Source organism: Microbispora sp. H11081 (assembly GCF_012999535.1).
In the GTDB taxonomy this organism is placed as follows: domain Bacteria; phylum Actinomycetota; class Actinomycetes; order Streptosporangiales; family Streptosporangiaceae; genus Microbispora.
On the sequence record NZ_JABBWV010000014.1, the window covers coordinates 1 to 179,646 of the forward strand.

Sequence of the window (179,646 nt, forward strand, 5' to 3'; positions counted from 1 at the left end):
GCAAACGCTGGGTCACCCGCTGGAAAGCCGCCCTCAACGCCTTCGCCATCACCTTCGAAGGCCGGCTATCCCCGGCCTCTCGATAGAAGAAATCAGCCGCGAGTTACACCGTTGACTGGACATTCCCGCCCGCGCATCCGTGTGCACCATGCACGCATGCGCGGGCCCCGGCGTGTGGCGGGGTCGGTGTCATGCTCACCCCGCTACACCTGCATCCGTCTGATGCGGCCGTGGTAGGTGAAGGCCCAGCGGTCTTTGCCGGTCTTGTGGCGGGTGTAGCGGTGGGGGTGTTGGTAGCGGTCGCGGTTGTGGAACTGGCAGGCGGGGCCGAGGAGTTTGAGGTCGGTGAGGCCGCCGGTGCTCCAGTTGTCGGCGTGGTCGATCTGGCACATGGTTGCGGGTAGTGGGCAGCCGTCGATCCAGCAGGTGGCGTAGCGGGCGAAGATCGCGCGCCGCTGGGCGGGGGTGGCCAGGCGGACTTTGCGGCCCATGTCGAGGACCTGGCCGTCGGCGTCCATGACGATCCGCATGAGGGTGGAGGTGCGGGCCAGCCGGTGCACGCCGGTGACGGGCAGCACCTGTCCGGTCGCCAGCAACAACCCGGGCACCATCCCCAACCCAACACCCAACGCCGCCTCCGGCCCTGCTCCCCGTGACGCCCCCGGCGAGGTCCCCGGTGCTGCTCCCGGTGTCTGCTCGCCGCGCGGGGTCTCACCGCTGCCCTGCTCACCGCTGCTCTGCTGACTGCTGCTGTGCGCATGCGGGACCTCCCTCGCAGGCCGGGGCCCGGCGTGGGTGTGGTGGGCATGGGTATCCCCCGCAGGATCGGGCGAGCACCACTCACCCCACCGCGACTCCCGCGATCTCCCCTCCTGCCTACGCCTCGCGCTCTCCTGCGGCTCCTCCTGCTTGGGCCAACCCGGCTGCGGCGGGTGCGGCGAGTCCTGATGCGCCTCGTCCTGCTCCTGCCTGCTGTGCTCCTGGTCGCTCTGCTGTGGCTCCCGCCGCGGCTCGCTCCGCTGCCCGGTCCTCGCCTGCGCGCGGCCGGTCATGTCGCCGCCGAACTCCTCGTCACGGAGGCCGGCCGCGCCGCCAGTCGCAGTGCCACCCGCGCCGTCAGCCACACTGCCGCTCGCGCCGCCGACCGTGCTGCCACCTGTGGTGTCGGCGTCGGTGCCCGTCGCGACGTCGGGCTCGGGGCCTGCTTCCGGGTCGGGGTCGGTGGGGAGGGACTCGGCGTTGACCAGCACCAGAAGCTCGGTGGTGATCTGCTGTTCCAGCAGAGCGATGAACGCGTCCGCCTGACGCTCTGCCAGTGACCGGTCATCGCCCTCCGCCCGTGGCCGGGCGTAGGCGTCCAGCAGCGCCCGCAACCGGGCCGCCGCCTCACGCGGCAGATAGAACTCCCCCTCCAGACCCCCGCCCTTGCCGGGGCGCACCCGCAGGGACCGCCGCGCGTAGTCGGCCCGCTCGTCGCGGTCTTCGCCGTCGGGGTCCAGCACCGCCCGCAGATACCGCCCCGCCTTGGCCACCTCCGCCGCGCCCGCCCGCCCCGCCAACTCCACCAGGATCGGCTCGGCCAACCGAGCCTGCTCATCCGATAGCCCGGACACTGCGGCGCAGATCGCCTCCACCACCCCCGCCGCCAACCCTCCGGCGGCGAACATCTCCCGCACCCGGGGCAGCCGCGCCAGCTCAATCCCCAGGGTGAGCAGGCGGCCCGCACCCCCGACCGTCATCCCCCCGGCCGTCCGCAACCAGCTACGGGTCGAGGCATGCCCATGCTGTCTGGCCTGCCCCGCCCGATGCACCCGACCCACCCGCTCAGCCAGCGCACACGTGATCCGATCCCGCACGAACAACAGATCCTCAGCCTCGGCCAGGCAGATCTCCACCGCTTCGGGGACCGGAGCCAACGCCAGCGCCTGCGCCGACTCCCGCAACGACCCCACCAGCACCCACGACGACCGGCCCTTGCCACCGGCGGCCCCGCTGTCGGTGGGCGCGTCGTTTTCCACATCTTCGTCGCGGGCTGCTGAGCCGTCGGACGACCACAAAGGAGAATCGGCGACCAGCCGATCCCACCAGCCGTCGTCACCGCTATTCGAACGATGGTGGCGCTCTGGATCGAGGTCGGACAGGTCCATCGCACCTCCCAACGCGATTCGAACTCTTGTATGAATTCTTTCACGCCAGCACCCCACCAACACCCCTGAGCAGGCGATTTGTTGGAGCTACAGGCTCGTATGCCGTCACAGCCTCATGGAGAAAGCGGCAGGAGGTCGAGCAGGGCGTGGAACACGTAAGAGAGCCCGACCGCGGCAAGGATGGGGATCACCACGCTGAGACAGACAGCCAGGGCGCAGCCGCGGCCTCCACTCAGGGGCTTGGAAAGCGACTCCTGCGACTCAAGCCCATGCCACAGGGACCGTGGTTCGAGGAGAAGGAACAGAATCGCGCCCACCTCGCCGACCGTGAACAGCCAGAACCAGGCCCATCTGTTCCCCAGCCGGGGCCGTTCTATGCCCAGCATCACGAGGAGCGCGACGATCCAGGCCACGCCGACGGGCCAGGCCGCGCCGTGGACCGGCACATGGAACGGCCAGCCCGAGAAGAACGCCCAGCGGGACCGGGCCCATGCGACCTCCGGGCCGGGGACGGCGGGGTCGAGATCGCGGAGCAGGTCACGGCGGGTGTAGGGCTCGGGCTGATGGGCGCGATACCAGAACAGAGGGGCCGTCGACCAGCGCAGGTCCGTCTGTTCCCCCCGGTAGATCACGTAGGTGACCTGCCCGGCCCGCAGCGCCGTGCGGAAGTCCGCGAGGGTACGCTCCCGCGGCGTCAGGCTGAGCACGCTCACCAGAGCGCCCCACAGCAGCACGACGAGCAACACGACACGCACCCACAGCCCCGCGATCCGGTACGGCAGTCGCATGATCCGAGCTTCACACGACCGCGCTCTCGGGGAAACCGCTACAGGCGGTCCTGCCTGGGCAGCACCACCTCGCGCGCCAGGAGGAGCAGGGCCGCCGCCAGCGGGATGCCGAGCAGGGCTCCGACGATGCCCAGCAGCGCCCCGCCGAGCAGCGCCCCGACGATGGTCGCCACGGGCGGTACGTCGACCGACGACTTGAACACCTTCGGGGAGATCCAGTAGTTCTCGACCTGCTGGTAGACGACGAAGAAGATCACGCAGGCGATCCCGGCCTGTACGGAGGACAGGAAGCCCACGCCCGAGGCGACGACCGCGCCGATGACCGCGCCCACCAGCGGGATCAGGTCGGTGACGGCGACGAAGATGGCCAGCGCGAGCGCGTACGGCACATCCATCATGGCCAGGAACAGGAAGGTCACCACGCCGGCGATCAGCGAGATGATCAGGTTGCCCGCGACGTAGCCGCCGATCTGGTTGATGATCTCGTCCCCGAGCAGGCGGACCCGCGTACGGCGCGAGCGGGGCACGAACCGGTAGGCCGTCTCCTTGATGGAGTTGAGCGAGCCGAGGAAGTAGAGAGTGAGCACGAGCACGGTGAAGGCGCTGAACAGGGCGCTTATCACGATGCTCGCCACGCCGAGGAGCCCGCCGAACATCTGGGTGGCGAGCCCGCCTCCCGCGACGTACTGCTGGATCTTCTCGAGGATCTGGTAGCGCTCGTCCACCGAGCGGATCACCGGATGGTTCTGGAGTTGCTGTACGTAGTCGGGCAGTTGCTGGACGAACCCGGTGGTCTGCTCGGTGAGCGGCGGCACGACCGCGAGCCCGAAGATCACGAAGAACGCGATGACCGATCCGAACACGATCCCGATCGCGAGGCGGCGGGACAGGTTGTGCCGCTGGAGCGCCTCGACCGCCGGGTTCAGGCCGATGGCCAGGAACAGGGAGACCACGATCAGCACGATGGCCGAGCCCGCGCTGGCGATCGCCTGGACCAGGAGCCAGGCGGTGAGCACTCCCAGCGCGCCGGTCAGCCCGTAGATGAACCAGTTGCCGCGCAGGGGGCGTCCGGGCAGGCCGAACGGCCGGTCGGGGGGCGTGTCATGGTCGTCGCTCCGCTGGCCGGCGCCGTCCCCCGGCCTGTCGGGGGTCTCCGGAGAGCCGGACGGCTCGGGCATCGTCTCGCCCTGGCCGGGGAGCGACGGGAACACGCTGGAGATGCCGCTTCCTGGGGAAAGACCGCTGTCGGACACGCTCCCGCTGCTGCCCATCCAAGGTCACTTGACACGGATTTTCCGGATAAGTCGCCCTATCCGGCTGGTGAGGTCGGCGGCCCGTGCGACGCTCTGGCGGCCCGCAGCAGCGCGGCCCCCGCGAGGTAGACCGGGAGCATCGGCGCGGGCAGACCGTCTCCGCCGGTGAGCGCCGCGCCGAGGAGACCCGCGACGACCAGGCCGGCGCCCACGAGGGTGACGGCCGCGACCCCCGCGCCCACGGGCTGCCCGGGCGCCGGGCTAGGACCCGCGTTCCTCTCGAACCGGCCGAACACGGCGACGAGGACCACGAGGACCGCCGTGAGGAACGCGAGCCAGGGCACGCGCAGAAGCAGCCACTCGGCCGATCCGGGCGGCGGCTGCGGCATCAGGCCGGTGATGTAGAGGGCCGGCACGGCGATCACGACCGCGGTCATGTGCCAGAGGAAGACGGTCATGATCACGGAGTTGACCGCGACGACCAGCGTCCACGGGCGCGTACGGCGCAGCAGGCGCCTGCCGCGCTCGTGCAGCAACAGGGCGACGCCCGTCTGCGCGACCGCCAGGGCGAGCAGCGCGAGCGTCGGCGGCGAGGTGTTCTGCAGGCGGGTCCCGGGATCGGCCACCATGCTGACCGGGTACGGCCCCGGGACGGTGAGCAGCACGAGCGCCGCCAGGCCACCCAGGGCCATGGGGGCGGCGACCCGGGGACGGGCGGGCAGCGCCCCCTCCCGCCAGGCGATGCCGAGCTGGTAGACCGCCGCCCAGGCCAGCACGTATCCGGCGGCGCCGAGCACTGCCGGACCGCCGAGCAGCCGTGCCGCGTCTCCGAGCGCCACCGGCACCGCGAACACGACGGGCACCGCGAGCCCCGCCCTGCGGTGCAGCGCGAGCAGGACCGGCGTGAGCAGGACGACCGTGACGTACGCGGTGAGGAACCACAGCGGCAGGCAGGCGAGCCAGACTCCCCTGGCGACCGTGGCGGGGTCCGTCCCCAGGAGGACCGCGACCAGGGCCGCGCCGCTCAGCGTGAGCACGAACGCCGTCGCCGGGCGGATCAGCCGGTCGGCGCGGCCCAGGAACCACCCGGCCGCGCCGCCGCCGCGGCGCCGGTAGGAGTCGAGCGAGGCGGCGTTGGCGAAACCGCCGACCAGGAAGAACACGGGCATGACCTGGAAAAGCCAGGTGAGCGGCCGAGCCCAGGGGGCGAACGCGAGGACCGTGCCGCCGCCGACGTGCTCGCCGTACGTGACCACGACGGCCAGCCAGTGGCCGAGCACCACGAGGACGATCGCGACGGCGCGCAGCAGGTCGACGTGGCGGTCGCGGCCGGGCGGCGTGCGCTCCGCCGTACGCCGCAGGGTCGTGAACACCTAGTCGCTCTGCCGCTGCGGTTCGCTGATCTCCTTGACCACCGGCGTGATCAGGTCGGCGGTGAGCTGGTGCATCTGAAGGAGCAGGTCGTCGATGGTCAGCATGCCGACCACCCCCGCGTCGTCGACGACGGGCAGCCTCCGGAAGGCATGGCGGCGGAACACGTCGAAGGCCACCTCGACCTCGTCTTCCGGCCCCACCACCACGGGATGCTCCGACATCACCCGGCCGACCGGCGTGTCCCCGTCCTCGCCCTGGGCGACCACGCGCAGGGCGAGGTCGCGGTCGGTCACGACGCCCGTGACGCCCCGTCCCTCGGAGACGACGACGCAGCCGATCCCCGAGTAGTCCATGTGCCGCGCGACATCCCGCACCGGCGTGATCGGCGGCACGACGACCACCGGCGTGGACATCAAATCTCTGATTTTCATGGCGGGCCGTCCCCTCGTACGGAAGTCCGCCCTGCTTTGTGACCTAATGCCCTATTTATCCACGTAAGTGCGAATAAACGTGTAGATGGAGGTGGTCCTTATGAGCACGGAGCGGGTGCGATGAACGGGCCCGTGTTGAGAGCGAGGGTCGGCGACCTTCTGATCGTCGAGAGCATCACCCGGGGCAGGGCGGGCCGCACCGGACTCGTCGTGGCGCTGTACCACACCGACGGCTCACCCCCCTACCTGGTGCGATGGCTCGGCGAGGGCTGCGAGACGCCCTGCTACTACCCGGGACCCGACGCCCGGGTCGAACGCCGCTGGGAGCGGCTGCCAGAAAGCCCTTGATAGCCCTTGATCAGTTCTGCGGATCAGCTTCCGGCCTGCCGCAGGCACTCGACCACGTCCTCGTCGCGCGTCTGGCTGAAGTCGTCGTACCAGGCGCCGATCGCGGAGAAGCGATCGGGCGTGTAGAGGCAGACCACCTCGTCGGCGTCCTCGCGCAGGCTCGCGATCGTCTCGGGGGCGCCGACCGGCACCGCGAGCACCACCCAGGAGGCCCCGTGCGCGCGGGCCACCCGGCAGGCGGCCCTGGCCGTACCGCCCGTCGCGATGCCGTCGTCCACCACGATCACGGTGCGGCCTGCCAGGTCCACCGGCGTGCGATCGCCCCTGAAGCGCCGCGCCCTGCGCTCCAACTCGACCCGCTCGCGCCGCTCCACCTCGGCCATCTCCTCGGGGGTGACTCCGGCGAGCCGCAGGACGTCGGCGTTCAGCACCCGCACCCCTCCCTCGCCGATGGCGCCGAAACCCAGCTCAGGCTGGTACGGCACGCCGAGCTTGCGTACGACGATCACGTCCAGGGGGGCGCCGAGTGCCCTGGCGACCTGGAACGCGACCGGCACACCCCCTCGCGGCAGCCCGAGGACGACCGCGTCCTCCGTCCCGGGGAGTCCGCGCAACCGCTCACCCAGGCGCAGCCCGGCGTCTCGACGATCGACGAACACGGCACTCACCCCCTGGCCTCGCCCCCTCCTCATCGTCCATACCCGCCGCCGCCCGCCGTAGGTCAGAACGACCCGGGGAAACAAGCCGGGCAAATAGACTGTCGCCGTGACCTCGACCGACCCGGCCCTCGACGGGGAGCTTCCGCGTCAGAGGCTGACCGTGGCCGAGATCGCCCACCTGGCCGGGGTGTCCGCGCCGACCGTGTCCCGGGTGCTCAACGGTCACGCGGGAGTCGCCCTGGCCACCCGGCAGCGGGTGGAGACGGTGCTCAGGGAGCACGGCTACCGGCGGCGCGACAGCGAACCCGCGGCGATCCTTGAGCTCGTCTTCCACGCGCTGGAGAGCCTGTGGGCTCTGGAGATCATCCAGGGCGTCGAGCAGGTCGCCCGGGAGCGCGAGCTGGCCGTGGTGCTGACCGAGATGGAGGGCAGGCTGACCCCGGGCCGGGCGTGGACCGAGCAGGTGCTCGCCCGCCGTCCCACCGGGGTCGTGGCGGTCTTCTCCGAGCTCACCGTGCAGCAGCAGTCGCAACTGGCCACCCGCTCCATCCCCCTGGTCGTGCTCGACCCGACCGGCGAGCCGCTGCACCAGACCCCCTCGGTCGGCGCCACCAACTGGAGCGGCGGGATGGCCGCCACCCGCCACCTGCTCGACCTCGGCCACCGCCGCATCGCGATGCTGAGCGGGCCCACCCAGTGGCCGTGCTGCCGGGCGCGGCTCGACGGCTACCGCGCCGCCATGGACGCGGCGGGCGTGCCCGTGGACCCCGCGCTCGTGCGCGTCAGCACGCTGTACGTCGAGGGCGGCCTGCGTGACGGGGCCGAACTGCTGCGCCTGCCCGATCCCCCGACCGCCGTCTTCGCCGCCAACGACCTGCAGGCTCTCGGCGTGTACGAGGCCGCCAGGCGGGCCGGGCTGCGCATCCCCGATGACCTGAGCGTCGTCGGATTCGACGACCTGTCGTTCACGCAGTGGGCCGGGCCGCCCATGACGACCGTACGGCAGCCGCTGGTGCAGATGGGGGCCGCCGCCGCGCGGATGGTCCTGGCCCTCGCGGACGGCGGGCGCCTCGAACAGCACCGGGTCGAGCTCGCCACCACCCTTGTCGTACGGGAGAGCACCGCGCCGCCACGCTCCTGAGGCGGCGGCAATTGAGCGGGTTCACCGCGCCCCGGCCCAGGTGACCCGCCGCCACAGCCACTCCAGGGGGCCGTACGCGCGCCGGCGCAGCCAGAGCGTGGACCACAGCCACTGGACGGCGAGGACGGCGGCCGAGGTGAGGGCCACCCGCGCCGAGGACCAGGCGTCCGCCGAGCCGCCGCCGGCGCGGGCGACCAGCAGGACGAGGACCGTCGCGGTGAGGTAGTTGGTCAGCGCCATCCGGCCGAGCGGCGCGAAGACGGCCGCCAGCGCCGGCCGCAGCGGCGTGCGCAGCAGCACCAGGAGGCCGCAGACGTACACCCCGGCGACCAGCAGCCCGCCCAGCGCCAGCGCGCGGCTGGCGCCGGCATCGCCACCGCCCAGCCGGGTCTGCCACCACAGGACGGGCGCGGCGAGCGCCGCGAAGGCCAGGCCGAGGACGGCCGGGGCCCGGAGGGACCGCTCGATCCCTGCGGTCACGCCGTACCGGGTCAGCGCGGAACCCAGCAGGAACAACCCGGCGACCAGCAGGAACCTCTCGCCTTGGAGGATCAGCGACGCCGTGACGAGCACGGGGGCGAGCACGGCGACGGCCGCGCGCGGCAGCCACGTCGAGGGCAGCAGCACCAGCAGCCCGACGACGGCGTACGTGCTGAGGATGTCGCCGGGCCAGATCAGGAAGAAGTGCGCCAGCCCGGCCGCGAGTAGCACGATCAGCCGGCGAGCCAGGACCAGCCGCGGCCGGGCGACCCGGGCCGCGGCCGACTCCAGCAGCAGCGAGAACCCGACCCCGAACAGCAGGGAGAAGATCGGGAAGAAGCGCTGCTCGACGAGCAGCCCCATCCAGGCGTCGTCGGGAGTCGCGGGCTCGACGGGCGCCATGATGTCGCCGACGTGGGCGATCGGTTTGACGTTGGCCAGCAGGATCCCGCACAGCGCGAACCCGCGGACCACGTCGAGCGCGACGATTCGTTCACGTTTCATGGGGCCTCATGGTGCGCGGGGCCGCCCGGCTCCGGCATCGGCCGGAAGCGGGAATCAGCCCGGTCACGACCGTACTTTCGGCCGGTATGGCGGGCCGGGCCGATCTCGTAGCCTCGTGCCGTGAACGTTCGGGAGTGGCGGGCCGGGATCGCGGCCGACGCGGCGTTCGGCGTCGTGGCGGCGGCCGTGCTCGCGTTCTGGGCCTCCCTGATCGCGGACAGCTGGGGCGGCGGCTACTGGCGGTTCGGCTGCGCGGCGGGCGCCGTCGTCTGCGTCGCCGCCCTCGCACGGAGGCTCGACCGCACGTGGGCGGCCGTCGCCGGCCTGGCCGTCGCTGCGACCGCCGTCCTGGCCTCCCGGTTCGCCGAACTGCCGAGCGAGCCGGGCCCCGGCATGGCCCTTGGCCTGTCGGTGCTGGTCGGCTCGGCGGTGCGGGCGCTGCCCGTGCGCGCCGCCGGCGCCGTGGCGGGCGGCGGCCTCGCCGTGGCGGTGGGCAGCGTGCTGTCCGCGAACACGCTCACCGCCGGGGTGCCCTCCGTCACCGTGCTGAACGTGGCCGCCTGGCTCGCGGGCGTCGCGGCGGGGCTGGTGCCCCGGCTGCTGGACTCCCGTCGCCGGGCCGCCGCCGAGGCCGTACGCCGCGCCGAACGGCTGGCGCTCGCCCGCGAGTTGCACGACGTCGTCGCGCACCACGTCACCGGCATCGTGGTGCAGGCCCAGGCCGCCAGGATCGTGGCGGGCAGGAGCCCCGAGAAGGTGGGCGGCGCCCTTGCCGACATCGAGGCCGCCGGCTCCGAGGCGCTGGCCGCGATGCGCCGCGTCGTCGGCCTGCTGCGCGATCCCGCCGCTCCCGCCGCTCCGACCGCTCCCACCGGGCCCGCAGGGCTGGGCGAGCTGGTCGAACGCTTCACGGCCGACGGCCGCGCCGTACGCGTGCGACTGCCGGGAGAGGACGAGACCGCCGCGTGGCCGCCCGAGGTGGCGGGCACGGTCTACCGGGTGGTGCAGGAGTCTCTGACGAACATCGCGCGCCACGCCCCGCACGCCCGCTCGGTCACGGTCAGCGTGGAGCGCGAAGGCGACGCCGTCACCGTCGAGGTCGCCGACGACTCCCCGAGGATGCCCGCGCGGCACCACCAGCGCGGCGGCTACGGCCTTCTCGGGATGCGTGAGCGGATCGAGGCGCTCGGCGGCACGCTGCGCGCCGGGCCGCGCCCCGGACGCGGCTGGTCGGTCCTCGCCACCCTGCCCGTCCCGGGGAACGACCGCCGATGACGATCAGGGTCCTGGTGGCCGACGACCAGGCGATGGTCAGGGGCGGCCTCCGGCTGATCCTGGAGGATCAGCCCGACATCGAGGTGGTCGCCGAGGCGGCCGACGGAGCCGAGGCCGTCGAGGCGGCCAGGCGGCTGCGGCCGGACGTGTGCCTGGTCGACGTGCGGATGCCCCGGCTCGACGGCATCGCGGTCACCCGTGCCCTGGCCGGGCCCGGCGTGCCCGAGCCGCTGCGGGTGGTCGTGGTCACCACCTTCGACCTGGACGAGTACGTCTACGGCGCGGTGCGGGCGGGCGCGACCGGCTTCGTGCTCAAGGACTGCGGCCCCGCCCTGCTCGTGGAGGCCGTACGGGCCGCTCACCACGGCGAGGCCCTGGTCTCCCCCTCGGTCACCCTGCGGCTGCTGCGCCACCTCGCGGCCACCGGGCCGTCCACCGGGCCGTCCACAGGGCCGCCCACAGGCCATCCGCTCTCGAAGCGGGAGATCGAGGTCGTCAGGGCGGTGGCGAGGGGGCGCACCAACCACGAGATCGCCGCCGAACTGTTCATCTCTCTGAGCACGGTCAAGACTCACGTGGCCGGTGTCCAGGCCAAACTCGGCCTGCGCAACCGGGTGGAGATCGCCGCGTGGGCCTGGGAGAACCACATCGCGGACGGCATCTAACCCCTCCCGATTTGTCTGGTTTTGTCCGGTTTTGGCTGGGCAAGAGGGAGGCACCGGACACGAGGGAGGGTGGAAGTATGGCCGTCAGCGGCATCATCTCCGCCATAATCATCGGACTCATCATCGGCGCTCTCGGTCGGCTTGTGATTCCCGGGCGCCAGAAGATCCCGATCTGGCTGACCATGGTGATCGGTATCGTCGCCGCTCTCATCGGCACGGCGATCGCCCGCGGCCTGGGGGTCGCCACCACCCGCGGCGTCGACTGGATCGAACTGATCATCCAGGTGGCGCTCGCCGCCCTCGGCGTCGCCGCCGCCGTGGCGTTGTTCCGGCGCAAGAGCGTCGGCTAGACACCGCACCCCGCCGACGGCCCCGGCCTGACCGGGGCCGTCGGCGTGTCCGGACTCTGATGACCTTTACTAAATCACCGACATCTGTTGATTCCCCCCGGCCCGGGTCGGCGTACGGTCGTTAACCAGGGGTTTTCCTGAGGCAATGACGCGATCCGGGGGCGGGTCGGCCGTCAAGGAGGTGCGCGTGTACGTCGAGCCGAGTTGCCCGGACCACACCTGCGTCACCTGCTCCGACGAGGCGGTCGCCGTGACCGTCGTACGGCTCCTCGACCAGGACCTCGCGCTCGTCGACACCGGCCGGGAGGGCCGGGAGGTGGTCAGCGTCGCCCTGGTGGACGCCGGGGCGGGCGACACCGTCCTGGTCCACGCCAAGGAGGCCATCGCGGTCGTGCGAAAGGCGGGGCCGGCGTCACCGGAGAACCCGCATCGTTGAAAGGGGCTGAACTTGGACGGTGATCTCCGCTTCGATCGCCCGCGCGTGGCGGACCCCTCCCCTGAGGAGGCGGACCGGTGACCATTCCCATGGAGACGGCTCGCCGCGTCGCCGACGCCGTGCTGTACGCCTCGGCGGCCAAGACCCGCGTGCGCTGGCAGTTCGGCGTGCTCGTGCCGCCGAACTACCCCGGCGAGCCGTCCGGCAGCGTGACCGAGTGCCTGCTCGAGTCCCCGGGCGAGGCCCGGCTCGACGTACGACTGCGCTTCCTGCACATCAGGGGCAGGACGGTCGAACGGAGGGAGGACGACGGCTACTGGCCCGTGCCGCGGCTGACCGTCGCCGGGCGCGACTACCTCAGCTTCGACGAGGCCGGCGAGCGGGAGGCCCGCGCCACGCTGTCCCTGGCCGACGTCCTGGAGGCGCGGGCGGCCGGGGGGCGGCGCACGATCGAGATCCGCGTGCCCGGCGACCGGGTCATCGAGCCCATCGCCGATCCCGGCGGTGAGCGGGCGGGCCGGGTCGTCTGCGAGCACCAGCCGCTCGACGCGGAGATGCGGATCTCCGCCGAACGGCTGCCCGGCCCGTACGGGCTGGTCAAGCTGCGGGTCGAGGTCGACAACACCTCCCACTGGGAGCGGGCGGACGCGCCGCGCGAGGAGGCCCTGCGCCGTTCGCTGGTCGCCACCCACCTGCTGATCGGGGTGAGCGGAGGCGCCTTCGTCTCGCTGCTCGATCCGCCGCTGTGGGCCGAGGCGGCGGCGCGGCAGTGCCGCAACGAGAACACCTGGCCGATCCTGGTCGGCGAGCCGGGCCGCCGCGACATCGTGCTGTCCTCCCCGATCATCCTGTACGACCACCCGGCCATCGTCCCGGAGAGCCCCGGAGACCTGTTCGACTCGCCCGGCACCGACTCGACCGGGATCGACTCGCCCGGGATCGACTCGCCCGGGATCGACGAACTGCTCACGCTGCGCACGCTGACACTGACCGAGGAGGAGAAGCGGGAGGCCAGGGTCACCGACCCGCGGGCCGCCGAGATCCTCGAACGGGCCGCACATCTGCCGCCGGAGCTGCTCGAACGCCTCGACGGCGCGGGGCCCGCCTGAGAACCCTGCGGATCAGAAGGATGTGACCCCGATGCACGAGTTCGGGATCGCCGAGGCGGTGGTGGAGACCGTCACTCTGCGGGCACGCGGCAGAAGGGTGCGCCGGGCCCGGGTGCGCGTCGGCGCCCTGCTGCGCATCGTCCCCGCGACCCTGGACCAGGCCTTCTGCCTGGCCGCCACCGGTACGGTCGCGGAGGGGGCGACGCTCGACCTGGTCGTCGAGCCCGCCCGGCTCGTCTGCCGGCGGTGCGGGCACTCCGCGCTGAGCACGGACCCGCTCACGATCTGCGGACTGTGCGGGGGGATCGACGTCGACGCGGAGGGCGGGGACAGCCTCGTCCTCGAGTCCGTCCAGTTCGACCCCGAGGCCACCTTCGAAACCATCCCCGAGCGCACCGTGGAGGTGTCCCGTGTGCCTGGGCATTCCCGGTGAGATCGTGGAGCTCCCGCCGGACCGGAGCGGCCTCGCCAAGGTCGACGTGAGCGGGGTGCGGCGGGCCGTGCACATCGGCCTGCTCGACGACCAGCCCCTGGGACCCGGCGACTGGGTCCTGATCCACGTCGGTTTCGCGCTGGCGAAGATCGACGAGGCCGAGGCCCGCGCCGCGCTGGCGTTCCTCGAAGGCGTCGGCAAGGCGTACGAGGACGAACTGGCCGCACTGCGGGACTCACCGGCGGAGGGGTGAGCGGCGATGCGGTTCGTCGACGAGTACCGGGACGCGGACAAGGCGCGGGCGCTGTCCGCCAGGATCGCGAGCCTGTGCGAGCCCGGCCGGGCGTACCAGTTCATGGAGGTGTGCGGCGGCCACACCCACACGATCTACAAGCACGGGCTGGAGGACTACCTGCCGGAGACGGTCACGATGGTGCACGGCCCCGGCTGCCCGGTCTGCGTGATCCCGATGGGCCGTGTGGACGACGCGATCCGGATCGCGGAGGAGCCGGACGTGATCATGACGTCGTTCGGCGACATGACGCGCGTGCCCGGCGGGCGCGGATCGTTCCTGGACGCCGCCGCCCGGGGCGCCGACATCCGCATGGTCTACTCACCGCTGGACGCCCTCAAGATCGCCCGCGCCAACCCCGACCGCCGGGTCGTCTTCATGGCCATCGGGTTCGAGACCACCGCGCCGTCGACCGCCATGACCGTGCTGCGTGCGGCGGCCGAGGACGTGCGCAACTTCTCGGTCTTCTGCAACCACGTGAGGGTCATCCCCGCGATCCAGGCCATCCTGGACTCGCCCGGCCTGCGTCTCGACGGTTTCATCGGGCCCGGCCACGTGTCCACGGTCATCGGCTGCCGACCGTACGAGTTCATCGCCGGGGAGTACGGCAAACCGCTGGTGGTGGCGGGCTTCGAGCCGCTGGACATCCTCCAGTCGGTCTACATGCTGCTGCTCCAACTCGCCGAGGGCCGATCTGAGGTCGAGAACCAGTACGCCAGGGTCGTGCCGTGGGCGGGCAACGCCAGGGCCCTGCGGGCGATCGGCGAGGTGATGGAGCCGCGGCCGTCCTTCGAGTGGCGCGGGCTCGGGTTCATCGCCCACTCCGCCCTGCGGATCAGGGAGAAGTACGCGGCCTACGACGCGGAGCGCCTGTTCGCGGTCCCCGGCGTCCGGGTGGCCGACCCCAAGGCGTGCCAGTGCGGCGAGGTGCTCAAGGGCGTGCTCAAGCCGTGGGAGTGCAAGGTCTTCGGCACGGCCTGCACGCCGGAGACCCCGATCGGCACCTGCATGGTGTCGTCCGAGGGCGCCTGCGCGGCCTACTACAACTTCGGCCGCTTCTCGCGGCAGCGGGTGAGGGAGGCGACCCGGTGACCGAGACGGCCCGCGAGCGGCAGGTGCTCGACCGCGTCGACCGCGCCCGGCAGCGGAAGGCCCGCCTCCGCGAGGAGCACGTCACGATGGCCCACGGCGCCGGCGGCAAGGCGACCCAGACCCTGATCGAGGCCGTCTTCCTCGACGCGTTCCGCAACCCGCTGCTGGAGCCGCTGGAGGACGCCGCGGTGTTCGGCGCCGGCGGCGCCCGGCTCGCGTTCACCACCGACTCCTACGTGGTCTCCCCTCTGTTCTTCCCCGGCGGCGACATCGGCGACCTCGCCGTCAACGGCACGGTCAACGACCTGTCGGTGTGCGGGGCGCGTCCGTTGCACCTGTCGGCCGCCTTCGTACTCGAGGAGGGCTTCCCCATCGAGGACCTGCGGCGGATCAGCGCGTCGATGGCGCGGGCCGCCGCGTCGGCGGGGGTGTCGATCGTCACCGGGGACACCAAGGTGGTGCAGCGCGGCAAGGCCGACGGCTGCTACGTCACCACCGCGGGCGTGGGCCTGCTGGAGCACGACGCTCGTCTCGGCGTCGCGCACGTCCGTCCCGGCGACGCCGTCCTCGTGTCCGGCCCGATCGGCGATCACGGCGTCACGGTCATGCTGGCCAGGGGCGAGCTCGGCATCGAGGCCGACGTGACCTCGGACACCGCTCCGCTGAACGGTCTCGTCGCGGTCCTGCGGGCCGCCGTGGGCAACGGGGTGCGGTGCCTGCGGGACGCGACCAGGGGCGGCGTCGCGACGATACTCAACGAGATCGCCGGTGCCTCTGGCGTCGCCGTCGTGGTCGAGGAGGACGCGGTGCCCGTACGGCCCGCCGTACGCGGAGCCTGCGAGCTGCTGGGCATCGACCCGCTCTACGTCGCCTGCGAGGGCCGGATGGTCGCGGTCGTGGACGGGGACGCGGCCGAGTCCGCGCTGGCCGCCCTGCGGAGCCATCCGCTCGGCGAGGGCGCCGCGATCATCGGCCGCGCCGGAGCCGATCCCCCTGGCCTGGTGCTGCTCAAGACCGCCTTCGGCGGCACCCGGATCATCGACGTGCTGGTCGGCGACCCGCTCCCACGGATCTGCTGACCGTACGGCTGAGGTCACGCGTGGTCGCGGGCCGCGGCGACGGCGGCCTGGCCCAGGCTGACGCCGCCGTCGTTCGGGGGGACGCGGTGGTGGGTGAGCACCGTGAAACCGCGCTCCTCCAGCAGGGTCACGGCCCGACCGAGCAGCAGCAGGTTCTGGAACACGCCGCCGGACAACGCGACCGTGGACAGGCCGCGGGCCTCCCTGATCAGGGCGCAGCCGTCGGCGACGACGCGGGCCACGGCGTTATGGAAGCGCGCGGCGACGACGTCACGCGGCACACCGGCCCTCAGGTCGTCGGCGACCGCGCGGACCAGTGCCGCGCCCGGCACGGTGAACCGCGTGCCCGCGAGATCGAGGCCGCAGGCGTACGCGTCGTCCACGGCGGGGTCGGCCAGTTGCTCGAACTCGACGGCCGCCTGGCCCTCATAGGTGATCGCGTCGCGGACGCCCGCGACCGCCGCCACCGCGTCGAACAGACGGCCCATGCTGGAGGTGGGAGGCGCGTTCCCGCCCCGGCGGGCCAGCGCGACGACGGCCGCCCACTGCCCGGCGTTGCGCCGTACGACGTCCAGGTCCTCCGGGACGTCACCTTCGTAGGCGAGATCGAGATAGGCCGCCGCCATGCGCCAGGGCTGCCGGATCGCGGTCACGCCGCCGGGCATCGGCACCGGGACGAGGTGGCCCGCGCGCTCGAACCCGGCCAGGCCGGCCACGAGGAACTCGCCGCCCCACAGGGTGCCGTCCAGGCCGTACCCGAGGCCGTCGAAGGCCACCCCCGCGACCGGCCCCGCCACCCCGTTGTCGGCCAGGCACGACGCGACGTGGGCGTGGTGGTGCTGCACGCCGACGAGGTCCGCGTCCTGGTCGAGGGCCCACTTCGTGGACAGGTATTCGGGGTGCAGGTCGTGCGCGACCACCCCCGGCGTGATGTCGAACAGCCGCCTGAAGTGCTCCACCCCCTCCGTGAACGACCTCAGGGTCTCGTAGTTCCCCAGGTCGCCGATGTGGTGGGAGACGAACGCGCGGTCCTCCTTGACCAGGCAGAACGTGTGCTTCAGCTCGGCGCCGCAGGCGAGCACGGGCCGGGGGGCCGCCCTGGCGAGCGCCAGCGGACGCGGCACGTATCCCCGCGACCGCCTGATCGGCAGGTCGCGGCCCCGGAAGACCCGTACGACCGAGTCGTCCGTGCGGACGTGGATCGGGCGGTCGTGGGTGAGGAAGGCGTCGGCGATGCCACCGAGCCGTTCCAGGGCGTCCTCGTCGCGGTAGGCGATCGGCTCGTCCGACACGTTGCCGCTGGTCAGCACGATGGGCCGGCCCAGCTCCCGGAGCAGCAGGTGGTGCAGCGGGGTGTAGGGCAGCAGCACCCCCAGCCACCGGTTGCCCGGCGCGACTGACGGCGCGACGGGCGCGTCCGGCAGCCGCCGCAGCAGCACGACGGGACGGGCGGGCCCGGTCAGCAGGCGCTCCTCCGCCGGGTCCACCTCGCACAGCCGCCGCGCCTCGTCCAGGTCGCCCGCCATCACCGCGAACGGTTTGTCCTCGCGGTGCTTGCGCGCCCGCAGCGCCGCCACGGCGGGCTCGTGCGCGGCGAGCGCCGCCAGGTGGTAGCCGCCGAGCCCCTTGACCGCCAGCACCCCGCCCGCCCGCAGCAGCCGTACGGCCCGCCGCAGCGGGTCGCCTGTTCCCGGGGGACCGGTGCCACCGGGACCGGTGAACCCCAGCCGGGGCCCGCAGGCGGCGCAGCACACGGGCTGGGCGTGGAAGCGCCGGTCGGCGGGGTCGTGGTACTCCCCGGCGCAGTCCGCGCACATCAGGAAGCCGGCCATCGTCGTGTTCGCCCGGTCGTACGGCACGTCACGGACGATGGTGAAGCGCGGCCCGCAGTCCGTGCAGTTGGTGAAGGCGTAGCCGTGCCTGCGGTCGGCGGGGTCGGTCACCTCGCGCAGGCAGGCGTCACAGGTCGCCACGTCCGGCGAGACGAGCGCGCGACGGCCCTCCCCGGCCGCGCTCGGCGCGATCACGAAGGTCCTGCGGCCGGTGACCGGCGCCGGGCCCGTGCTGATCCGTTCGATCGTCGCCAGCGGGGGCGGGTCGCCGGCCAGCGCGGCGAGGAACTCCTCGACCGGTGCGCCGCCGCCCTCGACCACGATGAAGACCCCGCGCTCGTCGTTGCCGACGATCCCGGCGAGACCGAGTCGCGTGGCGAGGCCGTGCACGTAGGGCCGGAAGCCGACCCCCTGCACGACGCCCTCGACCCGGACGGCGACGGCACGCCTGCTCACCAGGCCATTGTCTCAGCGAGGCAGGTCGAGGACGTCGTCGAGGGCGATGACTTCGAGCAGGTGACGCAGGTAGGGGGTGACCGCGGTGATCCGGAAGGCGACCCCGCGTTCCCCCGCCCCCGTGTAGGCGTTCATCAGTACGGCCATGCCGGAGGAGTCGACGAACTCCAGCCCGGACAGGTCGAGTTCGAGCAGGCGCAGGTCCTCGGCGAGCGCCTTCGCGACGGCGGCGGACGCCTCGTCCACCATGCTGTAATCGAGCTCACCGATCATCACCAGGCGTACCGCGCCGGGCTCAGGGACGAGCGCCTCAACCTGAAAAGGGGGCGTGTCCTGCATCAAAAGCTCGTCTCTGTTGTCGAGCCGCGCTGCACATCTGTGCCGCGGCGACGCCCTCGCTCAGCAGTGCCTGGGCGCGAGGGCAGTCATTCAGTACATCACGGAAAACGCTCAGCGCGAGCACCACGAATTCCGCGGGCACCTTCCTGGCCAGCAGCACGCCGCAGGTCCAGGTGACGTAATCGGTGAACAGCGAAGCGTCGTGGACGTACATGGCCGCGATCAGGTAGTCGGCGATATAACCGAGATCATCGTCGTGGCCGCCCTCCGGGGTGTGCGCCTCCTTAAGCGTGGCCGCGACGCGGGACACCAACTCGGCCCGGTGCCGGGTCAGGTACACGTACTCCTCGCCGCCCACGCGGGCAGCGCCCTCACGAGCGGAGGGAAAGGACGGCAGCCCGGAGGCGAGCCGGTCGGCCGCCGCGTCGGCGGTGGGCGCCCACGCGTCCGCGCCGAGCAGGCGGGCGTAGCGGCCGTCGGCGCCGAACCCGGCCCCACCGGCCAGCACGGGCACGCCCACGGCCTGGCAGGCCGCGATGAGGGCGTGGGCGCGGGGCAGCCGGGTCGCGAGTGTGCAGCCGAGCGCGACCACGTCGGGACCCTCCCGGTGCAGGTACGTGATCAGCTGCGGGCCCGGCACGCTCGCGCCGAGGAAGTCGGCGTGCCATCCCCGCAGGCGCAGCACCTCCGTCACGATGTGGGCGGGCAGCGCGTGATACTCGCCGTCGGCGCAGGCGACGACCACCCTGCCGCGGGACGGCGCGGGACGGACGTGGGCGCCGACGGCGGCCACCGCCCGCTCGCTGACCTTGGTGGCGCCGTGCTCGCGCGCCACCGGCCACTCGTCCGACTCCCACAGCTCGCCCACCCTGCGCTGGCTCGTCGCGATGACCCTCAGCAGCACGTCCTCGGCGGGGACGCCCTCGTCGAGCAGGCTCACGACCAGGCCGACCGCGCCCTCCTCGTCGGCCCGGCCGATCAGCTCCAGGTAGCGCCGGGCGGCGGCCGGCAGGTCCGGAATCATCGCGACGCCCCTCTCCCCGCCCGTACGGCGAGCAGCGCGCGGTCGTCCTGCTGCCCGCCCCGCAACCAGTCGGTGCTGAGCTGCTCCAGCCGCTCCACCAGCGCGTCCACCGGCATGACCGCGCAACTCGCCAGCGCCCGCCTCAGCCGCTCCTCGCCGAACATCTCCCGGCCGCTCGGGCCGCCGAACGCCTCGGTGATCCCGTCGCTGTACAGCAGGCACGTCTCGCCGGGCGCCAGGTCGACGGTGGCGGGCCACAGGCTGATCTTCTGCAGCGCGCCGAGGAGCGAACCTCTGACCGCGACCTCCTCGACCGTGCCGTCCCGGCGCAGGACCAGCGGCGGCGGGTGCCCGGCGACGGCCAGGTCCACCTGCACGTGGCCGCCGGGGGCGGTCCGCAGCGCCGCGAGGATCAGCGTGACGTACGAGTGCGGCGACGGGGACGCGAGCAGCGACCGGTTGAGCAGTTCGAGCAGCCGCTCGGGCCTGCTCTCCATCAGCAGCAGCGTGCGCAGGCTGTGGCGGACCTGACCGGCCAGGACCGCCGCGCGGGCGCCCTTGCCGCAGACGTCGCCCAGGATCACCAGCGGAGGCCGCTCCACCGGCCCGCTCTCGGGCAGGTAGACGTCGTAGAAGTCGCCGCCGATGGCGCCCGCCTGCTGCGAGGCCCGCAGCCGGCCGGCCAGCCGCATGCCCTCGATCTCGGGCAGGTCGGGCGGCAGCAGGTCACCGGTCAGTATGCCGTTGACCGTGCTCTGGTCACGGAACAGGCAGGCCGCCGAGATCGCGGCGCCGGCCCGGGTCGCGAGGTCGTACGCCATCCCCTGGTCATCCTCGTCGAACGACGGCCGCCCGGCGCGGCGGGCGAGCACGAGCGCCCCCGCCGACACGCTGTTACCGGGCAGCGGGAGCACCAGCAGGTGGCCGACCGGGCCGAACCCCTCAGGCAGGAGCCAGTCCGGTGTGCCGCCCGGGTCCTGCCGTCCCGCGACGTCCTCCCGCAGGCCGGCGAGCGCGTCGGTCAGGCCGGGCACCTCCGCCGCCGCGGCGGCGGGCACGGCGCCCTCGTCCGGGCCGGACCTGCCCGGCACGACGCGGATCCACTCGATCCGGCGGCCGGAGGCAGGCGGCAGGAAGACGACCGCCGCGTCGCACAGGAATCGGGTGCCCAGCTCCGCCGCGGCCCTGGCGCACCGGTGCGGGTTGAGCGACGCCGCCAGGCGGCGCGCGGCCTCCAGCAGGAACTCGGTGCGCCGGGACGTCTCCGCCGTCAGATACCAGGCGATCCGGCCTTCGCCCAGCTCCTCCGCGCGGACCTGGATCTGCCTGCCGTCGTGGGTCACGACCCGGGCCTCGGGGGCGGACAGCACGGAGTCGAGCGGGGCGGGCAGGGGCAGGCCCGGCTCAAGTCGTGGCGCCAGGCGGACCGCCGCCGGGTTGGCCAGCGTCACGACACCGTCGGCGTCGCACACCACGACGCCCTCACGGCTGTGTTCGAGCAGCGCCGCCATGAGGCCGGGAGATACGGCCCTGTGGCACGGGTCCGCGGAGCCCGTGGCCCACTTCACCCGTGCGTTCCCGTCATGGCCGCCACTCCAGATCGTCGATTCGCCTCCAGCCTACGTGCGGCATTGGCGCGATCTCGCCGCCCCGGGGTATCCGTATTTCCGATGGGTTTGGTAGGATTATTGGGTGGATTTCGACTACACCATGGCGATCGGCTCCTTCCTGGTCGCCGTCGTCGTCGGCCTGACCGGGATGGGCGGGGGCGCGCTGATGACGCCCATGCTCGTGACGTTCTTCGGCGTACCACCCCTCGCCGCCGTCTCCAGCGACCTCGTCGCCGCCGCCGTGATGAAACCGGTCGGAAGCGTCGTGCACCTGCGCCGGGGGACGGTCAACCTGCGGCTCGTCGCCTGGCTGTGCGCCGGCTCGGTCCCCGCCGCGTTCTGCGGCGTGCTCATCGCCCGCGCCCTCGGCGACGGCGAGGGCGTGCAGGACGTGATCCAGAAGGGCCTCGGCATCGCGCTGCTCATCGCGGCGGCGGGCCTGGCCGTACGCGGCTACCTCGCGATGCGCGACCGCGCCGAGGGCCGCACCCCCGCCACCGGCCGGCGCACCGCCGCCCCCGGCGAGCCGGCCGCGACCGACATTCCCACCGTCACCGTACGGCCGCTGCCGACCGCGCTGGTGGGAGCCGTCGGCGGGCTGGTCGTCGGCATCACCTCGGTCGGCTCGGGCTCGCTGATCATCGTGGCGCTGCTCGCGCTCTACCCCGCGCTGAAGGCCAACCAGCTCGTCGGGACCGACCTGGTCCAGGCCGTGCCGCTGGTCATGTCGGCCGCGGTCGGCCACCTGATGTTCGGCGAGTTCACCCTGTCGGTCACCGTCGCGCTGCTGGCCGGCTCCATCCCGGGCGTCTACCTCGGCTCCCGGATCTCCTCGCGCGCCCCCGGCGGGCTGATCCGCCGCGCCCTGGCGTTCGTGCTGCTCGCCTCGGCGCTGAAGATGTTCGGACTCGGCAACGCCGAGACCGTCTGGATCCTCGTCGCCGCGCTGCTGCTCGCCCCGGCCTTCTGGATGGTCCTGCGCGTACGGTGCGGCCTGCCCGCGCTTCCCTGGCGTACGCCCGCGGACGGCGCGGACCGCCGGGAGGTGCCCGCCGATACCGTGTGATCGTTACCGTCTGATCGTTACCGTGTGATCATGGCGTTCTCCTCCGCTCCACGCATCGAGATCGACGGCCGCCCGCCCACGGTCGAGCAGCTGAGCCACCCCGCCCTGGTCAACTACGGGCACTTCACCGCCATGCAGGTCAGAGGGTTCGCGACCCGCGGCCTCGCCCTCCACCTGGAGCGGCTCGACGCCGCGGGCCGGGAGCTGTTCTCCACCGGCCTCGACGGCGATCTCGTCCGCCACCGCATCCGGCACGCGCTGGGCGACGACACCCCCGACGCGTCGGTCCGCGTCGTCGTCCACCGCCCCGACGACGACGCCGCGCCGTCCGTCATGGTCGTCGTACGGCCGCCGGTCCCCGCGCCGGAACGACCGGTCGGCCTGAAGTCCGTGCCCTACCAGCGGCCGGTCGCGCACATCAAGCACGTCGGAGGTTTCGGGCAGATCCACTACGGCACGCTGGCCAGGCGCGAGGGGTTCGACGACGCGCTGCTCACCGGACCGGGGGGCGTGATCTCCGAGTGCGGCATCGCGAACGTCGCGTTCTTCGACGGGTCACGGGTGATCTGGCCCGACGCGCCCTGCCTGCACGGCATCACGATGCGGCTGCTGGAGCCCCTGCTGACCGCCGCCGGGCTCCCGTCCCACCGGGCGCCGGTGCGGCTGGCCGACCTGCCGTCCTTCCGGTCCGCGATGGTCACCAACTCGCACGGAGTGGCCCCCGTCGACAGGGTGGACGACCTCGCCCTGCCCGTCGACGCCGCGTTCGCCGCCGCCGTGAGGGAGATCTACGAGTCCGTCCCCCTGGACGTGATCTGAGCCGTTCTACGACAGGTCGCGGAGCGCGGGCAGGAGCTCCTTCTCCGACCACTCGAAGAACTCCCGCTGGCGCTCCCGCCCGACCTGCACGAGCGCGAGGTGGGTGAAACCGGCGTCGGTGTACTGCCGCACGGCCTCGACCACGGCGTCCACGTCCGCGCCGCAGGGCACCTTCTCCGCCACGTCCTGCGGCCGTACGGTCTCGGTCGCGGCGGCGAAGTTGACCGGCGCGGGCAGCTCCGCCATGACCTTCCAGCCGGCCACCGACCAGCGCCACATGCGGTGCGCGCGCTCGATCGCGGCGTCCCTGTCCGGGTCGTAGCAGACGGCGAGCTGGCCGTAGACGGGCTTGCCCTCGCCGCCTGACGCGGCGAACTTCTCCACCAGCGACCCGTCGGGGTCGGTCGCCACGAGGCCGTCGCCCAGTTCGGCGGCGATGTCGACGGACTGCTCGCCCGACGCGGCCACCGCGATGGGCACCGGCCGCTCCGGCAGGTCGAACAGCCGGGCGGAGTCGATGTCGAAGTACTCGCCGCGATAGTTGCGGTAACCGCCCTGGAAGAGCTCCTTGATGACCTCGATGGCCTCGCGGAACATCTCGTGCCGGGTGTTGACCGGCGGCCAGCCGTGCCCGACCACGTGCTCGTTGAGGTTCTCGCCTGCGCCCACGCCGAGGGTGAACCTGCCGTCGCTGAGCACGCCCATCGTGGCCGCCTTCTGCGCCACCACCGCGGGGTGGTACCGCATGATCGGGCAGGTCACGTACGTCATCAGCGGCAGCCGTTCCGTGGCCTGCGCCGCCGCGCCCAGCACCGACCACGCGTACGGGGAGTGCCCCATCTCCTCCAGCCACGGGAAGTAGTGGTCGGAGATGACGGCGTAGTCGAAACCGATCCTCTCGGCCGCGACCGCGTCCTCCACCAGTTCCTTCGCGGGCGTCTGCTCGCACATGAGGGTGAAACCGATCTCTGCCATACGGCCACCCCTACCCACGTGCGGGCGTTCAGACCGCCCGGTGGTACTGGTCGGGCCAGCGCCCGGCCACTCCAAGCTCACGCGCCGCCCTGTTCGGCCAGTAAGGGTCGCGCAGCAGCTCACGGCCGAGCATCACCGCGTCGGCCTGCCCTGAGGCGACGATCTCCGCCGCCTGGCGCGGCTCGGTGATGAGGCCGACGGCCGACGCCCGCAGGTCGGTCTCCGCCTTCACCCGGGCCGCGAACGGCACCTGGTATCCCGGCTCCGCGGAGATCCGGGCCTTCGGCGCGTTGCCGCCCGACGAGACGTCGAGCAGGTCCACCCCGTGGACGAGCAGTTCCTTGGCCAGCCGCACGGTGTCGTCGGCCGTCCAGCCCTCTCGCGGGTCCTCGGGGTTCTCGCTCAGCCAGTCGGTGGCCGAGATCCGGAAGAACACCGGCAGCTCGTCGGGCCACTCGGCGCGTACCGCGTCGACCACCTCGAGCGCGAAGCGGGCGCGGTTGGCGAACGACCCGCCGTACCCGTCGGTGCGCCGGTTGCTGAACGGCGACAGAAACTCGTTGATCAGGTAGCCGTGTGCGCCGTGGATCTCCACCACCTGGAAGCCGGCCGCGAGCGCGCGGCGGGCGGCCGCGGCGAAGTCGGCCACCACCTGCCGGATGTCCGCCTCGCTCAGCTCGTCCGGCACCGGGTGGCCCGCGTCGAACGGGACCGGGCTGGGCGCGACCGGCTGCCAGCCGTGGTCGTCGGGGCCGAGCGGCCCTCCGCCCCGCCAGGTGCGGTCGACGGACGCCTTGCGGCCCGCGTGCGCGAGCTGGATGCCGGGCACCGCGCCGTGGTCGGCGAGGAACCGGGTGATACGGCGGAAGCCCTCTTGCTGGCGCTCGTTCCACAGCCCGAGGTCGGCGGGGCTGATCCGGCCCTCGGGGGACACTGCGGTGGCCTCGACGAGGATCAGACCGGCTCCGCCGACGGCCCGGGACCCGAGGTGGGTCAGATGCCAGTCGGTGGGCACGCCCTGCCCGGGACCTTCGACCGCCGCGCTGTACTGACACATCGGGGCCATCCAGACGCGGTTGGGAATGGTCAGGCTCCGCAGGGTCAGGGGTTCGAACAACGCGCTCACGCCGCGCTCCTCTCGTCGGTACGGGGCGGTGACAGGTCGGTGATAGTACGCGGGTCTACCTGAGGACCGCGTAAAACGACCTCCCCGCACGGCGGGGACACGGGACGCCGTGACTGTCCAAGGCAACTTGACCAGTTACGCCCTTTTGCCATATATTTGTAACTGTCTAAGAAAAAGAGGACAGTTACACCGACGACCTGGACGGCAATGATGTTCTACGACTACTCCCTGGCCACGGAGCGGATCACCGAGTTGCACCGCGAGGCGGACAACGCACGAGTCGCCGGCCGCCTGGTCGCGGCCAGGCGCTGGTCGCGTCTCGCGTCCTGGGCGCAGCGTCATGCCCGGAGAGCGAGCCACGACCTGGGCTGACGGGCCACTCGCCGCGTCGGCCCGGAAGGGAATGGGCCGATGCGCACGACACCCGGCGGCATCCGCGCGGCGGTGGTGAAGCCGACGACCGCCGACCTCATGGAGGACGCGGGCACGGGCCTCGACTACGGCACCAGGCCCGACCGCCTGCCCGGCCTGCTCACTCCCACCGACCGCCACTTCGTCCGCAACCACGCCCCGACCCCCTGTCTCGACGCGAGAACCTGGACGCTGCGCGTCGAGGGCGGCGGCGTACGCCGGACCGTCCACTACACGTACGAGGACCTGTGGCGCCGCTTCCCCCTCGTGTCCGTCGTACGGACCCTGGAGTGCGCGGGCAACAGACGCGCCTTCTTCGGCGCGGAGCACGGCCGCCGCTTCGGCGGAGTGCAGTGGGGCCGCGGCGCGATCGGCACCGCCGAGTGGACCGGGATCCCGCTGCGCGACCTGCTCGAACCCGCGGGCCTCACGGACGCCGCCTTCGAGGTGATGCCCGAAGGGCTCGACGAGGTGCGCGGACGACGCCCGATGCCCCTCGCGAAGGCACTGGCGCCCGACACCCTGCTCGCGCTCGCCATGAACGGCGAGATCCTGCCGCCCGACCACGGCTTCCCCGCCCGCGTGATCGTCTCCGGCTGGCTCGGCGCGGCCAGCGTCAAGTGGGTGGGCCGCATCGAGGTGTCCGACCGGCCGCTGCGCGTGCCGTGGAACACCGACGACTACGTGCTCGTCACCGCCGGCCATCCTGCCGTGCCCATCACCTCCACGCCGGTCGCGAGCCTGGTCGAACTGCCCTGGCCCGCGCGTCTCGAGCCCGGCCCGCAACTGATCCACGGCCGCGCGTACGCGGGTGAGGACCGCGTCGCGGCCGTCGCCTGCCGGATCGACGACGGCCCCTGGCAGCCGGCCACCCTCGAAGGACCGGACCTGCCCGGCGTGTGGACCCGCTGGCGGTTCCCCTGGGACCCCACCCCCGGCGCGCATGTCCTGCGGGTGCGGGCCACCGACGAGCACGGCCGCTCCCAGCCGGACGCCACCGCCTGGAACGACCTCGGCTACTGCCACAACTCGGTGCTCCCCCACCCCGTCCTGGTCGCCTGATCACTCGCCGAGCTGCTCACCAAACTGAGCCTGACGGGCTCAGGGGACGAGGACGACCTTCCCTGTAGTCGCGCGGTGCTCCAGCGCGGTGTGCGCGGCGGCGGCGTCCTTGAGCGGGAAGCTCCGCACCAGCGGGGCCAGCTCGCCCGATCCCGCCGCCGCCAGTGCCCGCTCCTCCAGGCCCCGCAGGCCGCCCGGCCGCTTCAGCACCCGCGGGCCGACCGCCACCGCCGCGGTGATGCCCCGGGCGTACAGGTCCTCCGAGGTGAGCGCGGTCGGGCCGCCCCGCGCGTCCGCCCAGCCGAACAGCACGATCCTGCCGCCGACGCCGAGCAACTCCAGCGTCTGCCGCCCGAGGTCCCCGCCGACGCCGTCGAGCGCCAGCGTGACCTCCCGGTCGCCGAGAAGCGCCCGCACCTCGTCGGGCCAGCCCTGGGCGGTGTAGTCCACGGCGTGGTGCGCGCCCAGCGCCCGCACCCGGCTCAGCTTCGCCGCGCCGCCGGCGAGCCCGACTACGGTGGCGCCGGCCCGCAACGCCGCCTGCACGAGCAGGTTGCCGACGCCTCCGGCCGCCGCCGTGACCAGCGCGACGTCGTCCGCCCGGATCTCCGCGACGTCGAGGATGCCCATCGTGGTCCGGCCCGTGCCGATCATCGCCACGGCCTCCGCGTAGCCCAGGCCGTGCGGGATCTCGTGGATCGCCTGCGCGTCCCGTACGGCCAGTTCGGCGTAGCCGCCGGGAGCCATGCCGAGATGGGTCACCACCCGCCTGCCGACCAGCCCGGGATCGGCTCCGGGACCGACGGCGTCGACGACCCCGGCGACCTCCCTGCCGGGGATCGTGGGGAGATCGGGGACGGGGATCGGGCCGCCCCCGTAGTCCCCGGCCCGCAACACGGTGTCGACCAGGTGCACCCCGGCCGCCCGTACGGCCACGCGGACCTGGCCGGGCCCCGGCTCGGGATCCTCGACCTCCTCGTAGACGAGATTCTCGGCGGGACCGAAGGCGTGCAGTCGAATGGCGTACATGTGTCCGTTATAGATCTTCGGCAAGCCCGCCCACATCGGACCTTCGGCCTAGGTCGCGTACACCACTACCGGAAATGGCCGTGAATATTGTGTTACCTCCTGCGTGTACTGGTTTCTTCCTTTAGGCGCGATACGCAAGGCTATGCGGCATGCTCAAGCGCACCCGGCTGTTCGGGCAGAAGACCCGTGTCACCTTCGCCCTGCCCGTCGACGAGCCCACGGGGGCGGTCAGCGTGGTCGGCGACTTCAACGACTGGCTGCCCGGCCGCCACGAACTACTGCGGCGCAGGAACGGCACCCGCACCGTGTCGGTGATCCTTCCGCCCGGCGCGCACCGGTTCCGCTACCTCGCGACCGGCGGTGTCTGGTTCGATGACGACGGCGCCGACCACGTGGACGAGCAGGGCGGCATCCTGCACCTCTGATCCGGACAGAGGGGCCCGTTTCTCCCGCCGGGGGCGGGGCAGACGGGGAACCATGAAGGCAGTTACCTGGCACGGCAAACGCGACGTACGGGTGGACGAGGTGCCCGACCCGGCCATCAAGGAACCCACCGACGCGATCATCCGAGTCACCACGAGCGCGATCTGCGGGTCCGACCTGCACCTCTACGAGGTGCTCGGCCCGTTCATCAGCGAGGGCGACATCCTCGGCCACGAACCAATGGGCATCGTCGAGGAGGTCGGTGCGGCGGTCACCCACATCAAGCCCGGCGACCGGGTGGTGGTCCCGTTCAACATCTCGTGCGGCCACTGCTACATGTGCGACCACGAGTTGTACGCCCAGTGCGAGACCACCCAGGTCCGCGAGTACGACACGGGCGCCGCCCTGTTCGGCTACACCAAGCTGTACGGCGAGGTGCCCGGCGGCCAGGCGGAGTACCTGCGCGTCCCCCAGGCGCAGTTCGGGCCGATCAAGGTGCCGGACGGGCCGCCTGACGAGAGGTTCGTCTACCTCTCCGACGTGCTGCCCACCTCCTGGCAGGCCGTCGAGTGGGCCGAGGTGCCCGACGGCGGCAGCGTCACCGTCTTCGGTCTGGGCCCGATCGGGCAGATGTCGGCCCGCATCGCGCGCCACCGGGGCTACCGGGTCATCGGCGTGGACATCGTCCCCGAGCGCCTGGAGATGGCCCGCAGGCACGGCATCGAGGTGCTCGACGGCGCCGAGATCGACGACGTGCCCGAGGCGGTCCGCTCGATGACCGGAGGCCGGGGCACCGACTCGGTCATCGACGCCGTGGGCATGGAGGCGCACGGCTACACCGTCGGCAAGTTCGCCCAGACGGTCACCGGGATGCTGCCCGACAAGGCCGCCGCCGCCATGATGACCCGCGCCGGCCTCGACCGGCTCGCCGCCCTGCAGGACGCCATCGAGACCGTGCGCCGTGGCGGCACGATCTCCATCAGCGGCGTCTACGGCGGGATGACCGATCCCCTGCCCATGCTGCGGATGTTCGACAAGGGCATCGCGCTGAGGATGGGCCAGGCCCACGTCAAGCGGTGGGTGGACGACATCATGCCGCTCCTGACCGGCGACGGCGATCCCCTGGGAGTCGAGGACCTGGCGACCCACCGCCTGCCGCTCGACCAGGCCCCGCACGGCTACGAGATCTTCCAGAAGAAGGAGGACGGCGCGATCAAGGTCCTGCTCAAGCCCTGACGATCTGGCCCTGAAGATCAAGCCCTGAAGATCAAGCCCTGACGGCCGCGGCCCGCCCGATCCTGCCGCGTACGGCGGTGCCGAGGAAGGCCGCCCCGAACACCAGGCCGACGAACAGGGCGATGGAGGCCCCGGTCGCGACGTTCCACTGCGTGGAGACCCACACGCCCGCCAGCGCGCAGCCGACCCCGATGGCCGCGGCGGCGGGAAACAACGCCGCCAGCCTGTCCGTGAGCAGCCGGGCGGTCGCGGCCGGGCCCACGATCAGCGCCACGGCGAGGATCGTGCCCAGCGCGGGCACGGTGGCGACGACGGTCACCTCGACGACCGCCAGCAGGGCGAAGTCCAGCAGCAGGATGGGCAGTCCGAGCGCCGCCGCCCCCACCGGGTCGAACGCCGCGAGCAGCAGTTCCTTGCCGACGAGGGCGAGCAGGAGCAGCACCCCCACGGTGACGGCGGCGGTCACCACCAGGTCACTCACACCGACGGCCAGGATGTCCCCCACCGTGTACGCCGCCAGGTCCTTGCTGAAGCCGTCCTGGGACGACACGAGCACCACACCGAGCGCGAAGCCGCCCGACAGCGCGATGCCGGTGGCCGTGCCGAAGTCCTGCCCGCGGCCCCGGCCGAACAGGAGGACCGCGGCGACCACCAGCAGCCCGAACAGCCCGCCGCCGAGGTAGAGGTTCACCCCGAGCAGGGCCGCGACGACGATGCCGGGAAACGTCGCGTGGGTGAGGGCCATCGTGAAGAACGGCAGCCGCCGCGCGACCACGAACACCCCGACCACCCCGCCGAGCACGCCGACGAGGACGGCCTCGACCATGGCCCGGTGGACGGAGGAGTCGAACCAGCTCACGCCGCCACCTCCAGTGCGGCCCGGCGGCGGGCCCGGCTCAGCGCGGCCCTTCTGCGTACGGTCCCGGCGGCGTAGGCCACGCCGTACAGCGCGACCAGGGCGAGCACCACGGTCGCGCCGGAGGCGAGCCGCAGGTCGTACTCCACCGACGCCTGGTAGCTCACGACGAGGCCGAGCCATCCGCCGGCCGCGCCGACGAGGCAGGCGAGCGGCACGATGACCGCGAGCCGGTCCGACAGGTTCCTGGCCGCCGCGGCCGGCACGATGAGCAGCGCGATCACGAGGATCGTGCCCACCGCCCGCACGGCGGCCACGACGACCAGCGCGACCGCGATGTTCACGACGAGGTCGAGCAGGCCCACGCGCACGCCGGCCGCGCGGGCGCCCTCGGGGTCGAAGGCGCGCAGCAGCAGCGGCCGGCGCAGCACCGCCAGCAACGCCACGACCACGACCGTCACGACGGCGGTCTGGACGAGTTGCTCCTCGCTGACCGTGAGCACCCGCCCGAACAGGAACGCCGTGAGGTCGGAGGTGAAGCCCGTCTGCCGCGACACCAGCACGACGCCGACCGCGAACAGCGTGGTCAGCAGCATCGCGAGCGCGGCGTCCTCGCTCACCCTGCGGCGGTGCGTAAGCAGCGTGAGCAGGACGGCCGTGACGACCCCCGCGGCCAGCGCCCCCCAGAAGATGCCGTCGTCCCCGGCCATGAGATGGCCGATGACCACACCGGGGAAGACGGTGTGGGTGAGGGTGTCGCTGACGAAGGCGAGCCTGCGCAGCAGCACCAGCACGCCGACCGTGCCCGCGAGCACGCCGAGAATGACCAGTTCGACCAGCGCCCGCGCCATGAAGGGCAGGTGGAACGGCTCGAAGAGGATCATGTCTGGGTCACGATCACCCGGTCGCCGCGCAGTTCGAGTGCGTGCCCGCCGTACGTCGCGCGCAGCCGCTCGGGGGTCAGCACGTCGCCGGTCGGCCCGAAGCCGAACTGGTGCCGGTTGAGCAGGCACACCTCGTCGCAGGCGAGATGCGCGATGGCGAGGTCGTGGGTGCTGACGACGACGGAGGCGCCCTGCTCCTTCAGCGAGCCGATCGCCTCAAGCAGCGCGTGCTGGCTGACCGCGTCCACGCCGTTGAACGGCTCGTCGAGCAGCAGCATCCGGGGCTTGGCGGCGATGGCGCGGGCCAGCAGCACGCGCTGGCGCTGGCCGCCCGACAGCGTGCCGAACCGGTCGCGGGCCCGTCCGGCCAGCCCGACCCGCTCCAGGGCCTCGGCGGTCTCGGCCCGGTCGGCGGCGGAGGGGCGGCGCAGCCAGCCGATCCGCCGGTAGCGGCCCATCATCACCACCTGCTCGACCGACACGGGGAAGTCGGGATCGAGCGTGTCGGCCTGCGGTACGTAGGCGACGTCGCGGCGGGCCTGCGCCGGGGGCCTGCCCAGCACCTCGATCCGGCCGCGCACCACAGGCACCAGGCCGAGCAACGCCTTGATCAGCGTCGACTTGCCCGCGCCGTTCGGGCCGATCAGCGCGACGGCTTCGCCCTCGTGGACGACGCCGTCCAGTTCCTCCAGGACCGGGACGTCGCCGTAGGCCACACTCGCCCGGTCGAGCACCAGGGTGGGTGCGCGCTCGCTCATGCCGGGTTCCCTCTCAACGCGCCGACGATGGTGTCGGTATTGTGCTCCAGCATCTGGAGGTAGGTCGCACCGGCCGAGCCCTCGGGGCCGAGCGAGTCGCCGTACAGCGCGTCCTCGCCGGCCACGACCGTCACCCCGGCCTCGCGGCCGATCGCCTCCGCCGTCTTCGGCGGCAGCGACGCCTCCGAGAAGATGGCCGCCACCCCGGTCGACTTGATCTTGGTGACGAGATCGGACACCTGCTTGGCGGACAGTTCGGCGGAGGTGTCGAAGCTCGGGATGATCGATCCGACGAACGTCAGCTTGTAACGGTCGAGGTAGTAGCCGAAGGCGTCGTGGTTGGTCACGAGCTTGCGCCGGTCCACGGGGATCGACTCGATCTTCCTCGCGATCTCGGCGTCGAGCGCGTCCAGCTTCTCGTCGTACGCCACCCGGTTGGCCTGGTAGGCCGCGGTGTCGCCCGGATCGGCGGCGGCGAAGGCTATCTCGATCGTGGCGGCCATCGTCTTCACGTTGAGCGGGTTGTGCCAGATGTGCGGATCGCCGTCCTGGATCTGCACGCCCTTGGACGCGTCGACGACCGTGCCGCCGAACCCGGCGGCCTCGATCGTCTCGTCCAGCCACTTCTCCAGGCCCACGCCGTTCTTGACGAGCACGTCGGCCTCGCCGATGGCCCGCATGTCGGCCGGGGACGGCTCGTAGTCGTGGGGATCGACGTTCGGCTTCAGCAACTGGTGCACCGTGACCCGGTCACCGCCGACGTTACGGGCGAAGTCGGCCACCTGGGTGGTGGTCGCCACCACCTTCAACGGCTGCTCCGGGTCGGCTGAAGCGGAAGACCGCTGTTCGCCGCCGCAGGCGGCCGCGAACAGCACGGTCAGCATGACCAGCACGGGCAGGGCGACGGACGAGCGCGCACGGGCAAGCGGCGAGAGCACGACGGCTCCTCAAAGTCGGCGTATCACGGGAAACATCCCGTCCAAATGTCCCGCAAATGAAAATCATTGTCAACTTGTGGCGATCCGCCGGGAACGCCCCGCGAGCACGGCCCGCGCCGTTCCCGGGTTGTCGGCGAAGACCCCGTCCACGCCGAGGTCGTACAGCATCGCCAGCCAGCCCATAACGTCTCCCGTCGCCCGTTCGTAGGCGGCGCCGTCCGGGTCGCCGCGCCGGAAGTCGGCCGGGAGCTGGGCGTTCTCGTCGCGGACGGTCCACACGTGTACGTCGAGCCCCACCCTGTGCGCGTCCCGCACCAGGGTCGTGGGGGCGAGGAGACGACCATCGGGACCGGTCGGCACCACCCGGGAGGTCGCCACGCCGATGCCGTCCGCGTACGTCGCGACCTCCTCGAGCCCGGCGGGCGTGACCATCCGGTCGTACGCCGCGCCGGAGCCGCCGATCAGCTGGATCAGCGGCAGCCGGGTCGCCCCGCGCAGCTCGCGCAGGTTGCCCTCCTCGAACGACTGGATGAAGACCGGGTCGCTCCGGTGACGCCAGCCGCGCCGGTCCAGCACGCCGAGCAGCGGCTCCTCCAGCGGCAGGCCGATGGAGGCGAAATAGGACGGGTGCTTGGTCTCGGGGTAGACGCCCACGCCGTTCCGCCGGGCCAGCTCGACGACCTCGTCGAAGGTCGGGATCACGGCCAGGCCGTCGAAGGCGGCGTTGCCCGGCCGCAGGGCGGGGATGCGCTCGGTGGCCCGCAGCGTACGCAACTCCGCCAGCGTGAAGTCCTCGGTGAACCAGCCGGTGACGGTCACCCCGTCGATGGTCTTGGTGGTGCGGCGGGCGGCGAACTCCGGGTGGTCCGCCACGTCCGTGGTCCCCGAGATCTCGTTCTCGTGCCGGGCCACCAGGACGTGGTCTTTGGTGGAGACCAGGTCGGGCTCGATGTAGTCGGCCCCGAGCGCGATCGCCGTCTCGTACGACGGCAGCGTGTGCTCCGGCCGCAGGGCGCTGGCGCCCCGGTGGGCGATGACGAGGGGTTCAGGCTGGTGCGGCACAGCGGCCACCGTATACGCGTACGGCTCCCGCGCCGGAGGCGGGAGCCGTACGAAGGAAGAGGGGGGCTGTCAGACCTGGCCGGCCTTCTCCAGAGCGGCGCAGCAGGTGCCGACCATCAGGCGGGTGACGACGTAGGGGTCGACGTTGGCGTTGGGGCGCCGGTCCTCGATGTAGCCCTTCTTGTCCACCTCGACCTGCCACGGGATGCGGACGGACGCGCCGCGGTCGGAGACACCGTAGCTGAACTCGTCCCACCGGCCGGTCTCGTGGTGGCCGGTGAGGCGGTCCTCGACGCCGTGGCCGTAGTTCTTGACGTGCTCCATGGCGTTCTCGCCCAGGGCCTCGCACGCGGTGATGATCGGGTCGTAGCCCTCGCGCATCGCCTTCGTGGAGAAGTTGGTGTGCGCGCCGGCGCCGTTCCAGTCGCCCTTCACCGGCTTGGGGTCGAGCGTGGCGGCCACGTCGAACTCCTCGGCGGTGCGGTAGAGCAGCCAGCGGGCGACCCACATGTGGTCGGAGACCTCCAGCGGACCGGCGGGGCCAACCTGGAACTCCCACTGGCCGGGCATGACCTCGGCGTTGATGCCGGAGATCTTCAGGCCGGCGGCCAGGCAGCGGTCGAGGTGCAGCTCGACGATGTCACGGCCGAACACCTCGTCGGCGCCGACACCGCAGTAGTAGCCGCCCTGCGGAGCGGGGAATCCGCCCAGCGGGAAGCCGAGCGGGCGGCCCTCCTTGAAGAAGGTGTACTCCTGCTCGATGCCGAACCACGAGTCCTGGTCGGCGAACCGCTCGGCCACCTCGGCGAGCGGGGAGCGGGTGTTGGTGGCGTGCGGCGTCATGTCGGTGTGCAGGACCTCGCACAGGACCAGTACGTTGTCGCCGCCCCGGATCGGGTCGGGGCAGGTGAAGACCGGCTTGAGCACCAGGTCGGACGCGTGACCGCTGGCCTGGTTGGTGCTGGACCCGTCGAAGCCCCACAGCGGCGGCTCGGCGCCGTCCGCGAGGACCTTGGTCTTGGAGCGGAGCTTCGCGGTCGGCTCCGTGCCGTCGATCCAGATGTACTCGGCCTTGTAGGTCACGTCGATCCCTTCGAGCGAGGCGGCCTGGGCGTTTCGTCCGCCACGCCCAACAGTGCCGTTGTGGGATTTCATAGCCTTTGCCCGTTTGTAACTGGAGCGTTAACGCGCGTTTCTTTACCAGGCGGTGTTTTGTCCTGTTGTGACCTGCGGCACATGATCTCCATTCTTTTGGGCACTCGTAGGACGTCCACCAATCGCAACCGCACCTAGGAGTGAGGGCAGATGGTCTTGTTGGGCCTGCTTCTGGTCCTGATCGCGGCGGCCGCTGTGATCGAGGTGTCGGTGAACGACACCGCGAACACTCTGCCGATCACCGTTCTCGATCGCACGTTCAACTTCAGCCCGTTCGAGCTGTTCATGGCCGGTGTCGTGACCACCGCCGTCTTCGTCGCCGGTCTGCTGCTCATCACCGGCGGCATGCGCCGCTCCGCCGTGAAGCGCCGCAAGCTGCGCGAGGCCCGTCTCGCGGAGCGGGACCGCGTGTCCCGCCTGGAGGCCGAGAAGCGCGACCTGGAGCGCCGCCTGGAGACCAGCTCGACGGCCGCGCATCCCAAGGTCGACCGGGACCGCGACGGCGTCGACGACCGCACCGAGGCCAGGACTGAGGCCAAGACCGAGGACAGGGCTGCGGCGAAGGCCGAGGACAGGGCGGCGGCCAGGACTGAGGACAGGGTCGAGGGTCCCACCGCGCCGCACGACCGCGTCTCGGTGCCCGCTCAGCAGTCCTCCCCCGACCGGCTCGTGGCGGGCGGCCGGCACTCGGCCGACGAGCGCCGCGCCTGACCCGGCATGCCGGGGATCACACTCGCCCGCGGGCCGTTCCGGCGCCCGGCCCGCGGGCGCCGGTCATGACCGGACCTGCGCCGTTCTCGGCGGGCGCGCCCTGGTGACATCCGGCCTCCGCGCGCACGCCAGCTCCGCGAAGGTGATCGCGTTGCGTACGGCGGCGCCGCCGGGATCGTTGTTGAAGTAGACGTAGGCGTCCGGCACGTCCCCCACGCGCTCCACCCAGCTGCCCAACGCCTGTGCGCCGTAGCTGGGCCACGGCTCGGCCCGCCCCTCGTGGAAGCGCAGGTAGACCCAGTCGGCCGTACGCCACAGGGGGCCGGCGGGCCGGCCGAGACGGTCCGCCCAGCACAGCGCGGCCCCGAACTCCGTCAGCAGGTCGCGGATCTCCCCGGTCCACCACGAGGCGTGCCGCGGCTCCACCGCCACCCGTACGGCACGCGGAAACCGGGCCAGACAGGCCCGCAGCCGGCCCGCGTCCACCTGCAGCGTCGGCGGCAGTTGCAGCAGGATCGGGCCCAGCTTCGAGCCGAGACCCTCGGCCACGCCCATCAGCCGCTCGACCGGCTCCTCCGGGTCCTTCAACCGCTTGATGTGCGTGAGGAAGCGGCTCGCCTTGACCGCCATGACGAAGTCGGGCGGCGTACGCTCCCGCCACGACTCGAACGTCTCCCGCTTCGGCAACCGGTAGAAGGCGTTGTTGTTCTCGACCGTGGCGAAGATCTCGCCGTAGCTCTCCAGCCACAGCCGCTGCGGCACGCCCCCGTAGACGACGTCGCGCCAGTCGGCGTACTGCCAGCCGGAGGTCCCCACCAGCACGGGCATGCCCATCCCCTACCCCGCGTACGGCATAGATCGCACTCGTCCGGGCACGCGACGTCAAGACCGAGCAAAAGAGGGGAGCAACAATGATCCAGGGCAAGACGATCGCATTCCTCGTCGCCCCCGAGGGGGTCGAGCAGGTCGAGCTCACCGAACCGTGGCGGGCCGTCGAGCAGGCGGGCGCCACGCCGAAGTTGGTCTCAGTGGAACGCGGGGAGATCCAGGCGTTCAACCACCTCGACAAGGCCGGCACCTTCCCCGTGGACGCCGTCGCGGGAGAGGTCACCGCCGCCGACTTCGACGCGCTGGTCCTCCCCGGCGGCGTCGCCAACCCCGACTTCCTGCGGACGCGGCCGGAGGCCGTACGGTTCGTCAAGGAGTTTTTCGACGCGGGCAAGCCGGTCGCGGCGATCTGCCACGCGCCGTGGACCCTCGTGGAGGCCGACGTGGTGCGCGGGCGCACACTGACCTCCTGGCCCAGCCTGCAGACCGATCTCCGCAACGCGGGAGCGACCTGGGTGGACCAGGAGGTCATGGTCTGCACGGGTGGCCCGAACACGTTGGTCACCAGCCGGAAGCCGGACGATCTCAAGGCCTTCTGCCAGGCCGCCGTGGACGCGTTCGGCGCCTGAACCAGGGCTTTCCGGGCGGATCAAGGTCTGTCATGCTTTTCGGATGTACTTCCGTGGACTCACGGCATGACCGAGGTTTTCACGCTCGGAGAGGCATTGGGCGTCGTCTCCGGCGACAGGCTGCGGCATGACACGACCATCCGCCTCGACGTCGAAGGGCCGGAGCTGACGACGGCGATCGGCCTGGCCCGGCTCGGCCACACGGTGAGCTGGCTGGGCCGGGTCAGCGCCGACGAGCTCGGCACCCGCACGCTGGCGGTCCTGCGCGGCGAAGGCGTGGACGTCTCCCACGTACGGGTGGACGAGACCGCGGCGACCGGGCTGATCCTCCGCCAGCGGCGCATCGGCCGGTCGTCGCATGCCGTCCACTACAGGGAAGGCTCGGCCGGATCACACCTGTCGACCGGCGACGTGCCCGGCGAGGTGGTCCAGTCGGCGCGGATCCTGCACGTCACCGGCGTCACCCTCGGGCTGAGCGGCCTCGCGTGGAGCGCCGTGCACCACGCGGTCAAGCTCGCCAAGGACGCCGGGGCGCTCATCTCCGTGGACGTCAACCACCGCGCGAACCTCTGGCAGAGCGCGGAGGAGGCCCGCCAGGGGCTCACCGAACTCGCCGCCTCGGCCGACGTGCTGTTCGCGACCCAGGACGAGCTCTCGCTCGTCGAGCCCGTGCTCGCGTCCACCTCCGAACTGGTCGTGACCCGGGGTGCCAAGGGAGCCAGCGCCACCGTCGAGGGCCTGCGGTACGACACACAGGCCGCCCCCGTGACCGCGGTCGACCCCTCCGAGGTCGGAGGCGCGTTCGTCGCGGGCTATCTCAGCGCGATCCTGGACGGGCTGCACCCCGCGGACCGCCTCAAGCGCGGCATCTCGGTGGCCGCGTTCGCCGTCGCGAGTTACAGCTCCTGGCAGGGCCTGCCCACCCGCCGCGAACTGCCCCCGTGAGCCCGCCGTCCTCGAGTACCGGCGGCCGGTCGACCTGACCTGGGACGCGCTCCGCGCCGCCGACGAGGAACCGCGCCGCCATCGGCGGCGGGTGGCCGAATGGGCGCAATCGCCGAGCCGCCCGATCGACGGCGGTTACGCCGAACGCGTCCAGCGGGCACTGGACGACGACCTCGACACCCCGGAGGCGCTGCGCCTGCCGCGCTGGAAGCCGACGCGTCGGTCACGCCACGTTTCGAGACCTTCCTCCACTTCGACCACGTGCTCGCCCTCGACCTGCCCGCCGACATCGGCCGGATCTGACGGCGCTACTCCCTCTCCCCACCTGTGGCTCCAACAAATCGCCTGCTCAGGGGTGTTGGTGGGGTGCTGGCGTGAAAGAATTCACACAAGAGTTCGAATCACGTTGGGAGGTGCGATGGATCTGTCCGACCTCGATCCTGAGCGCCACCATCGTTCGAATAGCGGAGATGACGGCTGGTGGGATCGGCTGATCGCCGATTCTCCTTTGTGGTCGACGGACGGTTCGCTCGCCCGCGACAAGCCTGTGCACAACGCCAGTGCCACTGCCTACGAGGCCACCGCCAGCAAGACTCCAGACAGCGGGACTTCTGATGGTGACGCTTCTGCCGGTCCTGCCGGTGCGGATGCCGCCGGTGCCGATGCCGGTGCCGGTGGTCCCGAGGGAGGGGCGGATGCCGGTGGTGGGGGTGATCGGCGATCTCGGTCGTCGTGGGTGCTGGTCGCCTCGCTGAGGGAGTCGGCGCAGGCGCTGGCCTTGGCTCCGATCCCCGATACGCCCGAGATCTGCCTGGCCGAGGCCGAGGATCTGTTGTTCGCCCGCGATCGGATCACGTGTGCGCTGGCCGAGCGTGTCGGGCGGGTGCATCGGGCGGGGCAGGCCAGACAGCATGGGCATGCCTCGACCCGGAGTTGGTTGCGCACGGCCGGGGGGATGACGGTCGGGGGTGCGGGCCGCCTGCTCACCCTGGGCATCGAACTGGCGCGGCTGCCCACCGTGCGGGAGATGTTCGCCGCCGGACATCTGGCGGCGGGGGTGGTGGAGGCGATCTGCGCCGCCGTTGCCGGGCTCTCGGATGAGCAGGCAGGGCTGGCCGAGCCGATCTTGGTGGGGTTGGCGGGGCGGGCGGGCGCGACGAGCGGGCCGACTACGCGCGGCGGTCATTGCGGGTGCGCCCGGGCAAGGGCGGCGGCCTGGAAGGAGAGTTCTATCTGCCGCGTGAGGCGGCGGCCCGGTTGCGGGCGCTGCTGGACGCCTACGCCCGGCCACGGGCGGAGGGCGATGACCGGTCACTGGCGGAGCGTCAGGCGGACGCGTTCATCGCCCTGCTGGAACAGCAGATCACCACCGAGCTTCTCGTGCTGGTCAACGCCGAGTCCCTCCCCACCGACCCCGACCCGGAACCTGGCCCCGAGCCGGAAGCCGACCCCGACCCCGAGGCCGCGTCGGGTAGCGACCCCGAGCCCACCAGCGAGCCCACCACGGACCCTGCGGCCGACCCGACGACGGAGACCGCCGAAGACCCTGCGCAGGGCGGGGCCCCCTACGACACCCCAGGCAGCGACGACAACGACGACACCGAGGACGCCGGGGCGGCCGAGACTGGCCGCCAGGCGTGGCAGCCCGGGGAGGCCAAGGTCGCGCCGGTCAGCCCGGACAGCGATCACACCAACTATCCCTCCGAGTACGACAAGACCGACGCAAACACGACAGGTGCCAGAACAAGCGGCAGTGCGGTTGACGCGGATGGCACTGCGGCTGGCGGCTCGGCCGGCCTCCGTGACGAGGAGTCCGGCGCTGACATGACCGGTCGCGCGCAGACGAGGACCGGGCAGCAAAGCTGGTCGCGGTGGGGTGAGTGGCGCTCACCCGATCCTCCGGGGGATACCCATGCCCACCACACCCACGCCGGGCCCCGGCCTGCGAGGGCGGTACCGCATGCGCACAGCAGCAGCCAGCAGAGCAGCGGTGAGCAGGGCAGCGGTGCGATCCCGCGTGGCGAGCAGACACCGGACGCGCCGACCGCGCCGACCGCGCCGACCGCGCCGGAGGCACCGCACCCGTCGGGAGAGGCGGCAGCAGGAGGACCGGCAGGGCCGCCGGGAAGAACGGCACGAGCGTCAGGAGGGGCACCGGGAGCAGCACAGGGAGCAGAGCCGCCGCCCGGCGCACCCGGAGCGGAGCCGGGAGCAGCACCGGGGGCGCCACAGGGAGCGGGGCCGGGTGCGCGGTTGGGTGCGGGGTTGGGGATGGTGCCGGGGTTGTTGCTGGCCACCGGACAGGTCCTGCCCGTCACCAGCGTGCACCGGCTGGCCCGCACCTCCACCCTCATGCGCATCATCATGGACGCCGACGGCCAGGTCCTCGACATGGGCCGCAAAGTCCGCCTCGCCACCCCCGCCCAGCGACGGGCCATCTTCGCCCGCTACGCCACCTGCTGGATCGACGGCTGCCCACTGCCCGCCACCCTGTGCCAGATCGACCACGCCGACAACTGGAGCACCGGCGGCCTCACCGACCTGAAACTCCTCGGCCCCGCCTGCCAGTTCCACAACCGCGACCGCTACCAACACCCCCACCGCTACACCAGACGCCAAACCGGCAAAGACCGCTGGGCCTTCACCTACCACGGCCGCACCAGACGGATGCAGGTGTAGATGCGCATGGACCACAGGCGCCAGAGCGCACAGCGCAGGCCCACGAAGGCACGGAGGCACCGCCGAGGCGGCAGGTACGACCGCGCCCAGAAGCCTTTGCCCGGGACTGGTCCTGGCACGCGCGGAGGCTCCGCACCTCCGAGCAGGGTGGCCGGACGAGATGCCGGCCCGGGTGCTGGGGTCAGACGGCCTCGAACGCCTCTGCGACGACTCGGCGGGCCTCTTCCATGGAGGCCCGTCCGAGCTCGTGAGCGACCGAGGTCATCTCCACGTCGGGCATGCCGCAGGGGATCGCGAGGTTCCACGGCGTGAGGTCGCCGTCGACGTTGAGCGCGAAGCCGTGGCTGGTGACCGACCGGCTCGACCGCATGCCGATCGAGACGATCTTCCGGCCGGTGTCCTGTGTCCACACGCCGGTCAGCAGCTCAGACCCGGGCGGCGTGTCGCGGCGCTCCGCCGGGATACCGATCCTGGCCAGTGCCTCGACCAGCCGCAGCTCGACCTCGCGGATGTAGTCGACCACGCCCTCGTCGGACCGCAGCTTCACGATGAGATAGCCCACCAGCTGCCCGGGGCCGTGATAGGTGAGCTGACCGCCACGGCCGGTCGGCACCACGGGGATGCCGGCCGACGGGTCGGGCAGATGGGTCTCCAGCGTCCGCTTGCCGACCGTGAAGACCGGGGGATGGCTGAGCAGCCACAACGTGTCTGGCCGCGCGTCGTCCTGCCGTTCCTCGACCAGCGCGGCCATCCGCTCCATGGCCTTCTCGTAGTCGACCAGCTCGTCCTGGATCAGCGTCAGGGGCCGTTGCCTCATCATCGCTCACCTCTTCCGATGTGAGCATAGACGCGGCCGCTCCGGCCCCGCGCAGCCGCCTACCTGCGGTCGTACGAGTAGTCGTAGCCGGCCGACGAGGGGGCCGGGGCCTTGGGGAAGAGCACCCACATGATGAGGTAGGCCACGAACTGGGGGCCAGGCAGGATGCACGACAGCAGGAACAGCAGGCGCACGACGGTGGGCGACATGTTGTACCGCTCCGCGATCCCCCCGCACACACCGGCGATGATCTTGTACTTTCTCGATCGGTACATCGACCGCTCCTTTCGTCACCCGGTTCAACGGACCTTCCTCATGACACGTTCCGCGAGAAACCCTGAGAAAACCCCGATGCTCCGACCCTGAGGTCCCAGCGGCCTAATCCGCGCTGCCTATCCGCGCTACCTATCCGTGCTGCCAGGGCGCGCCGGGTACGACCAGTGGGCTGCCGGTGACCGGATCCGGTACGACGACGGAGGTGAGCCCGAAGACCTCGTGGACCAGATCGGCGGTGATGACGTCGCTCGGCGGGCCCTGCGCGACGATTCGTCCCGTCTTCATGGCGATGAGATGGTCGGCGTAGCGGGCGGCCTGGTTGAGGTCGTGCAGGACGGCGACGACGGTACGGCCGCGCTCCCGGTTGAGCTGCCGGACCAGGTCGAGCACCTCGACCTGGTGCGCGATGTCGAGGTAGGTCGTCGGCTCGTCCAGCAGCAGGAGGTCGGTGTCCTGGGCGAGTGCCATCGCGATCCAGGCCCGCTGCCGCTGGCCTCCGGACAGCTCGTCGACCGGCCGGTCGGCGAGGTCGCCGGTCGCGGTGCGCTCCATGGCCTCGCTGACGGCCTTCTCGTCCGCCTCCGTCCACTGCTGCCACCACTTGTGGTGTGGCTGCCGCCCACGCGTGACCAGTTCGGAGACCGTGATCCCCTCCGGCGGCACCGGCGTCTGCGGCAGCAGCCCGATCTTCTGCGCGACCTGCTTGGTGGGGATGCGGGACAGCTCGGCGCCGTCCAGCAGGACCGTGCCGCGCCGCGGCTTGAGCAGCCGGCCCAGGGCGCGCAGGAGGGTGGACTTGCCGCACGCGTTGGGCCCGATGATGACGGTGACCCGTCCGTCCGGGATCTCCAGGTCGAGGCCGTCGACGACCGTGCGGTTGTCGTAGGTGAGCACGAGCCCTTCGGCCCTCAGGCGGTTGCCGGTCATGCTGCGCCTCCGGAACGGCTGCGAGTGCGGACGATCAGCCACATCAGGTACGGCGCGCCCACCGCGGCGGTGAGCACGCCGACCGGCAGCTCGATCGGGGAGAACAGCTTGCGGGCCAGCAGATCGGCGAGGGCCATGATGAGCGCGCCGGTCAACGCGGAGCCGACGAGCGGGATCTGCGCGGTGCGGGTGAGGCGGCGGGCGATCTGCGGGGCCAGCAGCGCGACGAAGTCGACGGGGCCCGCCGCGCCCGTCGCCACCGACGCCAGGACGACTCCGAGGGCGATCAGGCCGAGACGGACCCGGCCGAGCCGTACGCCGAGAGCGGTCGCCGTGTCGTCGTCGAACGACATGGTGCGCTGGGCTCTGGCCGCCCACAGCAGCGCCGGTATCAGCACGAGCATGAGCAGGGCGAGCGGCACGGCCTGGTCGTAGCCGCGGCCGTTGAGCGACCCGGTGAGCCAGACTCTGGCCTGCTGGGCCACCAGATAGTCGCCCTTGGTGACGAACAGATGCGTCAGGGAGCCGAGGGCGACCGAGATGCCGATGCCGATGAGCACGAAGCGGCCGGCGAGCAGGCCCCGGCGCCAGGCGAAGACGTAGACCAGCGTGGCGGCGGCCATGCCGCCGAGGATCGCGACGTACGGCAGGGTGGTGTGCGCGGTGACGCCGAAGGTCATCATGGCGACGGTCGCCGCGCCCGCGCCGTGCGTCACACCGATCACGTCCGGGCTGGCGAGCGGGTTGCGTGCCACGGTCTGGACGAAGGCTCCGGCGAGGCCGAAGGCGGCGCCGGCCAGCAGGCCGACGGCGAGGCGGGGCATCCGCAGGGTGCCGACCACGAACTCGTCGGGGCTCGGCTGCCCCGCGAGCACGCGGACGACCTGTGCGGGGCTGACGAAGGACTCTCCGACGCACAGATAGGCGATGACGGTCACCGCGAGCACCGCGCCGAGCGCGGTGGCGACGAGTGTCGCCCTGCGGTGCAGCAGGAAGCTGCCCCGCCCCGCGCGCAGGACGGAGAAGCCGGTGGGGCGCACGGAGGTCCCGGGCGTCGTCACGCCGCCACCGCCTTCCTGCGTACCAGTGCGATCAGGAACGGCACGCCGAGCAGCGCGGTCATGACGGCCACCGGCACCTCCGAGGGCGCGAAGACGACCCGGCCGATGACGTCAGCGACCAGGATCATCACGGGACCGAGCAGGGCCGCCGCGGGCAGGACCCAGCGGTGGTCCGTGCCCATGAGCGCTCGCGCGATGTGGGGGACGGCCAGGCCGGTGAAGGCGATCGGACCGGCGGCGGCGACCGCGACGCCGGTCAGGACGGTGGCGGCGAGACCTCCGAGGATGCGCAGCAGGGGGACGTTGTGGCCGAGTCCCCTGGCCACGTCGTCGCCGAGCGCGAGCGCGTCGAGTCCCCGGGCCAGCGCGGCGACCAGCAGCACGCCGGCGAGCAGGAACGGCCAGATCTGGCCGGCGACATCGAGGGTCCGGCCGCTGATCGAGCCGACGTTCCAGAACCGGAACTCGTCCAGTGTCCTGGCGTCGGTCGTCACGATGCCGGAGACCAGGGAGGCGAGCAGGGCGTTCATCGCGGTGCCGGCCAGGGCGAGCTTGACGGGGGTGGCGCCGCCGCGCCCGCCGGCGGCGATCACGTGGACCGCGACCGCCGCGATCCCGGCGCCCGCGAAGGCGAACCACACGTAGCCGGTGAGCGAGTGCACTCCGAAGAGCGCGATCGCGCACACCACGCCCACCGAGGCGCCCTGGCTCACGCCCAGGATGCCGGGCTCGGCGATGGGGTTGCGGGTGATGCCCTGCATGACCGTGCCCGCGATGGCGAGGGCGACGCCGACCATCACCCCGATGAGGGTGCGAGGCGCGCGTAACGACCGTACGACGTGGGCGTCGTCGCCGGTGCCGCCGTGCAGCAGGGCGTCCACCACGACGCCCGGCGCGATCTGCCGGCTGCCCACCGCGAGGCTGAGCAGCACGGCGAGGACGAGCAGGACGGCGAGGAGCAGCAGGAGTGCGCTCCCCGCCATCCCGCCGACGCGCCGCCGGGGGGCACGGGACATTCGTTCGGTTTCTAGGACCTGGGACGGGACCACGTGCGCCTATCGGGTGAGGTATCTGTCCAGGTCGGCGACGACCTCCATGGCGGCGGTGACGCCGAGGCCGAGATACCAGGTCTCGTCGGGGACGTCGTACGCGTGGCCGGCCTTGACCGCCTTGAGGTTCTGCCACAGCGGGTTGCCCTGGACGGCGGCCTTGTCGGTGGCCTTCGGATCGCCGTAGACACCGGTGAAGATGACGTCCGCGTCCGCCTGGTCGATGTTCTCCGCGCTCACCTCGGCGGCGAGGTCGGGGATGTTCTGGTTGTCCGGGCGGGGGATTCCTGCGTCGTCGAGGATGGTGCCGATGAAGGAGGCCTTGGCGTAGAGGCGGATCCGGCCGTCGGGCATGAAGCGCACCATCGAGACGACGGGCTTGTCGTCGCCGAGCTTCCCGTCGAGGTCCTTGACCGCGCGGTCGTAGTCGGCGAGCTTCGCCTTGGCCTCCTCGGTCTTGTCGAGGGCGGCCGCGTTGAGGAGGTAGTTCTCCTTCCAGGTGAAGCCGGGACGGATGGAGAACACGGTCGGGGCGATCTTCGACAGCTCGTCGTACTGGTCGGCGGCGCGCAACTGGCTGCCGAGGATCAGGTCCGGGCGCAGCCCGGCGATCGCCTCCAGGTTGAGGCTGTTGATGGTGCCGATGTTCTCGGGGGTGCCGGCGTCCTGCTTCAGGTACGACGGCAGTTCCGGCGACCCCTCGGTGGGCGCGTAGCCGACCGGCTGAACGCCCAGGGAGACGACGTTGTCGAGCTCTCCGACGTCCAGGACGACGACCCGCTTGGGCTGCGCCTTGATTTCGGTCGTGCCCATGGCGTGGGTGATGGTGCGCGGCCATTCGCCGGGCTTGGCGTCGGTGCCCATCGCGGCGGTCTTCTCGGCGGCGGTGGTGAAGTCCGCACCACCCTGTGCGACGGCCTTCTTGGCGGCCTCGCCGGTGGGCTTGCCCGCGTCCGCGCTCGTCCCGGAGGAGGCGCCGCAGGCCGCCAGGGAGAGCGCGACCGCGACGGCGCCGATACCGAGACCGATGCCGCGGTGCCGGAGAAACATGAAGGGGCCCCCTACCAGAAAGCAAAGATTAGGTAAGGCTTACCTTATAGGTATCCTCCCTGGTTTCAGCAAGTCCGAAAGGTGTCATTGAGGCCACCGAGTGGCCGATTGAGGGGGGTGAGACTGGTGATCTTCTTCAAGAAGAGGGCATACATGGAGCCAAAAGACCGTTCCTGGAGACCCACATGGACATAGCGACCCTGCAGGCGCAGACCCGCCTGTACCTGCGCCAGAAGATCACCGTGATGGTGAACAGGTACGTCGTCCATGTGGTTCTCCCCGACGGCTCCGAGGGGGAGGCCGTCGCGTTCGCCGAGCAGAAGCGGATGGCACTCAAGGAGCAGGTGACGCTCTACACCGACGAGTCCCGGCAGGCGACGCTGGCCGGTTTCAAGGCGCGCAAGGTCCTCGACGTCGCCGGCGAGTACGACGTCGTCGACCACGCGGGAGCGCCGATCGGCACCTTCCGCAAGGACTTCGGCCGGTCGCTGCTCCGCTCGACGTGGCACCTCTCGCAGCCGGGGCTGCCGACGCTGACCGGCAGGGAGCGGAACCTGGCGGTCGCGCTGTTGCGCCGGTTCTCCGACTCGCTGGAGTGGCTGCCGTACCACTTCGACTTCAGCATCGGCGCCTCGATCGCGTTCTCCGTCGAGCGCCGGTGGGGCCTGCGTGACCGGTACGCGATCGAGATCCGCGACCCGCGCGTCGACCGCCGCCTGGTCATCGCTATGGCCGTGGCGCTCGACGCCCTTCAGTCGCGGTAGATCACGAGGAATCGCCGCGGCAGGTGGGCCTGTTATAGTCGATGAGCTGCCGTATGGTTCTGGCTCCGATTCGAGCACATACGCGGCACCTATGCCTTATCTACGCCTGCCTTGTCTACGCCGTATCTACGCGGCACATGCGCGTCTCACCGCTCAACACACGCACCTGCGCACCCACCGCTGCGTGCACGCCTGTCCGGCCTTCCCGCTCCGGACGTGCCCTGGCATCCACAGCTCTAGGAGTTCCATGACCCTGACCGCTTTCGACGTTCCCCAGCCCCGCAGCGCGCCCCGCGCCTCGTCCGGCCGGACCACCTCAGGCCGGACTTCCTCTGGCCGGACTTCCTCTGGCCGGAGGAGAAACTCCCCGCCCTCCGAGGTCACCGGCCTGCTCGACCTGACCGAGAGGAACGCGGTGATCCGGGCCCGCGGCTACCTGCCCGGGCCGAAGGACGTGACCGTTCCCGCCACGCTCGTCGACGCGCTCCGGCTGCGGCGTGGCGATCTCGTCACGGGCATCGCGGCGGACGGCCGGCTTCTCTCCGTCACGACCGTCAACGGCGGGCCGGCGGACGTGGCGCGGCCGGACTTCGCCGACCTCGTGCCGATCCACCCCGACGAGCGGCTTCGCCTGGAGACGTCGCGGAACGCCCTGGCCACGCGCGTCATCGACCTGATCGCCCCGATCGGCAAGGGCCAGCGCGGCCTGATCGTCGCCCCGCCGAAGGCCGGCAAGACGACGCTGCTCAAGGCCGTCGCGAATGCCATCACCACAAACCACCCCGAATGCCACCTCATGGTCGTCCTGGTGGACGAGCGGCCGGAAGAGGTCACCGACATGCGGGAGTCGGTCCGGGCCGAGGTGATCGCCTCGACCTTCGACCGGCCGCCGCAGGACCACATCACCGCGGCCGAACTGGCCGTCGAGCGGGCCAAGCGCCTCGTGGAGACGGGCCGGGACGTGGTCGTGCTCATCGACTCGATCACCCGCCTCGGCCGGGCGTACAACATGGCCGCGCCGAGCGGAGGACGGGTGCTCACGGGCGGCATGGACGCCGGGGCCCTGTACCGGCCCAAGAGGGTGCTCGGCGCCGCCCGCAACATCTCCGGCGGCGGCTCGCTCACGATCCTCGCCACCGCGCTGGTCGAGACGGGCTCGAAGATGGACGACATCGTCTTCGAGGAGCTCAAGAGCACCGGCAACATGGAGCTGAAGCTGAGCCGGAGCCTGGCCGACCGCCGCGTCTTCCCCGCCGTCGACGTCGTCGCGTCCGGCACCCGCCGCGAGGACCTGCTGCTGCACTCCGCCGAACTGCCGCTGGTGTGGCGGCTGCGCCGGGCGCTGCAGGACCAGGAGGCGTTCGACCGCTTCCTCACCACGCTGAAGAACACGGGCTCGAACGGCGAACTCCTCCTGGCCCTGGGGAAGGGCTAGACCCCGATCGGATGCCAGACGGTCTTGGTCTCCAGGAACGCCGTCATCCGCCCGATGCCGGGCTCGGCGAGCCAGTCGACCGGACCGGCCGGCGGCCTGAGCACCCGCTTGAGGTTCTCCGCGGCCAGTTCCTCGCACGTGACGGCCAGTTCGGCGTCCGCGCCCGTGAGGTCGATTCCGTTGACGTCCATGTGACCCGCCAGCCAGGGGGCGATCTCCGCGGCCGAACCGGTGAGGATGTTCACCACCCCGCCCGGCAGGTCGGAGGTCGCCAGCACCTCGGCCAGCGTGATCGCCGGCAGCGGCACCCGCTCGCAGGCCACCACCACACAGGTGTTGCCCGTCACGATCACCGGGGCGATCGCGCTGACCAGCCCGAGCAGCGGTCCCGTCTGCGGGGCGATCACGGCCACCACGCCGGTCGGCTCCGGGCTCGACAGGTTGAAGTACGGCCCGGCGACCGGGTTGGCCGAGCCGACGACCGCCCCGATCTTGTCCGACCAGCCCGCGTACCAGACCAGCCGGTCGACCGTCGCGTCCACCATGTCGCCGGCCTGCTTGGCCCCCACGCCGCCGACCGCGGTGATCTCCGCGACGAACTGCGCGCGGCGGCCCTCCAGCATCTCCGCGATCCGGTACAGGATCTGGCCCCTGTTGTACGCCGTGGCGCCCGACCAGCCGGGGAACGCCTTCCGCGCGGCCACGACCGCGTCCCTGGCGTCCTTGCGCGAGGCCCTTGCCGCGTTGGCGAGGAAGTCGCCCTTGGAGGAGGTCACCTCATACGACCTTCCGCTCTCCGAACGCGGGAACGCGCCCCCGATGAACAGCTTGTACGTCTTGCGCACGGCCAGCCGCTCACTCATCGAAACTTCCAATCTCCAGTGGACGGGCCGGCTGGTAGGTCTGACCGCACCGGCACACGCCGCCGCGGTGCGCGAACCAGCCGTGCCGTACGGCGAAGCGGCCGGAGCGGCGGCCCCGCGAGTAACCCTCGCCCGCCCCTGCGCGGGCCCGGCGGACGAGACGGCGGCGCTGCCCGTCGGCGCACCTGCAGGACGGGCGGCCGGAGGGGTGATGACAACGGTCATACGGCAAGGTAGGCCTCCAGACCGTGGCGCCCGCCCTCGCGGCCGTAGCCCGACTCCTTGTAGCCGCCGAACGGCGACGTGGGGTCGAACCGGTTGAACGTGTTGGACCAGACGACCCCGGCCCGCAGCTTGGACGCCGTCCACAGCATGAGCGAGCCCTTCTCGGTCCACACGCCCGCCGACAGCCCGTACGGCGTGTTGTTGGCCTTCTCCACGGCCTCGGCCGGGGTGCGGAAGGTCAGCACGGACAGCACAGGCCCGAAGATCTCCTCCCTGGCGATGCGGTGCGACTGGGCCACGCCGGTGAAGACGGTGGGCGGGAACCAGTAGCCGCGGTCGGGGATCGGGCACGCGGGCGACCACCGCTCCGCGCCCTCGGCCTCCCCCGACTCCGTCAGCTCGCGGATCCTAGCGAGCTGCTCGGCCGAGTTGATCGCGCCGATGTCGGTGTTCTTGTCCATCGGGTCGCCGAGCCGCAGCGTGCCGAGGCGCCGCTTGAGCGCCTCCAGCAGTTCCGCGGCGACCGACTCCTGCACCAGCAGCCGCGACCCGGCGCAGCAGACGTGGCCCTGGTTGAAGAAGATGCCGTTGACGATGCCCTCGACGGCCTGGTCGAGCGGCGCGTCCTCGAACACGATGTTGGCGGCCTTGCCGCCGAGCTCCAGCGTGAGCTTCTTGCTGGTGCCCGCGAGGCTCCTGGCGATGAGGCGGCCGACCTCGGTCGAACCCGTGAAGGCGACCTTGTCCACTCCGGGGTGGTTCACGAGCGCCGCGCCCGTCTCGCCCGCGCCGGTGACGATGTTGACGACCCCCGGCGGCAGCTCCGCCTGACGGCAGATCTCGGCGAACGCCAGCCCGGTCAGCGGAGTGGTCTCGGCCGGCTTGAGCACGACCGTGTTTCCGCAGGCCAGCGCGGGCGCGATCTTCCAGGCCAGCATGAGCAGCGGGAAGTTCCACGGGATGACCTGCCCGGCCACGCCCAGCGGGCGAGGGTTCTCCCCGAACCCGGCGTACGCCAGCTTGTCGGCCCAGCCCGCGTAGTAGAAGAAGTGGGCGGCGACCAGCGGGAGGTCCACGTCGCGGGCCTCCCTGATCGGCTTGCCGTTGTCGAGCGTCTCCAGGACCGCCAGCTCACGCGAGCGTTCCTGGATGATCCGCGCGATCCGGAACAGGTACTTGGCCCGCTCCGCGCCCGGCATGGCCGACCACACGGGGAACGCCTTCGTCGCGGCCTGGACCGCCCGGTCGACGTCGGCCTCCCCCGCCCACGCGACCTCCGCGAGCACCTCCTCGGTGGCCGGGTTGACGGTCTTGTGGCGATCCTCGCCCTGCGGGTCGACCCACTCTCCGCCGATGAACAGGCCGTACGACGGCCGGATGTCGACGATGTCCCGCGACTCGGGCGCGGGTGCGTATTCGAACATGCCTCAGTCCAGCCCTCAGTCGAGCGTGAAGTAGTCGGGACCGGCGTACCGGCCGGTGGCCATCTTCTGCCGCTGCATGAGCAGATCGTTCAGCAGCGAGGACGCGCCGAGGCGGAACCAGTCGGGGTGCAGCCAGTCGGGCCCGGCCGTCTCGTTGACCAGCACCAGGTATTTGATCGCGTCCTTGGTGGTGCGGATGCCGCCCGCGGGCTTCACGCCCACCTTCCGGCCGGTCACGGCCAGGAAGTCGCGCACGGCCTCCAGCATGACAAGCGTCACCGGGAGCGTGGCGGCCGGCGACACCTTGCCGGTCGAGGTCTTGATGAAGTCCGCCCCGGCGATCATCGCGAGCCAGGAGGCCCGCCGCACGTTGTCGTACGTCGCGAGTTCGCCGGTCTCCAGGATGACCTTGAGGTGAGCTTCGCCACAGGCCTCCTTGGTGGCGACGATCTCCTCGTACACCTTGAGGTAGTCGCCGGCGAGGAACGCGCCGCGGTCGATGACCATGTCGATCTCGGCGGCTCCGGCGGCCACGGCCAGGCGGGTCTCCGCGGTCTTGACCTCCAGCGAGGACCGGCCGCTGGGGAACGACGTGGCGACGGACGCCACCTTCACCCCCGACCCGGCCAGTGCCTCGACAGCGGTCGCGACCAGGTCGGGATAGACGCAGACCGCGGCGACGGGCGGCACGGACGCGTCGGTGGGGTCGGGGCGCACCGCCTTGGCGCACATCGCCCTGACCTTGCCGGGAGTGTCCGCGCCTTCGAGGGTGGTGAGGTCGACCATCGCGATGGCCGTGTCGATGGCCTGTTTCTTGGCGGTCGTCTTGATGGATCGCGTGCCCAGCATCGCGGCCCGTGCGTCCGCACCGACCCGGTCGACCCCGGGAAGCCCGTGCAGGAACGCCCGCAACGTCGAGGGTGAGGAGGCGACCCCGTCGAACTTCGCTGCCGCGAGCGGAGTAGTCATAGTTGGCACGGAACCAGCATCCCCGACCACTCGGATTGATTCCAAACCCGGCGACCCCGGCGCACCTAAGACATCCTTACCCGCCTTAGAAGTCCTACGCCGTCTGCCGTACCGGAGATGCGCCCAGAGATAGGGCATCCGCCTGATGTGCCGCACCCCGTCTTAGACCGAACCTTGAGGAGTACGAAAAGAGACGCGAAACAAGGAGACGCAGCGATGGGTCCCGAACTGCACTACCAGGTGATGATCGACCGGGCGGCCGAACTCCAGCAGGAGGCCAGGGAGCACCGGCTCGCCCGCCAGTCCCAGGCGGGCGCGAAGGCCCGGCAGCGCTCCGGCCAGCGCCGGCTGCGCGCGGCCTTCGGCAAGCTCCGCACCTCATGAAACGCGCTCGAAGGCCCGGCCGGCCCCTCCCTCCCGGCCGGGCTTCTCGGCCGCCGTGACCCTGTCCGGTGAGCGAGATCTGGCGGTAAAACCACGCGAAGCCACGTAAAGGGTCATGACATGCTTTACGGCATGACACGCCGGGCGGTGAGCCCCGTCTTCGTCGGGCGGGGCACGGAGTTGGAGACCCTGAGCGAGGCATACGACCAGGCCAGGAAGCAGGCCACGGCGGCGGTCCTCATCGGGGGCGAGGCGGGTGTGGGGAAGACCCGCCTCGCCGTCCGCTTCGCCGAGCAGGCCGCGCAGGACGGCGCCCACGTGCTCGTCGGGGGCTGCGTGGAGCTCTCCGCCGAGGGCCTCGCCTACGCGCCGTTCACCGCCGCGCTGCGGCAGCTCGTCAGGGAGGGCGGCGCGGCGGAGGTCGCCGCCCTGCTGCCCGACGGCGCCGCCCGCGACCTGGCCAGGCTGCTGCCCGAGTTCGGCGAGCCGAGCGGCGACGGGGAGACCGAGTCGGCCCGCGCCCGGCTGTTCGAGCTGATCCTGACCTTGCTTGAGCGCCTCGCCGAGCGCCGGCCGGTGGTCCTCGTCATCGAGGACATCCACTGGGCCGACCGCTCCAGCCGCGACCTGATCGCCTTCCTCAGCCGCAACCTCAGGTCGGCTCCCGTCCTGATGGTCATGACGTACCGCTCGGACGAGTTGCACCGCACCCATCCGCTGCGGCCGGTGCTGGCCGAGCTGGGCAGGGTCGACGGCGTGGTCCGGGTGGACCTGCCCCGCTTCACCCAGAGCGAGGTCGCGGCGCAGATGGCCGGGATCCTCGGAGTCACCCCGGAGTTCGCCAAGGTGGACCGGGTGTTCGACCGCAGCGGCGGCATCCCGCTGTTCGTGGAGGCGCTGCTCGACTGCGGCGACGAGTGCTCGTTCCCCGACTCGCTGCACGACCTGATCATCGGCTCCGTGGAGCGGCTGCCCGAGGACTCCCAGCGGGTGCTGCGGATCGCCGCCGCCGGTGGCGTACGCGTCGGGCACGACCTGCTCGCGGCGGTCAGCGGCCTGTCCGACGTGGAACTGGAGAACGCGCTGCGGCCGGCCATCGCGGCCAACGTGCTGCAGGTGGCCGACGGCGGGGCGTACGCGTTCCGGCACGCGCTGATCCGCGAGGCGGTCCACGACGAGCTGCTGCCGGGCGAGCACGCGCGGATGCACGCGCGGTACGCCCAGGAGATCGACCGTGACCGCACCCTGGTGCCCCCGGGCCGGGCGGCCATAGAGATCGCCCACCACTGGTACTCCGCCCGGGACGACCTGTGGGCCCTGATCTCGGCGTGGGAGGCCGCCGGGAAGGCGGCCAAGTCGTTCGCCTACACCGAGCAGATCCAGCTGCTCGAACGCGTGCTGACCCTGTGGGACAAGGTCCCCGACGCCGCCGAGCGCATCGGCCACGACCACTGCACTGTGCTGGAGCGGGCCTCCGAGGCGGCCTTCCTCAGCGGCGAGATGGAGCAGAGCCAGAAGTACGTGCGCGGCGCCCTGGCCGAGCTGGACGAGCGCACCTCCCCCGAGCGGGTGGCCGAACTGCTGGTCCGGATGGCCAACGTCAAGGAGCACAAGGGCAAGCCGGGGAGCCTGGAGTACCTGTGGCGCGCCGAGCGGCTGGTCCCGCATCCGGGCGACGTCCGCGCGCTCGTGCTGGCCCGGCTGGGTCAGAGCCTGATGTGCGCCGACGAGGTCGAGCAGGGCACCGCGCTCACCGAGGAGGCGCTGCGCATCGCCCGCGAGACGGGCGACGAGGTGCAGGAGGCCGACCTCCTGATCAACCTCGCGCTCGGGCACTCCATCAACGGCGACCTGGAGACCACGTTCGCGGCCAACGAGCGGGCGCTGACGATGGGCACCCGCCTGAACTCGCCCCGCATCATCCTTCGCGCCCTGGGGAACAACGTCGACGCCCTCGACAACCTCGGCCGCTCGGAGGAGGCCGTGGCGCTCGCGCTGGAGGGCGAGAAGCTCGCCCGCCGGTACGGCAGGTTCCGCCACCAGGGCACGTTCATCGCCAACAACCGCGCGGAGGCGCTGGAGTCGCTCGGCCGGTGGGACGAGGCCATCGAGATCATCAAGCGGTCCCTGACGATGGGACCGACCCCGCGCAACCGGTGGCACATGCAGCGGGTCCGGGCGGACATCGCGATCGCGCGCGGCGAGGAGGACCTGGCGCGGGACATCCTCACCGAGGTCGGCGCCTTCTCTCCGCACCGGGACGAGCAGACGCAGGAGTGGACGAACAACGTCCGCCTGCGAGTCGCGTGGCACCTGATGCGCGGCGAGCCGCTGCCGGCCCTCGACGTGCTGGAGGCGGAGCTCGACGACCCGCCGCTCGCCCGCAAGGCCATGCTCGCCGGGCGGCTGCTCGCGTCGGTCAGGTACGTCTGCGACGCGGCGGCTCCGGTCGCCCCCGACCGGGTGGCCCGGGTGTGGGCGCTGGGCGACCGGCTGGCGGAGAACCTGGGCGGGGGGCCGGTGAACGAGGCTTTCGGGCTGGTCTACCGGGGCGAGTTCGACGCCGCCGCCGAGGCGTGGCAGCGGCTGGGCCGTCCGTACGTCCGGGCCAAGGCGCTGCTGCACGGAGCGATGGTCGCCGCCGCGAGCGGCGACCGCGACGGGGCCTCGCTCCGCCTGCGCGAGGCCCACCCGCTCGCGGTCGCGCTGCGCGCCGCACCTCTGGTCACCCAGATCGACACGCTGGCCCGCCGGGTCGGCTGCCCGATCTCGGAACCCGCACGGCAGGCGGCGGAGCCGGGCACAGATGCAGGCGCAGCAGCAGGCACGGAGCAGGTCGCGCTGACCCCGCGCGAACTGGAGGTGCTGCGCCTGGTCGCGGCCGGGCGCAGCAACAGGGACATCGCGGCCGAGCTGTTCATCTCGGCCAAGACGGTCAGCGTGCACGTGTCGAACATCCTGCCCAAGCTGGGCGTGTCGAGCCGGGGCGAGGCGGCGGCCGCGGCCCACCGCCTGTCCCTCCTCGACCAGGGAGTGTCCGGCACGGCCTAGGCGAACAGCGGCTCGGCCAGCAGGAGCAGTCCGAAGACGGCGAACGCGGCGGCCGCGCCATACTTGATCCACTTCTCGGGCAGCCTCGTGCCGAGGAACCTGCCGACCAGGATGGCCAGGGCGTCGGCGGCGACCATGCCCACGGTGGAGCCGACCCACGTGCCGAACCAGCCGTGCTGGGTGGCCAGCGTGATCGTGGCTAGCATGGTCTTGTCGCCCAGTTCGCTGAGGAAGAACGCCACGGCGACGGCGATGAACGCGTTGCGGGTGGTCCTGGCCGCCTTGCCCTTCTCCTCCTCGGTGAGCTCGTCGCCCCGCAGCGTCCACGCGGCGAAGGCGAGGAACGCGAGGCCGGCGACGATCGAGATGGCGGTGGTGGGGAGCGCGTCGCCGACGAGGTTGCCGAGGCCGACGCTGGCGAGATGGACGAGCGCGGTCGCGGCGGTGATGCCGGCCAGCACCGGCGCCGTCTTGAACCTGGTCGCGAAGGTCAGGGCCATGAGCTGGCTCTTGTCGCCCAGTTCGGCCACGAAGATGACGACGAGGGATATCCAGAGGGCTTGCACGGGGTCGCCTTCCGAAGGGAGATCGCGACCGGGCCGCCGTACGACACCCGGGGAGCTCCGGGCGCGACCTCGGCCCGGCAGCATGCGGTCATGACTGTCGGGCCGAAGGTCTCGTCCGCCACGAGGGCTCCACGACCGGGCGGACAGGCCGCCAGTGTGTCGATCAGTGGATTTCGGACTACTCCCCTTCGGTGTGCCGTCAGTCTAGCCGAGCTAAAGAGTCACGCCCACCAGCACGGGCTCGTTGACGAGCCACACCCCGAACTTCTCGTGCACGCCGTCGCGGACCTCGCGGGCCAGCGCCAGCAGTTCGTCCGCGCCCGCCTCACCCGTGGGGTTGGTGAGGGCGAGCGTGTGCTTGGTCGAGATCCGGGCCCGCCCCTTCTCGTAGCCCTTGGGGAAGCCGGCGTGCTCGATCAGCCACGCCGCAGGGACCTTGACCATGCCGTCGGGCGTGTCCCAGCGCGGGTGCCCGGGGGCCCGCAACGCCAGGGCCGCCGCCTCCTCGGGGCCGAGCACGGGATTGGTGAAGAAGGACCCGGCGCTGCGCGTGTCGGGGTCGTCCGGGTCGAGGACCATGCCCTTGCCCCGCCGCAGCTCCAGCACCGCCTCGCGGGCGTCGGACATGGGCACCCGCTCGCCGATCTCCACGCCGAGGCGGACCGCCAGCTCCCGGTACGCCACGGGCCCCGACAGCGCCGAGCGCCGCAGGGCGTAGGTGACCGCCAGCACCACGTGCCGGCCGGGGTCGTGCTTGAACGCGCTGTCGCGGTAGGCGAAGCCGCACTCGGCCGCGGTGAGGTCCCGCACCTCGCCGGTGTACCGGTCGTACGCGCGGACCCCGGTGACGGTCTGCGACACGTCCTGGCCGTACGCGCCGACGTTCTGGATCGGGGTGGAGCCGACCAGCCCTGGAACGCCCGACAGGCACTCCACGCCCGACCAGCCCTCCGTCACGCAGCGGGCGACCAGGGCGTCCCAGTCCTCCCCCGCCTGCACGGTGACCAGCGCGCGGCCGTCCTCGACCGTCACGTCGACGCCCCGGGTGGCGATGCGGACCACGAGCCCGTCGAACCCGTCGTCGGACACCACGAGGTTGCTGCCGCCGCCGAGCACCAGCACGGGCTCGCCCACGCGGTCGGCCTCGGCCACGATGGCGACCAGCTCGTCCTGCGTCTCCGCCTCGGTGAAGGCCCGGGCCGGTCCGCCCGTCCGCAGGGTGGTGTACGGGGCGAGTGGCACCCCTGCCAGCCGGTCAGCCATCGGTCTCCTCGCACCCGGAACATCCGACGAACAGGATAGCTAGCCGCGGTCCTCCCGCTCCCCCTCGGCTACTGCCTCGGCCACCACCTCGTCGATCCTCGACGTGGCCGAACTGCCGTCCCACAGGAGCTGGGAGGCGACCACCGACGGCTCACCCGAAGGGGTCAGCGCGGTCTCGATCGTCCCGCCGGGAGCGACGTCCCGCTTGACCTCGGCGATCTCCTCCGGGCCCGCGGCTTCGCCGGCCTCCCTGGCGTTCCGCGCCCGCGGACGCGGCATCGCGCCGCCCTGGGCGTCGCCCGCCTTGCCCGGGTCCTGGGTCTGCGCGGCGACACCGGCGACGTCGCCGTGCTCCCGCTGCGTCGTGACCGGCTCGTTCTTCGCTTTGATGTCTCGCTCGCTCACGATCCGACCGCTACCCAGCACCGTCACGGCCAATCGGGAGAGGCCGGTCAGGAGAGGCAGGTCAGGAGAGCTGGACCACTGCGCGGGCCTTGGACAGGACGCGGGAGTCGCCTGACCTCGCGGTCAGCGTGACGACGACGCGCTTGTCCTCGCGCTTCTCCTCGACGATCCCGCTGATCCTGATCACGGCGCCGTTGTCGTCGTCCGGCACCACGACCATGGACGAGAAGCGGACGCCGTACTCCACGACAGCGCCGGGGTCGCCCGCCCAGTCCGTCACGAACCGGCCGCCCTGCGCCATCGTGTACATGCCGTGCGCGATGACGTCGGGCAGGCCGACCGCCTTGGCGAACCGCTCGTTCCAGTGGATGGGGTTGAAGTCGCCGGAGGCGCCGGCGTACCTCACGAGGTCCACCCTGCGGACCTGGTACTCGACGGCCGGGATCTCCTGGCCGGCCTCCACCTCGTCGTACTTGACCGTCGCCGCCATGTCAGGCCGCCCCTCCCCGCTCCACGATGACGTTGTAGGTCCGGCAGACCAGCTCGCCGGAGGTGGTGGAGACGTCGCTCCGCAGGGTCAGGAACGCGTTGCGTCCGACGCTGCGGATCTCCGCGATGGTCGAGGCGCACACCAGCTCGTCACCCGCGTGGATGGGCCTCTCGTACTCGAACCGCTGCTCGCCGTGCACGACCATCGAGAAGTCGAGCCCGAGCTCGGGGTCGGAGAGCGCGTCCCCGGTCCCGAGGAGGCTGAACACGATGGGGAACGTGGGCGGCGCGACGACGTCAGGGTGCCCGGCCGCCACCGCGGCCTGCCTGTCGTGGTAGATCGGGTTGGAGTCGCCGATCGCGGTGGCGAACTCGCTGATCTTCACGCGGCTGACCTCGTAGGGCGCGGACGACGCGTACGTCCGCCCGACGAAATCACGGTTCAAAGCCATCGGGCCGGGCTCCTTCTGGTGAGCAGGTAGGCCGTACCGTAACAGAAGCCGGAACCACAACCCCGGGCGCGGAACGCGGACACGTGCGGACACGACAAACCGGCGTTCCCGCGGGAAACGCCGGTGTCGGAAGCGCGTGGGGTTGTGAGATGACGCCTACGCGGGGGCCGCGCCGCCTGCCAGGACTAGCGGGTCTCGCGGTGCGCCCGGTGGGTCTTGCAGTTGGGGCAGTACTTCTTCAGCTCAAGCCGATCCGGGTCGTTGCGCCGGTTCTTCCGCGTGATGTAGTTGCGGTGCTTGCACTCCTGGCAGGCCAGCGTGATCTTCGGCCTAACGTCTGTGGCAGCCACGTGGGAGTGCCTTTCTGCGTTTGGGACTACTGGACAACCCGCACCGGGGCCGCCTACTGCGGATGACCCGGGAGGGTAGTAGCGGAGGCCGGACTTGAACCGGCGACACAGCGATTATGAGCCGCTTGCTCTGCCTGACTGAGCTACTCCGCCTCGGCCGGAACTGAGCCCGGCCACGCAAGGATACCCGACCCGTACGACTGTTCGCGCATCCGAAACAGCCATGATCGCGATCGGTCTTCCCCCCGAGGAAGAGGTATCCCCACCAAGCCGAAAGCCCCACCCTGCAGCGCCAGAGAACCACTGCTTGGATAGGACTTCTCGACTAGAGCCCCCAAACGGAATCGAACCGTTGACCTTCTCCTTACCATGGAGACGCTCTGCCGACTGAGCTATAGGGGCGAGCCCGCCTGCCGCTTTCGCGTTGCGGACAGGTGTAACCATACACGGCCCCGGCGACCTACGCGAACTCGAATCACCCCGCCGCGCGGGCCGCTCAGGGCGTCGGCAGGGCTCCCGACAGGTCGGCCTCCGGCCGGTGCCTGACGGGCAGGTCGGCCGTGACCGTGTAGCGGCCGAAGTAGCCTTTGCCCTTGACCGGGGTCACGCTGCTCAACGTCACCGTGGCGTCGTACGGCGCGTCCGCGCACTCGGGCAGGCACCAGGTGCCGCTGAGCTTGCCCGCGCCGGTCGCCCTGGTCGGCCCCCAGGTCCGCCAGGTGACCTCGCTCATCGTGCTGAACTCCGAGAGCACGAGGTTCGCCGGCCGCTGGTCGGCCCTGCCCCGCTCGGAGTCCCGGAAATTGAGCACGTACACCGGCGTCTCGGCCGCGGTTTCCGTGGGCGCGGACCCGCAGCCGGCGACCAGCATGACGACGGTGGCGCACACGCGCACAGGCACGCGCACGGGCACGCGCATGGGCAGGGCAGGTTGGCGCATCGATTCCCCCTCGGCAGTGTGAGTGCCCAGGGGCCGCGACTGTTACGCCTGTGACCTGGCTACTTGACGGCCGTACGGGCGTCGCCGGCCCGGACGGGCAGCGGGATCACCTCGCACAGGTCGGCGAGGTCGACATACCGGGCGACCTCCTCGACCGACAGACAGTCGGCGACCACCTGACCATGGCGCCGCACCCGCAGCACCTGGCGGTCACGGCGGTACGCGGGAACGATCTCGTATCCGTCCGGTCCCACCCATCGGCTGTCCATAGCGGAACAAGCTATCGGGTTTTCCCCATGGCTATCTCCCGTCCCATGGGAATCGGCCTTGATCACCTAAAGGTTCGACCTTAAGTCGGGTCTTAACCGACCCCAAGTGGGGCGCAGCAGGATGAGCCCCATGTCCGACACCCCCAACCTACTGGGCTTCCGCATCACGCACCGGGCGATGCGCGCCGACTCCCGGCGCCTCGCCGAGGTCACCGCCGAGATCGCCGCGGGCCGGCAGCCGTGCGGCCCCGAGCGCGCCGCCGCCATCCGCGAGTACGTCACCAAGCTGTGCCGCGGCATCCACCATCACCACAAGGCCGAGGACGACCGCCTGTGGCCCCTGCTCGTCCGCTCCGCGGGCGCCGAGGTCGACCTGAGCGAGCTGAGCGAGGACCACTCCGAGCTCGACCCGCTGCTCGACGAGATCACGTCCGTCGCCGGCGACCCGGTCGAGCTCGCCAAGCCGCTGCGCCGGCTGGCGGACCTGCTCGACGAGCACATCGAGGAGGAAGAGCGCACGATCTTCCCGATCATCGCGCGGCATGTCTCGGGCAAGGACTGGGAGGAGCTGGAGCGGCACGTACGGAAGGGCGGCGACGCGCGCTTCGAGCTGCCCAGGATCGAGCGGCACGCGCGGCCCGAGGAGATGAGGGAGCTGCGCGCGCTGGCCGGGCCCATCCTGGTCGTCATGCTGGCGCTGCTGCGCCGTGCCCACCTTCGCCGGGAGCGGCTCGTCTTCGGCGCCGCGTGAGCGCCGCGTTGCCGGCTTCGCGGCGGGCCGCCTCCTCCCAGTGCGGCGAGCCGACCTGCCCGGCGACCTCGGCGGCCCGCAGATAGTGGGCCTCGGCGTCGCCTGGCCTGCCCAGGAACACCGCGAGGTCGCCGAGCGTGTGCGCGACGGGCCCGAGCGTGACCGAGCCCGAGTGCAGGCCGGCCAGCTCGCCGTCGGACGACAGCAGCAGGCGGTAGCACTCCCGCGCCGTCGCCCGGTGGCCGAGCGCGATCGCGTTGTCCGCGCGCAGCGACATGAACACGAGCCAGTAGTAGTCCCTGCGGGGGACCCGCGCGGAGGCCCACACCGCGCGGGCCTCCTCCAGGCGGCCTGCCCCGGCGAGCGCTCGCGCGTACAGCTCGCCCACGTCCTGCGGCAGGCGTTCCCACAGGGCGGCGAGCTCCTCCACCGACTCGTGCACCCGTCCCGCCGCCAGCTTGACCAGGAAACGGCCGACCACTCCCACCATCGCGCCGTTGGCGTCGCCGGTGCTCGCCAGCCGCTCCCCGAGCCGCGAGTAGACGCTCTCCGCCCGCTCGAACTCGCCCCTGACCAGCAGGTGCAGGGCGTCGAGGAAGGAGAGGATGCCGAGGGCCAGGCCGAGCTGGCCGCTCGTCGACAGCTCCATGGCCATGTCGGCGTGGCGGCGCGCGGTGGCCCAGTCGTTGCGGCCCAGGGCGACCATGAGCAGGGCGAAGTGGCCGAGCGTCTGGTAGCCGAGCAACCCGGCGGCGGCCGAGGCGGCCAGCAGGTCGTGCCCGAGCCGCTCCAGGTCGTCCCGCCTGTCCGGGGTGAGGCAGACCCAGTAGCGGCCGTTGAGCGCCATGCACCGCAGACGGGGGTCGCCGAGCGCGTCGGCGATCGCCAGCGCCTCCCCGCTGGCCGCCTCGATGCGCTCCGCGTCGTGTCCTTCGAGCGCGTGGCAGAGGGCGACGAGCATCCGGCAGCGGGATTCGCCCGCCTCGGCGGGGAGCGACTCCTCGATCGCGCCGACGAGATCGGCGTCGAGCCGCCGGTCCGGCTGGATGGTCCAGATGACCGGCGCGTCGAGCGAGGACACCGCCCGCGCCACCGCGTCCCGATCACCCATCCGGCGGGCCACCGCCAGCGCTCTCGTCCGGTTGTGCACCGCCGTGATCACGTCGCCCGCGTGCGCCTGCGCGGACACCAGACGGCACAGGAGATCGAGGCGGACGTCCGGATGCGCGTCGTCCGTCCCCTCGCCGAGCAGGTCGAGCGCGCCCAGCGCGCCCTGGAGCAGCGCGGCCGCCTCCCTGTGGGCGTAGAGCGCGGCCGCCTGCCCGGCGGCCCGCGCCGCGTACTCCGCGGCCGTACGGGCGGTCGCGGTCGTCGCGGCGGCGAGCGCGTGGTGCCCGAGCGCCCCCACGTCGCCGGGGCGCACCCGCTCCAGCGCCGTCAGGACCTTGCCGTGCATCCGCGCCCGGCGCAGCCGCGGGATGTCCTCGTACAACGTCTCGCGGACGAGCACGTGGGCGAACCGGACCCGGCCGGGGCGCGGCTCCTCCAGCAGGCCCGACAGCACCCCCGCCTCCAGGCCGTCGAGCACCGTCTCCTCGTCCGCCCCCGGCAGGGCGACCAGCACGTCGGCGTCGGCCTCGCGGCCGAGGACGGCGGCCGTGCGCAGCGTGGTCCGCGCCGTCGCGGGCAGCCGGGCGAGGCGGCGGCGGATGAGGTCGCGCACGCCTGGCGGCAGCGCGTGGGCCGCGGAAGGGCCGTCCACCGCGAGCAGCCTGGCGGTCTCGCTCACGAACAGCGGGTTGCCGCCGGTCCGCTCGGTGACCGTGCGCACCGTGGCCTCGTCGACCTCCGTGCCGGAGCGCGCCGCGAGCAGGAGTGCCACCTCCGGCTCCCCCAGGCCGTCCAGGGTGATGTGCTCCACCGTCTGCACGGCGAGCGCCGCCGAGGTGGCCGTGAGGTCGTCGCCCGCCTCGGCCGGACGGTGCGTCAGCAGGACGAGAACCGGCGTCCTGGTCAGGCGGCCCGCCAGGTGACGCAGGAGCTGGAGGGTCTCCTCGTCGGCCCGGTGCACGTCCTCGAGCACGATCAGCAGCGGTCCCGGCACGCCCTCCAGGTAGTCGCCGGCCGCCCGCGCCAGCCAGAACTGGCCCACGGGCGCGGCGTCGTCGGTCAGCAGGGGCGCGAGCCTGGTTGCGGTCCCCGGCTCCGGCGGGCAGGTCGCGGACAGCTCCCGCAGCACCTCGCTCCACGCCCAGGCGGGCGGCACGCCGCCGCTCGTCTCAGGGCAGCGGCCGACCACGGTCCGCCAGCCGTCCGCGGCCAGGCGCCGTACGAGCGCGTCGGCCAGGGTGCTCTTGCCCGAGCCCGCCTCGCCGCCGAGCCACACGATGCGGAATCCGGTCGCCGCCTGCTCCGCAGCGGCGGCCAGTCGGGACAGCTCCGCCGTACGGCCGACCATGCGGGGGGAGACGGGCTCCGGGGCGGGAGCCGTGACCTCTGGCCTGGAAACCACGGGCCCGGCCGTGCGGGGCATGTCGAGAGACTCGGACTGCGCGAGGATGTCCGACTCCAGCGCGCGCAGGGCGGGCCCCGGGTCGATGCCGAGTTGCTCGGCGAGCAGGGCGCGCGTGCGGCGCAGGACCGCCAGGGCCTCCCCCTGCCGCCCGGCCCGGTAGTAGGCGATCGCGAGCAGCCGCACGGCGTTCTCCCGCAGCGGATGCGCGGTGAGGTGGCGCTCCAGCTCGGGGACGACCTCGGCGTGGCGGCCGAGCGCTAGCCCGGCCTCGGCGCGGTGCTCCACCGCGACGACCCGCAACTCGTCCAGGTGGACGACCTCGGGGACGGCCCACTCCTCCTCGGTGAACTCCGCGTACGCCGGGCCGGTCCACAACGCCAGGGCCTCGTCCACGACCTCGACCGCGTGGTCGGGCCGTCCCTCGGCGAGCAGGCCGGCGGCGGCCTCGACCAGCCGGGGGAAGCGCCAGGCGTCCACGTCGTCCGGCTCCAGCGCCAGGCGGTATCCGGGGGGAGCGCTCACCAGCACGCGGGCGACGGCGCGGGGGGCGCGGTCCGGTTCCAGGGCCCGCCGCAGGTTGGAGACGTAGACCTGGAGGGCGGCCAGCGCGCGTGGCGGCGGCTGCCCCCGCCACAGGTCGTCCACGAACCGGTCGGTCGACACCACGTGTCCACGGGCGCACACCAGCCGGGCCAGCACGGCGCGCTGGAGCGAGGTCCCGAGGTCCGCGGGGCGCCCACCGACCTCCGCCGCGATCCGCCCTAAAACCCGCACTTTTACCATTTGGCGGCAAGCATAGGGATGAATCCGAGCCTGCCGTAGACGACCAGGTCACCGGCAAAGGCGGTCATAGATCGGGACATAGCCCTCCATCTCTGTCTCGATCGTGGCATCTTTGCTCCACCCGATCGACGCGCCGGAGACGGATTGTTACCCTGAGTGCGGCTCAGCTCGTTCGTCGGCGTGTCCGTCGAAGCGCTTCGCCGGTCACCCCCGGACTCCCCCGTCCCGCTCCCCGGTGGTCCCCGGCGTCAAGAAGAGCGAAGGGAACCCCCGTGGAGACGTGGACGGCACAACCCTCCTCCCCCACCCGCTGGTGGGTGCTCGGGCTGCGCGGAGAGCTGGATCTCCACGCGGTGCGGCGCCTGCGCGAACCGCTGCGCACCCACATCGAGGCCCGAGGCCCGTGGCTCGCGATCGACCTCAGCGAGGTGCGGTTCATCGACACCACGGGCGTCGGGCTGCTGGTGCGCCTGGTGCACACCCTGCGCCAGAGGGACGGCGACCTGGCGCTCATCGCGCCGGGCGGTCAGGTGCTGCGCATCCTGCGCTGGACCAACCTGACCCGGCTGTTCCGCGTTCTCGACACCGCCGACGCGCTGGACGAGTGACCGGCGGCTATTCCGGCAGGATCTGCACCGGCGTGTCGTCGTCTCCGGCCGGCGGCGTCACGGACACCACCTTCCGGCAACCGTCGCCGCAACCGCCGAAGCGCTCGGAGTCGATGGGCGTGAACTCCGTCGCAGGCACGCCGCGCAGCGCCGCCAGCATCGTGTCCTTCCAGATCGGGCCGGGAACGCTGGCGCCGAACACCGAGCCGTAGTAACGACCGCCGATCATGACGCCGTTCAGCTTGTACTTCGACGAGCCGCGCGGGTCGCCCAGGCTGACCGCTCCCGCGAGGTCCGGGGTGAACCCGGCGAACCAGGCGGAGGAGGAGTCGTCGTTGGTCCCGGTCTTGCCCGCGGCGTCGCGGCCGATGCCGCCGACGGCGGCCATCGTGCCCTTGGTCAGGACGCCCGACAGGATGTGCGCCGCCGCGTCGGCCACCTCGGGCTCCAGCGCCTGACGGCACTTCGGCCGGTAGTCGGTGGTCTTCCCGGTGCTGTCGGTGATGCGGGTGATGGCCATCGGCGCGCAGTACTTGCCGCGCGCGCCGATCGCGGCGTACGCGGTGGCGACCGTCACCGGGTCCATCTCGTTGATGCCGAGCGTGAACGTCTCGTACTCCCGGAGCTTTTCGCCGTCCGCGCGGTGGATGCCCAGCGACTTGGCCGTCTTGACCACTTCACACAGGCCGACCCGCCGCTCCAGCTCCATGAAGAAGGTGTTGACCGAGTTCCACGTGCCGGTCTGCAGGGTCAGCCAGCCGGGCGAGCCCTCGTCGTTGGTGACGGTGTGGCTCGGGTCGCCGATGGACTGGCCCGCGCAGTTCTTGAACGTCGAGTAGGCCGGCGCGGTGTAACCGGCGCCCGCGCTGAAGCCGTCGTTGATCTTCATGCCCTGCTTGAGCGCGGTGAGCAGCGTGAACGTCTTGAACGTCGAGCCGGCCTGGAAGCCGATGCCGCCACCGTGCGCGGCGTCGGCCACGAGGTTGTAGGACACCTCGTTCTTGCTCTTGCGCGTCCCGTACGGGCGGCTCGCGGCCATCGCCTTGATCGCCCCGGTGCCGGGCTGGACCAGCGCCTCGGCGGCCACGGGGTTGTCGGTCGGGTTGACCCACTTCCTGATCGCCTTGTCCGCGGCGGCCTGCATCTTGGGGTCGATCGTGGTTCTGATCGTCAGCCCGCCGCGGTTGAGGAACGCCAGGCGGTCCTTGGCCGTCTTGCCGAAGTCGGCGTTGCCGAGGATCTCGTTGCGCACGTAGACGCAGAAATACGGATATTTGCTTGATTCACAGCCGCCGGGCAGCGGGGTCCCCTTGTAGCCGAGCCTGGCCTTCTTCGCCTTCGCCGCCTCGTCCGTGGTGATCTTGCCCAGCTCGGCCATCCGGTCGAGCACGACGTTGCGCCGCTTCAGCAACCGGTCGCGGCTGGTCTTGCCCAGGTTGGGGTCGGTGGCGTTGGGGTCCTGCACCGCGCCCGCCAGCGTCGCCGCCTGCGCCAGCGTCAGCTTGCTCGCGCTGATCCCGAAGAACCGCTTGGCCGCCGCCTCGACGCCGTACGCGCCCGCGCCGAAATAGGCGATGTTGAGGTATTTCTCCAGGATCTGATCCTTGGAGTACTTCTTCTCCACGCCCATCGCGTACCGCAGTTCGTTGAGTTTGCGGGCGTAACTGGCCTCCAGGGCCTTCTGCTTCTCCTCCTCGGTCTGGGCGGCGTTGAGCAGCACCTGCTTGACGTACTGCTGCGTGATCGTCGAACCTCCCTGGGCCACCCCGCCCGACTGAAGGTTCGTCGCCAGCGCGCGGGCGGTGCCTTCGAGGTCGATCGGGCCGTGCTCGTAGAACCGGTAGTCCTCGATCGAGATGATGGCCGTCTTCATGATGTCGGCGACCTGGTCGAGCGGGACGACCTCGCGGTACTGCTCGTAGAACCGCGCGATCTCGTGGCCCTTCACGTCCTGGACGACGGAGACCTGCGCCAGCGGGGGCTCGGGGAGGTCCCGTGGCTCAAGGCCCACGTCCTCGACTGCGGTCACCAACCCGACGCCCGCGCCTCCCACCGCCGGCAGCGCGATGCCCGCGACCAGCACGCCCGCCGCCGTCGCCAAGGCGGCCAGGCGCAGCACCTTCCCCGTGCTGTTCACTCGATCATCCCCCCAAATCGCTATACACAAGGCTATGAGACCGTAAAGCGGGATAAGTCACCATAAATGTCCTACGTCAGTCGGCCGAGGCCGCGCGCGAGCACGGTCGCCGTCTGGGCGACGACCCGGTCGTCGGCGGAGGCGCCGGCCGCGTGGCGGTTCGTGTAGATCGCCATGATGATCGGGGCGGCGCCCTTGGACGGCCAGACCACGGCGATGTCGTTGGCGGTGCCGTACGAGCCGCCCGTGCCGGTTTTGTCGCCGACGATCCACGTCTTGGGCAGCCCGGCGCGGATGCGCTTGTCCCCGGTCGTGTTGGCGCGCAGCCACCCGACCAGCCGGGAGCGGTCCTTCGCGCCGAGCGCGTCGCCGACGGTGAGCGCGCGCAGGTCGCGGGCGATCGCCGCGGGCGTGGTCGTGTCGCGCCGCTCCTTGGGCGACCACTCGTTCAGCGCGGTCTCCCACCGGTCCAGCCGCGAGACCGGGTCCTTGAGCGAGCGGAAGTAGCGGGTGAGCCCCTTCGGCCCGCCGATGCGCTTCAGCAGCATGTTGCCCGCGGTGTTGTCGCTGTAGATGATCGCCGCCCGGCACAGCTCGGCGAGCGTCATGCCGTCTTTCACGTGCTTGCCGGTCTCCGGCGAGTGCGGCTGCAGTTCGTCGGCGGTCCAGCGGACCACCTTCCGCGTCAGCTCCCTGTCGCTCGTACGGGCCAGCACCGCCGCGGCGGCCGCCGCCTTGAAGGTGGACGCCAGCGAGAACCGCTCGCCCGCCCGGTAGCCGATCGTCCTCCCGGTCGCCGTGTCGATCGCGTACGCGCCGATGCGGCCGCGGAAGGACCTCTCCAGCGCGCGCAGTTCGGCGGCCACGTCCGTCCGGTGCGCCGTCGCGGCCACGTCCGTGCGGGGCGCCGCGACGGCCGGGGTCGCCGGGGCGGCGCCGACCAGGACGAAGACCGTCAGCACGGCGGCCTTCACCGTCGCCGGGTGTGTCATGACATGTCCTTAATCTCGTGGGTCGGTGGTCTGTCAGACGCAGGACCAAGCCAAGAGGTTCGGAACATGTCCCATATTCATTTGAACCGCGCCGATATCAGGAGGACATGGACGACGCAGCCGGCGGCTGCGCCCACGGCGTACCAGAACAGGTCGGGGGCGTTGAAGGTCGTGCCGAGCGCCAGCCTGGCCAGCGCGCTGCGCGCGGACAGCTCGGCCGGCACGCCGGTGAGCTGGGCGAACTCGACCAGCCAGCTCAGGCAGAGCGCCACGGCCGCCGCCACGACCGGCCGGGCGCGCGGCGCGGCCACGACGACCAGCGCGTACACGAGGAGGGTGTAGAGAAGGTCGCCCGCGTACTTGCCCACCGCGCCGGGCAACAGCGCCCGGACCGCCAGGCCCGCGGCCACGACCATCACGGCGGCGGCCAGCGCGGCCAGTCGGCGATGAGGCATCCGGGCACCCTACCGGGGCCCGGCCGTCAGCTCGTCCGGCAGCTCGTCCGGTGGTAGCACACCCAGATGCCGCCGCCGATGCGTCCCGACAACCGCAGCACGATATGCCCGAAATGCTGCAAGCACGGGAAAACACCGAAATCAATAGGTTCGCAGACGAAAAATCACACCATGGAACGATCTAGCCGGAAAAACGATGGCTGGTTAAACTCCGAGTCAGCTTCGGCCACCCGTCTCGGGTGGCCGTTCGCCGTCGCCCACCGGGGAGGGCTCGCGCCCTCCCATGTCCGGGGGCGGCGCGGTTCCTCCACGCCCTGGGCGGCGGGGCCTCACAGGTCTCCATGGAGGTGTCGTGTCGAGGAAGTCCCCACCCCCCTACTTACGGACCACAGCGGTCATCGCCGGACTCGGCCTTGTGGCAGCGATCATCCCTGCGGCCTCCGCGGCCGCCGACCCCAGCCCCACCCCGTCGCCGTCGTGGAGCGCCACGGCCGTGACGGGCGCCGAGCGCGTCCAGGGCGCCAAGTCGCCGAGTGGGCGTCTCGCCAAGAGCGACCCAGAACTGCTCGCCTCGCGGTCGCCGCAACAGACGAGCGTCCTCGTCAAGCTCGACTACGACTCGCTCGCGGCCTACAAGGGCGGCCTGCCGGGCCTGCCCGGCACCAGCCCGTCGGTCACCGGCAAGGCGCTCAACCCGAAGAGCGGCGACGCGGCGAAATACCAGAAGCACATCGAGAACGTCGAGAACGCCTTCCTCGGCGAACTCGGCGACAAGGTCCCCGGCGCCAGGGTGGGGCAGAAGCTCCGCACGGTCTACGGCGGCGTCGCCCTGACCCTGCCCGCCGACAAGGCCGCGGACCTGCTGAAGCTGCCCGGAGTGGCGGCCGTGCAGGAGGACAAGCGGGAGCAGCCCCTCACCGACTCCAGCCCCGCGTTCATCGGCGCGCCGACCGTCTACAACCAGCTCGGCGGGGCCAAGTCGTCGGGCAAGGGCGTCATCGTCGGCATCCTGGACACCGGCGCCTGGCCGGAGCATCCCTCGTTCGCCGACCCCGGCACGCTCCCCGCTCCCCCGCCCAAGGCGGACGGCACGCCGCGCACCTGCAACTTCGGTGCCAACCCGCTGACCCCGGCGGCCGACCCCTTCTCGTGCAACCGCAAGCTGATCTCCGGCCAGCCGTTCCTCGCGACGTACAACGCGATCGTGGGCGGGGAGGTGTACCCGGACAGCGCCCGTGACTCCGGCGGCCACGGTACGCACACCGCCACCACCTCGGCGGGCGGGCCCGTGGACCACGCCAACCCGCTCGGCATCGACCGCGGCTCGATTCACGGCATCGCGCCGGCCGCGCACGTCGCGGTCTACAAGGTCTGCGGCGCGGAGGGCTGCTACCAGTCCGACTCCGTGGCCGCGGTGGCGCAGGCCATCGCCGACGGCGTACGGGTCATCAACTTCTCGATCGGCGGCGGCGCAGACCCCTACAGCGACCCGGTCGAACTCGCCTTCCTCGACGCGTACGCCGCGGGCGTGTTCGTGGCGGCGTCGGCGGGCAACTCGGGACCGGGCGCCAGCACGACGGACCACCGCGGCCCGTGGGTGACCACCGTCGCGGCCTCGACGCAGAGCCGCACCTTCCAGTCGACGATCACCCTGACCGGCGGCCCGTCGATCAAGGGCGCGTCGATCACCGGGGGCGTCTCCTCGCCGCTGCCGGTGGTGCTCGCCTCCGCGCCGCCGTACAGCGACCCACTGTGCCTCAGCCCGGCGCCTCCCGGGTTGTTCACCGGGAAGATCGTCGCCTGCCAGCGCGGCCCGAACCGGGTGCTCAAGGGATTCTCCGTCAAGCAGGGCGGCGCCGCGGGCATGATCCTGTACAACGCCACGCCGCTCGACCTCATGACCGACAACCACTGGCTGCCGACCGTGCACATCGACAAGCCGGAGACCGACGTCCTGCTGAGCTGGCTGAGCTCCCACCCGGGCGCGACCGCGAGCTTCACCCAGGGGACGAAGACCACCTGGCAGGGCGACGCGATGACGTCGTTCTCCTCGCGCGGCCCCGGCGGCGACTTCCTGAAGCCGGACGTCACCGCGCCCGGCCTGCACATCCTCGCAGGCATGACCCCGACTCCCGAGTCGCCGCTGGAAGGCCCGGCAGGCAACCTCTACCAGGTCATCGCCGGGACCTCGATGTCGTCGCCGCACGTCGCGGGCGCCGCCGCGCTCCTGTTCGCGCTGCGTCCGACCTGGACGCCCGGCCAGGTCAAGTCGGCCCTGGAGACCTCCGCGACGACGAAGGTCACCAAGGAGGACCGGACCACCCCGGCCGACCCGTTCGACTACGGCGGCGGCCGCATCGACCTGACCAAGGCCGGCGACGTGGGCCTGACCCTCGACGAGACCGCGGCGAACTACGCCGCCTCGGCCGCCGACCCGCTGAACCGCATCGACCTCAACCTGCCGTCGGTCAACGCGCCCGTCATGCCGGGCGTGATCACCGCCAAGCGCACGCTCGTCAACACCACCGGCAAGACGCTGGTCTACACCGCGACGGGCACCACCGTCAGCGGAGCGAGCATCACGGTGCTGCCGCCGCTGTTCACGGTGAAGCCGGGCAAGAGCCAGAAGATCACCGTCGTGATCACCGCACCCGACCTGCCCGACGGGCAGTACTTCGGCCAGGTGAACCTCAAGCAGGTCAACGGCAACCGGGAGCAGCACCTGCCGGTGGCCTTCTACCGGCAGGAGGGCGCGGTGCCGATCGACCAGACCTGCGCGCCGACCGCCATCGCGAAGAACACCGGCGAGTCCACCTGCACGGTCACGGTCCAGAACAACACGCTGGAGGACGCCGAGGTCACCGCGCTGAGCACGCTGAACACGAAGCTGCGGCTCACCGGCGTGACCGGCGCGACCAAGGTCGGCAACCAGATCGTGACGACCAATAAGACACTCGCGGGCAAGCAGCCCGACAAGCCCGTCATCGCCCCCGGCACGGGCCCGGCGGGCTACCTGCCGCTGTCGCTCTTCGGCATCGCCCCGACGCCCATCGGCGACGAGGAGGCGCTGAACTTCACCGTCCCGGCGTTCACCTACGCCGGCCGCACGTTCAACAGGATCGGTGTCGTCTCCAACGGCTACACGGTCGCGGGCGGCACGAACGGCTCGGCGGACATCCAGTTCGCGCCGCAGACGCTGCCCGACACGGCCCAGCCGAACGGCGTGCTCGCGTCGTACTGGACCGACCTCAACGGCGCGGGAGCGCCGGGCGTCTACGTCGCCACCCTGACCGACGGGGTGAGCACGTGGCTCGTCGTCGAGTGGCAGGTCAACCTGTACGGCACGAGCAGCCGCAAGGTCTTCCAGCAGTGGATCGGCCTGGGCGGCACGGAGGACATCTCGTACGCCTACGATCCGGCGAACCTGCCCGGTGACCCCGGCGCGGAGTACGGCCTGACCGTCGGCGCCGAGAACATCGAGGGCACCGGCGGCAGCCAGATCAGCGGCCCGCCGACGCAGGACTACCGGATCACCAGCACGCCGGGCGCCCCCGGCGGCACGCTCAGCTACTCGTTCAAGGTCAAGGGCGTGTCCTCGGGCACCGGCACCGTCACGACCGGCACCTCCACCCCCCAGGTGAAGGGCATCACGGTCGAGGTCGACAAGATCACTGTCAACTAGGGGGTCTTTCCGGCCCGGCGGACCAGCGCGTCCGCCGGGCCACCTCGGCCCGCTCCCGCGCCGATACATGGCTGAGCGTCCGCGGATACACGGTCCAGGCGGCGCCGACACACGAACCACCCACGATGGGGCGCAGTGCGCGAACCCGCGCACCTTATCCCCGGAGGTGGTTCATCGATGTCCTCTGCCCACGTACCCGCCCCGCGTACGCGAGGGCGCGGCGCACGGCGAACGCTCACCGCGCTGGCGGCGACAGGCGCGCTGGCCCTGGCGCTCTCCGCGTGCGCCGCCGGGGCCGGGGCCGGTGCCACCGCCGCGGCCTCGGCCGCCGGGACGCCCAGGCCCGGTGCTCACAGCGCCGGTAACCACAGCGCCGGTAACCACAGTGCCGGTGACCCGCTTTTCACCTACCTCGGGAACGGCGGGTACGACGTCGTCTCCTACGACGTCAGGTACGACTACCGGCCCGGCACGACGAAGATGAACTCCTCCGTGCGGATCACGGCCACGGCGAAGCAGGCTCTGTCGAGCTTCAGCCTGGACTCGAAGGTGGACCGTGTCGACTCGGTGTCCGTGCAGGGCGAGCGGGCCGCGTTCAAGGTGTCCGGCGAGAAGCTCCTGATCACGCCGCGGCGCGCGCTGCGCGAAGGAGCATCCTTCCGCGTCGACGTCTCCTACCGCGTCGACCGCGCGGACGACACGCGGTCGCCCTCCTACCCGCCCAACGCGCACTACCTGCAGGCCTGGCTCGACAAGGACGACGGCTTCGCGGTCATGGGCCAGCCCGACCGCGCCCACATGTTCTTCCCCGGCAACGACTACCCCAGCGACAAGGCCCGCTTCACCTTCCGCGTCACCACGCCCAAGAATCTCCAGGCCGTGGCGAGCGGGACACTGCGGTCGCGCAAGACCACCGGGGACCGTACGACCTACACCTACACCACCCGCGATCCCATCCCGACCCATGTGGCCCAGGTCGCCGTGGGCCGCTTCACGAAGGTGACGGCGCGCGGGCCCCACGGCCTGCCGATCCGCAGCTACCTCGCGACGGCCAGGTACAAGGCGGCGAAGGCCCGGGTGGACGACATCCCCGCCCAGGTCGCCTGGGTGGAGAAGGAGATCGGCCGCAGGTATCCGTTCGAGACCTACGGGGTGCTGGGGGTGCCGGGAGACTACGACGGCGTCGCCCTCGAGTCCGCGACGCTTTCCACGTTCAGCGTCGAAGGACTGACGCGCCCGGCCGAGGAGATCGCGCCGACCATGATCCACGAGCTGGTCCACCAGTATTTCGGCGACGCCGTCTCCGTACGCACCTGGAACGACATGTGGATCAGCGAGGGCCACGCCGACTACTACCAGCTGCTCTATTCGGTGGACAAGCTGCATCGCGACCTCGACGAGGTCCTGAAGCAGCGCTACGAGTTCGAGTTCGGCAAGCGGATCGAATCCGGGCCCCCCGCGCGGCTCAAGACCGCGCAGGACGTGCTGACCGGCGGGAACAACGGGGGCGTGCTGATGCTCGCGGGCCTGCGCCACCAGGTCGGCGACTCCGTGTTCAAGAAGATCGAGCAGACGTTCTACGACCGCTACCTGGGCAAATCCGCGACGACCCAGGACTACATCGACGTGGCCAACAAGGTCAGCGGGCGCGACCTCACCTCCTACATCGAGGGCTGGCTCTACGGGGCCAAGGTGCCCCCGATGCCGGGTCACCCCGACTGGAAGCCCGCGCCGCCCCCGGCCTCCTGAGGAGGGGAGCACCGGCCTTGTCCGCATAAGCTCGCAAACGCGCTATTCGCCGCCTCTGTATTCGCCGCGTCTGGGGGGCACGTCGGGTTGGATGCCAGAAGCGGGCCGCAGGCCCCTGTCACCGTGCTGCTCGTCGAGGACGACGAGGTGATCCGTAAGACGGTCGGGATGTCCCTGGCACGCTACGGCTACGAGGTGTCGACGGCCGCGGACGGCCTGACCGGCCTGGAGCTCTTCCGGGAGGGACGGCACGACCTGCTGTTGCTCGATGTGATGCTGCCCGGCCTGGACGGCATCAGCCTGTGCCGCAGGGTCAGGGAGACCAGCCTCATCCCGATCCTGATGATGTCCGCGCGCGGCGACTCGCTGGACGTGGTGGCGGGCCTTGAGGCGGGGGCGGACGACTACGTCGTCAAGCCGGTCGACACGGGCGTGCTGGTGGCCAGGATCCGCTCGCTGCTGCGCCGGGCCACCTTCGCCCCCGGTCACGAGTCCGGTCACGAGCCCGCTCCGGCGCCCGCTCCCGTGTCAGGGCCGGACGACTCCCCGGAGCCCGCGCCCGTCTTCGGTGACCTCGTCTTCGGGGACCTCGTCTTCGGCGACCTGGCCGTCGACACCCAGGGCCTCGAGGTGCGCCTGGCCGGCGAGCCCGTCGCGCTCGCCCCCACCGAGCTCCGGCTGCTGCTGGAGTTCGCGGCCAATCCGGGGATCGTGCTGGACCGGCAGACGCTGCTGCGCAACGTCTGGGACTACGGCTGGGATGGTGACAGCCGCGTGGTGGACCTGTGCGTGCAGCGGTTGCGCAAGAAGATCGGCACCGACCGCATCGAGACCGTCCGCGGTTTCGGCTACAAGCTGCGGCGCTGATGTGAGCGCCGAGACCCGCCGTGGCAACCCTCTGTCGCTGCTGGACCCCAGGTCGCTCAGGTGGAAGATCGCCGCACTGGCGGCCGCGGCCTCCTGCGCGGTCGCCGTGGCGGTCGGGGTGCTCGTGCACACGACGACCTACGACTGGTCGCTCAACGCGGGCAGGGCCGAGGCGCTCCAGTCCGCCGTCGACCAGGCGAACGGCGGCGGGGACGTGCCCGGCACGTCCGTCGAGGACCCGGGCACTCTCCCGCCGGAACTGCTGCGCCAGATGGCGTCCGGGGAATCCGGGGGATTCTGGGAGTCCGCCACCTGGTACGACGACACGAAACCCGACGAGCCCTGGATGTGGGCGGCCGTCCGCGACGGCGGTCGCGTGACGGCCGTGAAGGTCGACATGGGCCCCGAGCGGCGCAGCCTCCAGGCACTCGACCGGCACATCGTGCTGGCCACGCTGGCCGCGCTCGCGATCGTGGTGCCCCTCGCGGCGCTCGCCGCCGAACTGCCGAACCGGCGCCTGCGACGCGTGGCGGGAACGGCCCGGCGCATCGCGGGCGGAGACCTCGACGCCAGGATCGGGGCGGGCAGCCGGACCCGTGACGAGATCAGTGAGATCTCGGCGGCCGTCGACTCGATGGCGAGCGCGCTGCAGGAGCGGTTACTGGCCGAGCAGCGCTTCACCGCGGACGTCGCCCACGATTTGCGTACGCCGCTGATGGGCCTGATCACCTCGGCGGAGTTGCTCCCGGAGGGGGAGGTCACCGAACTGGTACGCGACCGCGTGCGGGTGCTGCGCGTGCTCGTCGAGGACCTGCTGGAGATCTCCCGCCTGGACGCGGGCGCGGAGCGGGCCGAGCACGTGCCGGTGCCGCTGGGCGAGGTCGTCGAGGAGTCCGTCCGCCGCACCGGGCTCCCCGCCCGGGTGGAGGTGGCCGATCCTTCCATGGCCGACACCGACCCCCGGCGTCTCGACCGGATCATCGCCAACCTGGTCGCCAACGCCCATCGCCATGGTCGGGCTCCCGTCGAGGTCTCCGTCCGGGGCACGACGATCGTCGTGCGCGACCACGGACCCGGATTCCCCGCCTCGCTGCTGGCCGAAGGGCCGCGGCGCTTCCGTACGGACGCGCAGGAACGCGGCAGGGGCCACGGCCTGGGCCTGACCATCGCACTCGGCCAGGCGCGGGTGATCGGCGCCGCCCTCGGCTTCGCCAACGCTCCGGACGGCGGCGCGGTCGCCACCGTCCGCCTCGGAAGCCACCCGCGACTGCCCGACCCCGGCAACCGCTGACCCCGGCGACCGCTGACCTCGGCGGCCGCTGCCCGGGAGCCGATACACGGCGGATACACAGCAGCGCGTGATTCGAGCGACCGCTGATGCCCCACATCGGCAGCACGGAAATTCGCCCGGCCCAAGGTGGCTGACGTGCGCATACGGCGCACCGACCACCTGGAGGCGCCTCCCATGTCCACAGCCAGCCCGTCCCCCGTTTCCGCCGGAGAGCACCCGGTCCGCCGCCTCGGCGCCCTCCGCCTCGCGGCCTCGTTGTGGGCCCTCGTCCTCGTCGCCACCGGCGTCTCCGGCTGCTTCGGATTCCCCTCGGGCGACGTGAGCGAGGGCCTCGCGGCGGGAATGGCGCTGCCCTGGCCCGAGGAGGGCCAGGCGAGCGTCATGGTCGAAGGTCTCGGCGATCTCGGCAGCAAGGGAACACAGGAGCCGGTGCCGATCGCGAGCGTCACCAAGGTGATGACCGCGTACGTGATCCTCAGCGAGCATCCGCTGAAGGGGGCCGCGGCCGGACCGGTCATCGAGGTCGACAGGGAGGCCGCGGACGAGTCGTTGTCCCGCGAGGAGTCGAGCGCGCCGGTCAGGGAAGGCCAGCGGTTCACCGAACGGCAGATGCTCGAACTGATGCTGATCCCCTCGGGCAACAACATCGCCCGCCTGCTCGCCCGCTGGGACGCGGGAACGCAGGAGGCGTTCGTGGCGAAGATGAACCGGGCCGCCGCCGCCCTCGGCATGACCCGCACCACCTACACCGGCGCCAGCGGCATCGAGCCGACGACCGTGAGCACCGCCGTGGACCAGTTGAGGCTGGCCAGGAAGGTGATGAAGAACCCGGTGTTCCGCTCGATCGTGGCCAAGCCCAGGGCCACGATCCCCGGGGTTCCCGGCACGATCGTCAACACCAATGCGCTACTGGGCACGTCGGGCGTGATCGGCCTCAAGACCGGTTCAAGCACGCCGGCCGGCGGCGCCCTGATGTGGGCGGCCAAGGCCTCGGCCGGCGGCCGTACGTGGCTGGTCCTCGGCGTCGTCCTGCACCAGAGCGCGGGCTCGCCCCCCGCGGCGGGGCTGCGGGACGCCCTCGACCGCAGCCGGACGCTGATCGACGCGGTCCGCGAGTCGCTCGATTCCGTGGTCGCGGCCGAGGGCGTGTGAATCCGGGTTGACGCATACCCATATGGGAATATGATTGCCCGCATGGCACGAGCAGCGACGACGTCGGACGTCTTCAACGCGATCGCCGAGCCGCAGCGCCGGGAGATCCTGGCGCTGCTGCGGGCGGGTGAGCGGCCGGTGACGGAGTTGGCCCAGGAGCTGGGGATGACCCAGCCGGGGGCGTCCAAGCACCTGCGGGTGCTCAGGGAGGTCGGGCTGGTGCGGGACCGCAAGGTCGGCAAACAGCGCCTGTACGGCCTCGACGCCCGGGGGCTGCGACCGGTCCACGAGTGGACCGGCGGGTTCGAGCGGTTCTGGAACGAGAGCTTCGACCGGCTGGACGCGTACGTGCAGGACCTCAAGCAGGCAAGGCAGGAGGAATGACCGGTGGCAGAGACAGGACGCGCCGCGCCGGCGCAGGCGGTGACGGCCGACCGAGAGATCGTGATCTCCCGGGTCATCAGCGCCCCACGGGAGTTGGTGTTCGAGGCGTTCACCGAAGTCCGGCACCTGTCGCGCTGGTGGGGACCGGAGGGGTTCAGCACCACCACGCGGGCGTTCGAGTTCCGCGTCGGCGGAGAGTGGGACTTCGTGATGCACGGACCGGACGGGACGGACTACCAGGAGTGGATCTCCTGGACCGAGATCGCCCCGCCGGAGCGGATCGCGCTGCTGCACGGTGAGCGCCGCGACGACCCGAACGCCTTCGAGTCGGTCCTCACGTTCGCGCCCGACGGAGCGGCGACCCGGATCGAGATGCGCACGGTGTTCCCCACCAAGGAGTCCCGCGACGAAGCGGTCGAGAAATACCACGCGATCGAGGGCGCCCGGCAGACCCTCGGCAACCTGGCGGCCTACGTCGCCGAGATCGGTTCGAGGGGAGCGAAGGGCTGATGGCCGGGAAGGTGTTCTTCAGCGTCTCGATGTCGCTGGACGGTTTCATCGCACCCGAGTCCCTCGACGATCTGATGGGGCGGCAGTGGATGGAACTGCAGCAGTGGGTTTTCCCGACACGGTTCTTCCGGGAGAACCTGAAGCTCGGCTCGGGCGGCGAGGAAGGGCGCGACAACGACATCGTGCGGGAGACGTTCGAACGCACGGGCGCGAGCGTGATGGGCAAGCGCATGTTCGACGCCGGCGAGCAGGCGTGGCCTGAGGAGGCGCCGTTCCACACGCCGGTCTTCGTGGTGACGCACCAGGAGCGTGACCCCTGGGAGCGGCCGGGTGGGACCGTCTTCCACTTCGTCGGCGACATCAAGACCGCGCTCGACCAGGCCCGCGAGGCCGCGGGCGACAGGGACGTCCGCATCGCGGGCGGCGGCGCGACGATCCTGCAGTACGTGAACGCCGGCCTGATCGACGAGTTCTCCGTCGCGGTCTCACCCGTGCTGTTCGGCTCCGGGGTCCGCCTGTTCGAGGGCGTGGACGCGGCCCGCGTGGCTCTGGAGCCGGTCCGCTCTGAGGCGACGCGGCGGGTGACCCACCTGACCTACGCGGTCCGGAAGCGGTGACCGCCGCGCGGATCTCCCGGGGACCGGCTCCGGGCCGGCTCAGGGAGATCCGCGCGCCGGGTGGTTATCCGCGGGCCGGGTGGTTATCCGCGGGCCGGGTGGTTACTGCGGGCCGGGCTGGAGCGCGCGGCCGCCGCCGAACGCCTTCACGCGGCAGTCATTCTGGATCTTGGAGATGTCGACGCCGTCCCCGGGGACGCTCGCGTACCGCCAGCCGACCTTCGCGGGGCCGTCCACCTTGACGAGGTGGACGTCGAAGCCGTGGTCCTGCAGACACTTGGCCTCGATCCGGACGCTCCTGGCGTAGTCCGGGTTCCTGGCCGGGTCGAGCTCCGGCGGCAGCAGCGGCCGCAGGTGCTCGCAGGAGGCCCGCGCGGACTTCTCCGCCGCCTTGGGCCAGGTGCCCTTGCTCGGCATGCCGTGCTCGCTCAGGCAGCCGGCGTACGCCTCGCGGAACTTCCGCACCTCGGTCTCGGAACTGTCCAGGCGCAACTGCGGACGGGACTCCGTGGCACGGGCGGGCCTGGACTCGGCCTGCGCCGCGACCGGCCGGGGAGCTGACGCGTGGCCAGCGGGGGCGGCTGCGGGGGTGCTGGGGTTGCTCGCCGCCTCGGCGGCGCCGCAGGCGGTGAGGAGGCCGCAGGCGAGGGCGGCGATGGAGAGGGCGGCGGTGCGCCGCGCGGACACGCGCTGATGGGTTCGTTCGCTCATACGGAAGAAGATGGACGAGCGATGTCAGGAACTTGTCAGGAACCCTTGGTGGGCAGATGAGCAGGGGTGAGGTGGTCCCCAGACCGACCTACTATCGCCATCTGTGGGTGCATATGTCCTGATAGCAGAGGACGACGTGAAGCAGGCCGAGCTCCTCCGCCGCTACCTGGAGCGGGAGGGCCACGAGGTCGCCGCCGTCCACGACGGCCGCGCGGCCCTTGAGTCGGTGCGCAGGCGAGCCCCCGACCTGCTGGTGCTCGACGTGATGATGCCCAGGGTCGACGGGCTGGACGTCTGCCGCGTCCTGCGCGCGGAGTCGGACCTCCCGGTGCTGATGCTCACCGCCCGCTCCACCGAGGACGACCTGCTGCTCGGTCTCGACCTCGGCGCGGACGACTACATGACCAAGCCGTACAGCCCGCGCGAACTGATGGCGCGCGTCCGCACGCTGCTCAGGCGCGCCCGCACCGCCGCCGCGCCCGCCCTGCCGCTCGCGCCGGTGCTGAGGGCGGGCGCCCTGGTCGTGGACCCCGGCCGCCACGAGGTCAGCGTGGACGGCGTGCCGGTCGAGTGCACCCCCGGCGAGTTCGCGGTGCTGGAACTGCTCGCCACCCAGCCGGGACGGGTGTTCACCCGCGAGCAGATCCTCTCCCGGCTGCACGGCTTCGACCGCTACATCACCTCCCGCACCGTGGACGTCCACGTGATGAACCTCCGCCGGAAGATCGAGCCAGCGCCGCGCCGTCCCGTACGGCTCGTCACCGTCTACGGAGTGGGCTACAAACTCGCCGACGACCGGCGGGACCCGCGCGATGCGGGCTGACGTGCCGCTCCACCGCAGCCTGCTGCTGCGGGTGCTCGCGGTGTCCGTCCTGGTGTCGGTCTGCTCGATCGCGGCGACGGCCTGGCTGACCGTCCGGAGCACCACCGTGGCGATCAGGCAGGAACAGGGGCAGGCACTCGCCGACGACGCCCGCACGTACGACACCCTGCTCGGCTACGCGGCCACCCACCCGGGCTGGGACGGCGCGGCGGAGGTCGTGCGGCGGCTGGCGCGCGACACCGGTCGCCGCGTAACGATCACCACGGACCGGCGCGTGCCGCTTCTGGACTCCGACGCCGGGCCGCCCGCGAAGCTGCCCGCCCGGCCGACCGCGTCGATCGACCCGCTGCACGTCGACACGGTCCTGTCGGCCGCGTCCAGTTCGCCCCTGACTGCCGCGCCCGACCCCATCGACCCGCGCGCCGTGGGGCCCTTCCTGCTGCCGCGCAAGGAACGTGACGCGCTGCGCGTCGCCGCCGAGCAGCGCGCCGCCTGCCTGCGCGGCTCCTTCGGCTCCGTCGCCACGATCGCCGACAGCCCGAGCGGACGGCCCGTGCTCGACACCCGGGACGCGCGCCCGTACTCCGATACCCGATGCCCGAGCACCGTCCTCGACCGGCCGACGACCACCGAGGCCAAAGCCCTCGCGGCGCTGCAGAAGCTCGTCGACAGTTGCCTGGAGCGGCGGCACGAGTCGCACGTGCGGCTCAACCTCGACTTCAGCTGGACACGGGTGCCCGCGGCCGCTCCCGCCGCGGCTGCGGCGGACGACGCCGCCCGCGGCAACGTCGTCCCCGAATGCGTCACCGGCAGCCGCCGCGAGCAGCTCGCACCGTACGTCGCCCCGCCCGCGCTGCTCTTCATCAGCAGCCGCGGCGGCGACACCTCGACCGTCTTCGACCTGTCGCCGGAGAACCAGGCCCGCATCGCCGGAGTGGCCGCCCTCGTGCTGCTGATCACCGTGACGGCCAGCGTCATGGCCGGAACCCGGTTGAGCCGCCCCCTGCGGGCGCTCACCGACGCCGTACGGAACATGCAGGAAGGGCGTGCCGCCCGCGTCGAGGTCAGGGGGAAGGACGAGATCGGCAGGCTCGCCGCGGCCTTCAACGCCATGGCCGAGCGGCGCGAGCGGCTGGAGGAGCTGCGCAAGGCGATGGTCGGCGACGTCGCCCACGAGCTGCGGACGCCGCTGAGCAACATCCGCGGCTGGCTGGAGGCCGCCCAGGACGGGCTCGCCGACCCCGATCCGGAACTCGTGTCGTCGCTGCTGGAGGAGGCATTGCTGCTCCAGCGCGTCATCGACGACCTGCAGGACCTGGCGGTGGCCGACGCGGGCGAGCTGAGAGTGCACGCCGAGCCGGTCGACGTGGCCGACCTGCTGGCCCAGGTCGCGACCGCGCACCGAGGCGGCGCGGCGGCGGCCGGCGTCACGCTGATGACGCGGGCCGACGGACGCCTCCACCTGGTCGCCGACCCCGTACGGCTGCGCCAGGCGGTGGGCAACCTCGTCTCGAACGCCGTACGGCACACCCCGCCGGGCGGCACCGTACGCCTGCTCGCCCGCCGCGAGGACGGCGACGTGGTGGTCGACGTGGCCGACACGGGCAGCGGGATCGCGCCCGGCGACCTCCCGCTGGTCTTCGAGAGGTTCTGGCGGGTGGAGAAGTCACGCAACAGGCGCAGCGGAGGCAGCGGGCTCGGCCTGCCCATCGCCCGCAAGCTCGCCGAGGCCCACGGCGGGTCGCTCAGCGCCACCAGCGTCGTCGGCGAGGGTTCGACCTTCACGCTCCGGCTGCCCGCACACGCCCAGACCTGAGCCCGCTCGCCCGGCCCTGATCGTCAAGGTCATCGGGCCAGGGGAAAGGCGATGCGCAGACCGTCTTCGCCGCCGACGGCGACCGCTTGACGAGCGACGCGGATCCGGGTGGCCGTCGCGGTCGGCTCTCCGTTGCCGAGGTTGCGGTTGTAGTAGGGGTGGGCGCCGCTGGCCACCACGAGACGGAGGCGGTGGCCGGCCGCGAAGCGGTGACCGATGGGGCCCAGGTCGACCTCGACGGGTACGCCTTCGCCGAGGCCGGGATCCGTGATGCGGACGATGCCGTCGGCGACGTTCTGCACCTGCCCGTTCTCGTAGACGTCCAGGACCCGCAGGAACAGGTCGGCGCTGGGCGCGGCCGGCCAGGTCCAGCGGCTCCCGCAGCGGAGCACTGGTGAAGACGCGCACATCTTCCCGTTGTTCGAGGGTGCCGCTGTCCCAGAGGCCGCTGACGTCGCCGGTGCCGATGGTGAGGAACCCGACGGAGGGGGTGGGGTCGGCTGGGTCGTACGTCCATTCCACCCGCTTGGCCAGGTCACCGGGGGCCGCCAGCAACTGCTCGTCGGAGCTCGCGTAGAAGACGGTGGTCTCCGGTTCGTGCCACCTATCGAGTTCGTGCCAGTCGGCGTCGGCGCCGATGCGGTAGTAACGCAGGGCGCCGAAACGGTCCCCACCTTCGCCACGCACGTAGGTGTCGAACCAGGCGAGCTTCTCGGCCATGGAGATGCGCGGGTCGAGGACGGCGTGCGGCCACGGCCCGATGACGAAGCGGTACGGCATGTCGCCGGTGTTCCGGTTCAGGCGCTCGAAGTCCTGCCAGCAGTAGCTGCGGTGGTAGTCGTACCAGCCGTCGAGGTGCAGGAACGGCGCCGGAGGGTCGTCCAGCAGTTCGGCGAAGTTCAAGGCCTGCCAGTGCGGGTCCTCGCCGTCGTGGGCCAGGCGCTCTTGGTAGAAGTCGAGGGTGGTTCCGGTGGCGGCGACGTCCGCCTGGTCGAGCGGCAGATGGTCGTACGGGTTCTCGCCGACCTCGGCGCCGTTCGCCTGCTGTACGGCGGTCCAGCTGAGGGCCAGCTCGAGAGCGAAGCCGCCGCCGGGATACCAGGAGCTGACCGGTCATCGGACGCCATGGGTCACAGACGGGATTGAACCGTAGGAGCTGGTCTGCTGGGCTTGCCCGGGTCGATGGCAGGAGGGATGCGCGGGCTCTACATCAGCCACCTACGGCCCGCGCTCTCCCGCTTGGCCACATCCCGGAGCCGGAGGCTTTTGAATCAAGCTGTGTTGGCGAGATCAACGTTGGCCAGGGCTCGTAGTAGCCCGGACAGATGCATCAGGTCGTGCCAGAGGATCACGTCGTCATTCTTGGAGCGATCAGGTGCGCCGTGCAGGTCGGCCAGGTCGTCGCTGACCTGTCCGCATCCGACGTGCTGGGCTGGATCATTGTCCATGTCGAAAGCGGCCTGCAGTGGGATGTCCCAGTAGTAGTCGACGTTCCATCGTGAGAGGTCGATGCGGGCGCCATGTCGCCGCTCCACGGCGTCCAGGAGAAGGGTGGTTAGTCGGCGGAGTTCTGCAATCTTCAGGACCATGTCGCTCATGCGGTCATCGTTGCAGGCGAGCAGGGGGCGCTCTCCACGTCCGCGACCGGAGCCGCCGACGGCCGACTGCATAGGCCGGAAAGCAGAAGAGGCCCCGGAGGGCCTCTGAGCTGCTGTTCTGCTGGTGGCAGGTCCAGGGTTCGAACCTGGGTAGGCTGAGCCGACGGTTTTACAGACCGCTCCCTTTGGCCACTCGGGCAACCTGCCTTGTCTTCCGCTCGACGCGGCGACAGGTAGAAGAATAGCGGACTTCCCGGGTGCACGTGACATGGGTTCCGGCGCGGTCTCCACGCATGATCGCCGGGGTGCGGACGGCCCGGAAACCCAGGAGCGGAAGCGGCAGGCCGAGGCCATAGTGGAATGGTGATCAGACAGGCTGAGCCGGCGGATCTCGCGGCCCTGGCGGCGATCGAGAGGGCGGCGGACCGCATGTTCGTGCCGCTCGGCATCGTCTTCCCGCCAGGCCCCACGGTCGTGGAAGGGTGCGACGACCCCGGGCGTGTCATCGTGGCGGGCCGGCCGCCGGTGGGGTTCGCCCTGGTCGGGGTGATCGACGGCCTGACCCACCTCGAACAGATCGCCGTACGCCCCGAGCACGGCAACCGGGGAATCGGCATACGGCTCCTCGACGCCGTCCTGGCGGCGGCCGCGCGGGCCGGGAGCGCCGCGGTGACGCTGACGACGTTCCGGGATGTGCCGTGGAACGCCCCCTGGTACGCCCGTCGCGGCTTCCGCGTCGTACGACCCGACGAGTGGGGACCGGAGCTCACCGAGCTCGTCGAGCACGAACGGGTTCTCGGGGTCGATGTGGGGCCCCGCGTCGTCATGAGGATGGACCTCTGATCACATCGCCGCCCACTAATCTCGAAGGCTAACGGAGAGAGGACACGGACACCGATGGCCGACAGCAGTTTCGACGTGGTGAGCAAGATCGACCACCAGGAGGTCGACAACGCCCTGAACCAGACGGTCAAGGAGGTCGGGCATCGCTTCGACTTCAAGGGCACCGGCGCGAGCATCTCCTGGTCGGGGCAGAAGGACATCGAGATCAGGGCGAACAGCGAGGAGCGCGCCAACGCGGTGCTCGACGTCTTCAAGGAGAAGATCGTCAGGCGCAACCTGTCCCTGAAGATCCTGGACGCGGGCGAGCCGAAGCTGTCCGGCAAGGAGTACCGCCTGATGGTGTCCCTCAAGGAGGGCATCGACCAGGAGAACGCCAAGAAGATCTCCAAGCTGATCCGGGACGAGGGCCCGAAGGGCGTGAAGGCGCAGATCCAGGGCGACGAGCTCCGGGTCAGCTCCAAGAAGAAGGACGACCTGCAGGAGGTGATCTCCCTGCTCAAGGGCAAGGACCTCGACCTCGCCCTCCAGTTCGTCAACTATCGGTGATACGCGTCACAGCCTGACGCGCGGATCAAGGCCCTGAACTGCGAGTTCAGGGCCTTCGTCATCTCCGGACCACCCGCGTGCCTCCGGCGGTTTGGTTGCCCCGAGCAACGATCACCTACGATTGCTTAGGGAAACTAAGTACTAGCGGAGGGGGCTGCGGTGGCGAACACGATGACCAGGGAGACGCCGCCGGGAACGGCGGCCCCGGGAATGACGCACCGGGAGATCCTGGAGGCGCTCTCGGGGCTGCTGCTCGGCATGTTCGTCGCGATCCTGTCGTCGACCGTCGTGGCGAACGCGCTTCCCACCATCATGGTGGACCTGAAGGCGGACGAGACGACCTACACCTGGGTGATCACCGCGACGCTGCTCGCTGCGACGGTCTCGACGCCGATCTGGGGCAAGCTGGCCGACCTGACGAGCAAGAAGGCGCTCATCCAGATCGGCCTGAGCGTGTACGTCATCGGCTCCATCATCGCCGGCCAGTCGCAGAACCCCACGATGCTGATCACTGCGCGGGTGGTGCAGGGCCTGGGCGTCGGCGGCCTCACCGCGCTCACCCAAGTCATCATGGCGGCGATGATCTCGCCACGGGAGCGGGGGCGCTACTCGGGCTACCTGGGGGCGGTGTTCGCGGTCGGCACGATCGGCGGTCCGCTGATCGGCGGCCTCATCGTGGACACCGACTGGCTCGGCTGGCGCTGGTGCTTCTACGTCGGCGTGCCCTTCGCGATCATTTCGCTGATCGTGCTGCAGAAGACCCTGCACCTGCCCGTGGTCAAGCGCGAGGTGCGCATCGACTGGGGTGGCGCGGTCCTCATCGCCGCCTCGGTCTCGCTGCTGCTGATCTGGGTGTCCTTCGCGGGCAACAAGTACGACTGGCTGTCGTGGCAGACCGGCGCGATGGTCGGCGGGGCCGTCGTCCTCGCGGCGCTGTTCCTCCTGGTCGAGTCGAAGGCCCGTGAGCCCATCGTCCCGCTGCGCCTGTTCCGGATGCGTACGGTCAGCCTCGCCGTGGTCGCCAGCGTGCTGGTCGGCGTGGCCATGTTCGGCGCGACGACCTTCCTCAGCCAGTACTTCCAGCTCGCCCGTGGTGAGACGCCCACCGTGGCCGGCCTCATGACGCTGCCGATGATCCTCGGCCTCGCGCTCTCCTCGACCATCTCCGGGCAGATCATCACCCGCACCGGCCGCTGGAAGTCCTTCCTGGTCTCCGGCACGTTCTTCCTCACCGCCGGCTTCGCGCTCATGGGCATGCTGCGGTACGACACCGACTACTGGATCGTGGCCGTCTTCATGTTCCTCGTCGGCGTGGGCATCGGCATGACCCAGCAGAACCTCGTCCTCGCCGTGCAGAACGAGGTGCGGGCGGAGGACCTCGGCGCGGGCAGCGCACTGGTCGCGTTCTTCCGTTCCCTCGGTGGCGCGATCGGCGTGTCTGTGCTGGGCGCCGTGCTGGTCCACCGCGTCAAGAACTACCTGGAGGAGGGCCTGTCGGCACTGGGCGTCAGCGGGACCGGCGCGGAAAGCGGCTCGATCCCCGACCTGTCCGCGCTGCCCGCCCCGGTCCGCACCGTCGTGAAGAGCGCGTACGGCCACGGCGTCGGCGATCTGTTCCTCTACGCCGCGCCGGCCGCCTTCCTGGCGCTGATCGCCGTCCTGTTCGTCAAGGAGGTCGCACTGCGGACCAGCGCGGTCAGCGTCCGCTCCGACGCACAGGAACCCGATGCGGCTCCAACCATCGGCATCTCCCCCCAGCGCAACGGCGCCACGCCCGGACGCCACGCACAGCACGCCGCTCAGCACACCGCTCAGCGGGACGCACAGCGCGACGGGCAGCCGCCGAGCACGGGCGGCGCCGAGATCGCCTCGCCGAACGGCCACGGCCTCACCCAGCCGCTGAACGCGCGGGTTCTCACCGCCGCGCAGGCCCAGCCGTACGCCGCCGTCGCCCTGGAGACGCACGGCCCCGGCGGCGTGGAGGTCCGCGGGTTCGTCAGGGGGCAGGACGGCGTGCCCGTGGGCCGCGCCACGCTCACGCTGATCGACGCGCGCGGCCACCAGCTCGGCCGTACGGTGACCCGGGACGACGGGGGCTACGCGCTCCGGTCGCCGCGCGACGGGACGTACGTGCTGATCGCGTCGGCGGGCGACCGGGAGCCGCAGGTCGCGACGCTGGTCGTGGGCGACCGGCCGGTGGACTTCGACATGGTGCTCGCGGCCTCCGGCCGGTTCGTCGGCACCGTACGCGGGACGGACGGGACGCCGGTCGCCGAGGCGGTGGTCGTCGTGACGGACGTGCGCGGCGAGGTCGTGGCCACGAGCGCGACCGACGCCGAGGGCGGCTTCTCCTTCGCCGGCATCGTGGCCGGCACTTACACGCTGACGGTCAGCGGCGCGGCGTACCGTCCTGCCGCCGTCCCCGTCGAGGTGCTGGGCAGCGGCCATACCCGGCACGACGTCGTGCTGCTGCCCGGCGCGCGGGTGCGGGGCACGGTCCGCGTCGGGGACGGCGTGCCGCTGTCCGACGCCAGGGTCACGCTGCTCGACGCCGCGGGCAACGTGGTGGGCGTGGCGACCACCGCGGAGGACGGCGAGTACGCCTTCACCGACCTCGCCGGCGGGCAGTACACCATCGTCGCCAGCGGCTACCCGCCCGTGGCGAGCACGCTCGACCTGAACGGCCGGGGCGACGAGCCGTACGACGTGTGGCTGGGGCACGAGCGATGAGCGTCCCGGAGACGGTCCCCAGGGGACTGCGCGCCACGGTCCTCGGCAAGGACGGCTGGGCCGTCGGGCACGCGGTCGTCACGGTGACGGACACGACCGGCCGTCAGGTCGCGCGGGCGGAGGCGGACGACGACGGGCAGGTCGCCACCGCCCCGCTGCGGCCGGGCGTGTACACGGTGGTCGCGACGGCGATCGGGTACGCGCCGGCCGCGTCCACCGCGATCGCGACCGCCTCGGGCGCCGCCGAGGCAGGCACGCTGGTGCTGGCCCGGCAGGGCGGCACGGAACTCCCGCCGCCCGGCGTGTGGACGATCGACCCCGAGCACTCGAAGGTCTCGGCCACGGCCCGGCATCTCGGTCTCAGCAGCGTGCAGGGGCGGTTCACCGAGTTCTCCGGCCGGATCGACATGGGCGCCACCCCGGAGGAGTCGTCGGTCACCGCCGAGATCGTCGCGGCGTCCGTCGACACGGGCAGCCGGATGCGCGATGATCATCTGCGGTCCGCGGACTTCCTCGACGTCCCGGTGCACCCCGTCATCACGTACCGGAGCACCGGGCTGTCACCCGCGGGTCCCGACCGGTGGACGGTGCACGGCGTGCTGACGCTGAGCGGCGTCAGCCGCCCGGTCGATCTCGATCTCACATATCTGGGCGCGGGCCCGGACCTGTGGGGCGGGCTGCGGGCGGCCTTCCACGCGGTCACCGAGTTGCGCCGGGAGGACTTCGCGATGACCTACAACCAGGTCGTCCAGGCCGGGATCTCGCTGATCGGCGCGACACTGAAAGTAGAGCTGGACATCCAAGCGGTGCGCGGCTGAAGGCTGAACGCCCCGCCCACCACAGCCCCGCCCACCACAGCCCTGCCCACCACAGTCAGAAGGAGCCAGGCCATGACGCAGGCGGAGATCGCCCCCCGGCCGCAGACGGCCGGCGAGCGCGAGGCGTACTGCGACGTCGAGCGGCAGCTCGCCATCCTGCTCCGGCGCGCCCAGGCGTTCTCCGCCGAGATGGGCCGCAAGGTGCATCCCGAGCTGGACTCCGGCGCGTACGGCCTGCTGGTCCGCATCGAGCAGAGCTCGCCGATGCGGTCCAGCGACCTGGCGGCCTATCTCCGGGTCGGCCGCGCGACGATCAGCCGCCAGCTCAAGGTGCTCGACGAACTGGGGCTGATCCGCCGGAGCCCTGACCCGGAGGACGGCCGGGCGCACCTGCTTGCCCTCACTCCCGAGGGCCGCAGGCGGCTCCACGACGCGCGGGCGGCCCGCGAGGGCCAGTTGCGCACGCTGCTCGCCGCCTGGCCGGAAGAGGACGTGCGGCTGCTGGCCGTGATGCTGGAGCGTTTCAATGTGCTCACCGAAGGCATCCGTCCCTGACACCATGTTTCACCGACGTTACGGGCTCCGACCCATGGAGTGCTCAATCCGTCATAAGGGACGCTTAAACTGCGCTTCGGACATTCCGCACCACATCAAGGAGGCCCGTGTGGCTCCCCGGTCCACCTATCGGAAAGCGGCGAGCATCGGCGCGACGGTACTTGCGGCGACCCTCGCCGTATCCGCCTGCGGGAGCGACTCCGCCGGCTCCGGCACGCAGACGGCATCGGCCGCCCCGGGCGGCGTCGCCCTCGTGAACGCCGGCAAGATCACGACCTGTACGAACATCCCGTACGAGCCGTTCCAGTTCAACCAGGGTGACAAGGTCGTCGGGTTCGACGTGGACATCGTCGACCTGGTCGCGAAGAAGCTGGGCGTGACCCAGGACATCGTGGACATCGACTTCGCCGCGATCAAGAGCGGCGCCGCCCTGAACGCCCGCAAGTGCGACGTGGCCGCCGCGGGCATGACGATCACCCCGGAGCGGCAGCAGAACCTGCTCTTCTCCGAGCCGTACTTCGACGCCACCCAGGCGCTGATGGCCAAGAAGGGCAGCGGGATCACCTCGCTGGACGACGTCAAGGCCAAGAACCTCAAGCTCGGCGCGCAGGCGTCGACGACCGGCCTCGACTACGTCAAGAGCAAGGGCTTCGAGCCGATCGAGTTCGCCGACTCCCCCAAGGAGCTGCTCGGCCTCCAGACCGGCCAGGCCGACGTGATCGTCCAGGACCTCCCGGTCGTGCTGACCTGGCTGAAGAAGCCCGACGTCAGCGCCAAGTTCGAGCACGTCGCGAGCCTCGACACCGGTGAGCAGTACGGCATCGGCATGAAGAAGGACAACGAGGCGCTCAAGAAGGTCGTCGACGAGGCTCTCGCCGCCGCGAAGTCCGACGGCACCTACAACGAGATCTACAAGAAGTGGTTCGGCACCGAGCCCGGCGCCGCCTCGGGTGGCGCGTCCGACGGCGCTTCGACCGGAACCGAGTCGCCAGCCGCCGGGTCATGAGTGCTGTGACCGAACAGCGGGACGCCTCCCCGCCTGAGCCCCCCAAGGGGCTCAGCCCGCGGCAGAAGCAGCGCGTCAGCCGGGGCGTCCAGTACGCCGTGCTGCTGGTCGTGGTCGTCGTCCTGGCCGCCCTGGCCGACTGGAAGGCGATCGGCCAGTCGTTCTTCAACCTCGACGTCGCCCGTCAGGGCCTGCCCGAACTGTTCACGGTGGCGCTCCGCAACACCGTGATCTACACCGTGTCGGGCTTCGTCCTCGGCTTCGTCGTGGGCCTGGTGCTGGCGCTGATGCGGCTGTCCACGGTCGCGCCGTACCGGTGGGTCTCGGCGATCTACATCGAGATCTTCCGCGGCCTGCCGATGCTGCTCATCTTCCTGCTGATCGGCAGCCTGCCGCTGGCGTTCCCCGGCTTCGAGCTGCCCGGCGGGGTCTACGGCAGCGCCGCGCTCGGGCTCGGCGTCGTCTCGGCGGCGTACATGGCGGAGAACTTCCGGGCGGGCATCCAGGCGGTGCCCAAGGGGCAGATGGAGGCGGCGCGCTCGCTCGGCATGCCGCACATGCGGGCGATGGTGTCGATCGTCATCCCGCAGGCGATCAGGATCGTGCTGCCGCCGCTCACCAACCAGCTCGTCTCCCTGCTGAAGGATTCGTCGCTGGTGCTGATGCTCGGCGTCACGGCCGCGCAGGTCGAGCTGGCGAAGTTCGGCAACGACCAGGCCTCCACCCACGCCAACCCCACGCCGATCCTCGCGACCGGCCTGACCTACCTGCTGATCACGATCCCCCTCGGGTACGTCGCTAGGCGGCTCGAAGCACGTCAGGGAGCGGGCCGATGAGCACCGTCAAGATCAGTGACCTGCACAAGTCGTTCGGGAAGCTCGAAGTGCTCAAGGGCGTCGACTTCACGGTCGAGAGCGGCCAGGTCGTGTGCGTGATCGGGCCGTCCGGCTCGGGCAAGTCGACGCTGCTGCGCTGCGTGAACCTGCTTGAGCAGCCCACCTCGGGCACGGTCGTCGTCGACGGCGTCGACCTGACCGACCCCGATGTGGACATCGACGCCGCCCGGCGGCGCATCGGCATGGTGTTCCAGCAGTTCAACCTGTTCCCCCACCTGACCGTGCGGCGCAACGTCACGATCGCCCAGGAGCGGGTGCTCAAGCGGCGCAAGGACGAGTGCGACCGCGTCGCCAGGGAGAACCTGGAGAAGGTCGGCCTCCTCGAGAAGATCGACGCCTACCCGCCCCAGCTGTCCGGCGGCCAGCAGCAGCGGGTGGCGATCGCCCGCGCGCTCGCCATGAACCCCTCGCTGATGCTGTTCGACGAGCCGACCTCGGCGCTCGACCCCGAACTGGTGGGCGACGTGCTGTCGGTCATGCGGCAACTCGCGGAGGACGGCATGACGATGCTGGTCGTCACCCACGAGATGGGATTCGCCCGCGAGGTCGCCGACCGCGTGGTGTTCATGGACGGCGGCGTGATCGTCGAGGACGGGCCGCCCGAGCAGGTCATCGCCGACCCGCAGCACGAGCGGACCCGCGGGTTCCTGAGCCGCGTGCTGCATCCCGGCGCCTGACGGACGGACCGTCACCGCACCGCCACGGCACCGGCGGAGACGAGAGGAGGCGGGCGCCCGCGACGGCCCCGCCTCGTCTCGTCTGTGGAAATGCGGTGGGCCCAGGGAGTGATGCGGGTTATTGTCCCGTTATGGGCAAGATCTACGAGAAGCTCACCGACCGGCTGCGCGAGTTCGTCACCACGCAGCCGGTCTTCTTCGTCGCGACCGCCCCGGAGCGGGGAGGTCACGTCAACGTGTCGCCCAAGGGATACGCCGACACCTTCGCCGTCATCGACGACACCACGGTGGCCTATCTCGATCTCGACGGCAGCGGCGTGGAGACCATCGCCCACCTCCGGGAGAACGGCCGCGTCACGCTGATGTTCTGCGCCTTCAGCGGGCCACCCAAGATCGTCCGGCTGTTCGGCTCCGGTCGTGTCGTGACCCCCGGGGACGCCGACTTCGCGGAACTGCTCACGCTCTTCGGGCCGCACCCCGGGGTGCGGTCGGTCATCGTCGTGAGCTGCGACCGCATCGCCGACTCGTGCGGATACTCCGTGCCCTTCATGGCGTACGAGCAGGACCGCACGCTGCTCGACGAGTGGGCGGAGCGCAAGGACGTCCAGCAGCGGCGGGACTACCGCGCCAAGCACAACAGGGAGAGCATCGACGGGCTGCCCGCGCTCGGCGCGGCGGAGACCGACCCGGTCACCCAGCGCTCCTGATAGGGAGGTCGCGGCACGTCAGCGGCGGTAGCCGGCCATCCGCTCCAGACGGGCGATCCGCGCGGCCACCGGCGGATGCGTCGCGAACAGCCTGCCGATCCTGGTGCCACGGAACGGGTTGACGATCATCATGTGGCCGGCGGAGGCGAGCCTGCCGTTCTCCGGGAGCGGCAGCCTGCGGACCTCCATCTCGATCTTGCGGAGCGCGGAGGCGAGGGCCAGCGGGTCACCCGTCAGCCGTACGCCCGCCTCGTCGGCCGCGAACTCCCGCGAGCGCGCGATCGCCACCTGGATCATCGTGGCCGCGACCGGCCCGAGGACCAGCACCAGCACCGCGCCGAGGAACCCCGGGCCCTCGTCGTCGTCCGAGCCGAAGAACAGGCCCGCGTACCCGAAATAGGTGATCATCGTCGCGAGCGCGCCCGCGACCGAGGAGATCAGGATGTCCCGGTTGTGGATGTGCGACAGCTCGTGGCCGAGCACGCCCTTGAGCTCGCGTTCGTCCAGCAGCTTGAGGAGTCCGTGCGTTACGCACACCGCCCCGTCGCGCGGGTTGCGGCCGGTCGCGAACGCGTTGGGCTGCATGGTCGGGGAAACGTACAGGCGGGGCATCGGCGCGCGGGCCTCGGTGCACAACTCGCGGACGACGCGGTAGAGGACCGGCTGCTCCACCTCGGCCACGGGCCGGGCCCGCATCGCCGACAGCGCGATCCTGTCGGCGCAGAAGTAGGCGACGCCGCTGACCACGAGGCCGGCCACGACCGCGATCCGGGCGCCCGTGCCACCCCCGAGCCAGGCCCCGGCCACCAGGAGCGACGCGGTCAGCGCCCCCAGCAGGGCCGCGGTGCGCAGGCGGTTGTGGTGCACGCCTCCTCCTCACGGCTCGGTGCGTCCAGCCCTACCAACGCGCATGGCCAGGACGAACGTTCCCCATGATCCGCATCACCCCCACGACGGAGGGCGCCACCTGGGCGACGCGGACGCCGGCACCGTGATCGGCCCGGCGAAGCCCGCCGCCTGGGAGGTCATCGCGCCTCCTCCGGCCCGTCCTTCCTCTCCGGAGGCGACGCGCTCTTCCTGGGCAGCGAGCCCGGCGGCCGGATGGAGCGGATGTCGCGCATGGCTCTCGGCGGCTCGCGCCGCGGGCGGCTCTCCTCGGCCTGCGGGGGTTCCGCCGCCGGTCGCGTGTTCTCCCGCGTGTTCTCCCGCTCTGGCACGGACGCGCTCGCGCCCGGCGGCCTCACCCGCGCCGTACGGCCGGCCGGCGCGGGGCGGGAACCGGCCGACAGTTCCGTGGGCGGTTCCGCGCCGGCCTCGTGCGCCGGCGGCGGGGGCACGGTGGCGGCCCACTCGCCCAGTCTGTCCTTCTCGTGCAGGAGGTCGCGGATGTCGTACTCGGCGTACTCGACCTCCGGCGACCAGAACAGCGCGTCGAAGGGGCACACCTCGATGCAGATGCCGCAGTACATGCACAGCGAGAAGTCGATCGCGAAGCGGTCGAGCACGTTGCGGGCGCGCGGGCGGCCGCCCTCGGGCGCGGGCAGGGTCTCCTTGTGGGAGTCGATGTAGACGCACCAGTCGGGACACTCCCGGGCGCAGAGCATGCAGACGGTGCAGTTCTCCTCCACCAGGGCGATGACGCCCCGGCTGCGGGCGGGCAGGTCGGGCTGGACCTCCGGGTGCTGCCGCGTCTCCGGCCCGTGCACCGTGGACCGCATGGTCACGGCCTGGCCTCCGGCCGGTCCTTCTCCTGGAATACGCGCCACACTGCTCATCATCGCGCACTGCCGGCGGCGAGCGGACGCGTGGCTCCACCACGACGGTTGTCCACATCATCCACACGGTCATCCCCAGGTTGTCCACAGCGTGTGGGGAGAAGAGGGCCGCACAGACCCCGACTTATCCGTATCGTCTGGACCATGAACGGCTATGGGGGACCGGGAGGTTACCCGCCCGGAGCGCAAGGACCACAAGGACCACGACGCCCGCAGGGCCAACAGGGCCAACAGGGGCCTCAGCGACAGGGGCCGCAGGAGCACGGGCGGCAGGGGCCGCAGAATCCGTCGTACGGACAGCCGGGACCGTACGGACAGCAGTGGCCGGGACCCTACGGCGCCCATCCGGCGCCGACCCCCGCACAACCACCTGTGCCGCCGCCCCATCGTCCCCCGATCCCTCACCCGCCGGTGCCGCCGCCCGTACGGCGTCCTTCCAGCGTCCCCAGCTACCTGTGGGCGCTCGCTCCGCTCTACACCTGCGGATTCGGCACTCCCTTCAGCATGCTGTACGCCGCCATCCGCAAGCGCAGCGTGGGGTACGGGGCCGCCGCCGCCGGATACGCCGCGGCCACCGGCTCGTGGATCTACCTGTCCGAGTTGTACGAGGACGCGACGATGCCGGCTCTGGCGTCCGTCGCCATGGTCCTCTTCGTGCTCGGCCCCTGGCTCTTCGGCACCGTGCACTCCCTCGCGGTCAGAAGACAGGTCTTCGACGTCGCCGCGCCGTACGCTCCGGGCAACGAGCACGCGCTGGCGGTGGCCCAGCAGCGCCGCGCCCTGCGCGAGCAGGCCAGGGAACTCGCGGAGCGCGACCCCGCGCTGGCGCGCGAACTGCGGATAGGGCGGCCCGACCTGCCCCGGCAGTACGACGACGGCGGCCTGGTCGACCTCAACCGCGCCCCCGCCGCGGTGATCGCCGGCCTGCCCGGCCTGACCCCCGCGCTCGCCGAACAGATCGTGCGCGTACGCGACCAGGTCGGCGGCTTCGTCTCGGCCGAGGACGTCTCCGCCGCCGCGTCCCTGCCGCCGAACCTCACCGCCGATCTCGCCGAATACGGCATTTTCCTCCCATAGGCATTCGGTAATCGCGGTTGTCGTCGGCAATATGCCTGGCTGAGCGATCGGCCTTTCCTTAGGCTTTACGGTGCGTCAGCCGTGAAAGACGGGAGGGCCTGTGACGTCATCCGAGATCGCCGAATGCAGGGCGGACATGGCCGTGGCCGCCACCGCCGTACGGGAGGTTCTCCAGGCGCTCACCGCCGTCCCCACGATGTTCGGAGACCGCACCTGGCAGGGCCAGGCAGCCGACCGCTGGGCAGCCGGTTGGAACGCCCGCAGAGCCCAGCTCACCAGGCTGCTCGACGCCGTGCTCACCGAGCAGCCGCACCTGATCGCCCGTGTGGAGGAGGCGGAGCGCCGCAAAGCCGCCTCGTAGCCGCCGCATTGGGAAGGATCGCCGTGGGGGAGTTCGTCGGAGTCGATCCCGAGAATCTCAAGGAGCTGACCAAACGACTGGGACAGCTTCATGATCTGCTGGCCCGGCACAGTCCGCTCATACAGCAGAAAATGCAGAAATGGGGCAGCGAAGTCGCGGTCACTTCGCTGCCCGGCCTCATCGCCGCCGCGCTCGACGACGTCCGCGACATGGACGCCCGCACGACCAGGGCGTACGAACTGGCGAGGCAGCAGGGCTGGAGCGCGCTGAGCGGTGCGCCCGGCGTCCTCGGCCTCACCCTCGACCGGCCGCCCGGCGTGCGGCTGGACTGGGAGGCGACGGGCCAGAGCGCGTACCAGGGCGAACGCGACGCTGAGACGCTGACCGCCGCCCTCGCGGCCAAGAACCCCGAGGACGCGCGCATCGCCCTCCTCGGACTGCCGGAGAGCCTGCGGCGGCACATGGCGGACAAGGACTACCAGGCGGCCTTCTGGGCCGGGGCCGGCCCGCTCGCGCTGCGCGCCGCCCGGGCGCTGTACGAACGAGCGGGTGGCGCGCTGTTCAGCGCCGAGAGCCTGAGCGTGCTGCGGGCGCTCGGAGCGTCCTTGGCCGCCGCCAGCCAGATGCGCGTCGGCACGGGCAAGGACCGCCGCCCGTTGCTGCCCACCGCCACCCGCGCCACCCTCACCGGGAACTCCGACCCCTGGTCGGTCGGCATGCTCGTGAAGTACGGCCCCGAGGGCAGGTCGTGGGACTCCCGCCTGCTCGCCGACCTGACCCGCTCCATGCTCGACGCCCGCGCCGGCGGCAAGGACATCTGGCCACCCACCCGCGGCACGCTGGAGACCGACGCCGACGCCTCACGCCAGCAGCGGCTCATGGCGGAGTACGACGCCGTGGGGGCCGTCCTCCAGCGGGCCGCGGAGAACGGCATGGCCGCCCGGCACGTGCTGGGCGATGAGGCGACCGGCCTCAAGTACGCCCGGATGCTCGTCAGCGACTCCTGGCACACCCCCGGCTACGACCCCGGGCCCTTCCTCAGTTCGTACGCGCACCCGGGCGGCGCGCTTCCACCCACCGGCCAGGTGGACCTGTCCGCGCCCACGGCGGCCTTCCTCAAGGCCGCCGTCTCCGCGGAACGCGGCACCTCCGTCGACGCCGAGGAATCCGCCTGGTCCGTCGTCCACATCGTCCAAGCCACCGCCGAGTTCTCCAAGCTTCACCCGCAGACGGTGCTACCCAAGGAGATCCGGCAGTCTTTGATCTACACCGCCGACCGCTACCTCCCCGACTTGGCCGCCTCCGTCAACGGTTACGGCAACAAAGCCCGTCCGCACGGCGATCAGCCGGGCGCTCCATGGGTCTCCTACGTCGACAGCACTGCACTGGCCGAATTCCTCAGGCAGGCCTTGCACGACCCCAAGGACCTCGGCGCCTTCGAGGGGAGGATGGATGCTCGAATCAGCGCGAGCGTAGCCGCGTCCGTCCGGGACCCGAATCAGGACTATCTTGCCCAGATGAGTGCGCTCAACGGCCTGACCGCCAGGATCAAGAAGGACTTCAATTTCGACGAAGCTCAGCGGTTGGACGAGAAAGCACAGCGCTTCCAAACCTTTCTGTCCATCATATCCGGCGGATGGGGCGCGCTCAGTTTCAGCAAAGCACTGGGCGCAGGCACCGCTTCCCAAGTATTCGTCGCCGTCGCGCAACCCCCTGCGAGCGAGCTCATCAACACCGATCACAAGATAGAAACTTACAAGATCAATGAGGATGAGTTCCGAGCACGCCTGCTCCACGTCAGGATTCCTGTGATCCAAGGGCTTCTGATCGCCGATTTGATCGATCTACCCGCTAACACCTCCTGGTATCAGAATGGAGTGATCAGCCCGAACGCGGATTTCACCGACTGGTACACCACACATGAAAGAGTCGTATATGGTGGCCGCAGACTGGATGAATGGGTGAAAGACGCAGAGCACGCCATGGACATACAACGATGACGGGACGGTTCGCACTCCGCCTGCCCGCCTTTGCGATTCTCATCGCCCTGGGAGTGGCGGCATGCGACGGTGGCGCCACCTCAGAGGAGAAGACCGATCCGGCACGTCAGCGGAAGGCAGCGATAGAGAAGGCGGTTCAGTGCCTACTGGATCGCGGCGCTATTCCTGACGAGCAATTGCGGTCCGCGACGTGGCTGAGAGATGGGAAACTGCTTCCCAACGCCGACTTCACCGATTGGTACACGACGCACGATAACGTCAAGTACCAGGGACAGACTCTGCTTGACTGGACCGAACAAGCCGAGAAGGCTGGGAACACGTGGAGATGCCCCCCTTGATGGTCACTTCCTCCCCCGAGATCAGCTCTGCCATATGAACCCCGCAGTGAGGGCGCTCAAGTTTGGGAGCGGGCTTCTCCTGCCCATGGCGTTCACCCAGGCCGCATGTATCGGAGATGAACAATTCCGCAAGCCAGTGGACGATGAGATAAAACGACGGGGTCGGGCTCTCGTCGCCGTCGTCCACTGCTTTGTTGACCGCGATGTGATCGCGCGGAGGAGCCGTGCCGTTGCCTTGGTGAGCATCGCGGCGATCCTGCTGCTGACGGGGTGCGACCGTGGCGAGCAGCGCCCCGCGCCGACCGACAACGAGGTGAAGAGACGCGACGCGGCGCTCGTGGCAGTGGTGCAATGCCTTGTCGATCACGGCGAAGTCCCGCACGCGCACCTCGAAGACCAGCCGTGGTTGAAGGACAAGTAAGGTGCAGCCCAGCGCCGAACTGGTGACTTGGAGAAGCGATCACGCGGAGACTGTCTACGCGGGCAAGACACTGCAGGTGTGGGAGGACGAGGCGACGGCGGGGTGGCCGGGGTGGAGGTGCCCGTTGTGAGGCCACGACCAGCCGGATGGGGGTCGCGCGTCTCAGTCAGGGAGTCTCTCTCAGCCGGAGGCCCAGTCGGGTGGCACGCCCGGGGGCGACATCCTGCGGCGGCTCGGCGAGCCGTCGCCGGACTCCCCCGGTTCTTTGGCCCCGGGCCAGGCCTTGGCGACGCGGGCGGCGAGCACGAAGTCCTTGCGCAGCGGGTGGCCCTCGAAGCCGTCGGGCAGCAGCAGTGGGCGCAGGTCAGGATGGCCGTCGAAGACCACGCCGAACATCTCGTAGGTCTCCCGCTCGTGCCAGTTCGCCCCGCGGAAGACACCGGTGGCGGTCGGCAGGCGGGGGTCGGCGCGCGGGACCCTGGTGCGCACGAGCAGGTGCGCGAACGCGACCGGGTCGAACACGTGGGCCACGACGGCGAACGTCTCGGGCGGTTCGTCCACGGCGGTGAGCCAGTCGAAGAACTCGAATCCGGCCGACCGGGCGAAGGCCAGCGCGTCGGCCCACTCCCCGGCGTCCACGTCGAGCACGTCCTGACCGAAGGAGTCGGTGACGCGCGAGCCGTACCGCTCGCGCACGGCCTCGACGGCGCTCATGCGTCCGCCCCCGGGGTCTCGCCCGCGATCTTCTCCTGGAGCTTCATGATGCCGTGCAGCAGCGCCTCGGGGCGGGGCGGGCAGCCGGGGACGTACACGTCCACGGGAATGATCTGGTCGACGCCCTTGGTGACGCAGTACGAGTCCCAGTACGGCCCGCCCGAGTTTGAGCAGGCGCCGAAGGAGATGACGTACTTGGGATCGGGCATCCGGTCGTACAACCGGCGTACGGCAGGGGCGATCTTGTCCGTCACCGTGCCCGACACGATCAGGAGGTCGGCCTGGCGGGGGCCTTCGGGGAACGGATCCACCCCGTAGCGGATGAAGTCGTGCCTGCTCATCGACGTGGCGACGAACTCGATGGCACAGCAGGCCAGCCCGAAGTTGAAGACCCACAGGGAATAGCGGCGGCCCCAGTTCAGCACGAACTTCATCGGCTTGGGCGCCAGCCTGGCCACCGGCCCCACCGTGGGCATCGGGAGATCGTTCACGGGCATGCGGTCACCGCCATGCCGCCCATTGTCCTCCCCCTGGACCGGCCGGGTCACATCCGTCGTCGTCATGCCGGACCCGGGGGCCGGCCGGGAGGGTCGTAACACGTCGTAACACGCGGTTCACCCAACGAAGATCACCACGCCGCCGAGGAACTGGGCGCCTACCATGGCATATGAGCCGAAATATCCGCTCATCCTGCCTCCCCGCTCCGCGGATAACCCCGGCGCGATCTCAAGGGCTGAACACTTGGCGGTCACAGGTGACTCTCGCGCATATAGTTGAGGATCGTGACCCGAATCAAGCTCGTCGCCCGCTTGCACCTCGACCTGTGCCGGCTCGCGTCGGGCCTGTGTCGTCCGGAAGGTTCGCGAGGCTGACGGTGCGCCGCCCCCCTTGCGGCTCGGCGCCGAACGGGAACGCGCCACAGGCGTGGAAAGTCCCGGTAGTCGCACCTCAAGTGCGCATCTACGAAAAACCAGCGTAACCCCGATGGATCTAGCATGGACATGACAACGTGCCACAAGCAGCCAGGCCTGGGCGCGTCAAGGAGGACTGAGGAGCTGTGACCAAGCAGGTTCAGCAACTCGACCGCGTGATCATCCGGTTCGCGGGTGACTCGGGCGACGGAATGCAGCTCACCGGTGATCGGTTCACGGCGGAGACGGCCCAGTTCGGCAACGACCTGTCGACGCTCCCCAACTTCCCGGCGGAGATCCGCGCCCCCGCGGGCACCCTGCCCGGGGTGTCGAGTTTCCAGTTGCATTTCGCCGACCACGACATCCTGACCCCAGGCGACGCCCCCAACGTGCTCGTCGCCATGAACCCCGCCGCGTTGAAGGCGAACCTCGGCGACCTGCCGCGCGGGGCCGACATCATCGCCAACACCGACGAGTTCACCAAGCGCAACCTGTCCAAGGTGGGCTATGCGGGCAACCCGCTCGAAGACGACTCCCTGAAGGAGTGGCGTCTGCACGCGGTGCCGCTGACCTCGCTGACGGTCAAGGCGCTCGAGGGCTTCGACATCTCCAAGAAGGACGCCGAGCGGGCCAAGAACATGTTCGCGCTCGGGCTGCTGTCGTGGCTGTACCACCGGCCGACCGAGGGCACGATCGCGTTCCTTGAGGCGAAGTTCGCCCGTAAGCCGGAGATCGCCAAGGCGAACATCGCGGCGTTCCAGGCGGGCTGGAACTACGGCGAGACGACCGAGTCGTTCTCTGTCTCCTACGAGATCAAGCCGGCGACCCACCAGCCGGGGACCTACCGCAACATCTCCGGCAACCAGGCGCTGGCCTACGGGCTGATCGCGGCGTCGGTGCAGGCCAAGCTGCCGTTGTTCCTCGGGTCGTACCCGATCACCCCGGCCTCCGACATCCTGCACGAGCTGTCCAGGCACAAGCACTTCGGCATCCGCACCTTCCAGGCCGAAGACGAGATCGCCGGCGTCGGCGCCGCCCTGGGTGCGGCGTTCGGCGGGTCGCTGGGGGTGACCACCACCTCCGGTCCCGGTGTCGCGCTGAAGGCCGAGACCGTGGGTCTCGCGGTGACCACGGAGCTGCCGCTGATCATCGTGGACGTGCAGCGGGCCGGCCCGTCCACGGGCATGCCGACCAAGACCGAGCAGACCGACCTGCTGATGGCGATGTTCGGCCGCAACGGCGAGTCGCCGGTGCCGGTGCTCGCCCCCGCCACCCCGTCCGACTGCTTCACCATGGCGGTCGAGGCGGCCCGCATCGCGCTGCAGTACCGCACGCCGGTCATGCTGCTGTCGGACGGTTACCTGGCCAACGGGTCCGAGCCGTGGCGCATCCCCGAGATCGACGAGTTGCCGGACATCTCGGTGCGGTTCACCACGGAACCCAACGGCGAGGACGGCACCACGTACCTGCCTTATCAGCGGGACCCGGAGACGCTGGCCCGGCCGTGGGCGGTGCCCGGCACGCCCGGCCTGGAGCACCGGATCGGCGGCATCGAGAAGGCCGACGGCACGGGGAACATCTCCTACGACCCCGACAACCACGACACGATGGTGCGGCTGCGCCAGGCCAAGATCGACGGCGTGGACGTGCCGGACCTGACCGTGGACGACCCCGACGGGGGCGCCCGGGTGCTGGTGCTCGGCTGGGGCTCGACGTACGGGCCGATCGCGGCCGCGGCTCGCCGGGTCCGCGCGGCCGGTCACAAGGTGGCCCAGGCGCACCTGCGGCACCTGAACCCGCTGCCGGCCAACACCGGCGAGGTGCTGCGCTCCTACGACAAGGTGCTGCTGCCCGAGATCAACCTGGGTCAGCTGGCCATGCTGCTGCGGGCCCGTTTCCTGGTCGACGTGATCAGCTACAACCGGGTGCGCGGGCTCCCGTTCAAGGCCGCCGAGCTCGCCGCCGTCATTCAGGACGTGATCGAAAGTGACTGACACCCTCAATGGCAAGGGCCTGGCCCTCATCCCTCGTACGGACGCCAAGCAGACCCTGAAGGACTTCAAGTCCGACCAGGAGGTGCGCTGGTGCCCGGGCTGCGGTGACTACGCGATCCTGGCGGCGGTGCAGTCCTTCCTGCCCGACCTTGGCCTGCGCCGGGAGAACATCGTTTTCGTCTCCGGCATCGGCTGCTCCTCGCGGTTCCCGTACTACCTCGACACCTACGGCTTCCACTCCATCCACGGGCGGGCTCCGGCGATCGCGACGGGCCTCGCCGCCTCCCGGCCGGACCTGTCGGTGTGGGTGATCACGGGTGACGGCGACGCGCTGTCGATCGGCGGCAACCACCTGATCCACGCGCTGCGCCGCAACGTCAACCTGAACATCCTGCTGTTCAACAACAGGATCTACGGCCTGACCAAGGGGCAGTACTCCCCCACGTCGGAGATCGGCAAGATCACCAAGTCGACGCCGATGGGATCGCTCGACAAGCCGTTCAACCCGATCTCCCTGGCGCTGGGGGCCGAGGCCGGGTTCGTCGCCCGCACCCTCGACTCCGACCGCAAGCACCTGCAGTCGGTGCTGCGCCAGGCCGCCGAGCACCGCGGCGCCTCGCTGGTGGAGATCTACCAGAACTGCAACATCTTCAACGACGGCGCCTTCGACACGCTCAAGGACCCGGCGACCCGTGACGAGATCACCATCAAGCTCGAACACGGGCAGCCGATCGTCTTCGGCACCGGCGACAAGGAGCAGGCCGTACGGCTGTCGCCCACCGGCGGCGTCGAGGTCGTGCCGCGCGCGCAGGTCGCCGACAGCGAGATCCTCGTGCACGACGCCCACAACCCCGACCCGTCGCTGGCGTTCGCGCTGTCGAGGCTCGACGAGCCGGCCTTTCAGCACGTGCCGGTCGGCGTCTTCCGCTCGGTCGACCGGCCGTCGTACGACCACCTGCTGAACGAGCAGGTCCAGGCGGCCACGACCGACAAGGGCACCGGCAGCCTCGCCGACCTGCTCCACGGCGGGGACACCTGGACCATCAGCTGACCTGAGGCCACCAGAAAAGGCTCTCCACCCGGCCGGGCGGAGAGCCTTTTCCAGTAGCGGGCGCCGCTACGCCGACCGGAGCTTCTCGTAGTAGGCGAGGCAGTCGTCGTAGCCGGGCAGCAGATCCAGCGCCCCCGCCTCCGCCAGTGTGGGCGCGACCGCGTCCTTCGGCGACAGGAGAGGGTCGAGCCCTTCAGGCCACGCGATGCCGAGTTCGGGGTCGAGCGGGTGGATCCCGTGCTCACGCCCCGGCGCGTACGGCTGGGAGCACATGTAGGCCACCGTGGCCTGCTCGCTGACCGCCATGAACGCGTGGCCCAGGCCTTCCGCCAGGTACACCCCCCGGCGGCTCACGTCGTCGAGCGGCACGCTCTCCCATTGACCGAAGGCAGGCGAGCCGACCCTCAGGTCGACCACGACGTCGAGAACGGCTCCCGACACACAGGTCACGTACTTGGCCTGACCCACCGGCACCTCCGCGAAGTGCACGCCGCGCAGCACGCCCCGGCGGGACACCGAGAGGTTGGCCTGGGCGAGGTCGAACCGGTGTCCAAGCGCGGCGGCCAGGTCCTCCGCCCGGAACCACTCCAGGAACATCCCGCGGTCGTCCCGGTGGACGGCGGGGGTGAAGACGTAGGCGTCCGGGATCTGCAGCTGCTCCATCTGCGGCACCTCGGGGTCGGTCGGGGGTCGGGGGTGGGAGGAAGGCCCCGCCGTCGCCGGCGGGGCCTTCCTGCTCATCTCAGGAGACGTCCACCGTCTGGGTGGTGACGCTCGTGCGGTTGTCGGATCCGGTCACGGTCAACGTGATCCGGTAGGTGCCCGGCTGGGCGAAGGTGTGCGACGCGGTCTGTCCCGTCTCCACCACACCATCGCCGTAGCTCCATGTGTAGGTGGAGATGGGCGCGGAGCCGGCGGTCGACGCCGAGGCGTCCACCGTGCAGGTCAGCCCGGTGCAGTTGGGCGTGAACGCAGCGGTCGGCGCCGCGGCCGTGCTGGTCGCGACCAGGTCGTCCACCGTGGCGACGACCGGCGCGTTCGTCGCCGTCCCGGACAGGAACGCCCCGAACCCGACGCCGCCCGCCGTCTGCAGCGCGGCCGTCGAGTCGGTCGCGGTCACCTGCCAGGAGCCGGGTTCGGCGTCCGTCGCCCGCCAGACCTTCGCCTGGACGGTCGTCGGAGACGTCCCGGACACCTGAACCCGGACCTTCAGCACGGTTCCGGCGCTGTAGGTGAGACCGGCCACCGTCTGCTCGGAGCCGAGGATCGTCTCCGCGTTGGCCGAGTCGGTGCGGCTGACGGACAGACCGACCCCGTTGGACGACAGCAGCCGCACCCGGGCCCGGTAGTCGCCCTGACCGCTCACCCCGCGCCCGACGGCCCAGATGTAGATGCCGTTGCCGGTTCCCGGCTTGTCGGTGGTGAAGGAGAACGTGGTGTCCGTCATCGTGCTGGACACGCCGTTCAGGTACGCCCGCCGGTTCGCGCTGGTCGAGGGCAGCGTGATCTTCGCCGCGTTGCCGTCCACCGCGAACGAGGAGGCCGCGCCGGAGAGCGAGTACGACCCGCCGGTGTCGGCCGAGCCGAGCCCGCCGGAGACCCCGCGCCCGAAGGCGTCCGACGCCAGCGTGGCGGGCGGGTTGGCCGGCGCCTGCGCGGTGACCACGTCGGCGCGTATGCCCGTCGCGTTCGCGTCGTCGGTGACCGTCAGCGTGACCGGGTAGTCGCCCGCGGCCGGGTAGGTGTGCGTCGGCGTCTTCCCGGTGCCCGTGGTGCCGTCGCCGAAGTCCCAGGCGTACGAGACGACCGAACCGTCGCTGTCGGCGGACGCCCCGGCGTCGAACGAGCACTCGAGCGCGGGACAGTTCACCGTGTAGGACGCGGTGGGCGGCTGGTTCGGCGGCCCGTTGCCCGAGCCCTTCTGCCAGTGCGTGGCGACCTGCGTCTCGGTGAGCACGGAGTTGTAGACGGCCACCTCGTCGATCTGGCCGTTGAGGTAGTTGCTGGTCGGCTGGTTCGGCCAGGAGCTGAGGCTGTCCCCGCCGACCCTCCAGTAACCGGTGAAGCTCTCGGCGCCCGTCTGCGGGTTGGTGCCGACGAGCGCGCCGTCCACGTACAGCTTCATGCCGTCGGGGCCCTGGGTCGCCACCATGTGGTGCCACTGGCCGTTGTTGTAGGAGCCGGTCGTGGTGATCGTGTTGATGCTGCCCGTGTACGTGCCGAAGACGAGCTTGCCGTCGTTCCGCATGTAGACGTGGCGGTCATAGTTGGAGCTGTTGCCGGTGGCGGACGCGCCCAGCCCGATCAGCTTGCCGCCGCGGTTCGTGGTCGTGTTGAACCACAGCTCCTCGGAGTAGGTCGTCGGGTTGGCGAACGTCGTCGACGAGGCGATCCCGCCGTTGTTGACCGACACCGCCTTGTCCGTCGTGCCGACGAGCGCGCCGGTCTGGCCGTAGCTCACGCCGCTCGCGGTGTAGTTGCCCGTGACGCCGCTCTTGCCCGAGTCGGCGGCCGCCGGGCCGCTCGTCTCGTTCAGCCGCCAGTAGAGCACCGGCTCGTCGTTGTAGACGGCCTTGCCGTACGGGTCGGCGGGGGCGGGCGGGATGGGGCTGGTCCTGCCGCTGGCCACGTAGTGGTCGATGACCTTGTCCTGCGGCAGGGCCGAGGGATAGATCGCCACCTCGTCGATGTCGCCGTTGAGGTAGGCGCTCGTCGGCTGGTTCGGCCAGCCGCTCAGGTTATCGCCGCCGATGCGCCAGTAGCCGGTGTACTGCTGGGCGCTGGTGGTCGCGGCGGACTGGGCGACGCGGCGGCCGTCGACGTAGAGGGTCATGCCGGCGGTCTCGCTGAGGCTGGCCGCGATGTGGTGCCAGTTGCCGTCGTTGAAGCCGGGCCCTGAGTTGACCGTGCGTACGGCGCCGGGGTAGACGCCGAAGAAGATCCGCCCGGCGTTGTCCATGTAGACGTGCCGGTCGTAGCTGCTGCTGTTGCCGGTGGCCGCGTTGCCGTAGCCGATGATCTTGCCGCCTCTGTTGCTGGTCGTCTTGACCCAGGTCTCGACGGTGAAGCTCGGCGTCGCGGGCGTCTGCGACTGGGTCACCCCGAAGCCGCTCGTCGTGCCGTCGAAGTGGGAGGCCGTGTCCGTGTCGCCGTTGACGGCCCCGGCCGTGCCGTACGTCACCCCGCTCTTCTGGCTGACGTCGTTGAACGCCGCGTAGTCGTACGCGGTGGCGCCGCTGGGCTCACCGAGCCGCCAGTAGCTCGCCGGGTTGTCGGCGAGCACGGCGTCGGGGTAGGCGCTGGACCCGCCCGAGCCCGCGATGGTGACGGGCGCCGAGGTGCTGCTGCCGACCGCGTTGCCCTGCGGGTCCCTCGCCCGGATCCGGTAGGTGTGCGTGGAGCCCGGTTCGAGGCCGGTGTCGTTGAAGCCCAGCGCGGGCAGCGTCCAGAAGTTCGACTTGGCGGTGACGGTCGCGATCGGCGTGCTGCTGCCGTCCCGCAGGATCTCGTAGTTCAGCTTCTCGTGGTCCTGGTCCCAGGTCGCCTTCCAGCTCACCCTGGCCGTGCCCTCGCGGAAGGAGACAACGGTCGGGGTCAGGTCGGGGCCGGGGATCGGCGCGGCCTTCTTCGGCGCGAGCGACTTGATCGCGAACCGGGTGAGACCCTGCTGCGGGTTGCCGTTGACGTTGGTGAACTCGCCGCCCATCGACAGGTACTGCGAGTTGCCGGTGAGCGACCAGCCGCCCTGGTACATGCCGGTGTAGCTGCCGGCGTTGATCGAGGGGAACCAGTGCAGCAGGCCAGGCACGGGCTGACCGCTGTAGTTGCTGTTCGAGCCCGGCGGGGCCTTGTCGGTGCCGACCGGGTACGTCGTCTCGGCCAGCGCCCGGTGCCACGTCGTCGGGTTGGTCTCGGGGAACGCGCCGAGGGAACTGCAGTCGTGCGCGTGCCCGACGCTGTAGAGCACCTGACCCGTCACGAAGATGCCGTACGTCGCGCCGTAGCAGTTGTCGAGCCAGATGAGGTCGCCGGTGGTGGGGTCGGCCGCCCACCGTCCGTCGAACCAGTGCCCGCCCTCACCGTCGTTGGCGCCGTACACCACGGTGCCGTCGGTGACGAGGTCGTCCACGTAGGAGAACCTGTTGCTGTCGAGGGCGGTGGGCGTGGGGCGGCTGCTCCACGGCAGCGAGGCGCCGGTGATCGGGTCGACGGCGGTGACGCCGACGCGCGCCTCCCCGTTGAAGTTCTGGAACTTGCCGCCCACGATCACCCGGCTCTGGTCCGGGGCCACCAGCAGGGCGCGGATCTCGTCGTCCGGTTCGATCGCCCAGTCCTGCAGGGCGCCGTTGCTCCGAGCGAAGGCCGCGGCGCGGTTACGCGAGCGGTTGTTGGCGTTGAAGAAGTTGCCGCCTGCGTAGACGGTGGTGTCGGAGACCGAGATGGCCCACACGGTGCTGGAGATCGACGCGTTGAAGGCGGTGTCGACCGCCCCGGTGGCGGTGTTGAAGGCGACGATGCGGTTGCGTGCCACCCCGTCGACGGTGGTGAACTCGCCGCCGACGTAGATCCGCGAGCCGTCCGGGGAGACGGCGATCGCGCGGGCCTGCGCGTTCAGGGTGTGGTTGAACGGCAGCAGGTTCCCCGTCGTGATGTCGTACGCGAGGATGTTGGCGCGGTTGACCTCCTGAGGGTCGCCGGGACTCGTGCCGGGCGGCCTGGCCTTGGAGAAGCTGCCAACGGCGTAGACCGTGTTGCCGACCGTGGCCTGTTTCCACACGACGCCGTTGATCTGCCACGTGGGCAGCGCGTCGGCCGTCACGGTCTCGGGTACGCCGGGTTCGGGGTCGATGTCGGCCGCGGCGACCCCGCCTTGGGCGAGACCGAATCCGGCGACGATGAGGAGTGCGAGCGCAGAGCGCTTTAACAGGGGTAATTTGGAACGCACTTGTACCTACTTCGTCCCGTGCGCCCTTATGGGCTGCGTTACGAAATAGATCGTAATGGAACGATCTAATGACGACCGTCGATTTATTACCCGATTGATTCCAATGCGATCACACTTAGGTCTAGTAAGGGGCACCGGCCACATTGCGCGCGCCCGCCTGCGCGCCGAGCCAGCCCGCGACGTCCGAGGGCAGTGCCGCACCAGCAGAAAGACCGGATTGGGCGTTTTCTGCCGGAATCTCCCGACCGTTACGTTCTATTTGCGCCTGAATTCCGGTCAGGCTCGTATAGGTACCGCCACCCCGCGACCGATCAACCCACTTGATGAGCGACTCGCGCTTCTCTCCCATGCGGATATAGACGTTGTAGTCCAGCGTGGCCATCTGCGCGGCCGTGCGCCTGCCGGTCAGGTCCTGCACCGAGATCTGCGGCCCGGCACCGCCCCCCTGGAGCACGTTGTTGCGCACCTCGACCCCGGAGACGTTCCACGGCATGTTCTGGTCGGCCTGCTCCCGCGCGCCGTCGATGATGTTGATCTGTGACTCGCCGTTGCGCAGCGCCGTGTTGTTCCACAGGCGGACGTCGCTCGACTCGTTGACGTACAACCCGTTCCTGCCGTTGTCGGCCGCGAAGTTCCCCACGAGGAGCGCGCGCGCCGAGATCTCGTAGTCGATGCCGTGCCCCGTGTTCTCCCAGGCGAGGTTGCGGGCGATCACGGCGTCGGACACCGACTCGTCGAGCCACAGACCCGGCCCGCGGTTGCGCTGGGAACGGTTGCCGATCACCTGGATCGCCGACGACGTCGTGATCTTCATGCCGCCGGAGACGGGCGCCTGCTCGAAGCGTTCCCAGTTGTTGCCCTCCATCAGGTTGCCGGTCACGACCGCCCCCTGGGTGCGGTGCCCGTGCAGCCCGAGCTGGCCGTTGCGCACGAAGGCGTTGTGCCGCACCGTGATCCGTGCGCCCTTGATGCTGAGCCCGGCGAGCGCCGTGTCGGCGAAGACGTCGTTCTCGAACCGCAGGTCGTCGGCGAACCCCTTCACCGCGGCGACCCGCTTGATCGGCGTCGCGTACCGGCGGAAGCCGATGCCGAGGACCGCCGAGCCGTGCGCCGTGTTGAGGTAGAGCGCCTCCGTCAGCGTCGTCGCCCGCACGTCGTGCCCGGCGGGATCGGAGCCGAGATAGAGCGTGCCGCGGTTGTAGTCGACCGCGAACGTGCCCGGCACCACCTGGTCCCTGCCCGCCACCTGCCGCTGCTGCCGCCCGTCCACGAAGACCTGGTCGGGCCAGTTCGCCACCGGGTTGTCCGCGCCCACCATGTGCCAGGCGGGGCCGCCGCCCGCCGTCGGGTCGGTGTTGTCGAATCGGACGGTCCAGCCGTCCCTGCGCCAGATCGACCCGTCCCTGACCCAGCCGGTCACGGATTCCGTGCCGTCGAACCACACGGCCTCGCGGGGGTACGCCTGAATGGTGAGGCGCTTGCCGTACACCTCGACCGACTCGTGGTAGACGCCGCCGCGCAGCACGATGGTCGCGCCGGCGGGGGCCGCCTTCACGGCGCGGCCCACGGTGCGCCAGGGCGTCGTGCCGCTGCCGTTCGCGGCGTCGTCTCCCTGGGGGGAGACGAAGAAGGCCCCGGCGGGCACGGGGTAGGCCGCCGTGCCGATGGGCAGCGGGCCCGCCGTACGCCAGCCCTCCACCGCCGCTGCCGCCGGCAGCGTGGCCACGGCCCCGGCCGCGGTGACGAGCGATACCACTACGGCGACGACTCTCATGCGGCGCCCCTCCCCTCGTGGTTCACCAAACACCAACTCCACTACCGCGGCAAGGAAAACGACAAGACCGCTATGGCGCCTTGGCCCGCTCCGTCGCGGCCGGCGCCCGGCGGGCCCGGTAGCCGGAGTGGTCCATCATGATCACGGTCCAGGCGATGACCATGAACAACCACACCGACGCGACGTTCGCGGGGGCGGCGGACATCTCCGCCGTCAGTCCGTCCACCGCGAAGAACAGCACCAGGCCGACCAGCAGCGCCGCGTCGGCGCGCCGCGCCGGCAACCTGCTCAGCCCGACGTTGACGGTGGCGAGGACGATCAGCAGCGTGCAGAACAGGGTCACCCCGACCGCGCCGCCCTCGACGAGGGCGTTGACGAACGCGTTGTGGCCGCCGCCGAGGCCGATCTCGTCGAGGAAGAGGCCGCGCGCGGCCGACAGCCCGTTTCCGAAGATCGGCTGGTCCGCGAAGGCGTCCAGCGCGAGCGTCCACAGGTCGGTGCGCGAGTTCAGCGTCTCCAGTTGCTCGACGCTCTCTCCTCGGGTGGCGAAGGAGAGCAGGCTGTCGGTGAACAGCAGCCCGACCACGATCGCGGACGGCACCCCGATCATCAGCAGTTCCGCGCGGCCCCTCGCGCCCCTGGCGATCACCACCAGCGCGAGGACCCCCGCCGCGCAGGCGCCCGCCGCGCCCCGCGTTCCCGTCGCGATCAGCGCCGCCGCCAGGACGAGGATCGTCACCAGGTACGCCGAGAGCGGCCAGCGGCGCGGCAGCCCGCCCGGCAGCGCGAAGGCCACGGTCAGCAGCAACGCGATGCCGAGGAAGATGCCGGCCGAGACGGGATGGACGTACAGCCAGTTGAACCGGTCGACGGTCAACGGGGTGCGCTGGAGCGGCATGGCCAGCCCGAACCCCACCGAGCACAGAACGAGGACGACGAAGGCATGCGCGAGCCGGTACAGGTCGTCGCGCTCGGCCCGCGTGGCAACGACGTGGCAGACCGCCGCGGTGATCATCATCTGTACGCCCCGGACCAGGGCGAACTGGGCGAACGGCGACCACAGCGCCGACAACAGGGAGTAGCTCGCGAAGGCCCAGCCCAGCAGCAACGGCGCGGGCGCCCGTCTGCGCGGCGGTCTGATGCCGAACCGCCGGTAGAGGTAGAGGGCGACCACCCCGTAGAGACCGATCTCCAGCAGGATGACCGCGTCCACGCCGCCCGAGATGGCCTGGTTCCCGCTGCGGGAGCGGAGTTTGTACTCGCTGGCCAGAATGAGCGTGAGGGGGAGCACCACGGGCCACCACTCCGACCGGAGCCGGCGGCGGCGCGCCTTCGACATTCGCTCTCCTCGTACTGGACACGAGCGCACTGGCCTCGACCAGAATACTTGTGAACACCGTACCGAACGAGGGAATCGCGACATATGGGTGCACGGGAGATGTTACCGGAATCCGTTCTCGATATAGGACGTAAAGCATTCCGGGCGTACGGAATGGCGACGGCGCGAACACGACCCGACCCCGACTTCCTGCTCATCGGCGCCAAACGCGGCGGTTCGACCTCGCTGTACTACGCGCTACTCGAGCACCCGCGAGTCATCCCTCTCTTCCCGTCGGCGGACCTGCTGCCGAAAGCCAACCATACGAAGGGCATTCACTTCTTCGACAGCAATTACGACAAGGGCCTGCGCTGGTACCGGTCCCACCTCCCGAGCAGAGCCGCCCGTACGCGCGCGGCCCGGCGCGCCGGCGGTCCGGTGATCACGGGCGAGGGGTCTCCCTACTACCTCCATCACCCCCTGGCCGCCCGGCGCGCCCACCAGGACGTCCCCGGCGCGCGCATCCTGCTGATCCTGCGCGACCCGGTCGAGCGCACGTTCTCGCACTACCGCGAGCGGGTCAGGGCCGGCGCCGAGTCGCTCTCCTTCGAGGAGGCGCTGGAGGCCGAGGCCGAGCGGACCGGAGGCGAGGAGCAGCGGATCATCGCGGATCCCTCGTATCGCAGCTACGCCCACGAACAGCAGTCGTACGTCGCGCAGAGCGAGTACGCCGGGGCGTTGCGCCGCTGGCTCGATCTGTATCCCGCGGACCGCGTCCACGTGGTCACGAGCGAGGAGTTCTACCGGGACCAGCAGCGTGTCTGCGACGAGATCGCGGCGTTCCTCGGCCTGCCCTCCGCGCCGCTGCCCGGCGCCGGGAAAGTGTGGAACCCGGCGCCGAAGGCCGAACTGGCGCCCGCGGTGAGGAAGAGGCTCACCGACCACTTCGCCCCGCACAACGAGGCCCTCGAGAAGCTGCTCGGCCGGAGTTTCCCCGACTGGGCCGCCTGAGGCCGTGGCGAGGGCTCCCTAATCCCGCGCGGCTCCCAGCAGCTTCAGCGCGGACAGCAGCCGCCGGGTCAGCTCATGGTCGTCCTGTCCCCGGCGGCTGACCCGATCGTGCCAGTATCCCGCGGCCTCGGTGTAGGAGTCCCCCGGACGCGAAGGCGGGCCGCCGCCGTACACGGCGATCCGGGTGGCGAGGAAGTACACCTCGTCGGCGTGCGGCGGGCCGTACCCGGCGTCCTCCCAGTCGATGAGCCAGGGCACCCGCCCCCGGGTGAGCCGGAGATTCCACGGCGTGAGGTCCCCGTGCATCGGCGCCCAGTGCGAGGGGACGTCGTCCGGCCGCGTCAGGCCCCTGCCCAGAGCCTCGCTGATCCCGCTCGCCAGGCCCGAGACCGCGACGCCGGGCACGGGCCGGGCGGGCACCGGTTCCATGGGTGACAGCAGCAGCCACCAGAGCGAGCCGGCCGATCCCGTCCCCAGCACGCGGGGGACGCGGAAGCCGAGCCCGGTGTCCCCGCCCGGCTCACCGGCCGGACCCGTGGTGAACGCCGCCAGTGCCGCCGACTCCCTGGTCAGCTCCGCCGGTGACTCGCGCACCTTGAGGAAGCCCAGGGGCCGCCCCCCGCGCAAGAGCAGCAGCGCGGCGCCGCCGGCCCGCGACGCCTGGGGACGCAGATAACCCGCCATCCCGTCGAAGGGACCCGTGAGCGCCGTGACCTGGGCCGAGACCTGCGACCAGCTCTCCTCGTCGAGCGGCGGCCGCCAGGTCGTGCGCCTGCCGGGAAGCACCCACGGGCCGAGCGCCCCGACCGCCACGTGCAGCGCCCGTTGCATCGCGAGCGGCACCGGCTTCGACAGCGTCACGAGCGACAGCCCTGCCCGGGCGGAGCGGCGGTCACCGGTGGGGATCAGGATGTTGCCGCGGCCGGGGGGAAACGCCAGGTGCCGTCCGTTCACGATGCCAGGCCTGCTCCCCGGCGTCGTCGCGCCCTGAGGAGCACGCCCGCCAGAAGCACGACGGCGAGCCCGCCACCGCCACCCGCGGCCCACATCCAGCGCGGCGCCCTGGGCGACGCCCACGGGGGTTCCGCGCGCAACTCCTCCGGCAGGTCGAGACGGTGGACGGGGGTCGAAGGCTGCTCCGACGAGATGAGCAGCGCGGAACCGTCCGCCGAGAGCGCCAGCCCCTCGCCCTGAGGCTGCTGGGGCAGGTCGATGACCCAGCTCACCTGCCCGCCGGGCTTGTCCCACACGCGGATCTTGTTGTAGCCGCGGAGGACGACGGCGCCCTTCGCCGTGATGAGCCCGTCACTCACCACCTGCGGGATCTTCGCGACGTGGGTGAGCGGGTTCGTGCCCTCGGCGGAAAGCGCGAGCGGGGCGGAGTACAGGTCGCCGCCCTGGTCGCTCTTGGTCACCACGTAGAGCTGCCTGGTGTTCGGGTCGACGAGCAGGGCCTCCGCGTCGTGCTGGCCGTCCGGATAGACCAGCCGGTACGTCGTCGAGGGGACCGCCTGGGTGACCAGGGTGTCGGGCTCGGCGAAGCGGTGCACCAGGATGCCGTCCGGCCGGGGCTTCGGGACGCCGCCGATGTCCCCCACGTAGATCCAGGAGGCTCCGTCCTCGTCCACCGCGCCGCCGAGCGCCTCGGTGTCTACGCCGGTGACTCCCGCCAGGGTGACGACCGCCCGGGTGCGCCCGTCGGGACCCGCGGCGAACAACCGGACCGGCCCCTCGCCGTCGTTGACCGTCCACACCACGCCCTCGTGCAACGCGCTGGCGTAGAGCCCGCTGGACTCGTCGATCGCGGGATCGTTCCAGGAGAACGCGGTCTTCCACGCCGACGCGGGAATGGTCCGCGGTTCCTCCTCCGCACCCGATGACAAGCCCGTTGCCGAGCCCGTCCAGGGGACGGCGATGAGGGCGGCGGCGAAGCTAACGATCAGCTTTGACAGCGACATGAGGACCGGTTTCCGATCGGAGGGTGTGCAGGCGGATCACCAGGACGACGGAGGTGGCCACTCCGCCGGTGCCGATGTAGAAGGGGGCGAGGCCGACGAGATCGGGCCGCCACAGGAGCATGACGACCAGTACGGCGAGTCCGACGACCGACTCGATCAGCCGTACGTTGAAGACCAGCCGCGAATGGCGGTACGCGGTGGCGAGCAGGCTCACCGGCATCGTGGCCGCGATGCTGACGCAGTAGGCGCCCCACCCGGCGACCGTCACCGGCTCGATGTCGAACCGGCCTGCCGTGATGAGGTGTTCGAGCGGCCCGGTGAGCAGCACCGCCACGAGCGCGCTGACCGCGGAGACGGCGGTCAGCGTGACCGACGCCGTGAGCGCGAGCCGTGCCCGCAGCGGTTGGCCGGCCTCCCTGAGCCTGACCATGCGCGGCAGCAGGAAGCTGCCGACCCCGTTGATGAGCGTGAGGGTGGGGGCGAGCAGCAGGCGGGCCGCCTCGGTGGCGGCGAGGGCGGTGCTGGAGACGAGGGCCGCGATGGCGACCCTGGCGAGCAGCAGCGTCGTGGGCCGCAGCACCGCCTGGGCCGCCCGCCACCCGGCGAAGACGGCGACGCCGCGCACGTCGGCGCCCCTGAGCGAGGGCAGCGCCAGTTCCTCGCGCGGTGTCCGCAGCAGCACCAGGCAGGTCGACAGCACGCAGCCCGCGGCCATGGCCACGAGCAGCCATTCCAGGGTGATCCCGGCCGTCACGTGCACGACCGCCAGCACGACGCACGTGGTCAGGAGGTGCAGGCCGTCGTTGCCCGCCAGCCGGCCGAACTCCATCCGCGCGGCGAGCAGCCGCCGGCCGGTGTCCTCGGCCAGCCAGACCACCACGAGAAGTCCGAACAGCATCGCCCGGACGCCGGGCAGCGCGCCGAAGACGAGCGCCAGGATCGTTCCCGCGACCGCGCCCAGGGCGAGCGTGCCCAGCAGCGAGACGAACAGGCCCGCCCGCACCCGGGGGTCGAAGCGGTCGAGCACGGTCAGGGAGTCGCCCACCCAGGCCGTGTGCAGGGTCGCCATCACCACGAGCGCCCCGTTGAGCAGGGTGAAGGCCGCGAAGCCGGATGCGCCCAGTTCGCGGGCGGCGACCAGTTGGAGGAGCAGGCTGCCGACCGCCGTGATGACCTGGGCGAGCACGGCGCCGCCGGCCCCGAGGATCCGCCGCACCGCTACCGCTTCGCGAGCAGGTCGCGGCACAGGACCTCGTAGCGGGCGGCCACGTCGTCCCAGGTGTACTCGGTGCGGGCCCGCTCACGGGCGGCGTCGCCCCTGGCCCTTCCCCTCGCCGGGTCGGCCTCCGCGGCCTCGACGGCCGCGGCCAGCGACGCGGGGTCGGCGAAGAACTCGCCGCTCTCGCCGAGCACCTCCCGGTTGAAGTTCACGTCGTAGGCGACCACTGGGGCTCCTGCGCCCATGGCCCGCAGCAGCGACGGGTTCGTGCCGCCGACGGAGTGGCCGTGCAGGTAGGTCGCGGCCCCCGCGTACAGCGCGTCGAGCAGGCGCTGGTCCCAGATTCCCCCGGTCAGCGTCACCCGGGGGTCGGTCTCGGCCAGGCGCTCGATCCCGCGCGTGTACTCCGCGGCGTACGGCGCCGACCCGACGACCACCAGGGGGTAGGTCGCGCCGCTCTTCACGTAGCCCTCGACGATGAGGTCGACGTGGTTCTCCGGCTCGAACCTGGCGACCACGAGGTGGTAGCGGCCGGGCTCGTATCCGGCGGCGCGCAGCACCTCCTCGTCGGTGGTCTCCTGGATCGGGGCGCCGTACGGGATCATGATGCTCGAGGTTTTGTAACGTTCCCGGTAGTAGTCCTGGATGCCCTTGGCGTCCGCGATGATCTCGTCGGACCAGCGCACCGCGAGGCGTTCGGCGAGGAGGTAGTACCTGCGGCCGGCGCCGTTCCACTTCGCGCGTTTCCACTCCAGGCCGTCGACGTGGGTTGCGACGGGGATGCGGGCCGCCCGTACGAGGGGCAGCAACGGCGCGTTGGCGGCGTTGAACACCAGCGCCACGTCGGTGCGCCGCCCGAGCAGGTGTCCGACCGACAGGGCCGTGTGGCTGAGGGTTTCGAGCACCTTGTGCCGGACGGCCGGCAGGTGGACCAGGCGCATTCCCCGGTACTCCCGCGTCCGCTCACCGCCTGAACGGCAGTAGACCCGCACCTCGTGTCCCGCGTCGGCCAGGCGCCGGCCTATCTCCTCCACCGCCGTTTCGAACCCGCCGTATCGAGCGGGGACCCCTCTCGTGCCGATCATCGCGATCCGCAACCGGCCCTCCATAGAGTCATGGCCGCCATCAAGTGTGTGCAAAAATCGTGAGAACCATACATCGGGATGGGGATTACTTGGATAAGGATCGAGTGGTAATCGCACATCCGTCACCAGATTTATATGGCTCTGACCGCATGGTGCTCGAATCGGTAAATTCGGTCATAAATACGCATCATGTCCTTTTTGTCCTACCGGGTGACGGGCCGCTTACCGAACGCCTGCGGGCGGCGGGCGCCGAGATCGCCTTCCTGCCCGTCCCCGTGCTGCGCAAGTCCCTGCTGTCTCCCCGGGGCCTGCTGTCGCTCGCCTGGCGTACGCTCACCGTCCTGCCACGCATGATCGGGCTGCTCCGGCGGACGCGTCCTTCGGTGCTGTACGTGAGCACGATCACGATCCCGCTGTGGATCGTGGCCGGCCGCCTGGCAGGAGTCCGGGTGATCTGTCACGCCCACGAGGCCGAGCAGAACCTCTCCCCGCTGGTACGGCGCCTGCTCACCGCCCCGGTGCGGCTCGCGCACCTGGTCGTGGCCAACAGCGAGGCGTGCCTGCGCACCCTGACCACGGCCGGGGTGCGCCCGGACCGGGTGCGGGTGATCTACAACGGGGTGCCCGACCGCGGTGACTCGACACCGCCGCGGGAGACGCCCGTGGGCAGGCTCGTGCTCGTGGGCAGGCTCTCCCCCCGCAAGGGCAGCGACGTGGCCGTGCGCGCCGCCGCGCTGCTGCGCGAACGCGGCAGGGACGTACGGCTCACGCTCGTCGGCGCGGTCTTCCCCGGCTACGAGTGGTTCGAGGAGGAGCTCAGGTCGATCGCCGGCGAGGAGGTCGAGTTCGCCGGGTTCCACGACATGGTCGCGCCCTTCCTGGCCGACGCCGACATCGTGCTGGTGCCCTCACGCGAGGAGCCGTTCGGCAACGTCGCGGTGGAGGGCATGCTCGCCTGCCGGCCGGTGGTGGCGAGCGAGGTCCAGGGACTCGCCGAGATCGTCAGGCCGGGCGAGACGGGGCTGCTCGTGCCCCCGGGCGATCCCGCCGCGCTGGCGGACGCGATCGACGACCTGCTGGGCGACTGGCCGCGCGCCCTGACGATGGCACGGGCGGGAATGAAGGACGCGGGTGACCGCTTTGCGCTGACGCGTTACCACAAGGAAACGGCTCGTGTCCTTTCCGCGCCGCATACCTCTGCCTAGACTTCGAAAGGGGAACGCGTGGGAGGTAACGGGGAAGTGGTGAGCGAGGAGTCCGCGGAGGTCCTACCCGAAGTCGGACTCCTGGAGGCGGTCTGGCGTTATCGCTGGTCGTCGCTTCTGATCATCATTCTGTCCGGGCTGGCCGCGGCCGGCGCCACGCTGGTGCTCCTCAACGGCGTCTCGGCGACCGCGCGGTTCGCCGTGACCGACCCGCGCAGCACGTCGTTCCTCCGGCAGGGCGTCTCCTCCGACAGCAGCTTCATCGCCTACACCGCCCAGCGGGCGGCGTACGCGCAGTCGGCGAGGGTCCTGGGACGCGCCAAGACGCTCCTGGAGACCCGGTATTCGTACCGGATCGACCTGGAGACCCTGCGCGAGAGCGTCCAGGCGAGCCCGGGATCGAGCGGCGGCATCATCGAGGTGCAGGCCTCGGCGAAGACCGACAGGATCGCCGCGAACATCGCCAACACCGTGGTCGAGGCCTACCAGAGCCTGACCGCGGAGACCGCCAAGGCCGACCAGGCCAAGCTGCTCAAGAGCATCAGGTCCACCGAGCTCCAGATCCGCAACAACCTGAAGAAGGCCGCTTCCGGGAGCGGCCTCGCGGCCTCGCTCACCGAGGCGCTCGTGCAGCTCCAGCTCAAGGAGAGCGACGCCCAGATCGACCTGGCGACGTACGCCGACGGTGTCCGGTTCGTCGACCAGGCGAACCCGCTGCGGATCTCACCGAGCAAGCTGCCGAGGAACTCCGCGATCGGGCTCGCCCTGGGCGTCATCATCGCCGTCGTGATCGCCTTCCTGCGCGCGACCAACCCCATCAGCCGCGTCGCCCGGGCCACCATGGGCACGGGGCGGCGCAAGCGCCCGCGGCGCATCCTGCTCGCCAAGGCCCAGCCGACGCGGCTGACCGCCAAGGCGCTGACCGCCGCGCCCGCGTCCTCCGGCACGTCGTCCTCCGCCACGTCCTCGTCCGGCACGTCCTCTCCCCCGTCTTCCGGAGCCGGCCCGGGTCCGTCCCGTCCGTCGTACAACGGCTCAGGGACGAGCAGGGTGAACGGAGCCAACGGGACAAAGGGAGTGAACGGGACGAACAGCCTGTACGACGAGGACGAGGACGACAGCACCGCGGTCTACGACCGCAACGCGCTGCTCTCCTACAACGTGGACGACGACGAACTGCGGATCATCGACGTCAGCAAGGACAGGCGCAACTAGGCGCGCCGACCACGGTCACGGCCGCAGGGCGGGCCAGGCGGCGTGCAGCGCCTCCCGCCAGTCCCGCATGGCGGGCAGCCCCGCCTCGGCCCACCTCTCGTGGGACAGCACGCTGAACGCCGGACGGCGCGCGGGCCTGGGGAAGGCGGCGCTGGAGACCGGGCGCACCCTGCCCGGGTCGGCGCCGAGCAGCGTGAAGACCTCGCGTGCCAGGCCGCACCAGGTCGTGCGGCCGGCGTTGGTGCCGTGATAGATCCCCGGCGGGGCGGACCCCCTGACCAGCCGGATCACCTGGTCGGCGAGGTCGGCGGTCCAGGTGGGCTGGCCGTGCTGGTCGTCCACCACGTCGACCGTGTCCCTCTCCCCGGCCAGTCTGATCATCGTGCGGACGAAGTTCGGCCCGGCCGCGCCGTACAGCCACGCCGTGCGCACGACGTGGCCGCCGTGCTCAAGCGCCGCGCGCTCCCCCGCCAGCTTGGTCCGCCCGTACGCGTTGAGCGGGGCGGTCGCGGCGTTCTCGGGAACGGGCTCGCGGGCGTCCCCCGGGAACACGTAGTCGGTGGAAATCTGGATGAAGCGGGCGCCGGCCTCGGCTGAGCGGGCGGCGAGCTCGCGGACGGCGTGGCCGTTCACCGCCAGCGCCTCGTCCTCGTGGCGCTCCGCGTCGTCCACGCCCGTCCAGGCCGCGCAGTTCACCACGACGTCCGGGCGGTGGCCCAGCACCCACTCGCGCACCGCCGCGGGATCGCGGATGTCGAGATCCGCCCGTTTCGGCGCGACGACCTCGCCGTCCGCCCGCCGCGCCAGATCGGTGGCGAGCATGCCGCCGCCACCCGTGACAAGCCAGCGCATCAGGCGCTCCCGAGCAGGGGCTTCCACCAGTCGGGATTGCCGGCGTACCAGGCGATGGTGTCCCTGAGCCCGTCGTCGAAGCCGACGGACGGGCGGTAGCCGAGCGCCCGGAGCTTGGCGTCGCTGAGCGAGTAACGCCAGTCGTGGCCCTTCCTGTCGGGCACGTGCTCGACCATGTCCCAGCCGTACCCGAACGCCTCCAGCAGGCGGGCGGTCAGCTCCTTGTTGGCCAGTTCCGCCGTCCCGCCGATGTGGTAGATCTCGCCCGCCGCGCCGCGCTCGGCCACGAGCTGGATGCCCCGGCAGTGGTCCTCGACATGGACCCAGTCCCTGACGTTGCCGCCGTCGCCGTACAACGGGACCCTCTCGCCCCTGAGCAGCCGCGTGACGAAGAACGGCACGAGCTTCTCCGGGTACTGGTAGGGACCGTAGTTGTTCCCGCAGCGCGTGATCATCACCGGCAGGCCGTGGGTGACTCCGTACGCGCGGGCGATGTGGTCGCCGCCCGCCTTGGAAGCCGAGTACGGCGAGCGGGGACGCAGGGGGGCCTCCTCGTCCCAGGAGCCGGTGTCAATCGTGCCGTAGACCTCGTCGGTGGACACGTGCACGACTCTGGACACCCCGGCGTCCAGGCACGCCTGCATGAGCACCTGCGTGCCGAGCACGTTGGTCCGCACGAACTCGGCGGCGCTGTCGATGGAGCGGTCGACGTGCGACTCCGCCGCGAAGTGCACGACGACGTCGTGCCCGGGAACGACCTCCGCGAGCAGCGCGGCGTCGCAGACGTCCCCGCGCACGAAGTCGAACCCCCCGGAGACCGGCTCCAGGTTGGCGGGGTTGCCGGCGTACGTGAGCTTGTCGAGAACGGTGACACGGGCTCCGGCGAAGGACGGGAAGCCGCCGGAGACAAGGGTGCGGACGTAGTGCGAGCCGATGAAGCCGGCCCCGCCCGTGACGAGGACCCTCACGATGAGATCTGCACCTTACTGTGGTCGCCGAGCACGAGCCGATGTGCCCGGGGCGTGTTGGGGGCCGGGGTGACCTCGACGTCGTGGCCTATCAGAGAGGCCTCAACCCGGCGTACGCCGGTGATCGAGGACCGGGACAGCACGATCGAGTACTCTATCTCGCTGTTCACGACGACGCAGTCGGCGCCGATGGAGGTGAACGGGCCCACGTAGGAGTCCGTGACCCGGGCGCCCGCGCCGATGACGACGGGACCGACGATGCGCGACCCGGTCACCAGCGCGCCGTCCTCGATCACTACGCGGCCGATCAGCTCGCTGGACTCGTCGGCCCGGCCGCGGACGGCCGGTTCGAGGCTCTCCAGGACGAGCCTGTTGACCTCCAGCATGTCGGACACGTTGCCGGTGTCCTTCCAGTAGCCGGAGATCACCGTCGACTCCACCCGGTGTCCCTCGTCGATCAGCCACTGGATGGCGTCGGTGATCTCCAGCTCGCCGCGCCGGGACGGCTTGAGCTCGGCCACGGCCCGGTGCACCGCCGGGGTGAACAGGTAGACGCCGACCAGGGCGAGGTCGCTCTTCGGCGCCTCAGGTTTCTCCTCCAGGCCGACCACGCGCCCGCCGGGGCCGATCTCCGCGACCCCGAACTGCCGGGGGTCGGGCACGCGGGTCAGCATGATCTGGGCCGCGGGCCGGTCGGCGGCGAAGCGGTGGACGATCTCGGTGATCCCCCCGACGATGAAGTTGTCCCCGAGATACATGACGAAGTCGTCGTCGCCCAGGTAGTCGGCGGCGATGAGCACGGCGTGGGCGAGCCCGAGCGGGGCCTCCTGCCGCAGGTAGGTCACCTCGAGCCCGAGCCTGCTGCCGTCTCCGACGGCGGCCTCGATCTCGGCGTGGGTGGCGCCCACGACGATGCCGACCTCCCGGATGCCGGCCGCGGCGATCGCCTCCAGGCCGTAGAAGAGCACCGGCTTGTTGGCGACCGGCACGAGCTGCTTCGCCGAGGTGTTCGTGATGGGCCGCAGCCGCGTGCCCGATCCGCCCGCCAGCACGAGCGCCTTCACCCGGGGCTCCTTCCGCCGGCCTTCGCCTCGTCGCCTCGTGGCACTAGCGGCACTAGTAGGCCCCTTCCCCGCCGACGACCGCCGACCATGTCTTCCACAGGATCTGCAGGTCCATGATGAGCGACCAGTTCTCGACGTACCGCAGGTCGAGCCGCACCGATTCCTCCCAGGACAGCTCCGACCTGCCGCTCACCTGCCACAGGCCCGTCATGCCGGGCTTGACCAGCAGGCGCCGCCGCACGTCGTCGCCGTACTGCGCCACCTCCTCAGGCAGCGGCGGGCGGGGACCCACGAGGGACATCTCGCCGCGCAGCACGTTGAAGAGCTGGGTGAGCTCGTCGAGGGAGTAGCGGCGCAGCACCCCTCCGATCGGGGTGACCCGCGGGTCCTTCCGCATCTTGAACAGCACGCCGTTCCCGGCGTCGCGCTGCGTGAGCTCGTGCTTGACGTCCTCGGCGTTCCGCACCATCGTCCGGAACTTGTACAGCACGAACAGCCTGCCGTCCTTGCCGACGCGGGACTGCCGGAACAGGACGGGCCCGCCGCTGGTCACCCTGATCGCCAGGGCGATCGCCAGCAGGGCCGGCAGGATCACGATCAGCATCAGCGCCGCGACCACCCGGTCGAAGACGCTCTTGACGACCTGCTTGGCGCCCCTCAGATCGGGGTGGGCGACGTGGAGCAGCGGCAGCCCGGCGACCGGGCGGATGCTGATCCTCGGCCCCGCCACCTCCATCAGCGCGGAGGCGACGTAGAGCTCGGTGCCCGTCTCCTCCAGCTGCCAGGTCAGGCGGCGCAGCATCGATCCGTCCAGTTCAGGGCAGGACAGCACGGCGACCGTGTCGGCGCCGGCCCGCTCGACCACATCGGCGACGTCGGAGAAGTCGCCCAGGACAGGGAAGCCGTCGAACTGGACCGGCAGGTCCATGTGCTGCTCCGGGGGGACGCACGCCGCGACGATGCGCATGCCGTGGTGGCGCTGCCGGCTCAGCTGCGCGTGCAGTTCCAGCACCGAGGCCCAGTGGCCGACCACGACGACCCGCCGCAGGCACTCGCCGTCGCTGCGCCGCCGGTGCAGCCGCTTGCGCAGCCCGTACCGCAGGAGAAGACAGGACAGGCCCGCGAGCGGGATGGCGGCCATCACGTAGCTGCGGGCGAGGAGGGTCTGGGTGAGATACGCGGAGATCGCGACGATCGAGGCGATGGCGGCCGTCGCGTGGAGGACCTTCCGGTACTCCTCCGCGCCGTCCCCGAGATGACGGGTGTCGTATCCGCCGATCAGGGCGATGCACAACGGCCAGGCGACGATCAGCGCCGCCGCGAGCGCGCTCTCCCACGTCCCGGCCTCGCCGATCAGGGTTCTGACCCCGAGGACTCCGAGGACGGACGCCGCACAGCAGACCACGTCGCCAACCAGCGTCACGCGGATGTGCCGGCGGGGCCAGCCGGCCCGGTCCGTCGATTGCCTCGCGCCGTATAACGCGTCGTCAATGGCAATGTCCATACGCCCTCGCCTCTGCCCACCCTCACTTCTGGAGGAAAGCCCGCCCCGGTTCAGACTGCGTCAGGGAGGTCATGATTGGAACGATCCTAGGGTATGACAGAAGTTACAGGGAAGTTTAACGATACGTCCGCATGCGGCCATAGTCCCGTGGTGGACAAGATGCCCGACAGATGGTTCCGATTTCACTACGTATTGATCCGCCCTGTGTGCCGGGTATGGGGCATTGCGGTAGATGTCTGCTTAGGGATACATCCGCGCAGGACAAGGAACCGAGCATTGGACGCCTCGTGACGACATCCGGGCAGTTACCTCTCACCGCGACCCCGCCGCCGCGGGTGTCACGCCGGCGCAAGGTGCTGATCGTCGTGACCCTCGCGCTCCTCCTCCCACCGGCCGCCCTCTTCGCGGTGCTGATGCAGCGTCAGCACGTGTACGACACCAACCTCCAGCGGGTGCAGCAGGTGTTCCCGGAGGAGTGGGACCGACCGGCCAAAGTCGTCGGGGCCGCCCAGAACTGGCTCGTCGTCGGCGCGGACAAGCGGCCGGGGGAGAGCGGCTTCCAGCGGTCGGACAGCCTCATGATCGCTCACATCCCCGCCGACCGGAAGCGAATCTTCCTGATCGGCATACCTCGTGACTCTTATGTGTCCATCCCGGGTCACGGACGCGACAAGATCAACGCCGCCTACGCGTACGGCGGCCCCCGCCTTCTCATCCAGACGGTGGAGCGACTGGCCAAGGTCCGGATCGACCACTTCGCCGCACTGGATTTCGATGGCTTCATCGACATGAGCAAGGCGCTGGGCGGTGTGGACGTCTATGTGGCCCGTCAGGTTTACGACCCCGCCAACAAAATCACCTGGCCGCAGGGAAACGTCCATCTCGAGGGCGAACGCGCTTTGCTATTCGTACGCCAGCGTTACGGTCTCCCCGGCGGGGATTTCGACCGCATTAAACGGCAGCAAGCGTTCTTAAGGGCGATGGCCCAAAAGGTGGTCAGCAAGGGGATTCTGACCAATCCACTGGCACTGGACAAGTTCCTCCAGGCATTGACGCGTTCCCTGGCGGTCGACTCGGGGGTCGACATGAAGACCCTCAGGGGCCTGGCGCTCGAACTCCGCGACGTACGCGGCGACGACCTGCGGTCGACCACCTACCCCGTCGCGGGCACGGACACGGTCAAGGGGGCGAGCATCGTCCGCCTGGACGCGAAGGCGGGCGCCAAGCTCACCGAGGCCCTGCGGACCGACACGCTGGAGCGCTACTTCGCCGACAACGGCGGGCTGAACGAGTCCACCTTCGTCAGGTGACGCTCCCCTAGTCGTATTCGAGGTCGGGCAGGGGCGACGGCGGCTCCGGGCTGCGCCACACGACGACGTAGTCGGCGCGCGCGCCGGCCACCGCCGTGCTCAGCCGGTCGAGGTCGAAGTCCGGCAGATACCGCAGCCGGGCGAGGAAGTTCGCGTCGGTCGCCGAGTGCGGGACCACGCAGCCCTCTCCGTCGCGGTCCAGCAGGACGATGAAGACGTCGTCCAACTGGCCGGACGGGTCCCGGCGCTCGTGCCCGCCGACCCGGACCTCGACCACGTCCTCCCAGGCGAGGGCCTCGACGCTGCCGTCGGCGTAGTGACGCGTCACGCCTTCTTCGGTGACGTACACATAGGTGTCCGGCACAGGGTTGCCGTGCATGGGCGCGATTGTGACGACTTGAAGCCGCCCCCTGCAAGGGAATCGGCGTCGAAGACGGTCCCTCGCGGGAGATTCCGGGGACCCCGGACACGGCGCCGGCAGGGTGGTGGCAGGCCGGCGGCAGGTGGCGGCCTCAGCCGTGCCGCCACCGCAGATGCTCGCGTACCGCGCGGACCGCCGCGTCCTCGGGTCCCTCCGCGACGGCGCGCAGCAACCCGGCGTGCTCGGCCGCGAGCTCCCTGGGGTCCTCGTACGCGTGCCTGAGCCGGACCAGCCCGAGCCGCGTCTCGGCGGCGAGCGTGGCGTACAACCGCTCAAGGCGCGGGCTGCCCGCGGCGGCGACGAGGGCCTCGTGCAGGGCCATGTGCTCGGCCACGACGGCCGCCCAGGGCGCGCCCCCCGGCAGCCCCTGCAGGCGGCCCAGCGCCTCCTCCGCCGCCGCCACCCGGCGTCCCGCGACGGCCCGCGCCATCAGCTCCTCCAGCGGCCTGCGCACGTACATCAGGTCGTCCAGGTCGGCTGAGGTGATGACGGGGACGTACGCGCTCCGGTTGCGCTCGCGCCGCAGCAGCCCTTCGTGGACGAGCAGCGCCAGCGCCTCCCGCACGGTGGGGCGGGCCACGCCGTAGCGTGCGGACAGTTCCTGCTCGGGCAGCGCGGCCCCCGGCTCGATGTCCCCGGACAGCACCCGCTCGCGCAGCGCGCCGGCGAGCGCCTCGACCGTGGAGACGGGTCTCAGGGTGGTCACGGGCCGAGCCTACTAACCGGTCCCCGCCGCCGCCCTCGCCGTTTCCGTCGCGGGCGCGTGCGACGCCGCCGCCGTACGGGCGGGCAGCGCCACCACGACCAGTCCCAGGGCGAGCAGCACCAGGCCGCCCCACGAGACGGGGGACAGGTGCTCGCGCAGCGCCACGACGCCCAGCAGGGCCGCGACGGCCGGCTCTGCCAGCGCGAGCGTGGCCGCCGTGGCGACGGGCGTGGTGCGCAGGCCCCTGCCGTACAGGAGATAGGCCAGCCCCGTGGTGGCGCAGCCCAGGTAGAGCGCGGTCAGCAGGCCGGACGGCCGCGCCAGCCAGGCAGGTCCCGTCAGCACGAGGACCGGCAGCATGAGCACGGCCGCGCCGCCGAACAGGACGCCCATCACGACCCCCGACTCCATGCCCCTGCCGATGGCCCGGGCCGCGACGACCGCGTAGAAGGCGTACAGGAGCCCGCCGAGCAGGGCGAGCGCGATGCCCGCGGCGTCCGCTCCGCCTGCCCCTCCGCCTCCGCCGGTGACCAGGACCGCGCATCCGGCGACGGCGGCGGCCGTGGCGAGCGCCCAGCGCCCGCTCGGCCGTCCCTGCCCGGCGATCCAGGAGATGAGCCCGGTGAAGACCGGGCCGCTGCCGATGGCCACCACCGTGCCGATCGCCACACCTGTCCTGGCGACCGCCGCGAAGAAGCACAACTGGTAGGCCGCGACCGCGGCGGCCCCCAGGAACAGTGTCCAGCGCGTCGCGGCGTCTGGAACGTTCCCCCGCCCCGCGCGCCGCCGGGCGCGGTGGGCGGTGACCAGCGCCAACGCGCCCAGCATGGCCCCGCCGAGCACGAGACGGGCCGCCGCCAGCGAGACGGAGCCGGCGGTTGCGAGGGCGCCCGCGGTGCCCGCGGTGCCCCACAGGACGGCCGCCGCGACCACCGCGAGCGGGCCAGATCTGGATTCCATGGCTCGATTGTCTGACAACTAGACACACCTCGGCAAGCGCTTTCATCCGCAACGTCGAGACTGTCCCGATATGACGCGTGATCCAAGTCGTTAGGAACGATCCCCTGGTAGCGCAGCTCACTGATTGCTATGGTTTCGCCACTATTAACACGTGTGTAACCGACGGGCAGGTCCGATGGCTGGTCGGAAACGATCCATCCGCTTCAAGATTTTCGCGATCCTGCTGGTGCCCGTGACCGCTCTGGTGGTGATCTGGGGGTTCGCCGCCAAGCTGACCATCGAGCAGGGGCAGCAGCTCCTGCGCATCCAGAAGGTCTACGAGAACATCGTCCATCCCGTGGACGACGCCATCGACCAGTTGCAGAGCGAACGCTTCGTGTCGGTGAGCTACCTCGCGAGGCGCGCCGCGCCGCTGCGCACCGACATGCAGGCGCAACGCCGCAAGACGGACGCCAGCGCGGCCCGGCTGGCGAGCCTGTCTGCGCAGGCCAGGGACGAGGCGCCTCCCGGGCTGTTCGGCCGGGTCCAGGACCTGCTCAAGCAGATGGACCAGCTCGACGCCCTGCGCGGCCAGATCGACGACCAGCGGGTCAGCCGCCTCAACGTGATCGAGGAGTACAGCGGGGTCGTCGAGACCGCCCACCAGGTCTACGACCGGCTGATGTTCTCCCCGGACGTCGACCTCATCGAGCAGACCAAGGCGCTCATCCTCATCACACGCAGCCGCGAGGTGGTGAGCCAGCAGTCCGCGCTCGTGCTGGGCGCGCAGGCGACCGGGAAGATGACGCAGGACGAGCGGGACGCCTTCTCCGGAATGGTCGGCAAGCGCCGGCTGCTCTACGAGCTCGGCACGAGCCAGCTCGACGCCGAACTGATCAAGCAGTACGGCGCGCTGAACGCCACCGCCGTCTACACCGCGTTCATCTCCCTCGAGAACGACGTGATCGCCAGGGTACGGCCCGGCCAGCCCCTCCCGCCGGAGGCGCTCGCCTGGCCCACGACGGCCCAGGCCCTGACCCGCCAGCTCACCGATACGACCAACACGGCCAGCGACGTCACCGCCGCCGGCGCCATCCCGCTGGCCCACGGCGTGCTGTGGAACATCGGCATCGTCGGCGGCCTCGGCCTCGCGGCCGTCCTCGCGACCGCGTTCATCTCCTTCCGGTTCGCCCGTACGGTGACCGGCGAGCTGACCACCCTGCACAACGCCGCGGCCGACCTCGCGGGCCGGCGGCTGCCCGGCCTCGTCCAACGGCTGCGGCGCGGCGAGGACGTCGACGTGGCGGCCGAGACCCCGCCGATGGCCCAGTCCAGCGGCACCGCCGAGATCGAGAACCTCGGACGCGCGTTCACCTCGGTGCAGCACACCGCGATCGAGGCCGCCGTCGGCCAGGCCGAGCTGCGCAAGGGCGTCAGCAAGGTCTTCCTGAACCTCGCCAGGCGCAGCCAGTCGCTGCTGCAACGCCAGCTCGGCATGCTGGACGGCCTGGAGAAGGAGATCAGCGACCCCGACCTGCGCGAACGGCTCTTCGGCGTGGACCACCTCACCACCCGCATGCGCCGCCACGCGGAGGGTCTGATCATCCTGTCCGGCGCCGCGCCCGGCCGCGGCCGGCGCGACCCGGTGCCGCTCTACGACGTCGCCCGCGCCGCCACCGAGGAGGTGGAGGACTACCTGCGGGTGGACGTGAGCGTGCCGCACGGGTTCTCCCTCGTGGGCGCCGGCGTCACCGACGTCGTCCACCTGCTCGCCGAACTGATCGAGAACGCCACCGTCTTCTCCCCGCCGCACACCCGCGTGCAGGTGAGAGGGGAGCTCGTCGCCCGCGGCTTCGCCATCGAGGTCGAGGATCGCGGGCTCGGCATCCCGCCGGACGAACTGGCGTACCTCAACACCCGGCTCGCCGACCCGCCGGAGTTCGACCTGGCGGACAGCGACCGCCTCGGGCTGTTCGTGGTCGGGCTGCTGGCCAGGCGGCACAACATCCGCGTCTCCCTGCGCACCTCGCCGTACGGCGGGACGAGCGCCGTGCTCCTGCTCCCGCAGGAGATCGTCGTGGAGAACGCGACCAGGGAACCGGTGGTGGAACGCCTCGCGCAGCCGGAGACACCGCCCCCGGCCCTCGCCCTAACCCCGCCGCTCGGCGACGCCGAGGGCTCCCTGCCGCGCCGGGTGCGGCAGGCCAACATCGCGCCGCAGCTCAGAGAGGAGCGGAACGACGTGTTCTCCTCCTTCCAGGCAGGCTGGCAACGCGGTCAGGAGGACTCGTGATCGAGCGCGAGGACGGGCCGCTGCTGCGCCCCTACACGATCACCCGTGGCCGTACCCGCCCGACCGGGCCGGACTTCGACCTGATGACCATCATCAGGACGGCTCCCTCGGCGTACAGCGGGGTCACCGGCCTGGCTCCCGAGCACTGGCGGATCCTGCAGCTGTGCCGGGCGCCCTCCTCCGTGGCCGATCTGGCCTCGGAGCTCGGCCTGTCGCTCAACGTCGTCCGCATCCTGCTCAGCGACCTGCGCGACCAGGGGCTGATCACGGCGCGGCCACCGGCCACCGTCGCCCAGCTGCCCGAGGAGCGCCTACTCCGCGAGGTGATCCAGGGACTCCAGGCGCTCTGATCGGCCGCTGGAGCCCGCTCCGGGCAGGACGCGTTTCCTTCAGGAGTCCGCTTCGCAGGACGCGTTCCCTCAGGAGTCCGCTTCGCAGGACTCCAGGATCCGCTGCACCTGCCAGCGGGCGGGGGTCAGCAACTCGTCGGTGTACCGGTCGAGCAGGTCCGCGCACGCCACCGGATCGGCGGCCTCGGCGGAAGGCAGGGCCAGGATCACCTCCTCGCCGTCGAGCACGAGCTCGCCCCGCACGCTGAACGTGCCCTCGCCGACCGCGACGACGGTCTCGAACACGAGGTCGTGCGCGGGCAGCGCCAGCGCGGCGCCCAGCCGTACGGCGGGCCCGCCCAGATCGGAGACGGGCTCGGCGCGGACGTGGGGGAAGAAGTCGCGGGAGACCGAGCGCCCCATCTCGCTGAATCGCGCCGCCGTGCGCATCAGCGCTCTCAGGAGTTCGGCGGCACCCTGACTGTTGGCGTCCACCCCCGCAGGGTAGATCACGGAAAGTTGCGTTTTGGCCAAATGATTGAGCTCGGCCGGAAATCGGCGCGAAAGGGCAGCGTCAGCGGAACGCGTAGCACTCCACCTCGGCCCGCCGGCGGGTCAGCCCGCCGTCCACCGACTCCTGGACGCAGGAGCGCTGCGCGGGGGTCAGTTCGAGCACGCCGCAGACCCTGACCCCGGAGTACGCGCGGCAGTCGAGGTAGGGATTGAAGGCGCCCACGCTGAACCGCTCGCGCACCTCCGCACGGCAACTCCGCTGCGCCTCCGACGTCTTCCGGTAGACGCACTGGCCGACGAGGATGTCGTACTGGTCGCGGCTCACCTCCTGCCGCTCCACGCCGCCTCTGGGAGCGGGCGCCTGCGGCGCGATCCCCGCCTTCTGACCGGTACTCGTACGGCCGCCCGCCCCGGTGTCCACCGAGGAGACCGCGGCGACCGTCCCGAGCACGGTCATCGCGGCGAGCAGGGCGACAGCGACGATCTTTGTCATGGCGATCCTCCCAAGCAGGAACGTACCCACAGGGGAACCACCGGCCCCCGCGCCGCACCGCGCCCGCATGGACGGCCGTGACCCCACGTCACGGCGAGGCCATGATTGCGATGCCCACGGTAAGCGCGACATTGCCAAGTGTGCCGATCAGCGGTCAGGGGAACGCGCGTTCGCGGGCACGACGGGGACGGCGTTCACGCGCGACCCCTCGATCCCCCGGCGGCGAATCCGGTCATTCCCGACACCACACAGCTTTTAGCTACTCTTTGGCCGCGCCCCTTATTGGCCGCCCGTGCTCCCTCGTGCCGCGCGCCCTCGCCCGTACGGCGGCGCGTACGGCGACGACCAGGACCACCGCGCAGAGCAGGAGGGCAAGCAGCACCGCGACGGCGTAGTCGCCGGGCACACCCAAGCTCCAGCCCAGGAACGGCAGGAAGACGGCGGCGAACGCGGCGGGCGCCGCGAGCAGGAGCCGGGTCCCCCTCGGCCGTGACCGCAACCAGACGGCGAGCACGCCGGCCGTGCCGGCCGCGAACATCGGCACGAAGAGCAGAAGGGCGATCAGGCCTCCCGTCCCCTCCGCCGTCACCACCAGCAGGACACTCGTCCACAGGACCCCGGCGCAGATCCCGAACCGGACCGGCCACCTGCGTGGTCCCTCCGTCGTGCCGAGGGCCGCCAGCAGCGCCGCGAGCGCCACGAGGACGGCGGCACCCAGTTCGGGGCCGATCCGCTTCCCGGGGGACGCGAGGGGAGCCGCGGCGCTCTCCGACAACCGGGCCCCTTCGGGGCCGGGCTCGGAGAAGCCCAGCCGCCGCCACCGGCCGGACACGTCGCGCAGGACGACCCCGTCGGTCCCGTTCGCCACGGCGACGACATGACCGCCGGGCACCTCCTGGACGGCGACGGCCTGGGACGCGGCCGCGCCGCTGCGCTCGCCCAGGGGGTCGGGATTCTCGTAGACCCGGTCGAGCCAGCCCTGCCTGCCTCGCGAGATCTCCCAGGCGGCCGTCCAGGTCGCTCCCCCGTCCGAGGTCTGCTCGACCCTGAGCCGGTTCGGGACGACCCGGTAACACCGCCCCGGGTCGGACGGCACGCACGCCCGGGTCGCCGGAGCGGATGACGGGGACCGGGACCGCGAGCCCTTCCACTCGTGCCACGACCTCCCGCCGTCCGCGCTGGCGATCGTGAACCAGTCCGGAACCGCGACCACGATCTCCCCGTCACGCACCTCGACTGCGTGGGCGGACGGCGCGGGGGGCACCGCGCTCGTAGCCGTGACGGCGAAGACCGCGGCGGGCAGCACCACCAGCGCGCGGGCCCGTGCGGCGTCCCGGCGCGGGGGAAGGGCCGCGCGCCGCCACACCAGCCACGCGACGGCCAGGGCCGGGAGCGCGAGCAGGTCCGTGGGGTCGGCCACCACCCAGGAGGACGGCACGAGCACCGCCCACGCCCGGGTCGCCGCCTCCGCACCGGTCCCCGTCGTCTTCATCCACGCGAACAGCACGCCGGTCAGCGCGATCGCACCCGCCGCCGTACGGCCGCCCGGCGGGACGCGCCGCGCGATCCGGGCCGCGTACGCCACGAACAGGGCCAGCAGCGGGGGCGCGACGAGCATGCCCGCGACGTCGCTGAGCTTGCCGGTGACGACCCCCGGCCACGCGGGTTTCAGCACCAGGTCGTTGACGATCAGCACCCCGATCGCCGCGACGGTCACCGGGTGGCCGAGCCAGGCCGCCTGCGCGCCGGACACGGCTCCGCTCGGTCGCTCGCGGTCGTGCTGAAGACGATCACGCACCCGCCGATCGTAAACGCGTGTTCACCGGTGCGGCAGTGAATTCCCGGCACGGCCGCACCGCCGTACGGGGAACGGATCGACCGACGAGCGGCCTACGGGGTGCTGACGGGCGACGGCCCCTTGGTGAGGATGACAGGGGATGGGCCGCCCAGCGCCAGGCGGGCGGGCAACCCCGCCGTCCGGCTCTGACGTTCGGCACGTGCCAGACCGCTCACCGTCAGCGTCCCGTCGCACGGCCATTCGTCCGCCCGCTCGGCCGGCCGGTCCCACACGACCAGCGGGCCGTCCACCCGCGCGGCCAGCAGATACTGCAGCGGTGTGCGCGGCAGGAACAGGTCGACGTCGGGCGTCGCGCGCCGTACGGCCCGGGGGAGCACCGGCTCGCGCAGCCGCACCAGCGTGGCCGGCTCGGTCCGCTCGACCAGTGCGCGGATGTCGGGCGGGAGCAGGTTCGCGACCTCCCTGGCCATCGAGACGTTCCTGACCAGCACGCGGACCCGTCCTGACGCGCCGTCCATGCGCGCCAGCGCGTGCTCGGACCTGGCGTCGCAGACGACCTGGTCGGCGAACAGGTCGTGCAGGCCGGCCACTCCCCCGGCTCCGATCGCCGCGACGGCCGCCGCCAGGGCGTCCTGGCCCGTGACCCCATTCCAGCGGAGGCCGGGGCCGCACGCCGTACAGCCCGTCGCGGCGGACACGGACCTACGCGGGTGCGGCCCGCGGCACTCCTGCCCGCAGTCCGCGCACAGGACGGCGGAGTGCGCCGGTCCGCCCGGCGGCCGGCAGTCGTCGCAGCAGACGAGCGGATACATGTACCGGCGGCCGGCCCGGTCGAACAGCTCACGGACGCAGGCGGAACAGAGCCCGTGCTCGCTTCGCCGAGCGCCGGGGGAAGCTGAGATGACCACGGAAGCCGCACTGCCCGCCGCCGGTCTCTCTATTCACACCCGTCACACCGATATCACGGCGGTCAGATCCGCTCGACGCCGATGTGGACGCGGCTGTGCCGCGGCCGCTCCACCTCGTCCAGCACGGCGACCGCGAGATCCGCGTAGGAGATCCGGCTCCCCGCGTCTCCCGGCGCGACGCGGTACCCGCCGGTGCGGACCCCGTCGTGGTCGAAGTCGCCGGACGGGCTGATCACGAGCCAGTCCACCGGGGTGACCGCCTCACGCAGGACGGCGTCGCCCGCCTCGTGACCGAGGTAGAACTCGCGGTACTCCTGCGGGTACCCCGGCGTGTCCATCAGCAGCGTGCCCTCGGCGGTCCGCAGACCGGTGGCCAGGCCCACCGCGATCAGCCGCGGGACACCGGCCCGCTCCAGCCCGCCGAGCAGCGCGCGGGCCGCCGCCGGGAAGAACTCCATGGGCGGTGCGGTCAGGTCGGCGGCGGCGTTGACCGCCGCCCGGTGCCCCGCCGCGATCCGGGCGACCGCGTCCGTGTCCGTCACGTCGCCCGCGACGACGTCGTCCACCGCCGGGCTTCCCTCCCCGGAGACGTACGCGGCCGGGTCGCGTACCACCGCCGTCACCCGGTGCCCCCGCTCACGGGCCTCCCTTACCACCGCGCGGCCCGCCCTGCCGCCCGCTCCGAACACCACGATCGCGTTCACGTCCGCCCCTCTCCTCGGGGGACCGGCCCCACGGCCGGTCACAGCGACGGACGGTATCCGTATGGGCGGTTACCTCCGGGTCACCGGTTAGCGTGGTGGGCGTGACCGAACCGCTCGATCCGGACATGTTCGATCCGCTCTGCCCGTCCGGCCTGATGCCCATCCGGCTCGGCGACAAGTGGTCGGGCATGATCATTCGCTGCCTGGAGCACGGGCCCCGGCGCTTCTCCGAACTGCGCGTTCCCCTGCGCGGCATCTCGGCCAAGGTGCTCACCCAGTCGCTGCGCGCGCTCGAACGCGACGGCTTCGTCCTGCGTACGGCCCATCCCGGGGCCGTCCAGCGGGTCGAGTACGCGCTGACGCCACTCGGCCGGAGCCTGATCGAACCGTTGAACACCATGTGCGCGTGGGCCGAGGACCACTGGGAGGAGCTTCTCGACGCCCGCGAGGCGTAGCCGTACGGGCCTGCTCAGAACCGTCCGTAGCGGTCGGCCGGAGGATCAGCCGCCGGGACGGTCCGCCCCGGCGACGCCTCGTACCGCCCACGCTCGGGCGGCGAGTGGGATCGACCCGTCCGGGCCGGCGGGCAGACGGGTGCGCAGCAGGTCGCGCAGGGCATGACGCCGCTGTTCCGGCAAGGACGCGACGTACTTGGGGGCCACCCCCTGACCGCCGAGGAACGGCTCCCAGTAGTCGTCGAAATCGGCGAACACGGTCGGCACGTCGATCGCCCACACCGTCACCCGCTCAAGACCTGCCTCGGCCCACAGCTGTGCGAGCGGTTCCGGAGCGCACAGCGGAAACCGCTGACCCTGGTCCAGCTCGGCCGCGGCCGGGTCCAAGATGGCGGCGGCGTCCCAGAAACGCCGCATCATGGCCATGCCCCCGGCGTAGTCCCAGACGTAGGCGGCGACGACGCCGCCGGGCCTGCAGACCCGGGCGAACTCGGCGACGGCACGGCGAGGATCCGGAACGAAGTTGAGCACCAGCCCGCTCACCACGGCGTCGAATCCGTGACCGGAAAGCGGCAGTGCGCCCGCCTCGCCGGCCAGGAAGTTCGCCCGCCCGTCGGTGATCCGCGCACGCGCGCCGGCCAGGAACCCCTGCGCCGTATCCACGCCGACGACCGACGCCGGGTCCGTTGTCGCCAGCACGCTCGCGGTCAGCGCCCCGGTGCCGCAGCCCACATCGAGCCACCGTAGGCCCGCCGGAGGTTCCAGCCGGCGCAGGAACACCTCGGCGACGTGGCGGCTCCACCGGCCGACGTAGGCCTCGTACGCGTCGCCGGCGCCCCACAGGTCGCGCTCGTACGCCATCACGCGACTATACGTCGGCGATCGGCCGCCGGGCAGGGCGCGAGCGTACGCCGACGCACCGGACCGTCCACTACCGGTTCGACGTCTGGCCACTCGTGAAGCCGCGCCCGAGCGGCGGGCCCAGCCGCAGCTGGAGAGCCGGGTAGCGAGGCGCGTCGAAACCGAAGGACTGGTACAGCTCGATGCCGTACGCCGTGGCGTTGAGGTCGATCGTCCGGACCTCGGTCTCGGTGCGGTACCAGCCGAGCAGCGCGTCGAGACAGACCCGCGCGAGGCCGAGGCGGCGGCGCCGCCGGTCGGTGCAGATGTTGAAGACGTGGCCGTGCAGGCCGCTCGGGTTCGTGGGTCCCGGCGCGTGGGGGTTACAGGGTCCTGAGTCCCCCCACTGGCTCACTCGCCCTGCTGAGAGCCAGCTGAGCTGGGATATCGTAAAAAAGCCGCCCCTGTCCGGACGCCGCCACACCGGTCACGATGCGGGCGCACCATACGGCCGCTCTCACCGGGGGAAGGGACGTCCTATGTCGGAAGTGCTCCGTGCCGTGGACAGGCTGAGGCAGGCGATCAACCGCCACGACCTGGACGCCCTGGCGCGGTGTTTCGACGAGCGGGCCGTACTCGTGGCCCCGGACGGCATCGCCGAGTGCAGGGAGGAGATCGCCTCCTACTACAGCCAATGGATGGAGGCGTACCCCAACATGGTGATCACGCCCCAGTCGGTGACCATGTTCGCGGACACCGTGGCGGCGGAGTTCACGATCAGCGGCACGCACAAGGGGCCGCTGCTCGTCCCCGGCGGGGACGTTCTCGAGGCGACCGGGCGGCCCGTCCTCGTCCGCTCGTGCAGCTTCTCCACGGTGGAGGACGGGCTGATCCTCAGCCACCGGCTCTTCTACGACCAGTTGGAGATGGCCGCCCAGATCGGCGGCTTCCTCAGCTTCCCCGACCCCTCGTAACGGGCTCTCGCGCGGGGGTGCGGGCGGCCGCCCCGCTCGCCTCGGGCATCGTGGACCCGCCCGGCCCGAGGCTCTGAATATTCACCGCGTTCGAGCACCGCCCGCCGATCCCGTACGGCGTTTCGCGAGGTGCCGTACGGTTCGAGCATCCCTGTCACGGAAAGACCCATTTCCACTTCGGCGATTCGTATACACGAGCCGGGCGATTGCCGAGTCTGGGAGCGTCGGCGCCCTTGGGTGCACCGGAAACGGGCGCCGGATGCCGGGACCTTGGCACCACGCCCACTGGAGACGATCGCCTATGCCATTCGGCCACCATCGTTTCGTCCGCAGGATCCGCACGGCCGTCGCGGCGGTCGTCCCCGCCGCGGCGCTGGCCGTGGCCGGACCGGTCCTGGGCACGACGCCCGCCGACGCCGCGGTCACCTGCCGGGTGACCTACACGAGCACCCAGTGGGGAACGGGCTCGGGCGGCTTCACGGCCGCCGTCGACGTGAAGAACAGCGGCGACCCGCTCCCGGACTGGACGCTGACCTTCACCTTCCCGAGCTCCCAGCGTGTCTCGCAGGGCTGGTCGGCCCGGTGGAGCCAGTCCGGCGCCCGGGTCACGGCCAGGAGCGAGTCGTGGAACCGGCCCGTCGCCTCGGGCGGCTCCGTCCAGATCGGCTTCAACGGCACCTGGACCGGGAGCAACCCGCCGCCCACGGACTTCGCCGTCAACGGCGTGCCCTGCCAGGTGGCGGGCGCCTCCCCGAGCCCGAGCCCGTCGCCGAGCCCGTCGCCGAGCCCGTCCGCCAGTCCCAGTGCGAGCCCGGACGTGCCGGTGGACAACCCGTTCGCCGGCGTCACGGGGTACGTCGACCCGGGCTGGGCGGCCGACGTCGAGTCCTCCGCCGTTCGGGTGGACGACGCGGCCGCGGAGAAGATGCGCGGCCTCAAGACGACGTCCACCGCGGTCTGGCTGAACCGGATCGCGGACGTCACCGGCGGCTCCGGAGTCGCCCGTACGCTGAAGGACCACCTCGACACCGCCGTCGAGCAGGGCGCCGGGTACATCACGCTCGTGCTCCACAACCTGCCGGACCGCGACTGCCGGTCGCGGGTCTCCGACGCCGAGTTGCACGAGCAGGACAACGGCCTCCACCGCTACAAGACCGAGTACGTCGACGCCATCGCCGCGCTCCTGGCCGAGCCCGAGTACCGGAACCTGCGCGTCGCGGCCGTCATCGAACCGCGGGCCCTGCTCGATCTCGTCGTGGGAGGCGCGCTGGACACCTTCCCGTGTGAACAGGCGGCGGCGTCGGGCGTGTACGTGATGGGCATCCGGTACGCCCTCGACACGCTGGCGCCCCTGCCCAACGTCTACACGTACCTGGACGCGGGCAGCGCGGGATGGGCCGGCTGGGAGTCGAACTTCACGGCGCTCGCGGCCCTCGTCACCGAGACCGCGCGCGCCACGTCGGGGGGCCTCGCCGGCCTCGACGGCATCGCCACCAACGTCGGGGACTACGTCCCCCTCGTCGAGCCGTTCCTCACCGACCCCCATCAGACGGTGATGGGCCAGCAGCTCCTCCTGAGCAGGTTCATCGACTGGAACCCCCACCTGCACGAACGGGACTACGCCGTCGCCATGCGTGCCGCGCTGATCGCCAAGGGCTTCCCGAGCTCGCTCGGCGTGGTCGTCGACACCTCGCGCAACGGCTGGGGCGGGTCCGCCCGGCCGACGGCTGTGAGCACCTCCGGCGACCTCAACACGTACGTGGACGAGAGCCGCGTCGACCGGCGTCCTTCGCGGGCCGCCGAGTGCAACCAGAAGGGTGCGGGGCTGGGGGCCCGTCCGGTCGCCGCGCCCGTTCCCGACGTCGACGCCTACCTCTGGATCAAGCGGCCGGGCGAGTCGGACGGCGCCGGCGGGCCGCTCCTGCCCGAGGGCTCCGACCGGCTGGCCGACTACCGGTGCGACCCCGACGGTTCCCTCACGCCCTGGTCCGGCGGGTTCCGGCCGACCGGCGCGCTCCCCAACGCGCCGCTGATCGGCGACTGGCACCACGAGCAGTTCGTGATGCTGGTGGACAACGCCTATCCCGCCCTCTGAGGCGTGGCGCGGCTCCGGCGCCGGGCGCCGGAGCCGCCCGCACTCCGCGCCTCGCGGTTCCCGATCGGCGTGTACGGCTACTCGCCCGTACGCCCCTGGAGCAGTTGCGCGTCGGCGGGCAGCGACGCCTGGGTGGAGGTGTCCACCTGTGAAGTGATGTCGATGCCGTTCCTCAGCTGGCTCCACAGGCCGAGGATGGCCGCCGCCTGCGCGACGACGAGCGCGATCCCGCTGCCCGCCGTACCGAGCCGGTAGACGACGGCCACCGGGGTGAGCCGCGACGCGAGACCACCCGGGCGGGTCTGGAGGGTCCGCGCGTCCATGAGGACGGCGACGACGGTGAGCACCAGGAACAGCAGCAGCACCCGCACGAGCGAGCCGCGCACGGGGGCCTGGCCGATGACGTTGTTCAGCACGGCGTGCGCCCCCGTCGCCGCGGCGTACGCGAGGACCGGCACGACGCCCTTCAGGTAGCCGCGCCTGCCGGGCAGGCGACGCCACAGCGCGCCCAGCACGAAGCCCGCCACCGGCCAGACCAGCAGCCCGCCGATCAGGTCGCCGGCCAGGCCGTAGAACCCGTTCGGTTCGCCGAGCCGATCCAGCCAGCCGTCGCGCCCCCGGCTGTCGGTGCTCCAGGTGGCCCAGATGAGGAACACGGCGGCGGGCGCGCCCACGTAGGAGGCGTACCGCGCGGCGAGCCGCGCGTTCGCCCACCACGACCCGGCCGGGCCGCGCGACAGCGCCACGTCGAGCGGGCTGAGCCCGTCCTCCCTGCCGGGGTCGAGGCCGATCTCCGCGCGCAGCACGCGGATCCGGTCGTCGACCGGCCCGTTCTCCCTGTGGTAGGCGTCGTCGTCCAGGTCGCCCGAGGCCCAGCGCCGCCGCAGGCCCTTCTCCCGCGCCTCCAGGTCCCGGCACTCCTCGACGATCACGGCGAGCCTTCGCCGCGACACTCCCGGGTCGGCGGCCTCCGCCCGTCGCGTGAGCCGCAGCAGCAGGGGCAGCACCGCGAGGCCGGTGAGCGCGGCGAGCGGGACTGGCATCCCCGCGTACGTCCCCGGCCACCTGATCGTGCCCACGACGAACAGGAAGACGACGAGCCACGTGGTGAGCGGCCCGACGGATTCCTCACGCCGCCCGCGCAGGCGCAGCAGCAGGAGGAGCAGGAACACCACCAGCGGCCACATCAGGTACGCGACGCTTCGCAGCAGGAGGAAGGGCGACACCACCACGTCCGGCAGGACGTCCGCGGGGCGCACGACGACCGCGTGGGCCACGAACCCCAGTGTCAGCAGCGCCAGCCCGGGGACGCTCCAGCTCAGCAGCGCACGCGCGGCCCCCGGCGTCCGCCCGCCGGGGACGCGGGCGGCGCGGACCGCGACCGCCCACGCCGCCGCGGTGATCAGCAGCGCCGACGCGACGGCCGACGCGACCCACGCGGGCTCCCCCGGGTTCTGGAGATACCGCATGGACAGCGGCGCGAAGCCGCAGACGGCGACGAGTGCCGCTCCGGCGAGCACCACCGCGCCGAACGCGGGACCGCTGAACCGCGAACCACTGAACCGCGAACCGCCGAATCCGGAACCGGCCAGCCCCGAACCGGCGCGCGGGGTCCGGGCACGCGCCGTCCGCCACGCGGCCGCGCACAGCGGCGCCGCCAGGACGGCGATCGCCGCGCCGTCCGTCAGGCCGATCATGTGGGCTGGGAAGCCCGCCTCGGTGAGCACCAGGACGACCGTGATCGCGCCCGCCGACGTGATCGCGGCCAGGACGCCGAGGACGATCCTGACGAGGGCGCGCTCGTCCCGGTCGCCGGAGCGCCGGTGGAGCAGCACGAGCAGCCAGGCCAGCAGCAGGTACGGCAGGGCGAAGCCCAGATAGGTCGCGACCGTTAGCACGCGCTGCCCGCTCAGGTCGACCCAGCGCTGGAACGCCGCCCGCGCGGACAGCGGCACGGCGACCTCGACGCGGGGCGGGGCGGCGCCGTCCCGCCAGACGTAGGTGCCGCCGGGGAGCACCTGCGACGGCAGAGGCGTCACCGTGCGCGCCGGGGACTCCGGCGTCTTGACGACCACGGTCCGCCAGCGCGCTCCGGCGAGCCCGGGCGGCAGGTCCACGGTCGTGGGCAGCAGCGCGACGACCCTGGTCCCGCCGGACTCGCGGCTCCCCCACAGCCCGGCGGACCCCCCGCCCCACTGCGGACCGTAGTGCTCCAGGCGGGTCTCCAGCGTGCTGAGCACCACCACCTCGGCGCCGTCGGCCGACGTCGTGACGCTCGTCCTGCCGCCCTCGGGCAGCAGGCAGCCGACCGCGCTCCCGTCGCCGAGCAGCGCGGCGGACCCCGCCCAGTCGCGGGGGACGCCGACCCGCGTCGTACTCGTCATCACGGGCGTGTCGTGGCCGCGTTCCGCGATGGTCACGGACGTCTCCACCCAGGACGAGCGGGGAGCCCCGAACTCGCAGGCCGCCCGGTCCGCGAGCGCCGGGCCCGACATCAGCGCACACAGGATCAGCGCACACAGGATCAGCGGGCACAGGATGAGCAGGCCGAGCGCCGGCACGGCGGGGATCCCCACGAGCCCGGTCCCCGCTCCACTCGTCAGCCGACGCACAACCGACCTCCCGGACGCGATCGCTTCCCCCGAAGGATGAGTCGTACGGAAAGCCGCGTGGGTTACGGGCGATCCCTCACAGGACCGTCAGGGGCCGGTCAGCCGCCGCTCGCCCTTTGTGGTGATCACGTAGACCTGCCAGGTGTAGTAGGCGTAGTAGTTCCTGATGTCCTGCTTCATCTGGCGCGCGTGCAGCAGCACGGCCTCGACGTACGCCTGGGAGTGGTTGTAGGCGTACAACGCGCGCCGGTAGTCGCCGGGCGCGCCCGAGGCGTGGAGGTAGTTGGCCGCGCCGAGCAGGGCGTCGCCGATGTCGTCGACGTCGCCGCCCATGCCGTACGCCTTCCAGGTGCCCGGCATGAACTGCATCGGTCCTCTGGCGCCCACGTGGCTCGGCGAGCGGACCCGGCCGAACTTCGTCTCGACGAGCATCACCGCGGCCAGCACCTCCCACTCCACGCCGAACCGGCGCTCGGCACGCCGGAAGGCCGCGAGCAGCGCGTCGGCCGGCTCCGCCGGCCTCACCTTGATCTTGATCGGGCCGCTGACGGGGTGGGCGAGGGAGAGCAGGTCGCGGATGGCCGTCACGTTGTCCTTCGCCCGCGCGGCCACCGCCTTGGGCAGTTTCGCGTAGGCGCGGGAGGCGAGCTTGGCGTCGCGGGCGAGACGGCGGTAGATCCGCTGCTCGTACAGCGACAGCAGCACCACGGGCTCGGGCGCCTCCCCCTTCGCGGGGTCGCCCGTGCGCCTCCAGTCGTCGATCGCGTCGCGCAGCCGTCCGACCGTGCTGGTGAGCGCCTCTGCCAGCCGCGCGGGGTCCTTCGGCACCGCCTCGTCAGGGGCGGGCAGGTCCGGTGCGGACGGCTCCGGCGCCGGGCTCGCGGAGGCCGCCGGCGCGGGCGGCGACAGGCGCTCGCGCGGAGCGACCGAGGCGGCCTCGCCCACCGAGCCGCCGCAGCCCGCGAGCGGGACGACCACGGCGAGCACGGTGGCCAGCATGGAGGCCAGCATGGAGGCCCGGCGGCGTGATGGCGGTGAGTTCACGGCAGACTGATCGTTCATCGTCACCAACGTATGCCCCACGGTGACGATCCATGCCCTCTTCCCCGGGATACGGCGTCCGCGACGCGGGAACGTTTTACGGCCGGCCATTTCCCTCGCGCGTGGAATTCGGTGTTGACTCACCCAGTCAGCGCGCACTAAACGTCGTCACGTGCGACTGCCCCGCGTGAAATCCGAGCACCGGCCTCACCGGTACGACGACGGCACCATTCGCATCGGCGGCGAGATTTACGGCATCGCCGCCGAAATCGCCGACCCGTACGGCTGGGTGTGGACGGCGCTCACGCTGATGGACGGCACCCGCTCCCGCGACGAGATCGCCGAGCGGCTGCGCCTGGCCCATCCCGAGGTGCCGGACGCCGTGTCGATCGTGGAGCAACTGGTCGCCACCCGATACCTGGAGGACGCCGCCGCGGTGCCGCCCGACGGGCTGACCGAGCGCGAACTCGACCGTTACAGCAGGAACCACGCGTTCTTCCGCGCGGTCGACGCCGCGCCGGGCGCCCACGGCTGGGAGACCCAGGTCCGGCTGAAGTCCGCGCGGGTCGTGGTGCTCGGCCTCGGCGGCACCGGCAGCCACGCGGCGTGGGCGCTCGCCGCCGTCGGCGTCGGCACCATCCACTGCGTGGACCCCGACGTGGTCGAGTTGTCCAACCTCAACCGCCAGGTGCTCTACGGCGAGCAGGACGTGGGACGCCCGAAGGCCGAGGCGGCCGTGGCGCGGCTGCGGACCGTCAACTCCGACATCCGCGTCACCAGCGAACTCCGCCGCATCGGCAGCAGGCGGCAACTGGACGACCTGATCGCGGGCTACGACGCGCTCGCCCTGTGCGCGGACCGGCCCACCGGGCACGGCATCCGGGTGTGGGCCAACCGCGCCTGCGCCGCAGCGAACATCCCCTGGGCCGGTGGCGGATACAGCGGCCCGCTCGTCACCGTGGGGTGCTTCGCGCCGGGGGTGGGCGCCTGCTACGAGTGCCTGAGCAGCGGCGAGGAGGCGCGGCGCCGCCCCGGCACGCCGGTCGACCTCGGCGGGCCGGGGGTCATCGCCACCTCGGCGGGCGTGTCCGGCCAGCTCGTCGCCCACGCCCTGATCGGGCTGCTGACCGGTGTGCCCGTGCCGCCGGCCGGCACCATCCAGGGGGTCAACCTGATCGCCCCGGACCACCACGTGTGGGTCAGGCATCCGCCGCGTCCCGGCTGTCCGGTGTGCGGCACACCCGGCCCGTACGGCGGATCCGAGCACGATTTCATTCCGGCCGATGAGCCAAATCGGCACGGAATGAATGAAGGAAGAATCCTTGACTGATTCCTGTCAAAGGCGAATCATGAACCCGTTCTCGCGAGAAGATCCATGTCCCCTCCCATCCAGAGAGGAAGCGGATGAACACGAACGAACACGAGACAGAACCCGCCGACGAGACCGCCGCGCCGGCGAAGACGAAGATCACCATCCGGCTGCTCGACAAGATCGAGACCACGACCAGCAGCAACAGCGTCGGCAACTGAACGAACGCCGGGCGAGGCGCGCGGGGGCGCCGCGGGGCCGCCCGCACGCCTCGCCCGGTGAGAACCGGCACGAAGGAGCGCGCAGGGAGGGAAGGGTGGCACACGCCGGGGACATCTTCGACGAGGTGCGGCGGGCCGAGGCGCCGGTCCTGTCCGCGGCCGACTACCAGGCCGAGTTCACCGAGGAGTTCGAGCGTGCCCCCGACGGGGTGTGGAAGCTCGAACGCGCCCAGGAGTTCTTCGAACCCGACGTGGCGAGCTGGCGGGCGATGATGGCCGGCGACTGGGACGGGTCGCTCGCCATGCTGGAGGAGCTGCGGGAGTTCCTCTTCACCTACTACAAGACCCGGCCGGAGGCCCGCCGGATCCGCATCGTGGAGACGCCGCTCACCCCCTATCTCCAGTGGGAGCTGCACGTCCTGGCCGTACGGGCGACGGCGGGCGAGCGTCCCCGGGTGCTGCACGCCGACGCCGTACGTGAGCTGGAGCGCGGCGCGCCGCTCCCCGAGATCGTCGTGCTCGGCCCCTCGCTGCTCTACGAGGTGCTGTACGACGAGATCGGCGCACACGTGGGCGCCCGGCGGATCACCGATCCCGGGCTCGTCGGCCCCTGCCTGGCCGCGATCAGACAGCTCTACGGCCGCGGCGAGGACGTCCGGGCGTACGTCGAGCGGGAGGTCGCCCCGCTGCCGCCACCCGTGATCTCCGAGAGCGCACGCGCGCTCCTGCCCGGCTACTCCCACCACACCGGGACAATCCGCCCCTGAATCCCGCACCAGGAGGCCCGTGTTGGCAGAGGCCACCGTGGTCCGGCTGCGCGAGCTCGCGTTCCGGCAGGACGGCTCGCAGTGGATCGTCGGCCGCCCGGACGGGGACGAGTTCGTCGCCGTGCCGTACGAGGGGATGCGGGCGATCGAACTGCTGTCGGCGGGCGCCACGGTCGAGGAGGCGGAACGCCGGCTGCGCGCGGAGACGGGGGCGGATCTCGACGTCGGCGACTTCGTCCGCGCCCTCGGCGAACTGGGCTTCCTCAACGAGCCGGGCGGCACGGCCGCTCCCGCCGGACCGCCGACACTGCCCCGGCTGCGCCCCCGGCACGTGCGGTGGACGCTGCACCCGCTGCTCCACCTGCCGGTCGCCGGCCTGGTAGCGGCCGGCATCACGGCGGCGGTCGTGCGGCCGGAGACGCTGCCGGGCTGGCGCGACCTGCTGTGGAGCGAGCGGGGCACGCTCGTGCTCGCGTCGCAGATCGCCGTCGGCTGGGGGCTGATCTTCCTGCACGAGATGGCCCACCTGTCGACCGCCAGGGCGGCGGGGGTGCCGGGCAGGATCCGGCTCGGCACCCGGCTGCAGTTCCTGGCCGTGCAGACCGAGGTGTCCGGCGTCTGGCTGGCCGGGCGGCGCGTCCGCCTGACGGTCTACCTCGCCGGAATGGCGACGGACGCGGCGGCCTGTGCCGCCGCGCTCCTGCTGACCGCCGCCGTGGGCCGCCACCCCGCGCTGTCGATGGTCGCGCTGACCTCGCTCGGCATGCTGGCCAGGCAGTTCCTCGTGTTCATGCGCACCGACGTCTACTTCCTGCTGCAGGACCTGAGCGGGTGCCGCAACATGTACGGCGACGCCTCCGCGTACGTCCGCCACCTGGCGCTGCGGCTGCTCCGGCGGCCCTCTCCCGACCCGCTCGCCCGGCTGCCGCGCAAGGAGCGCCGCGCGCTCCGCGCGTACGCGCTGCTGCTGGTCGCGGGCACCGCGGCCTGCCTTGGTGTGGCGTTCGCGGTGACGGCGCCCGCGACGCTGACGCTGCTCGACCGGGCCGTGCGCGGGCTGGCCGACCCCGTGGACCCGGTCGCCCGGCTGGACGCCGCCGCGGTGCTGCTGTCCGCGGTCGCGTTCCAGGCGATCTGGGCACGGGCCTGGTGGCGCAGGCACGGCCCGCGCGTACGGCGCGCGCTGCGCACGCGGCTGGGGCGTTGATCAGGACCGCGCGTAGGAGCCGCTCGTCAGCTCCTCGACCAGTCCGGGCCGTCGCGGTGCCCATCCGAACAGCCGCCGCGCCCGCGAGGCGTCCAGCGGCGACGAACGGGTGAGCGTGGCGGCGAGCGGCCCCATCGCGGCGGTCCCCTGCTCCAGCGTGAGCGACACGGCCTGGGCGCCGGTCAGGCCGGCGACCGCCTCGGCCATCCGCCGGATCGGGGTCCGCTCGGCCGAGGCGGCGTTGACGACGACCCCGGGCTCGCGGCGCTCCAGCGCGGCGACGTACAGCGCCGCGAGGTCGTCGACGTGCACCGACGACCACTCGTTTGCGCCGTCGCCGATGTAGGGCACCATCCCGCTCTGCCGGCCGGCGCCGATGAGCCCCTGGAGCAGGCCCGACCCGCCGCGCCCGTAGACAAGCGCCGCCCGGATCACCGTGCCCGCCACGTGGCCGGCGGCCAGGACCTGCCGCTCGCCGAGCACCTTGTACGGCTGCGCCGACGTCTCGGGGGTGACGGGGTGGTCCTCGTCCACGGTGGCGCCCTGCCGGTCCGGGTAGACCAGGCCCGTGCTGGTGTAGACGAACGCGCCGCCGTCGTGCAGGCCGTCCAGCAGCGCCGCGAGGGCGTCGTGCTCGATCTCGCCCATGCCAGGATCGGCGTAGTCCACGGCGGCGTGGACCACGGCCTCGGCCGACGCGGCGGCGCCGCGCAGGACGTCGAGGTCCCGCAGGCTCCCGGCCACCGCCTTGGCGCCCAGCCCTTCGACCCGCTCGCGGGCCTCGTCCGAGCGGGCCAGGGCGACCACCTCGTGGTCGGCCCTGACGAGGTGCTCGGCGACGACTCCGCCGACGTAGCCGCTGGCGCCGGTGATGAGAATTCGCATGATCGTGTGCCTCCCGTGAGGTCGGTGACCGCGGCGTGTCCGCGTCCGCCGCCGGTCGGTGCCAACCCCACCGTCGCTTCCGGCCGTCCCGCACAGCCAGGGACCGAGAGTCCGTGGCTGAGGGGGTCCGCGCGGCCGACGCCGGGCGTACGGTCACAAGCATGGACAAGCATGGCCTGGCGCGGTTCCTCCGGAGCAAGCGGGAGAGCATCGACCCCGCCGACGTCGGCCTGCCCCTGGGACGCCGCCGCCGCACCCCGGGCCTGCGGCGCGAGGAGGTCGCCCAGCTCGCGTACGTCTCGGTGGACCACTACACGCGGCTGGAACAGGCGCGGGGCCGTCACCCGTCGCGGCGGGTGCTCGACGGCATCGCCCGCGCCCTGCGTCTGTCGGACCAGGAGCGGGCCCACCTGTTCCACCTCGCCGGTGAGCTGGAGGAGAGCCGATCAGGGGAGCCGGTGAGCGAGGTGCGCCCGAGCACGCTGAGCCTGGTCAACCGGCTGACCGACGCCGCCGCGATCGTCGTGGACGACACGTGCCGCGTGCTGGCCTGGAACCCGCTGGCGGCAGCCCTGTTCGAGGACTTCTCGGCCCTGGCCGGCCAGGAGCGCAACGTCATCAGGCGCTACTTCCTGCATCCCGACCCGGAGCGGCGGCACTACGGGATGAGCAGCCCTGAACGGTTCGCCGTCACGGCGGTCAGCTATCTGCGCGTCGCCGCGACCCGCTATCCGGACAGCCACGAGCTGAACAGCCTGATCGCGGAACTGGTGGCGGGGAGCGAGGACTTCGCCCGGCTGTGGAACTCGCAGCGGTTCCACATCGAGCGTCACCTGCACCAGACCGTGCGGCACCCGCGCGTCGGGCCGATCGAGCTGGACTTCGACGTGCTCACGGTGCCCGACCAGGAGCAGCAGGTGGTCATCTTCACCGCCGAGCCGGGGTCCACGGCCTACGAGTCCCTGCAGTTCCTGAAGGTCGTCGGCGCCGAGCGGACGCCCGCCGACGCCTGATCCACGCCCGCCGACGTCCATCTCCCCGCCCGTCGGCGGTTGATGTAAAAAGTTCTGTACATCACGTCAAAGACGGTTTACCTTGATGGTGTCAAAGATTCTGTACATCCAGAGAGGGGAGCCGATCATGACGCACGAGGAGAAGCGCGCCTGGATCCGGCTGGTCGTCGCCGTGGTCGCCTACGCCGTGTACGTCGTCACCATCCTCAGACGGGCGGACGGAGGCCCGCTATCAGATGTGCCGTACGCCGCCGCCCTGCTGTGGACGATCGGCGGGGCGATCGGCGCGGCGATCCTGGCCGAGATCGGGATGGCGATCGTCAATCCGCGGGCCTCGCGCGTCATCGACGTCCGCGACAAGGAGATCGGGCGGCTCGGCGACTACACCGGTCAGGCGTTCGTGGCCATCGGGGCGCTCGCGGCGATGCTCATGGCCGTGGCGGAGTGGGACGGGTTCTGGATCGCCAACGTGATCTACCTCTTCTTCGTCCTGTCGGCGATCCTCAGCGACACCACCAAGATCATCCTCTATCGCAGGAGCGTGCCGGAGTGGTGAAGCCCACCCGAGTGACGAACCGCATCCGCGCACTGCGGTTCGCCCACGACGAGATGACCCAGGCCGAACTCGCCGAGCGCATCGGCGTGACCAGGCAGACCGTCATCGCCATCGAGCAGGGCCGATACTCGCCGTCCCTGGAGATGGCCTTCCGGATCGCCCGGGTGTTCGGCGCCCCGCTCGACGACGTGTTCCAGTATCCCGACCTCCCCGAGGAGACGAAATGAAAGCCATCGTCCAGGACGCGTACGGCCCGGCCGACGTGCTCGAATTACGCGACGTCGACCGCCCCTCGATCCGCGGCGACGAGGTGCTCGTCGAGGTCCGCGCGGCCGCCGTGGACCCCGGCGTGTGGGTCCTCATGACCGGCACGCCGTACCTCGCGCGCGCCGGGTTCGGGCTGCGCCGCCCCAAGGTTCCCGTCCGGGGCCGCGACGTCGCCGGGGTGGTGACGGCCGTCGGCGCCGGCGTCACCCGCTTCAGGCCCGGTCAGGAGGTGTACGGCGCCTGCCCCAACGGCTCGCTCGCCGAGTTCGCGAGGGCGCCGCAGGCCCGCCTCGCGCCGAAGCCGGCCAACCTCACGTTCGAACAGGCCGCCGCGGTGCCGGTCTCCGGCATGACGGCGCTGCAGGCCGTACGCGACGTCGCCGGCGTGCGCCCGGGGCAGCGGGTGCTGGTGATCGGCGCGTCGGGAGGCGTGGGGTCGTTCGCCGTGCAGATCGCCAAGGCGCTCGGCGCGAGCGTCACCGGCGTGTGCGCGACGGCGAAGGCGGACTTCGTGCGGTCGCTCGGGGCCGACGACGTCATCGACTACACCCGCGAGGAGATCGACCACGACGGCGCGCGCTACGACGTCGTCGTCGACACCGCGGGCAACCGGCCGCTGTCCCTGCTGCGGCGCGTCCTGACCCCGCGCGGCACGCTGGCGATCGTCGGCGGCGGGCACACGGCATACCGCTTCACCGGTGGCATGGGACGCACGTTCCGGGCGCCGCTGCTGTCGGCTTTCACGCGGCAGCGACTGCGCCCGATGTTCTCCCGCGAGCGCGCCGACCACCTGGAGGAACTGACCCGGCTCATCGAGTCCGGCGCCGTCATTCCGGCCGTCGACCGCACCTATCCCCTCGCCGCCGCGCCCGACGCGATCCGGCACCTCATGGAAGGCCACCCCGCCGGCAAGGTCGTCGTCACCGTGTGACCGCCCTCAGGACGTCAGGGGCATCCGGCGGGCGCGGACCGTGCGGCGACTGATCCGCCAGCCGTGGTCGTCACGCACGAGCGTGTCCTCGTAGGTCACGCTGCCCGTGGTCCCGTCGGCGTTGACCCCGATGCCCTTCGAGATCGCTCGCGCCCGGCCGTCCGCCGCCTCGGTGACGACGATGTTGGTCACGTGATGGGCGACCGGGTTCCCCTCGCCCAGGGCGAGCGCGGCGTCGCGCAGCGCCGCGAGCCCGACGATCACCCCGCCGCCGAGATCACCGACGTCGTAGACCACGTCGGGCACGAACACCTCGCGCAGGCCGTCGAAGTCGCCGCTGTCCGTGAGATGGCCGTGCAGGTTGATCAGGTCCGTGATGGCCGTGCGGTCGTCGGCAGTCAGGGTCATCGTCCTCCGCCGTTCCATCCAAATGGGGAGCTCCCCGTCTAAGGTTGTCACCGTAAACGGGGAACTCCCCGGATAGCAAGAGAAGCCCGATAGCAAAAGAAGGGAGTGCGGATGACGTCGAGTGGTCCCGAGCCCGCGCCGCCCGGCCGTACGCGCAGGGCGGACGCCTCGCGCAACGCCGCACTGCTGCTCGCCGCCGCACGCGAACTCGTCGCGGAGTCGGGGCCGGAGGTCGCGCTGGACGAGGTGGCGCGGCGAGCCGGCGTCGGCAACGCGACCCTGTATCGGCACTTCCCCACCCGCGCCGACCTGCTCGTCGCCGTGTACGCGGACGAGGTGGCGGAGTTGTGCCGCAGGGGCGCCGACCTGCCGCCGGGCCTCTCCCCGGCCGACGCGCTCTTCTCCTGGCTGGACGCGTTCGTCGTGCACGTCGCGACGAAGCGGCCGCTCGCACTCGCGGCCACGGAAGGTCCCACCGGCCGTCGTAGCGCGTTGTTCGACCAGTGGCACACCTCGATCCACGCCACCGCGTCCGACCTGCTGCGGCGGGCACAGGACGCCGGTGCCGTGCGGCCCGGACTCACCGTGACCGACCTGCTGGCCCTCGCCGGCGGCGCGGCACTCACCGGAACCGATGTGGCCCACGCCCGGCGGCTCACCGCGCTCCTGCGCCGCGGCCTGGAAACCGGCGACTGAGGGTTCGGCTCCTTGGGCCAGAACAGGTCTGGCGAAAAGTGATATCACTTTGCTAGTGTCGTGCTAGACACCGAGGAGAAGACATGACAGATCTGCAGATCGCCGTCGACATGCCGGCCCCCCAGACCCACGAGCGGACGGCGCGAGCGACCGCCGGATGGCCCATGCTGATCCTGGCCCTGGTGGGCCTGCTGATCCCGGTCGCGCTGATCCCCATCGGAGCCGTCCTCGCGGCCGAGGGCAGCGTGGGCGCGGGGACGGCACTGATCGTCGCCGGGACGCTGCTCCTCCTGGCGGCCGTCGTCGTCCTCACCGGGCTCACCGCGGTCGCGCCGGGCGAGGCGCGCGTGATCCAGTTGCTCGGCCGCTACGTGGGCACGGTCCGCACGCCCGGCCTCCGGTTCGTGGCTCCCTTCACCCAGAAGCGCCGGGTGTCGACCAGGATCCGCAACCACGAGACCGACATCACCAAGGTCAACGACGCCGACGGCAACCCGATCGAGATGGCCGCCGTGGTGGTGTGGCAGGTCGAGGACACGGCGAAGGCCGTCTTCGAGGTCGACGACTTCGTGGAGTTCGTCGCCTTCCAGACCGAGACCGCGGTCCGGCACATCGCCGGCAGCTACCCGTACGACGGGCACGACGACATGCTGTCCCTGCGCCAGAACGCGGACGAGATCACCGGCCGCCTGTCGGCCGAGATCCAGGCCCGGGTCGCCTCCGCCGGGGTCAAGGTCATCGAGTCGCGCATCACCCGCCTGGCGTACGCTCCCGAGATCGCGCAGGCGATGCTGCGCCGCCAGCAGGCGGGCGCGGTCGTCGCGGCCCGGCAGCGGATCGTGGACGGCGCGGTCGGCATGGTCGAGGCCGCCCTGGCCCGCCTCGACGCGCACAACGTGATCGAACTCGACGAGGAGCGCAAGGCCACCATGGTCAGCAACCTGCTCGTCGTCCTGTGCGGCGACCGCGACGTGCAGCCCGTGGTGAACACCGGCTCCCTGTACCACTAGACCGTGGCAAGCGAAAGAAAGAGCATCCTGCTGCGACTGGACCCCGCGGTGCACGACGCGCTGGCCCGCTGGGCCGGCGACGAACTGCGCAGCACCAACGCGCAGATCGAGTTCCTGCTGCGCCGGGCGCTGTCGGAGGCGGGACGGCTCCCGGGCAACGCCGCTCGCATCCCCCGGCGCGGCCGGCCCGCCAAGAAGGAGACCCCGGCTCCGGAATCCCCCGCCGCCGGCCCACCCGACGACTGAGAGGAGGGCGGTCCCGTGGACGTCCCCGGTTCCCTGACGGCCCAGCTCTATCTCCTGGCCTACGACCCCCGCAAGGAGCGGGTGGTGACGAACTACCGCCTCCCCTACCTGCTGCGCGCGGCCGCGCTCACCGATCTGCTGCTCATGGGCCGGATCGCCGACGACGACGGCAAGGTCCGCGTGGTGTCGAAGGACCGGCTCGGCGACCCGGTCCTCGACGGCCTGCTCCACCAGCTCGCGGAGTCGGGGCCCCGCCCGTGGCGGCACTGGATCGGCAAGGACGGCCGGGCCACCGTCCGGGCGGTCCGGGACGAGCTGGAGATGCGCCGCTGGGTCAGGGTGGAGCTGCGCCAGCCGTTCCTGATCTTCAACAGGAGCGCCGTCCGCGTACGCGACACGCGGGTGGTGAAGCGCCTCGCGGCGCGGGTGGCCGGCGCCCTCTCCGGGCCGGTGTCCCGGATCGGCGACCGCGACGCGGCCCTCGTCGGGCTGGCCGCCGCGGCGGATCTCGGCACGGTGCTCCCGCGCGCGAAACAGCGGGCGCACAAGCGGCGCATCGAGCAGCTGACAGAACGCGGCGGCCCGGCGGCGGCCGCCCTGCGCAAGGTCATCCAGCAGGCCCGCGGCGCGAGCGGCGGCTGAGCCCGCCCGCCGGCCGCGCGGGCCCGGTCATCGCCGGCAGGTGCGGAGCATGTTGAGCAGGGCCACCTTCTCCTTCTTGGTGACGAAGAGCCGGTAGTGGCGCTTCACGGTGATCCAGGAGGTCGCGTAACGGCACCAGTAGGCGCGGCGCGGCGGACGCCAGCTCTGCGGGCCCTGACCTCCCTTGGCCATGTTGACGGAGTGGCTCACCACGACCAGTTCCGGACGGGTGAGGTCGTTGGCGAACGCGCGCCGCTTCGCCTGGCTCCACCGCTTGGCGCCGGAGCGCCAGGCGTACGCCAGGGGAACGACGTGGTCGACGTCGGTCTGCTTCACGCTCTTCAGCACCTTGCCGTCGTACGGGCTGTACCAGACGCCCTTCACGGCCTGGCAGGCGGCGTTCCTGCGCACTCCCCGGCCCTGGCGGGCGAGGACCACCTCCCGCGCGTCGCATGTCCCCTTGTGGTGCGCCCATCGCGGCTGGAACCGCTGGTGGCTGTACCCGCGGATCGACAGCGGCTTGGCGACCTTCAGCTGATCCAGCATGCGACGGGCCCGCGATCCGGTGTCGGCCGCGGCCTGCGGGGCGAGCACGACGGCGGTGACGGGGAGGAGCAGACAGGAGAGCGCGGCGACCCGGAGCGTGCGATGCAGGTAGATCATGGTTACAGCCATACCAAAATTCCCCACCCAGCGTGACGATACGCGTAGATCCGGGTGACGGCCCGCGGGCGGTGGCGCTCGCGGCGCCCGCGGGCCATGCCTGCCGGCCGGCGTGCCGATGTCGCGCGCCGCCGCCCGAGGGTGGCCGCGACCAGCACCGGGGGTAATCCGGCACTTGATACACGAACATTCTTGGGATCTCCGGCATCTCACCCGGCATGAGACTGCGCATTGCCCTCACGGCACTGCTGCTAACCGCCGTGCCGCTGACCGTCGTGCCTTTGGCCGTCGTGCCTTTGGCCGCACGGCCCGCAGCGGCGGCCACGCCCGTCACGATCGCGTACGCGCAGCGGACGCAGGCGTGGGAACTGGTGCTGACCGACGGACAGGTGGTGCGGGTGCCGGAGGCGCTCGCCGTGGCGCCCAAGGACACCGTCAACGCAGGCGCGCAGGCGCCGTTCCTGATCAGCGGAGACGGCCGGCATTACTTCTACTACCGCAGGTCGGACGGGCTGTTCGTCACGCGCGCCCTCGGCGGCAGGGAGAAGGTGGTGTCGCGGCAGATCACGGCGGCCTCCATCGACGAGGAGTGGCCGCTGGTGTCGGACGACGGCGGCTGGGTGGTCACCACAACCTCGGCGCCGGGAATGGGGGTCTTCGTGGACCTGCGGACCGGCAGGACGTATCCTCCGCCCCGAGGGGCGGACGCCTGGGGGTTCGCCGGATTCAGCCCGGACGGCAAGCGGCTGCTGCTGACAGGGGATCGGGTGACGGTGTTCGACCGTGGGCTGGGTGTCCGGCTGCGGCTGAAGACGCGCCTGTCGCCGATGGCGCTGGCGAACGACTACCGCACGGCGGCGGTGCCCGTCGGCACTTGGCCGAGATATCGCGCGTTCCGCCTGCTCGACCTGCGCACCGGGCACGCGAGCCGCGCGGTGACCGTGCGGTTGCCCCGCGGCCGGTACATCGACGACCTCGACTTCGACCGGACCGGACGCGTGATCGTCCGGTCGAAGACCACGACGGGCGTGGCGGTCTACCGGGTCTCCAAGGCCACCGGCAAGGCGACGCTGCTGCGGACGGTCGCCAGGCCCGGCGCGAAGGTCTGGGTGCTGCCGGGAGACAGCGCGTACGAGCCGTGGACGGAACGGACGAGCAAATCGTCCCGGTGACGAAGTGAACGGATCGCCCCGGCCGGACGTCATCCTCATGACAGAAGGGGAGGCGTTGTGCGTACCGCGTTCGTCTCGGGAATGACAGTGCTCGCGCTGGCGTGCGCGCCCGCCGTGGCGGCCTCCGGCGGGACCCGCCAGGACGGCAGTGCGGGCGAGAGCGCCGCGGCCTGGCGGCTGGCGAGGGTGAACACCCTGCCCGGTGACGACGTGCTCGACGACGTGACGGTCCTGGGCGACGGGTCGGTGTGGGCCGCCGGTCACCGGGTCGTGAACGGGAGGATGCGGGGCCTCGTCCAGAGGTATGACGGCCGGTCCTGGAAGGTGATCCCCGGCGCCCCGTCGTACGAGCTGAACGCGGTGACGGCCACCTCGAACCGCAACGTGTGGGTCTTCGGCCACGGCAAGGCCGCCCGGTGGAACGGCCGCGCGTGGACCACCCTCTCGCTGGGCGGCGCGTTCTCGGCGACGGACGCCGACGCGACGGGCGCGAGGGACGTCTGGGCGGTGGCCGGGTCCTCGACGTCGGCCAGGCACTGGACGGGGTCCTCATGGCGCAGCGTGCGGCTGCCGGCCCGCGCCGCCGCCGTCGACGCGTACAAAGCCGGGGACGCCTGGGCGGCGGGGAGCAGGGGCGACCGCCCCGCGGTCATGCGATGGAACGGGAAATCCTGGGCGCTCATGCCCACCCCCGCGATCACGCTTCCCGCTCCCGGCGCCTCCGCCTACCTCAACGACATCGCCGTCCTGGGCCCCCGGAACGTGTGGGCCGTCGGCGGTGTCACCTGGGAGGGCGCGAACGACGAGGGTGACGACGTCACCTACAACCGCACCCTGGTCATGCGCTGGAACGGCACGTCGTGGGTCGCCTCGGTCGGCGCCGCCAACGCGCAGCCGTACACGGAGGTGGAGCCCGACGGCAGCGGCGGCGTGTGGGTCGTGCAGGGCAGCTGGAACCCCGCCCTGTGGCAGGTCACGGGCTCGGCGTGGCGGAGCGTCCCGCTCCCCCGGAAGGCGGGCACAGAAGCCGTCCTGTTCTCCATCGCGCGCAGGCCGGGCACGGCCACGCTCTGGGGTGCGGGCTTCACCGTGCCGCAGGGCGACCCCGACGACCCCTCGGCCAACGGCGCGTTCTGGCGTACGCGCTGACCGGCTCGTCCGCGAACCCGGCCGCGCCCAGTCCCGAGTGCCCGGCCCTCTCGCCTGACGTACGCCGGTAGGCCGCCCGGACGAGCGCCGGCGCGGCGTCGCGGGCTCTCCCGGCGGTGCTCGTACCAGGTGTGACGAGCAGCGCGTTCTCCCGTTCATAACGCGCTGACCTGCGAGCATTGCACGATTGATCCCTTTTGTGCGCCGACTGTCCCTTTATGCACCCTTTACTCCCACATGGGCGAGTTGGTAGTTTCCATGTCCTGCGGCAGCGGCGCACCCCCAATGCGCCGTCGTCGCGAACCGGCCCCGCCGTGTTTGACAACGACCATCCACTGTCACCGCCGCCACGTCCTCTCCACCCCCCGGGGCGCCGGTGATGCCGAATCCGTGCGGCAAGGAGGCACGGAGCCGGGGAACCAGCCGACCTTCGACGAAGGTCCGGGGTGAATCGGCGCGCGAGCGCCGTAGGGCGGCTTCCCTGCCCGAATCCGTCAGCTAACCCGGCAGGCGCAAGCGGAAGACCCAAGGAGAGCCCCCTGTCCGCCAACCCCGCCACCCTGTCCCACGTCGTCCGCCTCACGATGAGCGGCGTCGCGCTCACCGCCTTCGCGGTGGCCGTCCCCGCCCTGCCCGCGGCCGCCGCGCCGGGAACGACCCCCGAGCCGCAGCCCGTCCCCCCGGTCCCACCCCAGCCCGTCGCGACGGAAACCGCCCAGGTCACCACCCCACCGGCCACCCCACCGGCTACCACGCCCGTCACCGCACCAACCGCAGCGCCGATCACCACGCCGACCACCGCGCCGACCGCAGCGCCGACCACCGCGCTGGCGTTCCGTGCTGCCAGGGCCGCCCGGAACGCCGCCGCAAACGAGAAGCTCGCCAAGTCCGCTCTCCAGCAGGAGAAGGCCAAGCGCGCCATCGAGGTGGCGAAGAGGCAACTCGGCGACCCCTACGTGTGGGGCGCCACCGGCCCGAGCGCGTTCGACTGCTCCGGGCTGGTCCAGTTCGCCTGGCGCAAGGCCGGAGTCAAGCTGCCGCGCACCACGTGGTCGATGCTCGGCGCCGTCAAGAAGAAGGTCTCCCTGGCCCGCCTCAAACCCGGCGACCTCGTCTTCACCGGCGGCGGCGGCCACGTGGGCATCTACATCGGGAACAAGAAGGTGATCAACGCCCCCCACAGCGGCGCGGTCGTCCGCGTCGACAGTCTCAAGGGCTACTGGAAGAGAGGCTTCCTCACGGCTGTACGCCCGGGCGTCTGACACCGGGCGCGAAGACGCCTATCCCCGGCGGGGACGGCCCGGCGCGTGCCGCCGCCCGTCTCCGCCGGGACGCCCAGGTCCTGGCCGGGAGGGGTTCAGAGCGGGCGGACGGCGTCGACGTAGTACAGCACCGGCCCCACCGTGCCTGTCCTCTCGATACGGAGGCCGGCGCCGGGGACCAGTTCGGCGAGCGTTTCCGGCATGGTCGGCCGCATGGCAGGACCGGCCACCAGGGCCGCGAGACGGGCGAAGAGACGGTTGGCCGGCGGCCGGAACTCGGCGATCAGCAGGCGTCCGCCCGGCCGCAGCACGCGGAACATCTCGCCCATCGCGGCGCCGCGGGCGGAGACGGGCATGTGGTGCACGGCGAAGCTGGAGACCACGATGTCGAACGACGCGTCGGGGAAAGGCAGTTCCTGTCCCTCGCCCGCCTGGTAGGAGCAGTTGCCCGGCGAGCGCCGGCGGGCGTGACCGATCATCGCCGGTGACGGGTCGACGCCGGTCACCCGTCCTTCGGACCCCACGAGAGGAGCCAGCAGCCGGGTCAGATAGCCGGTGCCGCAGCCGACGTCGAGAATTCGATGGCCCGCTGCCGCGCCCGACAACAGGGCGAGACGCTCGTAGACGCTGCGGCGGCGGCCGAGAAAACCGATTTCCACCAGCGCCTCATAACGCCGCGGGTAATCGATTGTGCCGCCCCCGCCGTCGTGCTTCGCGTGACCATGCAAAAGCTTTTCCCCGTCCACTTGACTGCTCCTTGTTCCGAAACAATGTGTTCGGTTATAAATGGTCGTTCGCGGCCGCGAAGCGGTCAACAAGCAGATCCGGCAGGCTGTGCCGTACGGAACAGGAGGGGGGAAGGTGTCCGGAAACCCACGGCGGGAAAGCTCCGACCGCCGGGTGCGGCGCACCCGGCGGGCCGTTCAGCAGGCGTTGACAGAGCTCATCTTGGAGAAGGGTTACGAGACGATCAGCGTCACGGATCTGATCAATCGCGCGAACGTCGGCCGCTCGACCTTCTACGCGCATTTCACGGACAAACAAGATGTGCTGTTCAGCAACCTCGACGAACTCTCTGACCTTCTTCGTCTTTCTCCGGCGGCCACGCCGGACACCCTTTTCGCCTTCAGCCTGCCGATGTTCGAGCACGTCCAGGAGCGCGGTCGCCTGCTGCGGGCGCTCCTCGGACGGCGTGGCAGCACCGCCGTGGTGGCGCGCGGGGAACGGATCATAGCCGCGACCGTCCGAGACGAACTGCTGGCGCGACTCCCCCCGGGCAGCGGACCGCCGGCTTCGCTCGATCTCGTGGTGACCTGCGTCGTCGGGGCGTTCATGGCCCTGCTGCGCAGGTGGGCGGACGGCGAGGTGGCCGCCACGCCCACCGAGATGGACGCGGCGTTCCGGGCAGTGGTGATGCCCGGCGTGGAGAGGGAACTCGCCGCCGTCCACGCCTTGGGCGATTCGTCCCCTGCTGGCTACGGACCTCCTCGCTGAACGTGCTCCCGCACGCGGCGGCGGCCGAGAAAGCGGCCGCCTGTGCCGGGACGGCGGCTCGACGCCCGGAAAGGGAAAACCTCCGGCCGGGCGATGCCGGCCGGAGGTCTCAGGAGCCCTGGGTCACGTCGTCAGCGCTGCAACGTCAGCACGCCGGGCCGGTAGGGCAGGAGGCCGTAGTCGCCGCCCGAGTTGGGGCTGCGGCCCTGGTAGAGCAGCTGCAGGTTGCAGGCGTCGACGGTCTTGGTCTGGTCGGGGTTGCTGCGGACCAGGTCACCGTGGCTGATGTCGTTGGTCCAGGTGGCGCCGCTGTTGGCCTTGCCCGCGAAGGGGTTGCTCTCGCTGGTGGCCTGCGGGGTCCACGAACCACCCAGGCTGGTCGCCGTGTACGAGCGGAAGTAACGGCCCTGCGAGCCGATCGACTCGACCAGCATCAGGTACTTGTTCAGGCCCTGGAGCTTGTAGACCTCGACGCCCTCGAACAGGTTGTTCGTCGTGTCACTCATGATCGTGGTGTAGTTGGAGCCGAAGCTGCTCGGGAAGTTCCCGATGGGCATGCTCTGCCGGTAGATCTTGCCGTTGTCGCCGGCGAAGAACAGGTACATGTTCTGGCCGTCACCGATGAGGGTCTGGTCGATGGGGCCGGTGCCGGAGCCGGTGATGCTCGCGGTGGACAGGGTCTGCTGTGCCGACCAGCCGTTGGGGTTGGTGGGGTCGGTGGAGGTCCGGTAGGAGAACGCGGTCCCGCCCCACTGGTAGGCCAGCACCCAGATGTTCTTGGGGGCGAAGTAGAACAGCGTGGGCGCGACGGCCGAGAAGTTCATCGCGTTCTGGCTGGCCGAGGCCATGTCGGACCAGTTCGTGAACAGGCCGAAGTTCATCGAACCCCAGCTCGACCCGTTGTCGTGCGTCGTCGCGTAGACGAGGTGCTTGCCGTTGTAGACGACGTTGGTGAAGTCCTTGAGCGACACCCAGCCGGACTTCGGGGTCGCCAGCGCGCCCGTCGAGGTCCAGCGGTAGCTCGACGGGAGGTCACACGTGCCGCCGGTCGGCGTCACCGTCGGGGTCGGCGACTGGGTCGGGCCGCCACCACCGCGGATGGTCCACTTCTGGTTGTCACCGCCCCAGCAGCTGTAGAGCTGGATCTGGCTGCCGTTGGCGGTGGCGGCGCCGACGACGTCCAGGCACAGCCCGGACGCGACGCCCACGATGGAGCCGTCGGAGTTCTGGCGCCACTTCTGGTTGTTCTGGCCGTTGCAGGACCAGATCACGACCTTGGTGCCGTTCGTGGTGCCCATGTTGTAGGCGTCCACGCACCGGGTGCCGTTGAACGTCCGCAGCTCACCGGACGAGGTGAACTCGAAGCCCTGGTTCGCCTGCCCGTTGCAGTCCCAGATCTGCAGAGCGGTGCCCAGCGCGTCGGTGTTGCCCGCCACGTCCAGGCAACGCCCGGACGCCGTGCCCACCAACGGCGCCGGCGCCGCCGACGCCGGCACCGCCCACGTCGCCGTGGCCGCGACCAGCGCCGCCAGCACCGCCACGACGCGCACGCCGACACCGGCTCGCGAACGACGCCAGCCTCTTCTCACACGAATAGGGGGTGACTCCATGGTCTCGTTCTCCTCCTTGGGGGGTGAAAAGCGTGACGAAGCGCGCCACGCCTGGAAAAACCTCAGTGGTCTCACAGAGCCGGGTGGGGACGGCCGATCGATCGGCCCGGATTCCCAAGGTCTGCCGCCGAGAGTCCGGCGGACTAGCGAGTCGTCGCCGTACGACCCGGTTCGTTGTCGTTCGCGCGCCGGCCTCTGGACCCGCCGCACCGTCGAGGCCTCGCCCCGGCGGGGCGGCGGAGAGGCCGCCGGTGACCGCGGTGGGCCGTCGCGCTGCTGTTAGCGCTAACATCATCCGCAATCCCGGGCTCCTCTCCCTCTGGGCTACTCGATGTGCGATGGTGCGGCGGAGCGACACGACAGGGCGGGGCCACGCGTCAAGAACGCCGTTCCTTCCGCCGCCGGCCACGCACGGGTGCCGCCGCAGTGGCGCGCAGCCGGGGACCGCCTCCGATCATGGAGACCCTCCTTTCCGGGGCCGACGCGTGTTAGCGCTCACATCTCACGACGCAGGATGCTGCTACACAGATCCCGATGCCGGTGATACTGGCGGAGCCAACTAGGACTCATCGGCCGCGTCAAGAGGACGGCGAGAGGGCGGCGGCGCTTCGGACGTCTGGAACGCATCCATCTGGCATTACCGATCCCACCGCACCGCTCGCGATACCGGCCGTGATGAAAGTTTCAAACGTGTGAAGCGCCGCCTCCCACTTCGCGTGGGCCGGAGTGCGCTCGGGTCGACGGCTGCCTGGATCCGGTGGTCACACGCTGCGGCAGGAGCCCAAAGGCGCGGGTCGGCGCCGGACGGGCGAGGCCATCCGTGATGAAAGCTTCATCACGACGTTATGAGAGACCGCGACTTCTCCCCTGGTCAAAACCGAAGGAACGGCCGGCGGCGGCCAGGGTCGCCCCCGGGGGAAAGACAAGCCGCTTGACACACCTCATGACTTCGGATTTGCTCCGCTCCACCACCACCTACAGTCGCCCGGCAGAGAGGAGCACGACCGCCCCCCGTCACTGTTAGCGGTAACAACGCGTCGTCTCCACGGCGGACGGAACTCGCTCCGTCCCCCATCGGACCCGCCGGGGAGACAACACGGCAAGCGCCATGCTGACGCCAACGGGCATCTGAACTCGCCTTGCTCTTCTGCAGGAAAGGGCTGAGCGCGACGACCGGTCGCCGCGCCGCTCCGGATCGACTGACGGTGGGCTCACTTAGCGTTCGAACTCGCCCGGAACGGCCGCTCGACCGGCGTGGACATGCCGACCGCGGACGCTTCCACGGGGCGAAGGAACACCCGAATGGCTTCCCTGTCGACACACGTCGATTTTCGAACGGCAAAGGGAGTTGCGTGAAGTTGAGACAGAAATCCATTTTCGCCGCAGTGGCGGCCGCCGCGCTTCTCGTTCTGGGGACGGGACACATGGCGCTGAGCGACAGCCTCGGCGCGAGCGGGTCGTCCTCGGCCAGCGCCGTCGCCGCGGCGACCGGCGGGTGCGGCAAGACCCCGACACTGAGAAGCGGTTCGCAGACGATCACGACCAGCGGCAAGAACCGCAGCTGGATCCTGCGGATTCCCGACAACTACGACAACAACCGTCCCTACCGGTTGATCTTCGCGTACCACTGGCTGAACGGCACCGCCCAGATCGTCGACTCCGGCGGATCGGACGGATCCGTCTGGGCCTACTACGGCCTCAAGCAGCTCTCGAACAACAGCACGATCTTCATCGCACCCCAGGGCATCAACAACGGCTGGGGCAACTCCAACGGTGAGGACCTCACCTTCACCGACGACGTGCTGCGACTCGTCGAGAACGACCTGTGCGTCGACACCACGCAGCGCTTCGCCATGGGGTGGAGCTACGGCGGCTCGATGAGCTTCGCCGTCGCGTGCGCCAGGCCGACGGTCTTCCGTGCGGTCGCGGTCTACTCCGGCGCGCAGCTCAGCGGGTGCAACGGCGGCACCCAGCCGGTCGCGTACATGGGGATCCACGGCACCTACGACTCGGTGCTCAACATCTCCATGGGCCGGCAACTGCGGGACAGGTTCGTCTCGAACAACGGCTGCACCCCCATGTCCCCCCAGGAGCCCGCGCGGGGCAGCCTGACGCACATCACCACCACCTACTCGGGGTGCCGGAGCGGCTACCCGGTCGTGTGGGCCGCGTTCGACGGGGACCACACCCCGTCCCCGAACGACGGATCCGGCTCGACCAGCGGCGCCAGGACCTGGACCTCGGGCGAGGTGTGGAGGTTCTTCACCCAGTTCCAGTCGACGCAGTCTCCGTCCCCGTCTCCCTCCCCCTCGGCTTCGCCGTCCGCGTCCCCGTCCGCGTCCCCGTCCGCGTCGCCGTCCGCCTCGCCTTCCCCGTCTCCGTCTCCGTCGCCCAGCGGCGGATCGGGCGCCTGCCGGGTCACCGCGACCGTCAACGCGTGGAACAACGGCCTGACGCAGAACATCGCCATCACCAACACCGGCTCGTCCACCATCAACGGCTGGTCGCTCGTCTTCACCCTTCCCAGCGGGCAGACGATCACCAACGGGTGGAACGCCACCTACTCGCCCACCAGCGGCCAGGTAACGGCGCGGAACGTCAGCTACAACCCGACGATGGCGCCCGGATCCACCACTGAGATCGGCTTCCAGGCCACCCACACGGGCAACGCCGCCAAGCCCACCTCGTTCACCCTCAACGGAAACCCCTGCACCGTCGTCTGATCGACGAGAACCACCGGGGGTGGTGTCCGGCCGACACCACCCCCGGGCCCCTCAGCTCACGGCGGCCAGAGCGTCGAGCATGCTCTGCCGGAACGCGCGCATGGACGGCACGGTCGCGTCGCGGCCGACGTCGGCGCCGTGGTACATCCGGGGCTCGACGACCAGGTCGACCGGCACGCCGGCCGCCCTGAGCCGTTCGGCGTAGCGCAGGTTCTCCTCGTGGAACAGGTCGAGGTCGCCGACGCCGATCCACGCGGGCGGCAGGCCGCGCAGATCCTCCCTGCGGCCCGCCGCGGCGTAGGGGCGGGGCTCCGCGACGCGCGGCCCGTGGCCCAGATAGCGGGCCCAGGCGTACGCGTTGGAGCGCGGCGTCCATCCGATCCTGCCGCGGCCCCGATGGTCGCGCACCAGGGCCGTACGGTCGTCCAGCATGGGATAGACGAGCAGTTGGAGCGCCACAGGAAGCCCGCGGTCGTGCGCCTTCTGCACGACCGAGGCCGCCAGCCCGCCACCGGCGCTCGATCCCCCCACGGCGACGCGCGCACCGTCCACGCCGAGCGTGGGGGCGGCGTCGTGCAGCCAGCGCAGGGTGGCGTAGCAGTCGTCGAACCCGGCGGGGAACGGGTGCTCGGGAGCGAGCCGATAGCGTGCGCTCACCACCAGGATCCGCAGGTCCCTGGCGATGCGGCTGCACAGTTCGTGGTCGCTCTCCGGGTGGCCGAGGATCGTGCCGCCCCCGTGGATCCACAGCAGCGCCCCGCCGGGACGCCTGCGGTCCTGTGACTCGTACACGAATGCGTCCAGTCCGCCGGGAACCTCGTGCCGCGTGACCGCCACCCCCGCGACCGGCCGCGTGACGCCGCCGCGCGAGAGCCACCGGGCCAGAGCCAGGCTCGGCCTGCCGGTGATCGGGCGTGGCAGCCACAGCGCCGGTGTCCTGAGGTCGGGCGCGACGGCCGAGAGCGTGTGATGGCGACGCGCCACGGCGGCCAAAGCGGCGGCCCCGGCGGCCACTCCGAGCGCTTTCGCCGCCGCGCCCCGCGCCACGCTCAACGTCCCGGCCCCGCCGGCGCGGGGACGACCACGCGGGTGGCGGCGTCGCGCAGGCTGAGTTCGAGAACCGGTGCGATCGTCCCGCCGAACGCGTCCCTGGCCTCCGCGGGCCCGGCCGTCCACGGATCGGGCCCTCCGACGGACCGGTAGTTGAGGAAGCTCACGACCTGCAGGTCGGGCAGGACCAGCCAGGCGTACGCCTGGTCGGGCTCCTCCGGGGGGTTGCGCAGCACGAGCCCAGAGCCGTTGAGCGGCGTGTACGGCCCGGTGAGGCTGGGGGCGACGAAGCCGTAGAGCCCGGTGGGCGCGCTTCCCGGCGGGTGGAACGAGTGCCGCTGGGTGACGAAGAAGAGGTAGTACGACGACCCGTGCACCACGATGTGCGGCCGTTCGATCTCGTGGTTGACCCCGTCGGCCACGAGGAGCGGCGGCCGCAGCGCCCAGCCGTCCGGTGTCGCGGCGGCGAGCGCGACCGCGCCCATGAAGGCGTGGCCCGCGCCGGCGGGCGCGGCGACGGACGCCGCGACCAGCAGGTAGTCGCGCCCGTCGGCGGGGTCGCGGAACCAGCCGGGATCGCGGAACGCCTTGATCCGCCCGGGTCCCCCCTCGATCTCGTCGGCCGGCAGGTAGGTCACGCCGTCCCAGCGGAGCACCTCCCGGTGCTCGGCGGCCTGGTCCAGCGTGATCCGGTCGCCGTCGGTCACCAGCCGGGCGCGGGCCTCGATGACGGTCTGGGCGAACGTCGGGCGCTCCTCCCCTCGCCGGCCCGCCGCCGTGTAGTACACGGACACCGTGCCGTCCGGCCGGCGGATCGCCGATCCGGACCACTCGCGGCTCCCCGGCGAGGCCCCGTCGGCGAAGACGTGGCCGAGGTCGGTCCAGCCGTCGCCGTCCCTCGCGAGCAGCCGGAGGCGGGCATGGTCGTGGCGCTCCTCCGGATGACCGAGCGCGGGCGCGGACAGCGCCATCCACAGCTCGCGCCCCCGCACCACGGACGTCGAGCCGTCCTCCTCCTGGATCGGCCACAGATCCCAGATGTCGTCGTGGGGCAGCACGCGCGGCGACGCGGCAAAGCCGATGACCGGTGCCGTCGTCGCCGCGTCGCCGGTCAGCGCGGCGATGTGCCGCCGCGTCCAGCGCGCGGGCTCGCCGTTCACGCGGTCCCCCCGTCACGTCGTGGTCCGCCGGCGAGCGCGTCGTACGCGCAGGACCGGGTGCCCGGTCCTGGCGTACCGCCTCGCCGCCCCCAAGCAGCCATCAGAAAGAACCTCCAACTCAGTCGCGCGGGACGTTTCCCACGCGTTCCGGAAAACGGGTCACGCAGGCGCGGGCCGCGCCGTACGGGCGAGCTCCACGGCTCCGACCACTCCCGCGTGGTCGCCGAGGCGGGGCGCGATGACGTACTCGTCCATGGCGCCGGGGCCGTCGGGCACGGGCGGCCCCGGGTAGCCGGCGAGCAGGCTGAGCAGCCGCTCCCTGACCGCGGGAAGCAGCGCGGGGTGCTTGGCGACGCCCCCGCCCACCACGATCCGCTCGGGCGACAGCGCGTAGGTCAGGTTGAGGACGGCGAGCGCGACGTACTCCGCCTCCAGTTCCCAGGCCGTCGGGTCGTCCAGCCGCTCGGCGGGACGCCCCCAGCGCCGGCGCATCGACTCACCGGAGGCGAGCCCTTCGAGGCAGTCGCCGTGGAAGGGGCAACTCCCCGCGAACGGGTCCCTGACGGGGTCGTGCGGGACGCGGATGTGGCCGAACTCAGGGTGCAGAAGCCCGTGCAGAAGCCCGTGCACGAGCCCGTCGTTCACCACCGCTCCGACGCCGATGCCGGTGCCCACGGTCATGTACGCGAGCGAGCCGAGCCCCGCGCCCGCTCCCCGCCGCCACTCCCCCAGCGCCGCGGCGTTGACGTCCGTGTCCAGGCGGACGGGTACGCCGAGCGCGGCGCGCAGCGGGGAGACGACGTCGGTGTTCGCCCAGCCCGGCTTGGGCGTGGCCAATATGTGGCCGTACGTCGGCGAGGCGGGCCGCACGTCCACCGGGCCGAAGGTGCCGACGCCGAGCGCGGCGAGCGGCCGATGGCGCTCGAAGAACCGCACCGCCGCGCCGATGGTCGTCTCCGGCGTGGTCGTGGGGATCACTTCGGTCGCGAGGAGCTCTCCCCCGGCGTCGGCGACCGCGCACACCCACTTCGTCCCGCCCGCCTCGATCCCGCCGTAGACCGGAACGGCTGCGTCCATGCGCGTCACCCTTTCAAGGAGCCCTGGAGCAGAGCCGTGACGAAACGGCGCTGGAAGATGAGGAAGATGACGAGCGTGGGGGCCAGGATCAGCAGCGACCCCGCGCAGAGCAGCGGCATGTCGGTTCCCCACTGGCCCTGGAAGGCGCCCAGAGCCCCGGACATCGTCCGTTTGAGCGGGTCGTCGACGAGGACGATCGCCAGCAGGAACTGGTTCCAGGTCCACAGGAACAACAGGATGGCCAGGGACGACAGCGCCGGCATGGCCAGCGGGACGTGGATGCGCCAGAAGAGCTGCCACACGTTCGCGCCGTCGATCCGCGCGCTCTCCGACAACGCGTCGGGCATGTTGACGAAGTGCGCCCGCATCCAGAACACCGCGAACGGCATGTAAAGCCCGATGAGCGGCAGGATGATGGCCCACCTGGTGTTCAGCAGTCCCATGTCGCGCACCTGGTAGTACAGCGGCGTGATGATGCCCTCGAACGGCAGCGTCAGCCCGAGCACGAACACCAGGAACACCACGTTGCGTCCCGCCATCCGCAGGTGGCCGATGGCGAAACCGGCCAGCGTCCCGAGGAGCAGCGCGAGGGGAACCACGCCGAGCACGATGAGCGTGCTCGACTTCACCAGTTCGAGCATCTGCGCGGCCTGGAACGCCTTGGCGAAGTTGCCCCACTGCGGGTCGCTCGGCCACTCCACGCCCGACGGGTAGCTGCCCGACGGGTGCAGTGCGGTGAAGAACAGGCTGACGAACGGCATCAGCGTGACCGCCATCAGCAGGACGAGCAGCAGCCTTCCTGTCCACGCCTCCCGGCGTCCGACGATCATGAGGACCTGTCCTTGGTGAGCCACTGGATGGGAAGGGCGACGAGGAGGACGAGCAGCATGAGCACGACGGCCAGCGCGGACGCCATGCCCACCTGCCGCTCGGAGAACGCCAGGTAGTAGATCTCCAGCCCGGGGACCATGGTCGCGTTCCCCGGCCCGCCCTGAGTCGAGACGTACACGATGTCGAAGCTGGCCAGGGCCGCGATCACGGTCACCGTGACGCAGACGCCGATCTCCTGCCGCAGGCTGGGCACGGTGATCGAGAAGAACTCGCGCATCGGCCCCGCGCCGTCCATCCTGGCCGCCTCGTACAGCGACATGTCGATCTTGCTCATGCCGGACAGGAGGAGGATCGTGCACAGGCCGAGCAGCACCCACGCCCCGATCACCCCGACCGCCGGCAGGGCCGTGGAGAAGTCGCCCAGCCAGGCGCGTGCCACGCCGCCGAGCCCGACGGACGTGAGCAGCTGGTTGACCAGGCCGGTGGACGACATCAGCCAGCTCCACGCGATGCCGGCGGCGACGAGCGGGATGACCTGCGGCAGGAACAGGACCGTACGCGCCACCAGCGCGAGCCGGCTCTCGGCGATGCGCCGGATCGTCGAGGCGATCGCCAGGCCCAGCACGACCGGGATCACGCTGAAGAAGGCGATCAGCTTGATCGCGTTGAGGATGGAGGCGAACAGGTCGGGGTCGGTGAACACCTTGACGTAGTTGCCCAGCCCCGCCCACGTGGACGCGCCGATGCCGTCCCACCGGTACATCGAGTACTGGACGGTGAGCGCGATCGGGCGCAGTACGAATACCGCGTAGAAGCCGAGCGCCGGAGCCACGAAGAGCCAGCCGACCCAACTCGGCGTACGGAGCCCCCCCGAGCGGGCGGGGCTCCGTTTCCTCGTCACGGCTGCCGGCCCGGGGCGGGTCGCGTCGGGATCGACCGCGCTTTCGGGAGTCGGCCGTGTCATCGGCGCTCAGCTCCCCCCGACCTGGCTCGTGTAGTCGCTCTGCACCGACTTCAGCAGTTCCTCGGGAGTCTGCTGACCGGCGACGAGCTTCTGCAACTGCGGGGTCCAGCTCTTGGCGTAGATCGCGCCGGTGGCGTTGGCGATGAAGTCCATCGCGCCGTTGTCCTCGGCGATCTTCGCCCCCGCGTCCAGGGTGCTCGCGGTGACCGTGTCCTTCGCGACCTCCGGCATGGGGCCGTCCGCCGGGCCCATCGGGTGCGACCCGCCGACCTTCACGCCGATCTCGCGCGCCTTCGGGTCGGTCGCCACCCAGTTGAGGAAGAACGCCGCGCAGTCGGCGTTCTTCGCCCTGGAGCTGATCCCGTAGGTGAGGGGCGCCGACATGGCGGCCTGCTTGCCGCCCTGCTGCACCGGCGGCATCAGGAAGAAGCCCACGTCACCCGGCATCTGCTTGTCGAGGTTCCCCGACTCCCAGTCGCCGTTGAACGAGAACAGGCCGTCGCCCTTGATGAAGCGGCTCATCATCGTCGCGTAGTCGACGGCGTTGACGTCCTTCCAGAAGTACCCCGCCTTGATCCACTTCTCCAGGTGCTGCGTCGCCTGCAGGTTGGAGGGGGTGTCGATCGTGGCGCCCGGCTTCTGGTAGATCCAGTCGTTGATCGGCCCAGGGGGACCGTACGCGGCCATGAGGTCCTGCAGCGGGAAGGCGAGACCGCCGGTCGCCCCGCCGTTGAACTGGGCGATCGGGGTGATGCCCGCGCTCTTGGCCTTCGCGAGCGCGTCGTCCAGCTCGGCCAGGGTGGCCGGCGGGGACGACATGCCGATCTTGGCGGCGAGCTTCTTGTTGTAGAAGACGCCGGTCATGCTGAAGTTCAGCCCCATGGCGTACAGGGAGCCCTCGCCGCGCGTCTTCCCGCCGGGAGCCAGGCGCATCTGCTCCAGCTGGGAGGCGGGCCAGGAGTCCCAGCCGAACGCCTTCGCGTAGCCGTCGAGGTTCTTCAGCAGGTTGTTCTTCACCAGCTCCGACACCTGCGGGAGCCGCATCAGGTCCGGCGGGTCGTCGGCGAGGACGCGCGGCGCGTTCTGCGTGATCACCGCGAACTGGTCCTCTCGGATGTTCCACTTCACGTTCGGATACTGCTTGGAGAACTCGGTGCTGAGCTCTTTCGGCAGGGGGAAGCCGGTCTCGATGTAGGCGTTGAGCGTGACCGGCGCCGTGCCGCAGGTCGGCGCGGCCGCCACGGAAGCACTGGTGGCCTCCGGCTGGGGAGCGTCGCCGCCGGGCGCCCCGCAGCCCGCCGCCAGCGATCCTCCCATCACGACCGCGAGCGCGGCCCCGTTCCAGCGAGTTCGACGCGACATCTGCGTCTCCTTGACTACTCGGGGACCCGCCGGCACACGCCGGACGCCCCAGGACTCAGGTTTGCTAAATCGGATTAGCAGTGCGATAGTCTCATCACACGTGCCGCGGGGTGTCAACCCCCACATCGCAGGAGGTCCCTCGGTGAGCCGACGACGGGTCACACTGGCCGACGTCGCCAAGATCGCCGGCGTCTCGCCGACCACCGCGTCGCTCGTGTTGTCGGGACGCGGCCGGGAGTTGCGCATCTCCCAGGACGTCGAGCAGCGTGTGCTCAAAGCCGCGGCCGAGTCGCAGTATCGGCCAAACATCGTATCCGTAGGCCTGCGAACTGGGACAACTCGGACTATCGGCTTTATTTCCGACACCATCGCGACGTCGCGCCTGGCCGGCGACATGATCAAGGGAGCGCTCGAGGCCGCGCGTGAACGCGGCTTCATGCTGTTCATCGGCGAGACGGAGGGCGACCCGGAGCTCGAACGCCTCCTGCTGCAGGCCATGCACGACCGTCAGGTGGACGGGATCATCTTCGCCTCGATGTACACCAGGACGATCAAGGTCCCGAAGGGCTTGGCCGCCACGCCCGCCGTACTGCTCAACGCGCTCCCCAAACAGCCGTCACCGCTGCCCTCGGTCATCCCCGACGAGATCGAGGCCGGGCGGATCGCCGCCCGGGCGCTGCTCGACGCCGGGTACCGCGAGGGCATCCACCTCATCGGCGCCGGTCCCGCACGGCGCAACGTGCCGGCGGGCGGAAGCGTCGCGGCCGTCGAACGGCTCATCGGCATCCGCGAGGTGCTCGCCGAGGCGGGGGTCAAACCCGCGAGCGGCCACGTCTGCGTCGACTGGCAGCCGGAGTACGGTCTAGCCGCGACCCGGGCGCTGCTGCGGAACGAGCGCCCCAAGGCGCTGATCTGCTTCAACGACCGGATCGCCCTGGGCGCCTACCAGGCCCTCGACGACTACGGGCTCAAGGTGCCCGCCGACGTCTCCGTCGTGTCCTTCGACGACCACCCCATCGCCGCGTGGATGCGGCCCCAGCTGACGACGGTGGCCCTCCCCCACTACGAGCTCGGCCGCAAGGCCGTCGACGTGCTGTTCACCGAGATCGGCCGCGACCGGGAGGACGACGGCGAGGAGGGCGAGGTGCATCGCGTGCCCATGCCCATCCGCCTCCGGGAGTCGATCGCGCCGCCCGGCGCGTGAGCCCGGCCGGCCCGGCCGACGCTCCTGGCCCGCTCGGCGCCGTTTGCGTCCGCTCTGATCTTCGGGTCACCATGACGGAGCCGGGCGTCAGGACGGGAGCGCGAAAGTGCGTCACGAGGAACCGCCGAAGAAGATCGGCAGGTACAGTCCCCAGTCGCATCTCGCGACCGGTGGCATGGGCCGGGTCTTCCTCGCCCTCGATCCCGAGGGGCGGACCGTCGCGGTCAAGCAGCTCCATCCCGGCATCGCCCATGAAAGCGGCATGCGGGAACGGCTCAGGCGCGAGGTCGAGGTGATGCGGAGGATCCGCAGCGCCCGGGTCGCCGAACTCGTCGACGCCGACATGGAGGCCGACCCGCCGTACATCGTCACCCGCTACGTGCAGGGCCGTACGCTCCACAGTCTCGTCGACGAGGAGGGCCCGCTCAGGGGAGACGCCCTGCTCCGGATGGCGTACGGCATCGCCGAGGCCCTGGTGGCGATCCACGACGCCGGTCACGTCCACCGCGACCTCAAGCCGTCCAACGTCATGGTGGCCGGTGGCGAGCCCGTGGTCATCGACTTCGGCATCGCCAGGGAACACGACGCGACCCGGCTCACCCACGAGGGCGCGGCGATCGGCACGGTCGGCTACATCCCGCCCGAGGTGCTGGAGGGGGCGGTGGCGGGCCCGCCCGCCGACGTCTTCGCCTGGGGGGCGACGGTCGCGTACGCAGCGACCGGGCGACCGGCGTTCGGCACCGGCGGAATGCAGGCGGTCGCGCTTCGCGCCTACCGCGGCGCCGCGGATCTGGACGGCGTCCCAGGCGAGTTCCGTCAGCTCCTGACCGCGGCGCTCGCACCCCGGGCGGACGTCCGCCCCGACGCACGCACGCTGGTGCGCGCCCTGTCGGACCACCCCGCCGGCTTCACGATGGACCCGGCCGCCGTCGATCCCGTCCCGGCGCCGGGGTCTGGTGCCGCCACACCGGGCACCGAGCCCGTACGCCCCGGGAGGAGACGGGCACTGGCCATCGGCGCGGGCGCGGCGGCCGCGGCGGTGCTCGTCAGCGGATCGCTGCTCGTCGGGCGGTTCGGTGCGAGGGCCGACCCTCCACAAGCGTCACCCTCACTTTCGCCCGTGGCCGCGCCGTCCCGGCCGTCCTATCAGGCGACCGTCGCCAACGGGCAGGCGGGACAGAAGCTGATGGATTTCCTGGCGGACAACGCGGGCAAGAAGGTCCTCTTCTTCGCCCCGCTGGACGCGGGCATCACCCCCTATGCCGGCGGCGGCGAGCCCTTCGACTCGTTCGGCAAGAACGACATGGCTCTGTTCACCTTCTGGCCGGAATGCCGCGAAAATCTGGACCCGGGCGAGCAGCCGACTTCCCTGAAATGCGAGGGCGTGCAGGTCACCATTCTGGGCGAGCAGCCGGCGCGGGTGGGCCTGCAGTACACCAATGGCTTCTACCGGGTCCAGGGCAATTTCGAGGTGTCCGCGGACGGAACCCATCAGGGCATCCACGCCTTCACGCTCAAGCCCGTCGAAGCTGCCTGACAGAGCCGATCGGGCCGCGCTCGCCGAGGTGATCGGGACACCGGCCGAGGCGCTGGTATATCTCGACCGCAATGGACGGCCTCCCCGGTCCCCACACCCCCTCCGCTTCACGGGACGACTGTGCCCGGGGCAGGCGGAGTCCTGCGGGCGGAGGCGGCGAGCCGGTCAGCCAGCGCGGCGACAAGGCCGCGGAGTTCGTCCGGTCGCTCGATGACGAACGGCCGGTCGAGCGACGCGAGCACCGGAGGCAACCAGTCGAGCCGCTCCACTCGCAACTCGACGCGAAGCCAGCCCTCGGTGCCGCAATCCGTGTCGCGCGCGGACGCGGGTTCCTCCACAGTCGCGACGCTGGCGGGAAGCCGGGCACGGATCTGCTCGACCGTCCCCTGGATGAGCAGGACCACTTCGTGCCGGTACGGAGCCGTGGCGAGGGCCGACAGAACGCGCTGCGCCGGATCAAACCCGGCGGGCGGCTCGAACGAACCGGGCAAGGTCCTCGCGTCCGCGATGCGATCCAGCCGGAAGGTCCGCTCCTCACCGATCCCGGGATCAGCGCCCGTGACGTACCACCGGCCCGAATGGGCGACGAGCCCGTACGGATGCAGCGTCCGTTCGCTGCGCCGGCCGTCGGCGGCGGTGTACCTGATCGAGATCGGCCGGTGATGGCGCACCGCATCCGCGATGGAGAGCAGGACCCGGCTCTCCGGGATGACGAACTCGCCGGGTGGAGCTGTGAAGGCGAGGGACTCGATCACCGTGTCGAGCCTGCGGGCGAGCCGCCCGGGCAGGACCCGCCGGATCTTGGCCGCCGCCGTCTCACTCGCCGTGCCCGTCGTCGTCGTCAACCCTGACCGGCGTCCGGCGACCAGGCCGAGCAGCACGGCGAGCGCCTCGTCGTCGCTCAGCATGAGCGGAGGCACACGATATCCGGGGGCGAGCCGGTACCCGCCGTAGCGGCCGCGCACCGACTCGACGGGTACGTCGAGGTCGACCAGGTGGTCCACGTACCGCCGTACGGTGCGCTCGTCGACGCCGAGCCGGTCGGCGAGCTCGGCCATCGTCCGGGTGCCGCCCGACTGCAGGAGCTCCAACAGCGTGAGCACGCGGTGAGTAGGTCGAGCCACGACGTACAAGTTAGTGGAGATACTGGGCGGTTTCTGTCCGGTATTCGTCCTAGCCTGCGCTCGGAGCACAGCCCATAAGCAGGGAGACCACCATGGACTTCGTATCGATACGCATCATCACGGACGACGTCGCACGCCTCGTCGACTTCTACGAGCGAGCCACGGAAGTACGCGCCACCCGATACAGCGAGGAATTCGCCGAGCTCAGAACCACCTCCGGGACCCTGGCGATCGGCAGCACCAGGACCGTCTCGCTCATCGCGCCTGGCGCTGCCCGGCCGGCCGACAACCGCACTGTGATCATCGAGTTCCTCGTCGACGACGTGGACGGGGTGCATCGGAATCTGTCCGGCTTCGTCGGGGAGTTCGTCAACGAGCCCACCACGATGCCCTGGGGCAACCGCTCACTCCTGTTGCGCGACCCCGACGGCAACCTCGTCAACTTCTTCACCCCCGTCACCCCAGCCGCCCGCGAGAAGTTCGCGCGCTGACGATGCGGCAGGGGCCGGCGGGGCTCCGCGATGAGACCGCCCTCCGGGATCAGGTCGCGGGGGCGGTGCGGCGGCCGCGGCGGGCCACCTCGCGCTCCAGGTACCACTCCACGGCCAGCAGCGGGATCGTCCAGCCGAGCCAGCCGGACAGGCCGGAGATCGTCCACGTCATCAGGTCGGGGTCGCCGCGGAAGACGGTGTCCTGCAGCGGGGGCAGGAGGATGATCAGCATCCCAGTCCACACCCGGTTGGTGATGATGGAGTAGGTCAGCACGGCGCTGCGCAGCATCCAGCGCCGGTGGTCGGCGAACCGGCGGGCGCGGGCGGCACGCCAGCCCGCCACGGTGAAGGCGAGCCACAGCAGGGCGAGGAGCACGTCGCTGACCGCGAGGAACAGCCCGAACGGGGAACGCGCCCCGATGACCAGGCCGGTCAGCCCGGCAGGCAGCACCCCGGCGAACACGTAGACCCGCCCGGCGCGCCGGTGCCCCACCGGGTGCCGCCGCCGGAACCACGGCCATACCTGGAAGAACGCGGTGACCATGGCGATCGAGGCGAACAGCACGTGCGCCACGAGCAGCGGGTAGTGCAGGCCGAACCCCTGTGGCTGCGGCACCCGGGACAGCGACGGGTCCCCGGTCAGGTACGGCGGCAACGAGAACGCGAGGAACCCGGCCGTGACCAGGCCGAGCGGCACCGTCCAGCGGCGCCGCCACCACGGACGCCGGCGGGCCGACACCGGCGGAGGACTGTCGATCATCATGTGCATGACGGCTCCAAGAGGACGGTGGAGAATGCGTATCCCATACGCTAATGCGTATCATATACGCAAAGCGTAGGCTATACGCAAACTGGTAGGCTCACTGGAATGCCGGACGACATCGGGAACGAGCTGCCGCACGCGCTGAACGTGCTGTGGGGACGGGCCAAGCCGAAGGGACGGGGACGCACGCCCGCGCTCAGCCTGGAGCGGATCGTGGCGGCGGCCATCGCCCTCGCCGACGAGGAGGGCCTGGCCGCGCTGTCCATGGCCCGGCTCGCCGAACGGCTCGGCTGCGCGCCCATGTCGCTGTACCGGCACGTGGCCGGCAAGGACGACCTGCACCTGTTCATGCTGGCCGCCGCACCCGGCCCGCCGCCGGAGTTCGACACGGCGCCGGCCGACTGGCGCGGCTCACTCACCCGATGGGCCGTCGAACTGTTCGACGTCTACCTGCGGCATCCGTGGATCGCCCAGCTGGCGAACTCCCCGCCGATGGACCCCGGCCAGCTCGCCTGGCTGGACGCCGCGCTGCGCTCCCTCGGCGGCACACCGCTGGACCCGCGGGCCCGGTTCTCCGTGGTCATGCTGGTGCTGCACTACGTGCGCGGCGCCGCCCAGCTCCTGACGTCCATCCCCGCCGAACGAGAGGAAAGGGCCGACGAGACGTACGCCGCCCTGCTCGCCGAGCTCGCCGACCCCGCCCGGTTCCCGGCACTGGCCCGCGCCGTCGAGGCCGGGGTGTTCACCCCCCGCCCGGAGACCGCTCCGGACGACGACTTCCGCGCCGGCCTTGACCACCTGCTCAACGGCGTGGGAGTGGCGATCGAACGCGCCGCCCGGGCCTGAGCCGGGTCAGCCGTTCTGCTTGAACTGGACGATGGGAAACTTCACCCCGGTGAGGTCTTCGGAGACGGCCCACAACCGCTGCTGGACGGCTGCCTCGTACGACTCCGGGCTGGAGGTGACCAGCCGGGGGTGGCCCATGACCTCGAAGCGTCCGCCGGGACCGTAGTACTGGCCGCCGAGCACGGCGGGATCGGTGGCGGCGCGCAGGGTCGGCAACGCGCCCATCGCCGGCGTCTGGGTGATCAGCGGCGCGAACCAGGTGAGCGGTAGCCGGAAGGCCGCGGGGGCGTTGCGGGCGAGCTCGGTGCTGGAAATGCCGGGGTGCGCGGCCACCGCGACGGTGGTGCCGTGCGTGGCGAGCCGGCGCTGCAGCTCGTACGTGAACATCAGGTTGGCCAGCTTGGACTGTCCATAGGCGGCGACCCGGCTGTACGACCGCTCCCATTGCAGGTCGTCGAAGTGGATCGCGGCCCGGATGCGATGGCCGGTGCTGCTGACCGTCACCACCCGCGAGCCGGGCACCGGCAGCATCAGGTCCAGCAGCAGCCCGGTGAGCGCGAAGTGGCCGAGGTGGTTGGTGCCGAACTGCATTTCGAAGCCGTCACGGGTGGTCTGCTTCGGGGTGTACATCACGCCGGCGTTGTTGATCAGCAGGTCGATGCGGTCGAGCCGGGACCGCAGCGCCGCCGCCGCGGCCTCGACGGAGCCGAGCGAGGTCAGGTCCAGCGCCTGCACGGTCACGTCACCGGTCATGCGGGCCGCGGCCTGCTCGCCCTTCTCGACGTTGCGCACGGCGAGGATCACGGACGCCCCGTGCTCGGCGAGCGCCTTGGCGGTCTCGTACCCCAGTCCGGTGTTGGCCCCGGTCACCACGGCCACCCGCCCGCGCTGATCCGGAATGTTCGCCGTCGTCCACTTACCGCCCATGCCCGGGCTCCCATCTAACGTACCGAAGGTATCTTCCGCCTTTGACGCTAAGGTACCTCCGGTACGTTGTCAACGTACCGGAGGTACTTAAGTTAGGCTGGCGACCGTGAGCTTCCAGCGGGCGCGAACCGAAGAGCAGCGAGAGATCCGCCGGCGGGCGATCCTCGACATGGCGTCGGCGATGCTCCACGAGATGCCCGTGGCCGCGGTCACCCTGAACGAGCTCAGCCGCCGGGTAGGCCTGGCGAAGCCGAACGTGCTGCGCTACTTCGAGTCTCGCGAGGCGGTGCTGCTGGAACTGCTGGACCGCTTCCTGCAGGAGTGGCTGACGGAACTGGCGGGTGAACTGGCCGCCGGCATCGACGAAGACCTGCCCATGGCCGAGCGGGCGACAGCGGTTGCAGAAATCCTCAGCCGCTCGCTCTCCAGCCGAATGGTGCTGTGCGATCTCTTCGGCGCACAGGGCAGCGTCCTTGAACACAACGTCTCCGTCGAGGTCGTAGCACGCTACAAGCGCGCCTCCCTGGACCGCCTGACAACCATGTCCGCCCTGATCCAGAACTACCTGCCGGAGCTGGGCGAGAACGCAACGCTGTTCAGCCTGCAAACCATGGTCATGGCCGGCGCGCTGTCGGCGTACAGCACACCCCCACCCAGCCTGCAGGCGGCCTACCAGGCCGAGCCCGACCTCGCCCGCTTCCACTTGGAGCTGAAGGACTCCTTGAAGCTGGCCCTGACCGCAACCCTCCTGGGCGTGCTACCCCGCCGCTGACCTGCCTTGCACTGGACAGGCCCACTCAGACGAGTCATTTAGCTTGACGTTGGTGCCCCCGCTGTCGCAGTAGCCGCTGGGCGAAGGCCCGGGAGGTGAGCGCACGCGACTGGCCGACCCTTTCGCATATTGATCGTCTGTCCACTTTCCGATGCCGCCAGGTGGCTGAAATGCTTGTCGTCATGACTACGACGAAGATGCGTGCGATCAGCCAGGACGTCCTGGGTGGCCCCGAGGTGCTGAAGGAGATAGAGGTGGAGCGGCCCACGCCGGGCCCGACCGAGGTGCTGGTGCGGGTGCATGCGGCCGGGGTCAACCCGACGGACTGGAAGCATCGCGCCACGGGTGGCTTGCTGGGACAGCCGCCGTTCATCCTCGGGTGGGACGTCTCCGGTGTCGTCGAGTCTGTCGGAATCGGGACAGCTCTCTACAAGCCGGGTGACGAGGTGTTCGGCATGCTGCGCTACCCGTACGGCCACGGCGCGTTCGCCGAGTACGTGACCGCACCCGCCCGCACGTTCGCCCGCAAGCCCGGGAAGATCGACCATGTGCAGGCGGCCGCGCTCCCCCTGGCCGCGCTGACCGCGTGGCAGGCGCTGGTGGACATCGCGGGAGTGAAGGCCGGGCAGCGGGTGCTCATCCACGCCGCCGCGGGCGGAGTGGGCCATCTCGCGGTGCAGGTGGCCAAGGCCCGGGGCGCTCACGTCATCGGTACGGCAAGCGCGGCCAAGCACGAGTTTCTGCGCGGCCTCGGGGCAGACGAGCTCATCGACTACCGGAACGTGGACTTCGCCGAGGCGGTCGGAGACGTCGACGTGGTGATCGACACCATGGGCGGCGACTACGGACCGCGTTCACTGCGCACCCTGCGCGAAGGCGGCGTCATTGTGTCGCTTGTGCTGTCCAACATGGCCGAAGGGCTCAACGCCCAGGCCGAGGAACTGGGCATCCGCGCGGAGTCCATGCTCGTGGAGCCGGACTACGCCGGTATGAGGGCGATCGCCGCGCTGGTCGAGACGGGCCGGCTGCGCGCCGAGATCGACACGGTACTGCCACTGGAAGAGGCGGCCAAGGCCCACGAGCGAGGCGAGACGGGGCGCACCACTGGCAAGATCGTGCTCACTGTGTAGATCGGGCTTCTTCGATCCTGCTCCGCGGATCTGAGAGGCGGGAGCCGCTTTGGCGAGGCGGCTCGTACGAACAGGCAATAAGTTCTCCCTCACCGCGCTCTGTGACTTCTCACTGGCTGCGGGCACGTCGGCGCCTGCACTTGGCAGCATTGACTTGGACAACGAGGGCTGGGAAGACATCGAGGAGCCCCTCGACGCGCCCGCGCTTCCACGGCGTCTCGCCGCGCTCGTCGGCGCGCTAGGAGGGTCGGCAGACCTCGGCGTCCACCATGACCGGTACCTCACTATCCTCACCACGAGGAGTCCGACGGAGCGATCACCGTGATCCTTGCGACACGGGACCCTCGTCGCGGCATTCAACAGGGCCGACAAGGACCACGCCCTGGCCGCGGTGACGGTGTTCCAGGCCGCTTAGGGCGCCAAGTACGGCAAGGCCGTGGCCAAGGTCGTCGACGACCTTGAGGAACTGCTGGCGTTCTACGACTTCCCCGCCGAGCACTGGGTGCATCTGCGCACGACCAACCCGATCGAGTCGACGTTCGCCACCGTGCGGCACCGCACCAAGGTCACCAAAGGTCCCGGGGCCCGGGCGGCCGGGCTGGCCATGGCCTTCAAACTGATCGAGTCGGCCCATGCCCGCTGGCGCGCGGTCAACGCTCCCCATCTCGTCGCCCTGGTCCGCGCCGGGGCGACCTTCATCAACGGCAAGCTCGTCGAACGTCCCGACGATCAGCCCTCACCGGCAGCCGCTTGACACTCGTGATCCACAAGTCTTGACGATTGCTCCCGCAGAGTTCACCGTCGATTCGCCGGAGCAGGAGGAGCGTGCAGGGCCCGGTGCCGCCGCACCGCGTCCCGGTTGGCACAGCGCGGCGAGCAGTAGCGTTGCCGGCCGCTCCGCGAGACGTCCGCGTAAACCAGCCCGCAGCCATCGCGCGCGCAGCGCGCCAGCCGCGACATGCCGCGCCCCGTCAGATGCAGGGCGGTGCCCACCGCGACCAGCGCGCGCAGCATGCCGCCGAGCGACAGGCCCGCGTCGCGATAGTGCAGGTGCCAACCGGTTCCGGCGTGGTCAGTGACGCGAGGATACCCCGCCGAGGTGGCCAGCAGGTCGTTGAGCAGCGCGACCCGTGCGCGCTCGTCGCAGGTATCGACGATCTCACACCACTGCTCGATCAGGTTGAGCGCCACGGCGAGGTCTGCCTCCTCCGGGGAGCGGTCGATGACGAGGCCGGCGTCCGCGCACCGTTTCACCAGGTCGTCGAGGGATGCGGGCGGGAAGTTGGCCAGGTCCGCCATCAGAAGGACCACGTCCGCCCCGTAAGGGTTGAGATGCACAATGCCATTACAGCACGCTATTGACCCATGAACGACCACGACGGACATGACTGGCACACCCGCTCCCACCACCACACCAGCGAGGGGCTGGTGCGCTACCAGACCTGCCACTGCGGCTCCTGGCGGGTGCTGTGCGGGGCCCTTAACCCGCCCACCGCGGCGGTGGTGACGTGGAGCGCCCGGCGGAGCGCACCGTCCGGCCGGGCACACCGCTGACCGGCGCATTCTTTCAACCGGGTACCGCTCAACGACATCCCAAGGCTGGTCGGCGGGGGGACGGCATGAGCGGCCCCAACATGGCCGCGCTGCTTGTACGGCCTCACCGAGTTGCAGCCAGTGGCTGATGTCCGGACAGCAGGACGGCTCGCACCCAGGAGCCGGGCGCGAGCCGGACAGCGGAGCACCGTGAAACCACTCCTCGGTCGGGATCAAGCCCGTCTGGCAAGCGGCCCACTCGGACGGGTCACCCAGCTTGACGTTGGTGCCGCCGATGCCGCAGTAGCCGTTGGGCACCTTGAAGAGATATTGCTGGCTGTAGCAGTTCTCTTCGGGCAATAATTCGCGGCTAGCGTGGGCTGGAGCGGAAGTCAGCCCAGACGTCGACCGCCTGCGAAGTCGAGGCGGCCACGTCCTCGCGAGACATACCGACGGTGGAGATCAAGCGATCCGCAAGCCAATCGGGCACCGGCCCCCTGGGAGGCGGTTGCTCCACGCGGATGTGAGCGGCCAGCGCGCCCAGGCGTTCGATGATCTGCCCAAGCTGCACCACCTCCGGACGCCCCTTGCCGACGGCGCGAACCCTGGCCGTGGCCTCGGCGTAGACCTCACCATCGGCGAGGGGCGGGAGCCGCTCTGGCGAGGCGGCCCGCACGAAGAGGGCAGCGGCGAACCCGGCGTCCACGCGAGGGTCTCGCCGGTGGCGTCGCCTCGCCGACCGGTAGGACGTGGCGCTCGTTACGGCATCGACGACGCTCCGATGATCACGGGACGGTCTTCCTGCATTACGCGGCAGGCCCCAGATCCCAGGTCCACAGCGCTTCGTGACCGCCGCCGACAAGCACAGCGCGGCCGTCGACGTAGCTCATCGACAGAGAGCCCAGGTAGCGGGAAGAACGCTGAAGCGTCCCGACCTGCCGGCTGGTCGTGAGGTCCCAGACCCGCATGCTCCTGTCCTGTGGCGAGTAGGTGACAGCGATCGGGACACCAGCGACCCGTCCGAAGGCGATGTTGCTCACCTGCTTGGAGTGGCCGAGCAACGGACGCTCGACCTGCTTTCCCGTGGCGAGATCGTAGAGTTCCACGGTCCTGCCTGTGGCCACGATCGCGACCGTCGTGCAGTCGAACAAGGCGATCTCCACCCGGGCCGAGTGCTCGGTCTTCGCGATGCGGAACGATGCCATCCGTTTTCCCGCGCCGACGTCCCAAAGCCGGGCGCGGGTGGCGCTGAAGGTCACCGCGACCGGCCGGCCGGCGAGTCTGATGAGGGCCAGCTGTCCGACCGGGCCGTTTGCGACGGCGAGATCGTGCAGCAGCACTCCCGAAGGAAAGTCCCAGATGCGTACCGCCCTCTCTGCCAAGGTTTGTTGAGACAGATGTGGCTAGAGTGCATTTGAGTGACGAGGGCGAGTAAGGATCTCAACGAACTGTGAGCACGATGCTGGCTGAGCGCCCGAGGCCGTCGATCGTCCATG

175 protein-coding genes, 3 tRNA genes, 4 pseudogenes and 1 riboswitch are annotated in these 179,646 nt (G+C 71.1%); of the genes and pseudogenes, 88 read left to right on the forward strand and 94 right to left on the reverse strand.

Translation table 11 applies throughout. The features are described from left to right. Window positions 1-203: 203 nt before the first annotated feature. From HHX31_RS27005 to HHX31_RS27025, 5 genes are all read right to left on the reverse strand, one after another. Entirely contained in the window at window positions 204-2,147 is a 1,944-nt protein-coding gene (locus HHX31_RS27005; protein WP_169951452.1) for an HNH endonuclease signature motif containing protein, read from the reverse strand. Between the two features lie 113 nt (window positions 2,148-2,260). Further along, the gene (locus tag HHX31_RS27010; RefSeq protein ID WP_169951454.1) at window positions 2,261-2,935 is read right to left on the reverse strand and encodes a hypothetical protein; all 675 of its coding nucleotides are present in this window, start codon (window positions 2,933-2,935) and stop codon (window positions 2,261-2,263) included. 38 nt (window positions 2,936-2,973) lie between these two features. Then, the gene (locus HHX31_RS27015; protein ID WP_169951456.1) at window positions 2,974-4,206 is read right to left on the reverse strand and encodes an AI-2E family transporter; all 1,233 of its coding nucleotides are present in this window, start codon (window positions 4,204-4,206) and stop codon (window positions 2,974-2,976) included. A gap of 38 nt (window positions 4,207-4,244) precedes the next feature. Then, window positions 4,245-5,561, reverse strand: coding sequence for an acyltransferase family protein (locus tag HHX31_RS27020; protein ID WP_169951457.1), 1,317 nt, complete (start codon window positions 5,559-5,561; stop codon window positions 4,245-4,247). After that, window positions 5,562-5,975, reverse strand: a complete 414-nt coding sequence (locus HHX31_RS27025; RefSeq protein ID WP_211590394.1) for a CBS domain-containing protein — start codon at window positions 5,973-5,975, stop codon at window positions 5,562-5,564. 138 nt (window positions 5,976-6,113) lie between these two features. Here HHX31_RS27025 and HHX31_RS27030 point away from each other — a divergent pair, with 138 nt between their 5' ends. Beyond that, window positions 6,114-6,341, forward strand: coding sequence for a DUF1918 domain-containing protein (locus HHX31_RS27030; protein ID WP_249346727.1), 228 nt, complete (start codon window positions 6,114-6,116; stop codon window positions 6,339-6,341). A gap of 23 nt (window positions 6,342-6,364) precedes the next feature. Here HHX31_RS27030 and HHX31_RS27035 read toward each other — a convergent pair whose 3' ends face one another. Beyond that, complete coding sequence (locus tag HHX31_RS27035; RefSeq protein WP_311932258.1) at window positions 6,365-7,000, reverse strand: phosphoribosyltransferase family protein; 636 nt, start codon at window positions 6,998-7,000, stop codon at window positions 6,365-6,367. Between the two features lie 106 nt (window positions 7,001-7,106). Between HHX31_RS27035 and HHX31_RS27040 the strand changes: the two genes are divergently transcribed. After that, on the forward strand, window positions 7,107-8,141 hold the full coding sequence (locus HHX31_RS27040; RefSeq protein ID WP_169951463.1) for a LacI family DNA-binding transcriptional regulator: 1,035 nt from the start codon (window positions 7,107-7,109) through the stop codon (window positions 8,139-8,141). 21 nt (window positions 8,142-8,162) lie between these two features. On the opposite strand, the gene HHX31_RS27045 is transcribed toward HHX31_RS27040, so the two are convergent. Further along, window positions 8,163-9,125, reverse strand: a complete 963-nt coding sequence (locus HHX31_RS27045; RefSeq protein ID WP_169951465.1) for a DUF418 domain-containing protein — start codon at window positions 9,123-9,125, stop codon at window positions 8,163-8,165. Between the two features lie 120 nt (window positions 9,126-9,245). Between HHX31_RS27045 and HHX31_RS27050 the strand changes: the two genes are divergently transcribed. From HHX31_RS27050 to hypE, 9 genes are all read left to right on the forward strand, one after another. Then, on the forward strand, window positions 9,246-10,400 hold the full coding sequence (locus tag HHX31_RS27050; RefSeq protein ID WP_311932259.1) for a histidine kinase: 1,155 nt from the start codon (window positions 9,246-9,248) through the stop codon (window positions 10,398-10,400). Beyond that, window positions 10,397-11,065, forward strand: a complete 669-nt coding sequence (locus HHX31_RS27055; RefSeq protein ID WP_169951467.1) for a response regulator transcription factor — start codon at window positions 10,397-10,399, stop codon at window positions 11,063-11,065. The genes HHX31_RS27050 and HHX31_RS27055 overlap by 4 nt, the downstream gene beginning before the upstream one ends. Window positions 11,066-11,142: 77 nt before the next feature. After that, the gene (locus tag HHX31_RS27060) at window positions 11,143-11,415 is read left to right on the forward strand and encodes a GlsB/YeaQ/YmgE family stress response membrane protein (RefSeq protein WP_169951469.1); all 273 of its coding nucleotides are present in this window, start codon (window positions 11,143-11,145) and stop codon (window positions 11,413-11,415) included. Between the two features lie 145 nt (window positions 11,416-11,560). Continuing rightward, the gene (locus HHX31_RS27065) at window positions 11,561-11,851 is read left to right on the forward strand and encodes a hypothetical protein (protein WP_211590395.1); all 291 of its coding nucleotides are present in this window, start codon (window positions 11,561-11,563) and stop codon (window positions 11,849-11,851) included. Between the two features lie 77 nt (window positions 11,852-11,928). Further along, window positions 11,929-12,960 (forward strand): hypothetical protein, encoded by a 1,032-nt coding sequence (locus tag HHX31_RS27070; RefSeq protein ID WP_169951471.1) that lies wholly within the window; start codon window positions 11,929-11,931, stop codon window positions 12,958-12,960. A 31-nt stretch (window positions 12,961-12,991) separates the two neighbouring features. Then, window positions 12,992-13,393 (forward strand): hydrogenase maturation nickel metallochaperone HypA, encoded by a 402-nt coding sequence (locus HHX31_RS27075; RefSeq protein WP_169951473.1) that lies wholly within the window; start codon window positions 12,992-12,994, stop codon window positions 13,391-13,393. 4 nt (window positions 13,394-13,397) lie between these two features. Continuing rightward, a complete protein-coding gene (locus HHX31_RS27080) occupies window positions 13,398-13,646 on the forward strand; it encodes a HypC/HybG/HupF family hydrogenase formation chaperone (protein ID WP_311932260.1) in 249 nt (82 codons plus the stop codon). A gap of 6 nt (window positions 13,647-13,652) precedes the next feature. Then, on the forward strand, window positions 13,653-14,777 hold the full coding sequence (hypD, locus tag HHX31_RS27085) for a hydrogenase formation protein HypD (RefSeq protein WP_169951477.1): 1,125 nt from the start codon (window positions 13,653-13,655) through the stop codon (window positions 14,775-14,777). Then, window positions 14,774-15,856: a hydrogenase expression/formation protein HypE gene (gene hypE, locus HHX31_RS27090; protein WP_311932261.1), complete on the forward strand. Its 1,083-nt coding sequence runs from the start codon at window positions 14,774-14,776 to the stop codon at window positions 15,854-15,856. Before hypD ends, hypE begins: the two co-directional genes overlap by 4 nt. Before the next feature lie 14 nt (window positions 15,857-15,870). On the opposite strand, the gene hypF is transcribed toward hypE, so the two are convergent. From hypF to HHX31_RS27110, 4 genes are read right to left on the reverse strand one after another with little or no spacing between them, the layout of a single operon-like run. Beyond that, window positions 15,871-18,144: a carbamoyltransferase HypF gene (gene hypF, locus HHX31_RS27095; RefSeq protein WP_311932262.1), complete on the reverse strand. Its 2,274-nt coding sequence runs from the start codon at window positions 18,142-18,144 to the stop codon at window positions 15,871-15,873. 12 nt (window positions 18,145-18,156) lie between these two features. Continuing rightward, the gene (locus HHX31_RS27100) at window positions 18,157-18,483 is read right to left on the reverse strand and encodes an STAS domain-containing protein (RefSeq protein WP_169951479.1); all 327 of its coding nucleotides are present in this window, start codon (window positions 18,481-18,483) and stop codon (window positions 18,157-18,159) included. Next, on the reverse strand, window positions 18,455-19,507 hold the full coding sequence (locus tag HHX31_RS27105) for a B12-binding domain-containing protein (RefSeq protein WP_169951481.1): 1,053 nt from the start codon (window positions 19,505-19,507) through the stop codon (window positions 18,455-18,457). The genes HHX31_RS27100 and HHX31_RS27105 overlap by 29 nt, the downstream gene beginning before the upstream one ends. Further along, window positions 19,504-21,018: a SpoIIE family protein phosphatase gene (locus HHX31_RS27110; protein ID WP_169951739.1), complete on the reverse strand. Its 1,515-nt coding sequence runs from the start codon at window positions 21,016-21,018 to the stop codon at window positions 19,504-19,506. The genes HHX31_RS27105 and HHX31_RS27110 overlap by 4 nt, the downstream gene beginning before the upstream one ends. A gap of 181 nt (window positions 21,019-21,199) precedes the next feature. On the opposite strand from HHX31_RS27110, the gene HHX31_RS27115 reads away from it, so the two are divergent. Next, the gene (locus HHX31_RS27115; protein ID WP_311932264.1) at window positions 21,200-22,183 is read left to right on the forward strand and encodes a sulfite exporter TauE/SafE family protein; all 984 of its coding nucleotides are present in this window, start codon (window positions 21,200-21,202) and stop codon (window positions 22,181-22,183) included. 30 nt (window positions 22,184-22,213) lie between these two features. Further along, a complete protein-coding gene (locus HHX31_RS27120; RefSeq protein ID WP_169951483.1) occupies window positions 22,214-23,002 on the forward strand; it encodes an aminotransferase class IV in 789 nt (262 codons plus the stop codon). Window positions 23,003-23,008: 6 nt separating this feature from the next. Here the strand turns inward: HHX31_RS27120 and HHX31_RS27125 are convergent, their stop codons facing one another. Both HHX31_RS27125 and HHX31_RS27130 read right to left on the reverse strand, forming a co-directional pair. Then, entirely contained in the window at window positions 23,009-23,977 is a 969-nt protein-coding gene (locus HHX31_RS27125) for an LLM class F420-dependent oxidoreductase (RefSeq protein WP_169951485.1), read from the reverse strand. Between the two features lie 28 nt (window positions 23,978-24,005). After that, on the reverse strand, window positions 24,006-25,103 hold the full coding sequence (locus HHX31_RS27130) for an NADH:flavin oxidoreductase/NADH oxidase (protein ID WP_169951486.1): 1,098 nt from the start codon (window positions 25,101-25,103) through the stop codon (window positions 24,006-24,008). Window positions 25,104-25,310: 207 nt separating this feature from the next. On the opposite strand from HHX31_RS27130, the gene HHX31_RS27135 reads away from it, so the two are divergent. Together HHX31_RS27135 and HHX31_RS27140 are read left to right on the forward strand one after the other, a co-directional pair. Continuing rightward, complete coding sequence (locus HHX31_RS27135) at window positions 25,311-25,475, forward strand: hypothetical protein (protein WP_169951488.1); 165 nt, start codon at window positions 25,311-25,313, stop codon at window positions 25,473-25,475. 39 nt (window positions 25,476-25,514) lie between these two features. Then, window positions 25,515-26,576 carry a sulfite oxidase gene (locus tag HHX31_RS27140; protein ID WP_169951490.1) on the forward strand — a complete coding sequence of 354 codons (1,062 nt, stop codon included), beginning with the start codon at window positions 25,515-25,517 and terminating at the stop codon, window positions 26,574-26,576. 39 nt (window positions 26,577-26,615) lie between these two features. Here HHX31_RS27140 and HHX31_RS27145 read toward each other — a convergent pair whose 3' ends face one another. Next, the gene (locus tag HHX31_RS27145) at window positions 26,616-27,605 is read right to left on the reverse strand and encodes a zinc-binding dehydrogenase (RefSeq protein WP_169951492.1); all 990 of its coding nucleotides are present in this window, start codon (window positions 27,603-27,605) and stop codon (window positions 26,616-26,618) included. A gap of 149 nt (window positions 27,606-27,754) precedes the next feature. Between HHX31_RS27145 and HHX31_RS27150 the strand changes: the two genes are divergently transcribed. Then, window positions 27,755-28,030, forward strand: coding sequence for an isoamylase early set domain-containing protein (locus HHX31_RS27150; RefSeq protein WP_169951494.1), 276 nt, complete (start codon window positions 27,755-27,757; stop codon window positions 28,028-28,030). 52 nt (window positions 28,031-28,082) lie between these two features. After that, window positions 28,083-29,264, forward strand: coding sequence for a zinc-dependent alcohol dehydrogenase (locus HHX31_RS27155; protein ID WP_169951495.1), 1,182 nt, complete (start codon window positions 28,083-28,085; stop codon window positions 29,262-29,264). Window positions 29,265-29,295: 31 nt separating this feature from the next. Here HHX31_RS27155 and HHX31_RS27160 read toward each other — a convergent pair whose 3' ends face one another. The 6 genes from HHX31_RS27160 to glnII form a co-directional block, all read right to left on the reverse strand. Continuing rightward, complete coding sequence (locus HHX31_RS27160) at window positions 29,296-30,123, reverse strand: metal ABC transporter permease (protein ID WP_169951497.1); 828 nt, start codon at window positions 30,121-30,123, stop codon at window positions 29,296-29,298. Next, the gene (locus HHX31_RS27165; RefSeq protein ID WP_169951499.1) at window positions 30,120-31,004 is read right to left on the reverse strand and encodes a metal ABC transporter permease; all 885 of its coding nucleotides are present in this window, start codon (window positions 31,002-31,004) and stop codon (window positions 30,120-30,122) included. The genes HHX31_RS27160 and HHX31_RS27165 overlap by 4 nt, the downstream gene beginning before the upstream one ends. Next, window positions 31,001-31,762 (reverse strand): metal ABC transporter ATP-binding protein, encoded by a 762-nt coding sequence (locus HHX31_RS27170; protein WP_169951501.1) that lies wholly within the window; start codon window positions 31,760-31,762, stop codon window positions 31,001-31,003. Before HHX31_RS27170 ends, HHX31_RS27165 begins: the two co-directional genes overlap by 4 nt. Next, entirely contained in the window at window positions 31,759-32,700 is a 942-nt protein-coding gene (locus HHX31_RS27175) for a metal ABC transporter substrate-binding protein (RefSeq protein ID WP_311932265.1), read from the reverse strand. The genes HHX31_RS27170 and HHX31_RS27175 overlap by 4 nt, the downstream gene beginning before the upstream one ends. A 69-nt stretch (window positions 32,701-32,769) precedes the next feature. Next, window positions 32,770-33,762: a glycerophosphodiester phosphodiesterase gene (locus HHX31_RS27180; protein ID WP_311932266.1), complete on the reverse strand. Its 993-nt coding sequence runs from the start codon at window positions 33,760-33,762 to the stop codon at window positions 32,770-32,772. Window positions 33,763-33,831: 69 nt separating this feature from the next. Then, on the reverse strand, window positions 33,832-34,917 hold the full coding sequence (glnII, locus tag HHX31_RS27185) for a glutamine synthetase (protein WP_211590396.1): 1,086 nt from the start codon (window positions 34,915-34,917) through the stop codon (window positions 33,832-33,834). 150 nt (window positions 34,918-35,067) lie between these two features. Here glnII and HHX31_RS27190 point away from each other — a divergent pair, with 150 nt between their 5' ends. Next, window positions 35,068-35,628, forward strand: coding sequence for a hypothetical protein (locus HHX31_RS27190; protein WP_169951505.1), 561 nt, complete (start codon window positions 35,068-35,070; stop codon window positions 35,626-35,628). A 63-nt stretch (window positions 35,629-35,691) separates the two neighbouring features. Here the strand turns inward: HHX31_RS27190 and HHX31_RS27195 are convergent, their stop codons facing one another. Continuing rightward, a complete protein-coding gene (locus HHX31_RS27195; RefSeq protein WP_169951507.1) occupies window positions 35,692-36,456 on the reverse strand; it encodes a DUF72 domain-containing protein in 765 nt (254 codons plus the stop codon). 83 nt (window positions 36,457-36,539) lie between these two features. Here HHX31_RS27195 and HHX31_RS27200 point away from each other — a divergent pair, with 83 nt between their 5' ends. From HHX31_RS27200 to HHX31_RS35325, 5 genes and pseudogenes are all read left to right on the forward strand, one after another. Then, entirely contained in the window at window positions 36,540-37,085 is a 546-nt protein-coding gene (locus HHX31_RS27200) for a type 1 glutamine amidotransferase domain-containing protein (protein WP_169951509.1), read from the forward strand. Between the two features lie 66 nt (window positions 37,086-37,151). After that, window positions 37,152-38,030 (forward strand): sugar kinase, encoded by an 879-nt coding sequence (locus HHX31_RS27205; RefSeq protein ID WP_169951511.1) that lies wholly within the window; start codon window positions 37,152-37,154, stop codon window positions 38,028-38,030. Between the two features lie 614 nt (window positions 38,031-38,644). Then, a complete protein-coding gene (locus HHX31_RS27210; RefSeq protein ID WP_169951513.1) occupies window positions 38,645-38,785 on the forward strand; it encodes a hypothetical protein in 141 nt (46 codons plus the stop codon). 406 nt (window positions 38,786-39,191) lie between these two features. Continuing rightward, window positions 39,192-39,389, forward strand: a pseudogene (locus tag HHX31_RS35320) (DUF222 domain-containing protein); the annotation flags it as partial. Between the two features lie 912 nt (window positions 39,390-40,301). Further along, window positions 40,302-40,709, forward strand: a complete 408-nt coding sequence (locus HHX31_RS35325) for an HNH endonuclease signature motif containing protein (RefSeq protein WP_283244647.1) — start codon at window positions 40,302-40,304, stop codon at window positions 40,707-40,709. A 181-nt stretch (window positions 40,710-40,890) separates the two neighbouring features. Here HHX31_RS35325 and lipB read toward each other — a convergent pair whose 3' ends face one another. From lipB to HHX31_RS27245, 6 genes are all read right to left on the reverse strand, one after another. After that, a complete protein-coding gene (gene lipB / locus HHX31_RS27220; RefSeq protein WP_249346731.1) occupies window positions 40,891-41,526 on the reverse strand; it encodes a lipoyl(octanoyl) transferase LipB in 636 nt (211 codons plus the stop codon). Between the two features lie 59 nt (window positions 41,527-41,585). Continuing rightward, on the reverse strand, window positions 41,586-41,801 hold the full coding sequence (locus HHX31_RS27225) for a PspC domain-containing protein (protein ID WP_169951519.1): 216 nt from the start codon (window positions 41,799-41,801) through the stop codon (window positions 41,586-41,588). Between the two features lie 130 nt (window positions 41,802-41,931). Next, window positions 41,932-42,729 (reverse strand): ABC transporter ATP-binding protein, encoded by a 798-nt coding sequence (locus tag HHX31_RS27230; RefSeq protein WP_169951520.1) that lies wholly within the window; start codon window positions 42,727-42,729, stop codon window positions 41,932-41,934. Further along, the gene (locus tag HHX31_RS27235) at window positions 42,726-43,790 is read right to left on the reverse strand and encodes an iron chelate uptake ABC transporter family permease subunit (protein ID WP_211590397.1); all 1,065 of its coding nucleotides are present in this window, start codon (window positions 43,788-43,790) and stop codon (window positions 42,726-42,728) included. Before HHX31_RS27235 ends, HHX31_RS27230 begins: the two co-directional genes overlap by 4 nt. After that, complete coding sequence (locus HHX31_RS27240) at window positions 43,787-44,806, reverse strand: iron ABC transporter permease (RefSeq protein WP_169951522.1); 1,020 nt, start codon at window positions 44,804-44,806, stop codon at window positions 43,787-43,789. The genes HHX31_RS27235 and HHX31_RS27240 overlap by 4 nt, the downstream gene beginning before the upstream one ends. Before the next feature lie 39 nt (window positions 44,807-44,845). Next, complete coding sequence (locus tag HHX31_RS27245; protein WP_169951524.1) at window positions 44,846-45,889, reverse strand: ABC transporter substrate-binding protein; 1,044 nt, start codon at window positions 45,887-45,889, stop codon at window positions 44,846-44,848. Window positions 45,890-46,074: 185 nt separating this feature from the next. Between HHX31_RS27245 and HHX31_RS27250 the strand changes: the two genes are divergently transcribed. Together HHX31_RS27250 and rho are read left to right on the forward strand one after the other, a co-directional pair. Next, the gene (locus tag HHX31_RS27250) at window positions 46,075-46,653 is read left to right on the forward strand and encodes a hypothetical protein (RefSeq protein ID WP_169951526.1); all 579 of its coding nucleotides are present in this window, start codon (window positions 46,075-46,077) and stop codon (window positions 46,651-46,653) included. 379 nt (window positions 46,654-47,032) lie between these two features. Further along, window positions 47,033-48,088: pseudogene (gene rho, locus HHX31_RS27255) on the forward strand (transcription termination factor Rho); the annotation flags it as partial. Here the strand turns inward: rho and HHX31_RS27260 are convergent. The 3 genes from HHX31_RS27260 to deoC all read right to left on the reverse strand — a co-directional run bounded on the left by HHX31_RS27260 (window position 48,085) and on the right by deoC (window position 51,569). Next, window positions 48,085-48,951 carry an aldehyde dehydrogenase gene (locus tag HHX31_RS27260; protein ID WP_169951530.1) on the reverse strand — a complete coding sequence of 289 codons (867 nt, stop codon included), beginning with the start codon at window positions 48,949-48,951 and terminating at the stop codon, window positions 48,085-48,087. The pseudogene rho and the gene HHX31_RS27260 overlap by 4 nt on opposite strands. A gap of 221 nt (window positions 48,952-49,172) precedes the next feature. Next, window positions 49,173-50,600 (reverse strand): aldehyde dehydrogenase family protein, encoded by a 1,428-nt coding sequence (locus HHX31_RS27265; RefSeq protein WP_169951532.1) that lies wholly within the window; start codon window positions 50,598-50,600, stop codon window positions 49,173-49,175. Between the two features lie 15 nt (window positions 50,601-50,615). Then, window positions 50,616-51,569, reverse strand: coding sequence for a deoxyribose-phosphate aldolase (gene deoC / locus HHX31_RS27270; protein ID WP_169951534.1), 954 nt, complete (start codon window positions 51,567-51,569; stop codon window positions 50,616-50,618). Between the two features lie 216 nt (window positions 51,570-51,785). Here deoC and HHX31_RS27275 point away from each other — a divergent pair, with 216 nt between their 5' ends. Together HHX31_RS27275 and HHX31_RS35330 are read left to right on the forward strand one after the other, a co-directional pair. Next, a complete protein-coding gene (locus tag HHX31_RS27275; RefSeq protein WP_169951536.1) occupies window positions 51,786-51,953 on the forward strand; it encodes a hypothetical protein in 168 nt (55 codons plus the stop codon). A 132-nt stretch (window positions 51,954-52,085) separates the two neighbouring features. Next, the gene (locus tag HHX31_RS35330; RefSeq protein WP_283244644.1) at window positions 52,086-55,004 is read left to right on the forward strand and encodes an AAA family ATPase; all 2,919 of its coding nucleotides are present in this window, start codon (window positions 52,086-52,088) and stop codon (window positions 55,002-55,004) included. Here the strand turns inward: HHX31_RS35330 and HHX31_RS27285 are convergent. The 10 genes from HHX31_RS27285 to HHX31_RS27330 form a co-directional block, all read right to left on the reverse strand. Further along, a complete protein-coding gene (locus HHX31_RS27285; RefSeq protein ID WP_311932267.1) occupies window positions 55,001-55,570 on the reverse strand; it encodes a TMEM165/GDT1 family protein in 570 nt (189 codons plus the stop codon). The two genes, HHX31_RS35330 and HHX31_RS27285, sit on opposite strands and share 4 nt — an antisense overlap. A 213-nt stretch (window positions 55,571-55,783) precedes the next feature. Next, on the reverse strand, window positions 55,784-56,833 hold the full coding sequence (locus HHX31_RS27290) for a UDP-N-acetylmuramate dehydrogenase (protein WP_169951542.1): 1,050 nt from the start codon (window positions 56,831-56,833) through the stop codon (window positions 55,784-55,786). Window positions 56,834-56,872: 39 nt separating this feature from the next. Beyond that, window positions 56,873-57,238 (reverse strand): hypothetical protein, encoded by a 366-nt coding sequence (locus HHX31_RS27295; protein ID WP_169951544.1) that lies wholly within the window; start codon window positions 57,236-57,238, stop codon window positions 56,873-56,875. Window positions 57,239-57,299: 61 nt separating this feature from the next. After that, entirely contained in the window at window positions 57,300-57,728 is a 429-nt protein-coding gene (locus HHX31_RS27300; protein ID WP_169951546.1) for a MaoC family dehydratase, read from the reverse strand. A gap of 1 nt (window position 57,729) precedes the next feature. After that, on the reverse strand, window positions 57,730-58,179 hold the full coding sequence (locus HHX31_RS27305) for a MaoC family dehydratase N-terminal domain-containing protein (RefSeq protein WP_169951548.1): 450 nt from the start codon (window positions 58,177-58,179) through the stop codon (window positions 57,730-57,732). 185 nt (window positions 58,180-58,364) lie between these two features. Continuing rightward, on the reverse strand, window positions 58,365-58,529 hold the full coding sequence (gene rpmG / locus HHX31_RS27310) for a 50S ribosomal protein L33 (protein ID WP_036325591.1): 165 nt from the start codon (window positions 58,527-58,529) through the stop codon (window positions 58,365-58,367). A 79-nt stretch (window positions 58,530-58,608) separates the two neighbouring features. After that, a tRNA-Met gene (locus HHX31_RS27315) sits at window positions 58,609-58,682 on the reverse strand. 176 nt (window positions 58,683-58,858) lie between these two features. Further along, window positions 58,859-58,931, reverse strand: a tRNA-Thr gene (locus HHX31_RS27320). A gap of 94 nt (window positions 58,932-59,025) precedes the next feature. Further along, window positions 59,026-59,469 (reverse strand): hypothetical protein, encoded by a 444-nt coding sequence (locus HHX31_RS27325; RefSeq protein WP_169951550.1) that lies wholly within the window; start codon window positions 59,467-59,469, stop codon window positions 59,026-59,028. Window positions 59,470-59,528: 59 nt separating this feature from the next. Further along, window positions 59,529-59,738: a transposase gene (locus tag HHX31_RS27330; RefSeq protein ID WP_169951552.1), complete on the reverse strand. Its 210-nt coding sequence runs from the start codon at window positions 59,736-59,738 to the stop codon at window positions 59,529-59,531. 130 nt (window positions 59,739-59,868) lie between these two features. Here HHX31_RS27330 and HHX31_RS27335 point away from each other — a divergent pair, with 130 nt between their 5' ends. Next, window positions 59,869-60,489 (forward strand): hemerythrin domain-containing protein, encoded by a 621-nt coding sequence (locus HHX31_RS27335; RefSeq protein WP_169951554.1) that lies wholly within the window; start codon window positions 59,869-59,871, stop codon window positions 60,487-60,489. Here the strand turns inward: HHX31_RS27335 and HHX31_RS35335 are convergent. After that, a complete protein-coding gene (locus HHX31_RS35335; protein WP_169951556.1) occupies window positions 60,425-63,787 on the reverse strand; it encodes a BTAD domain-containing putative transcriptional regulator in 3,363 nt (1,120 codons plus the stop codon). The genes HHX31_RS27335 and HHX31_RS35335 overlap by 65 nt on opposite strands. A 272-nt stretch (window positions 63,788-64,059) precedes the next feature. Here HHX31_RS35335 and HHX31_RS27345 point away from each other — a divergent pair, with 272 nt between their 5' ends. Beyond that, window positions 64,060-64,395, forward strand: coding sequence for an STAS domain-containing protein (locus HHX31_RS27345; protein WP_169951557.1), 336 nt, complete (start codon window positions 64,060-64,062; stop codon window positions 64,393-64,395). A 7-nt stretch (window positions 64,396-64,402) separates the two neighbouring features. On the opposite strand, the gene HHX31_RS27350 is transcribed toward HHX31_RS27345, so the two are convergent. The 3 genes from HHX31_RS27350 to HHX31_RS27360 form a co-directional block, all read right to left on the reverse strand. Then, window positions 64,403-66,532 (reverse strand): transglycosylase domain-containing protein, encoded by a 2,130-nt coding sequence (locus HHX31_RS27350; RefSeq protein ID WP_169951559.1) that lies wholly within the window; start codon window positions 66,530-66,532, stop codon window positions 64,403-64,405. 71 nt (window positions 66,533-66,603) lie between these two features. After that, window positions 66,604-67,524: a class A beta-lactamase gene (bla, locus tag HHX31_RS27355; protein WP_169951561.1), complete on the reverse strand. Its 921-nt coding sequence runs from the start codon at window positions 67,522-67,524 to the stop codon at window positions 66,604-66,606. A gap of 77 nt (window positions 67,525-67,601) precedes the next feature. Continuing rightward, window positions 67,602-67,979: a DUF2809 domain-containing protein gene (locus HHX31_RS27360; RefSeq protein ID WP_169951563.1), complete on the reverse strand. Its 378-nt coding sequence runs from the start codon at window positions 67,977-67,979 to the stop codon at window positions 67,602-67,604. A 415-nt stretch (window positions 67,980-68,394) separates the two neighbouring features. Between HHX31_RS27360 and HHX31_RS35340 the strand changes: the two genes are divergently transcribed. The 8 genes from HHX31_RS35340 (at window position 68,395) to HHX31_RS27400 (ending at window position 78,231) form a co-directional block, all read left to right on the forward strand. After that, window positions 68,395-71,661 carry a S8 family serine peptidase gene (locus tag HHX31_RS35340; RefSeq protein ID WP_311932269.1) on the forward strand — a complete coding sequence of 1,089 codons (3,267 nt, stop codon included), beginning with the start codon at window positions 68,395-68,397 and terminating at the stop codon, window positions 71,659-71,661. A 177-nt stretch (window positions 71,662-71,838) separates the two neighbouring features. Beyond that, window positions 71,839-73,410, forward strand: a complete 1,572-nt coding sequence (locus HHX31_RS27370) for a M1 family metallopeptidase (protein WP_169951567.1) — start codon at window positions 71,839-71,841, stop codon at window positions 73,408-73,410. Window positions 73,411-73,497: 87 nt separating this feature from the next. After that, window positions 73,498-74,277, forward strand: a complete 780-nt coding sequence (gene cseB / locus HHX31_RS27375) for a two-component system response regulator CseB (protein ID WP_169951569.1) — start codon at window positions 73,498-73,500, stop codon at window positions 74,275-74,277. Window position 74,278: 1 nt separating this feature from the next. Further along, window positions 74,279-75,568 carry a HAMP domain-containing sensor histidine kinase gene (locus HHX31_RS27380; RefSeq protein ID WP_311932270.1) on the forward strand — a complete coding sequence of 430 codons (1,290 nt, stop codon included), beginning with the start codon at window positions 74,279-74,281 and terminating at the stop codon, window positions 75,566-75,568. 135 nt (window positions 75,569-75,703) lie between these two features. Beyond that, the gene (locus tag HHX31_RS27385; RefSeq protein ID WP_211590399.1) at window positions 75,704-76,720 is read left to right on the forward strand and encodes a D-alanyl-D-alanine carboxypeptidase family protein; all 1,017 of its coding nucleotides are present in this window, start codon (window positions 75,704-75,706) and stop codon (window positions 76,718-76,720) included. A gap of 42 nt (window positions 76,721-76,762) precedes the next feature. Next, the gene (locus HHX31_RS27390) at window positions 76,763-77,104 is read left to right on the forward strand and encodes a metalloregulator ArsR/SmtB family transcription factor (protein WP_169951572.1); all 342 of its coding nucleotides are present in this window, start codon (window positions 76,763-76,765) and stop codon (window positions 77,102-77,104) included. Between the two features lie 3 nt (window positions 77,105-77,107). Continuing rightward, on the forward strand, window positions 77,108-77,614 hold the full coding sequence (locus HHX31_RS27395; protein WP_169951574.1) for an SRPBCC family protein: 507 nt from the start codon (window positions 77,108-77,110) through the stop codon (window positions 77,612-77,614). Continuing rightward, complete coding sequence (locus HHX31_RS27400) at window positions 77,614-78,231, forward strand: dihydrofolate reductase family protein (protein WP_169951576.1); 618 nt, start codon at window positions 77,614-77,616, stop codon at window positions 78,229-78,231. The genes HHX31_RS27395 and HHX31_RS27400 overlap by 1 nt, the downstream gene beginning before the upstream one ends. A 102-nt stretch (window positions 78,232-78,333) precedes the next feature. Here the strand turns inward: HHX31_RS27400 and HHX31_RS27405 are convergent, their stop codons facing one another. Continuing rightward, window positions 78,334-78,942, reverse strand: coding sequence for a hypothetical protein (locus HHX31_RS27405; RefSeq protein ID WP_169951578.1), 609 nt, complete (start codon window positions 78,940-78,942; stop codon window positions 78,334-78,336). A 103-nt stretch (window positions 78,943-79,045) separates the two neighbouring features. Here HHX31_RS27405 and HHX31_RS27410 point away from each other — a divergent pair, with 103 nt between their 5' ends. Further along, complete coding sequence (locus tag HHX31_RS27410; protein ID WP_169951580.1) at window positions 79,046-79,765, forward strand: response regulator transcription factor; 720 nt, start codon at window positions 79,046-79,048, stop codon at window positions 79,763-79,765. Beyond that, the gene (locus tag HHX31_RS27415; RefSeq protein WP_169951582.1) at window positions 79,755-81,581 is read left to right on the forward strand and encodes a HAMP domain-containing sensor histidine kinase; all 1,827 of its coding nucleotides are present in this window, start codon (window positions 79,755-79,757) and stop codon (window positions 81,579-81,581) included. The genes HHX31_RS27410 and HHX31_RS27415 overlap by 11 nt, the downstream gene beginning before the upstream one ends. A 29-nt stretch (window positions 81,582-81,610) precedes the next feature. On the opposite strand, the gene HHX31_RS27420 is transcribed toward HHX31_RS27415, so the two are convergent. From HHX31_RS27420 to HHX31_RS27435, 4 genes and pseudogenes are all read right to left on the reverse strand, one after another. Next, entirely contained in the window at window positions 81,611-81,973 is a 363-nt protein-coding gene (locus HHX31_RS27420; RefSeq protein ID WP_169951584.1) for a CocE/NonD family hydrolase C-terminal non-catalytic domain-containing protein, read from the reverse strand. A 16-nt stretch (window positions 81,974-81,989) separates the two neighbouring features. Beyond that, window positions 81,990-82,652: pseudogene (locus tag HHX31_RS36045) on the reverse strand (CocE/NonD family hydrolase); the annotation flags it as partial. A gap of 200 nt (window positions 82,653-82,852) precedes the next feature. Continuing rightward, window positions 82,853-83,179: a hypothetical protein gene (locus HHX31_RS27430; protein ID WP_169951586.1), complete on the reverse strand. Its 327-nt coding sequence runs from the start codon at window positions 83,177-83,179 to the stop codon at window positions 82,853-82,855. Between the two features lie 122 nt (window positions 83,180-83,301). Next, window positions 83,302-83,386, reverse strand: a tRNA-Tyr gene (locus HHX31_RS27435). A 153-nt stretch (window positions 83,387-83,539) separates the two neighbouring features. Here HHX31_RS27435 and HHX31_RS27440 point away from each other — a divergent pair. From HHX31_RS27440 to HHX31_RS27480, 9 genes are all read left to right on the forward strand, one after another. Then, window positions 83,540-84,022, forward strand: coding sequence for a GNAT family N-acetyltransferase (locus tag HHX31_RS27440; RefSeq protein ID WP_169951588.1), 483 nt, complete (start codon window positions 83,540-83,542; stop codon window positions 84,020-84,022). Window positions 84,023-84,076: 54 nt separating this feature from the next. Next, entirely contained in the window at window positions 84,077-84,568 is a 492-nt protein-coding gene (locus HHX31_RS27445; RefSeq protein ID WP_169951589.1) for a YajQ family cyclic di-GMP-binding protein, read from the forward strand. A gap of 159 nt (window positions 84,569-84,727) precedes the next feature. Further along, entirely contained in the window at window positions 84,728-87,298 is a 2,571-nt protein-coding gene (locus HHX31_RS27450) for an MFS transporter (RefSeq protein WP_211590400.1), read from the forward strand. Beyond that, on the forward strand, window positions 87,295-88,116 hold the full coding sequence (locus HHX31_RS27455; protein ID WP_169951591.1) for a YceI family protein: 822 nt from the start codon (window positions 87,295-87,297) through the stop codon (window positions 88,114-88,116). The genes HHX31_RS27450 and HHX31_RS27455 overlap by 4 nt, the downstream gene beginning before the upstream one ends. A 72-nt stretch (window positions 88,117-88,188) precedes the next feature. Beyond that, window positions 88,189-88,671: a MarR family winged helix-turn-helix transcriptional regulator gene (locus HHX31_RS27460; protein ID WP_169951593.1), complete on the forward strand. Its 483-nt coding sequence runs from the start codon at window positions 88,189-88,191 to the stop codon at window positions 88,669-88,671. Window positions 88,672-88,780: 109 nt separating this feature from the next. After that, window positions 88,781-89,677: an ABC transporter substrate-binding protein gene (locus tag HHX31_RS27465; RefSeq protein WP_311932272.1), complete on the forward strand. Its 897-nt coding sequence runs from the start codon at window positions 88,781-88,783 to the stop codon at window positions 89,675-89,677. Then, on the forward strand, window positions 89,674-90,513 hold the full coding sequence (locus tag HHX31_RS27470) for an amino acid ABC transporter permease (protein WP_169951597.1): 840 nt from the start codon (window positions 89,674-89,676) through the stop codon (window positions 90,511-90,513). The genes HHX31_RS27465 and HHX31_RS27470 overlap by 4 nt, the downstream gene beginning before the upstream one ends. Beyond that, window positions 90,510-91,250, forward strand: a complete 741-nt coding sequence (locus HHX31_RS27475) for an amino acid ABC transporter ATP-binding protein (RefSeq protein WP_169951599.1) — start codon at window positions 90,510-90,512, stop codon at window positions 91,248-91,250. The genes HHX31_RS27470 and HHX31_RS27475 overlap by 4 nt, the downstream gene beginning before the upstream one ends. A gap of 131 nt (window positions 91,251-91,381) precedes the next feature. Beyond that, the gene (locus HHX31_RS27480) at window positions 91,382-91,957 is read left to right on the forward strand and encodes a pyridoxamine 5'-phosphate oxidase family protein (protein WP_169951601.1); all 576 of its coding nucleotides are present in this window, start codon (window positions 91,382-91,384) and stop codon (window positions 91,955-91,957) included. Window positions 91,958-91,975: 18 nt separating this feature from the next. Here the strand turns inward: HHX31_RS27480 and HHX31_RS27485 are convergent, their stop codons facing one another. Both HHX31_RS27485 and HHX31_RS27490 read right to left on the reverse strand, forming a co-directional pair. Next, window positions 91,976-92,824 (reverse strand): M48 family metalloprotease, encoded by an 849-nt coding sequence (locus tag HHX31_RS27485; protein WP_169951602.1) that lies wholly within the window; start codon window positions 92,822-92,824, stop codon window positions 91,976-91,978. Between the two features lie 158 nt (window positions 92,825-92,982). Beyond that, the gene (locus HHX31_RS27490) at window positions 92,983-93,675 is read right to left on the reverse strand and encodes a 4Fe-4S binding protein (protein WP_249346779.1); all 693 of its coding nucleotides are present in this window, start codon (window positions 93,673-93,675) and stop codon (window positions 92,983-92,985) included. Window positions 93,676-94,143: 468 nt separating this feature from the next. Here HHX31_RS27490 and HHX31_RS27495 point away from each other — a divergent pair, with 468 nt between their 5' ends. The 4 genes from HHX31_RS27495 (at window position 94,144) to HHX31_RS27510 (ending at window position 97,929) form a co-directional block, all read left to right on the forward strand. Further along, window positions 94,144-94,809: a helix-hairpin-helix domain-containing protein gene (locus tag HHX31_RS27495; protein ID WP_211590402.1), complete on the forward strand. Its 666-nt coding sequence runs from the start codon at window positions 94,144-94,146 to the stop codon at window positions 94,807-94,809. 100 nt (window positions 94,810-94,909) lie between these two features. After that, entirely contained in the window at window positions 94,910-95,170 is a 261-nt protein-coding gene (locus HHX31_RS27500) for a hypothetical protein (protein WP_169951606.1), read from the forward strand. 23 nt (window positions 95,171-95,193) lie between these two features. Next, window positions 95,194-97,170: a hypothetical protein gene (locus HHX31_RS27505; RefSeq protein WP_169951608.1), complete on the forward strand. Its 1,977-nt coding sequence runs from the start codon at window positions 95,194-95,196 to the stop codon at window positions 97,168-97,170. A gap of 423 nt (window positions 97,171-97,593) precedes the next feature. Then, on the forward strand, window positions 97,594-97,929 hold the full coding sequence (locus tag HHX31_RS27510) for a hypothetical protein (protein WP_169951609.1): 336 nt from the start codon (window positions 97,594-97,596) through the stop codon (window positions 97,927-97,929). 180 nt (window positions 97,930-98,109) lie between these two features. Here HHX31_RS27510 and HHX31_RS27515 read toward each other — a convergent pair whose 3' ends face one another. Together HHX31_RS27515 and HHX31_RS27520 are read right to left on the reverse strand one after the other, a co-directional pair. Continuing rightward, window positions 98,110-98,643, reverse strand: coding sequence for an NADH-quinone oxidoreductase subunit C (locus HHX31_RS27515; RefSeq protein WP_169951611.1), 534 nt, complete (start codon window positions 98,641-98,643; stop codon window positions 98,110-98,112). Next, window positions 98,640-99,119: an NADH-quinone oxidoreductase subunit B gene (locus HHX31_RS27520; protein ID WP_211590428.1), complete on the reverse strand. Its 480-nt coding sequence runs from the start codon at window positions 99,117-99,119 to the stop codon at window positions 98,640-98,642. The genes HHX31_RS27515 and HHX31_RS27520 overlap by 4 nt, the downstream gene beginning before the upstream one ends. A gap of 581 nt (window positions 99,120-99,700) precedes the next feature. Here HHX31_RS27520 and HHX31_RS27525 point away from each other — a divergent pair. Both HHX31_RS27525 and HHX31_RS27530 read left to right on the forward strand, forming a co-directional pair. Continuing rightward, window positions 99,701-101,548: a 2-oxoacid:acceptor oxidoreductase subunit alpha gene (locus HHX31_RS27525; protein WP_169951615.1), complete on the forward strand. Its 1,848-nt coding sequence runs from the start codon at window positions 99,701-99,703 to the stop codon at window positions 101,546-101,548. Beyond that, window positions 101,541-102,599 carry a 2-oxoacid:ferredoxin oxidoreductase subunit beta gene (locus HHX31_RS27530; protein ID WP_169951617.1) on the forward strand — a complete coding sequence of 353 codons (1,059 nt, stop codon included), beginning with the start codon at window positions 101,541-101,543 and terminating at the stop codon, window positions 102,597-102,599. Before HHX31_RS27525 ends, HHX31_RS27530 begins: the two co-directional genes overlap by 8 nt. 66 nt (window positions 102,600-102,665) lie before the next feature. Here the strand turns inward: HHX31_RS27530 and rfbC are convergent, their stop codons facing one another. The 4 genes from rfbC to HHX31_RS27550 form a co-directional block, all read right to left on the reverse strand. Next, on the reverse strand, window positions 102,666-103,262 hold the full coding sequence (rfbC, locus tag HHX31_RS27535; RefSeq protein WP_169951619.1) for a dTDP-4-dehydrorhamnose 3,5-epimerase: 597 nt from the start codon (window positions 103,260-103,262) through the stop codon (window positions 102,666-102,668). A gap of 79 nt (window positions 103,263-103,341) precedes the next feature. Then, window positions 103,342-107,544 carry a LamG-like jellyroll fold domain-containing protein gene (locus tag HHX31_RS35345; RefSeq protein ID WP_169951621.1) on the reverse strand — a complete coding sequence of 1,401 codons (4,203 nt, stop codon included), beginning with the start codon at window positions 107,542-107,544 and terminating at the stop codon, window positions 103,342-103,344. A 121-nt stretch (window positions 107,545-107,665) separates the two neighbouring features. Beyond that, window positions 107,666-109,318 carry a right-handed parallel beta-helix repeat-containing protein gene (locus HHX31_RS27545; RefSeq protein ID WP_169951623.1) on the reverse strand — a complete coding sequence of 551 codons (1,653 nt, stop codon included), beginning with the start codon at window positions 109,316-109,318 and terminating at the stop codon, window positions 107,666-107,668. A 70-nt stretch (window positions 109,319-109,388) separates the two neighbouring features. Continuing rightward, window positions 109,389-110,657 (reverse strand): O-antigen ligase, encoded by a 1,269-nt coding sequence (locus tag HHX31_RS27550; RefSeq protein WP_169951625.1) that lies wholly within the window; start codon window positions 110,655-110,657, stop codon window positions 109,389-109,391. Between the two features lie 153 nt (window positions 110,658-110,810). On the opposite strand from HHX31_RS27550, the gene HHX31_RS27555 reads away from it, so the two are divergent. Beyond that, window positions 110,811-111,647 carry a sulfotransferase gene (locus tag HHX31_RS27555; RefSeq protein WP_169951627.1) on the forward strand — a complete coding sequence of 279 codons (837 nt, stop codon included), beginning with the start codon at window positions 110,811-110,813 and terminating at the stop codon, window positions 111,645-111,647. An 18-nt stretch (window positions 111,648-111,665) separates the two neighbouring features. On the opposite strand, the gene HHX31_RS35835 is transcribed toward HHX31_RS27555, so the two are convergent. Genes HHX31_RS35835 through HHX31_RS27575 form a run of 4 tightly spaced genes read right to left on the reverse strand, consistent with a single transcriptional unit; the run spans window position 111,666 to window position 115,921 of the window. Further along, window positions 111,666-112,601 carry a phosphotransferase gene (locus tag HHX31_RS35835; protein WP_169951629.1) on the reverse strand — a complete coding sequence of 312 codons (936 nt, stop codon included), beginning with the start codon at window positions 112,599-112,601 and terminating at the stop codon, window positions 111,666-111,668. Beyond that, window positions 112,598-113,605, reverse strand: a complete 1,008-nt coding sequence (locus HHX31_RS27565) for a hypothetical protein (protein WP_169951630.1) — start codon at window positions 113,603-113,605, stop codon at window positions 112,598-112,600. The genes HHX31_RS35835 and HHX31_RS27565 overlap by 4 nt, the downstream gene beginning before the upstream one ends. Further along, window positions 113,580-114,851, reverse strand: a complete 1,272-nt coding sequence (locus HHX31_RS27570; protein ID WP_211590403.1) for a hypothetical protein — start codon at window positions 114,849-114,851, stop codon at window positions 113,580-113,582. Before HHX31_RS27570 ends, HHX31_RS27565 begins: the two co-directional genes overlap by 26 nt. Then, window positions 114,824-115,921 carry a DUF1972 domain-containing protein gene (locus HHX31_RS27575; RefSeq protein ID WP_211590404.1) on the reverse strand — a complete coding sequence of 366 codons (1,098 nt, stop codon included), beginning with the start codon at window positions 115,919-115,921 and terminating at the stop codon, window positions 114,824-114,826. Before HHX31_RS27575 ends, HHX31_RS27570 begins: the two co-directional genes overlap by 28 nt. Window positions 115,922-116,058: 137 nt before the next feature. Between HHX31_RS27575 and HHX31_RS27580 the strand changes: the two genes are divergently transcribed. Further along, window positions 116,059-117,114, forward strand: a complete 1,056-nt coding sequence (locus HHX31_RS27580) for a glycosyltransferase family 4 protein (RefSeq protein ID WP_169951635.1) — start codon at window positions 116,059-116,061, stop codon at window positions 117,112-117,114. Window positions 117,115-117,153: 39 nt separating this feature from the next. Beyond that, window positions 117,154-118,329, forward strand: coding sequence for a hypothetical protein (locus HHX31_RS27585; protein WP_169951637.1), 1,176 nt, complete (start codon window positions 117,154-117,156; stop codon window positions 118,327-118,329). Between the two features lie 15 nt (window positions 118,330-118,344). Here the strand turns inward: HHX31_RS27585 and rfbD are convergent, their stop codons facing one another. The 4 genes from rfbD to HHX31_RS27605 are packed head-to-tail and all read right to left on the reverse strand — an operon-like array spanning window position 118,345 to window position 122,636. Next, window positions 118,345-119,181: a dTDP-4-dehydrorhamnose reductase gene (gene rfbD, locus HHX31_RS27590; protein WP_169951638.1), complete on the reverse strand. Its 837-nt coding sequence runs from the start codon at window positions 119,179-119,181 to the stop codon at window positions 118,345-118,347. Beyond that, on the reverse strand, window positions 119,181-120,149 hold the full coding sequence (gene rfbB, locus HHX31_RS27595) for a dTDP-glucose 4,6-dehydratase (RefSeq protein WP_169951640.1): 969 nt from the start codon (window positions 120,147-120,149) through the stop codon (window positions 119,181-119,183). The genes rfbD and rfbB overlap by 1 nt, the downstream gene beginning before the upstream one ends. Then, complete coding sequence (locus HHX31_RS27600) at window positions 120,146-121,213, reverse strand: glucose-1-phosphate thymidylyltransferase (RefSeq protein ID WP_169951641.1); 1,068 nt, start codon at window positions 121,211-121,213, stop codon at window positions 120,146-120,148. The genes rfbB and HHX31_RS27600 overlap by 4 nt, the downstream gene beginning before the upstream one ends. 52 nt (window positions 121,214-121,265) lie before the next feature. Further along, complete coding sequence (locus HHX31_RS27605; protein ID WP_311932273.1) at window positions 121,266-122,636, reverse strand: sugar transferase; 1,371 nt, start codon at window positions 122,634-122,636, stop codon at window positions 121,266-121,268. 434 nt (window positions 122,637-123,070) lie between these two features. Here HHX31_RS27605 and HHX31_RS27610 point away from each other — a divergent pair, with 434 nt between their 5' ends. Further along, window positions 123,071-124,027, forward strand: a complete 957-nt coding sequence (locus tag HHX31_RS27610; protein ID WP_211590405.1) for an LCP family protein — start codon at window positions 123,071-123,073, stop codon at window positions 124,025-124,027. A gap of 7 nt (window positions 124,028-124,034) precedes the next feature. Here the strand turns inward: HHX31_RS27610 and HHX31_RS27615 are convergent, their stop codons facing one another. From HHX31_RS27615 to HHX31_RS27625, 3 genes are all read right to left on the reverse strand, one after another. Then, the gene (locus HHX31_RS27615) at window positions 124,035-124,406 is read right to left on the reverse strand and encodes a hypothetical protein (protein WP_169951646.1); all 372 of its coding nucleotides are present in this window, start codon (window positions 124,404-124,406) and stop codon (window positions 124,035-124,037) included. A 133-nt stretch (window positions 124,407-124,539) separates the two neighbouring features. Then, window positions 124,540-125,154, reverse strand: coding sequence for a GntR family transcriptional regulator (locus HHX31_RS27620; RefSeq protein WP_169951647.1), 615 nt, complete (start codon window positions 125,152-125,154; stop codon window positions 124,540-124,542). Window positions 125,155-125,166: 12 nt separating this feature from the next. Continuing rightward, window positions 125,167-126,114: an EamA family transporter gene (locus tag HHX31_RS27625; RefSeq protein ID WP_169951649.1), complete on the reverse strand. Its 948-nt coding sequence runs from the start codon at window positions 126,112-126,114 to the stop codon at window positions 125,167-125,169. A 232-nt stretch (window positions 126,115-126,346) separates the two neighbouring features. Between HHX31_RS27625 and HHX31_RS27630 the strand changes: the two genes are divergently transcribed. Beyond that, the gene (locus tag HHX31_RS27630; protein ID WP_211590406.1) at window positions 126,347-128,386 is read left to right on the forward strand and encodes a nitrate- and nitrite sensing domain-containing protein; all 2,040 of its coding nucleotides are present in this window, start codon (window positions 126,347-126,349) and stop codon (window positions 128,384-128,386) included. Continuing rightward, window positions 128,383-128,736 carry a DUF742 domain-containing protein gene (locus tag HHX31_RS27635; RefSeq protein WP_169951652.1) on the forward strand — a complete coding sequence of 118 codons (354 nt, stop codon included), beginning with the start codon at window positions 128,383-128,385 and terminating at the stop codon, window positions 128,734-128,736. The genes HHX31_RS27630 and HHX31_RS27635 overlap by 4 nt, the downstream gene beginning before the upstream one ends. Before the next feature lie 69 nt (window positions 128,737-128,805). Here the strand turns inward: HHX31_RS27635 and HHX31_RS27640 are convergent, their stop codons facing one another. The 5 genes from HHX31_RS27640 to HHX31_RS27660 form a co-directional block, all read right to left on the reverse strand. Further along, entirely contained in the window at window positions 128,806-129,210 is a 405-nt protein-coding gene (locus HHX31_RS27640; protein ID WP_169951653.1) for a hypothetical protein, read from the reverse strand. 79 nt (window positions 129,211-129,289) lie between these two features. Further along, on the reverse strand, window positions 129,290-129,721 hold the full coding sequence (locus HHX31_RS27645) for a hypothetical protein (RefSeq protein WP_211590407.1): 432 nt from the start codon (window positions 129,719-129,721) through the stop codon (window positions 129,290-129,292). Window positions 129,722-129,980: 259 nt separating this feature from the next. After that, window positions 129,981-131,519, reverse strand: coding sequence for a hypothetical protein (locus tag HHX31_RS27650; protein WP_169951655.1), 1,539 nt, complete (start codon window positions 131,517-131,519; stop codon window positions 129,981-129,983). A 92-nt stretch (window positions 131,520-131,611) separates the two neighbouring features. Next, complete coding sequence (locus HHX31_RS35350) at window positions 131,612-132,427, reverse strand: Sua5/YciO/YrdC/YwlC family protein (protein ID WP_169951657.1); 816 nt, start codon at window positions 132,425-132,427, stop codon at window positions 131,612-131,614. Window positions 132,428-132,489: 62 nt separating this feature from the next. Next, window positions 132,490-133,131: an NAD(P)H-binding protein gene (locus tag HHX31_RS27660; protein WP_169951658.1), complete on the reverse strand. Its 642-nt coding sequence runs from the start codon at window positions 133,129-133,131 to the stop codon at window positions 132,490-132,492. A 101-nt stretch (window positions 133,132-133,232) separates the two neighbouring features. Between HHX31_RS27660 and HHX31_RS27665 the strand changes: the two genes are divergently transcribed. After that, complete coding sequence (locus HHX31_RS27665) at window positions 133,233-133,586, forward strand: helix-turn-helix domain-containing protein (RefSeq protein ID WP_169951660.1); 354 nt, start codon at window positions 133,233-133,235, stop codon at window positions 133,584-133,586. A gap of 45 nt (window positions 133,587-133,631) precedes the next feature. Here HHX31_RS27665 and HHX31_RS27670 read toward each other — a convergent pair whose 3' ends face one another. Continuing rightward, the gene (locus HHX31_RS27670) at window positions 133,632-134,447 is read right to left on the reverse strand and encodes a class I SAM-dependent methyltransferase (protein ID WP_169951662.1); all 816 of its coding nucleotides are present in this window, start codon (window positions 134,445-134,447) and stop codon (window positions 133,632-133,634) included. A 70-nt stretch (window positions 134,448-134,517) separates the two neighbouring features. Further along, a complete protein-coding gene (locus HHX31_RS27675) occupies window positions 134,518-134,841 on the reverse strand; it encodes a GNAT family N-acetyltransferase (protein ID WP_169951664.1) in 324 nt (107 codons plus the stop codon). A gap of 124 nt (window positions 134,842-134,965) precedes the next feature. Here HHX31_RS27675 and HHX31_RS27680 point away from each other — a divergent pair, with 124 nt between their 5' ends. Together HHX31_RS27680 and HHX31_RS27685 are read left to right on the forward strand one after the other, a co-directional pair. Further along, window positions 134,966-135,400: a nuclear transport factor 2 family protein gene (locus HHX31_RS27680; protein WP_169951665.1), complete on the forward strand. Its 435-nt coding sequence runs from the start codon at window positions 134,966-134,968 to the stop codon at window positions 135,398-135,400. 301 nt (window positions 135,401-135,701) lie between these two features. Continuing rightward, entirely contained in the window at window positions 135,702-137,495 is a 1,794-nt protein-coding gene (locus HHX31_RS27685; protein ID WP_169951667.1) for a glycoside hydrolase family 6 protein, read from the forward strand. A gap of 77 nt (window positions 137,496-137,572) precedes the next feature. Here HHX31_RS27685 and HHX31_RS27690 read toward each other — a convergent pair whose 3' ends face one another. Next, on the reverse strand, window positions 137,573-140,107 hold the full coding sequence (locus HHX31_RS27690; RefSeq protein ID WP_169951668.1) for a DUF6185 family protein: 2,535 nt from the start codon (window positions 140,105-140,107) through the stop codon (window positions 137,573-137,575). 87 nt (window positions 140,108-140,194) lie between these two features. Continuing rightward, window positions 140,195-141,169 carry a lytic transglycosylase domain-containing protein gene (locus tag HHX31_RS27695; protein WP_169951669.1) on the reverse strand — a complete coding sequence of 325 codons (975 nt, stop codon included), beginning with the start codon at window positions 141,167-141,169 and terminating at the stop codon, window positions 140,195-140,197. A gap of 151 nt (window positions 141,170-141,320) precedes the next feature. Between HHX31_RS27695 and HHX31_RS27700 the strand changes: the two genes are divergently transcribed. The 4 genes from HHX31_RS27700 to HHX31_RS27710 all read left to right on the forward strand — a co-directional run bounded on the left by HHX31_RS27700 (window position 141,321) and on the right by HHX31_RS27710 (window position 144,652). After that, window positions 141,321-142,478: a HesA/MoeB/ThiF family protein gene (locus tag HHX31_RS27700; RefSeq protein ID WP_211590408.1), complete on the forward strand. Its 1,158-nt coding sequence runs from the start codon at window positions 141,321-141,323 to the stop codon at window positions 142,476-142,478. A gap of 74 nt (window positions 142,479-142,552) precedes the next feature. After that, on the forward strand, window positions 142,553-142,678 hold the full coding sequence (locus HHX31_RS35355) for a hypothetical protein (protein WP_283244645.1): 126 nt from the start codon (window positions 142,553-142,555) through the stop codon (window positions 142,676-142,678). A 95-nt stretch (window positions 142,679-142,773) separates the two neighbouring features. Next, window positions 142,774-143,445, forward strand: a complete 672-nt coding sequence (locus tag HHX31_RS27705) for a DUF6879 family protein (protein WP_169951671.1) — start codon at window positions 142,774-142,776, stop codon at window positions 143,443-143,445. Between the two features lie 22 nt (window positions 143,446-143,467). Further along, window positions 143,468-144,652, forward strand: a complete 1,185-nt coding sequence (locus HHX31_RS27710) for a hypothetical protein (protein ID WP_211590409.1) — start codon at window positions 143,468-143,470, stop codon at window positions 144,650-144,652. On the opposite strand, the gene HHX31_RS27715 is transcribed toward HHX31_RS27710, so the two are convergent. Further along, window positions 144,653-145,537 (reverse strand): NAD-dependent epimerase/dehydratase family protein, encoded by an 885-nt coding sequence (locus HHX31_RS27715; RefSeq protein ID WP_169951675.1) that lies wholly within the window; start codon window positions 145,535-145,537, stop codon window positions 144,653-144,655. 161 nt (window positions 145,538-145,698) lie between these two features. On the opposite strand from HHX31_RS27715, the gene HHX31_RS27720 reads away from it, so the two are divergent. From HHX31_RS27720 to HHX31_RS27735, 4 genes are all read left to right on the forward strand, one after another. Continuing rightward, complete coding sequence (locus HHX31_RS27720; protein ID WP_169951677.1) at window positions 145,699-146,550, forward strand: helix-turn-helix transcriptional regulator; 852 nt, start codon at window positions 145,699-145,701, stop codon at window positions 146,548-146,550. Between the two features lie 127 nt (window positions 146,551-146,677). Continuing rightward, a complete protein-coding gene (locus HHX31_RS27725) occupies window positions 146,678-147,106 on the forward strand; it encodes a hypothetical protein (RefSeq protein WP_169951679.1) in 429 nt (142 codons plus the stop codon). Further along, window positions 147,100-147,333, forward strand: a complete 234-nt coding sequence (locus tag HHX31_RS27730) for a helix-turn-helix transcriptional regulator (protein ID WP_030510150.1) — start codon at window positions 147,100-147,102, stop codon at window positions 147,331-147,333. The genes HHX31_RS27725 and HHX31_RS27730 overlap by 7 nt, the downstream gene beginning before the upstream one ends. Beyond that, window positions 147,330-148,304 carry an NAD(P)-dependent alcohol dehydrogenase gene (locus tag HHX31_RS27735; RefSeq protein WP_169951681.1) on the forward strand — a complete coding sequence of 325 codons (975 nt, stop codon included), beginning with the start codon at window positions 147,330-147,332 and terminating at the stop codon, window positions 148,302-148,304. The genes HHX31_RS27730 and HHX31_RS27735 overlap by 4 nt, the downstream gene beginning before the upstream one ends. 6 nt (window positions 148,305-148,310) lie before the next feature. On the opposite strand, the gene HHX31_RS27740 is transcribed toward HHX31_RS27735, so the two are convergent. Next, window positions 148,311-148,712, reverse strand: coding sequence for a nuclear transport factor 2 family protein (locus tag HHX31_RS27740; RefSeq protein WP_169951683.1), 402 nt, complete (start codon window positions 148,710-148,712; stop codon window positions 148,311-148,313). 111 nt (window positions 148,713-148,823) lie between these two features. Here HHX31_RS27740 and HHX31_RS27745 point away from each other — a divergent pair, with 111 nt between their 5' ends. The 4 genes from HHX31_RS27745 (at window position 148,824) to HHX31_RS27760 (ending at window position 151,306) form a co-directional block, all read left to right on the forward strand. Beyond that, a complete protein-coding gene (locus HHX31_RS27745) occupies window positions 148,824-149,408 on the forward strand; it encodes a TetR/AcrR family transcriptional regulator (protein WP_169951685.1) in 585 nt (194 codons plus the stop codon). 83 nt (window positions 149,409-149,491) lie between these two features. After that, window positions 149,492-150,418, forward strand: coding sequence for an SPFH domain-containing protein (locus HHX31_RS27750; RefSeq protein ID WP_169951687.1), 927 nt, complete (start codon window positions 149,492-149,494; stop codon window positions 150,416-150,418). 3 nt (window positions 150,419-150,421) lie between these two features. Further along, complete coding sequence (locus HHX31_RS27755) at window positions 150,422-150,664, forward strand: hypothetical protein (protein ID WP_169951689.1); 243 nt, start codon at window positions 150,422-150,424, stop codon at window positions 150,662-150,664. Window positions 150,665-150,679: 15 nt separating this feature from the next. Next, window positions 150,680-151,306, forward strand: a complete 627-nt coding sequence (locus HHX31_RS27760) for a GPP34 family phosphoprotein (protein WP_169951691.1) — start codon at window positions 150,680-150,682, stop codon at window positions 151,304-151,306. Window positions 151,307-151,333: 27 nt separating this feature from the next. Here HHX31_RS27760 and HHX31_RS27765 read toward each other — a convergent pair whose 3' ends face one another. Further along, on the reverse strand, window positions 151,334-151,981 hold the full coding sequence (locus HHX31_RS27765; protein WP_249346740.1) for an HNH endonuclease family protein: 648 nt from the start codon (window positions 151,979-151,981) through the stop codon (window positions 151,334-151,336). Between the two features lie 206 nt (window positions 151,982-152,187). Here HHX31_RS27765 and HHX31_RS27770 point away from each other — a divergent pair, with 206 nt between their 5' ends. From HHX31_RS27770 to HHX31_RS27780, 3 genes are all read left to right on the forward strand, one after another. After that, the gene (locus tag HHX31_RS27770; protein ID WP_169951693.1) at window positions 152,188-153,141 is read left to right on the forward strand and encodes a hypothetical protein; all 954 of its coding nucleotides are present in this window, start codon (window positions 152,188-152,190) and stop codon (window positions 153,139-153,141) included. A gap of 57 nt (window positions 153,142-153,198) precedes the next feature. Then, on the forward strand, window positions 153,199-154,290 hold the full coding sequence (locus HHX31_RS27775; protein ID WP_169951695.1) for a hypothetical protein: 1,092 nt from the start codon (window positions 153,199-153,201) through the stop codon (window positions 154,288-154,290). A 370-nt stretch (window positions 154,291-154,660) separates the two neighbouring features. Beyond that, window positions 154,661-154,818: riboswitch (cyclic di-AMP (ydaO/yuaA leader) on the forward strand. Between the two features lie 56 nt (window positions 154,819-154,874). Further along, window positions 154,875-155,552: a C40 family peptidase gene (locus HHX31_RS27780; RefSeq protein ID WP_211590410.1), complete on the forward strand. Its 678-nt coding sequence runs from the start codon at window positions 154,875-154,877 to the stop codon at window positions 155,550-155,552. A 95-nt stretch (window positions 155,553-155,647) separates the two neighbouring features. On the opposite strand, the gene HHX31_RS27785 is transcribed toward HHX31_RS27780, so the two are convergent. Further along, window positions 155,648-156,298, reverse strand: coding sequence for a class I SAM-dependent methyltransferase (locus HHX31_RS27785; protein WP_169951697.1), 651 nt, complete (start codon window positions 156,296-156,298; stop codon window positions 155,648-155,650). 40 nt (window positions 156,299-156,338) lie between these two features. On the opposite strand from HHX31_RS27785, the gene HHX31_RS27790 reads away from it, so the two are divergent. Beyond that, complete coding sequence (locus tag HHX31_RS27790; RefSeq protein WP_169951698.1) at window positions 156,339-157,046, forward strand: TetR/AcrR family transcriptional regulator; 708 nt, start codon at window positions 156,339-156,341, stop codon at window positions 157,044-157,046. Window positions 157,047-157,177: 131 nt separating this feature from the next. On the opposite strand, the gene HHX31_RS27795 is transcribed toward HHX31_RS27790, so the two are convergent. After that, entirely contained in the window at window positions 157,178-158,596 is a 1,419-nt protein-coding gene (locus HHX31_RS27795; RefSeq protein ID WP_311932274.1) for a non-reducing end alpha-L-arabinofuranosidase family hydrolase, read from the reverse strand. Between the two features lie 1,484 nt (window positions 158,597-160,080). Here HHX31_RS27795 and HHX31_RS27800 point away from each other — a divergent pair. Further along, window positions 160,081-161,379, forward strand: coding sequence for a cellulose binding domain-containing protein (locus HHX31_RS27800; RefSeq protein ID WP_169951702.1), 1,299 nt, complete (start codon window positions 160,081-160,083; stop codon window positions 161,377-161,379). A gap of 51 nt (window positions 161,380-161,430) precedes the next feature. On the opposite strand, the gene HHX31_RS27805 is transcribed toward HHX31_RS27800, so the two are convergent. The 6 genes from HHX31_RS27805 to HHX31_RS27830 form a co-directional block, all read right to left on the reverse strand. Beyond that, window positions 161,431-162,426, reverse strand: coding sequence for an alpha/beta hydrolase (locus tag HHX31_RS27805; protein WP_169951761.1), 996 nt, complete (start codon window positions 162,424-162,426; stop codon window positions 161,431-161,433). Window positions 162,427-162,428: 2 nt separating this feature from the next. Next, window positions 162,429-163,589 (reverse strand): glycoside hydrolase family 68 protein, encoded by a 1,161-nt coding sequence (locus HHX31_RS27810; protein WP_169951704.1) that lies wholly within the window; start codon window positions 163,587-163,589, stop codon window positions 162,429-162,431. A 159-nt stretch (window positions 163,590-163,748) separates the two neighbouring features. After that, window positions 163,749-164,666 carry an ROK family protein gene (locus tag HHX31_RS27815; RefSeq protein WP_169951706.1) on the reverse strand — a complete coding sequence of 306 codons (918 nt, stop codon included), beginning with the start codon at window positions 164,664-164,666 and terminating at the stop codon, window positions 163,749-163,751. A gap of 5 nt (window positions 164,667-164,671) precedes the next feature. Further along, a complete protein-coding gene (locus tag HHX31_RS27820) occupies window positions 164,672-165,496 on the reverse strand; it encodes a carbohydrate ABC transporter permease (protein ID WP_169951707.1) in 825 nt (274 codons plus the stop codon). Further along, the gene (locus HHX31_RS27825; RefSeq protein WP_211590411.1) at window positions 165,493-166,329 is read right to left on the reverse strand and encodes a carbohydrate ABC transporter permease; all 837 of its coding nucleotides are present in this window, start codon (window positions 166,327-166,329) and stop codon (window positions 165,493-165,495) included. Before HHX31_RS27825 ends, HHX31_RS27820 begins: the two co-directional genes overlap by 4 nt. A gap of 138 nt (window positions 166,330-166,467) precedes the next feature. Then, window positions 166,468-167,823 carry an ABC transporter substrate-binding protein gene (locus HHX31_RS27830; RefSeq protein ID WP_211590412.1) on the reverse strand — a complete coding sequence of 452 codons (1,356 nt, stop codon included), beginning with the start codon at window positions 167,821-167,823 and terminating at the stop codon, window positions 166,468-166,470. 142 nt (window positions 167,824-167,965) lie between these two features. Here HHX31_RS27830 and HHX31_RS27835 point away from each other — a divergent pair, with 142 nt between their 5' ends. Both HHX31_RS27835 and HHX31_RS27840 read left to right on the forward strand, forming a co-directional pair. Further along, window positions 167,966-169,027 carry a LacI family DNA-binding transcriptional regulator gene (locus tag HHX31_RS27835; RefSeq protein WP_169951711.1) on the forward strand — a complete coding sequence of 354 codons (1,062 nt, stop codon included), beginning with the start codon at window positions 167,966-167,968 and terminating at the stop codon, window positions 169,025-169,027. A gap of 106 nt (window positions 169,028-169,133) precedes the next feature. Beyond that, a complete protein-coding gene (locus tag HHX31_RS27840; RefSeq protein ID WP_169951713.1) occupies window positions 169,134-170,564 on the forward strand; it encodes a serine/threonine-protein kinase in 1,431 nt (476 codons plus the stop codon). A 107-nt stretch (window positions 170,565-170,671) separates the two neighbouring features. Here HHX31_RS27840 and HHX31_RS27845 read toward each other — a convergent pair whose 3' ends face one another. Beyond that, window positions 170,672-171,688, reverse strand: coding sequence for a YafY family protein (locus HHX31_RS27845; protein WP_169951716.1), 1,017 nt, complete (start codon window positions 171,686-171,688; stop codon window positions 170,672-170,674). Window positions 171,689-171,780: 92 nt separating this feature from the next. Between HHX31_RS27845 and HHX31_RS27850 the strand changes: the two genes are divergently transcribed. After that, window positions 171,781-172,179, forward strand: a complete 399-nt coding sequence (locus tag HHX31_RS27850) for a glyoxalase/bleomycin resistance/extradiol dioxygenase family protein (protein WP_169951718.1) — start codon at window positions 171,781-171,783, stop codon at window positions 172,177-172,179. 49 nt (window positions 172,180-172,228) lie between these two features. On the opposite strand, the gene HHX31_RS27855 is transcribed toward HHX31_RS27850, so the two are convergent. After that, window positions 172,229-172,948: a DUF2306 domain-containing protein gene (locus HHX31_RS27855; protein WP_211590413.1), complete on the reverse strand. Its 720-nt coding sequence runs from the start codon at window positions 172,946-172,948 to the stop codon at window positions 172,229-172,231. Window positions 172,949-173,047: 99 nt separating this feature from the next. Between HHX31_RS27855 and HHX31_RS27860 the strand changes: the two genes are divergently transcribed. After that, complete coding sequence (locus HHX31_RS27860; RefSeq protein ID WP_211590414.1) at window positions 173,048-173,788, forward strand: TetR/AcrR family transcriptional regulator; 741 nt, start codon at window positions 173,048-173,050, stop codon at window positions 173,786-173,788. A 6-nt stretch (window positions 173,789-173,794) separates the two neighbouring features. Here the strand turns inward: HHX31_RS27860 and HHX31_RS27865 are convergent, their stop codons facing one another. After that, window positions 173,795-174,715, reverse strand: coding sequence for an SDR family NAD(P)-dependent oxidoreductase (locus HHX31_RS27865; RefSeq protein ID WP_169951720.1), 921 nt, complete (start codon window positions 174,713-174,715; stop codon window positions 173,795-173,797). A 106-nt stretch (window positions 174,716-174,821) separates the two neighbouring features. On the opposite strand from HHX31_RS27865, the gene HHX31_RS27870 reads away from it, so the two are divergent. The 3 genes and pseudogenes from HHX31_RS27870 to HHX31_RS27880 form a co-directional block, all read left to right on the forward strand. Next, a complete protein-coding gene (locus HHX31_RS27870) occupies window positions 174,822-175,487 on the forward strand; it encodes a TetR/AcrR family transcriptional regulator (protein ID WP_169951722.1) in 666 nt (221 codons plus the stop codon). Between the two features lie 182 nt (window positions 175,488-175,669). Then, on the forward strand, window positions 175,670-176,617 hold the full coding sequence (locus HHX31_RS27875) for an NADP-dependent oxidoreductase (RefSeq protein WP_249346746.1): 948 nt from the start codon (window positions 175,670-175,672) through the stop codon (window positions 176,615-176,617). Window positions 176,618-176,972: 355 nt separating this feature from the next. Continuing rightward, window positions 176,973-177,371 (forward strand): annotated as a pseudogene (locus tag HHX31_RS27880) (transposase); the annotation flags it as partial. Between the two features lie 41 nt (window positions 177,372-177,412). On the opposite strand, the gene HHX31_RS27885 reads toward HHX31_RS27880, so the two are convergent. Continuing rightward, the gene (locus tag HHX31_RS27885; RefSeq protein WP_169951724.1) at window positions 177,413-177,955 is read right to left on the reverse strand and encodes a CGNR zinc finger domain-containing protein; all 543 of its coding nucleotides are present in this window, start codon (window positions 177,953-177,955) and stop codon (window positions 177,413-177,415) included. Window positions 177,956-177,982: 27 nt separating this feature from the next. Here HHX31_RS27885 and HHX31_RS27890 point away from each other — a divergent pair, with 27 nt between their 5' ends. Next, window positions 177,983-178,171 carry a hypothetical protein gene (locus HHX31_RS27890; protein ID WP_169951450.1) on the forward strand — a complete coding sequence of 63 codons (189 nt, stop codon included), beginning with the start codon at window positions 177,983-177,985 and terminating at the stop codon, window positions 178,169-178,171. Window positions 178,172-178,520: 349 nt separating this feature from the next. On the opposite strand, the gene HHX31_RS27895 is transcribed toward HHX31_RS27890, so the two are convergent. Both HHX31_RS27895 and HHX31_RS27900 read right to left on the reverse strand, forming a co-directional pair. Further along, entirely contained in the window at window positions 178,521-178,856 is a 336-nt protein-coding gene (locus HHX31_RS27895; RefSeq protein WP_211590416.1) for a hypothetical protein, read from the reverse strand. A gap of 100 nt (window positions 178,857-178,956) precedes the next feature. Beyond that, window positions 178,957-179,490 (reverse strand): WD40 repeat domain-containing protein, encoded by a 534-nt coding sequence (locus HHX31_RS27900; RefSeq protein ID WP_169951726.1) that lies wholly within the window; start codon window positions 179,488-179,490, stop codon window positions 178,957-178,959. Window positions 179,491-179,646 lie beyond the last annotated feature (156 nt).

Bases quoted from the DNA above. Each gene is read 5' to 3' on its own strand.
- HHX31_RS27005 (WP_169951452.1), bottom strand. From the start codon at position 2,147: ATGGACCTGTCCGACCTCGATCCAGAGCGCCACCATCGTTCGAATAGC.
- HHX31_RS27010 (WP_169951454.1), bottom strand. From the start codon at position 2,935: ATGCGACTGCCGTACCGGATCGCGGGGCTGTGGGTGCGTGTCGTGTTG.
- HHX31_RS27015 (WP_169951456.1), bottom strand. From the start codon at position 4,206: ATGGGCAGCAGCGGGAGCGTGTCCGACAGCGGTCTTTCCCCAGGAAGC.
- HHX31_RS27025 (WP_211590394.1), bottom strand. From the start codon at position 5,975: ATGTCCACGCCGGTGGTCGTCGTGCCGCCGATCACGCCGGTGCGGGAT.
- HHX31_RS27030 (WP_249346727.1), top strand. From the start codon at position 6,114: ATGAACGGGCCCGTGTTGAGAGCGAGGGTCGGCGACCTTCTGATCGTC.
- HHX31_RS27045 (WP_169951465.1), bottom strand. From the start codon at position 9,125: ATGAAACGTGAACGAATCGTCGCGCTCGACGTGGTCCGCGGGTTCGCG.
- HHX31_RS27055 (WP_169951467.1), top strand. From the start codon at position 10,397: ATGACGATCAGGGTCCTGGTGGCCGACGACCAGGCGATGGTCAGGGGC.
- HHX31_RS27060 (WP_169951469.1), top strand. From the start codon at position 11,143: ATGGCCGTCAGCGGCATCATCTCCGCCATAATCATCGGACTCATCATC.
- HHX31_RS27065 (WP_211590395.1), top strand. From the start codon at position 11,561: ATGACGCGATCCGGGGGCGGGTCGGCCGTCAAGGAGGTGCGCGTGTAC.
- HHX31_RS27075 (WP_169951473.1), top strand. From the start codon at position 12,992: ATGCACGAGTTCGGGATCGCCGAGGCGGTGGTGGAGACCGTCACTCTG.
- hypD (WP_169951477.1), top strand. From the start codon at position 13,653: ATGCGGTTCGTCGACGAGTACCGGGACGCGGACAAGGCGCGGGCGCTG.
- HHX31_RS27100 (WP_169951479.1), bottom strand. From the start codon at position 18,483: ATGCAGGACACGCCCCCTTTTCAGGTTGAGGCGCTCGTCCCTGAGCCC.
- HHX31_RS27105 (WP_169951481.1), bottom strand. From the start codon at position 19,507: ATGATTCCGGACCTGCCGGCCGCCGCCCGGCGCTACCTGGAGCTGATC.
- HHX31_RS27110 (WP_169951739.1), bottom strand. From the start codon at position 21,018: ATGGCGGCGCTGCTCGAACACAGCCGTGAGGGCGTCGTGGTGTGCGAC.
- HHX31_RS27120 (WP_169951483.1), top strand. From the start codon at position 22,214: ATGGCGTTCTCCTCCGCTCCACGCATCGAGATCGACGGCCGCCCGCCC.
- HHX31_RS27125 (WP_169951485.1), bottom strand. From the start codon at position 23,977: ATGGCAGAGATCGGTTTCACCCTCATGTGCGAGCAGACGCCCGCGAAG.
- HHX31_RS27135 (WP_169951488.1), top strand. From the start codon at position 25,311: ATGATGTTCTACGACTACTCCCTGGCCACGGAGCGGATCACCGAGTTG.
- HHX31_RS27140 (WP_169951490.1), top strand. From the start codon at position 25,515: ATGCGCACGACACCCGGCGGCATCCGCGCGGCGGTGGTGAAGCCGACG.
- HHX31_RS27145 (WP_169951492.1), bottom strand. From the start codon at position 27,605: ATGTACGCCATTCGACTGCACGCCTTCGGTCCCGCCGAGAATCTCGTC.
- HHX31_RS27150 (WP_169951494.1), top strand. From the start codon at position 27,755: ATGCTCAAGCGCACCCGGCTGTTCGGGCAGAAGACCCGTGTCACCTTC.
- HHX31_RS27155 (WP_169951495.1), top strand. From the start codon at position 28,083: ATGAAGGCAGTTACCTGGCACGGCAAACGCGACGTACGGGTGGACGAG.
- HHX31_RS27165 (WP_169951499.1), bottom strand. From the start codon at position 31,004: ATGATCCTCTTCGAGCCGTTCCACCTGCCCTTCATGGCGCGGGCGCTG.
- HHX31_RS27170 (WP_169951501.1), bottom strand. From the start codon at position 31,762: ATGAGCGAGCGCGCACCCACCCTGGTGCTCGACCGGGCGAGTGTGGCC.
- glnII (WP_211590396.1), bottom strand. From the start codon at position 34,917: ATGAAATCCCACAACGGCACTGTTGGGCGTGGCGGACGAAACGCCCAG.
- HHX31_RS27190 (WP_169951505.1), top strand. From the start codon at position 35,068: ATGGTCTTGTTGGGCCTGCTTCTGGTCCTGATCGCGGCGGCCGCTGTG.
- HHX31_RS27195 (WP_169951507.1), bottom strand. From the start codon at position 36,456: ATGCCCGTGCTGGTGGGGACCTCCGGCTGGCAGTACGCCGACTGGCGC.
- HHX31_RS27200 (WP_169951509.1), top strand. From the start codon at position 36,540: ATGATCCAGGGCAAGACGATCGCATTCCTCGTCGCCCCCGAGGGGGTC.
- HHX31_RS27205 (WP_169951511.1), top strand. From the start codon at position 37,152: ATGACCGAGGTTTTCACGCTCGGAGAGGCATTGGGCGTCGTCTCCGGC.
- HHX31_RS27210 (WP_169951513.1), top strand. From the start codon at position 38,645: ATGGTGACGCTTCTGCCGGTCCTGCCGGTGCGGATGCCGCCGGTGCCG.
- HHX31_RS35325 (WP_283244647.1), top strand. From the start codon at position 40,302: ATGGTGCCGGGGTTGTTGCTGGCCACCGGACAGGTCCTGCCCGTCACC.
- lipB (WP_249346731.1), bottom strand. From the start codon at position 41,526: ATGAGGCAACGGCCCCTGACGCTGATCCAGGACGAGCTGGTCGACTAC.
- HHX31_RS27225 (WP_169951519.1), bottom strand. From the start codon at position 41,801: ATGTACCGATCGAGAAAGTACAAGATCATCGCCGGTGTGTGCGGGGGG.
- HHX31_RS27230 (WP_169951520.1), bottom strand. From the start codon at position 42,729: ATGACCGGCAACCGCCTGAGGGCCGAAGGGCTCGTGCTCACCTACGAC.
- HHX31_RS27240 (WP_169951522.1), bottom strand. From the start codon at position 44,806: ATGTCCCGTGCCCCCCGGCGGCGCGTCGGCGGGATGGCGGGGAGCGCA.
- HHX31_RS27245 (WP_169951524.1), bottom strand. From the start codon at position 45,889: ATGTTTCTCCGGCACCGCGGCATCGGTCTCGGTATCGGCGCCGTCGCG.
- HHX31_RS27250 (WP_169951526.1), top strand. From the start codon at position 46,075: ATGGACATAGCGACCCTGCAGGCGCAGACCCGCCTGTACCTGCGCCAG.
- HHX31_RS27260 (WP_169951530.1), bottom strand. From the start codon at position 48,951: ATGAGTGAGCGGCTGGCCGTGCGCAAGACGTACAAGCTGTTCATCGGG.
- HHX31_RS27265 (WP_169951532.1), bottom strand. From the start codon at position 50,600: ATGTTCGAATACGCACCCGCGCCCGAGTCGCGGGACATCGTCGACATC.
- deoC (WP_169951534.1), bottom strand. From the start codon at position 51,569: ATGACTACTCCGCTCGCGGCAGCGAAGTTCGACGGGGTCGCCTCCTCA.
- HHX31_RS27275 (WP_169951536.1), top strand. From the start codon at position 51,786: ATGGGTCCCGAACTGCACTACCAGGTGATGATCGACCGGGCGGCCGAA.
- HHX31_RS35330 (WP_283244644.1), top strand. From the start codon at position 52,086: ATGACACGCCGGGCGGTGAGCCCCGTCTTCGTCGGGCGGGGCACGGAG.
- HHX31_RS27290 (WP_169951542.1), bottom strand. From the start codon at position 56,833: ATGGCTGACCGGCTGGCAGGGGTGCCACTCGCCCCGTACACCACCCTG.
- HHX31_RS27300 (WP_169951546.1), bottom strand. From the start codon at position 57,728: ATGGCGGCGACGGTCAAGTACGACGAGGTGGAGGCCGGCCAGGAGATC.
- HHX31_RS27305 (WP_169951548.1), bottom strand. From the start codon at position 58,179: ATGGCTTTGAACCGTGATTTCGTCGGGCGGACGTACGCGTCGTCCGCG.
- HHX31_RS27325 (WP_169951550.1), bottom strand. From the start codon at position 59,469: ATGCGCCAACCTGCCCTGCCCATGCGCGTGCCCGTGCGCGTGCCTGTG.
- HHX31_RS27330 (WP_169951552.1), bottom strand. From the start codon at position 59,738: ATGGACAGCCGATGGGTGGGACCGGACGGATACGAGATCGTTCCCGCG.
- HHX31_RS27335 (WP_169951554.1), top strand. From the start codon at position 59,869: ATGTCCGACACCCCCAACCTACTGGGCTTCCGCATCACGCACCGGGCG.
- HHX31_RS35335 (WP_169951556.1), bottom strand. From the start codon at position 63,787: ATGGTAAAAGTGCGGGTTTTAGGGCGGATCGCGGCGGAGGTCGGTGGG.
- bla (WP_169951561.1), bottom strand. From the start codon at position 67,524: ATGACACACCCGGCGACGGTGAAGGCCGCCGTGCTGACGGTCTTCGTC.
- HHX31_RS27360 (WP_169951563.1), bottom strand. From the start codon at position 67,979: ATGCCTCATCGCCGACTGGCCGCGCTGGCCGCCGCCGTGATGGTCGTG.
- HHX31_RS27370 (WP_169951567.1), top strand. From the start codon at position 71,839: ATGTCCTCTGCCCACGTACCCGCCCCGCGTACGCGAGGGCGCGGCGCA.
- HHX31_RS27390 (WP_169951572.1), top strand. From the start codon at position 76,763: ATGGCACGAGCAGCGACGACGTCGGACGTCTTCAACGCGATCGCCGAG.
- HHX31_RS27400 (WP_169951576.1), top strand. From the start codon at position 77,614: ATGGCCGGGAAGGTGTTCTTCAGCGTCTCGATGTCGCTGGACGGTTTC.
- HHX31_RS27405 (WP_169951578.1), bottom strand. From the start codon at position 78,942: ATGAGCGAACGAACCCATCAGCGCGTGTCCGCGCGGCGCACCGCCGCC.
- HHX31_RS27415 (WP_169951582.1), top strand. From the start codon at position 79,755: ATGCGGGCTGACGTGCCGCTCCACCGCAGCCTGCTGCTGCGGGTGCTC.
- HHX31_RS27430 (WP_169951586.1), bottom strand. From the start codon at position 83,179: ATGAGCGACATGGTCCTGAAGATTGCAGAACTCCGCCGACTAACCACC.
- HHX31_RS27440 (WP_169951588.1), top strand. From the start codon at position 83,540: ATGGTGATCAGACAGGCTGAGCCGGCGGATCTCGCGGCCCTGGCGGCG.
- HHX31_RS27445 (WP_169951589.1), top strand. From the start codon at position 84,077: ATGGCCGACAGCAGTTTCGACGTGGTGAGCAAGATCGACCACCAGGAG.
- HHX31_RS27455 (WP_169951591.1), top strand. From the start codon at position 87,295: ATGAGCGTCCCGGAGACGGTCCCCAGGGGACTGCGCGCCACGGTCCTC.
- HHX31_RS27460 (WP_169951593.1), top strand. From the start codon at position 88,189: ATGACGCAGGCGGAGATCGCCCCCCGGCCGCAGACGGCCGGCGAGCGC.
- HHX31_RS27470 (WP_169951597.1), top strand. From the start codon at position 89,674: ATGAGTGCTGTGACCGAACAGCGGGACGCCTCCCCGCCTGAGCCCCCC.
- HHX31_RS27475 (WP_169951599.1), top strand. From the start codon at position 90,510: ATGAGCACCGTCAAGATCAGTGACCTGCACAAGTCGTTCGGGAAGCTC.
- HHX31_RS27480 (WP_169951601.1), top strand. From the start codon at position 91,382: ATGGGCAAGATCTACGAGAAGCTCACCGACCGGCTGCGCGAGTTCGTC.
- HHX31_RS27490 (WP_249346779.1), bottom strand. From the start codon at position 93,675: ATGCGGTCCACGGTGCACGGGCCGGAGACGCGGCAGCACCCGGAGGTC.
- HHX31_RS27510 (WP_169951609.1), top strand. From the start codon at position 97,594: ATGGCGTTCACCCAGGCCGCATGTATCGGAGATGAACAATTCCGCAAG.
- HHX31_RS27515 (WP_169951611.1), bottom strand. From the start codon at position 98,643: ATGAGCGCCGTCGAGGCCGTGCGCGAGCGGTACGGCTCGCGCGTCACC.
- HHX31_RS27520 (WP_211590428.1), bottom strand. From the start codon at position 99,119: ATGCCCACGGTGGGGCCGGTGGCCAGGCTGGCGCCCAAGCCGATGAAG.
- rfbC (WP_169951619.1), bottom strand. From the start codon at position 103,262: ATGGAGCAGCTGCAGATCCCGGACGCCTACGTCTTCACCCCCGCCGTC.
- HHX31_RS27545 (WP_169951623.1), bottom strand. From the start codon at position 109,318: ATGAGAGTCGTCGCCGTAGTGGTATCGCTCGTCACCGCGGCCGGGGCC.
- HHX31_RS27550 (WP_169951625.1), bottom strand. From the start codon at position 110,657: ATGTCGAAGGCGCGCCGCCGCCGGCTCCGGTCGGAGTGGTGGCCCGTG.
- HHX31_RS27555 (WP_169951627.1), top strand. From the start codon at position 110,811: ATGGCGACGGCGCGAACACGACCCGACCCCGACTTCCTGCTCATCGGC.
- HHX31_RS27565 (WP_169951630.1), bottom strand. From the start codon at position 113,605: ATGTCGCTGTCAAAGCTGATCGTTAGCTTCGCCGCCGCCCTCATCGCC.
- HHX31_RS27580 (WP_169951635.1), top strand. From the start codon at position 116,059: ATGGTGCTCGAATCGGTAAATTCGGTCATAAATACGCATCATGTCCTT.
- rfbD (WP_169951638.1), bottom strand. From the start codon at position 119,181: ATGCGCTGGCTTGTCACGGGTGGCGGCGGCATGCTCGCCACCGATCTG.
- HHX31_RS27615 (WP_169951646.1), bottom strand. From the start codon at position 124,406: ATGCACGGCAACCCTGTGCCGGACACCTATGTGTACGTCACCGAAGAA.
- HHX31_RS27625 (WP_169951649.1), bottom strand. From the start codon at position 126,114: ATGGAATCCAGATCTGGCCCGCTCGCGGTGGTCGCGGCGGCCGTCCTG.
- HHX31_RS27645 (WP_211590407.1), bottom strand. From the start codon at position 129,721: ATGACAAAGATCGTCGCTGTCGCCCTGCTCGCCGCGATGACCGTGCTC.
- HHX31_RS27670 (WP_169951662.1), bottom strand. From the start codon at position 134,447: ATGGCGTACGAGCGCGACCTGTGGGGCGCCGGCGACGCGTACGAGGCC.
- HHX31_RS27680 (WP_169951665.1), top strand. From the start codon at position 134,966: ATGTCGGAAGTGCTCCGTGCCGTGGACAGGCTGAGGCAGGCGATCAAC.
- HHX31_RS27685 (WP_169951667.1), top strand. From the start codon at position 135,702: ATGCCATTCGGCCACCATCGTTTCGTCCGCAGGATCCGCACGGCCGTC.
- HHX31_RS27695 (WP_169951669.1), bottom strand. From the start codon at position 141,169: ATGAACGATCAGTCTGCCGTGAACTCACCGCCATCACGCCGCCGGGCC.
- HHX31_RS35355 (WP_283244645.1), top strand. From the start codon at position 142,553: ATGAACACGAACGAACACGAGACAGAACCCGCCGACGAGACCGCCGCG.
- HHX31_RS27715 (WP_169951675.1), bottom strand. From the start codon at position 145,537: ATGCGAATTCTCATCACCGGCGCCAGCGGCTACGTCGGCGGAGTCGTC.
- HHX31_RS27720 (WP_169951677.1), top strand. From the start codon at position 145,699: ATGGACAAGCATGGCCTGGCGCGGTTCCTCCGGAGCAAGCGGGAGAGC.
- HHX31_RS27725 (WP_169951679.1), top strand. From the start codon at position 146,678: ATGACGCACGAGGAGAAGCGCGCCTGGATCCGGCTGGTCGTCGCCGTG.
- HHX31_RS27735 (WP_169951681.1), top strand. From the start codon at position 147,330: ATGAAAGCCATCGTCCAGGACGCGTACGGCCCGGCCGACGTGCTCGAA.
- HHX31_RS27740 (WP_169951683.1), bottom strand. From the start codon at position 148,712: ATGACCCTGACTGCCGACGACCGCACGGCCATCACGGACCTGATCAAC.
- HHX31_RS27745 (WP_169951685.1), top strand. From the start codon at position 148,824: ATGACGTCGAGTGGTCCCGAGCCCGCGCCGCCCGGCCGTACGCGCAGG.
- HHX31_RS27750 (WP_169951687.1), top strand. From the start codon at position 149,492: ATGACAGATCTGCAGATCGCCGTCGACATGCCGGCCCCCCAGACCCAC.
- HHX31_RS27765 (WP_249346740.1), bottom strand. From the start codon at position 151,981: ATGGCTGTAACCATGATCTACCTGCATCGCACGCTCCGGGTCGCCGCG.
- HHX31_RS27770 (WP_169951693.1), top strand. From the start codon at position 152,188: ATGAGACTGCGCATTGCCCTCACGGCACTGCTGCTAACCGCCGTGCCG.
- HHX31_RS27780 (WP_211590410.1), top strand. From the start codon at position 154,875: ATGAGCGGCGTCGCGCTCACCGCCTTCGCGGTGGCCGTCCCCGCCCTG.
- HHX31_RS27790 (WP_169951698.1), top strand. From the start codon at position 156,339: ATGGTCGTTCGCGGCCGCGAAGCGGTCAACAAGCAGATCCGGCAGGCT.
- HHX31_RS27800 (WP_169951702.1), top strand. From the start codon at position 160,081: ATGGCGCTGAGCGACAGCCTCGGCGCGAGCGGGTCGTCCTCGGCCAGC.
- HHX31_RS27815 (WP_169951706.1), bottom strand. From the start codon at position 164,666: ATGGACGCAGCCGTTCCGGTCTACGGCGGGATCGAGGCGGGCGGGACG.
- HHX31_RS27820 (WP_169951707.1), bottom strand. From the start codon at position 165,496: ATGATCGTCGGACGCCGGGAGGCGTGGACAGGAAGGCTGCTGCTCGTC.
- HHX31_RS27830 (WP_211590412.1), bottom strand. From the start codon at position 167,823: ATGTCGCGTCGAACTCGCTGGAACGGGGCCGCGCTCGCGGTCGTGATG.
- HHX31_RS27850 (WP_169951718.1), top strand. From the start codon at position 171,781: ATGGACTTCGTATCGATACGCATCATCACGGACGACGTCGCACGCCTC.
- HHX31_RS27855 (WP_211590413.1), bottom strand. From the start codon at position 172,948: ATGCACATGATGATCGACAGTCCTCCGCCGGTGTCGGCCCGCCGGCGT.
- HHX31_RS27860 (WP_211590414.1), top strand. From the start codon at position 173,048: ATGCCGGACGACATCGGGAACGAGCTGCCGCACGCGCTGAACGTGCTG.
- HHX31_RS27865 (WP_169951720.1), bottom strand. From the start codon at position 174,715: ATGGGCGGTAAGTGGACGACGGCGAACATTCCGGATCAGCGCGGGCGG.
- HHX31_RS27875 (WP_249346746.1), top strand. From the start codon at position 175,670: ATGACTACGACGAAGATGCGTGCGATCAGCCAGGACGTCCTGGGTGGC.
- HHX31_RS27890 (WP_169951450.1), top strand. From the start codon at position 177,983: ATGAACGACCACGACGGACATGACTGGCACACCCGCTCCCACCACCAC.